Origin of the sequence: Streptomyces griseorubiginosus (genome assembly GCF_001514195.1) — a bacterium.
Classification (GTDB): domain Bacteria; phylum Actinomycetota; class Actinomycetes; order Streptomycetales; family Streptomycetaceae; genus Streptomyces; species Streptomyces griseorubiginosus.
This window is the reverse complement of record NZ_KQ948737.1, coordinates 729,998-956,845: the sequence shown is the minus strand read 5'-3', so window position 1 is coordinate 956,845 and position 226,848 is coordinate 729,998. Positions and strand designations below refer to the sequence as shown.

205 protein-coding genes, 2 pseudogenes and 2 riboswitches (1 of these 209 running past the window's edge) are annotated in these 226,848 nt (G+C 72.0%); of the genes and pseudogenes, 101 read left to right on the top strand and 106 right to left on the bottom strand.

The annotated features are described in order from the left end of the window. Positions 1–751 carry the 3' portion of a 4-hydroxybenzoate 3-monooxygenase gene (locus tag AQJ54_RS22640; protein WP_062240285.1) on the top strand. It extends 428 nt beyond the left edge of the window, so the window shows 751 of its 1,179 coding nt (coding positions 429–1,179); its start codon lies beyond the left edge, outside the window; the stop codon is at positions 749–751. A 30-nt stretch (positions 752–781) separates the two neighbouring features. Continuing rightward, a complete protein-coding gene (locus tag AQJ54_RS22635; RefSeq protein WP_062240282.1) occupies positions 782–2,218 on the top strand; it encodes an aldehyde dehydrogenase family protein in 1,437 nt (478 codons plus the stop codon). Positions 2,219–2,227: 9 nt separating this feature from the next. Here AQJ54_RS22635 and trxA read toward each other — a convergent pair whose 3' ends face one another. Continuing rightward, on the bottom strand, positions 2,228–2,614 hold the full coding sequence (trxA, locus tag AQJ54_RS22630) for a thioredoxin (protein WP_020134976.1): 387 nt from the start codon (positions 2,612–2,614) through the stop codon (positions 2,228–2,230). 130 nt (positions 2,615–2,744) lie between these two features. Between trxA and AQJ54_RS22625 the strand changes: the two genes are divergently transcribed. Further along, positions 2,745–4,184: a dihydrolipoyl dehydrogenase family protein gene (locus AQJ54_RS22625; RefSeq protein WP_062240279.1), complete on the top strand. Its 1,440-nt coding sequence runs from the start codon at positions 2,745–2,747 to the stop codon at positions 4,182–4,184. On the opposite strand, the gene AQJ54_RS22620 is transcribed toward AQJ54_RS22625, so the two are convergent. After that, complete coding sequence (locus AQJ54_RS22620; RefSeq protein ID WP_062240275.1) at positions 4,181–4,828, bottom strand: peptide deformylase; 648 nt, start codon at positions 4,826–4,828, stop codon at positions 4,181–4,183. The two genes, AQJ54_RS22625 and AQJ54_RS22620, sit on opposite strands and share 4 nt — an antisense overlap. Positions 4,829–4,949: 121 nt before the next feature. On the opposite strand from AQJ54_RS22620, the gene AQJ54_RS22615 reads away from it, so the two are divergent. Then, positions 4,950–6,344, top strand: a complete 1,395-nt coding sequence (locus AQJ54_RS22615) for a PepSY-associated TM helix domain-containing protein (protein WP_062240272.1) — start codon at positions 4,950–4,952, stop codon at positions 6,342–6,344. Between the two features lie 9 nt (positions 6,345–6,353). Here AQJ54_RS22615 and AQJ54_RS22610 read toward each other — a convergent pair whose 3' ends face one another. Both AQJ54_RS22610 and AQJ54_RS22605 read right to left on the bottom strand, forming a co-directional pair. Further along, entirely contained in the window at positions 6,354–6,818 is a 465-nt protein-coding gene (locus AQJ54_RS22610) for a winged helix DNA-binding protein (protein WP_062240267.1), read from the bottom strand. Next, entirely contained in the window at positions 6,815–7,297 is a 483-nt protein-coding gene (locus AQJ54_RS22605; RefSeq protein WP_062020589.1) for a MarR family winged helix-turn-helix transcriptional regulator, read from the bottom strand. Before AQJ54_RS22605 ends, AQJ54_RS22610 begins: the two co-directional genes overlap by 4 nt. Positions 7,298–7,444: 147 nt before the next feature. Here AQJ54_RS22605 and AQJ54_RS22600 point away from each other — a divergent pair, with 147 nt between their 5' ends. Further along, entirely contained in the window at positions 7,445–8,410 is a 966-nt protein-coding gene (locus AQJ54_RS22600; RefSeq protein ID WP_062240264.1) for a pirin family protein, read from the top strand. Between the two features lie 22 nt (positions 8,411–8,432). Here AQJ54_RS22600 and AQJ54_RS22595 read toward each other — a convergent pair whose 3' ends face one another. From AQJ54_RS22595 to AQJ54_RS22545, 12 genes are all read right to left on the bottom strand, one after another. After that, the gene (locus AQJ54_RS22595) at positions 8,433–8,879 is read right to left on the bottom strand and encodes a DUF3592 domain-containing protein (protein ID WP_062240261.1); all 447 of its coding nucleotides are present in this window, start codon (positions 8,877–8,879) and stop codon (positions 8,433–8,435) included. Between the two features lie 562 nt (positions 8,880–9,441). Continuing rightward, positions 9,442–10,215, bottom strand: a complete 774-nt coding sequence (locus AQJ54_RS22590; RefSeq protein WP_062240524.1) for a maleylpyruvate isomerase family mycothiol-dependent enzyme — start codon at positions 10,213–10,215, stop codon at positions 9,442–9,444. A 144-nt stretch (positions 10,216–10,359) separates the two neighbouring features. Next, complete coding sequence (locus tag AQJ54_RS22585; RefSeq protein ID WP_062240245.1) at positions 10,360–11,403, bottom strand: metallopeptidase TldD-related protein; 1,044 nt, start codon at positions 11,401–11,403, stop codon at positions 10,360–10,362. Beyond that, entirely contained in the window at positions 11,396–12,445 is a 1,050-nt protein-coding gene (locus AQJ54_RS22580) for an aKG-HExxH-type peptide beta-hydroxylase (protein WP_062240242.1), read from the bottom strand. Before AQJ54_RS22580 ends, AQJ54_RS22585 begins: the two co-directional genes overlap by 8 nt. Next, positions 12,442–13,257: a JmjC domain-containing protein gene (locus AQJ54_RS22575; protein WP_062240239.1), complete on the bottom strand. Its 816-nt coding sequence runs from the start codon at positions 13,255–13,257 to the stop codon at positions 12,442–12,444. Before AQJ54_RS22575 ends, AQJ54_RS22580 begins: the two co-directional genes overlap by 4 nt. After that, complete coding sequence (locus AQJ54_RS45720) at positions 13,254–14,021, bottom strand: hypothetical protein (protein WP_062240236.1); 768 nt, start codon at positions 14,019–14,021, stop codon at positions 13,254–13,256. Before AQJ54_RS45720 ends, AQJ54_RS22575 begins: the two co-directional genes overlap by 4 nt. Beyond that, the gene (locus tag AQJ54_RS22565) at positions 14,011–14,949 is read right to left on the bottom strand and encodes a multinuclear nonheme iron-dependent oxidase (protein ID WP_062240232.1); all 939 of its coding nucleotides are present in this window, start codon (positions 14,947–14,949) and stop codon (positions 14,011–14,013) included. The genes AQJ54_RS45720 and AQJ54_RS22565 overlap by 11 nt, the downstream gene beginning before the upstream one ends. After that, the gene (locus tag AQJ54_RS22560; protein ID WP_062240230.1) at positions 14,949–16,871 is read right to left on the bottom strand and encodes a B12-binding domain-containing radical SAM protein; all 1,923 of its coding nucleotides are present in this window, start codon (positions 16,869–16,871) and stop codon (positions 14,949–14,951) included. Before AQJ54_RS22560 ends, AQJ54_RS22565 begins: the two co-directional genes overlap by 1 nt. Continuing rightward, positions 16,868–18,112 (bottom strand): tetratricopeptide repeat protein, encoded by a 1,245-nt coding sequence (locus tag AQJ54_RS22555; protein ID WP_062240227.1) that lies wholly within the window; start codon positions 18,110–18,112, stop codon positions 16,868–16,870. Before AQJ54_RS22555 ends, AQJ54_RS22560 begins: the two co-directional genes overlap by 4 nt. 4 nt (positions 18,113–18,116) lie before the next feature. Further along, positions 18,117–19,526: an MFS transporter gene (locus AQJ54_RS22550; protein ID WP_159055544.1), complete on the bottom strand. Its 1,410-nt coding sequence runs from the start codon at positions 19,524–19,526 to the stop codon at positions 18,117–18,119. Positions 19,527–19,647: 121 nt separating this feature from the next. Next, positions 19,648–19,773 (bottom strand): hypothetical protein, encoded by a 126-nt coding sequence (locus AQJ54_RS47415; protein WP_267884975.1) that lies wholly within the window; start codon positions 19,771–19,773, stop codon positions 19,648–19,650. 283 nt (positions 19,774–20,056) lie between these two features. Further along, positions 20,057–20,983, bottom strand: a complete 927-nt coding sequence (locus AQJ54_RS22545; RefSeq protein ID WP_062240221.1) for a LysR family transcriptional regulator — start codon at positions 20,981–20,983, stop codon at positions 20,057–20,059. A 132-nt stretch (positions 20,984–21,115) separates the two neighbouring features. Here AQJ54_RS22545 and AQJ54_RS22540 point away from each other — a divergent pair, with 132 nt between their 5' ends. The 5 genes from AQJ54_RS22540 (at position 21,116) to AQJ54_RS22520 (ending at position 27,026) form a co-directional block, all read left to right on the top strand. Next, the gene (locus AQJ54_RS22540; protein WP_062240218.1) at positions 21,116–22,234 is read left to right on the top strand and encodes a PrpF domain-containing protein; all 1,119 of its coding nucleotides are present in this window, start codon (positions 21,116–21,118) and stop codon (positions 22,232–22,234) included. Then, the gene (dctA, locus tag AQJ54_RS22535; protein ID WP_062240213.1) at positions 22,231–23,685 is read left to right on the top strand and encodes a C4-dicarboxylate transporter DctA; all 1,455 of its coding nucleotides are present in this window, start codon (positions 22,231–22,233) and stop codon (positions 23,683–23,685) included. The genes AQJ54_RS22540 and dctA overlap by 4 nt, the downstream gene beginning before the upstream one ends. 242 nt (positions 23,686–23,927) lie before the next feature. Further along, positions 23,928–24,103, top strand: a riboswitch (cobalamin riboswitch). A 54-nt stretch (positions 24,104–24,157) separates the two neighbouring features. Further along, complete coding sequence (locus tag AQJ54_RS22530; protein ID WP_107121118.1) at positions 24,158–25,204, top strand: ABC transporter substrate-binding protein; 1,047 nt, start codon at positions 24,158–24,160, stop codon at positions 25,202–25,204. Next, the gene (locus AQJ54_RS22525) at positions 25,201–26,214 is read left to right on the top strand and encodes a FecCD family ABC transporter permease (RefSeq protein ID WP_062240210.1); all 1,014 of its coding nucleotides are present in this window, start codon (positions 25,201–25,203) and stop codon (positions 26,212–26,214) included. The genes AQJ54_RS22530 and AQJ54_RS22525 overlap by 4 nt, the downstream gene beginning before the upstream one ends. Further along, positions 26,211–27,026, top strand: coding sequence for an ABC transporter ATP-binding protein (locus tag AQJ54_RS22520; protein WP_062240206.1), 816 nt, complete (start codon positions 26,211–26,213; stop codon positions 27,024–27,026). Before AQJ54_RS22525 ends, AQJ54_RS22520 begins: the two co-directional genes overlap by 4 nt. Positions 27,027–27,094: 68 nt before the next feature. Here AQJ54_RS22520 and AQJ54_RS22515 read toward each other — a convergent pair whose 3' ends face one another. Then, positions 27,095–27,793 (bottom strand): lysophospholipid acyltransferase family protein, encoded by a 699-nt coding sequence (locus tag AQJ54_RS22515; RefSeq protein ID WP_062240203.1) that lies wholly within the window; start codon positions 27,791–27,793, stop codon positions 27,095–27,097. A gap of 173 nt (positions 27,794–27,966) precedes the next feature. On the opposite strand from AQJ54_RS22515, the gene AQJ54_RS22510 reads away from it, so the two are divergent. Further along, positions 27,967–29,181: a DUF2207 family protein gene (locus AQJ54_RS22510; protein ID WP_159055543.1), complete on the top strand. Its 1,215-nt coding sequence runs from the start codon at positions 27,967–27,969 to the stop codon at positions 29,179–29,181. A gap of 32 nt (positions 29,182–29,213) precedes the next feature. Here the strand turns inward: AQJ54_RS22510 and AQJ54_RS22505 are convergent, their stop codons facing one another. Beyond that, positions 29,214–29,396 carry a hypothetical protein gene (locus AQJ54_RS22505; protein WP_062020554.1) on the bottom strand — a complete coding sequence of 61 codons (183 nt, stop codon included), beginning with the start codon at positions 29,394–29,396 and terminating at the stop codon, positions 29,214–29,216. 236 nt (positions 29,397–29,632) lie between these two features. On the opposite strand from AQJ54_RS22505, the gene AQJ54_RS22500 reads away from it, so the two are divergent. Beyond that, positions 29,633–32,587 (top strand): helix-turn-helix transcriptional regulator, encoded by a 2,955-nt coding sequence (locus tag AQJ54_RS22500; RefSeq protein WP_062240195.1) that lies wholly within the window; start codon positions 29,633–29,635, stop codon positions 32,585–32,587. 36 nt (positions 32,588–32,623) lie between these two features. Here AQJ54_RS22500 and AQJ54_RS22495 read toward each other — a convergent pair whose 3' ends face one another. Beyond that, on the bottom strand, positions 32,624–33,274 hold the full coding sequence (locus tag AQJ54_RS22495) for a hypothetical protein (protein ID WP_062240192.1): 651 nt from the start codon (positions 33,272–33,274) through the stop codon (positions 32,624–32,626). A gap of 143 nt (positions 33,275–33,417) precedes the next feature. Beyond that, positions 33,418–34,302, bottom strand: coding sequence for an NAD(P)-dependent oxidoreductase (locus tag AQJ54_RS22490; protein ID WP_062240188.1), 885 nt, complete (start codon positions 34,300–34,302; stop codon positions 33,418–33,420). 102 nt (positions 34,303–34,404) lie between these two features. On the opposite strand from AQJ54_RS22490, the gene AQJ54_RS22485 reads away from it, so the two are divergent. The 3 genes from AQJ54_RS22485 (at position 34,405) to AQJ54_RS22475 (ending at position 37,143) form a co-directional block, all read left to right on the top strand. Next, complete coding sequence (locus AQJ54_RS22485; protein ID WP_062020546.1) at positions 34,405–35,022, top strand: TetR/AcrR family transcriptional regulator; 618 nt, start codon at positions 34,405–34,407, stop codon at positions 35,020–35,022. 178 nt (positions 35,023–35,200) lie between these two features. Next, positions 35,201–36,034, top strand: a complete 834-nt coding sequence (locus tag AQJ54_RS22480) for a PIG-L family deacetylase (RefSeq protein ID WP_062240184.1) — start codon at positions 35,201–35,203, stop codon at positions 36,032–36,034. Between the two features lie 140 nt (positions 36,035–36,174). Next, positions 36,175–37,143, top strand: coding sequence for an SMP-30/gluconolactonase/LRE family protein (locus tag AQJ54_RS22475; protein ID WP_062240521.1), 969 nt, complete (start codon positions 36,175–36,177; stop codon positions 37,141–37,143). 100 nt (positions 37,144–37,243) lie between these two features. Here AQJ54_RS22475 and AQJ54_RS22470 read toward each other — a convergent pair whose 3' ends face one another. Then, complete coding sequence (locus tag AQJ54_RS22470; protein WP_062240181.1) at positions 37,244–39,475, bottom strand: alpha-L-fucosidase; 2,232 nt, start codon at positions 39,473–39,475, stop codon at positions 37,244–37,246. Between the two features lie 254 nt (positions 39,476–39,729). On the opposite strand from AQJ54_RS22470, the gene AQJ54_RS22465 reads away from it, so the two are divergent. Then, complete coding sequence (locus AQJ54_RS22465) at positions 39,730–40,434, top strand: FadR/GntR family transcriptional regulator (RefSeq protein ID WP_062020540.1); 705 nt, start codon at positions 39,730–39,732, stop codon at positions 40,432–40,434. A gap of 112 nt (positions 40,435–40,546) precedes the next feature. Here the strand turns inward: AQJ54_RS22465 and AQJ54_RS22460 are convergent, their stop codons facing one another. The 3 genes and pseudogenes from AQJ54_RS22460 to AQJ54_RS22450 all read right to left on the bottom strand — a co-directional run bounded on the left by AQJ54_RS22460 (position 40,547) and on the right by AQJ54_RS22450 (position 44,997). After that, a complete protein-coding gene (locus AQJ54_RS22460; RefSeq protein ID WP_062240178.1) occupies positions 40,547–41,662 on the bottom strand; it encodes a chitinase in 1,116 nt (371 codons plus the stop codon). 126 nt (positions 41,663–41,788) lie between these two features. Then, a pseudogene (locus tag AQJ54_RS22455) lies at positions 41,789–43,975 on the bottom strand (RICIN domain-containing protein). A 56-nt stretch (positions 43,976–44,031) separates the two neighbouring features. Then, positions 44,032–44,997 (bottom strand): DMT family transporter, encoded by a 966-nt coding sequence (locus AQJ54_RS22450; protein ID WP_062240172.1) that lies wholly within the window; start codon positions 44,995–44,997, stop codon positions 44,032–44,034. 21 nt (positions 44,998–45,018) lie between these two features. Between AQJ54_RS22450 and pdxR the strand changes: the two genes are divergently transcribed. After that, positions 45,019–46,587 (top strand): MocR-like pyridoxine biosynthesis transcription factor PdxR, encoded by a 1,569-nt coding sequence (gene pdxR, locus AQJ54_RS22445; protein ID WP_079069968.1) that lies wholly within the window; start codon positions 45,019–45,021, stop codon positions 46,585–46,587. 22 nt (positions 46,588–46,609) lie between these two features. On the opposite strand, the gene AQJ54_RS22440 is transcribed toward pdxR, so the two are convergent. From AQJ54_RS22440 to AQJ54_RS22430, 3 genes are all read right to left on the bottom strand, one after another. Then, positions 46,610–47,677, bottom strand: a complete 1,068-nt coding sequence (locus AQJ54_RS22440) for a LacI family DNA-binding transcriptional regulator (RefSeq protein WP_062240168.1) — start codon at positions 47,675–47,677, stop codon at positions 46,610–46,612. A gap of 182 nt (positions 47,678–47,859) precedes the next feature. Then, positions 47,860–50,244, bottom strand: a complete 2,385-nt coding sequence (locus tag AQJ54_RS22435; RefSeq protein ID WP_062240164.1) for a beta-galactosidase — start codon at positions 50,242–50,244, stop codon at positions 47,860–47,862. Continuing rightward, entirely contained in the window at positions 50,241–52,001 is a 1,761-nt protein-coding gene (locus tag AQJ54_RS22430; RefSeq protein ID WP_062240162.1) for a glycoside hydrolase family 35 protein, read from the bottom strand. Before AQJ54_RS22430 ends, AQJ54_RS22435 begins: the two co-directional genes overlap by 4 nt. 215 nt (positions 52,002–52,216) lie before the next feature. Between AQJ54_RS22430 and AQJ54_RS22425 the strand changes: the two are divergent. The 4 genes and pseudogenes from AQJ54_RS22425 to AQJ54_RS22410 form a co-directional block, all read left to right on the top strand. Further along, positions 52,217–52,843: pseudogene (locus AQJ54_RS22425) on the top strand (helix-turn-helix transcriptional regulator); the annotation flags it as partial. A gap of 224 nt (positions 52,844–53,067) precedes the next feature. After that, positions 53,068–54,036 (top strand): pyridoxal-phosphate dependent enzyme, encoded by a 969-nt coding sequence (locus AQJ54_RS22420; RefSeq protein WP_062240158.1) that lies wholly within the window; start codon positions 53,068–53,070, stop codon positions 54,034–54,036. A gap of 95 nt (positions 54,037–54,131) precedes the next feature. After that, a complete protein-coding gene (locus AQJ54_RS22415; RefSeq protein ID WP_062240519.1) occupies positions 54,132–54,428 on the top strand; it encodes a hypothetical protein in 297 nt (98 codons plus the stop codon). A 157-nt stretch (positions 54,429–54,585) separates the two neighbouring features. Continuing rightward, positions 54,586–54,948: a cupin domain-containing protein gene (locus tag AQJ54_RS22410; RefSeq protein WP_062020519.1), complete on the top strand. Its 363-nt coding sequence runs from the start codon at positions 54,586–54,588 to the stop codon at positions 54,946–54,948. Positions 54,949–55,072: 124 nt separating this feature from the next. Here the strand turns inward: AQJ54_RS22410 and AQJ54_RS22405 are convergent, their stop codons facing one another. The 3 genes from AQJ54_RS22405 to AQJ54_RS22395 all read right to left on the bottom strand — a co-directional run bounded on the left by AQJ54_RS22405 (position 55,073) and on the right by AQJ54_RS22395 (position 58,324). Beyond that, positions 55,073–56,047 (bottom strand): NAD(P)-dependent alcohol dehydrogenase, encoded by a 975-nt coding sequence (locus AQJ54_RS22405; RefSeq protein WP_062240155.1) that lies wholly within the window; start codon positions 56,045–56,047, stop codon positions 55,073–55,075. A 76-nt stretch (positions 56,048–56,123) separates the two neighbouring features. Beyond that, entirely contained in the window at positions 56,124–57,470 is a 1,347-nt protein-coding gene (locus tag AQJ54_RS22400) for a vWA domain-containing protein (RefSeq protein ID WP_062020515.1), read from the bottom strand. Further along, positions 57,467–58,324 carry an AAA family ATPase gene (locus AQJ54_RS22395; protein WP_062240518.1) on the bottom strand — a complete coding sequence of 286 codons (858 nt, stop codon included), beginning with the start codon at positions 58,322–58,324 and terminating at the stop codon, positions 57,467–57,469. Before AQJ54_RS22395 ends, AQJ54_RS22400 begins: the two co-directional genes overlap by 4 nt. A 136-nt stretch (positions 58,325–58,460) precedes the next feature. On the opposite strand from AQJ54_RS22395, the gene AQJ54_RS22390 reads away from it, so the two are divergent. From AQJ54_RS22390 to AQJ54_RS22380, 3 genes are read left to right on the top strand one after another with little or no spacing between them, the layout of a single operon-like run. Continuing rightward, entirely contained in the window at positions 58,461–59,054 is a 594-nt protein-coding gene (locus tag AQJ54_RS22390; RefSeq protein ID WP_062020508.1) for a hypothetical protein, read from the top strand. 12 nt (positions 59,055–59,066) lie between these two features. Then, positions 59,067–59,555, top strand: a complete 489-nt coding sequence (locus AQJ54_RS22385; protein WP_248845407.1) for a hypothetical protein — start codon at positions 59,067–59,069, stop codon at positions 59,553–59,555. A 53-nt stretch (positions 59,556–59,608) separates the two neighbouring features. Further along, on the top strand, positions 59,609–59,863 hold the full coding sequence (locus AQJ54_RS22380; RefSeq protein ID WP_211278571.1) for a hypothetical protein: 255 nt from the start codon (positions 59,609–59,611) through the stop codon (positions 59,861–59,863). Between the two features lie 225 nt (positions 59,864–60,088). On the opposite strand, the gene AQJ54_RS22375 is transcribed toward AQJ54_RS22380, so the two are convergent. Next, positions 60,089–61,522 carry a glycoside hydrolase family 43 protein gene (locus AQJ54_RS22375; RefSeq protein WP_062240147.1) on the bottom strand — a complete coding sequence of 478 codons (1,434 nt, stop codon included), beginning with the start codon at positions 61,520–61,522 and terminating at the stop codon, positions 60,089–60,091. Positions 61,523–61,927: 405 nt separating this feature from the next. Here AQJ54_RS22375 and AQJ54_RS22370 point away from each other — a divergent pair, with 405 nt between their 5' ends. Continuing rightward, positions 61,928–63,352 carry a family 43 glycosylhydrolase gene (locus AQJ54_RS22370; RefSeq protein WP_062240516.1) on the top strand — a complete coding sequence of 475 codons (1,425 nt, stop codon included), beginning with the start codon at positions 61,928–61,930 and terminating at the stop codon, positions 63,350–63,352. A gap of 280 nt (positions 63,353–63,632) precedes the next feature. Beyond that, entirely contained in the window at positions 63,633–66,602 is a 2,970-nt protein-coding gene (locus AQJ54_RS22365) for an alpha-L-rhamnosidase (protein ID WP_062240142.1), read from the top strand. Here the strand turns inward: AQJ54_RS22365 and AQJ54_RS22360 are convergent. The 6 genes from AQJ54_RS22360 to rhaI form a co-directional block, all read right to left on the bottom strand. Continuing rightward, positions 66,575–67,231, bottom strand: a complete 657-nt coding sequence (locus AQJ54_RS22360) for a LutC/YkgG family protein (RefSeq protein WP_062240139.1) — start codon at positions 67,229–67,231, stop codon at positions 66,575–66,577. The genes AQJ54_RS22365 and AQJ54_RS22360 overlap by 28 nt on opposite strands. Beyond that, complete coding sequence (locus AQJ54_RS22355; RefSeq protein ID WP_062240136.1) at positions 67,228–68,715, bottom strand: LutB/LldF family L-lactate oxidation iron-sulfur protein; 1,488 nt, start codon at positions 68,713–68,715, stop codon at positions 67,228–67,230. Before AQJ54_RS22355 ends, AQJ54_RS22360 begins: the two co-directional genes overlap by 4 nt. Next, on the bottom strand, positions 68,712–69,467 hold the full coding sequence (locus AQJ54_RS22350; protein ID WP_062240133.1) for a (Fe-S)-binding protein: 756 nt from the start codon (positions 69,465–69,467) through the stop codon (positions 68,712–68,714). Before AQJ54_RS22350 ends, AQJ54_RS22355 begins: the two co-directional genes overlap by 4 nt. A 73-nt stretch (positions 69,468–69,540) precedes the next feature. Continuing rightward, complete coding sequence (locus AQJ54_RS22345) at positions 69,541–70,977, bottom strand: rhamnulokinase (protein ID WP_062240131.1); 1,437 nt, start codon at positions 70,975–70,977, stop codon at positions 69,541–69,543. Beyond that, positions 70,974–73,013: a bifunctional rhamnulose-1-phosphate aldolase/short-chain dehydrogenase gene (locus AQJ54_RS22340; protein ID WP_062240128.1), complete on the bottom strand. Its 2,040-nt coding sequence runs from the start codon at positions 73,011–73,013 to the stop codon at positions 70,974–70,976. The genes AQJ54_RS22345 and AQJ54_RS22340 overlap by 4 nt, the downstream gene beginning before the upstream one ends. Before the next feature lie 114 nt (positions 73,014–73,127). After that, a complete protein-coding gene (gene rhaI / locus AQJ54_RS22335; protein WP_062240125.1) occupies positions 73,128–74,288 on the bottom strand; it encodes an L-rhamnose isomerase in 1,161 nt (386 codons plus the stop codon). 274 nt (positions 74,289–74,562) lie between these two features. On the opposite strand from rhaI, the gene AQJ54_RS22330 reads away from it, so the two are divergent. The 10 genes from AQJ54_RS22330 (at position 74,563) to AQJ54_RS22285 (ending at position 85,122) form a co-directional block, all read left to right on the top strand. Beyond that, positions 74,563–76,080, top strand: a complete 1,518-nt coding sequence (locus AQJ54_RS22330; RefSeq protein ID WP_062020487.1) for a sugar ABC transporter ATP-binding protein — start codon at positions 74,563–74,565, stop codon at positions 76,078–76,080. After that, positions 76,077–77,117 (top strand): ABC transporter permease, encoded by a 1,041-nt coding sequence (locus AQJ54_RS22325; RefSeq protein ID WP_062240122.1) that lies wholly within the window; start codon positions 76,077–76,079, stop codon positions 77,115–77,117. The genes AQJ54_RS22330 and AQJ54_RS22325 overlap by 4 nt, the downstream gene beginning before the upstream one ends. Then, positions 77,110–78,084 carry an ABC transporter permease gene (locus AQJ54_RS22320; RefSeq protein ID WP_062240119.1) on the top strand — a complete coding sequence of 325 codons (975 nt, stop codon included), beginning with the start codon at positions 77,110–77,112 and terminating at the stop codon, positions 78,082–78,084. Before AQJ54_RS22325 ends, AQJ54_RS22320 begins: the two co-directional genes overlap by 8 nt. A 94-nt stretch (positions 78,085–78,178) precedes the next feature. After that, complete coding sequence (rhaS, locus tag AQJ54_RS22315; protein ID WP_062240116.1) at positions 78,179–79,258, top strand: rhamnose ABC transporter substrate-binding protein; 1,080 nt, start codon at positions 78,179–78,181, stop codon at positions 79,256–79,258. Positions 79,259–79,283: 25 nt separating this feature from the next. Further along, entirely contained in the window at positions 79,284–79,604 is a 321-nt protein-coding gene (locus AQJ54_RS22310; protein ID WP_062240113.1) for an L-rhamnose mutarotase, read from the top strand. Positions 79,605–79,628: 24 nt separating this feature from the next. Further along, positions 79,629–81,053 carry a BNR repeat-containing protein gene (locus tag AQJ54_RS22305; protein WP_062240110.1) on the top strand — a complete coding sequence of 475 codons (1,425 nt, stop codon included), beginning with the start codon at positions 79,629–79,631 and terminating at the stop codon, positions 81,051–81,053. 81 nt (positions 81,054–81,134) lie between these two features. Beyond that, complete coding sequence (locus AQJ54_RS22300) at positions 81,135–82,160, top strand: LacI family DNA-binding transcriptional regulator (RefSeq protein WP_062020475.1); 1,026 nt, start codon at positions 81,135–81,137, stop codon at positions 82,158–82,160. A 103-nt stretch (positions 82,161–82,263) separates the two neighbouring features. Further along, positions 82,264–83,565, top strand: a complete 1,302-nt coding sequence (locus tag AQJ54_RS22295; protein WP_062240106.1) for an alpha/beta fold hydrolase — start codon at positions 82,264–82,266, stop codon at positions 83,563–83,565. Positions 83,566–83,662: 97 nt separating this feature from the next. Then, positions 83,663–84,268, top strand: a complete 606-nt coding sequence (locus AQJ54_RS22290; protein ID WP_062240103.1) for an FxLYD domain-containing protein — start codon at positions 83,663–83,665, stop codon at positions 84,266–84,268. 44 nt (positions 84,269–84,312) lie between these two features. After that, entirely contained in the window at positions 84,313–85,122 is an 810-nt protein-coding gene (locus AQJ54_RS22285; RefSeq protein WP_391226246.1) for a pentapeptide repeat-containing protein, read from the top strand. Here AQJ54_RS22285 and AQJ54_RS22280 read toward each other — a convergent pair. Next, positions 85,090–86,598: a cytochrome P450 gene (locus tag AQJ54_RS22280; RefSeq protein WP_062240098.1), complete on the bottom strand. Its 1,509-nt coding sequence runs from the start codon at positions 86,596–86,598 to the stop codon at positions 85,090–85,092. The two genes, AQJ54_RS22285 and AQJ54_RS22280, sit on opposite strands and share 33 nt — an antisense overlap. Positions 86,599–86,705: 107 nt before the next feature. Between AQJ54_RS22280 and AQJ54_RS22275 the strand changes: the two genes are divergently transcribed. Both AQJ54_RS22275 and AQJ54_RS22270 read left to right on the top strand, forming a co-directional pair. Next, entirely contained in the window at positions 86,706–87,314 is a 609-nt protein-coding gene (locus tag AQJ54_RS22275; RefSeq protein ID WP_062240095.1) for a TetR/AcrR family transcriptional regulator, read from the top strand. A 77-nt stretch (positions 87,315–87,391) separates the two neighbouring features. Beyond that, positions 87,392–88,117: a DUF2470 domain-containing protein gene (locus AQJ54_RS22270; RefSeq protein WP_062020464.1), complete on the top strand. Its 726-nt coding sequence runs from the start codon at positions 87,392–87,394 to the stop codon at positions 88,115–88,117. On the opposite strand, the gene AQJ54_RS22265 is transcribed toward AQJ54_RS22270, so the two are convergent. The 4 genes from AQJ54_RS22265 to AQJ54_RS22250 form a co-directional block, all read right to left on the bottom strand. Beyond that, positions 88,085–89,311: a lactonase family protein gene (locus tag AQJ54_RS22265; RefSeq protein WP_062240092.1), complete on the bottom strand. Its 1,227-nt coding sequence runs from the start codon at positions 89,309–89,311 to the stop codon at positions 88,085–88,087. The genes AQJ54_RS22270 and AQJ54_RS22265 overlap by 33 nt on opposite strands. Before the next feature lie 92 nt (positions 89,312–89,403). Further along, complete coding sequence (locus tag AQJ54_RS22260; RefSeq protein WP_062240089.1) at positions 89,404–90,426, bottom strand: hypothetical protein; 1,023 nt, start codon at positions 90,424–90,426, stop codon at positions 89,404–89,406. A gap of 27 nt (positions 90,427–90,453) precedes the next feature. Next, entirely contained in the window at positions 90,454–91,731 is a 1,278-nt protein-coding gene (locus AQJ54_RS22255) for an FUSC family protein (RefSeq protein ID WP_062240087.1), read from the bottom strand. Positions 91,732–91,873: 142 nt separating this feature from the next. Next, positions 91,874–92,455 (bottom strand): CGNR zinc finger domain-containing protein, encoded by a 582-nt coding sequence (locus AQJ54_RS22250; protein WP_062240084.1) that lies wholly within the window; start codon positions 92,453–92,455, stop codon positions 91,874–91,876. 218 nt (positions 92,456–92,673) lie between these two features. On the opposite strand from AQJ54_RS22250, the gene AQJ54_RS22245 reads away from it, so the two are divergent. After that, complete coding sequence (locus tag AQJ54_RS22245) at positions 92,674–93,681, top strand: quinone oxidoreductase family protein (RefSeq protein ID WP_062020453.1); 1,008 nt, start codon at positions 92,674–92,676, stop codon at positions 93,679–93,681. Positions 93,682–93,749: 68 nt separating this feature from the next. After that, complete coding sequence (locus AQJ54_RS22240; protein WP_062240081.1) at positions 93,750–94,649, top strand: DUF3626 domain-containing protein; 900 nt, start codon at positions 93,750–93,752, stop codon at positions 94,647–94,649. An 89-nt stretch (positions 94,650–94,738) separates the two neighbouring features. Here the strand turns inward: AQJ54_RS22240 and AQJ54_RS22235 are convergent, their stop codons facing one another. Next, the gene (locus tag AQJ54_RS22235) at positions 94,739–95,092 is read right to left on the bottom strand and encodes a nuclear transport factor 2 family protein (RefSeq protein WP_062240078.1); all 354 of its coding nucleotides are present in this window, start codon (positions 95,090–95,092) and stop codon (positions 94,739–94,741) included. A gap of 125 nt (positions 95,093–95,217) precedes the next feature. Next, on the bottom strand, positions 95,218–95,964 hold the full coding sequence (locus AQJ54_RS22230; RefSeq protein WP_062240076.1) for an SDR family NAD(P)-dependent oxidoreductase: 747 nt from the start codon (positions 95,962–95,964) through the stop codon (positions 95,218–95,220). Between the two features lie 122 nt (positions 95,965–96,086). On the opposite strand from AQJ54_RS22230, the gene AQJ54_RS22225 reads away from it, so the two are divergent. Further along, the gene (locus tag AQJ54_RS22225) at positions 96,087–96,752 is read left to right on the top strand and encodes a TetR/AcrR family transcriptional regulator (RefSeq protein WP_062240073.1); all 666 of its coding nucleotides are present in this window, start codon (positions 96,087–96,089) and stop codon (positions 96,750–96,752) included. On the opposite strand, the gene AQJ54_RS22220 is transcribed toward AQJ54_RS22225, so the two are convergent. Further along, on the bottom strand, positions 96,695–97,282 hold the full coding sequence (locus AQJ54_RS22220; RefSeq protein ID WP_062240514.1) for a PAS domain S-box protein: 588 nt from the start codon (positions 97,280–97,282) through the stop codon (positions 96,695–96,697). The two genes, AQJ54_RS22225 and AQJ54_RS22220, sit on opposite strands and share 58 nt — an antisense overlap. 325 nt (positions 97,283–97,607) lie before the next feature. Here AQJ54_RS22220 and AQJ54_RS22215 point away from each other — a divergent pair, with 325 nt between their 5' ends. From AQJ54_RS22215 to AQJ54_RS22195, 5 genes are all read left to right on the top strand, one after another. Further along, complete coding sequence (locus AQJ54_RS22215; RefSeq protein ID WP_484419719.1) at positions 97,608–98,282, top strand: lytic polysaccharide monooxygenase auxiliary activity family 9 protein; 675 nt, start codon at positions 97,608–97,610, stop codon at positions 98,280–98,282. A 239-nt stretch (positions 98,283–98,521) separates the two neighbouring features. After that, on the top strand, positions 98,522–101,746 hold the full coding sequence (locus AQJ54_RS22210) for a cytochrome P450 (protein WP_079069965.1): 3,225 nt from the start codon (positions 98,522–98,524) through the stop codon (positions 101,744–101,746). Positions 101,747–101,762: 16 nt separating this feature from the next. Further along, positions 101,763–102,764 carry a phosphotransferase family protein gene (locus AQJ54_RS22205; RefSeq protein WP_062240067.1) on the top strand — a complete coding sequence of 334 codons (1,002 nt, stop codon included), beginning with the start codon at positions 101,763–101,765 and terminating at the stop codon, positions 102,762–102,764. Further along, on the top strand, positions 102,761–104,041 hold the full coding sequence (locus AQJ54_RS22200; protein WP_062240064.1) for an ROK family transcriptional regulator: 1,281 nt from the start codon (positions 102,761–102,763) through the stop codon (positions 104,039–104,041). Before AQJ54_RS22205 ends, AQJ54_RS22200 begins: the two co-directional genes overlap by 4 nt. Before the next feature lie 93 nt (positions 104,042–104,134). Further along, positions 104,135–104,383 (top strand): hypothetical protein, encoded by a 249-nt coding sequence (locus AQJ54_RS22195; protein WP_062240062.1) that lies wholly within the window; start codon positions 104,135–104,137, stop codon positions 104,381–104,383. Positions 104,384–104,536: 153 nt separating this feature from the next. On the opposite strand, the gene AQJ54_RS22190 is transcribed toward AQJ54_RS22195, so the two are convergent. Beyond that, on the bottom strand, positions 104,537–105,565 hold the full coding sequence (locus AQJ54_RS22190) for an SDR family oxidoreductase (RefSeq protein ID WP_062240059.1): 1,029 nt from the start codon (positions 105,563–105,565) through the stop codon (positions 104,537–104,539). A 129-nt stretch (positions 105,566–105,694) separates the two neighbouring features. Here AQJ54_RS22190 and AQJ54_RS22185 point away from each other — a divergent pair, with 129 nt between their 5' ends. Next, positions 105,695–106,351: a M15 family metallopeptidase gene (locus AQJ54_RS22185; RefSeq protein WP_062240056.1), complete on the top strand. Its 657-nt coding sequence runs from the start codon at positions 105,695–105,697 to the stop codon at positions 106,349–106,351. Between the two features lie 16 nt (positions 106,352–106,367). Here AQJ54_RS22185 and AQJ54_RS22180 read toward each other — a convergent pair whose 3' ends face one another. The 4 genes from AQJ54_RS22180 to AQJ54_RS22165 form a co-directional block, all read right to left on the bottom strand. Beyond that, entirely contained in the window at positions 106,368–107,327 is a 960-nt protein-coding gene (locus AQJ54_RS22180) for an SDR family NAD(P)-dependent oxidoreductase (protein WP_062240053.1), read from the bottom strand. A 365-nt stretch (positions 107,328–107,692) separates the two neighbouring features. Next, positions 107,693–108,862: an FUSC family protein gene (locus AQJ54_RS22175; protein WP_062240051.1), complete on the bottom strand. Its 1,170-nt coding sequence runs from the start codon at positions 108,860–108,862 to the stop codon at positions 107,693–107,695. Between the two features lie 29 nt (positions 108,863–108,891). Next, entirely contained in the window at positions 108,892–109,548 is a 657-nt protein-coding gene (locus tag AQJ54_RS22170; RefSeq protein ID WP_062240048.1) for an HAD family hydrolase, read from the bottom strand. A gap of 39 nt (positions 109,549–109,587) precedes the next feature. Further along, positions 109,588–110,625, bottom strand: a complete 1,038-nt coding sequence (locus AQJ54_RS22165; protein WP_062020427.1) for a PHP domain-containing protein — start codon at positions 110,623–110,625, stop codon at positions 109,588–109,590. Between the two features lie 141 nt (positions 110,626–110,766). Here AQJ54_RS22165 and AQJ54_RS22160 point away from each other — a divergent pair, with 141 nt between their 5' ends. Continuing rightward, positions 110,767–111,585: an SDR family oxidoreductase gene (locus AQJ54_RS22160; protein WP_062240045.1), complete on the top strand. Its 819-nt coding sequence runs from the start codon at positions 110,767–110,769 to the stop codon at positions 111,583–111,585. Positions 111,586–111,925: 340 nt separating this feature from the next. Further along, positions 111,926–112,162 (top strand): hypothetical protein, encoded by a 237-nt coding sequence (locus AQJ54_RS22155; protein ID WP_030323045.1) that lies wholly within the window; start codon positions 111,926–111,928, stop codon positions 112,160–112,162. A 9-nt stretch (positions 112,163–112,171) separates the two neighbouring features. Here AQJ54_RS22155 and AQJ54_RS22150 read toward each other — a convergent pair whose 3' ends face one another. Together AQJ54_RS22150 and AQJ54_RS22145 are read right to left on the bottom strand one after the other, a co-directional pair. After that, the gene (locus tag AQJ54_RS22150; protein WP_062240042.1) at positions 112,172–113,395 is read right to left on the bottom strand and encodes a glycoside hydrolase family 16 protein; all 1,224 of its coding nucleotides are present in this window, start codon (positions 113,393–113,395) and stop codon (positions 112,172–112,174) included. 121 nt (positions 113,396–113,516) lie between these two features. After that, on the bottom strand, positions 113,517–114,113 hold the full coding sequence (locus AQJ54_RS22145; RefSeq protein WP_062240039.1) for a VanZ family protein: 597 nt from the start codon (positions 114,111–114,113) through the stop codon (positions 113,517–113,519). Positions 114,114–114,328: 215 nt separating this feature from the next. Here AQJ54_RS22145 and AQJ54_RS22140 point away from each other — a divergent pair, with 215 nt between their 5' ends. Genes AQJ54_RS22140 through AQJ54_RS22115 form a run of 6 tightly spaced genes read left to right on the top strand, consistent with a single transcriptional unit; the run spans position 114,329 to position 118,063 of the window. Further along, entirely contained in the window at positions 114,329–114,511 is a 183-nt protein-coding gene (locus AQJ54_RS22140) for a hypothetical protein (protein ID WP_062240038.1), read from the top strand. After that, positions 114,508–114,960, top strand: a complete 453-nt coding sequence (locus tag AQJ54_RS22135; protein ID WP_062020418.1) for an MrpF/PhaF family protein — start codon at positions 114,508–114,510, stop codon at positions 114,958–114,960. Before AQJ54_RS22140 ends, AQJ54_RS22135 begins: the two co-directional genes overlap by 4 nt. Then, a complete protein-coding gene (locus AQJ54_RS22130; RefSeq protein WP_020134829.1) occupies positions 114,953–115,213 on the top strand; it encodes a hydrogenase subunit MbhD domain-containing protein in 261 nt (86 codons plus the stop codon). The genes AQJ54_RS22135 and AQJ54_RS22130 overlap by 8 nt, the downstream gene beginning before the upstream one ends. Next, positions 115,210–115,950 (top strand): hydrogen gas-evolving membrane-bound hydrogenase subunit E, encoded by a 741-nt coding sequence (gene mbhE, locus AQJ54_RS22125; protein ID WP_062240036.1) that lies wholly within the window; start codon positions 115,210–115,212, stop codon positions 115,948–115,950. Before AQJ54_RS22130 ends, mbhE begins: the two co-directional genes overlap by 4 nt. Further along, complete coding sequence (locus AQJ54_RS22120; RefSeq protein ID WP_062240034.1) at positions 115,950–116,297, top strand: sodium:proton antiporter; 348 nt, start codon at positions 115,950–115,952, stop codon at positions 116,295–116,297. The genes mbhE and AQJ54_RS22120 overlap by 1 nt, the downstream gene beginning before the upstream one ends. Further along, on the top strand, positions 116,297–118,063 hold the full coding sequence (locus tag AQJ54_RS22115; protein ID WP_062240032.1) for a complex I subunit 5 family protein: 1,767 nt from the start codon (positions 116,297–116,299) through the stop codon (positions 118,061–118,063). Before AQJ54_RS22120 ends, AQJ54_RS22115 begins: the two co-directional genes overlap by 1 nt. Here AQJ54_RS22115 and AQJ54_RS22110 read toward each other — a convergent pair whose 3' ends face one another. Continuing rightward, the gene (locus AQJ54_RS22110) at positions 118,064–118,726 is read right to left on the bottom strand and encodes a DUF4230 domain-containing protein (protein WP_062020410.1); all 663 of its coding nucleotides are present in this window, start codon (positions 118,724–118,726) and stop codon (positions 118,064–118,066) included. A 151-nt stretch (positions 118,727–118,877) separates the two neighbouring features. Here AQJ54_RS22110 and AQJ54_RS22105 point away from each other — a divergent pair, with 151 nt between their 5' ends. After that, on the top strand, positions 118,878–120,071 hold the full coding sequence (locus AQJ54_RS22105) for a cytochrome P450 (RefSeq protein ID WP_062240029.1): 1,194 nt from the start codon (positions 118,878–118,880) through the stop codon (positions 120,069–120,071). A gap of 6 nt (positions 120,072–120,077) precedes the next feature. Here AQJ54_RS22105 and otr(A) read toward each other — a convergent pair whose 3' ends face one another. The 3 genes from otr(A) to AQJ54_RS22090 form a co-directional block, all read right to left on the bottom strand. Beyond that, on the bottom strand, positions 120,078–121,919 hold the full coding sequence (gene otr(A) / locus AQJ54_RS22100; RefSeq protein WP_062240025.1) for a tetracycline resistance ribosomal protection protein Otr(A): 1,842 nt from the start codon (positions 121,917–121,919) through the stop codon (positions 120,078–120,080). 191 nt (positions 121,920–122,110) lie between these two features. Continuing rightward, positions 122,111–122,491, bottom strand: coding sequence for an anti-sigma factor antagonist (locus AQJ54_RS22095; RefSeq protein ID WP_243659434.1), 381 nt, complete (start codon positions 122,489–122,491; stop codon positions 122,111–122,113). Positions 122,492–122,756: 265 nt separating this feature from the next. Further along, positions 122,757–123,194 (bottom strand): MarR family winged helix-turn-helix transcriptional regulator, encoded by a 438-nt coding sequence (locus AQJ54_RS22090; protein ID WP_062020404.1) that lies wholly within the window; start codon positions 123,192–123,194, stop codon positions 122,757–122,759. Between the two features lie 103 nt (positions 123,195–123,297). Between AQJ54_RS22090 and AQJ54_RS22085 the strand changes: the two genes are divergently transcribed. Both AQJ54_RS22085 and AQJ54_RS22080 read left to right on the top strand, forming a co-directional pair. Then, positions 123,298–124,752 (top strand): aldehyde dehydrogenase family protein, encoded by a 1,455-nt coding sequence (locus tag AQJ54_RS22085; protein WP_062240022.1) that lies wholly within the window; start codon positions 123,298–123,300, stop codon positions 124,750–124,752. An 85-nt stretch (positions 124,753–124,837) separates the two neighbouring features. Next, complete coding sequence (locus tag AQJ54_RS22080; protein WP_062240020.1) at positions 124,838–125,944, top strand: NAD(P)-dependent alcohol dehydrogenase; 1,107 nt, start codon at positions 124,838–124,840, stop codon at positions 125,942–125,944. Between the two features lie 22 nt (positions 125,945–125,966). Here AQJ54_RS22080 and AQJ54_RS22075 read toward each other — a convergent pair whose 3' ends face one another. Then, on the bottom strand, positions 125,967–126,917 hold the full coding sequence (locus AQJ54_RS22075; protein ID WP_062240017.1) for an NADP-dependent oxidoreductase: 951 nt from the start codon (positions 126,915–126,917) through the stop codon (positions 125,967–125,969). A gap of 71 nt (positions 126,918–126,988) precedes the next feature. Between AQJ54_RS22075 and AQJ54_RS22070 the strand changes: the two genes are divergently transcribed. Continuing rightward, entirely contained in the window at positions 126,989–127,942 is a 954-nt protein-coding gene (locus AQJ54_RS22070; protein WP_062240014.1) for a GlxA family transcriptional regulator, read from the top strand. 12 nt (positions 127,943–127,954) lie between these two features. Here AQJ54_RS22070 and AQJ54_RS22065 read toward each other — a convergent pair whose 3' ends face one another. Together AQJ54_RS22065 and AQJ54_RS22060 are read right to left on the bottom strand one after the other, a co-directional pair. After that, positions 127,955–128,518 (bottom strand): TetR/AcrR family transcriptional regulator, encoded by a 564-nt coding sequence (locus AQJ54_RS22065; protein ID WP_062240011.1) that lies wholly within the window; start codon positions 128,516–128,518, stop codon positions 127,955–127,957. After that, entirely contained in the window at positions 128,515–128,877 is a 363-nt protein-coding gene (locus AQJ54_RS22060; protein ID WP_030323082.1) for a DUF1304 domain-containing protein, read from the bottom strand. The genes AQJ54_RS22065 and AQJ54_RS22060 overlap by 4 nt, the downstream gene beginning before the upstream one ends. 93 nt (positions 128,878–128,970) lie before the next feature. Here AQJ54_RS22060 and AQJ54_RS22055 point away from each other — a divergent pair, with 93 nt between their 5' ends. The 3 genes from AQJ54_RS22055 (at position 128,971) to AQJ54_RS22045 (ending at position 130,465) form a co-directional block, all read left to right on the top strand. Continuing rightward, positions 128,971–129,489, top strand: coding sequence for a GNAT family N-acetyltransferase (locus tag AQJ54_RS22055; RefSeq protein WP_062240510.1), 519 nt, complete (start codon positions 128,971–128,973; stop codon positions 129,487–129,489). 39 nt (positions 129,490–129,528) lie between these two features. Further along, positions 129,529–129,996, top strand: coding sequence for a pyridoxamine 5'-phosphate oxidase family protein (locus AQJ54_RS22050; RefSeq protein ID WP_062240008.1), 468 nt, complete (start codon positions 129,529–129,531; stop codon positions 129,994–129,996). Positions 129,997–130,072: 76 nt separating this feature from the next. Further along, positions 130,073–130,465, top strand: a complete 393-nt coding sequence (locus tag AQJ54_RS22045) for a VOC family protein (RefSeq protein WP_062020390.1) — start codon at positions 130,073–130,075, stop codon at positions 130,463–130,465. Positions 130,466–130,662: 197 nt separating this feature from the next. On the opposite strand, the gene AQJ54_RS22040 is transcribed toward AQJ54_RS22045, so the two are convergent. After that, positions 130,663–130,965, bottom strand: a complete 303-nt coding sequence (locus AQJ54_RS22040) for a DUF4235 domain-containing protein (RefSeq protein ID WP_020134811.1) — start codon at positions 130,963–130,965, stop codon at positions 130,663–130,665. 56 nt (positions 130,966–131,021) lie between these two features. Beyond that, positions 131,022–132,041 carry a glutathione S-transferase family protein gene (locus AQJ54_RS22035; protein ID WP_062240005.1) on the bottom strand — a complete coding sequence of 340 codons (1,020 nt, stop codon included), beginning with the start codon at positions 132,039–132,041 and terminating at the stop codon, positions 131,022–131,024. Positions 132,042–132,134: 93 nt separating this feature from the next. Here AQJ54_RS22035 and AQJ54_RS22030 point away from each other — a divergent pair, with 93 nt between their 5' ends. Continuing rightward, positions 132,135–133,106 (top strand): cation diffusion facilitator family transporter, encoded by a 972-nt coding sequence (locus AQJ54_RS22030; protein WP_207917318.1) that lies wholly within the window; start codon positions 132,135–132,137, stop codon positions 133,104–133,106. Between the two features lie 115 nt (positions 133,107–133,221). On the opposite strand, the gene AQJ54_RS22025 is transcribed toward AQJ54_RS22030, so the two are convergent. Both AQJ54_RS22025 and AQJ54_RS22020 read right to left on the bottom strand, forming a co-directional pair. Next, positions 133,222–133,671 carry a nitroreductase family deazaflavin-dependent oxidoreductase gene (locus AQJ54_RS22025; protein WP_062239993.1) on the bottom strand — a complete coding sequence of 150 codons (450 nt, stop codon included), beginning with the start codon at positions 133,669–133,671 and terminating at the stop codon, positions 133,222–133,224. Positions 133,672–133,773: 102 nt separating this feature from the next. After that, on the bottom strand, positions 133,774–134,400 hold the full coding sequence (locus tag AQJ54_RS22020) for a LysE family transporter (RefSeq protein ID WP_174856872.1): 627 nt from the start codon (positions 134,398–134,400) through the stop codon (positions 133,774–133,776). A 322-nt stretch (positions 134,401–134,722) separates the two neighbouring features. Here AQJ54_RS22020 and AQJ54_RS22015 point away from each other — a divergent pair, with 322 nt between their 5' ends. The 5 genes from AQJ54_RS22015 (at position 134,723) to AQJ54_RS21995 (ending at position 138,338) form a co-directional block, all read left to right on the top strand. Next, a complete protein-coding gene (locus AQJ54_RS22015; protein ID WP_062239992.1) occupies positions 134,723–135,922 on the top strand; it encodes a cytochrome P450 in 1,200 nt (399 codons plus the stop codon). A gap of 12 nt (positions 135,923–135,934) precedes the next feature. Then, on the top strand, positions 135,935–136,135 hold the full coding sequence (locus tag AQJ54_RS22010; RefSeq protein ID WP_062239989.1) for a ferredoxin: 201 nt from the start codon (positions 135,935–135,937) through the stop codon (positions 136,133–136,135). Positions 136,136–136,276: 141 nt separating this feature from the next. Next, complete coding sequence (locus AQJ54_RS22005; RefSeq protein ID WP_062239986.1) at positions 136,277–136,735, top strand: nuclear transport factor 2 family protein; 459 nt, start codon at positions 136,277–136,279, stop codon at positions 136,733–136,735. A 9-nt stretch (positions 136,736–136,744) separates the two neighbouring features. After that, positions 136,745–137,308: a flavoprotein gene (locus AQJ54_RS22000; protein ID WP_062239984.1), complete on the top strand. Its 564-nt coding sequence runs from the start codon at positions 136,745–136,747 to the stop codon at positions 137,306–137,308. Between the two features lie 58 nt (positions 137,309–137,366). After that, positions 137,367–138,338 carry an aldo/keto reductase gene (locus AQJ54_RS21995; protein ID WP_062239980.1) on the top strand — a complete coding sequence of 324 codons (972 nt, stop codon included), beginning with the start codon at positions 137,367–137,369 and terminating at the stop codon, positions 138,336–138,338. A 113-nt stretch (positions 138,339–138,451) separates the two neighbouring features. Here the strand turns inward: AQJ54_RS21995 and AQJ54_RS21990 are convergent, their stop codons facing one another. Next, complete coding sequence (locus AQJ54_RS21990; protein ID WP_062239977.1) at positions 138,452–139,243, bottom strand: phytanoyl-CoA dioxygenase family protein; 792 nt, start codon at positions 139,241–139,243, stop codon at positions 138,452–138,454. 69 nt (positions 139,244–139,312) lie between these two features. On the opposite strand from AQJ54_RS21990, the gene AQJ54_RS21985 reads away from it, so the two are divergent. Together AQJ54_RS21985 and AQJ54_RS21980 are read left to right on the top strand one after the other, a co-directional pair. Further along, positions 139,313–140,245 carry a helix-turn-helix domain-containing protein gene (locus AQJ54_RS21985; protein WP_062239974.1) on the top strand — a complete coding sequence of 311 codons (933 nt, stop codon included), beginning with the start codon at positions 139,313–139,315 and terminating at the stop codon, positions 140,243–140,245. A 337-nt stretch (positions 140,246–140,582) separates the two neighbouring features. After that, positions 140,583–142,478, top strand: coding sequence for an RICIN domain-containing protein (locus tag AQJ54_RS21980; RefSeq protein ID WP_062239972.1), 1,896 nt, complete (start codon positions 140,583–140,585; stop codon positions 142,476–142,478). Positions 142,479–142,538: 60 nt separating this feature from the next. Here AQJ54_RS21980 and AQJ54_RS21975 read toward each other — a convergent pair whose 3' ends face one another. The 3 genes from AQJ54_RS21975 to AQJ54_RS21965 all read right to left on the bottom strand — a co-directional run bounded on the left by AQJ54_RS21975 (position 142,539) and on the right by AQJ54_RS21965 (position 147,104). Then, entirely contained in the window at positions 142,539–143,795 is a 1,257-nt protein-coding gene (locus AQJ54_RS21975; RefSeq protein WP_079069963.1) for an arsenic transporter, read from the bottom strand. 149 nt (positions 143,796–143,944) lie between these two features. After that, entirely contained in the window at positions 143,945–144,604 is a 660-nt protein-coding gene (locus AQJ54_RS21970) for a DUF4232 domain-containing protein (RefSeq protein ID WP_062239967.1), read from the bottom strand. A gap of 118 nt (positions 144,605–144,722) precedes the next feature. Continuing rightward, complete coding sequence (locus AQJ54_RS21965; protein WP_062239965.1) at positions 144,723–147,104, bottom strand: SpoIIE family protein phosphatase; 2,382 nt, start codon at positions 147,102–147,104, stop codon at positions 144,723–144,725. Positions 147,105–147,495: 391 nt separating this feature from the next. On the opposite strand from AQJ54_RS21965, the gene AQJ54_RS21960 reads away from it, so the two are divergent. Continuing rightward, positions 147,496–149,739 (top strand): glycoside hydrolase family 9 protein, encoded by a 2,244-nt coding sequence (locus AQJ54_RS21960; protein WP_062239963.1) that lies wholly within the window; start codon positions 147,496–147,498, stop codon positions 149,737–149,739. Here AQJ54_RS21960 and qcrB read toward each other — a convergent pair. Together qcrB and sigJ are read right to left on the bottom strand one after the other, a co-directional pair. Then, entirely contained in the window at positions 149,684–151,225 is a 1,542-nt protein-coding gene (qcrB, locus tag AQJ54_RS21955) for a cytochrome bc1 complex cytochrome b subunit (RefSeq protein ID WP_248845406.1), read from the bottom strand. The two genes, AQJ54_RS21960 and qcrB, sit on opposite strands and share 56 nt — an antisense overlap. Next, positions 151,222–152,133 carry an RNA polymerase sigma factor SigJ gene (sigJ, locus tag AQJ54_RS21950; protein WP_062239960.1) on the bottom strand — a complete coding sequence of 304 codons (912 nt, stop codon included), beginning with the start codon at positions 152,131–152,133 and terminating at the stop codon, positions 151,222–151,224. Before sigJ ends, qcrB begins: the two co-directional genes overlap by 4 nt. Positions 152,134–152,323: 190 nt before the next feature. Between sigJ and AQJ54_RS21945 the strand changes: the two genes are divergently transcribed. The 3 genes from AQJ54_RS21945 to AQJ54_RS21935 all read left to right on the top strand — a co-directional run bounded on the left by AQJ54_RS21945 (position 152,324) and on the right by AQJ54_RS21935 (position 155,152). Beyond that, positions 152,324–152,569, top strand: a complete 246-nt coding sequence (locus tag AQJ54_RS21945) for a hypothetical protein (RefSeq protein ID WP_062240506.1) — start codon at positions 152,324–152,326, stop codon at positions 152,567–152,569. A 3-nt stretch (positions 152,570–152,572) separates the two neighbouring features. Beyond that, a complete protein-coding gene (locus AQJ54_RS21940; protein ID WP_020134791.1) occupies positions 152,573–152,950 on the top strand; it encodes a hypothetical protein in 378 nt (125 codons plus the stop codon). A 585-nt stretch (positions 152,951–153,535) separates the two neighbouring features. Beyond that, a complete protein-coding gene (locus AQJ54_RS21935; protein WP_062239957.1) occupies positions 153,536–155,152 on the top strand; it encodes an RICIN domain-containing protein in 1,617 nt (538 codons plus the stop codon). Positions 155,153–155,248: 96 nt separating this feature from the next. Here the strand turns inward: AQJ54_RS21935 and AQJ54_RS21930 are convergent, their stop codons facing one another. The 3 genes from AQJ54_RS21930 to AQJ54_RS21920 form a co-directional block, all read right to left on the bottom strand. Continuing rightward, positions 155,249–156,418, bottom strand: a complete 1,170-nt coding sequence (locus tag AQJ54_RS21930) for a lactate 2-monooxygenase (RefSeq protein WP_062239954.1) — start codon at positions 156,416–156,418, stop codon at positions 155,249–155,251. 94 nt (positions 156,419–156,512) lie between these two features. Then, entirely contained in the window at positions 156,513–157,211 is a 699-nt protein-coding gene (locus AQJ54_RS21925; protein WP_062239951.1) for an alpha/beta fold hydrolase, read from the bottom strand. Between the two features lie 78 nt (positions 157,212–157,289). Further along, positions 157,290–157,853 carry a hypothetical protein gene (locus tag AQJ54_RS21920; RefSeq protein WP_062240504.1) on the bottom strand — a complete coding sequence of 188 codons (564 nt, stop codon included), beginning with the start codon at positions 157,851–157,853 and terminating at the stop codon, positions 157,290–157,292. A 323-nt stretch (positions 157,854–158,176) separates the two neighbouring features. Between AQJ54_RS21920 and AQJ54_RS21915 the strand changes: the two genes are divergently transcribed. Beyond that, the gene (locus tag AQJ54_RS21915; protein ID WP_062239949.1) at positions 158,177–158,611 is read left to right on the top strand and encodes a protease inhibitor; all 435 of its coding nucleotides are present in this window, start codon (positions 158,177–158,179) and stop codon (positions 158,609–158,611) included. A gap of 135 nt (positions 158,612–158,746) precedes the next feature. Here the strand turns inward: AQJ54_RS21915 and AQJ54_RS21910 are convergent, their stop codons facing one another. The 4 genes from AQJ54_RS21910 to AQJ54_RS21895 all read right to left on the bottom strand — a co-directional run bounded on the left by AQJ54_RS21910 (position 158,747) and on the right by AQJ54_RS21895 (position 161,168). Next, entirely contained in the window at positions 158,747–159,118 is a 372-nt protein-coding gene (locus tag AQJ54_RS21910) for an STAS domain-containing protein (RefSeq protein WP_062239946.1), read from the bottom strand. Between the two features lie 138 nt (positions 159,119–159,256). Beyond that, entirely contained in the window at positions 159,257–159,466 is a 210-nt protein-coding gene (locus AQJ54_RS21905) for a CDGSH iron-sulfur domain-containing protein (protein ID WP_062239943.1), read from the bottom strand. Continuing rightward, complete coding sequence (locus tag AQJ54_RS21900) at positions 159,447–160,151, bottom strand: HemK2/MTQ2 family protein methyltransferase (protein WP_062239941.1); 705 nt, start codon at positions 160,149–160,151, stop codon at positions 159,447–159,449. The genes AQJ54_RS21905 and AQJ54_RS21900 overlap by 20 nt, the downstream gene beginning before the upstream one ends. Next, positions 160,152–161,168: an iron-containing redox enzyme family protein gene (locus tag AQJ54_RS21895; protein WP_062239938.1), complete on the bottom strand. Its 1,017-nt coding sequence runs from the start codon at positions 161,166–161,168 to the stop codon at positions 160,152–160,154. It lies immediately after the preceding gene. 74 nt (positions 161,169–161,242) lie between these two features. On the opposite strand from AQJ54_RS21895, the gene AQJ54_RS21890 reads away from it, so the two are divergent. Further along, positions 161,243–161,851, top strand: coding sequence for a flavodoxin family protein (locus AQJ54_RS21890; protein ID WP_062239936.1), 609 nt, complete (start codon positions 161,243–161,245; stop codon positions 161,849–161,851). Position 161,852: 1 nt separating this feature from the next. Here AQJ54_RS21890 and AQJ54_RS46165 read toward each other — a convergent pair whose 3' ends face one another. The 3 genes from AQJ54_RS46165 to AQJ54_RS21880 form a co-directional block, all read right to left on the bottom strand. Next, positions 161,853–162,023, bottom strand: a complete 171-nt coding sequence (locus tag AQJ54_RS46165) for a hypothetical protein (RefSeq protein ID WP_169808243.1) — start codon at positions 162,021–162,023, stop codon at positions 161,853–161,855. 27 nt (positions 162,024–162,050) lie between these two features. Continuing rightward, positions 162,051–163,058, bottom strand: a complete 1,008-nt coding sequence (locus AQJ54_RS21885; protein WP_062240503.1) for a Ppx/GppA family phosphatase — start codon at positions 163,056–163,058, stop codon at positions 162,051–162,053. 191 nt (positions 163,059–163,249) lie between these two features. Beyond that, positions 163,250–164,752: an MFS transporter gene (locus tag AQJ54_RS21880; protein ID WP_062239934.1), complete on the bottom strand. Its 1,503-nt coding sequence runs from the start codon at positions 164,750–164,752 to the stop codon at positions 163,250–163,252. 170 nt (positions 164,753–164,922) lie between these two features. On the opposite strand from AQJ54_RS21880, the gene AQJ54_RS21875 reads away from it, so the two are divergent. Beyond that, positions 164,923–165,267 carry an ArsR/SmtB family transcription factor gene (locus tag AQJ54_RS21875; RefSeq protein ID WP_062239931.1) on the top strand — a complete coding sequence of 115 codons (345 nt, stop codon included), beginning with the start codon at positions 164,923–164,925 and terminating at the stop codon, positions 165,265–165,267. A gap of 6 nt (positions 165,268–165,273) precedes the next feature. Continuing rightward, on the top strand, positions 165,274–165,783 hold the full coding sequence (locus tag AQJ54_RS21870) for an SRPBCC family protein (protein WP_062020335.1): 510 nt from the start codon (positions 165,274–165,276) through the stop codon (positions 165,781–165,783). Positions 165,784–165,787: 4 nt separating this feature from the next. Here the strand turns inward: AQJ54_RS21870 and AQJ54_RS21865 are convergent, their stop codons facing one another. The 5 genes from AQJ54_RS21865 to AQJ54_RS21845 all read right to left on the bottom strand — a co-directional run bounded on the left by AQJ54_RS21865 (position 165,788) and on the right by AQJ54_RS21845 (position 172,818). Further along, positions 165,788–168,601: an NHLP bacteriocin export ABC transporter permease/ATPase subunit gene (locus tag AQJ54_RS21865; protein WP_062239928.1), complete on the bottom strand. Its 2,814-nt coding sequence runs from the start codon at positions 168,599–168,601 to the stop codon at positions 165,788–165,790. A 1-nt stretch (position 168,602) separates the two neighbouring features. Continuing rightward, positions 168,603–170,825, bottom strand: a complete 2,223-nt coding sequence (locus AQJ54_RS21860) for an NHLP family bacteriocin export ABC transporter peptidase/permease/ATPase subunit (protein WP_062239925.1) — start codon at positions 170,823–170,825, stop codon at positions 168,603–168,605. Next, entirely contained in the window at positions 170,822–171,628 is an 807-nt protein-coding gene (locus AQJ54_RS21855) for an HlyD family efflux transporter periplasmic adaptor subunit (protein ID WP_062239922.1), read from the bottom strand. Before AQJ54_RS21855 ends, AQJ54_RS21860 begins: the two co-directional genes overlap by 4 nt. A 110-nt stretch (positions 171,629–171,738) precedes the next feature. Further along, on the bottom strand, positions 171,739–171,954 hold the full coding sequence (locus tag AQJ54_RS21850) for a hypothetical protein (protein WP_062239920.1): 216 nt from the start codon (positions 171,952–171,954) through the stop codon (positions 171,739–171,741). Positions 171,955–172,404: 450 nt separating this feature from the next. Continuing rightward, entirely contained in the window at positions 172,405–172,818 is a 414-nt protein-coding gene (locus AQJ54_RS21845; RefSeq protein WP_062020327.1) for a PaaI family thioesterase, read from the bottom strand. A gap of 201 nt (positions 172,819–173,019) precedes the next feature. Between AQJ54_RS21845 and AQJ54_RS21840 the strand changes: the two genes are divergently transcribed. Next, positions 173,020–174,429, top strand: coding sequence for a S1 family peptidase (locus AQJ54_RS21840; protein WP_062239917.1), 1,410 nt, complete (start codon positions 173,020–173,022; stop codon positions 174,427–174,429). A 349-nt stretch (positions 174,430–174,778) separates the two neighbouring features. Here the strand turns inward: AQJ54_RS21840 and AQJ54_RS21835 are convergent, their stop codons facing one another. Further along, positions 174,779–176,926 carry a SpoIIE family protein phosphatase gene (locus AQJ54_RS21835; protein ID WP_062239915.1) on the bottom strand — a complete coding sequence of 716 codons (2,148 nt, stop codon included), beginning with the start codon at positions 176,924–176,926 and terminating at the stop codon, positions 174,779–174,781. Positions 176,927–177,261: 335 nt separating this feature from the next. Here AQJ54_RS21835 and AQJ54_RS21830 point away from each other — a divergent pair, with 335 nt between their 5' ends. After that, positions 177,262–177,873 carry a response regulator transcription factor gene (locus AQJ54_RS21830; RefSeq protein ID WP_062020321.1) on the top strand — a complete coding sequence of 204 codons (612 nt, stop codon included), beginning with the start codon at positions 177,262–177,264 and terminating at the stop codon, positions 177,871–177,873. A 5-nt stretch (positions 177,874–177,878) separates the two neighbouring features. Here the strand turns inward: AQJ54_RS21830 and AQJ54_RS43755 are convergent, their stop codons facing one another. The 4 genes from AQJ54_RS43755 to lanKC all read right to left on the bottom strand — a co-directional run bounded on the left by AQJ54_RS43755 (position 177,879) and on the right by lanKC (position 184,713). After that, entirely contained in the window at positions 177,879–179,954 is a 2,076-nt protein-coding gene (locus AQJ54_RS43755; RefSeq protein ID WP_248845405.1) for an ATP-binding cassette domain-containing protein, read from the bottom strand. Beyond that, positions 179,951–181,714: an ABC transporter ATP-binding protein gene (locus AQJ54_RS21820; protein WP_062239912.1), complete on the bottom strand. Its 1,764-nt coding sequence runs from the start codon at positions 181,712–181,714 to the stop codon at positions 179,951–179,953. Before AQJ54_RS21820 ends, AQJ54_RS43755 begins: the two co-directional genes overlap by 4 nt. A gap of 87 nt (positions 181,715–181,801) precedes the next feature. Continuing rightward, complete coding sequence (locus AQJ54_RS21815; RefSeq protein WP_020117173.1) at positions 181,802–181,918, bottom strand: SapB/AmfS family lanthipeptide; 117 nt, start codon at positions 181,916–181,918, stop codon at positions 181,802–181,804. Positions 181,919–181,977: 59 nt separating this feature from the next. Continuing rightward, entirely contained in the window at positions 181,978–184,713 is a 2,736-nt protein-coding gene (gene lanKC, locus AQJ54_RS21810; protein WP_062239909.1) for a class III lanthionine synthetase LanKC, read from the bottom strand. Between the two features lie 196 nt (positions 184,714–184,909). On the opposite strand from lanKC, the gene AQJ54_RS21805 reads away from it, so the two are divergent. From AQJ54_RS21805 to AQJ54_RS21795, 4 genes are all read left to right on the top strand, one after another. After that, positions 184,910–187,357, top strand: coding sequence for a SpoIIE family protein phosphatase (locus AQJ54_RS21805; protein WP_062239907.1), 2,448 nt, complete (start codon positions 184,910–184,912; stop codon positions 187,355–187,357). Between the two features lie 46 nt (positions 187,358–187,403). After that, positions 187,404–187,823 carry a CBS domain-containing protein gene (locus tag AQJ54_RS21800; protein ID WP_062020314.1) on the top strand — a complete coding sequence of 140 codons (420 nt, stop codon included), beginning with the start codon at positions 187,404–187,406 and terminating at the stop codon, positions 187,821–187,823. 157 nt (positions 187,824–187,980) lie between these two features. Beyond that, entirely contained in the window at positions 187,981–188,157 is a 177-nt protein-coding gene (locus AQJ54_RS46160) for a hypothetical protein (RefSeq protein ID WP_165938931.1), read from the top strand. A 523-nt stretch (positions 188,158–188,680) separates the two neighbouring features. Then, entirely contained in the window at positions 188,681–189,484 is an 804-nt protein-coding gene (locus tag AQJ54_RS21795) for a class I SAM-dependent methyltransferase (protein ID WP_062020311.1), read from the top strand. 76 nt (positions 189,485–189,560) lie between these two features. On the opposite strand, the gene AQJ54_RS21790 is transcribed toward AQJ54_RS21795, so the two are convergent. Further along, positions 189,561–191,513: a glycosyltransferase family 2 protein gene (locus AQJ54_RS21790; protein ID WP_062239905.1), complete on the bottom strand. Its 1,953-nt coding sequence runs from the start codon at positions 191,511–191,513 to the stop codon at positions 189,561–189,563. Positions 191,514–191,742: 229 nt separating this feature from the next. On the opposite strand from AQJ54_RS21790, the gene AQJ54_RS21785 reads away from it, so the two are divergent. After that, entirely contained in the window at positions 191,743–192,255 is a 513-nt protein-coding gene (locus tag AQJ54_RS21785; RefSeq protein ID WP_062239902.1) for a metallophosphoesterase family protein, read from the top strand. Between the two features lie 64 nt (positions 192,256–192,319). Here AQJ54_RS21785 and AQJ54_RS21780 read toward each other — a convergent pair whose 3' ends face one another. Continuing rightward, positions 192,320–193,432: an XdhC family protein gene (locus tag AQJ54_RS21780; RefSeq protein ID WP_062239898.1), complete on the bottom strand. Its 1,113-nt coding sequence runs from the start codon at positions 193,430–193,432 to the stop codon at positions 192,320–192,322. Positions 193,433–193,665: 233 nt separating this feature from the next. On the opposite strand from AQJ54_RS21780, the gene AQJ54_RS21775 reads away from it, so the two are divergent. Together AQJ54_RS21775 and AQJ54_RS21770 are read left to right on the top strand one after the other, a co-directional pair. Further along, on the top strand, positions 193,666–195,582 hold the full coding sequence (locus tag AQJ54_RS21775) for an elongation factor G (protein ID WP_062239896.1): 1,917 nt from the start codon (positions 193,666–193,668) through the stop codon (positions 195,580–195,582). 53 nt (positions 195,583–195,635) lie between these two features. Next, positions 195,636–197,495, top strand: a complete 1,860-nt coding sequence (locus AQJ54_RS21770; RefSeq protein ID WP_062239893.1) for a glycoside hydrolase family 5 protein — start codon at positions 195,636–195,638, stop codon at positions 197,493–197,495. Positions 197,496–197,698: 203 nt separating this feature from the next. On the opposite strand, the gene AQJ54_RS21765 is transcribed toward AQJ54_RS21770, so the two are convergent. Further along, positions 197,699–198,943: a YncE family protein gene (locus AQJ54_RS21765; RefSeq protein WP_062020298.1), complete on the bottom strand. Its 1,245-nt coding sequence runs from the start codon at positions 198,941–198,943 to the stop codon at positions 197,699–197,701. Between the two features lie 219 nt (positions 198,944–199,162). Between AQJ54_RS21765 and AQJ54_RS21760 the strand changes: the two genes are divergently transcribed. Beyond that, positions 199,163–199,825, top strand: coding sequence for a TetR/AcrR family transcriptional regulator (locus tag AQJ54_RS21760; RefSeq protein WP_062020296.1), 663 nt, complete (start codon positions 199,163–199,165; stop codon positions 199,823–199,825). Between the two features lie 79 nt (positions 199,826–199,904). On the opposite strand, the gene AQJ54_RS21755 is transcribed toward AQJ54_RS21760, so the two are convergent. From AQJ54_RS21755 to AQJ54_RS21745, 3 genes are all read right to left on the bottom strand, one after another. Further along, positions 199,905–201,134 (bottom strand): glycosyltransferase, encoded by a 1,230-nt coding sequence (locus AQJ54_RS21755; protein WP_062239890.1) that lies wholly within the window; start codon positions 201,132–201,134, stop codon positions 199,905–199,907. A gap of 137 nt (positions 201,135–201,271) precedes the next feature. Then, a complete protein-coding gene (locus AQJ54_RS21750) occupies positions 201,272–202,123 on the bottom strand; it encodes a bifunctional 5,10-methylenetetrahydrofolate dehydrogenase/5,10-methenyltetrahydrofolate cyclohydrolase (protein ID WP_062239888.1) in 852 nt (283 codons plus the stop codon). A 22-nt stretch (positions 202,124–202,145) separates the two neighbouring features. Next, positions 202,146–202,228: riboswitch (ZMP/ZTP riboswitch) on the bottom strand. A gap of 84 nt (positions 202,229–202,312) precedes the next feature. Continuing rightward, the gene (locus AQJ54_RS21745; RefSeq protein WP_062239886.1) at positions 202,313–203,191 is read right to left on the bottom strand and encodes a hypothetical protein; all 879 of its coding nucleotides are present in this window, start codon (positions 203,189–203,191) and stop codon (positions 202,313–202,315) included. A gap of 61 nt (positions 203,192–203,252) precedes the next feature. On the opposite strand from AQJ54_RS21745, the gene AQJ54_RS21740 reads away from it, so the two are divergent. Then, positions 203,253–203,795, top strand: a complete 543-nt coding sequence (locus tag AQJ54_RS21740; protein WP_062239884.1) for a MarR family winged helix-turn-helix transcriptional regulator — start codon at positions 203,253–203,255, stop codon at positions 203,793–203,795. A gap of 24 nt (positions 203,796–203,819) precedes the next feature. Here AQJ54_RS21740 and AQJ54_RS21735 read toward each other — a convergent pair whose 3' ends face one another. After that, positions 203,820–204,185, bottom strand: a complete 366-nt coding sequence (locus AQJ54_RS21735) for a nuclear transport factor 2 family protein (RefSeq protein WP_062239881.1) — start codon at positions 204,183–204,185, stop codon at positions 203,820–203,822. 173 nt (positions 204,186–204,358) lie between these two features. Here AQJ54_RS21735 and AQJ54_RS21730 point away from each other — a divergent pair, with 173 nt between their 5' ends. Further along, the gene (locus AQJ54_RS21730) at positions 204,359–204,655 is read left to right on the top strand and encodes a hypothetical protein (protein ID WP_020134755.1); all 297 of its coding nucleotides are present in this window, start codon (positions 204,359–204,361) and stop codon (positions 204,653–204,655) included. A gap of 112 nt (positions 204,656–204,767) precedes the next feature. Here the strand turns inward: AQJ54_RS21730 and AQJ54_RS21725 are convergent, their stop codons facing one another. Both AQJ54_RS21725 and AQJ54_RS21720 read right to left on the bottom strand, forming a co-directional pair. Next, entirely contained in the window at positions 204,768–206,522 is a 1,755-nt protein-coding gene (locus AQJ54_RS21725; protein WP_062239878.1) for an ABC transporter ATP-binding protein, read from the bottom strand. A 143-nt stretch (positions 206,523–206,665) separates the two neighbouring features. Beyond that, positions 206,666–207,784 carry an FAD-dependent oxidoreductase gene (locus tag AQJ54_RS21720; RefSeq protein ID WP_062239876.1) on the bottom strand — a complete coding sequence of 373 codons (1,119 nt, stop codon included), beginning with the start codon at positions 207,782–207,784 and terminating at the stop codon, positions 206,666–206,668. A gap of 53 nt (positions 207,785–207,837) precedes the next feature. On the opposite strand from AQJ54_RS21720, the gene AQJ54_RS21715 reads away from it, so the two are divergent. The 5 genes from AQJ54_RS21715 to AQJ54_RS21695 all read left to right on the top strand — a co-directional run bounded on the left by AQJ54_RS21715 (position 207,838) and on the right by AQJ54_RS21695 (position 211,761). After that, positions 207,838–208,524: a TetR/AcrR family transcriptional regulator gene (locus AQJ54_RS21715; RefSeq protein ID WP_062239873.1), complete on the top strand. Its 687-nt coding sequence runs from the start codon at positions 207,838–207,840 to the stop codon at positions 208,522–208,524. A gap of 127 nt (positions 208,525–208,651) precedes the next feature. Continuing rightward, complete coding sequence (locus tag AQJ54_RS21710; protein ID WP_062239870.1) at positions 208,652–209,737, top strand: S-(hydroxymethyl)mycothiol dehydrogenase; 1,086 nt, start codon at positions 208,652–208,654, stop codon at positions 209,735–209,737. After that, on the top strand, positions 209,737–210,366 hold the full coding sequence (locus AQJ54_RS21705; RefSeq protein WP_062020277.1) for an MBL fold metallo-hydrolase: 630 nt from the start codon (positions 209,737–209,739) through the stop codon (positions 210,364–210,366). Before AQJ54_RS21710 ends, AQJ54_RS21705 begins: the two co-directional genes overlap by 1 nt. Further along, complete coding sequence (locus AQJ54_RS21700; RefSeq protein ID WP_381004437.1) at positions 210,356–210,766, top strand: DUF4180 domain-containing protein; 411 nt, start codon at positions 210,356–210,358, stop codon at positions 210,764–210,766. The genes AQJ54_RS21705 and AQJ54_RS21700 overlap by 11 nt, the downstream gene beginning before the upstream one ends. 80 nt (positions 210,767–210,846) lie before the next feature. Further along, positions 210,847–211,761, top strand: a complete 915-nt coding sequence (locus AQJ54_RS21695) for an SDR family oxidoreductase (RefSeq protein ID WP_062239867.1) — start codon at positions 210,847–210,849, stop codon at positions 211,759–211,761. Between the two features lie 52 nt (positions 211,762–211,813). Here the strand turns inward: AQJ54_RS21695 and AQJ54_RS21690 are convergent, their stop codons facing one another. Continuing rightward, the gene (locus tag AQJ54_RS21690; RefSeq protein WP_062020273.1) at positions 211,814–212,350 is read right to left on the bottom strand and encodes a hypothetical protein; all 537 of its coding nucleotides are present in this window, start codon (positions 212,348–212,350) and stop codon (positions 211,814–211,816) included. Between the two features lie 50 nt (positions 212,351–212,400). On the opposite strand from AQJ54_RS21690, the gene AQJ54_RS21685 reads away from it, so the two are divergent. Together AQJ54_RS21685 and AQJ54_RS21680 are read left to right on the top strand one after the other, a co-directional pair. Then, positions 212,401–213,198, top strand: a complete 798-nt coding sequence (locus AQJ54_RS21685) for an SDR family NAD(P)-dependent oxidoreductase (RefSeq protein WP_062239864.1) — start codon at positions 212,401–212,403, stop codon at positions 213,196–213,198. Between the two features lie 121 nt (positions 213,199–213,319). Next, positions 213,320–214,015 carry a L,D-transpeptidase family protein gene (locus tag AQJ54_RS21680; RefSeq protein WP_062239862.1) on the top strand — a complete coding sequence of 232 codons (696 nt, stop codon included), beginning with the start codon at positions 213,320–213,322 and terminating at the stop codon, positions 214,013–214,015. A gap of 26 nt (positions 214,016–214,041) precedes the next feature. Here the strand turns inward: AQJ54_RS21680 and AQJ54_RS21675 are convergent, their stop codons facing one another. After that, positions 214,042–215,241, bottom strand: a complete 1,200-nt coding sequence (locus AQJ54_RS21675; RefSeq protein ID WP_062020267.1) for a Gfo/Idh/MocA family protein — start codon at positions 215,239–215,241, stop codon at positions 214,042–214,044. A gap of 284 nt (positions 215,242–215,525) precedes the next feature. Between AQJ54_RS21675 and AQJ54_RS21670 the strand changes: the two genes are divergently transcribed. Then, positions 215,526–216,686: an ROK family transcriptional regulator gene (locus tag AQJ54_RS21670; protein WP_062239859.1), complete on the top strand. Its 1,161-nt coding sequence runs from the start codon at positions 215,526–215,528 to the stop codon at positions 216,684–216,686. A 116-nt stretch (positions 216,687–216,802) separates the two neighbouring features. Next, complete coding sequence (locus AQJ54_RS21665) at positions 216,803–216,988, top strand: hypothetical protein (protein WP_020134742.1); 186 nt, start codon at positions 216,803–216,805, stop codon at positions 216,986–216,988. A gap of 330 nt (positions 216,989–217,318) precedes the next feature. On the opposite strand, the gene AQJ54_RS21660 is transcribed toward AQJ54_RS21665, so the two are convergent. The 3 genes from AQJ54_RS21660 to AQJ54_RS21650 all read right to left on the bottom strand — a co-directional run bounded on the left by AQJ54_RS21660 (position 217,319) and on the right by AQJ54_RS21650 (position 221,244). After that, on the bottom strand, positions 217,319–218,683 hold the full coding sequence (locus tag AQJ54_RS21660) for a S1 family peptidase (RefSeq protein WP_062239856.1): 1,365 nt from the start codon (positions 218,681–218,683) through the stop codon (positions 217,319–217,321). 96 nt (positions 218,684–218,779) lie between these two features. Next, on the bottom strand, positions 218,780–220,303 hold the full coding sequence (locus AQJ54_RS21655; RefSeq protein WP_062239853.1) for a flavin-containing monooxygenase: 1,524 nt from the start codon (positions 220,301–220,303) through the stop codon (positions 218,780–218,782). Next, the gene (locus tag AQJ54_RS21650; protein WP_211278570.1) at positions 220,300–221,244 is read right to left on the bottom strand and encodes a patatin-like phospholipase family protein; all 945 of its coding nucleotides are present in this window, start codon (positions 221,242–221,244) and stop codon (positions 220,300–220,302) included. Before AQJ54_RS21650 ends, AQJ54_RS21655 begins: the two co-directional genes overlap by 4 nt. A 58-nt stretch (positions 221,245–221,302) precedes the next feature. Between AQJ54_RS21650 and AQJ54_RS21645 the strand changes: the two genes are divergently transcribed. After that, entirely contained in the window at positions 221,303–221,890 is a 588-nt protein-coding gene (locus tag AQJ54_RS21645; RefSeq protein ID WP_062239847.1) for a TetR/AcrR family transcriptional regulator, read from the top strand. Positions 221,891–221,922: 32 nt separating this feature from the next. Continuing rightward, a complete protein-coding gene (locus AQJ54_RS21640) occupies positions 221,923–222,303 on the top strand; it encodes a PPOX class F420-dependent oxidoreductase (protein WP_020134740.1) in 381 nt (126 codons plus the stop codon). 177 nt (positions 222,304–222,480) lie between these two features. Here AQJ54_RS21640 and AQJ54_RS21635 read toward each other — a convergent pair whose 3' ends face one another. The 3 genes from AQJ54_RS21635 to AQJ54_RS21625 all read right to left on the bottom strand — a co-directional run bounded on the left by AQJ54_RS21635 (position 222,481) and on the right by AQJ54_RS21625 (position 226,726). Continuing rightward, entirely contained in the window at positions 222,481–225,246 is a 2,766-nt protein-coding gene (locus AQJ54_RS21635) for an alpha/beta hydrolase (protein ID WP_062239844.1), read from the bottom strand. 191 nt (positions 225,247–225,437) lie between these two features. Next, positions 225,438–225,851 (bottom strand): Zn-ribbon domain-containing OB-fold protein, encoded by a 414-nt coding sequence (locus tag AQJ54_RS21630; RefSeq protein WP_028809156.1) that lies wholly within the window; start codon positions 225,849–225,851, stop codon positions 225,438–225,440. A 185-nt stretch (positions 225,852–226,036) separates the two neighbouring features. Beyond that, positions 226,037–226,726, bottom strand: coding sequence for a TetR family transcriptional regulator (locus AQJ54_RS21625; RefSeq protein WP_079069962.1), 690 nt, complete (start codon positions 226,724–226,726; stop codon positions 226,037–226,039). Positions 226,727–226,848: the final 122 nt, after the last annotated feature.

Below are 226,848 nucleotides of genomic sequence, written 5' to 3'. Positions count from 1 at the left end.
CGAGGGCCGGGAACAGACGCTGGCCTGCGACTGGGTCGCCGGCTGCGACGGCTTCCACGGCGTCTCCCGCAGGGCCTTCCCGGCGGCGACGAGCCGGACGTACGCACGCGACTACCCGTACTCCTGGCTCGGGATCCTCGCCGATGTCCCGCCCTCCTGCGAGGAGTTGATCTACGCCCGCGGCGAGCGCGGCTTCGCCCTGCACAGCATGCGCTCCCCGTCCGTCTCCCGCCTCTACCTCCAGGTCCCCAACGGCACGGACGCCGCCGACTGGTCCGACGAGCGCATCTGGGACGAGCTCGCCGCCCGCTTCGCGATCGACGCCGACTGGACCCTCGCCAGGGGTCCGATCACCGCCAAGTCGGTCACCCCGATGCGCAGTCACGTCCACGAACCCATGCGTCACGGCCGCCTGCTGCTGGCCGGGGACGCCGCGCACATCGTGCCGCCGACCGGGGCCAAGGGGCTCAACCTCGCCGTGTCGGACGTGTCCGTCCTCGCCCGGGCCCTCACCGAGGTGCACCGCACCGGATCCACGCAACTGATCGACAGATATTCGGAGTTGTGTCTTTCTCGTGTGTGGCAGGCCACGCGCTTCTCCTACGACATGACTAGGATGTTGCACGCTCAACCAAACGGGGATGCGTTCGAGAGCCGGATGCAGCTCGCACGGCTGCGCCGCATCACCGCATCCCGCCATGCGGCCGCCGAACTGGCCGCGAACTACACGGGACCACCCCTTGCCGTGTGAGTCCCGCAGGTGATCGAACGGAGAGCCGTCATGTCGTTGCTCGACCCCAAGAGCTGGCAGTCCCACCCACTTTCGGGACCTGAGTACGCGGTCACCGAGCCCGCCACCGGCGACACCCTCGCCGCCGTCACCCTCGCCACCGGCGAGGACGTGGAGCGCTCCGCCGAGGCCGCCCGCGCGGCCCAGGCCGAATGGGCGCGGCTCCCGCACTTCGTCCGGGCCGGGGTACTGCGCAAGGCCGGTGACCTGTTCGCCGCACACGCCGAGGAACTGCGCGGATGGCTCGTCCGCGAGTCCGGGTCGATACCCGGCAAGGCCGACTTCGAGCTGCACGTGGCCGCCCAGGAGTGCTACGAGGCCGCCGCCCTCGCCTCCCGCCCCGCGGGCCAGGTCCTGCCCAGCGAGGCGCCGCGGCTGTCGTACACCCGCCGGGTCCCGGTCGGCGTCGTCGGCGTGATCTCGCCCTTCAACGCCCCGCTGATCCTGTCGATCCGCTCCGTCGCCCCCGCGCTCGCCCTGGGCAACGCGGTGATCCTCAAGCCCGACCCGCGCACCGCGGTCTGCGGCGGCCTCTCGCTCGCCGCCGTCTTCGCGAAGGCCGGGCTGCCCGAGGGCCTCTTCCACGTCCTGCCCGGCGGTCCGGACGTCGGCCAGGCCCTGGTCGCCGACCCGCGCGTCCCCGTCATCTCCTTCACCGGGTCCACCGCCGCCGGCCGTGCGGTGGGCGAGGCGGCGGGCCGCCACCTCAAGCGCGCCCACCTGGAACTCGGCGGCAACTCCGCCCTGATCGTCCTGGAGGACGCCGACATCGAGGCCGTCATCTCCACGGCCGCCTGGGGGTCCTTCTTCCACCAGGGCCAGATCTGCATGACGACGGGCCGCCACCTCGTGCACGAGTCGCTGTACGCGGAGTACGTCGAGCGGCTGGCCGCCAAGGCCGACTCGCTCGCCGTCGGCGACCCGAACCGGGAGCAGGTCCACCTCGGCCCGATCATCGACGACAACCAGCTCGCCAAGGTGCGCGGCCTGGTCGACGCCAGCACCGCCCAGGGCGCCAAGCTGGCCGCGGGCGGCACCCACGAGAAGCTCTTCTACCGGCCGACGGTCCTCGCGGGCATCGACGACAGCACCCCCGCCTACGCGGAGGAGGTCTTCGGGCCCGTCGCGCCCGTACGGTCCTTCGCCACCGTCGACGAGGCGGCCGCGCTGGCCGCCGCGGGGCCCTACGGCCTCTCGCTGGGCATCGTCACCAGGGACGCGGCCCGCGGTCTCGACCTGGCGGAGCGCATCCCGACCGGCATCGTGCACATCAACGACCAGACCGTGAACGACGAGGCCGTCGCGCCCTTCGGCGGCATCGCCGCGTCCGGCACCGGCGCCCGGTTCGGCGGCGAGGCCAACGTGGAGGCCTTCACCGACGTGCGGTGGACGACGGTACGCGCGGACGTGGCGACGTACCCCTTCTGATCAGGGGCTCTACTGGTCGTTCTGCTCGGCCTGGGCCTGCTGCGCGGCCACGGCCTTGCGGACCTCGTCCATGTCCAGCTTGCGGGCCTGCCCGATGACGTCCGTCAGGGCCGACTCGGGCAGCGCGCCCGGCTGGGCGAACACCGCGACCTGGTCGCGGACGATCATCAGCGTCGGGATCGACTGGATGCCGAAGGCCTGGGCCAGCTCCGGCTGGGCCTCGGTGTCCACCTTGCCGAAGACCAGGTCGGGGTTGTCCTCGGCGGCCTTCTCGTAGACCGGCGCGAACTGGCGGCAAGGACCGCACCAGGACGCCCAGAAGTCGATCAGGACGAACTCGTTGTCCGTGACCGTCTGGTCGAAGTTCTCCTTGGTGAGCTCCACGGTGCTGCTCATTGAGCCAACCCTCTTCCTGGTATCGGGGAAACCGTCCGGCACAACACGCCCGGCCGGGCACGTATTCCACGCGCTGTCCCGCGCGCTTACCCATGTGGCCCCGGCGCACACCACCCACCAGACTGGGCCCATGACGGAAACGGAAGACATCGCGAACAGCACCTACGACGTCGTGGTGCTCGGTGCCGGACCCGTGGGGGAGAACGTGGCGGACCGCACCCGTGCGGCCGGCCTCACCACCGCGGTCGTGGAGAGCGAGCTCATCGGCGGAGAGTGTTCCTACTGGGCCTGTATCCCCAGCAAGGCCCTGCTGCGCCCGGCGATCGCCCAGGCGGAAGCGCGCCGCCTGCCCGGTCTGAGCGCCTCGGTGCAGGGCCCCCTCGACGCGGCCGCGGTCCTCGCGCGCCGGGACTACTGGGCCTCGGACTGGAAGGACGACGGCCAGGTCGGCTGGCTGGAGAGCATCGGCGCCGAGATCCACCGCGGTCACGGCCGCCTCAGCGGAGAGCGTACGGTCACGGTCACCGCCCCCGACGGCACACGGAAGGTGCTGACCGCCCGGCACGCCGTGGCCGTCTGCACCGGCACCCGGGCGGTGCTGCCCGACCTGCCGGGCCTGGAGGAGGTCAGGCCCTGGACCAGCCGCGAGGCCACCAGCGCCAAGGCGGCACCGGGACGCCTGGTCGTGGTCGGCGGTGGTGTGGTCGCCACCGAGATGGCCACGGCCTGGCAGGCCCTCGGTTCCCGGGTGACGCTCCTGGTCCGCGGCAAGGGCCTGCTCAACCGCATGGAGCCGTTCGCCGGTGAACTCGTCGCCGAGGCGCTCACCGAGGCCGGCGTCGACGTCCGCACCGGCACCTCGGTCGAGTCGGTCACCCGGGAGAACGGCACGGTCGTGGTGGTCACCGGCACCGGCGACCGCATCGAGGCGGACGAGATCCTCTTCGCCACCGGACGCGCCCCGCACACCGACGACATCGGCCTGGACACCGTCGGCCGGAAGCCCGGCAGCTGGCTGGAGGTCGACGACAGTCTCCGGGTGACCGGCAGCGACTGGCTCTACGCCGTCGGCGACGTCAACCACCGTGCGCTCCTCACCCACCAGGGCAAGTACCAGGCCCGCATCGCCGGCGCCGCCATCGCCGCCCGCGCCTCGGGGGCCCCGGTCCAGTCGGACCCGTGGAGTGCCCACGGCGCGACCGCGGACCATGACGCCGTGCCCCAGGTCGTCTTCACCGACCCCGAGGCCGCCGCCGTGGGCCTCTCCCTGGCGGAGGCCGAGCAGGCGGGTCACCGGGTCCGCGCGGTCGACTACGACCTCGGCTCGGTGTCGGGCGCCGGCCTCTACGGCGACGGCTACCGCGGCCGTGCCCGCATGGTCGTCGACCTGGAGCGCGAGATCCTCCTCGGCGTCACGTTCGTCGGCCCCGGCGTCGGCGAACTGATCCACTCCGCGACGATCGCGGTCGCGGGCCAGGTCCCGATCAGCAGGCTCTGGCACGCGGTCCCGGCGTTCCCCACGATCAGCGAGGTGTGGCTGCGGCTCCTGGAGGCCTACCGGGACAACTAGGAGGGCATCTCGAACCCGAGGGACGCGGCCGCCTGGTCCGGGGTCGGCTGCGTCCAGCGTTCGGCCATCGCCTGGTTCGAGGACAGGGAGCGCAGTTCCGCCCGGTCCAGGTAGAGGGTGCCGTCCAGGTGGTCCGTCTCGTGCTGGACGATCCGCGCGGGCCAGCCCGTGAACACCTCGTCCACCGGCCGGCCGAGCTCGTCCTCGCAGGTCAGCCGGACCGCGGCGGGCCGTGCCACCACGGCCTGCCAGCCCGGCACGCTCAGACAGCCCTCGAAGAACGCGGCCCGCTCGGGGCCGGCCGCCTGGTACGACGGATTGACCAGCACCCGGAACGGCTGCGGGACGCGTCCGCGCGCCAGCCGCACCTCCTCGGGCACCGGAGCGGGGTCCTCGATCACCGCGATCCGCAGGGGGACCCCGACCTGAGGGGCGGCCAGCCCGACGCCGGGCGCCGCGTGCATCGTGATGCGGAGGGCCTGGACGAAGCGGGAGAAGAGAGCGGCGTCCAGGTGGCCGTCGTAGGGCTCGATGGTGGTGCGCAGCACCGGGTCGCCGGCCGCGACGATCGGGAGCGGGCCGTCCGTGGCGAGGAGTTCCTCGATCAGGTCGGCAAGGGGCTTGCGGGGGCTCGGGGTTGCCATCGCGCCAGGATGCCATGGGCGCCTCATGTGTGATGCGGGTCACTCGAAGTGCCGGGAACTCGGCGGCCCCGCTCTCCGACTACTGGACCGCCACCGTCCCCAGCCCCCGGAGAAGCCGCCCATGTCCACCGCTCCCACGACGACCACGGACGAGGCCCCCGGGCCGGCCGCTCCGGCGCCGGCCCCCGGCAGATGGGCGCCGCTGCGCCCGCTCGTGCTGCGTCTGCACTTCTACGCCGGCGTGTTCGTCGCGCCCTTCCTGCTGATCGCCGCCGTCACCGGCTTCCTGTACGCCGGTGCCTTCCAGGCCGAGAAGATCGTCTACCGCCACGAGATGACCGTCGCCGCCGTCGGGGAGCGTCAACTCCCCGTCTCCGAGCAGGTGGCCGCCGCGCGCAAGGCCCACCCCGAGGGCACCGTCTCGGCCGTACGGCCCTCTCCCGAGGCCGACGCGACGACCAGGGTGATGCTGTCGGGCGTGAAGGGTGTCGACCCCGGTCACACGCTCGCCGTGTTCGTCGACCCGTACACCGGCAAGGTCCGCGGCGCGCTGGAGCAGTACGGCTCCACCGGGGCGCTGCCCCTGCGCACCTGGATCGACGAGTTCCACCGCGACCTCCACCTCGGCGAGAACGGCCGCCTCTACAGCGAGTTCGCCGCGAGCTGGCTCTGGGTGATCGCGGGCGGCGGCGTCGTGCTGTGGTTCTCCCGCCGCCGCGCCCTGCGCAAGGTCCGCGGCACCAGCGGGCGGCGCCGCACCCTCGGCCTGCACGGCACCGTCGGCGTGTGGGCGGCGGCCGGCTTCTTCTTCCTGTCCGCGACCGGCCTGACCTGGTCCACGTACGCGGGCGCCAACATCGACGAACTCCGCACCTCGCTGGGCCAGTCCACCCCGTCGGTCTCCTCCGCCGCGGGCGGCGACCACTCCGGCCACGGCGCTTCCGCCTCCGCCGGGGACGCCGAGCACGGCGTCGGCCTCGACAGGGTGCTGGCCGCGGCCCGTGCCAAGGGTCTCGGCGACCCCGTGGAGATCGTCCCGCCCGCCGACGCGTCCTCGGCCTACGTCGTACGACAGGTGCAGCGCAGCTGGCCCGAGAAGCAGGACTCCGTCGCCGTCGACCCGACCACCGGCAAGGTCACCGACACGCTGCGGTTCGCCGACTACCCGCTGCTCGCCAAGCTGACCCGCTGGGGCATCGACCTGCACACCGGCGTCCTGTTCGGCCTGGTCAACCAGATCGCCCTGATGATCCTCGCCCTGTCGCTGGTCCTGCTGATCGTGTGGGGCTACCGGATGTGGTGGCAGCGCGGCCGGGGCTCCGCCTTCGGACGGCCGATCCCGCGCGGGGCCTGGCAGCAGGTGCCGCCGCAGATCCTGGTGCCCGGCGTGGTCCTCGTCGCCGTCCTCGGCTACTTCGTGCCGCTGCTCGGCATCCCGCTGGCCGGGTTCATCGTGGCCGACGTGATCCTGGGCGAGATCGCCCACCGAAAGGGGAGGGGGGCGCCGGCGGCCTGAGGGTGGGTGCTACGTCAGAGCGGCCAGCTCCCTGTTGGCCCGCTCGGTGATGAGGCTCAACACCCGCCCGGCCACGGCGAGTTCCTCCTCGGGGATGCCGTCGTAGACCCGGGCGGACAGGGGGGCCGTCTCCGCGGACGTGGTCTCGTACAGCTGCCGCCCGGCGTCCGTGATCCGGATCCGGGAGGGCTGCTGGGGGCTCAGGGCGCCCGAGGCGATCAGTTCGTCGACTACAGCGTCCGCCTCCGCAGCCTCGATCTTGAGGGAGTCGACCACACCGTCGACGAGGTGCTGCCGCTCGACCGGGCCCTCGGCGACGGCGGCCAGTCGCAGGGTGACGGACTGCTGGAAGGTCAGGCCGTGGCGGGCGAGGACGTGCTCCAGGATCCCGCGGGCCGCGTAGTGGGCCAGGGCGATGAGGCGGGGGTTCAGGAGAGGAGGGACGGGAGTAACGGGAGGGACGGAGGTGGTCATGGCTGCTCCTTCGGGTGGTCGTTCGCCGGGTCGAGGGGAGTGTCGAGCAGGGTCGCCAGCTCGCGCTTGAACTCTCGCGTGCGGGTGCTGTCCAGGCCTCCGAGGGGCGCCAGCAACTGCTCCAGGAGTCCCTGGACCACCTCGATGGCCTGCCCGGTCCGCTCCCGGCCCTCCTCGGTGAGCGCCAGTTGCACCGCGCGCGGGTCGCGCGGGTCGCGGGTGCGCTCCAGGAGCCCCGCGCTCTCCAAAGAGCGCGCGAGCTTCGAGACGTAGAGCGGTTCGAGACCGGTGTGGTCGGCGAGGCGCCGCTGGCTGGGCCGTTCGCCGCCGCGCTGCATGCCGTACAGCGAGGCCATCAGGGAGTACTGGGCGTGGGTCAGGCCGAGCGGGGCCGTCGCGCGATCGACGGCGACCCGCCATTTCATCGACAGTCGCCAGACCAGGAAACCGGGCGTCGCGCCCTCGGGTGCCGTACTCATGCTCGATACAGTACATGGCTACTATATCCATGGCTACTGTTTTCTGGTCGCGGCTGGTGTCTTACGGCGCGCGCCCCATCCCGTGCCTGTCCCTGTGCCCGGCGGACGGCCTGACGCGAAACGCTTCACGGGGCTAGGTTGGGCGCCATGAGCAATCTTGATCGCGAGGCGGTACCCGCCCTGTGCGGTGGCCGCGGCTTCGTGGTGGCGGAACCCGTGCGCGAACTCCTCAGCCCCCGCCGCGTCAAGCTCGGCGAGTCCAGCGAGGTGCGCCGGCTGCTGCCCAACCTGGGCCGCCGCATGGTCGGTGCCTGGTGTTTCGTCGATCACTACGGACCCGACGACATCGCCGACGAGCCGGGCATGCAGGTGCCCCCGCACCCGCACATGGGCCTCCAGACGGTGAGCTGGCTGCACCAGGGCGAGGTGCTGCACCGCGACTCCACCGGCAGCCTCCAGACCATCCGCCCCCGTGAGCTGGGCCTGATGACCTCCGGCCGCGCGATCAGCCACTCCGAGGAGAGCCCCCGGTCCCACGCCCGCTACCTGCACGGCGCCCAGCTCTGGGTCGCCCTCCCCGACGGGCACCGCCACACCGACCCGCGCTTCGAGCACCACGCCGAACTGCCGCAGATCACGGCACCCGGTCTCACGGCCACGCTCATCCTGGGCGACCTCGACGGCGCGCGCTCACCCGGCACGGCGTACACCCCCATCGTCGGCGCCGACCTGACCCTGGCCGGCGGCGCGGACGTACGCCTGCCGCTGGAACCGGACTTCGAGTACGCGGTGTTGTCCATGTCCGGCGAGACGCACGTGGACGGGGTGCCGGTGCTGCCGGGCTCGATGCTCTACCTCGGCTGCGGCCGCACCGAACTCCCGCTGCGCGCCGAGTCGGACGCGGGCCTGATGCTCCTGGGCGGCGAGCCGTTCGAGGAGGAGCTCGTCATGTTCTGGAACTGGATCGGGCGCTCGCAGGCGGAGATCGAGGAGGCACGCCGGGACTGGATGGAGGGCACGCGGTTCGGGGAGGTGAAGGGGTACGACGGGACGCCGCTGCCCGCGCCGGAGCTGCCGCCGGTGCCGTTGAAGCCTCGGGGGAGGGTGCGCTGAGCTGCGGGAATGCCCCGCGGCGCTAAGTGCCGGGGTGGTGGGCGTCTGGCGTCTTGCTGGAATCCGTCTGCCGTTTGGCGCGCACCACCTCTCTGACAGTGCCTGCCAGGAAGCCCGCCGCCGGCAGCCCGATCACGATCGAACCCTGCCGGATTCCATCGACGTCATGTCCGTCGAGGTACGCAGTGGGGCGGACTTCCGTGGGCCGTGCCGGGTTGTAGACGACGGGGATGCGCGTTCCTGGCTTCGCATCGGTTGCTGAGCCGGCCTGGACATCGACTTCCGCCTGCACAGGGCCGGACGGTGTGGCAAAGCGCACGGTCACGGCCGTCGCCCAGCCTTCCTCCGTCCGGCCGGTGATCTCGACTACGGTCGCGTCCGTCCTGAGGCCCTGGTGCCGGAGGTTCGCCAGCGTCCGGTACTCCTGAGCAGCGCTCCATCCGATGCCTGCGGCGATGGTGGCGAGCACCAGGAAACCCCCGGCGACCGATCGGGCTTTGGCCCAGTGGGGGGCCGACAGCCACGATTCCGGACCGAGCCGCAGCCGGCCCCGCCACGAGCGGGGCCGGCTGCGGCAGACCCCGGCCCCGGTGGCGTACCAGCAGCCAGGAGACATCGTTCACTCCCAGCAGGGCCAGCGCCCAGCCGAGGCCGTAGAGCCACAACGGCCCAAGCGGCCCGACCGCGAGCCACGCCACGGTGGCCACGACTCCTGTCAGCGAGCCCCAGGTAAACGGAGAGACGTACTCGTCCCGGCCCCTGTCCAGTACGGACTTGCGCTCATTCATCTGCGCCTCCACACCCGTCAGGGCATGAGACTCACCGGCTGCCGCGCTGGTTGCACCAGTCCCGGGTACGCAGCGGAAGGGGACGACCTGATGCTCCGACAGCAGAAAGGCGCCGGGCTGCGAGAAGCCGTCGTACGGCATGGGGATGTGAAACGGACGCGAATGTCGACAAGTTCGATCGCTGAGAACTCGAGGGCACCGGCGTTGTCAAGGAGGCGTTCGATGCCACTCTGCTCGCTGCGTCTACGGCGCTGTGAAAAGCAGCGGGAAGCGCAGGCCGAGCCACGGTTTTCGGCCCCAGGCGACGACCTTGGCGCGGGCCATGGCGGTGGGGGCGGTCCAGCGGCCGAGGGCGAGGAGGAGGAAGGCGACGGGGTCGATGGCGATCGTGCAGTCGGGCCGCCGGGGCGGGGCATCGGTGACCGTGGGCACACCGTCCGAGAAGGTGACGGCGAAGCGGTCGCGGCCGACCCGCAACAGATAGCACGCATGGTGGTCGGTCGCGCCGGCGTTCACCACACGTGGCATGGCCAGTCGCATGAAGGGCAGCGTGAACGCGACCACTTCCCGGTCGACCATGTGGGGCCCGCGCAGCGCGACCGCGATGTCGTATCCGTGCCCGAGCAGGTGCGTGAGCAGGTACGAGCCCATGGTGGCCATGTTCATCGGCCCCATCGGCGTCAGCACCGCCTCCCCCGGATCGCGGTCGGCCGCGACCGCGACGAACCGCCGGGCCGTGTCGGCGATCTCCGCGCCGAGGACCGCCGGATCCCGCTGCGGGAAGACGGCCAAGGCCACCCGGTTGGCCGCCGCGAGACCGCCCGGCGTCCCATCGCCGTAGGGGCGTTCCTCGCCCGCCCCGATGTCCGCCATCAGCCTCCCCGCCAGGGCGAGGTGCGCCGCCGCTTCCCCCACCGTCCACTCCGCGCCGCGCAGCGGGGTGTGCGGGTCGGCCCCTGCCTGCAACAGCGCCGCGATCCGGTCGGCAGTGACGACAATGGCATCCTCGGCTGTCATGAACGCGATCATGTCGGCACTCGGGCGGGCTGTCCAGCATCCCGTCGGTTCCGCTCCCGCCCCTTCCCGGCAGGGCGAGGACCGTGCCCACGTGGGTGACTCGTTCACCCCTCGACCACGCCCCAACGGCACTGTGCGACGTTCTCAGTGCACCGGGGCGGACGTCCGGGTGAGCAGCCGCTCCACCTGCCCGAGTGGCCGCAGGACGCAACGGCCCAGCAGCAGGGAGGGGCTGATCAAGGTCGAACCGACCTCGTGGCTGTCCTTGACACAGGCGTACGGCGAGCTGTGCACCTGTATCTCGCGCCCCACCGCAGTGATCTGCCGGGCCAGCGCCACCTTGGGTGCGCAGACGGCCACCGGCCCGACGACGTCCGCCGTCAGGCGGCCCGCCCGCACCCGGCGGGCCCACAGCGCCTCGATGATCAGGTGTTCGCGCACGGAGAAGCCGCCGATGGCGGTCCCCAGGACCCAGCCGTCGTCGATGCCGCCGAGCAGTTCGGTCTCGGACCGCGTTCCCGGGCCCACCTCGAGCACGCTGCACCGAGGCGCCACCGCCCCGGGCGCTCCGCGACCGTGACCGGTGCTGCGTCCCGCGCTCAGCGCGCGGGTGGCGCGGTCGGTGAGCAGCCCGGCCCAGCGGCCCTCACGCACCAGCGGGACGGCACGGGGCACGGTGCCCTCGTCGTCACGGACATAGCTGCCCGCGTAGGGACGAGCCGTCGGGCGGTCCCACACCGTCAGCGGCGCTCGGGTCCACACATCGCCGAGTCCCAGGCCGAGTGCCTTGCGGTGGACGAGGTAGTTGTCGGCCTCACTCGTGTGCCCGAAGCACTCGTGCACCAGCACCCCGGCCGCCGACGGCGTGAGCAGCGTCGGTCCCGACACCGGTCCGGGCAGCGGGCGGCGCCGAGCCACCAGTGCACGGTCGTCGAGCAACTGCCGTACACCGGAGGCCACCTCGCCCGCCACGTAGGTGCGGTCGTAAGCGGCGACACCCCATTGCGGCGTTCGGCCGTGCCGCGCAGGTCCGAGCGTGATGCGCACCCGGCACAGCCCGTCCGATTCGTCGCGGACGATGCGCGCCCCGGCTCCGAGTCCGGTGCGGGCCGTCTCAAGTGCCGCGCGCAGGGCCTGTTCCCCGGAATCGCGCGTGGCGGCAGGCGGACCGGTGGTGGCGTCAGGCATGGTTCAGCCGGCTGATCGCCTCCCGGCACCCCGCGATGATCCGGGCACCGTGCTCGGTCGGCTCCGCCACTTCGAGGAGGTTCTTCTCGGCCACGCGCAGCTGATCGGTCTTCAGGGCGCAGTAGCGCTCCAGGCGCCCCCGTTCGAGCGGATCGGACTCGGTCCGCAGATGGCGGTCGGCCGCGTGGACGTCGTTGATGAAGGACAGGATCCCGTGCAGGATGTGCCCGAGCGGGCGTTCCGCGTCGACGAACGGGGAGTGGTGCGTGGCCTGCGGATTGCGCACCACCGCCACGCAGTCGAGGATCCCGCTGAAGCGCTGGTGGGTGGCCTCATGGACCAGCGTCTGGGCGAGCATGTAGGCGGGCCGCTCACTGGTGAGCACCAGACCACGCAGACCGTGGATGCTGAAGTTGAGCGGCCGCAGCCCGCGGTGGTTGCCCAGTGCCGCGAACGCCTGGATGTCGATGGCGGCCATGTCCCGGCCCTCGGGCCACACGGCAGCCAGAGCGTCCGCTCCGTCCCGTACCCGCGCGGCGAAGGCCCCGGCCCGCTCGGCGGTGAGGTCGAGCGGATCCTCGTCGCCCTCGCAGGCCCACGCGAACAGCTGGGCGGAGCGGGCGCCGGCGCCGGTGGTGATCACCGGGGCCGCGGTGCGCCGGGGACCGAGGTGCACGGAGACCTGCGGCTGCTCCGCGGCCAGGCACCTGCCGAGTTGGTCGAGAAGCTGCGCGGGGTTCGCGTCGGACATGGTGCTGCGCCAGGTCCAGCCCGTGACATCGGGGCGAACGGCCCAGTTCAAGGCCTCGTCGACCTCCCAGCCGTCCACCAGTTCCAGCACCCGCGCCGGCTCGGACGCGCCGGGATGGTCCTCGCAAAGTCGCTTCACCCCGCGCAGCAGCCGTACGAGGTACTGCCGGGCGACGACCCGGTGCAACTGCTCGTTGGCGGCGACTGCCTCGGCGTCCTCGGCGAGGACGATCAGCGCGAGGTCGGGCAGTCCCCGGGCGGACCTGTCCGCGGCAAGTTCCTTCAGCCTCACGTCTCCCCCTTCGCGGAGCGGGTCACGTTGCGCAGTGCCCGCAGCAGTGCCTCTTCGAGTCGGTCTGGGTCGGCCCCAGCCAGGGGCAGCGGCTGCCACCAGGCGTCCTCCGCGGCCAGTGCGCGCAGCAGCGGTTTGAGGTGGCTGCCCAGCGCATAGCGCGCGTTGTACGAGAAGGAGACGCTGACCGAGCCCTGCGCCGGGCCGTCCGGATCCTCGACGCCCTCGTGCGGGGCGAACAGCGGGAGGTAGAGCACGTCGCCGGGGTGCAGCACCACCTGCCACGGGGGCTCGGGGAACCGTCCGGAGGGCACGAACCCCTTGGCCTCCAGCATGCGTTTGCGCTGCCGCTCGCGGCCGGTGTGTTCCGGAAGACCTACCAGCCAGCTCTTCGAGCCCTGTTGCTGGACGACGAAGTTGTCGCTGTGATCGAAGTGGCAGCCGATCCCCGCGCCGCTGCCGCGGGTGACGGACAAGTCGGCCGTGCACTCCTCCCAGCCCATGAGGTCCGCCAACCGTGCGCAGGATGCGGCCAGTTCGGGCATGGTGTGCTGCGCCTGGTTGACGAAGAGCACGCTGCCGTCGGGGCGCCGGTGCACACCGGCTCCCGAGGTGTCGCCGTCCAGCCGGGCCTCCAGCGCCTCGACGTCGGACCACTCCAGGGCCGGGGCGAGGAAGGTCTTGCCGCAGCCGCGCAGTACCAGGGGGCGGCGGCGCCAGTGGTCACGGTAGAAGCGCTCCGGGTCGAACCGGTCGATCTCGTCGGGCCGTCCCGCGTAGGCCACCGCGTCGATCTGCGCCGGATCGTTCATCGCAGCCCCCAGGAGCTGAGGCGGTCCTCGAGCGAGGCCCGGACGGACGGCGTGAGCGCGTCGGGGCGGCCGTCGAGGAGGCTGGTCAGGGCGTCGAACAGCGGACGGCGGGCCGGCCCGATCACGCAGCGTCCGGCTCCGGCCAGGAACATCGTCGGTTTCAGTTGCCATGCGGCGGGCGCCTCGGCGTACTCCCGGAACCCGCACAGCACGTCCCCGTGGAAGGCCATGTCACGCAGTCCCACGTCGAAGGTGGCGTGGGCGCCGGTGGCGACCGCTCGGGTGACGGCGGCGGCCGCCTCGTGGTGGACGAGCGGCTCCAGTTCGCCGGAAGGGTCGAGGTCGGCGGGCCGTGCGGCCATGAAGCGGTGGAAGCACTCGGGCAGGGTCCTGCCCCGGCCCCGGGGCGAGAAGGGGACGTCCCGGAACTCCTGGAAGGCCGCCGAGGCGATGAACGCCTCGGCCACGTCGTTCACCGGGGCGTGGCGCCCTTCCCGCAGCGCGTCCAGCGTCCTGGGGAAGGACCCCTTGAGGCCGGGCCCGGTACCGGTGCCGCCGGAGACGACCTCGGAGCGGATGTTGCGTCCCACCAGTGCCAGTTCGTGCACGTCCACCCGGTCGAACGCGTCGAGGAGGTCCTCGTCGAGCGCGACGCGTGCGCCGGCGGGGCCGTCCTCGGCGAACGCGGTGCGGAAGTCCTTCTCGTACAGCAGGCGGTCCAGCACCCGCAGGATGCGGTCGTGCCTGAGGGCTTCACGCTGCACGGGCGTCGTCCTCCTTCCAGGAACGGACGAGGGTGAACAGCCGTTCCGCGTTGGGCCGCGACTTGGGCACCAGCTCTCCCTCGGCAGTGAACTTGGGGTCCTCGTAGGTGACTCCGGCCAGGTTCGGCATCAGTGGCAGCAAGTGCTCGAGCAGGGTGAGCTGTTCGTCGAGCAGCACGCCGTGGTGCAGGTCGCGAAAGCGTCCGTCGACGATCTGACACCCCGACAGATGCACTTCGTGGCAGCGGTCCAGGGGCAGCGCCTCCAGCCCTTCGAACATCCGCTCCCCAGTGCGTCCCTTCAGCCACTGGTAGGCGAGGATGTGACCGATGTCGATGGTCGCCAGGGCGCCGGTCTCGCGGATCACCGTGTCGTAGAAGGAGAAGGCGTCCAGCTCGCCGACGAGGAAACTGCCACCCTCGGTGAAGCCGGGGAACTCCACGGACAGGGGGGCTCGAAGCCGCCGCACCCAGTCGGCTACGCCGCTCACGCACCGCCGCAGGCCCTCCGTGGTGAGCACCGGCGGCATGGGGTAGGGCAGGCTGCGGCCGGCCAGGGACCAGATGCCGAGGTCCTCGATGACCCACCGGAATCCGTACCGCTCGATGAGCGCGTTGGTGAAGTCGGCAACCGCGGCCCGCTCGTAGTCCTCCGGGCTGCCGGTGTTGAGCAGCGTGTGGTGGAAGGCGCGTGGGCGCCGTGCGCCGAACAGCTCGAAGAGCCGGTCGTACGCCGGGACGTAGCGCTCGGGAGCGAGCGGGCCGTAGTCGATGGGCTGGAAGGCCACGAACATGTAGTCGTAGGCATGGGCGTTGCGCTCGAGGAAGGCGGCCACCTGGTCGGTCGGACGGCCGGAGCCGGTCTTGTCGAAGCCGATGCGTTCCCCCCAGACCAGGTCCATCCCCAGTCCGAGTCCGAGTTTCTCCATCACGCACTCCTCCCTTCGAGGGCGTCGGGCGCCGACGGATCCGGCACCAGCAGGCGTTTGTCGAGCATCCGGTGCAGCCAGCGGTGGGTGGCCGGGTCGTCCGCCGTGAACCGGCCGTCCCGGTCGGGGGCGAGGGCAGGAGGCACGGCCGCCATCCGGGGCCAGGCCACGTCCGCCAGGAACCAGCGGCCGCCCACCTGCTCCAGGGCGACCGCGAAGCGCGGGCGGGCCGCCGGCGCCGGCCCCGGCGCGGGCCGCCGGTGGGCCACCCGGTCCTCGGAGGGCGGCTCGCCGCCACGGTGCGGCAGGTCCGGCCGGCCGGCCCGTTCGGCGTCCGGGACCGCCTCGACGGTCATCCGCAGCAGTCGCTGCCTGGCGGCCTCGGTCGCGGTGTCGTCCACGACCGCTCCACCCACCCGTCCCGCGGCGAACGCCAGACCGTCGTTGGTGACCAGAGGCTCGTCGTCGGGCCGCTCCCGTTGCGCCCACAGGTAGCTGCCGGGTTCGGCCACCACGAGCTGCATGGTGTCCAGGCCCAGCTCCGCCGGGTGCCGCTGGATCACACCGACGGTGTCGTGGTAGCCGTCGACGGCGTTCGGATGGTCATAGCCGTCCATGAAAGACAGGTTGGTGACGATGCCCGCACGGGTGAGGTTGAGCACCGCGCGTTCGGCGTGCGCCGCGTCCTGTCCCTTGCCCAGGGAGTCGAGGATCTCCTGACGGGCGGTCTCGAATCCCGTCGAGAGCTGCACACAGCCCGACTCCCGCAGCCGACGACAGAACCCGGGGTCGGCGAGCTCCGGCTCCAGCCGCGCCCGGACCCGGAACGTCAGCTCGGCGCCCCTGCGGCGTACCGCCTCCATGACCCGCAGCAGATGCCGCAGCCCGGTGTTCTCGTCGGCCACCGCCACATCGGTGATGCCGAGCCGTTCGGAGAGCGCGATCAGGTGGTCGGCCGCGGTGTCGGGGTGGATCTGCTGGAAAGCGCGGGCGTCGCGGTAGCGGTTGCCGTACGAGCAGAACGTGCATCTGCCCCAGTAGCAGCCGACGGTGAGGCGATAGGGGAACTGGTGGGCCTGGTTGCTGTAGTCGGCGAAGTCGAACTGCCCGAAGTCCGGCATCGGCTGATCGTTGAGCACGAAGGCGTCCCGCAGGCCCTCCGCGGCGTGTGCGGGCAGGGGAGTCGGCTGTCGGACCGACGCCGCCGCGCCCGCCGATCGCGGCGGCAGGATGTTCGTGAGGAAGTCCTCGCCGTGGCCGAGGCACCAGTGGTCCACCGAGCGGGCAGCCTCGGTGCGGCGCAGCAGAAGGGCCGCCCACATCTGCACGGTCGGCCCACCGAGCGCGATCCTCAGGTCCGGCCGGCGCTGCTTGAGCAGAGTGGTCAGGACGAGGGTGGGGACCACTTGGCTGAAGAAGGGAACGGAGAAGGCCAGGACCCGTGGCCGCTCCTCCTCGATCACCGCCTCCAGTCGGCCGGCGCACCAGCGCGCCGACCAGGTGTCGCGGGCCGCCTCGACCAGTTTGTCCAGCTGTCCCAGCCGGGGCGTCCCGGAGATGACCCAGCCGTCCCGGGCGGCCTGCTGCGCCACATAACGGCCGGTCGCCTGGATGGCGGTCTCCTGGGCGAAGCCCGTGGAGCGGTCCCGGGCGGTGCTGAGCAGCAGGGCTCCGTGATCCGACCGGTAGCGCTCGCTGACGTTGCGGTAGATGTCCCCGGCGCTCCGCGCGGCGGCGTCGTCCGCACGCTCCCGGGCCGGACCGCGGCACACCAGCACCTCGTCGCGGTATTCCAGGTTGAGGTCGAGGGCGCGCACCGTGTGGCCGCGGGCGGTCCAGGCCGCGGTCAGCTGGGGCAGGGCCAGGTAGGGGAACTGCACGGCTTCGCTGACGGGTGGCATGACGAGCAGTGCGTCGATCACGCGCCCTCCACCTCCGGTTCGGCGGCGCCGGGCCCGGACAGCCGGTCCAGCAGCCGCAGTTGGCCCTCGGCGGTCCGTGCCGTGTCCATGTCGCCCTCGGCGCGGGCAAGCATCCGTATCGTCTTCCAGACGCCTCTGCGCAGCGGCAACTCGGCGCCGAGAGCCTGGAATTCGGACAGGGCGGCGGCCGGTCCCTCCAGGCGCAGGGTGGCTCGGGCACCCATGATCCGGGCGTGTGCGCCGAGGGTGTCCTGCGGGTCGAGGCGGACGGCCTCCCGCAGGTACTGGCGTGCCGTGCGATGGTCGCCGTTGGCATAGCGGGCTGCGCCGATCTTGTAGGCGAGCCAGCTGGAGTGGTAGCCGTGCCCGGCCGCCTGCTCGAAACACTCCTGTGCCCGGTCGGGACTGAGACCGGCCTGCGCCAGGCCGTGCAGGGCGACGGCGATGCCCTGCTCCACCCCTCCCTCCTCGTCAGCCGGTCCGGCCGCGGGGGCCGCGGTGCCCTGGTGGACACGCAGCATCAGGTCCTCCGGCCAGGGCGTGGCGGGCAGGAAGGAGGACTCCCGGGCGCGCAGCCCGAGCCGTGCGGCGACGTCCGCTCCCACGGTCCGGTACTCGGAGGGCAGGAACCCGGACCGGGTCGACCAGGTCATCGCGGCCAGCTCGCCGCCGCAGACGCCGACGAGTTCGGCCAGGTCCTGCGCGGAGTGCTCGAACCTGCCGTGCTCGTCGACCAGCCAGTCCAGGTCGATGTCGGTCACGACGTCCGTGCGCACATGCCGGTCCAGGTGCCCGGCGAGGAGATCGGGTGGTACGACGGCCAGCCTGACGCCGCACAGGGTGACCGTCAGACAGCACGGCCGTGTGCTGGGCCGGGTCGGTCTGCCGCCGGTCGTGATGAGGGACACGGAGTCCACCGCGTGCGCCTGCCAGCCCTCGTACGACCGCCAACTGGGCACCCACACCAGGTCGGTGAGGCCGGCGACCACTGCGGCGGCGGACCAGAAGTCGTCGAGACCGAAGGCGCCGGGCACCCCGCGGACAGGGAGCCTGCGCACCAGCTCGGCCGGGGAGACGTTCCCGTCGGCGGTGGCGCGCAGCGCCTCCTCGCCCCCCGGCGCCAAGGGTTTGAGGTCGAGATGGCGGTCGAAGCACACGACCGTACGGCCGTGGTAAGGGCGGTGTGGCCAGAGTGCCGCAACCTCGCCGTGTTCCTCGAAGAGATCGACGTCCACCGACATCCGGTCACCGTTCCACGAGGGGTGTCTGCGCGGCGGGCACGGATGCGGCGGCCGGCGCGGAGGAGAAGCGGCGGACGTCCGGGCGCAGGGTCACGGCAGCGGTCGAGACCAGGACGAGGGCGCCGCCCCACAGCATGATCGTGCGAGGGTCGGCGAAGCGGAGCAGGGCGGCGCCGAGGAGCTGGCCGAGCGGAAGGGAGGCGAAGGAGAAGAAGAAGTCCGCCGAGAAGGCACGGCCGTGCAGTTCCTCGGGGACGTCCCGGCGCAGTCCCGTCATCTTGGCCACGTCGAACGCCTGTTGTCCGATGCCGCCCGCGACGAAGGCGACGGTCAGCAGCACGAGCGAGCCGCTCGCCACGGGCGCCAGCACGGTCAGGCCGTACAGGGCGAGCAGGGCGAGTGCGTACAGGCCTCGGCGGGGGCCGCCGATCCTGCCGCCGACCAGGGCTCCGACGGCGTTGCCGATGGCGAAGGCGCCCAGGACGAATCCGTAGAGGGTGGCGCTGTGACCGCCCTCGACCAGGAAGACGGGCAGCGCGACCATCCAGGGGCCGACGGCGAACACCACATGGATGACGGCGAGGAGTTGCACACTGCGCAGCCAGGGGATGCGCCACAGGACGATCAGCCCCTGGAGGGCGGAGTGCAGGAGGGAGGGCTCGGGCTCGGGCTCGCCGGGACCGTCGCTACCGGGTCGGGAGGTCTCCGGCTCCGCACGGGCGGGGTCCGGCTTCTGCGCCGGTGCGCCGGACCGGGAACCCGCGACGAGGTGCGCGCCCGCCCAGCGCGTGGCGACGGCGGACAGTCCGAAGGTGACCGCGGCGAGGACGGCGCCGGCGGACGAGCCGAGCCCGGCCACCACGGCGGCGGCCAGCGTCGGGCCGACCATACCCGAGACGTTGCGCAGGCCTTCCAGGAGTCCGTAGGCGGCGGTGACCTCGGCGTCTTCGGCGTCCTTGGCGTCCTCGGCGGGCGCGGGGCCTGCCGTGGGCCCGGCCGCGGCCGTCGGGCTCCTCCCGTCGAGGACGCGGGGCGCGATGACCAGCAGGGCGGGTTCGCTCACCGCCTCGCACAGACCGACGAGCACGGCGACGGCGACGACGACGGCGTCCAGCCGGCCGTCCCACGCAATGGCGAGCACGGCGAGGGCGACGACCCGCGTGGAGTCCGCGACGACTGCGGCCCGCACCGGATCGAATCGATCCAGGAGCGCACCGCTGAAGAGGACGACACCCCCCAGTGCGACGAAACGCGCGGCGAACACTGCGCCGATGGTCTCCGCGGGAGTTCCCGCCTTCGCGGCGGCCACCACGACAATGATGGGGAAAAACGCGTCACCAATAAGAGAAACAATCTGACCGGAACAGAGTCCGGCGAAACGACGATGCCGGAACAACCGAAAGTAGATTCCCACCGGGGGCCGTGAAACCTTTCTGGCAGAACGCGCCGGGCACTGTACGCAACACGTCACCGCGCCGGTGGGCGGGCCGGCCACCCGGCCCGCCCACCGGCATCATGCCTGACTGGCGTTGGCGCTAGGAACGGAAGCGGAACGCGTGGAACGCGACGCTGTCGTCGAGGTCCTCCGCCTCCAGAACCTCCAGGGAGTCGAGGTCCTCAATCTCCTCGAGGATCTTCTGCTCGTCGTTCGACTCGCGCATTTTCTCTCCCTCGAAAATACGGCGCGCCAGGCCAACCCCGTCGCGCTCCGGAATGAGCGTAACGAGATCTTTCGGGAAGCCACAGAAGGCATGGAAAGGTTGGCCAGAAACAGCGAAAAAAGACATATGTTTGGCAGGCCGAACACCGGTTTCGCGCGGGAGAACGAGGAAAGCGGAACGGAATCCACCACTCCATAAATGGCCAAACGGCCGATTCTGATCGCTTCCGACATTTCTTCGGAGGAAACAGCGGTTGCGCGCTCGGTGCGTCACACGGTGGTGGTCAGGGCTGCTCCGGCAGGCCCGCGCCCCCGGCCGCCGCCGCGCTGTCCCGCAGGAAGGTCACGAAGGCCTCGGCGGCCGGGGTCAGGGCGTGGTCGCTCATGCGGACGAGGAGGATGCGGCGCACCGGGGCGGGGGGCAGCAGCGGCAGGACGCTGACGCCGCCGCGGATGCCTTCCAGGGCCAGGGTGGGGGCGAGGGCGACGCCGATGCCGGCGGCGACCATCGCCTGGGCCTCCTGGTAGTCGTGCGCCTCGTAGGCGATCTGCGGCTCGAATCCGGCCGTACGGCAGCTGCGGGCCAGGGCCTCGGCCACCGGGTGGTTCTCCGCACGGGTGATCCAGGCGTCCTCGGCGAAGTCGGCCAGGGCGGCGGAGGGGCGGCCGGCGAGGGGGTGGTCCGCGCCGACGAGGAGCGCCGGAGGGTCGTCGACGAGCGAGGTGACCACGATGTCCTCGCGGTCGATGCGGTTCCAGTCGTAGTCCCACATCAGCGACATCTCGACCTCGCGGTTCTCCAGCATCGCCCACAGTCCCGCGATCCGGGCGCTGCGCACGGTCAGTCGTACGTCGGGGTGGGTGCGACGGAAGGCGATCACCGCCCGGGGGAGCAGGGAGGCGCCGACGGTGGGGAAGGTTCCGACGCGGAGTGTGCCCGCCCGCAGTCCCGCGAAGTCGGCGAGTTCGTTCTCCGCGGCCGTCAGTTCGCGCTCGATCCGCTCGCCCCGCTCGGCCAGCGCGCGCCCCGCGTCGGTCAGGGTGACCCCGCGCGCATGACGCTCCAGGAGGGGCTGTCCGGCCTCCGCCTCCAGACGGCTGACCTGCTGCGACACCGCTGAGGGCGTGTAGTTGAGGGCGCGTGCGGTCGCCGTGACGGAACCCCGGCGGGCGACCTCGGTGAAGAGCAGAATGCGCCGGACGTCGAGCATCCCGCCACCTCCAGCGTTCAGTTCAGGTTAATACCCATGCAGATTTTCGAGATTGTACTTCACGCTGCCCACGCCCACTGTGGATCGCAGCCCGCACGGAGATGCCGTCGGGATGTCCCTGAGGAGTCCGTTGTGTTGCGTGTGCAGGGCGAGATGATCCGCGGCGGAACCAGCAAGTGCTGGATCTTCGACCACCACGACGTGGTGGCGACCGGCGTGGACGCCGACACCCTGCTGCTCGCCGCCTACAACGCCGCGGACCCCCGCCAGATCGACGGCGTCGGCGGCGCCTCCTCCACCACCTCCAAGGCGGCGATCGTCCGGACCTCGACGAAGCCCGACGTCGACGTCGAGTACGCCTTCGCCCAGGTCGGCATCGGCGACGCGCGGGTGGAGTGGACCAGCAACTGCGGCAACTGCGCCACCGCCGTGGCCCTGTACGCCGTCCACCACCAACTGGTGCCTCTCGCACCGGAGTCGACCACCGTACGGATGCTCAACATCAACACGGGAGCCCGGCTCAGCGGCACCATCCCCACCCCGGGGCGGACGGCCCCCGACGCGGGGACGGCCCGGGTGCCGGGCACCGCCGCGCCCGGCGTGCCGGTGCTCCTCGGCTTCGAGGACCCCGCCGGCACGTCGACCGGCCGGGCCCTGCCGACCGGCCACGCCCTGGACACGCTGACCGGGCCCACCGGCACCGTCGAGGCCTCCCTGGTCGACGCCGGCGCCCCGGCGGCGCTCTTCGAGGCCAAGGCGTTCGGACTCGACGGCACCGAGTCCCTCGCCGACTTCGCCACGGCGGTGCCCGCCCTCACCGTGCTGCGCCGGCAGGCCGCGCTGGCCATGGGACTCGTCAAGGAGAGCGACCCCGTCAGCCACGCCGTCCCGAAGGTCGGAGTGGTCGCCCGCCCTGTCACCTACCGCACCACCGATGGCACCCTCGTCCCACAGGACGCGTACGACCTGGCCGTGCGCATGGTCTCCATGCACGCGCCGCACCCGGCGATCGGTCTCACCTCGGCCGTAGCCCTGGCCACCGCTGCCGCCATCCCCGGCACCCTCGCCCACCGCGTCGCCCGGCAGACCGCCGACGGGACGCTGCGCCTGGGCACCCCGGCCGGTGTCATCACCGCCCGAGCCGTCCCCGCGAAGCAGGGCGCGTCCCCCACGGTGCTGCTGCACCGCGCCGCCCGCCGCATCGCCCGAGCCGAACTCCTCGTTCCCGTCCTGGAAGGACGCCCCGCATGAGCCGCAACGACGCCGCCCCGGGTACCGTCGACGCACCACCGAGCCGCCTGCGCGGTCTGCTGTCACTGCTCTACGTCCAGTGCCTGATCGGCGTTCTGGCCGGGGCCGCCGTCGGCGCGCTGTGGCCCTCGTTCGGAGCCGATCTCAAACCGCTGGGCGACGGGTTCATCGCGCTGGTCCGCATGATGATCGCGCCCGTCATCTTCTGCACCGTGGTGCACGGCATCGCCTCCATGGGCAACGCCCGTGCCGTCGGCCGGGTCAGTCTCAAGGCGCTGATCTACTTCGAGGTCCTGACGACCGTCGCCATGGTGATCGGACTGGTCGTCGTGAACGTCGTCCAGCCCGGCAGCGGGCTGCACGTCGACCCCTCGACCCTGTCGACCAAGGGGCTGCCGCCGGAGGCGACCGCGAGCCACGAGAGCGTCTCCGCGTTCCTGCTCGCCATGATCCCGGACACCCTGCTCAGCGCGCTGACCGGCCACGAGATCCTGCCCGTGCTGCTGATCTCGGTCCTGTTCGGCTTCGGTCTCAACGCAGCCGGCGAGGCGGGCGCGGGGCTCACCCAGGGCATCGAGAAGCTCTCCAGGGTCCTGTTCACGCTCATCCGCTGGATCATGCGGCTGGCCCCGATCGGCGCCTTCGGCTCCATGGCGTTCACCATCGGCAACTACGGCCTGGACACCCTGCGCCACCTCTTCCTGCTGGTCGGCTCCTTCTGGCTCACCGCCCTGTTCTTCGTCCTGGTCGTCCTCGGCACCGTCATGCGCCTCAACGGCCTGCGCCTGCTGCCCTTCCTCCGCTACATCAAGGAGGAGCTGCTGATCGTCCTGGGCACCTCGTCCTCCGAGCCGGTGCTGCCGCGCATGATGGCCAAGCTCCAGCACGCCGGCGCCTCGAAGCCGGTCGTCGGGATCACGCTGCCCGCCGGGTACTCCTTCAACCTCGACGGCACCGCCATCTACCTGACCATGGGCTCGGTCTTCCTCGCCCAGGCCCTCGGCATCGACCTCAGCCTCACCCAGCAGCTGTCCATGCTCGCCGTCATGCTGCTGACCTCCAAGGGCGCGGCCGGGGTGACCGGTTCCGGCTTCATCGCCCTGGCGGCCACCCTCAGCGCCGTACCGCACGTGCCCGTCGCCGCGCTGGCCCTGATCTTCGGCATCGACCGGTTCATGTCCGAGGCCCGCGCCCTGACCAGCGTGGTCGGCAACGGCGTCGCCACCCTGGCGGTCGCCAAGTGGGAGGGGCAACTCGACGAGGAACGCGCCAGGGCCGTCCTGCGCGGCGAGCTCCCGTACACCTCCACGCCGTCGGGTGCGCAGCCCGAACCGACGCCCGCTCCGGACGCCGAGGACACGGCCCCGAAGGTCGCGGCCGGTGAGGCCGAGGACGCCGACCGGAAGGCGGCAGCGGGGGCGGGCCGAGAGCCGGTACCCGCCGCCGGCTGACCCACCCCGCACGGCCGGTCCGGAGCACGCCCTCCGGACCGGCTCTTCTGCGCTACGGCTGTCTCGTCCCGGACTACGGCCGTCCCGTCCCGGACTACGGCCGTCTCGTCCGGGACTACGGCTGTCCCGTCCCGGACTACGGCCGTCCCGTCACGGAGCACGGCACACGCGGACGCCACACGGTCGTGCCGTACTCCGTGACGGATCGCATGGTCCGGCCGTGCTTGACGGTGCGACCGGCTTGGTAGCCTCGTCGGGCCAGTCGAGCCACATCCGAGGCCAGGGAATCCGGTGCGAATCCGGAACTGACGCGCAGCGGTGAGGGGGACGGGCGGGGCACGGCGCCACTGGGAGACCGGGAAGGCGCCCCGTCCGGACGAACCCGAGTCCGAAGACCTGCTGGCACCTCCGCGCCCCGGCGCGGGGGACGTCCGTAGGCCAGGCTCCGCGTAAGAGCCCCGACCCCAGAGGCATGCCCGTGCTCCGTACCCCCGCCCTGTTCCGTACCCCGGCGCTCCTCCTCGTGTCAGCCCTGCTGCTCACCGCGTGCGGTTCGTCCGACGCGAAGGACGCGAAGTCGCAGGCGACCGCCGCCGGTTACCCGGTGACCCTCGACAACTGCGGTCGCGAGATCACCCTGACGTCGGCCCCGAAGCGGGCCGTCTCCCTCAACCAGGGCTCCACCGAGATCCTGCTCTCCCTCGGCCTCGCCAACCGGACCGTGGGTACGGCCACTTGGACCGACCCGGTGATGAAGGGACTGGAGAAGGCCAACGCCTCGGTGCCACGCCTCGCCGACAACAACCCCTCCTTCGAGAAGGTCCTGGACGCTCAACCCGACTTCGTCACCGCCTCGTTCGTCTCCACCCTCGGCAAGGGCGGGGTCGCCACCCGCGAACAGTTCGAGAAGCTCGGGGTGCTCACCTATGTCTCACCGTCCGACTGGTCGGGCAAGGACAACGAAAGCGGCGGCGACGGATCGCGCAGTGAACCGCTCACCCTCGACGCCGTGTACGGCGAAATACGCGACCTGGCCCGTGCGTTCGGCGTCGAGGAGCGCGGCGAGAAGCTCGTCGGCGCGCTGAAGAAGCGGGTGAGTACGGCCACCGCCGGGATGGACGCCTCGGACGTCTCCCTGATGTACTGGTTCGCCAACTCCCAGTCGCCCTACCTCGCCGGCTGCTGCGGCGCGCCGGGTGCCATCACCCGTGCGGTCGGCGCGCGGAACGCCTTCGCCGACACCCACGACGAGTGGCCCCAGATCAACTGGGAGACCGTCGCGGACCGCGACCCCGACGTCATCGTGATCGGCGACCTGACCCGCAGGCAGCAGACCGCGGAGACCGCCGAGGCGAAGATCCGGTTCCTGGAGACCAACCCCGCCACCCGCAACCTGACCGCGGTGCGGAAGAAGCGCTACGTCCTGCTGTCCGGCCAGGCGATGAACCCGTCGATCCGTACGGTCGAGGGCATCGAGAAGGTCGCGGCGCGACTGCGGGACTTCGGACTCGCCAAGTGAGCCTCCGCACGCTGCTGTTGACCGGCGGGGGCCTGGCCGCGCTGCTCGCGTCGATCGCCGTCGCCGTGACGATCGGACCGGCGGACATCTCGACGGGGGACGTCTGGGCCGCCGTCGCGGCCCATCTCGGCGTCGGCGAAGGCGTGTCGGCGCCGCTGCGGGACGGCATCGTCTGGGATCTGCGCATGCCGCGCACGCTGCTTGCCGCCGTGTGCGGGGCCGGGTTCGCGGTCTGCGGGGCGGTGATGCAGTCGCTGCTGCGCAATCCGCTCGCCGACCCGTTCGTCCTCGGCGTCTCCTCCGGCGCCTCCACAGGAGCGGTCGCCGTGGTCGTGCTGGGAGTGGGCGGGGGAGTGGTGTCCCTGTCGGCGGGCGCCTTCCTCGGTGCGCTGCTCTCCTTCGCCCTGGTCCTCCTGCTCAGCCACACCCTCGGCGGCAGCACCGACCGGGTGGTGCTGTCCGGGGTCGCCGCCATGCAGTTGTTCTCCGCGCTGACCTCGTTCGTCGTGCTGACCTCCGCCGACGCGGAGACCACCCGGGGCGTGCTGTTCTGGCTGCTCGGCTCGCTCGCCGGCGCCGACTGGGGACAGGTGCTGCTCTGTGCGGTCGTCCTGGCGGGAGTTCTCGTCGTCTGCCTCGGGTACGCCCGTACGCTCGACGCGTTCGCCTTCGGTGACGAGGCCGCCGCCGGACTCGGGGTCCGGGTCGCCCGTACCCGCCTGGTCCTGCTCTGCGCGACCGCACTGCTCACCGCTGCCCTGGTCAGCTGTGCTGGGGCGATCGGCTTCGTCGGCCTGGTCCTCCCGCACGCCACCCGTGCCCTCACCGGCGCGGGCCACGCACGCCTCCTGCCCGTCACCGCGCTCACGGGCGCCGTGTTCCTGGTCTGGGTGGACACGCTGGCCCGTACCGTCCTCGACCCCCAGGAGGTCCCGGTGGGCGTGGTGACGTCCCTCATCGGTGTGCCCGCGTTCGTGGCCGTGCTCCACCGCGGAAGGAGAAGGGCGTGACCGGCCTGCACGCGGACCGCGTCGTACGGCGCCTCGCCGACCGGCTCGTGGTCGACGACGTCACCCTCACCCTGCGACCCGGTCAGACCGTCGGACTGCTGGGCCCCAACGGCTCAGGAAAATCAACCTTGTTGAAGCTGCTGGCAGGTGTCCTCGCGCCTACCGCAGGGGTCGTGACCCTCGACGGACGTCCGCTGCCGGAGGTCGGCCGACGCGCCACCGCCCGCCGGATCGCCACCGTCGAGCAGCACGCCGACACCGGGACCGAACTGACCGTCCGGGACGTCGTCGCCCTGGGCCGCATCCCGCACCGCCGTGCCTGGACCCCACCGACGGCGGCCGACGCCGCGGCCGTCACCGAGGCGCTGGCCCGCACCGGTCTGACCGACCGGGCCGACCAGTCCTGGCACACCCTCTCCGGCGGCGAACGCCAACGCGCCCAGATCGCCCGCGCGTTCGCCCAGCAACCCCGCGAGCTCCTCCTCGACGAACCCACCAACCACCTCGACATCCAGCACCAGTTGGACCTGCTGTCGCTCGTCGCGAGCCTTCCGGTCACCACCGTGATCGCCCTGCACGACCTCAACCTCGCTGCGATGTACTGCGACCGGCTGCTTGTCCTGCGCGAGGGCCGCGCGGTCGCGGAGGGCACACCGGCCGAGGTTCTGACACCCGTCCTCATCGAACAGGTCTACGGCGTCCGAGCCGAGGTCACCCATGACTCCGGCCACCCCGCGATCCGCTACCTGCGTCCGGCGGCCCCGGACGAGCTACAGGAGGGTGTGACGGGCGACGTTCCGACCGCGCACTGAGCGAGCGGGCAAGGGGGGCAGACCCCTGGCAGTCCCCTGTGAGTGACCGGTGACCGGAGCTGCGACCGTCAGTGCGCGTCACCACCACGACCCGCCCCCGCCCGTCCACCTCTCCCGGACCGATGGGAGATCACCTGCTCGACCGCCTGCCGCCAGGCCTGCTGGACGGCGGTGTGCAGGTGCGCCGTGGCGTCGGGGAGGTCGCCGGTGAGGTGGATGGGGTCGGCCACGTGGACGTGCAGGGCCGGGCGGCGCAGCGGCGCGGTCAGCAGGCCGCCGATCTGCTTCGGCACGCTGCCGGAGACGATCCGGCGGGCCCCGGCATGCCCGAGCGGGACGACCGGGGCGCCGGTGGCGAGCGCGAGGCGGGCGACGCCGGTGCGCAGGCATGCGGGGGCGCGGTCGGCGGAGTCCGGGCGCCGTGGGATGCGGCCCTCCGGGTAGATCACCACGACCCGGCCGGCGGCGAGTGCCTGGGACGCGAGATCGAGTGCCGCGGCCGCCTGCCGGCTCCCACGGTGAACCGGTATGTGGCCTTCCCTGGTGAGGAGTCGGCCCAGGACGGGGACTCTCCAGAGTCCGGCGGCGGCGAGGACGACGGGCTCGGTGCCCAGGCCGCGCAGCGCGGTCAGGACGACGCCGGGATCGATCAGCGCGGTGTGGTTGGGCGCCACCACGCTGCCGGGGGCGATCGCGCCGACCGTACCGGTGGTCACGGACAGCCGGCCGAGGACGGGGACCACGGTGCGGGCGAGGGTGGTGAGCACGAACTGCCGTTCCTTTCGGCGTCTCGGAAGCCGGACGCTGTCTGCCTGTCTGCCCAGCGTGCAGGTGACCGTCATCGTGGCACCCGGTATCCCGCGCCGCATGAGTACGTGTACTCACCCGGGGGGAAGCTCCGACGTGTGCGTGGGGCTGTTCTCGGTCACAGTCAGGGGGGATGCGTGTGGAGGACCAGGGGTTGCCCGCGGCTGTGGTGAACCTGCTTCTGGGGGACGGCGAGGTCACGCCGAAGGCCATCGAGACAACTGCCCTGGAGATGGCCCGCATTGGTCGGTTGAAGGCCGAGCACAAGGCGGACGGCACGATGACCGTACGGCCGGTTCCCGGCAAGGCCGGCCCGGCGTCGCTGCGCCCCTTCGAGGAACTCCTGGTCGAACGCGTCCGGCACCGCTGCCGCAACGGCGTCGACCGCGTCCCCGTGGGCGCTCTCGGACCGGGCGACGGTGACGAGTTCTGGGTGTGGTGGCGCGGCTTTCAGCAGAGCGTCCGCGAAGAGGCCAAGGCCCTGAACCTGATACGGCCGGCACGCAACACCTACCTGACCCTGCTGTTGCGGACCATCGTGCTCGTGGCCTGGTTCGGGTCCCTGTACGCCGTCCTGCCGTGGTGCCCGCCCTGGGCAGGTGCGGTGGTCCTCGTCGTCCTGCCGCTGAGTGCGGTGGTCGCGGTGCAGCGGCCCCCGTTCCGGGTCCGGTCCGGCCCCCGGCTGACGGCCGCCGGTCGACAGGCCGCACGGGAGGTGCGGAACCGCACCGACGTGGCAGCGCACCGGCTGCCGAAACGGCAGGTGGGAGCGGACGGTCCCGAGTCGGCGCTGCCCGTACGGGAGTCGCGCCTCATCTGGTCCTCGTACGGCAGGTCCTGGCATGTCGTGGACACCGCGCCCCTGGATCCGCCGCGCTGGGGCCACACGTGGCAGCTCGTCATGCTTGTCGTGGCCGTCTGCGCCGTCGCCACGACCACGCTGATCGCCACCCTGACCAGGCACATCCCCTACGGTGGGGCACTCGTGGCGGCCACGGTTCTGGTCGGTGGCCTGCTCTGGGTCCTGCTGCTGCCGGCCCGGCGCCGAGTCCTGGCCGTCCCCGCCGAGTTGAGCTTTCGCGGTGTCGTCATCTCCCGCTGGGACTACGACACCCACTACGACGACCCTCTGACCGACATCACGCACTACTGCTGCGCGATCGAGGACCCCGCCTCACACCAGGCCTGGTCCTTCGAGGTCCACCGGTGGAGCCGGCCGATGTTCTCGGGCCGCAAGAACCAGGAGCTCGCGGACCGGTTCCGGGTGGGCGACGTCGTCGACGTGCATTGCAGTCCGCGTCACCGCAAGGTCCACCGGATCAGCGTCGTCGAGGCCGTGCCACGCTGACCGCCCGAGGTCCCTGCGAGCCACCGGCCCGGTCACCCCTTCTTGTCGAACCATCCGGCCGACCGGCCGACCGAGGCGCCGATGAAGAGGATGCCGAGAGGGACGATCGTGAACCAGAGGGGAGCGGCTTTCACGGATGCGAGCAGGGCGATGGAGGCGATCGCCAGCGCGAGGAGGACCAACATGCCCACCAGGACACGGATCTTGGAAACCAACGGAGCACTCTCCCCTGTTCAGCCGGGCTTTGGTGCGAGTCTTCCAACCCTCCCTTCCGGAGGCGTTCGTAGAACTACGTAATCGCGTACCTAGGTTCACCGGCCCCCGCCCTTGGCCGTCTCGCAAGGCGCCGTTCAGGCCATGTGGCCGGCCAACGGGATGACCTAGTATCCGAATTGACTGGTAACAGACGGTGTGCTCGTTCGTGTGCACGTCCGTGCGAAGGAGGAGCCACTTGCCCCCCAAGGATCAGGCCAGGGGGAACGGTGCCGTTCTCGTCGGCAGACAGACGCAGACCGAGTGTCTCTCCACGGTGGTCAGGGATCTGGCCGACGGTCGGGGAGTGGTTCTGGAGGTCGCCGGAGAGCCGGGGATCGGGAAGACCACCGTGCTCGGTCTGCTCGCCGAGTGGGCCGCCGAGGCAGGGGCCGTGGTGGCGCGAGCCCACGCCGCGCGCGGTGCGACACGGCCCGGCCAGCTCATCACCGAGATCCTGGAAGGTCTGGAGGAGACGGATCGCTCGACGGCGCGGGAGCCCGCCGCCGGGGCCGAAGCCGAGCTGCGGGGCCTGCTGGGGCGTTGGGCGGCGCGGCGCGGCGGCGTCCTCGTCCTCGACAACGTGCACCTGTGCGACGAGCACTCCGCGACACGGATCGCCCAGCTGGTGAGGACACCCCCGCCCGGCCCGTTCGTGCTGGCGCTGGCGCACCGTCCGCGCCAGTCCGGCCCGTTGCTGCGAGAAGCACTCGAACACGGGGTGGAGACCGGCTCGGTCGTCCGCATGAGCCTCTCCGCCCTGGACGTCCGGGCGATATCCGATGTCCTCGGCCAGGACGGCCGGCACACCGACGCCCTCTCCCCGTATGCCGTCTCCCGCCCGGCGCCCGACCGCCCCTGCACCGAGTGGCGCACCCAGGACGCGCCCGTGGGCCACGGCACGTACGTCGAGCAGCTGCACGCCGCTTCCGGCGGCAACCCCCGGATGCTGCGCATCCTGCTCGCGGCGCGGTGGGACCCGGACGAGTGGCCGCTCAGTGCCGGTCCCGACCGCGACGGCATGCTCCGGGCCGCCGTCCCCGTCGTCACCGAGCTGGACGCCCTCACCGCCGACGCCGCGCGCTCGGTCCAGGTCGCCGCCGTTCTGGGTGATCCCTTCCTGCCGGGGGACGTCGCCGAGGTGTCCGGCCTCGGTCTGGACCGGACCCTCGCAGCCCTCACCGAGCTCGTCGACGTCGACCTGATACGGCCGCTCCCCTGGGGCGGCGGCTACGCCTTCCGGCATCCGGTACTCGCCCACGTCGCCCTGGCACACGCTTCGCCGGCCCTGCGCGTCGAGGCGCACGGGCGGGCCATGGACCTGCTCACCGCTCGACGGGCGCCGGCGCTCCTACGGGCCCGGCAGGCTGAGCACCTGGTGGGCGCGGGCAGTGCCGAGGCCCGGCAGGTGCTGGTCGACGGTGCGGCGGAGATGATGGCCAAGTCCCCGGCCACCGCGGCCCGTTGGCTGCGCCTGGCGCTGGACCACCTGCCCGCCGGAGAGCAGATCGACGCTCCCCGGACCCTGCTCGTGCTCGACCAGTGCCAGGCCCTCAGTGCCGTGGGTCGACTCCAGGAGGCCCGCTCCCTGGTGCACGAGCTGCTCCGGCACCGGGCGGACCTCTCCGAGGACCTGCTGCTGAGGGCCTACGCGGTCTGCGGAGAACTGGAGCGGCTGCTGGGCCGTCACCAGGAGGCCGAGGCAGTGGTCCGCACAGCGCTCGACCTCGTGCCCCGCCCGCTGCCGGTTCCGCTCCCGCCGTCGGCGGCCGAACTGATCACCGCGTACGGGCGGGTGCAGCTGTTCCGGGGCGCTTACGGCGAGGCACGTGACGTGGTCCGAGAAGCGGTGGAGGCCGCCGGGACCGTCGACCCGGTGGTGCCCTACCTGCGTGCTCTCGCCGCCCTCGGCGACACCCAGCTCGGGCTGCTGCCGCAGGCCGTCGCAGAGGTCACCGCGTGCGCACGGATCGTGGACGCCCTGCCGGACACCGAGGCCGTCACCCTGCCCGACGTCCTGGCGATGCTCGGCTGCGCGGAGTTGTTCCAGGAGCGGCTCCATGACGCCTACCGGCATCTGGAACGAGGTCTTCAGGCGACCACCGGTGCCACCCGGCGCCTGATCCGGGTCAACCAGCTGGTGGCGCTGTGCCACCTCGACCAGCTGACGGGGCGTCTGGAGACAATGTGCCGCCGTGCCGAGGAGGCCCGTCTGCTCGCCAGGACGAGCGGGGTCGACGAAGCCGCCGGCATCGCCATGATCCTGCGGGCCACCGGACTGCTCTGGACACGTTCGCGGCGGGACACCGACAGGCTCCTCGAACTCGCCGACGAGGGGTACTCCCTCGCCGTGGCCAAGCGGGGGTGGCGGGCAGCCGTGGCCGTGGGCCTGCGCGCCCAGGCCCAGTTCCTCGGCGGGGACCCGGAAGGCTGTCTGCGCACCCTCGTCGAGGAGGGCGGCCCCCGGCTGGAGCTGCTCGTGCGTGCCTGGCAGCCTTCCCTCCTGGCCCTCGCCGGCGTCGCGGCCCTGCGATGCAAAGACATCGACGCCGCCCGGGACTGGGTCGAAGCGGGGGAGGCCGCGGCCGCACAGCTGGGGCTGCCGCTGCAACTGCACCACGTGCGCAGGGCCCGGGCCGAGCTCCACGCGGCCGAAGGGGAGCACGCTCCGGCGGCGGAGCTGTTCTTCGAAGTCGCGGAGTCGTTCCGCCGTGCGGGCCTACCCCTGGAACACGCCTGGACCCTGGTGACCGGCGCGCCCTCCGTCCACGCGGCCCACGGTATGCAACAGGCGCTGGAGTGGCTCGACACGGCGGGAAAGGCCGCCCGGTCCTGCGGAGCACAGCGGGTCATCGAGGAGGCGGCGAGGATCAGAACCCTCCTGACCGCGTCCTGCGCCACCGCCGGTTCCTCGGTCGAGACGATGCAGGAGGCGAATGTCCGGGCGACGGTGGCCCTTCTCACCGAGCGGGAGCGGGAGATCGCGGAACTGGCGGCGGGAGGCAAGCGCACCAAGGAGATAGCGGAGGAACTCTTCGTCAGCTCCAGGACGGTCGAAGCCCACCTCGGCCGCATCTACCGCAAGCTCGACATCCCCTCCCGCGCGGCCCTGCCGCGCGCGCTGGGCGCGGTGGTCCACCGGCCGCCCGTCTGACCGGCCGCTCCGGTCCCGGCTCCCGGCCCGGGCGGGTCAGGAGCGCAGCTTGGGCAGCAGCGTCCGGACGGTGACCGCCATGGCCGGCCAGGCCGCCTTGACCTGCTGGTCCGTCAAGGGCTTCAGGCTCTGGACCTGGACCTCGCATTCCATGTTGCTGTCCCGCACCACCAGTCGCAGGTCGTCGGCGAACGGTGCGGCGTCCTTGACGTTCCGGTACCGGAAGGCCTCCCCGCCGAGGCCCGACTCCTTCACCACCGCGCCCTGAGCTTCCTTCGGGGCCGAGGACAGTCGGTACGCGTACTGCTTGATCGCGATGGGGACGTCCTTCCAGGCGCTGCAGTAGACGGTCGAACGGCCGTCAGCCTTCGTCCCGGTCGTCCTGAAAGCCTGGAGGCAGGCGGCGCCGGCGGCCGTCGACGGATCGGAGCCGGTCAGCTGCCCCTTCGGCGCACCGGCCGTGGGCGCGACGGCCGCGGTCAGCGGCCCGAAGTCGATCTTCGGGCACAGGGCCGTCGGCGGACGGTAGTCGCCCGGTCCCTTCGTCGCTTCGGCAGCCGCCGAGGAGGCTCCGGCGTGGGCGGACGGCTTCCCGTCCCCGCTGCTGCACCCGGCCAGTGCGGCGAGAACGACCAGCGTGCCCGCGCCCCATCGCGCCGCCCGCATCCCGTGGCCGGACGTCCCCATGTTCTCTCCCCTCGGCGCCGCCTGCTCGCGGCTGACGAAGGCCCCACCCTCGCAAGGCACGGCCACGGATCCATCGGGGAAAACACGGAATCCGCTACGTAGAGCGAGGCGCCGCGAAACAGCGCTCACGCCCTGACCCGGCCCTAAGGCGCCACTTCGGCGGTGCGCGTCTCCAGGGCGTGCAGGACCGCGACCATGTCCTCGTCGCCGTGGCCCTGTTCCACGGTCTCGCCGAACAGGGCGTGGCAGACGTCCAGGAGCGGGGAGGCGACACCGGTCTTACGGGCCGCCTCGGCGATCAGGCGGTTGTTCTTGAGGACGTCCGCGGCTCCGGCCTGGACCGCGAAGTCGCGGGCCAGCAGCTTGGGGGTCTTCATCCGGGACACGGAGCTGGCCATCGGACCCGCGTCCAGGACGTCCCGGAGCAGCCCCGGGTCGAGTCCCTGCCGGGCGGCGAAGTGGAACGCCTCGGTCAGACCGGTGACCAGAGTGATCAGGAACAGGTTCACCGAGAACTTGGTCAGCAGCGCGTCCGGGACGGGACCGCAGTCGAACGCCTCCCGGCACATGGGGGACAGCAGGGGTCGTACGGCCGCCACGGCGTCGTCGTCACCCGCCAGCATCGCCACCAGCTCGCCCCGCTCGGCCGGCACCCGGGAACCGGACACCGGCGCCTCGACGTACCGCCCGCCGGCGGCCCGAACGTCGTCCTGGAGGCCGGCCGAGTACTCCGCCGAGGTCGTCCCCATGTGGACGACGGTCCGGCCGGACACGCGGACCGGGAAGTCGGGGGTGCCGCGTCCCAGGACCGCGTCGACGGCGGTCTCGTCGGCCAGCATGAGGAACACCGTGCCGGCCCGCTCGAAGACCTCGGCCGCGCTCGCCGCGACCTCGGCGCCCGCGGCGCGCAGGGGTGCGCACCTGGCCGGGGACCGGTTCCAGACGACCAGCGGCGTTCCCGCACGCGCGAGATTGAGGGCCATGGGCTGCCCCATGACACCCAGCCCGACGAAACCCACGTACGCCATGACGCTCCACCGCCTCCGTCGACTATGACCGCCGTCATAGTAGTCGGGATTATGACGGCGGTCATAGAGTGGGCGCCGGAAGATCGAGGAGCGGAGCCCGACATGACGGTGTCCGAACGCGGACCACGCGAGCGGATGGTCTTCAGCGCGGCCCAGCTGATCCGGCGCGGCGGGGTCTCGGCCGCCGGGATGCGGGACGTCGCCGAGCACGCCGGTGCGCCGCGCGGCTCGCTTCAGCACTACTTCCCCGGGGGCAAGGAACAGCTGGTCAACGAGGCCGTGGGCTGGGCCGGACGGTACGCCGCAGGGCGCGTCGCCCGTTTCCTGGCCGCCCTGCCCGTGCCGACGCCGAGCGGGCTGTTCGGCGAGATGGTGCGCCAGTGGACCGACGAGTACGAGACGTCCGGGTTCGCGGGCGGCTGCCCGGTCGCCGCCGCCACGGCGGACTGCGCCGAGCGCGTCGACTCCACCCGGCAGGCCGCGTCCGCCGCCTTCGCCCAGTGGCACGGCGCGGTGGCGGCGGCCCTGGCGGACATGGGCGTCACGCCGGAACGGGCGTCCGCGCTCGCCACGCTCATGCTCAGCTCCCTGGAGGGGGCGATCCTCCTCGCCCGCGCCGAGCAGGACATCCGCCCCCTGACGACCGTCACCCGGGAACTCGCCCCGCTGCTCGACGCGGCGGTGACCGGGAACTCGCCCCGCTGCTCGACGCCGCCGTGACGCGTTGACGCACCGGGTCCCCCACCCGGACGGCACGTCCGTGCACGGCGTTGGCCGGATCGCCCACCGGATCCGACGCATTTCCTCCGGCGCCCTCCCACCGGGAACAGGGGGCTGCCCCGGCCTGGTTGCATCGGGCAAGTGATTCACGACGTATCTCTGCTGGAGGACTGTTTTCATGACTGACCGGCCCTTGACGCTCATGGCGGTGCACGCACACCCCGACGACGAGGCCACCGGAACCGGAGGGGTCCTCGCGCGGTACGCCGCGGAAGGTGTCCGCACGGTTCTCGTGACCTGTACCGACGGAAGCTGCGGTGACGGACCAGGGGGCATCAAGCCGGGCGACCCCGGACACGATCCGGCGGCGGTCGCCGCGCTGCGACGGCAGGAACTGGAGGAGAGCTGCGGGGTCCTCAAGGTCACCGATCTGGAGATGCTGGAGTACGCCGACTCCGGGATGGCGGGCTGGCCCGGCAACGACGCCCCCGGGTCCTTCTGGCAGACCCCCGTGGAGGAGGCCGCGGCCCGGCTCGCCGAGCTCATGCGGCACTACCGTCCCGATGTGGTCGTCACCTACGACGAGAACGGCTTCTACGGCCACCCCGACCACATCCAGGCCCACCGCATCACCATGGCGGCGCTGGAGCTGATCGATCTGACGCCGAAGGTGTACTGGACCACGATGCCCCACTCGGCGATGGGGCGGTTCGGCGAGGTCATGCGCGAGTTCGGCGAGGACGTGCCGGAACCGGATCCCGCCGAGGCCGCCGCGATGGCCGAGATCGGTCTGCCCGACGACGAGATCACCACGTGGGTGGACACCACCGCGTTCAGCGACCAGAAGTACGACGCGCTGGCCGCGCACGCCAGTCAGGGCGAGAACATCTTCTTCCTCAGGATGGGCAAGGAGCGGTTCGGCGAGCTGATGGGCACGGAGACCTTCCTGCGGGTCCAGGACCCGACCGGAACCCCCGTACCCGAGAACGACCTCTTCGCCGGACTGCGCTGACCCGCGCGGGAGCGCCCCGTAGGCCACGAGGGCGACCCCCCGGCCGTGACTGCGGCGGTCACCCGTCGGTGTGGCGCAGGCTGCCCCTGCCGCCACACCGGCGGCCCGTGTTCCAGCCCAAGGAGAGGTTCATGCGCTACATGCCCCGACTCCCGCATCTGGCCGCCGTCGCCACGACCGCCGTCGCCCTCGGCCTGCTCGCGACGGCTCCCGCGTCCGGCGACGAGCCGCTCGTGTCGCACCCCCGGGTGGTCGCCCACTTCGACTTCGCCGCGGGCGAGACCCCCGAGAACATCGCCGTCGAACCCGACGGCTCCGCCGACCTGACCTTCGCCTTCGCCCGCCAGGTCGCCAACGTCTCCCGGCACGGGGACATCCGCGGACGCGTCACCCTGCCGGGCGTCGCGAACCCGAACACCCCCATCGTCCACAGCGCCATCGTGCTCGGCATCGCCCGCGCCCACGACGGCACCCTGTACGTCACCTACGCCACCGGCACCAGCGAGACCGGCGTCTGGCGCATCCCGGCGGGCGGCGGCACGCCCCGGCAGATCGCGAAGCTGCCGGCCGACGGACTGCCCAACGGCCTCGCCCTCGACGAGCACCGGGGCGTCCTCTACGCGGCCGACTCGGTACGGGGCACCGTCTGGCGGGTGCCGGTGACCGGCGGTCCGCGCATCGCCTGGGCCACCGGTACGCCCCTCACCCCGGTACCGTCCGGAACCGGCTTCGGCGCCAACGGCATCAAGGTCCACCACGGCGCGGTCTGGGTCTCCAACACCGACCGCGGCACGCTGCTGCGCATTCCGGTACGCCCCGACGGCTCCGCGGGGCCGATCCGCACCCGGGCGACCGGACTCGCCGGCATCGACGACTTCGCCTTCACCTCCCGCCACCACGACACCGTCCTCGCCGCGATCAACAGCAGCAACCAGGTCGTCGTGGTCCGCCCTGACGGGAGCCACTCCGTCGTGCTCACCCAGCAGGACGGCCTCTCCAACCCGACCTCCGTGGCCGTACGCAAGCGGACGGTCTACGTCCCCAGCGCCTCGTACTTCGCCGCCGTACCGGACCCGAACCTGCTGCTGGCCCGGCTGAACCGCCGGTGAACGCCGGCCCCGTGGGCTCCGGTCCGGTGCGCTCCGGTCCGGCATGAGTGAAGGGGCGGGCCGCGTTCCGGGCCCGCCCCTCGCGCTTGGCCGCCCCTTGCTACTGGGCGGTGAACGTCCACAGCAGGTTGGTGCTGGAGCCGTACGTCCACTGCTTGGTGACCGAGCCGGACGACACGTTGCCGCCGCCGTCCAGGACGAGGCCGGTGGTGCGGTTGGCGATCGAGTAGCGGCCGTCTCCGCGATGGGTGATCTGCCACTGCTGGTTGCTGCCGCCGTTCCACGCGGCCTCGCGGGCGGGGGAGCCGTTGTCCGTCGTGCCCCAGCCGTCGGCGACCATGCCGTTGGTGCGGTTGACCAGCTTGTAGTAGCCGCCGCCGACCTCGACCGCCTGCCACTGGAGGTTGGGGCTGCCGTCCCAGGCCCACTGCTTGAGATTGGAGCCCGAGGCCACATTGCCGCCGCTGTCCAGCGCCAGCCCGTTCGTGACGTTGAGGACCTGGAAGTACGTCGACGGGTTGAACTGCACCTTCAGCGACGTCACCGCGTCGTTGTTGCCGGTGGTGCGCAGATCGGCGTTGTCGGCGGTGAAGGTCCACGCGGTGCCGGTGAAGTTGTCACCGGAGTAGCCGATCACCTGGTGGCCAGGGGCGAGCCGCAGCGAGGACAGGGTGCCCGCGCCGAGTCCTGCCAGGGCCAGGGCGTCGGCGGTGTAGTCGCCGATCCCGAGGACGGTGCCGGTGCCCGCGTAGTTGACATCCTGGAAGGTCACGGCTCCGGCCACCGGTCGCAGGCCGGGTATCTGGCCGCTGAAGGTCAGCTTCAGCACGTACGCGTTGGCGCTGAACGGTGCCGACGACGGCAGGGCGACCGTGAGACCGCTCGCGCTCTGGGTCGGGGTCGCCAGAGTGGTGTAGGTACCGGCGGTCGAGTTGAGCAACTGGACCGACTGGAGTGAAGTGACTTTGATCCGGGAGGAGTTGAGCGTCTTGATGGTCAGGGAGCTGCCGGGCCAGCCGAGGACGGTGGCGTACAGCACGGTGTTCGCCTTGTTCCGGGTGAAGCGGATGTCCTGGGCCGTGCCGGCGGTCGGGTTGGTGAAGGCTCCGCCGCCCATCTTCGTGGGGCCTTCGCCGTACGCCGTCCACGCCCGGGTGTCGTAGATCGACTCCCCGAAGCGCTTGAGGTAGTCGCCGATGGCCAGCAGGACGTCCTTCTGGCCCTGCGGGATGGTCCCGTCGGCCATGGGCGCGATGTTGAGCAGCATGTTGCCGTTCTTGCTGACCCGGTCGATCAGCGCGTGGAGCATCTGCTGGGTGGAGTAGTAGCCGATGCCCTGGGTGTAGCACCAGCTCGAGCTGGAGATGCTGTCGTCGGTCAGCCAGTAGGGGTCGGTGAGGTCGCCCGGGCCGCCGCGCTCGTAGTCGAAGACCTCGCCGTGGCTGTCGAACCCGTCCTTGTAGGTGGCGACCACCTCTTTGCCCCAGGAGTTGGCCTGGTTGTAGTAGTACGACAGGAAGTTGAGCCGCTGCTGCTCGTCGACCGCGCTGAGATCGAAGTCCTGCCAGAGGATGTCCGGCTGCGCCCGGTCGATGACCTCCTTGAGCTTGTCGTACCAGAGCTGGTTCTCGGCCGTCGAACCCAGCTGCCCGTAGAGCTTCTTCAGGCTCGCGTCGGTCTGCGCGGGGGCGTGGTCGTAGTAGCCGTTGAAGTTGTAGGCGTGGTGCATGGCCACGAGCAGCTTCAGGTTCTTTGCGCGGATGGCGTCGGTGAACAGCCGCAGCAGGTTCAGGCCGGGGCCCTTGCTCACCGAGTTCCACTCGTTGACCTGGCTGTCCCACATGGAGAAGCCGTCGTGGTGCTCGGCGACCGGGCCGGCGTATCTCGCTCCGGCGTCCACGAACAGCTGCGCCCACTCGTTCGGGTCGAAGGCGCCGCCCGCCGACTTGAGCTTCGGGGCGAACTGCACGGTGTTGCCCGCCAGGTCCTTCGCCCCGTTGATGAAGTTGTGGTACGGCCAGACCGAGGGGTCGCCGTAGGTGGCCTTGTGATGGGTGTTGGCGTTGCTCCCGCTGATGTACATGTTGCGCGGGTACCACTCGCTGTCGTACGCCGGAACGCTGAAGACGCCCCAGTGGAAGTAGATGCCGAACTTGGCGTCGCGGAACCACTCGGGGGCCGCCGAATGCTGGTTCACGGAGTTCCACGAAGCGGTGTACGTGGTGGGGGCGGCCAGGGCGCGGCCGGCGGTGAAGGCGTCGGCGGTGACCGCTGCCGCCACGACGGCCGTGGCGCCGGCGACGAACTGACGTCTGCTGAGCGAACTGGGCATGGGACATCCCTGGTGCGGAGGGGGACACGGAGACCCGGAAGCCGGATGTTACGGATGAAGGTCGGCCCTGTGTCCGGTCCGTGTCAACACGCGTGCAGGGATGAATACTTGAGTTTGACCGGCGGTAATGTCTATTTGAGCGGTTATGGCCCGTTTCCAAGCTCCTAGACATCACATGAATCGCGCTTTGGCGTAGACCTGTCGAGCCGGGACGTATCATCAACATCGCTGAACGGCCGCGGAAGGAGTTCGGGGTGTCCCTGACGGACAAGGCCATCGAGCAGATCCGGGAACTGATCCGTTCCGGTGCGCTGCCTCCCGGCTCGAAACTGCCGCCGGAACCGGACCTCGCGGCGCAGCTGGGCCTGTCCCGCAACCTCGCCCGCGAGGCGGTCAAGGCCCTGGCGGTCGCCCGGGTCCTGGAGGTGCGCCGGGGCGACGGCACCTACGTCACCAGCCTCCAGCCCAGCCTGCTGCTGGAGGGTCTCGGCGGCGCGGTGGAACTCCTCCAGGGCGACTCGGGAGCCCTGCGGGACCTGATGGAGGTGAGGCGGCTCCTCGAACCGATGGCCACCGCGCTCGCCGCGACCCGCATCTCCGACGAGCAACTGGCCGAGGTCAAGAAGCACTTGGACGCCATGCGCGAGGCGCGCGAGGACGTCGAACTGCTCAACGCCCATGACGCCGCGTTCCACCGCGCGGTCGTCTCGGCCACCGGCAACGAGTCCCTGCTCACGCTCCTGGAGGGCATTTCCGGCCGTACCCTGCGGGCCCGGATCTGGCGTGGCCTGGTCGACTCACAGGCCGCGGGCCGCACCCTGGCCGAGCACGAGGCGATCTTCGCCGCCCTGTCCCGCCGGGACGCCACGCTCAGCCAGGCCACCGCGCTGGTGCACGTCAGCAACACCGAGGAGTGGCTGCGGGCCCACCTGGAGGCCGACGCCGAAGCCGACGCGTGACGCACGACGCGTGACGCACGACGCGTGACGCACGACGCGTGACGCACGACGCGTGACGCACGACGCGTGACGCCGGTACCGGGCGGACCCGGTACCGGCGCGAACTCCCTTGTCAGCAGTACAGGTTGCCCCCGGGAGCGACCCCGAGGATCGACGTGAACCGGTTGTAGGCGTCGACCCGGCTCTGCACCTGGGCCGGGTTGCGGCCGTCGCACTCCAGGGACCCGTTGATGGAGCGGATCGTCTGGCCGAACCCGGCCTGGTTCACCATGGCGTTGTGCGGGGTCATGGTGCCGGGGCCGGACTGGGTGTTCCAGTACCAGAGACCGGTCTTCCAGGCCACGGCGGAGTCGTTCTGCACCAGCCAGGGGTTGCCCAGCAGATCGATCCCCAACGCGTCGCCCGCCGCCTTGTAGTTGAAGTTCCACGACAGCTGGATGGGTCCGCGCCCGTAGTACGCGGCCTGTCCGGCCGGGCAGCCGTACGGCTGCCCGGCGTCGCAGTAGTGCAAGTAGTTGGCGGTGTTCTGCTCGACGATGTGGACCAGACCGCCGGTCTCGTGGCTGACATTGGCGAGGAAGGCGGCGGCCTCCTGCTTCCGCACCGTGTCGCTGCCCGTGTTCGCGAACCCGGGATAGGCGCTCAGTGCCGCCACCAGGCCGCTGTAGGTGTAGAAGGAGTTGCGGCCCGGGAACATCTGGTTGAACTGCGCCTCGCTGACGACGAATCCGGACGGCTGGCTGCCGCCGCCGCTTGCGGGCGCGTTCCACTTCTGGTTGGCGGTGCCGGAACAGGTCCAGATCTGCAGGCGGGTGCCGTTGGCGCTGTTGTTGTCCCGCACATCCAGGCACTTGTTCGCGGCCGGGTTGACGATGTCCCGGGCGCCGGAGACCACCCACTGCTGGTTGGCGCCGCCCGAGCAGTCCCACAGCTGGACGGCCGCGCCGTCGGCGGTGCCGCGGTCCACGACGTCCAGGCACTTGCCGAGCGCCCGCAGGGTGCCGTCGCCGGGGTTCGACCAGACCTGGGCGCCGGTGCCGTTGCAGTCGTAGAGCTGTACGGCCGTGCCGTTGGCGGCGGACGCGCCCGCCACGTCGACGCACTTGCCGGCCAGGCCGGTGATGGTCCCGGAGGCGGCGTGGGCGGGAGTCACCGTGCACAGCGGGGTGAGCACGCAGGCAAGGGCGGCGAGGACCGCTAGGCGGCCTGCGCGCGGGGAGAAGGACATGGGTGAGCACGCTCCTTGAAGGGGTGGGGGGACGCCGGTCCTTGGGGGTGGGGGACGCCGGTCCTCGGGGGTGGGGCGCCGGGGAGGCCGCCCCCGTCGATGCGGGGGCGGCCGGAGGGCGGAGCTCTACGGGTAGCTGGTCAGATTCGCCACGTTGGTCGCGGAGTTGGACGGGCCGCCGGTGCCGTTCACCACGTGCCGGATGGTGCCGGTGCCGCCGAGGGAGACCGTCACCATGCTCTGGAAGCGCACGCCGGTCCTGTTCGGGGCCTCGATGGCCCGCTCGGCCACCACACCAGGGTTCACGTTGAAGTAGCAGTAGCTGCCGAGGCCGTAGGCCTGGTGGCTGGTGACGGAGTCGGCGACCTTGTAGGCGGCCCAGCCCTGCGTCGAACCGTTCGTCCAGGCCGCCTGGTTGGGCGGGTCGTAGGGCATCTCGTTCTGGTAGAAGTACGTGCGGCCGCCGTTGCCGTTCCAGACGGTCTGGTACTTCTGGTAGTGCTCGACGAACAGGCCGTACGCCGTGACGTCGTCGCCGTTGACGATCAGGCCGGTGTCCGCGGTGTTGGTGTTCCAGCCGACGCCGCTGCCGTGGTCGGCGCGCCAGATCCACATGTGGTCGCCGATCACGTTGTCGCTGTTGATCACGAGGCTGGTGGTCGCCTTGCCCACGCCCGCGCCGCCGACGCGGAAGTACACGTCGTGCAGGGAGGTCGGGTTCGCGGCGTGGGAGGCGGCGGAGCCGGCGGGCCCCACCTCCATCAGGGTCGGCGAGTTGACGGTGCCCGCGTCGAAGAGGAGGCCCGCGACCTTCACGCCGTCGACGTCGGCCACCTTCATAGCGGTGACGCCGTTGTCCGGGACGAAGGTGGCGAGGCCCAGACCGAGGACGACGGTGTTGGCGCGGTTCACCTGGAGCGTCTGGTTCAGGTGGTACACACCAGGGGTGACCAGGAGGTTCTTGCCCGCCGCCAAAGCCCCGTTGATGTCCGCTGCACTCGCGCCCGGCTTCACGACGTAGAAGGTGTCCAGTGACAGGGAGCTGCCCGAAGGGGAGCCGCCGGCCCAGCTGGTGCCCGTCGAACTGGACCGCACCGACGGCACGAACACCTTGTAGGAGCCGTCGCCGTCGACGTACAGGAAGGGCTTCTCGCGGCTGACCGGGGTCTACGCGACCGTGGTGTACGGCGGGTTGGGGAAGCTGGTGCCGGGGACGCCCTGGCTGCCGACGAAGACCATGTTCCAGTTGGACCCGGTCCAGCTGCCGAGCTGGGAGTTGCGGGTCAACCACTGTTGCTGGCTGCCCGAGTTGACCTGTCCGTCGATCTTCGTGTCGGCGAGCAGGCCGCCGCTGGACCAGCCGTTGTCGTCCAGGGCGAGGTTGCCCCGCAGATGCATGCGGCGGTAGGCGGCGGCCTGGGAGACGGCCCAACGGTCGCTGCCGTTCACGGGGTTGACGGAGAGGTTCTCGGCGCCGCGCCAGAAGTTCTGCGTCGCGTTGCCCTGGAACCAGTCGGCCTCCGCGTGCACCGCGCCGTTGATCGTGACCGCGTCCGGCGTCAGGCCGAGTCCGGCGACCTGGGTGTAGAAGCCGACGTTCGCGTCCGCGGTGTAGGAACCCGGCTTGAACAGGACGGCGTAGCGCTGGGAGCCGAACTGGTTGGTCTCCTGCTGCTGGAAGATCGAGTTCAGCCTCGACTGGATCGTCGAGGACGACATGGAGGGGTCGAAGACCACCACGTTCGGGCCTAGGTCCGGGTCGCCGGCCGCCGGGGTCACCGGGACCACCTGGAAGCGCTGGGCCGCGCTGCCGTTGCACGTGTACTGCACGAACTGCACGCTGTCGGCGGTCGAGGCACCCGGATCGTCCAGGCACTTGCCGCTGTTGCGGTTGACGAACCGGTACGCGCCGCCGCCCTCGTCGACGGGCAGCCACTGCTGGTTGGCGCCGCCGCCGTAGGTCCACAGATGCACGGGCGCGCTGTCGGCGGTGGAGACGTCGGCGACGTCCACCACCTGGCTGGTGTTGTTGCGGTTGTCGATGCGGACGTAACCGTCGCTCGTGGCGGTGAGACGCCACTGCTGGGCCGTGGTGCCGTTGCAGGCGTACTGCTGGACGGCGGTGCCGTTGGCGGTGCCGGCCGATCGGGCGTCGAGACAGCGACCGCTTGCCGCGTTCATGACAGTAGAGAAGCCGGTGGGGATCGCGGTGGCGGCGCTCGCGGGTGCGGGGGTGAACGTCAGAAGCGACGCGGCGGCCGCCGTGACGAGCGCGGCGGCGCCGGATCCGCGGAGGCGGGTGCGGGTGGGCATGCACGGAGCCCTTCGTGGGGGTGAGGTGGTGCGAGGTGTCTGGCTGCCCCCGGAACCTAAAGGTATGGACCACTTGCGTCAAGAGGTGAAGTAAGGTTTGAGGGAAGGGGCTTGGCGGCCGTCGATGCCGGAGACGTCTCGACGACTCGCGCAGGAACGGGTCGCAGGCCGACGACCAGACCCACGATCACCACCGCGATGCCCAGCCACACCGAGGGCCCCGGAGTCCCCGTGCCCGAGACCGCGCTCACGACCGCCGCGGCCAGGGGCGCGATGCCGGTGAGCAGCCCGGCCCGTCCGGCCCCGACCGCGCGGACCGTCGAGTACCACAGGACGAACGCGACCGCCGTCACCATCAGCGTGAGGTATCCGGCGGCAGCCCACTGACTCGCCGTCACCTCCCGTACAGCGGTGGGTCCTTCGATTGGCCCGCCGAGAACGGCCAGCAGCACACCGCCGATCCATGTCGCGTGGATCGACACCCCCCAGGGCGTGTGGCGTGCCAGCACCGGCACCGCGAGCAGCGTGAACGCGGCCTCGCACCCCAGGGCAAGGCCCGCCCAGGCCACCCCGGCCGCGTCCGTGCGGCCCGTCCCCTCCACCAGCACCGCGCCCGCCATCACCACGGGTGCCGCGATCAGCACCTGCCGGCTCGGCCTGCGCCGCTCCAGCAGCGGTCCCACCACCCCGAGCACCAGCGGTACGCACGCCACCGCCACGGCGATCACCGCCGGCTCCGCGTGTGCGACGCCCCGGACCACGGCCACGTTGAACAGCACCAGACCGGTGACGGCGAGCCCGGTCAGCCACAGCCACTCCCGGGCGCGCGGCCGCACCGGCCGGACGCCGGCGAGCCGGGCGAGGAGGACGAGGATCACGGCCGCGGCCAGGTACCGGACCGCCTGGGTGGTGAACAGCGGGGCGTCCACCAGGGTGTGCGAGACGCTGACGCTGCTCCCCACCAGGATCATCCCGATCATGCCGGGGACCAACTGGGTCAACGAGGTCGAAGGTGTGTCCATACCGCCCACCCTGCCCGCACAATGGACGCCATGGGCAGGTCCACGAAGTCATCGTCCGAGGGGTCCAAAACCGGGTCCAACGCGCAGAGCGCCGACGCGGCCGCGGGCTCGGACTTCCTCCAGCTGGACATCGGACAGGCGCCGGCCGGCGGCCGTACCGCCTGGCTCGCCGACCGGTTGCGGGCGGCCATCGCCGACGGCCGGCTCCCGGTCGGGACCCGGCTGCCCGCCAGCCGGGTCCTCGCCGGTGAACTGCGCGTCACCCGGGGCGTGGTCACCGAGGCCTACCGCAGGCTCGGCGAATCCGGCCAGATCGCGGGCCGCGGCCGGCTCGGCACCGTCGTCGTGGCCGCGCCCGCCGCGCCCGCCGCACCGCGGGAGAGTGTCACTCCCGCTGCACCTCGCGACAGCGCGCCCGACGCCGCCGGACCGGGCCCGGCCCTCTTCGCGTCGGCCGCCCGTGACGGCGTCGTCGACACCCTGCGCGCCCTGCCGTGCCGTATCGACCTCTCCCCGGGCCTCCCGGACCTCGCCGCCTTCCCCCGCACCGCCTGGGTGCGCGCCGAGCGGGCCGTCCTCGCGGGCGTCACCCCGGCCGACTTCGGCTACGGCGACCCGCGAGGTGCCCTTGCCCTGCGCCGGGCCGTCGTCGGCTGGCTGGCCCGCAACCGCGGCATCCGCGCCGACCCCGACGAGGTCGTGGTGGTCGCCGGGGTGGCGCAGGCCCTCGCCCTCCTCGGGGGGTTGCTGCGGGAGGACGGCGTCCACCGCGTCGCCGTCGAGGACCCCGGATCGCTCGGAGCGCGCCAGCAGTTGGAGTACGGCGGCCACACCGTCGTCCCCGTCCCCGTGGACGCGGGCGGACTCGACGTCGGGGCCCTGCGCGCGAGCGGTGCCCGGGCGGTCCTGACGACCCCGGCCCACCAGTTCCCCACCGGCGTCGTCCTCGACGGGGAACGCCGTCGCGAACTCCTGAGCTGGGCCGCCGGGGGAGGGGTCGTCATCGAGGACGACTACGACGCCGAGCACCGCTACGACCGGCCGCCCGTCCCGGCCCTGCGCTCGCTGCTGCCCGACGGGGTCTGCTACGCGGGCAGCGTCTCCAAACTCCTCGCGCCCGCGCTCCGGGTGGGCTGGTTGCTGGTGCCGCCGGACCGGCTGGACGCCGTGGTGCGGGCGAAGCGGTACGCCGATCTCGGCAACGGCGTCCTCGCCCAGCTGGTTCTCGCGCGGCTGATGGAATCCGGCGAGCTGGAACGCCATCTGCGCCACGTCCGACTGCGCCACCGCCGGCGGCGGGACGCGATGCTGCGGGCCGTCCGGGCCCGGCTGCCCGGCGCCCGCGTCCACGGAGCCGCCGCGGGTCTGCACCTCATGGTCACCTTCGACGACCGGGGGACCGGCCTGCGGGACACCGACCTCGCCGCGGCCGCGCTGGCCCGGGGCGTCAAGGTGCACCCCCTGTCCTGGCACCGGCTCACCCCCGGCCCGCCCGGCCTGGTGCTCGGCTACGCGGCGGGCGCCGCACACGACATCGAGGAGGGCGTCGCGCTGGTGGGCGAGGCCCTGCACGGCTTGGCCCAGGGCTGACTGACGGCCCCAGGTCCCCGGCTCAGCGGCCGGGCGCCGGCCCGCAGCTCGCGCGGACCACGAGATCGACCGGGATCGGGGTCTCGGGGCGAGGTGGCCGCGTGCCGCCGTCGATGCGGCTCAGCAGGAGCCGCAGGGAGCGCGTGCCGATCTCCGCGAAGTCGGTGCGCACGGTCGTCAGCGGCGGCAGCAGATGCGCGGCCTCGGGGATGTCGTCGTACCCCACCACGCTGACCTCGCCCGGCACCGAGCGGCCCGCCTCGTGGAAGGCGTGCAGGACGCCGAGGGCCATCTGGTCGTTGGAGACGAACACCGCGGTGACGTCGGTGCGCCGGGCCAGCCGTCGGCCCAGGTGGTAGCCGGAGTCGGAGCTCCAGTCACCGAACAGCGGCTCCGGGACCCGGGCACCGGCCGCCGCCAGCGTCGAGCGCCAGCTCTCCAGGCGGTGGTCGGCCGAGGTCCAGCCGCTCGGGCCCGCGATGTGCCAGACGGTCGGGTGCCCGAGCCCGAGCAGATGCTCGGTGGCCATGCGGGCGCCCTCCCGCGAGCCGCCGGTGATCTCCTCGGTCTCCGGGTCGAAGCCGTTCTCCAGCACCACCAGCGGGGTGTCGAACCGGGCGTCCGCCAGGGCGTGCCCCACCCACAACTGCGGGGCGATGGCGATCACGCCGTCCGCGCCCTCGGCCGAGAGCCGGCCCACCGCCTCGACGACCGTGTCGTGCTCGGCCGTGTCGAGGGCGATGGAGCTCAGCAGGTAACCGGCCTCCTGGGCCGCCGTGTTGATCGCGGTGAGGATGGCGGCAGGCCCGTAGCGGGCCGCGTCGAAGGAGATGACCCCGAGCATCCGGGTCCGCCCGCTGGCCAGCGACCGGGCGCTGCGGCTGGGCCGGTAGCCGAGGGTCCGCATGGCCGTCAGCACCGCCTCGCGGGTCTCGGGCCGCACCGACGGATGCTCGTTCAGCACCCGGGAGACGGTCTGCTTGGAGACACCCGCCAGCCGGGCCACGTCGTCCATCACCGGGCGCGAGCCCGCGAAGTTCCGTCGGCTGCGCCCCTTCGGCACGGCTCCTTCGGCGGCGCTTGGGCTCATGGTGGCGGTTCCTCGACCTGGTGGGGGGTGTGGGTGCGGCTGGTTTCTCGACATGACCGGACGACGGCGGGGGTACGACGGCAGCCGGGACGGCAGTGCCGGTGGCGTCGGTACGGCGGCCCCGGCCCACCCGGTGGCTCAGCATAGGCGGGCCGGGACCGGGAATCCGGACTCCCGGCAGGTCAGCCGGTCCGGACCTTCCGGGTGCGCCGGATGATCCACTCGGCGTGTGTGACGGCGGCCGTCTCCCGTTCGGCGCACGCCTGTTCCGGCAGCTGGACCGGCGCCCGCGCGTGCAACGGCAGCACCCGCACCCGCAGTCCCTCGCCCCGCACCGCCTTCGCGGGCAGCCGGTCCACGCCGATGTCCCAGACCCGCCCCGCGGAGAACTGGTCGGCGACGAGGGTCCCGCCCACGTACGCCCGTCCGACGTCCCCGTGCCAGTGCAGCCGCAGCAGCGTCCCCGGCGGCAGCCCGTCCGGCACCTCGATGCGGTACTCGGCGGCCACGGTGTCGAAGTACTTGTCGGCCGGGACGCTCGCCCGGCCCTGGACCCCGGTGACCGCCTCGGGGGCGGCCCCGGCGGGCCTGACCAGCGTGACCTCGACGGCGGGGACCTCGTCGCCCGAGTCCGACGGGACCGCGTAACGCGTGAACACGCCGTCGGTGACCGCCTCCGCCGCCACCCCGTCCACCACGGGCGCCCGCTCCGGCGCCGGCAGCACGGCGAACGACGTCGCGGTCCCCGTGGCGTGCAGCCGTACCTCGTCCCGGTCGAAGACCACACCGTCCGTGCTCAGCACCAGCCGTTCCGCGCCCCAGGCCGTACCCCGGTAAGCGGTACGGGCCGTTGCCGCGTCAAGGACCAGCAGTCCGGCCCGGCCGCCGTCGGCGGTCTCCACCTCCACGAGGGCGTCGGTGCCGGGCCGCAGCCCGGTCACCAGCAGTCGCTCGCCGACCGGTACGACATCGCCCGTGGGCGTGCTCACCGACGCCACCGTGTCCGCGTCCAGGGCGAGTTCGGGCGCGATGCCGTCGGTGGCTGCCAGCACCAGGACCGTACGGCCCCCGACGTCGAGCCGGCACACCGGCTGGGCGGTGGCCCACTCCAGCCGCAGTCCGGCCAGCTCCATCCGCAGCGGCCAGCAGAAGTAGGCGCCGGGCGGAACGGTGACGGGAGTGCTGGGCAGCGTCAACTCACCTCTCCCACCGGCGAATTCGACCGTGAACGTCGTCTCCGGGTGCTCCGGGAGCGGCTCGTGCGGCTGGTGGTTGTTCACGAACAGGAAGCCCGAAGCGCCGTCCCCGCGCACGGCCCACCGCAGGGTGTCCCGGTCGAACTGCCCGGCGGGACGCTCCCCGGGGAGCACCGACTCCATGGGGGCGAGCAGGTGCCCGAAGTCCGCCAACAGCAGGTGCTGGAGCCGGAGTTCGTGATACGTGCGCCGGTACTGGCCGTACTCGCCGAGCGGCGCCTGGAAGTCGTACGTCAGCACCGGCAGCTCGTTCGGATAGCCCGTGGCGTGCGACTCCTGGAGGGTGCTGAGCTCGCCCGGCGGGTTGGTGCCGCCGTGGAACATGTAGAAGCCCTGCCAGACCGAACCGCAGCCGATCTTGGTGAGGCCGAGCGCGCCGATGTCGTCCGGATCGACGTACGGCCGGCGGTGGTACGACACCGCCATGCCGCCGCCCAACTCGCAGGTGGCCCAGGGGAACCGGTCCGCGAAGGCGTCCGGCTCGCTGCCGCGCACCGTCACCGGGCGCAGGTCGGAGCCGATGCCCTCGTCGTCGCGCTGGTGGGTGAAGAAGAAGTGCTTGCGACAGGTGTCGGGCCAGCGGCCGTCGGCCTCGGTCCAGAAGGCCTCGGTGTAGCCGCCGTACAGCGGGAGCAGTTCGTCCGGCGGGAGTCGCACCCCTCCCCAGGCGGTCGAGGTCCACAGGGGTGCGCTCAGGCCGGCCTCCTGGGCCATCCGCTTCAGCGTCAGCAGGTGGCCGGGCTGGTCGTAGAGCTCGTTCTCGATCTGGATCGCCACGATCGGGCCGCCGTGCGCGCGGTCCAGGCCCTTCAACTGCTCGGCGATCGCCGCGAACCAGGGCCGTACCGCCGCCAGATACGCGGGGTCGTCGGTGCGGGGTTCGCAGTCGCGGGCCAGCACCCAGTCGGGCAGACCGCCGCCCCGGACCTCCGCGTGCGACCAGGGGCCGATGCGGGGGACGAAGTCCAGGCCGTGCCGGGCACACAGCTCGGCGAAGCGGCGCAGATCGCGGTCGCCGTCGAAGCGGACGTGTCCCTCGATCTCCTCGTGGTGGATCCAGATGACGTAGCTCGCGACGGCGGTGACCCCGCCCGCCTTCATCTTCAGCAGCTCCTCCTCCCACTCCCCGGCGGGGTAGCGGGAGTAGTGGAACTCGCCGGACACCGGGAACCAGGGGCGGCCGCCGCGGGTGAGCCAGCGGCTGGTGACCTCGATCGGGTCGGCCGCGCCCGGCGCGTCGGTGAAGGGCAGGTGACCGGTGAGCGGGGGAGCGGCGGGCGCCGGGACGCGCAGTCGGTGAGCGCGGGTCACCAGGTGTTCTCCGGGCCGAGGTCGGCGCTGTCCGTGAGCCGGGCACGGGTGGCGGTGGTGGCGTGCAGTTCGAGGACGACGAGCTCGTTGGAGCCCTGGCGCAGGACCGGCGCGGGCACGTACAGGGTGTGCTGCGGGCCACGGTTCCAGTACCGGCCGAGATGGAAGCCGTTGACCCAGGCCTGTCCCTTGGTCCAGCCGGGCAGGGCCAGGAAGGTGTCGGCGGGCGTGACCACCTCGAAGGTGCCCCGGTGGAAGGCGGGTCCGGCGGAGGGGCCCGTCTCGTACGCCCCGAACGGCACGGCGGCCGGATCGTCCACCGGCACCGGGCGGGCCTCCCAGCCCTCCAGCGCGGTCCCCTGGAAGGAGACCGGGCCGAGCAGCCCCTTGGGCGCGCCGATGCGCGGCCCGTAGTTGACGCCGCCCATGTTCTCCACGAGCACCTCAAGGACGGCACCGGCGTGCGGCACCCGCACCACCAGCGTCTCGTCGTGGCGCTCCCGCTCCAGTACGCCGAGGCAGGCACCGTCCACGAACACCAGGGCGCGGTCACCGACCCCGCCCGCGAAGTGCAGCAGGCCCTCACCGGAGTTGGGGAGCGTGGTGCGGTACAGCACGTACCCCGAGCGCAGCCCGAGTTCGTTCATCGTCGCCGGGTGCCCGGTGCGCACAGCGGCGAGGCCGCGGACGTACGGCAGCAGCGGCGCCCGGTGGTCCAAGTCGACGTCGGTGACGGGGAGTTTGGGCGCGGGGGCCGGGGCCGGTTCCTCCGGGACGCCGGCATGGCGGGCGATGACCTCCCGGAACGCGTGGTACTTGGGGCCGGGGTCCCCGCTCTCGGTGAGGGCCGCGTCGTAGTCGTAGGAGGTGATGGTGGGGGTGTAGGCGTGCTTGTGGTTGGCGCCGTTGGTGAAGCCGAAGTTGGTGCCGCCGTGGAACATGTAGATGTTGACCGAGGCGCCGGTCGCGAGCAGCCGGTCCAGGTCGGCGGCGGCGTCGGCCGCGTCGCGCACGTGGTGCGGGCCGCCCCAGTGGTCGAACCAGCCGATCCAGAACTCCGCGCACATCAGCGGCCCTTCGGGCTGGTGGGCGCGGAGCGCGGCGAGGTTCTCCTCGACCCGGCTGCCGAAGGTCGTGGTGGCGAGCGTGCCGGGCAGCGTGCCGGCCGACAGGTGCTCGGGGTTGGCCTGGTCGCAGGTGAACAGCAGCTCCTCGACACCCCGTTCACGCAGCGACTGGTGGACGTGCTTGAGGTACGCGGTGTCGTCGCCGTAGGCCCCGTACTCGTTCTCCACCTGGACGGCGATCACCGGACCGCCGTGCGCGGCGAGATACGGCCGCAGGGCCGGGAGCAGCAGGTCCACGTAGCCGTCGAACGCGCCGGTGAAGCGCGGGTCGCTGGTGCGCAGCCGGATGTCGGGGTCCGCGAGCAGCCAGGACGGCAGCCCGCCGTCGTCCCATTCGGCGCAGATGAACGGGCCCGGACGCAGGATCACCTGGAGCCCCTCCTCCTGGGCCAGGCGCAGCCAGCGGGGCAGGTCGAGGAAGCCGTCCAGGACGAGGGTGCCGGGTTCGGGCTGGTGGTGGTTCCACGGCAGATACGTCTCGACGGTGTTGAGACCCATCAGCCGGGCCTTGCGCAGCCGGTCGGCCCACTGGTCGGGGTGGATCCGGAAGTAGTGCATGGCTCCGGAGAGGATCCGGAACGGTTCGCCGTGCAGCAGGAAACCGTCGGTGGACGTCGTCAGAGCGGGCATGCGGGGCATCCCTTCGAAGGGGCGGGAGTTCAGGGGGAGTCGGGTGCTGCGGACGGGCTGACGAGCTGACGAGCGTGCGCGTGGGTGTCGATGTTACCGGTAACTCAAGGGCCGTCAAGATCTTTCGACGCGCCAGGGGGGCGAAGGTGATTGGACTGTTGGTCCAGCGATTGGATTGGTAGTCTAGATCCGCTGACGGAGACAGGAGGCGTGTGATGGAGGCCGAGCGGGACGCGATCCTTGCCGCGCTCAGACCGGTCGTCGACGGGATCGCGGCGACCTTCGGGCCGGTGTGCGAGGTGGTGCTGCACGACTACCGGAGACCGGAGCAGTCGGTCGTGGCCCTCGCCGGCGCGGTGACCGGGCGCTCGGTGGGCGGGGCCATGAGCCAGATCGGCCTGCGCATGGTCGCCCGCGGCGACGAGGCCGCCGACGAGCTGAACTATGTCACCCGGACCGACACCGGCAAGCTGGTCAAGTCGTCGACGATGCTGCTGCGGGACTCCTCGGGCGCGGTCTTCGGCGCCCTGTGCGTCAATGTCGACGTCGGCGCCGCGAGCGAGGTCCACGCCCTGCTGGGAGCGCTGGCCGGGATCGGCGGCGCGGTCCCAGCCGAACCTCCGGTCACCACCTTCAGAGACGACATCGACTCGGTCGTCGACGTCATGCTCGACGCGCACCGGCACCAGTCGTGGGCGCTGCTCGACCGCGCCGGGCGCCTGGACCTGTTCCGCAGCCTGGACGAGCGGGGCGTGTTCGCGGTGCGGCGAGCGATCGAGCAGGTGGCGGGACGGCTCGGGATCTCGCGGGCCTCCGCGTACAGCTATCTGTCCCAGTCCCGGAAACAGCCCCTAACCGGGTCCCGCGACGGGGGTCGGGACGGGTCCCGCGACGGGGCTCGGGAAGGGGGTCGAGACGGGGCTCGGGAAGGGGGCCGGGGCGGGGTTGGAGAAGGTGCTCGGGCCGGGGTTGGAGAAGGGGCTCGGGGCCGGGTGCGGGACGCCGCTGGAGACTGGGCGAACGATGGGGACGAGGCTCGGGACCGGGTCAACGAGGGAGGGCATTCGTGACGAGCATTCCACCGGTCACCCTGGACGACGTCCTGGACGCGGCCGCCCGGCTCAAAGGGGTCGCCCACCGCACGCCGGTGCTGCGCTCCCGCACCCTCGACGCGCTGGTCGGCGCCGAGGTCCACCTCAAGTGCGAGAACTTCCAGCGGGTCGGCGCCTTCAAGTTCCGCGGCGCCTACAACGCGGCCTCCCGGCTCTCCCCCGACCAGCTGGCGCGAGGCATCGCCGCCTACTCCTCCGGGAACCACGCCCAGGCCGTCGCGCTGGCCGCCCGAGAGCTCGGCACCACCGCCGTGATCGTGATGCCCGAGGACGCCCCGGAGTCCAAGCGGGCGGCCACCGAGGCCTACGGCGCCGAGATCGTGACCTACGACCGCTACACCGGCGACCGCGTGGCCATCGCCGAGGCCCTCGCCGCCGAGCGGGGGTTGGCGCTCATCCCGCCGTACGAACACCCGCACGTGATGGCGGGACAGGGCACGGCTGCTCTGGAACTCCTCGATGAGACAGGTGAGTTGGGTGCCCTGCTGACGCCGGTCGGGGGCGGTGGACTGATGGCGGGGAGCGCGACCGCGGCCAAGGGTCGGTATCCGGGCATCCGCATGATCGGGGTCGAGCCGGAGACCGGCGACGACACCCGACGCTCCCTGGAGGCGGGGCGGCGCGTCAGCATCGCGGTCCCGAAGACCATCGCCGACGGACAGGCCCTGCACACACCGGGCGAGCTGACGTTCTCGGTGAACCGCCGACTGGTCGACGAGATCGCGCTCGTCTCCGACGACGAGATCAGGGACGCCATGCGGTTCGCCTTCGAGCGCCTGAAGATCGTCGTCGAACCGAGCGGCGCGAGTGCGCTGGCCGCGTTGCTCAGTGGCCGGGTGAGGGGTCTTCCGGGCCGGGTGGGGGTGATTGTCTCGGGCGGGAACGTGGATGCGGAGCGGTTCGTGCGGTTGTGCGGGGCGTGAGGGTCGGTGCCGGTGGGCCGGAGTTCCGGCTGCGGCCAGGGCACGTCTTTTGAATCTTGCTCCGTGGGGTTTCATGCGGCCATAGAGTGCACGCCGTGGGCATACCCGGCTGGTTCGACTGGATCTTTCTCGTTCTGTTCTCATGGCAGGTCCTCGTCCTCTTCGCGGTCCTTAGTCGACTGCGGGAAGCCGACTCCGAGGGGCGTTTCAAGGCGCGCCTCGACCTGCTGGACGCCGTCGGCTCCTTGCTCCTCCTCGGCGGCGGCCTGCTGGGACTCGTGGCCGGGGAGTCCTGGTTCTGGCTCAGCCTCGCCGGCTTCCCGCTCATGACCGCTGTCTACGCCGTGAAGGGCGTCCAATGGCTCCGGGCCCGCCGCCACCCCACGACCTGATACGGACGACTTCTCCCCGTGGGTCACCCGAATGGCGGCCCTGGCTGGACAGGCGGACGATGGAGGCGTGGGACCGGCCCCGCCGGTGCCGCCCGGGACGGGTGGGAGACGGAGACCGGCCCTGGCCGTACCGACACGGCCGGAAGGGAGATCCGTCATGTTCGAGGTGAAGACGCTCGACAAGCCGGACGAGCGCCGGGACTTCCCGCGGGGCCACCTGGAAGCGGTCCACATGAGCGGGCTGGACTTCGCCGTGGGCACCTTCGAGCCCGGCTGGCGCTGGTCGGAGTCGGTGGCGCCGATCGCGGGCACCAAGAGCTGCGAGGTCCACCACAACGGCTACGTGGTCTCGGGCCGTATGCACATCCTGATGGACGAGGGCGGCGGAGAGCGCGAACTGGGCCCCGGGGACATCTTCGTGGTGTCTCCAGGACATGACGCCTGGGTCGTGGGCGACGAGCAGTGCGTGGTCTACGACTTCGCGGGCGGCATGGCGAGGGACTACGCGAAGGAGCGGTGAAGGGACCGCGCGAAGGAGCGGTGGCGCGACTGCGCGAACGGCGGTGGCGGGACCAGGCCGACGAGCGGTGGACGGGCCCCGTCCCGGGCGGTCGTCGCGCAGGTCGTTGCCGAGCCCCGCGACCTCACACCGTGATCACGATCTTCGCTCGCGCGTGCTCCACCTCCAGATGCCGGATGGCCTCGGCCGCCTCGCTCAGCGGGTACATCCGCTCGACGGCCGGGGCGATCCTGCCGGCGTCGACGAGCTCCCGCAGCACGGCCAGATTCGCCTTGCTCGCCTTCGCCGTGAGCGGGAGCACGCGTTGACGCACGAAGGGGGAGGCCAGGCGGCCGCGCACGATGAGCCGCACCGGGCCCAGGAGACTGCCGCCCTCGAACACGCCCCCTCCGGAGAGGACGACGGTCCCCGAGGGAGCCGTCGCGCGCCGGAGGTCGGCGAGTGAGCGGTTGCCGACCAGATCCAGCACGACGTCGTAACGGCGACCGGCGCGGGCGAAGTCCTCCCGCGTGTAGTCGACGACGTCATCGGCCCCGAGCGATCCGACCAGTTCGACATTGCGCGCGCCGCACACCGCGGTCACCTCGGCGCCGTACGCCTTGGCGAGCTGTACGGCGAAGCTGCCCACCCCGCCCGAGGCGCCGTTCACCAGCACGGACTGGCCGGCCCGGAGCCCGGCCACGTCCCGCAGGCCGATCAGCGCGGTGTTCGCGGCCAGGGGGATCGCGGCCGCCTGCTCGAAGCTGAGGCCGGCGGGCTTGAGGTCCGTCTCGCCGTCCTTGGCGCACACGAACTCCGCGAACGTGCCGTCCGCCTCGCCGTACACCTCGTCCCCGGGGTGCAGGCCTTCGACGCCGGGACCGACCGCCGCCACCCGGCCCGCGAAGTCCCGGCCCCGGATCCGGACCTTCGGTGAGCGCATCCCGAGCGACAGCCGGGCGATCCTGGGATCGCCGTGCAGGTAGTGCCAGTCGTAGGCGTTGACCGACGCCGCGTGCACGCGCACGAGCACCTCGCCGGCCCCCGGCACCGGCCGGTCGACCTCCCTCAACTCCAGTGTGTCCGCCGAGCCGTAGCCATCCTGGACGACTGCCTTCATGCGACCCCCTCCGTCACTGCGGAGCGTAGGGAACAGACCCGCCATCGGAAACCGGTCGGGTTGTTCGGGGGAGGGGTCAGATCGGCAGCAGTCGCCCCACCAGCGCGCTGAGTTGCCGTACGTTCCGGCACTCGTGCATGTCCACCAACTCGGCGTACTCGTACGCGGCCGAGTCGCCCGTGCCCCACTGCGCCCGCGCCTCCGGGTTCAACCAGTGGACGCGGCGGGCCCGTTCGGTGATCTCCCGTACGGCGGACAGGTTCGGGTCGCTCATGTTGGTGCGGGCGTCACCGAGCACGAAGACGGTCGTGCGCGGGCTCAGGGCGGACCCGTACCGCGAGGCGAACTCGCCCAGTGCGACGCCGTAGTCGCTGCTGCCGTGCCAGCCGGTGAGCGTGGCCTCGGCCCGGATCCGGGCGCCGAGTCCCTCCGGGTCGGCCGCTCCGTGCCGCAGCAGCCCGGTGACCTCGTCGAGCCGGTTGACGAAGGCGAACACCCGAACCTTGCTGAACTGGTCGTGCAGCGCCTGCACCAGCAGCATCGTGAAGTCGGAGAACCCCGACACCGAGCCCGACACATCGCACAGCAGCACCAGTTCGGGCCGGGCCGGCCGGCGCCTGCGCAGCACCGGCTTCATCGGCACCCCGCCCGTCGACAGCGAACCGCGCAGTGTCCGCCGCAGATCGATGCTGCCCCGCGCGGCACGGCGGCGGCGGGCCGCCAGCCGGGTGGCCAGCTTGCGTGCCAACGGCTGGACCGTGCGCCGGAGTTCTGCCAGCCGGTCCTTCCCGGCGAACAGGAAGTCGACCCGGTCGGTCGTCGGGGCCACCGCCCGGCGTGCGATCTCGTCCCGGTCCCGGCGCTCCGCCACCCGCCGCCGGGCCTCCGCCGCCACCAGGGCCCGGAACGCCTCGATGCGCCGCCGGATCTCGTCCTCCAGCAACCGGTCCGTGAACCCGGACCCGTCCTGCCGCCCCCGCACCTCGTCCCGGACGCGGGCGAGCAGGGTCTGCGGACGCAGCCGGTCGAGGGTCTGGTAGGACGACCAGCCGTCCGACGAGGGCGAGTTGCCGTATCCGCCGAACCCGTCGACGGCTTCGGCGGCGAGCCGGGCCATGAGGGCCTCGTCGTTGGCGGCGAGGGCCCGGGCGAGACGTTCGCGCAGTTCCTCCCGGTCCGCGGGACGGGTGTCGGGGGCGCCGACGCCCCGCGGGAAGTACAGGTCGAAGACCGGGTCGAACACCCGCCGTTGCGCGGTGCCGTGCAGCAGCGTCGCGGCCAGCCCCTCGCGCAACCGCTCCCGGTCCGCGAGGCCCAGCGCCTCGACCGCCTGGGCGGCGTCCACCGTCTCGCCGGTGCCGATGCGCACGCCGTGCGCGCGCAGGGCGCCGACCAGGGAAGTGAGCCGCTCGGCGGTGCTCACACCGCGTCCAGGTCGAGCTTGGCCCCGGCCTTGAGGATGTCCTCCTGGTGCTTGAGAAGCACGCCCAGGCTGTCCCGTACGACCGTCTCGTCGAGGTGGTCCGCGCCGAGCGCGAGGAGGGTGCGGGCCCAGTCGATGGTCTCGGCGACCGAGGGCACCTTGCGCAGGTCCATCGCGCGCAGCGCTCCCACCACCCGCACCACGGACCTGGCCAGGGTCTCGTCGAGCCCAGGCACCTTCAGCCGTACGATCCGCCGCTCCAGCTCCTGCTCCGGGAACCCGATGTGCAGGAACAGGCAGCGGCGGCGCAGGGCCTCCGACAGTTCGCGGCTGGCGTTGGAGGTGAGGACGACGAAGGGGCGGCGGGAGGCGGTGATCGTGCCCAGCTCGGGGACGGTGACCTGGAAGTCGCTCAGCACCTCCAGGAGGAGTCCCTCGACCTCGACGTCCGCCTTGTCCGTCTCGTCGATCAGCAGGACCTTGGGCTCGTCGCCGCGGATCGCCGTCAGCAGGGGCCGGGAGAGCAGGAACTCCTCGCTGAAGATGTCGGTGCGCGTCTCGTCCCAGGTCTCGTCCCGGCCGGCGCTGATGCGCAGCAGCTGCTTGGCGTGGTTCCACTCGTAGAGCGCCCGGGACTCGTCCACGCCCTCGTAGCACTGGAGCCGCACCAGCCGGGCGCCGGCGACCTCGGCCACGGCCTTGGCCAGCTCCGTCTTGCCGACCCCGGCGGGGCCCTCGACGAGGAGCGGCTTGCCGAGCCGGTCGGCGAGGAAGACGGTGGTGGCGACGGCGGGGGAGGCGAGGTAGCCGGTCTGCGCGAGGCGTGCGGAGACGTCGTCGACGGATGTGAACAGCAACGGGGCCTCCAGCTCGGCGTGAACGCGGTTCCCTACTATCTAAGCGCTTGTTCACCGCTTCTGTCACGGGGCGGCAGTCGCTGGAACCCGTGACGCGGGGGCGTTGTCAGTGGTGCCTTGTACGTTTCGGGGCATGGGGATCTATCTGGTGAGCGTGGGGGCGCAGGAGTGGTTCGACACCGACGAGGAGGAGGGCCGCGCGGCCGTCTCCACGGGGTTGAACGAGGAGCTGCGCCGCAGGGGGCTGCCGTCGTACGAGTCCGTGCCCGAGGACACGGAGTTCGTCCGCGGATCGGGGACGCGGTTCGAGGAGAAGCTGGTGCCGCCCATCGACGGCTTCGTGCGGCTGGCCCGCGCCCGTCTCGGGCCCTCCGAGCCGGAGACCCTCCTCGACTGGTCGGTGCTGGTGCCGGTCTCGCTCGACGAGGAGATCGAACTGCCCGTCGAGTCCTCCTACTCGGACACCACGGTGATCGCCGGAGCACCCCAGGTGCTCGACCTGACGCGGCGGCTCGCCGAGGCGGTGCGACTGCCCCTGGACGAGATACCGGCGACCTGCGACAACCTCGACCTGACCTTCTGGTTCCTGGAAGGCGACGCGGAGCGGGTGGCTGCCGCCAGGCCGGGCCCGTGGGCCGAGGACCTGGACGCGGCGTTCTACGTGGCGCTGTACCTCCGCGCGGCCGAACACTCCCTGCGGCGGGGCTGCCCGATCGTCTACAGCTGACGTGGGGAGGCGATGATCGTCGTGCTGTTCGGTTCGCGGGCCGGTTTCGCCCTGGAGTTCCACGTGGAGCAGGATCCGAGTCTGCTGTGCGTGGACGTCTTCGTCGGCGGAGTCCACGTGAACACCTGGGACAACGCCTTCTATCCACCGCTCCTGGTCAAGAAGCTCAAGGACGAACTCGCTCGCCTTCGCACGCCGAGCCCGTGGCCGGCAGGGAGTACTTCGCCCTCGGGGGAGGACCTCGCGCGGTGGGAGTTCCTGGAGTGGGGCGAGTGCACGGACCAGGTGATCGCGTTCGCGTCGCCCGACGGGGACCTGGTGCACCTCACCTGCCGGATACGCGAAGAAGGCGAACCCGGCCAGGGGGCCGTGGCCCGGAGTGAATCGGCGGAGGCGTCGGTGAGCCGGACCGCGCTCGTCGAGGCGCTGGAGGGCGCCCTCGCCCTGTCCGAACGCGAGTGGTCCGCCCGACTCGCCGCCCTCACGGGTCGTGCACGGTGACGGATCCGGGTGCGGGGCCGACGGCAGGGACGCCCGCCGATGTCCTCCGGACGGTGGCCGGGTCGGGCGTCACGGTGTATTCGAGCGAGGACGTAGGTGAACGCAACGCCACCTACGAAGTCGCCCTGTACGCACCGGGGTTCCTCCTCGTGGGCGACGACGGCGGAGGTCGCGGATTCCTCGTGCGGACCGACGATCCGGACTCCGCCGTGTTCTCCTCGGGCCTCGGTGATCTGGAGCCCGCGGACTTCGAGATCGTGTCCGCGAGCTTCCCGGAGTGGCTCGCGTCGCTCGGCACGGCCCACTGACGAGGGACGGCGGCGAGTCGGTCGGTGTCCTGGGCCCACGACGTCGGGTGGCCCCAGGCGCATGTCCGGCAGCGGATCCGCCCCTGCACGGACATCAGCCGGGCTTGGCGACCGGGGAGCCGCCGACCCGCTCCGGGATGTGCTGCTCGCCCCCCTGGCGGAGCTGGGCCGGCAGCAGTCACATCCCGGTGCCGTGCGGGCGTCCCCGGTCCCCTCGGCGTGGGGTCAGCTGGTCACGCGGAAGGTGGCGTCGCTGCGTCCCGTCGAGGTGGTGATCGGATCGAGGCGCAGTTCGTAGGCGTAGTGGCGGATGTAGCGGTCGGGGTAGTTGTACGACTGGAACGAGGACCACCCGGCGTCGGCGAGGCCGGCGACCTTACGGAAGGTGGCGTCCGCGGCGAACTGGCTGCTGCCGTCGTTGCGCACGAGCTGGAAGTCGTAGTTGGCGTGGCGCAGGAAGTAGCCGGGGTAGTTGACCGACTCGAAGGAGACGGTGCCGGTGCCCGCGAGGCCGGGGCGCAGCCGGAACTGGGAGTCCTCGACGGGGCTGACGTTCGGGTCGATGCGCACGTCGAAGTTGGACTGGCGCACGTACCGGTCCTGGAAGTTGTACGACTGGAGCCCTTGCGCGGGGGTGTTGGGCCAGCGGGCGAGCACGCGGCTCTCCTCGGCGGCGGTCAGGTTCATGATCCAGCCGTGGCGCTTCTTCGTGCCGCCCATGCTGTAGCTGCTCGACGCCTGCTTCTGGTAGCTGGCGGGATCGGAGGGGTCGGTCGTCAGGACCGGCATGTAGCCGCCGCTGGTGGCGTACTGGTCGAGGTAGAGCGCCCACTTGTTGGTGCCGTTGAACTTCATCCACATCGGGCCCTCGACCATCGACCCGGTCAGGCCGATGCCGGAGAGGTCCCCGAGCCGGGTCCAGGTTCCGAGGATGGAGTTGCTGCCCTCGAGGGTGATCTGGCCGTCACCGGAGGCCCGCACATAGCGGTAGCTGCCCACTCCGGCCGGCATCTCGATGATCTGGGTGTCGATGATCTCCTGCGCGCCGGGACGCTCGATGTAGGTCTGCGGGGTGGTGATGGTGCGGAAGTCGCTGGTGCGGGCGTAGTAGATGCGGTGCTTCGTCTTGCCGTTGAGGGGCACGTTGGTCGCCCAGTACAGGACGTAGTCGTTGGTCTCAGGGTCGAAGATCGCCTCGGGCGCCCAGGCGTTGCGCCCGTCGGGGATGGCGCCGGCGACGTTGAGCAGCCACGGCTGCGACCAGGTGACCAGGTCCGTCGACTCCCATACGACCAGGTTGCGGCTGCCGTTGTTGATGGAGCTGTTCCAGTCCTGCCCGCAACTGATGCACAGGTCGGTCGCGATGATCCAGTACTTGCTGCCGTCGGGGGATCTCACGAACGCGGGGTCACGCACCCCCTTCGTGCCGACGGTGGAGCGCAGGACCATTCCGCCGCCGTTGAGGTCGTTCCAGTGCAGGCCGTCCGTGCTGTGCGAGAGGTACATCTGCTGGTTGGTCGCCCCCTCACCCGTGAAGTGCACCATCAGGTACCCCGGATCGGCTGCTTGGGCCTGTTGGGGTGTGGTCAGGGTCTGGCCGGCGAAGAGGAGGCAGGCGGCGAGAAGTATCACCGTCAGCCGGGCGCGGAGCGCGGACATGTGGATCTCCTGTCTTCGTGCAGGTGCCACCGTCAAAGCGGGGAGGAGCGGGGTGGCGGGGAACTCTCGGTGGGGGGAATGGGCGGGACGGGTGCCGCACGATCCGGAAGGGTTTCGTTCGATATGGCGAACGGTGTTCGCAGAATCGGGCAGACAGTAAGAGTGGCAACCGGGACGCGTCAATACATCCGACATCCACAGGTGCTTCGCGCTGCACGTCGACGAACTCGCCGCATCCTTCTCTGATCAAAGCGTTGACGAGGGGTGAGTACAGGGCTTACGTTCTGGCCGATTTCGCGAACGGCGTTCGAAATGACGGACGTTGAGTGGCCGGCTTCTCTGCGCCGCCTGTACCAAAGGGAGCAATACGTGAGACCTGCCCTCACCCGTCGATCGGTGCTCGGCATCATCGCCGGCTCGGCGGCCGCCACCGTCACCGGTGTCTCGGCCGGGTCCGCCCACGCCGCCGTGCCGGCGTCACCGGGCGTGACGTACAGGAACACGATCGCCGAGCAGCGGGCCGACCCGCACATCTTCAAGCACACCGACGGCTTCTACTACTTCACCGCCACGGTGCCGGAGTACGACCGCATCGTGCTCCGGCGTGCCACCACGATCCAGGGGCTGTCCTCGGCCGCCGAGACGACCATCTGGACCAAGCACGCTGCCGGTGCCATGGGTGCACACATCTGGGCCCCGGAGATCCACTTCATCGACGGCAAGTGGTACATCTACTTCGCCGCCGGTGATGCCAACGACATCTGGCACATCCGCCCCTACGTCCTGGAGTGCGCCGCCGCGAACCCGGTCACGGGGAGCTGGACGGAGAAGGGACGTATCGCGCTGCCGCTGGACACCTTCTCGCTGGACGCGACGACCTTCACCGTGAACGGCACCCGCTACCTCGCCTGGGCGCAGAACGACCCGGCCGTCGGCCCCGGCACCAACATCTACCTCGCCCGGATGGCCGGCCCCTGGAGCATCACCGGCACCCCGGTCATGCTCAGCAGGCCGACCGCCGCGTGGGAGACCGCAGGAGGCGAGACCGTCAACGAGGGCCCGGCCGTGATCCAGCGGAACGGCAAGGTCTTCCTGACCTTCTCGGCCAGCGCCACCGACGCCAACTACTGCATGGGCATGCTGACCGCGTCCGCCTCGGCCGACCTGCTCAGCGCCTCGTCGTGGGCCAAGAGCGCCGGCCCGGTCTTCGCCAGTTTCGCCGCCACCAGCCAGTACGGCCCCGGGCACAACCAGTTCACGGTCTCCGAGGACGGAACCTCGGACCTCCTCGTCTACCACGACCGCAGCTACAAGGACATCAGCGGTTCCCCGCTCAACGATCCCAACCGCCGTACCCGTGTCCAGAAGATCTACTGGAAGGCCGACGGCACGCCCGACTTCGGCATCCCCGTCGCCGACGGTCTCACCCCGATCCGGCTCTCGTCCTACAACTTCCCCGACCGGTTCATCCGGCACTGGGAGTACCGCGCCAGGATCGAGGCGAACGTCGCCCCGATCGCCGACTCGCAGTTCCGTGTCGTCACCGGACTGGCCGGCAGCGGCACCGTCTCGCTGGAATCGGCCAACTTCCCCGGCTACTACCTGCGCCACAAGAACAACGAGGTGTGGGTGGAGAAGAACGACGGGACGTCGCTGTTCGCCAGTGACGCCTCCTTCTTCGCCCGGTCCGGTCTCGCGGACTCGGCGGGGGTCTCGTACGAGTCGTACAACCTGCCGGGCTGCTACGTCCGCCACTACGACTACCTGCTGTACGTGCAGGCCGTGAGCACCACAACCGGCCGCGCCGACGCCACGTTCTACACCCAGTGACTCACCCCGGCGTCCCGTGACCCCTCGGGCAGCTCCGACCCCCATCGGGCCGGGGCTGCCGATCGAACCGGCACCTGCCGCGCCGGCGTTCCTCCCTCTCCCACCCCGATCGGCGCCCTCCGAACCGGGCAGAACCACCCTCCGGTTTTGCCCGGCACACACGCGCGCCTGGCCCACATCCGCCCGTCGGCCCAGTAGACACGTGGGGAGACAGCGACCGACTCGCACCGCAGACTGGGCTGAATCGACACCTCTCCCAGTGGGCCGAAGGGACACCGGCATGACCGACGGAGACGACCGCACCGCCGTCGAGGGCCTCACCGTGGAACACCGCACCACCCCGCTGGGCGTCGACGCGGCCCGTCCCCGATTCGGCTGGCGCACCGCCTCCCGGGTCCGCGGCCGGCGCCAGACGGCCTACCGCCTCCTCGTCGCGTCCACCCCCGACCGTCTCACCGTCGGCCGGGCGGACGTCTGGGACAGCGGCCGGGTCGACTCGGCGGACTCGGTGGCCGTGCGCTACGCCGGCCCCGCGCTGAAGCCCTCGACGCGCTACCACTGGACGGTGGAGCTCTGGGACGAGAACGGCCGCCCGCTCCCCGAGGCCCCCACCGCCCGCTTCGAGACCGGCCTGCTCAGCACCGACGGCGTGACCGGCTGGGACGGCGCGCAGTGGATCACCATGGCGGGCAAGGCTCCCAACAGTCCGGGCGCCCCGCTCCTGAGGAAGCAGACGGCCCTCGACGGCGGCCGGGTGCACGAAGCCCGGCTCTACGTCTCCGCGCTCGGCGTGTACGACGCCTACGTCAACGGCCGCCGCGTCACCGTCCCCCAGGACGGCCGCGCCACCCACGAACTCCTCACCCCCGGCTGGACCAACTACGACACCACCGTCAGCTACTTCACCTACGAGGTGACCGGTCTCCTGGCCGACGAACGGCAGGTCACCCTCGCGGCCGTGCTGGGCAACGGCTGGTACAACGGCCGGATCTCCGAGAACAGCGTCTACCACTCGCCGGACGGCAACCGCCTCGCCCTCAGGGCCAAACTCCTGATCCGCTACGAGGACGGCTCCACGCAGACCGTCGTGACCACCCCCGACGGCGACTGGCGGGCCACGGACACCGGCCCCTACCGCGCGGACGACCTCTACGACGGCCAGACCTACGACGCCCGCCGGGAACTGCCCGGCTGGACCGCGAACGGCTACGACGCCTCCGCCTGGTCCGGAGTCGAGGTGCACGACTTCACGACCAGGTTCCCCGGCTCCCGACTGGTCGCCTACCCGGGGGAGTCGGCCCGGCTGATGCCGCAGTGGGATCGCAGGCCGCAGTCGATCGCCGTCCACACGGGCGGGAGCGACTTCACCGCCGACCCCGTCCGCACGGTCACCGACCCCACCCGGGCCGCCGCTGCCGCCCTGACCCTGCACCCGGGCGACACCGCCGTGATCGACTTCGGGCAGAACCTGGTCGGAGTGCCCCGCTACACCCTCCGTGGCCCGTCCGGCGCCCAAGTCACCTTCGCGCCCGGCGAGATGCTCAACGACACCAGCGCGGGCGCCGACGGCCCCGAAGGCTCCGTCTACCGGGCGAACCTGCGCACGGCCAAGGCCACCAGCACCTACATCCTCAAGGGCGACCCGAAGGGCGAGACCCACCAGGACTCCCTGACCTTCTACGGGTTCCGCTACCTCTCCGTCACCACGACCGAGACCGTCACCCTCACCGGTCTGACCGGCCGGGTCGCCACCTCCGCCCTCCGGGACATCGGGCAGGTCACCACCGACGATCCCGACATCAACCAGCTGATCAGCAACGTCCGTTGGGGCCAGCGCGGCAACTACCTCTGGGTCCCCACCGACTGCCCGCAGCGCGACGAACGCTGCGGCTGGACCGGCGACACCCAGGTCTTCGCGGGCACCGGCCTCTACAACGCCGACGCGGTCAGCTTCCTGAGCCACTTCCAGGACATCCTGACCGACTCCCAGCGCACCTACGGCGCCGACGGCGCGCAGTTCCCCTGGATCGCACCCGGAGCCCGCTACAACGAGCCCGTCGGAGCGAGCGGTTGGGCCGACTGCGGGATCGTCGTGCCCTGGACCGTGTGGCAGATGAGCGGTGACTCCACCGTCGTCGACCGCAGTTGGGACGCGATGACGGCGTACATGGACTGGATCCGCGCACGCACCGGGGACACCTGTGCCGGGCAGGGCGCGATCTTCGGGGACTGGCTGGCCTTCCAGGTCACCAGCACCCGGCTCGTCAGCGACGCCTACTACGCCCACAGTGCCCGGCTCATGGCGGACATGGCCCGCGCCACCGGCCGCACCGCCGAGGCGCACGCCTACGACGATCTCTTCGCCCGGATCAAACGGGCCTTCGTCACCACGTACCTGAGCGGCGAGGAAGGCCGGCTCACCGTGCGTTCCAGCCTCGGCGACCCGCCGCCGTACACCCCCGGGGACAGCCCCACCCGGCCCGAGGACGACACCCAGACCGCCCTGCTCTGGATCCTCAAGCTCGGCCTGTACGACACCGGGGAGCAGCGTCGGCGGCTCGTCGAGCTCCTCGCCGAGAACATCGGCAACTCCGCCGCCTACAAGGCCGCCCACCCCGACAGCACCCGCGCCGGACACGCCGAGAACACCCTGTCCGTCGGTTTCCTCGGCGTGAACGTGCTGGCGCCCGTACTCACCGAGGAGGGCCAGGTGGAGCTGGCCTACAAGCTGCTGCACCAGGACGCCATGCCGTCCTGGCTCTACTCGGTGCGCAACGGCGCGACGACCGTCTGGGAGCGCTGGAACTCGTACTCCAGGGAGGACGGTTTCGGGCCGGTCGAGATGAACTCCTTCAACCACTACTCCTACGGCGCGATCATGGAGTGGATGTACGAGAGCATGGCCGGCATCGCCAAGGACCCGGCGCACCCGGGGTTCAAGCACTTCTTCCTGCGGCCCCACTTCGACCCGACCGGCCGGATCACCCGGGTCAGCGGCTCGCACCTGTCGCCGTACGGCGAGATCGTCAGCGAATGGGCCGTGCGGGACAGCCGGTTCACGCACCGGATCGCCGTGCCCGCCAACAGCACGGCGACCCTGCGCATCCCCACGGCCGCCCCGGACTCCGTGTGCGAGGGCCGCACCCCCCTGTCACGCGTCCGGGGAGTCGAGCACCTCGGCTTCGAGGGCGGCGTCGCCTCCTACGAACTGCCGTCGGGACGCTACGAGTTGACCTCCGCGCTCGCCTGATCCGCCACCAGCACCACCTCCAGGGTGCGCGGACCGTGCACCCCCTCGACCCGGTCCAGCTCGATGTCGCTGGTCGCCGAAGGACCGGAGATCCAGGTCAACGGGCGTACCGGGTCGAGGCGTTCGAGGCCCTGCGGCACCGAGGAGACGACCTGGTCCGGGACCCGTACGACACAGATGTGGTGGTCGGGGACGAGCGTGATGCGGCGGCGGCCCTGGTCGGGCGAGCCGTCCAGGACGATCGTGCCGGTCTCCGCGATGGCCACCGCGCACGCCGTCACCACACTGTCGATCCGGTCCAGCTCGTGCGGGGTGCTCCCGGCCCGGTCCGGCACCTGATCGGCCCCGGCCTCCGTGAGCCAGGACGGGTCCAGACCCGGCGGCACGAGCACCGTCTTCGCGCCCCGCGCCGCCAGCATCCCGGCGAGGGTGGCCGGAAGATCGGCCGTGGTGCAGCGGTGCACGATCGCCCGGTAGTCGGCGAGGTTCTCGGCCAGCAGCTCCACGGTCTCCTCGACCGTGCGGTCACCATGCTCGCGCAGATAGGTCCGCTCGATCGGAGCGTCCTCGCCGGAGACGTCGGACAGCGCGCGCCGCACCCGGCCCAGGATCCGTTCCCTGCTGCTCACTTCGAGCCCCCCTTCTCCGAGCGGCCGCCGTCGGTCCGCTGCCACCAGTCGCGGAACGGCTCCGCGGGCACGGCCGGAAGGTCCCGGGTACCGCTCCACGCCTTGCCGGGACCCGGAAGCGAACGCGGATGCAGCCGCCGGGTGCGTGAGGCCGCCCGCTGCCCGGTGCGCAGAACACCCGGGCGGGCGAACGTCCAGCGGGCCGCCCGCATCGCCGCCCGCTCGGCCGCATGCCCCTTGGCGGGCTTGAGCACCACCTTGTTGCCCTCGCGGACCACAGGACCGCCCTGAACGACCCGCTCCCGCAGATGCACCAGCACCTCGGGGATGTCGATGGCGACCGGGCAGACCTCGTAGCAGGCCCCGCACAGCGAGGAGGCGTACGGCAGCGAGGCGTCGATCTCGCTTTCCGTGCCGCGCAGTTGGGGGCTGAGGATCGCGCCGATGGGGCCGGGGTAGACCGAGCCGTAGGCGTGCCCGCCGGCCCGCTCGTACACCGGGCACACGTTCAGACAGGCCGAGCAGCGGATGCAGCGCAGTGCCTGGCGGCCGACCTCGTCGGCGAGGGTGTCGGAGCGGCCGTTGTCGAGCAGCACCAGGTGGAAGGTGCTCGGGCCGTCCTCGTCGGTGGTCCCGGTCCAGGTGGACGTGTAGGGGTTCATGCGCTCGGCCGTGGAGGAGCGGGGCAGGGTCTGGAGGAAGACCTCCAGGTCCTGCCAGGTCGGCACGATCTTCTCGATGCCGACGACCGAGATCAGCGTCTCCGGCAGGGTCAGGCACATCCGTCCGTTGCCCTCGGACTCCACGACCACCAGGGTGCCGGTGTCGGCGACCATGAAGTTGGCGCCGGAGATACCGACCTTGGCCCGCAGGAACTTCTCCCGCAGGTGCAGCCGTGCCGCCTCCGCCAGTTCGGCGGGCGTGTCGGTGAGCCCCTCGGGGGCCGGTCGGCCCCACTCGCTCATCTCCCGCTCGAAGATGTCCCGGATCTCCCCCCGGTTGCGGTGGATGGCCGGGACGAGGATGTGCGAGGGCCGGTCCTTGCCCAACTGCACGATCAGCTCGGCGAGATCGGTCTCGTAGGCCCGGATGCCCGCCGCTTCGAGGGCCTCGTTGAGCCCGATCTCCTGCGTGGCCATCGACTTGACCTTGACGACCTCGGTCTCACCGGTCATCTGGACGAGCTGGGTCACGATCTCGTTGGCCTCGTCGGCGTCTGCCGCCCAGTGCACGGTGCCGCCCGCCGCCACCACCGACTCCTCCAGCTGCACGAGATAGTGGTCGAGTCGGCGCAGCGTCCGGTCCTTGATCCGCTTGCCCGCCTCGCGCAGCTCCGCCCAGTCCGAGACCTCGGCGACGGCCTTCTCCCGCTTGGCGCGGATCGTGTGGGTGGCGTGCCGCAGATTCCCGCGCAACGTCGGGTTGCCCACGGCCTCGTGCGCGGCCTTCGGGAAGGCCGGCATTCCTACGAACGTCCCGCTCATACGGCCGGCTCCTCCTCCGTGCTCGCCAGGATCTCCGCGATGTGCACCGGCCGCATGCCCGACTCCAGCCGGCCCATCGTGCCCCCGATGTGCATCAGACAGGAGTTGTCGGCCGCGCACAGCACCTCGGCGCCCGTCGACTCGGCGTTGCGCACCTTGTCCGCGCCCATCGCCGCCGAGACATCGGAGTTCTTCAACGCGAAGGTGCCACCGAAGCCGCAGCACTCGTCGGCGCCGGGAAGCTCCTTGAGTTCGAGCCCCTTCACCGCCTCGAGCAGGCGCCGGGGCCGGTCACCCAGCCCGAGCCCCCGCAGACCGTGGCAGGTCGGGTGGTAGGTGACGGTGTGCGGGTAGTAGGCCCCGACATCCGTCACCCCCAGCACGTCCACCAGGAACTCCGTCAGCTCGTACGTCTTCGGCACCACCGGCGCCAGGGCGGCCGCGAGGCCCTCCCCGCGCCCCTCGGCCCGGGCCCGCTCACCCATCCGCGGATACAGCTCCCGCACCATCGCCCCGCACGAGCCGGACGGCGTCACGATCGCCTCGTAGTCCCGGAATACATCGGAGAAATGCCGGGCCAACGGCTCCGCCTCATGCCGGTATCCGGTGTTGTAATGGGCCTGCCCGCAGCAGGTCTGGGACATCGGGAAATCGACGTCAACCCCCAGCCTGGTCAGCAGTTTCACCACGGCGCGCCCGGTGTCCGGATACAGCGTGTCGTTGACGCAGGTCAGGAACAGGGCGACACGCATCGCGGCTCCTTCGTGGTCGATCATCGGATGAGTGCAGCGTAACCGGGACGCGGGATCCGGGGGAGACCCGGGGTCAGATCCGGACGAGCCGGGCCTGCGCCTCGAGCCAGCGCCCGGGATCGCCCCGGGGCTCGTACCGGGTCAGCGGCTGGGTCCGGGTGAGCAGCTCGCGCCCGCCCGCGAGGTCGCCGACGAGCCCGTGGGCCCGCGCCTGGACCAGGACGTTCCCGAGCGCGGCCGCCTCGGTCGGCCCCGCCACCACGGGCAGCCCGCAGGCGTCGGCGGTCAGCTGGCAGAGCAGGGCGTTGCGGGTACCGCCCCCGACGACGTGCACGACGTCCACGGGATGGTCGGCGAGCCGCTGCGCGTCCTCGACGGCCCTGCGGTGGGCCAGGGCCAGCGAGTCGAGGATGCAGCGCGTAATCTCGCCGCGGGAGACGGGCACCGGCTGGCCGGAGGCGCGGCAGGCCTCGGCGATCCGCTCCGGCATCCGCCCCGGCGGGAGGAAGGCGGGATCGGAGGCGTCGACCACCGACCGCAACGTCGGCGCCTCGGCCGCCTGGCGCAGCAGCTCGCCCAGGTCGGGGTCGCCCCAGGCCCGCACGCACTCCTGGAGCAGCCACAGCCCCATGATGTTCCGCAGATACCGGACCGTGCCGTCGAGCCCCAGCTCGTTGGTGAAGTTGGCGGCCCGGCTCTCCTCCGTGAGCACCGGTGCGTCCAGTTCGAGGCCCGCCAGGGACCAGGTCCCGGTGCAGATGTAGGCGAACCGCTCACCGGACGCGGGCACGGCGGCCACCGCGGAGGCGGTGTCGTGCGAGCCGACCGCCGTCACCGGCACGGGCCCCGCGAGTCCGGTCTCCTCCAGCACCTCGGGCCGCAACAGGCCCGCCGGATCACCGGGTTGCCGCAGCGGGGCGAACAACTCCAGGTCGATGCCCAGCCGTTGCGCGATGTCGTACGACCATCCACGCGTCCGGGGATCGATCAGCTGGGTCGTCGAGGCGTTGGTCAGCTCGGTGCCCTGCTCACCGGTGAGCCAGTAGGTGAGCAGATCAGGGATGAGCAACAGCCGCTCGGCGCCGGTGAGTCGATCGGCGACTAGCTGGTACAGGGTGTTGAAGGGCGCGTACTGGAGTCCGGTCGCCGCGTACAGCTCGGGCGCGGGCACGGTCGCCCACACCTTCTCCGCGACACCCTCGGTGCGGGAGTCCCGGTAGTGCACGGGGTTGCCGAGCAGCCTGCCGTCCCCGTCCAGCAACCCGTAGTCCACGGCCCAGCTGTCGATGCCTACGGAGTCGACCCGGCCGGCCGCCTTGAGCCCGTCCAGGACACCGCCGTAGAGCGACAGGATGTCCCAGCGCAGGCCCTCGGGCAGCCGCACGGGCCGGTTCACGAACCGATGGGCCTCGGTCAGCTCCAGGCTGTCGGGGCCGACCCGGCCGACCATGACCCGTCCGCTGGACGCGCCGAGGTCGACCGCGGCGTACGACTTCACGTGCCCGCTCATCGCAGGAAGGCGGCCGCGACACCGGCGTCGACCGGGACGTGCAGGCCGGTGGTGTGGGTCAACTCCCCACCCGTCAGCGCGAACACGGCGTTCGCCACGTGCTCGGGGAGCACCTCGCGCTTGAGGATGGTCCGCTGGGCGTAGAACTCGCCCAGCTTCTCCTCCTCCACGCCGTACACGGCCGCCCGCTGGGCACCCCAGCCACCGGCGAAGATCCCGGACCCGCGCACCACACCGTCCGGGTTGACGCCGTTGACGCGAATGCCGTGCTCGCCCAACTCGGCGGCCAGAAGGCGCACTTGGTGGGCCTGGTCGGCCTTGGTGGCGGAGTAGGCGATGTTGTTCGGGCCGGCGAACACGGCGTTCTTGGAGGCGATGTAGACGATGTCGCCGCCCAGCTTCTGCGCGATCATCACCCGGGCCGCCTCGCGCGAGACGAGGAAGGAACCGCGCGCCATGATGTCGTGCTGGAGGTCCCAGTCCCTGGCGGAGGTCTCCAGGAGCGGCTTGGAGATGGAGATGCCGGCGTTGTTGACGACGAGGTCCACCCCGCCGAAGGCCAGCAGGGCCGCCTTGAACGCCCCGGCGATCTGCTCCTCGTCCGTCACGTCGACCGTCACGGCGACGGCCTTGTCGGACCCGCCGAGTTCCTCGGCCACGGCGGCCGCGTTCTCGCCGTTGAGGTCGGCGACCACGACACAGGCGCCCTCGGCGACCAGCCGCTGCGCGATGGCCTTGCCGATCCCGCTGCCCGCACCGGTGACGAGCGCGATGCGCGTCGCGAGCGGCTTGGGCTTCGGCATCCGCTGGAGCTTGGCCTCCTCGAGAGCCCAGTACTCGATGCGGAACTTCTCGGACTCCTCGATCGGCGCGTACGACGACACCGCCTCGGCGCCCCGCATCACGTTGATCGCGTTGACGTAGAACTCGCCGGCGACCCGGGCGGTCTGCTTGTCCTTGCCGAAGGAGAACATGCCGACCCCCGGGATCAGCACGATCGCCGGGTCGGCGCCGCGCATGGCGGGGGAGTCCGGCAGGGCGTGCCGCCGGTAGTAGGCGGCGTACTCCTCGCGGTACTCGGCGTGCAGCTCCGCGAGCCGCGCGACGGCCTCCTCCACGGGAGCGGTCGGCGGCAGGTCGAGGACGAGCGGCCGCACCTTGGTGCGCAGGAAGTGGTCGGGGCAGGAGGTGCCGAGCGCGGCGAGCCGCGGGTGCTCGGCCCGGGCCAGGAAGTCCAGGACCGGCTCGGAGTCGTTGAAGTGCCCGATCTGAGGCTTGTCCTGGGAGGCGAGCGCGCGGACGTACGGCGCGAGCGCGGCCGCCCGCTCCCGTCGCTCGTCGGCGCCGAGCGCGCCGTACCCCTCGATGACCGGCCCGAAGGGCTCGGCCTTCCCGCGCTCCTCCAGGAACGTCTCGGCGGTCCGGATGATGTGCAGCGAGTTCTTCTCGCACTCCTCGGCGGTGTCACCCCAGGCGGTGATCCCGTGCCCGCCGAGGACGACGCCGATGGCCTGCGGGTTGGCGGCCTTGATGGCGGCGATGTCCAGCCCGAGCTGGAACCCCGGCCGCCGCCACGGCACCCAGGCCACGGTGTCCCCGAAGCACTCGGCGGTCAGCTTCTCCCCGTCGGCCGCACAGGCGAGAGCGATACCGGAATCAGGATGCAGATGATCGACATGAGCGGCCTCGACGAGTCCGTGCATGGCGGTGTCGATGGAGGGAGCGGCCCCGCCCTTCCCGTGCAGGCAGTAGTCGAACGCGGCGACCATCTCGTCCTCGCGCTCAACTCCCGGATACACATCGACAAGCGCCCGCATCCGATCCAGCCGCAACACGGCCAGCCCCGCCTCGGTCAACGTCCCGAGATCACCCCCGGACCCCTTGACCCACATCAGCTCCACATCACCCCCGGTCACGGGATCGATGTCGGTGCCCTTGGCGGAAGCGTTCCCACCGGCGTAGTTGGTGTTACGGGGATCGGAGCCCAGCCGACGGGACCGGGCGAGAAGAGCGGCGGCTTCGGGGTGGGTTGCCATGACGTTCGGTTCCTTACTGAGGAGAGGGCGGGGATGTGCTTTTAGGGGCGCGGGGAACCGCGCGACCAGCCACAGACGGCCGGCAGACCGCAGACTTCAGAAGGGAGCAGACTCTTACGCCCCCCACCCGGCCTGCTCCCCACCAACCCGCTCGGCCACGATCTTCTCGGCCCACCCGGACCGCTTGTACGCACCGATCGGATCAGCATCCAGCCCCAGTTCCTCGCGCACTTCACACAGCAACGGCCGCACATCCGTGTTGTACGCATCCATCAGCACGGCGTTCGCATCGAGAACATCCCCCGAAGCCTGCGCAGCAGACAGCGCATCCCGGTCGACCAGCAACGCCTTCGCCGTAGCTTCCTGCACGTTCATCACGGACCGGATGATCGCCGGGATCTTCGCCTCGATGTTGTGGCACTGGTCGAGCATGAACGCGACGTCCGGCGTGAAGCCACCGCCCCGGATGACCTCGTACATGATCCGGAACAGCTGGAACGGATCGGCCGCCCCCACCATCAGGTCGTCGTCCGCGTAGAACCGCGAGTTGAAGTCGAACCCGCCGAGCTTGTTCTCCCGCAGCAGCGTGGCGACGATGAACTCGATGTTGGTCCCGGGCGCGTGGTGACCCGTGTCGACGACGACCTGCGCCTGAGGCCCGAGCTTCAGGCAGTGCGCGTACGCCGTCCCCCAGTCCGGCACGTCCGTCGAGTAGAAGGCCGGCTCGAAGAACTTGTACTCCAGCAGCATCCGCTGCCCGTCACCCAGTCGGTCGTACACCTCGGAGAGACCTTCGGCGAGCCGGTCCTGCCGGGCCCGCAGATCGTCCTGACCGGGGTAGTTGGTGCCGTCGGCGAACCACAGCTTCAGGTCCGTGGACCCCGTGGCGTCCATGATGTCGACGCACTCCAGCAGGTGATCCAGCGCCTTGCGGCGCACCGAGGCGTCCGGATGGCAGATGCTGCCCAGTTTGTACGCGTCGTCCTGGAAGGTGTTGGAGTTGATGGCGCCGAGCTTCACGCCCCGCTCCTCGGCGAACTTCGCCAGCGCGGCGTAGTCCTCGACCTTGTCCCACGGGATGTGCAGCGCGACGGTCGGGGCCACCCCGGTGAAGGCGTGCACCTGAGCCGCGTCCTCCAGTTTCTCCTGCGGGGTACGCGGTACGCCCTGCTGCGCGAACACCTTGAAACGGGTCCCGGAGTTCCCGTACGCCCACGACGGTGTCTCGACGGCCTGGGTCTTGAGCGCGGCCTTCACCGCGGCGAGCTCGGTCACTTGAGGGCTCCTGTGACGTCGGGTCCGAAGGGCTTACGAACTGCTTCACTGTGAAACGATTCAAGACGGGAAAGTATGAGCACCCGGCAGAGGTGTCAACCCCTGCGACCAAGGCTGTTGCTCGTGACCCTGCTGTTACCTGAGTCCATCGAAAGTTTTTCGACACGAACCCATTGACGTGACATGCGCTCCATGCCTAACGTCCCGGCAACCCAGTTGAAACCTTTCACGACGCCGTGAGGGCCGTCCCGCCGGCGTCGTCGAGGAGCCCCCAATGACCCACCCGTCCACCACGGGTCCGGCGCCGGTACTCGCGCTCAAGGACATCTCGAAGTCCTTCGGCGCGGTCCGCGCCCTGCGGGACGTCTCCCTGGAGCTGTTCCCCGGGGAGGTGCACGCCCTCGCCGGCGAGAACGGCGCGGGCAAGTCGACCCTCATCAAGACCCTCGCAGGAGTGCACCGGCCGGACACCGGCCAGGTGCTGCTCGACGGCGAGCCCGTCGTCTTCCACGGTCCCGGTGACGCCCGCGACGCCGGTATCGCAGTGATCTACCAGGAGCCCACGCTCTTTCCCGACCTGTCGATCGCCGAGAACATCTTCATGGGCCGCCAGCCCCGGCGCGCCCTCGGCCGGATCGACCACAAGGCCACCCACGCCGCGACCCTCGCCCTGATGCAGCGCCTGGGCGTCGAACTCGACCCCGACCGTCCGGCGCGCGGCCTGTCCATCGCCGACCAGCAGATCGTCGAGATCGCCAAGGCGCTGTCCTTCGAGGCCCGCGTCCTGATCATGGACGAGCCCACGGCGGCCCTGACCGGCAGCGAGGTGGCCCGCCTCTTCGGGGTCGTCAAGACGCTCCGTGAGCAGGGTGCCGCGGTGCTGTTCATCTCGCACCGCCTGGAGGAGATCTTCCAGATCTGCCGGACGGTCACCACCCTGCGCGACGGCGCCTGGATCTCCAGCGAGCCGATCGAGGGCATGACCGAGGACGACCTCGTGCGCCGCATGGTCGGCCGTGACCTCGAGGAGCTCTACCCGAAGCAGGACGTACGGCCCGGCGAGGTCGCGCTCACGGTGAGCCGGCTGACCCGGGAGGGCGTCTTCACCGATGTCTCGTTCGAGGTCAGGCGCGGCGAGATCGTAGGGCTGGCGGGACTCGTGGGAGCGGGCCGCACCGAGGTCGCCCGGGCGGTGTTCGGCATCGACCGCTGGGATGCGGGCGAGGTCTCCGTGGGCGGAAAGGCGCTGGTCAACGGTGCTCCCTCCACGGCGATGGCCGCCGGTCTCGCGCTGGTCCCCGAGGACCGGCGCGCCCAGGGCCTGGTGATGGACATGTCCATCGAGCGGAACATCGGTCTCACCGGACTCCGCACCACCGTCAAGGCGGGCTTGATGGACCGGAGCGCCGAGCGCAGCCGGTCCCTCGACTGGGCCGTCAAGCTCCAGGTGAAGTACGCCCGGATCGCCGACACCGTGAACACCCTGTCGGGCGGCAACCAGCAGAAGGTCGTCCTCGCCAAGTGGCTGGCCACCGGCCCCAAGGTGCTCATCGTCGACGAGCCGACCCGGGGCATCGACGTCGGCACCAAGGCCGAGGTGCACCGGCTGCTCAGTGAACTGGCCGCCGACGGGGTGGCCGTCCTGATGATCTCCTCCGACCTGCCCGAGATCCTCGGCATGGCCGACCGCGTGCTGGTGATGCACGAGGGCCGCCTCACCGCCGAGATCCCACGCTCCGACGCCACCGAGGAAACCGTGATGGCCGCAGCCACCGGGAGGGCCGCCGCATGACGGTGACGACTCCCAACCAGGCCCCCGTGACCGAGGTGCCCAAGTCCAGCGGCACCCGCCTGGTCGACCGCGTCTTCAAGATGCGCGAACTCGCCATCCTGGTCGTCTTCCTGGTGATGATCGTCGTCACCCAGATCGGCAACAGCGACTTCCTCACCGAGCAGGGCATCAAGGACCTGCTGCTCAACGCCACCATCCTGGTGCTGGTCGCCACCGGACAGTCGCTGGTCGTGATCACGAGGAACGTCGACCTCTCGGTCGGCTCCACCCTCGGCATCAGCGCCTTCGCCGCCGGTACCTATCTCCAGGGCGGCGGCAACCCGGTCGTGGCGATCGTGCTCGCGGTCCTGCTCGGCATCGGTTTCGGCCTGCTCAACGGCCTCCTCGTGAGCCTCGGCCAGGTCCCCGCGCTGGTGGTCACCCTGGGCACGCTCTACATCATCCGGGGCATCGACTCCATCTGGGTCGGCTCCCGCCAGATCACCGCGGCCGACCTCCCGGACAGCTTCGTGAACTTCGGCTCCGGCGGCATCTCCGCGGTGCCCTGGCTGGCGCTGATCGCGCTGGCGGTCCTCGTCGCCACCGCCTACTACCTCAAGCACTTCGGCAGCGGACGCGAGCTGTACGCGCTCGGCTCCAACCCCGAGGCCGCCCGGCTCGCCGGCATCCCGGTGCGCAAGCGGATCCTGGCCGCGTACACCTTCTGCGGCGCCCTCGCAGGCCTCGCCGGGGCGATGTACCTGGCCCGGTTCGGCAACGTCGACTCCGGGACCGGCACCGGCTACGAACTGACCGTCGTCAGCGCGGTCGTGGTCGGCGGTGTCGTCTTCACCGGCGGCTCCGGCAGCGTCTACGGCGCGGCCCTCGGCGCCCTGCTGCTGACCTCCATCAACAGCGTGCTGCCCGCCCTCGGCGTCAGCTCGGTCTGGGTGCTCGCCATCAACGGCATCCTGCTCATCCTCGCCATCGCGGTCGACCGGGTCGTCGCGCTGCGCGTGGCCTCCGCACTGAAGAAGAGGAACGCCCGCCATGCCTGACTCCCTGACGCGTGCGATCCGCTGGGACACGGTGGTCGGGGCGCTCCTGATCGTCGTCCTGCTGCTGTCCTTCGGCACGGTCGACGGCTTCGGCAACGCGCTGAACCTGTCGTTCCTGATCGGCAACACCCTGCCGATCGCGTTGATCGCCCTGCCCATGACCCTGCTCGTGGTCTCCGGCGAGATCGACCTGTCGGTCGCCTCCACCGCCGGCCTGTCCGGCGCGGTGATGGGCGCACTGTGGAACAAGGGCCTGACGATCGAGATGATCATCCCGATCTGCCTGGTCCTCGGCGTGGTGTGCGGGCTGGTCAACGGCATGCTGGTCACCCGGCTCGGACTGCCCTCCCTCGCCGTCACCATCGGCACCCTCGCCGCCTACCGGGGCATCGCACAGATCGTGCTCGGCTCCGACGCGGTGACCGACTTCCCCACCCCGTACCTGAACTTCGCTGCGGGCCGGGTGGGGGACACGTTCCTCCCGCAGGCCTTCCTGCCCTTCCTCGTCCTCTTCGCGATCGCCGTGGTCGCCCTGCACGCCACGCCGTTCGGACGGTCGGTGTTCGCGACCGGCGCGAGCGAGGAGGCGGCCCGGTTCGCCGGCATCCGCGTCAAGCGGCAGAAGCTGATCCTGTTCACGGTGACCGGACTGATGGCCTCCCTCACCGGCATCTTCTGGGCCCTGCACTACGCGTCCGCTCGGTACGACAACGCGACCGGGCTCGAACTGTCCGTCATCGCAGCGGTGTTGCTCGGCGGTATCGACTTCGACGGCGGCAAGGGGACGCTCGGTGGTGCCATCGCCGGGGTGTTCCTGCTGGGGGCGTTGCAGAACGTGATGAGCCTCCAGGACGTCTCGGCACAGTCGCAGATCGTCGTCACCGGTGTACTTCTCGTCCTGTCCGTACTCGGCCCCAGGGTCGCGCGCCAGGTCGCTGTGGCGAGGGCGGCACGCTCCGCTGGATAGGCCGTACTTCAGCTGCCGGTCCGTCGTGGCTGGTCGCGCAGTTCCTCGCGCCCCTCGGGGCGTCTCCGCTCACCCTCGTTCAAAGGAAACCGTCATGCGCAAGTCATCCCTCCGCCGTGCCTGTGCCGCGCTCGCCGCCGGTACCTCCCTCGCCCTCGCCCTCACCGCCTGCGGCGGCACCACCAAGAAGGACGTGCAGGACGAGGGTGCCTCGGCCGCCTCCACGGCCAAGGCCGACCCGAACGCGGCCACCAAGAAGGGCCTGACCGTCGGCTTCCTGCCCAAGCAGGTCAACAACCCGTACTTCACCTCCGCCGACAAGGGCGGCGAGGCGGCCCTGACCGAGCTGGGCTCGAAGTACAAGGAGGTCGGTCCCTCCAGTGCCACCGACACCGCCGGACAGGTCTCCTACGTCAACACGCTCACCCAGCAGCAGGTGAACGCGATGGCCGTCTCCGCCCAGGACCCGGGCGCCCTGTGCACCGCCCTCAAGCAGGCGATGTCCAACAAGATCAAGGTCGTCACCTACGACTCCGACACCAAGCCGGACTGCCGCAACGCCTTCGTCTCGCAGGCCTCCGCCGAGGACCTCGGCCGCACCGAGGTGCAGCTGCTCGCCGAGCAGATCGGCTACAAGGGCGAGATCGCGATCCTGTCCGCCGCGCAGACCGCGACGAACCAGAACACCTGGATCGACTTCATGAAGGACGAGCTGCAGCAGGACAAGTACAAGAACATCAAGCTGGTCAAGGTCGCGTACGGCAACGACGACGCCCAGCAGTCCTTCCAGCAGACCCAGGGCCTGCTCCAGGAGTACCCGAACCTGAAGGGGATCATCTCCCCGACCACGGTCGGCATCAAGGCCGCCGCCCAGTACCTCTCCGGCTCCAAGTACAAGGGCAAGGTCAAGCTGACCGGCCTCGGCACCCCCAACGACATGCGCAAGTACGTCAAGAACGGCACCGTCGAGGCGTTCGAGCTGTGGGACCCGGCGAAGCTCGGCGCGCTGGCCGCCCAGACCGCGGTCGCGCTGGTCTCCGGCCAGATCACCGGCAAGGAGGGCGAGAGCTTCAAGGCCGGCGGCACGACGTACACCATCGGCAAGGACGGCGTGATCAACCTCGGCAAGCCGACCGTGTTCGACGCCAAGAACATCGACCAGTTCAACTTCTGATCTGCCCCTGAAGGAGCGGTACTTCATGCAGCGCGTCTGTTTCCTGCTCAAGGTCCGTGAGGACCGGATCGCCGAGTACCGCGAACGCCACGCCGCCGTGTGGCCGGAGATGCTCCAGGCACTCTCGGCCACCGGCTGGCACAACTACTCGCTCTTCCTGCGTGACGACGGCCTGCTCGTCGGCTACCTGGAGACCGAGGACTTCGAGGCCGCCAAGGCAGGTATGGAAGCCACCGAGGTCAACGCCCGCTGGCAGGCCGAGATGGGCGAGTTCTTCGAGTCCCTCGACGGCGCCCGTCCCGACGAGGCCATGAAACCGCTCACCGAAGTGTTCCACCTCGCCTGACATCCCCCCTCAGGAGCCGCACCGATGAACAGACGTACGCTGCTGGGCGCCGCGCTGACCGGAGCCGTCATGACCCCTGTCCTCGCCTCGGGAACCGCCCGCGCCGCGGACCCCGGCCCCTCCGTCACCCGGACCGGCACCACCACGCTCGACAGCCAGGCGGTCTTCTTCGTCTCGTACGACGGCCTGGTCAACAACAACTCGTTCCAGAAGAACGGCCTGTTGACCTACAAGGGCTACCAGTACGCCGTCTGGTACACCGCCGACAAGAACGCCGTCGTCGGCCGCCGCGTCCTCGGCGGCAGCACCTGGTCCACCGTCCAGGTGGGGCACACCCTCAAGGCGAGCGACTCCCACAACGTCATCTCCATGGGCGTCTCCAAGGTGGACGGCCGCCTCCACCTCAACATGGACTCGCACAGCGACGGCTTCACCTACGTGAAGTCGGTCGCCGGGCTCATGGACAACCCGGCCGGGCTGAGCTGGACCGCCGCCCGCTTCGGCGCGCCCCAGAACACCCTGGACGGCCTCGCCCTCACCTCGCAGTTCACCTACCCGCAGTTCATCGACACCCCGGACGGCAAGCTCCAGTTGAGCTACCGGGCCGGGATCTCCGGCAACGGCCGCAACGCCCTGGCGGAGTACGACGGTTCGGCCTGGACCGACCTCGGGGAGTGGTCCAGCGCCACCGGCACCTACACCAGCGAGCACGGCTCCTCCACGGCCCGCAACATGTACCTGCACGGCATCGACTACGACCGCAACGGCCGGCTGCACTCCTTCTTCACCTGGCGGGAGCAGAACGCCGCCGTGATGTGCTCGTCCGGCGGCATCACCAACCACGACACCGGCTACGTCTACTCCGACGACCGCGGCCGCACCTGGCGCAACAACGCCGGCACGGTCGTCGGCACCACCGGAGCCTCCGACAAGGTCGCCGTCACCGACGCCGGGCTGGTGATCGACGCGCTGAACCCGGACCACTCCCTGATGAACCAGGAGAGCCAGTTCACGGACTCCGCGGGTCTCCCGCACGCCATCATCAGCTATGTCCCCGGCCGCTTCGGCCAGTGCACCACGAACTACGTCGCCGACCGCACCGCCAACGGCCGCGCCTTCCACGTCCGCAAGAACTCCTCGGGCGTCTGGCAGAAGACCGAGATCCCGGTCGTGCTCGGCTCCAGCCAGCGCACCAAGCTGCTCCTGGACAGGTACGACAACGCCTACGCGGTCTTCCCCTTCGGCCGGATCGCCGCAGCCTCCAAGGCCTCCGGGTACACCGACTGGAAGATCCTCTTCGACGGCAGCGGCCTCAACGCCTTCGGCGAGGTCGTGATCGACGAGACGCGGGTCGCCCAGGACAACGTGCTGTCGTTCCTGTACCAGGAGAAGTCGAGCGGTACGACCCCCTCGGCGCTCCACGTCGTGGACTTCGCACTGCCCGCCTGACCGGACATCGGTGGGGGAGCGGCCCGGCGATAATGTGAAGACCGTCCGGCCGCCCCCCGTCCACCTGGAGGTTCCTGCCCCATGGCCCAGTCGGTGGGTATCAAGGACGTCGCCCGCGCCGCCGGAGTCTCCGTCGGCACGGTCTCGAACGTCATCAACCGCCCGGACTCCGTCGCCACCGAGACCCGGGCGCGCGTGCTGTCCGCGATAGACCGGCTCGGCTACGTCCGCAGCGAGTCCGCGCGGCAGCTGCGCGCGGGGCGCAGCCGGATCATGGGCCTGCTCGTCCTCGACATGGGCAACCCGTTCTTCGTCGACGTGGCGCGCGGCGCCGAGCGGGCCGCGCGCGAGGACGGTCTCGGCGTGATGGTCTGCAACAGCGCCCAGAGCGCGAGCGAGGAGTCCGAGTACCTCGCCCTCTTCGCCGAACAGCGGGTGCGGGGCGTGCTGCTCACCCCGACCGACGCCTCCGGCCGCAACATCGCCTCGTTCCGCCGGCACGGCATCCCCTTCGTGCTGGTCGACCGGGTCGCCGAGGGCACCACCGAGTGCTCGGTCTCCGTCGACGACGTGGCCGGCGGCGCGCTCGCCGTACGCCACCTGGTGGACGCGGGCCACCGCTCCATCGCCTACGTCAGCGGTCCGCCCGGCCTCAACCAGGTCCGCGACCGCCGCACCGGTGCCCTGAACGCCCTCGCCGAGGCGGGCCTCGGTCCCGAGCACCTGCGTGAACTGCCCACCGAGCGGCTCGACGTGGCCGCGGGACGGGACGCCGGCGCCCGCCTCCTCGGCCTCGCGGACCGCCCGACCGCCGTGTTCTGCGCCAACGACCTGCTCGCCCTCGGTGTCCTCCAGGCCATGTACGCGGCGGGGGTGACGGTCCCGGACGACCTCGCCATCGTCGGTTACGACGACATCGAGTTCGCGGCCGCCGCGGCCGTCCCGCTCACCTCGGTGCGCCAGCCCGCCGTCACCATGGGCGCGCTCGCCGCCGAGCTGCTCCTGGAGGAGACCGAGGTGGAGACCACCGGCAAGCGGCACGAGCACCGCCGGGTGGTGCTCCAGCCCGAACTGGTCGTGCGCCGCTCCAGCCTCGCCGCCCGCTGACCCGCAAGTCAGTAAGATTTCATGATCGAAGGGGTCCGGCGGCGGACGAACATGTGCTGAACTGGGACGCGCCCTGAAGAATCCGTCCGTCCCGGGAGCCCTGTTGTCCGCGACCTACCGTCAGCCCGGCCTCGTCCTCACCGACCGGCGCTTCACCGTCCCCCTCGACCACGACGACCCGGCCGGGGAGACGATCGAGCTCTACGCCCGTGAGGCCGTGGCGAGCGACAAGGCGGGCCAGAACCTGCCGTGGCTGGTCTACCTTCAGGGCGGCCCCGGCTTCGGGGCGAACCGCTTCATCGGCAAGGGCGCCTGGTTCGGCCGGGCCCTGAAGGAGTTCCGGGTCCTCCTGCTCGACCAGCGCGGCACCGGCCACTCCAGCCCCGCCAACCGCCAGACGCTCCCGCTGCGCGGTGGCCCCGCGGCCCAGGCCGATTACCTGGCCCACTTCCGCGGCGACTCCATCGTGCGGGACTGCGAGGCGATCCGCGCCCAGGTCACCGGCGGCGCCCCCTGGACCGTCCTCGGCCAGAGCTTCGGCGGCTTCTGCACGACGACCTACCTGTCCATCGCCCCCGAGGGGCTGGCCGCGGCCCTCGTCACCGGCGGTCTGCCCTCCCTCGACGCGCACGCGGACGACATCTACCGGGCCGCCTACCCGCGCATCGAGCGCAAGGTCGCCGCGCACTACGCCCGCTACCCGCAGGACGTCGAACGGGCCCGCCGGATCGCCGACCACCTGCTCACCCATGACGTCACCCTGCCGAACGGCTACCGGCTGACCGTCGAGGCCTTCCAGTCCCTCGGCATCCTCCTGGGCGGCGGCGAGGGCAGCCACCGCCTGCACTTCGTGCTGGAGCACGCGTTCGTGCGCACCCCTGCCGGCCACGAGCTCTCCGACGCCTTCCAGGAGGAGGTCCAGGGCCTCCTGTCGTACGCGTCCCACCCGCTCTACGCCCTCATCCACGAGGCGATCTACGGCCAGGACGAGCGCCCCACCGCCTGGTCCGCCGAGCGGGTCCGCGCCGAGTTCCCGCAGTTCGACGCGGCCAAGTCGCTCGCCGGGGACGAGCCGCCGCTGTTCACCGGCGAGTCCATTCACCCCTGGATGTTCGACTGCGACCCGGCCCTGCGCCCGCTGCGCGAGACCGCCGAACTCCTCGCCGCCCGCACCGACTGGCGGCCCCTGTACGACCCGGCCCGACTCGCGCGCAACGAGGTCCCGGTCGCGGCGGCCGTCTACCACGACGACATGTACGTCGACACGGCCCACTCCCTGCAAACCGCCCGCGCGATCCGCGGACTGCGCACCTGGGTGACCGACGAGTTCGAGCACGACGGTGTCCGCGCGGGCGGCCCCAGGGTCCTGGACCGGCTGCTCGCGCTCACCCGCGACGAGGTCTGAGGGGCCACGGACCCCGGGCGACATGCCTCCTCCTCGATTCCGGCATAAGGTTCTTTTCGGTCAGGAGTCGACGCCGGAGTCGAGAGGACGTCACCCGATGAGCACACCGTCACCCCACGGACGGTCCCGGATCGCCGCCCTCGCCGTGGCCCTTGCCGCCGTGAGCACGCTCGCCCTGGCGGCGTGCGGCGACGACTCCGGGGACTCGTCGAGCTCCTCGGCGACGCCCACCGCCCCGGACACGGCGTCCTTCTCCGGCAACGCGGCCTCCGCGCTCGCGTCCGTGGAGGCCTCGGTGCGGGCGAAGGCCTCCGAGCGGGCCGCCTCCGCCTCGGCGGCCGCCTCCTCCTTCGAGGCCTCCGTCTCCGCGGAGACGGAACGTGCCAACGAGGCTGCCCGGACCGAGCTCGCCAAGGTCGACGGACAGGGCAACGCGATGTCCGAGGTCACCATGACCGGCAAGCCCCGCTCCACGACCGGCGGCCTGCTCGCCGTCGTCGTCACCATCACCAACAAGACCGACAGGACGGCCTCTTACGCCGTCCAGGTCGACTTCCTCGACTCCTCGGGCAAGACGGTGGAGACCCGGTACGTCGGCGCCGAGGACCTCAAGCCGGGGGAGAAGGCCCAGCCCCTCGCCGTCAGCCGCAAGCCCGCAGAGCCGGTGCTCACCCCCAAGCTGGCGAAGGCGCAGCGTTACTGAGGCCTGTCCGGCGCCCGCTAGGCTGGGCCGCGATGCAAGAACAAATGATCGAGCTGCGCGGCGACTGCGGAAGCTGCTTCGGACTGTGCTGTGTCGCCCTGCCCTTCACCGCCTCCGCGGACTTCGCGCGCGACAAGCCGGCCGGCACCCCCTGTCCCAACCTCCGGGAGGACCACCGCTGCGGCATCCACGCCAGGCTGCGGGACGAGGGCTTCACCGGATGCACCGTCTACGACTGCTTCGGCGCCGGCCAGAAGGTCTCGCAGGTCACTTTCGGCGGCCGGGACTGGCGTACCGGCTCCCGCGAGGACGCCCGCCGCATGTTCGACGTCTTCCCCGTGGTGCGCCGGCTCCACGAACTGCTCTGGTACCTCACGGAGGCGCTCACCCTGCCCGCGGCCCGTCCGGTCCACGCCGACCTGCGCCGCCTGCGGGAGCGGACCGAGGCCCTCACCCGGGGGACCGCCGAGGAGCTCGAGGCCCTGGACGTCCCCGCCCACCGGGAGGAGGTCAACGCCCTGCTGCTCAGGACCAGCGAGCTGGTGCGAGCGGGGGTCGGTGCCAAGGGCAGGAAGAAGAACCGCCGGGGCGCCGACCTCATGGGCGCCCGCCTCAAGGGAGCCGACCTACGGGGGGCGACACTGCGCGGCGCCTACCTCATCGCGGCCGACCTCACCGGAGCCGATCTGCGCGGCGCGGACCTCATCGGTGCCGACCTGCGGGACGCCGACCTCACGGACGCGGACCTGACCGGCGCCTTCTTCCTCACCCAGCCCCAGCTGAACGCGGCCCGCGGCAGCTCCGGCACCCGGCTCCCGGACTCAGTCACCCGCCCCGCTCACTGGACAGCGTGACTCCGGCACCGGTGCCGGTTCGTCGGTGTCCGCCGCCGTGGCGGCCGCGGTCCGTCGCTCCAGGTGCAGCCGCAGCCCGTCCGGCATCAGCGTCAGCCGCTCGGTCACGGTGAGCCGGTAGTCGGGGTCGGCCCGCAGTGCGTAGCGGCGCAGCAGTAGACCGAGCACCAGCGTGGCCTCGTGCAGCGCGAACTGCCGCCCGATGCAGGCCCGCGCCCCGGTGCCGAAGGGCTTGAAGACATGCGCCGGGCGCGACCGTACGGCCTTCGGGTCGAAGCGGTCCGGGTCGAACCGTTCGGCGTCGGCACCCCACACCTCGGGGTCGCGCTGGAGCATCGGGGTGAGCACCAGCGTCCAGGCACCGCGCCGCATCGGATACCGCCCGGCCAGCACGGTGTCCCCCAGGGCCTCCCGGGCGAAGGCGGGTGCGGTCGGCCACAGCCGCAGCGACTCGTCCAGCACCCGGCGCACGTACCGCAGCTTCGCCACCTGGTCGTAGCCCGGCCGTTCCGCGTCGCCCCAGACCCGGTCCACCTCGGCCCGCGCGCGTGCCGCGACCTCGGGGTGGCGGGAGAGGTAGTGCAGGGCGAAGGAGAGCGCGCCCGAGGTGGTCTCGTGGCCGGCCACCAGGAAGGTGATGACCTGCCGGCGGACGTTCTCCGGGGACAGCCGCTCACCCGTCTCCGGGTGGGCCGTCTCCAGCATCCGGTCCAGCAGGTCACCGTCCCCGCTCGCTTCGCGCCGGGCGCGGACCAGTTCGTCGACCATGCGGTTCAGGTAGGCGATGTCGGCCGCGTTGCGCTGCGCGGCCCGTCGCAACAGTGCCGGGAAGGGGACCGAGTTGAGCCGCTGCGCGTACGTCAGCGTGCCGACCATCGCCGTCACGAAGGGATGCGGCCGGTCCCGCTCGAAGGAGCCGAAGTCATGGCCGAACCCGGTTCGGGCGATGGTCTCCAGGGTCAGCTTGGTCATGTCCCCGGGCACGTCCACGGAGCGGCCCGCCGCCTGCTCGCGGTCCCAGCGGTCCGTCAGCCGTGCGGCCACGTCCAGCATCATCGGGTGGTAGGCCGCCATCGCCTCCCGGCTGAAGCCCGGAGCGAGCACGTCGTGGGCCAGTTGCCAGTTCGGCTCGTGGTTGTACGCCGTGAACAACCCGTCCCCGGCGATCGGCCGCAGATTGGCGACCCCGAGCCCCACGTGCTTGGCGAACCGTGACTCGTCCGCCAGGTCCGCCACCAGGTCGGCGCCCCAGGTGAACACGAACTCCCGGTTGAAGGCCTTGCGCCGGTAGATCGGCCCCAACTGGCGGGCGAAGCGCAGGGAGTCCTGGAGCGGTGTGGCCCGGTTGACGCCCAGCACGTCGCCGAGCAGCGGGAGCCGGCGCGGGGGGTGCGGAATGCGGCGCAGCTCGGGCCAGCCCAGCTCGGCACTGCGGAAACCCGTCGGCTGTGGGGCGGTGGCCGTCGTCTCCGCCATGGCGAGATCTCCTTTGATCCAGCGGCAGTTCAGCGCGTTGTACGCGAGTTCAATAACGCGCCTCAGTCTGGTCTCCTTGTTGAACCGGCGTCAAGTAAAGTGCGGGCATGGCCGGGAAGCAGGGCGAGCGCACGCGCCGCAGGCTCAGCACCGGGGAGCGCCGCGAGCAGCTCCTGTCGGTGGGCGCGAAGCTGTTCTCCGAGAGCCCGTACGACGACGTGTGGATCGAGCAGGTCGCCGAGATCGCCGGGGTCTCGCGGGGGCTGCTCTACCACTACTTCCCGACCAAGCGGGACTTCTTCGCCGCGGTCGTCGAGCGGGAGAGCGAGCGGATGCTGGCCATGACCGCCGCCGTGCCCGGCGTCCCGGTGCGCGAGCAGCTCTCCGCCGGCCTGGACACGTATCTGGAGTACGTCCACGCCCACGCGCACGGCTTCCGTGCCTTCCATCGCGCCGACGCGGCGGGGGACCAGGCGGTGCGCCGGGTCTATCAGCGGGCGCTGGCCGCACAGGAGCGGCAGATCCTCGCCGCGCTGGCCGCCGACCCGGAGTTCGGTCCTGCGGCGCAGGCGCGCCCCGATCTCCGGCTGGCCGTCCGGGGCTGGCTGGCCTTCACCACGGCGGTCTGTCTGGAGTGGCTGCGGGGCGCGGACCTCTCCCGTGAGCAGCTGCGCGATCTGTGCGCACGGGCCCTGCTCGGCGTTCTCGCGCTCTGACCGGATCTCACGCGTCCGTGGTTGGCTTACTCTCCGATCTTCGATAGGTTAGGCAAGCCTTACCTAAGGAGGAACGGATGGGTGACAGCCAACCCTGGACGGCCGCGCCGTCCGCGGCCGAACACGCCCGGTCGGTGCTCGCCGCCGCCTGGTCCTGCGCGGTGACCGCCGAAGGCGGCCGCGAGGAGTTCGTCGGCGCGCACACCGTCACCGAGGACGGACGGGTGACGCTGGACGTCCCCGAGGACAGCACCCTGGCGACGGCCGCGATCTGCGCGCCCCGCGGCGAGCCGTCCGCCGTCCTGGAGTTCGCCGACGTGGCCCCCGTCCCGGTGCGCAGCCGGATCCGCGCCCGGCTGTGGATCGCCGGCCGGCTCGTCCCCGCCGATGGCAAACTGGGGTTCGAGCCCACCCGCGCGGTGCTGCGCAGGCCCTCCGGCGCGGTCGTCGTCGACCTGGACGAGTTCGCCGCCGCCGCGCCCGACCCGCTCGCCACCGCCGAGGCCCGGCTGCTCACCCACCTCGCCGACTGCCACCCCGACGCCGTCGAACGGCTCACCCGGCTCGTCGACCCCGACAGCCTGCACGGCGCGGTCCGCGTCCAGCCCCTCGCCGTGGACCGGCACGGACTGACCCTGCGCATCGAGCGCGCCCGCGCCCACGGCGACGTACGCCTGCCCTTCCACGCGCCCGCCGACGACGTGGCGCGGCTGACGGAGCGCATGCACGTCCTGCTCACCCAGGCGAGCGCCGCGTCCTGCCCGCGAGCCCTACAGCGGCAGCGCACAGACGGCGACGGGTGAGGCGAACGGCTCTCCCGCGAGCCTCAGTTCACCGTCGGCCGCGTTCACGTGGAAGACGCTGACCGTGCTCGACCTCTGGTTCGCCGCGAAGAGCAGCGAGCCGTCCGGCGAGAAGGCGATGTGCCGCGGGAAGTCCCCGTGCACCGGCACGGTGTCGAGCAGCCGCAGCCGGGCGCCGTCCGCCTCCACCGCGTACCGGGTGAGGCTGTTGTCGCCGCGGTTGGCGAGATAGGCGAACGCACCGTTCGCCGTGACCAGGAACTGCGCCGGGTAGCTGGTGCCCGGTCCGGTTCCGGTGGACTGCGCCGCCCCGATGCTCAGCCGGCCGCTGCGGATGTCGTAGCCGCACACCGCCACCGTGTTGTCGGACTCGTTGGCCAGATAGGCGTAGCGGCCACCGGGATGGAAGGTCAGATGGCGTGGCCCGGCACCGGGCCGGGTGTGCGCCTGCGCGACCTCGGTGAGCGCGCCGGTGCGCTCGTTCAGGCGGTAGCTGTAGACGGTGTCGGTGCCCAGGTCGACGGCGAGCACATGGCCGCCGTCGGGAGCGGTGAGGAACTGGTGGGCGTGCGGCCCGTCCTGGCCGGGACCGGGCGCGGGACGGGAGTGCGTCACCGTCTCCCGGCGCTCGCCGAGCGCGCCCGAGGAGTCGATCGGATGCACGGCGACACTGCCGGAGGTGTAGTTCGCGCTCAGCAGCCAGCGCCCGCCCGGATCCACCGACAGATGGCACGGCCCCGCCCCGCCCGAGCTCCGGCTCCCCAGCACCTTGCGGTCGGCCAGGCGTACGGCGGTCACGGCACCGGCGTCGTGCTCGGCGACCGCGTACAGCGTGCGGCCGTCGGGGTGCAGGGCGAGGTAGGACGGGTTGATGAGCCCGGTGATCGCGCCGGTGCCGGTGATCCGGCCGCTGTCGGTGTCGTAGCGGGCCACCCCGACACCGGGCCCGCCGCCCTCCACGGTGGTGTAGGTGCCTAGGTAGAGGGGGCGGGGGCCGGCCGGAGCGGACGTGGCGGGTGAGGGCGTGCCCTTCGGAACCGGTGACCGGGACGCTCGGGAACTCGCCGGTGTCTCCCGGGGAGCCGACTCTGCCGACGATCCGGAGGGCGACGCGCAGGCCGTGAGGCCCGAAGCCGCTCCCGCGAGGGCGCCGACGAACCGGCGCCTGCTCCAGCAGCCGTTCGTCCTGCCCATCCGTGCGCACTCCGGGTGATCGACCGTTCCTGACCTGAACAGCCACCTTCGCCCGGATCACCCGGCCGGTGCAACCCGAGGCAGACGGGCCGCTACCAGTCGCCGTCCTCCACCGGCTTGCCCGGCGCGTCGCCCAGCGGCTTGACCTGCGTGGACGTCGGCGGCTGCCACGGCTCGTGATCGTCGCCGAGCCAGTCCCCGACCGGCTTCACCCCTTCCAGGGCGTCCGTCGGGGCGAGGTCCTGCGCGTCCTGGTCGTAGTAGTCGAACCAGGGCAACCCGGCCCTGGTGTAAGCCGCGCGGTCCACCGGGGACGGCGGGGGAGCCTCGCCGGTGATACGGCGCCACTCCGGCGGGGTCACCAGGTGCACGAACACCCGGCCCGCCGGGGTGCCGGCCCAGTCCGACAGGGGCCGTTCGTCGCGGTAGACCTCCTGGCGCATCGAGCCGCCGACGCCGAGTCCCATCGCCGAGGCCCTGCGGGGCGCCGCCGCCGGAGCCGCGGGCGCCGCCATGGCCATGGGCGCGGCGGCGCCGTAGCCCCCGGCGGGTCCGCTCGCCGACCGCATCTGCTGCTGCGTCTCACGCCACTCGGCCAGCCGCTCCTTCTTCAGCGCGTAGGACTGGAGCTGCACACCGCCCCAGACCTCCTCGCCCGTGACCTGCCCCTCGACGGTCGCGCCGTGGCCGAGCGGCACCGCCACGAACTGGCGGACCGTCCCCTTGCCGGAGTTGATGCCGTCCAGCCAGGGCTGACGAGGCAGCACCACGTAGTTCTGCGGGTCGCGGGCGAGGCGGTCGCTCCACGGCTTGCCGGAGACCGCGCACACCTTGCCCACCCCCACCTGGAGGGCGGCCGGCTCGAGGGTGCCGCCGAAGCTCAGCCACATCGCCTCGCGCAGATACACGGGCAGCATCACCCCGCCGCGCGCCCGCCACTGCTCCGGCACGGTGTCGGGGTAGTCCGAGACCCGGCGCACCGGGAACTCGCCGAGCCCCGGCGGCAGCGGATGCGTGCCCGTCTCGGGCAGCCGCAGGGTGCGGATGAACCGCACCGCCGCACCGCCCGGCAACCGCAGCGTGTTCCCGTCGATCCGCACACCCGTGTCGCCCATCGGCCCCCCTTGATCGCTGTGCCTGTCTCACCTAGAACGACGGGCGAGTGCCCGGCGGTTCCGGCGCCAGCTCTCCTGCAACCGGGTCAGATGCGGCATCCGCTCCCGCTGCTCGCGCGCGGCCCGGTCCAGCTCCTCCAGCAGACGGCGAGAGCGGTGCTCGGTGTCCAGCTCGTCGAGGATGCGGTTGACCTCCGTCAGGACGGCGCCGTGCAGCTGCCAGTGCCGGGAGTCGCGCTGGATCCCCTCCAGGAGCAGCTGGGCGAGCTTGTCCCGGGTCGCGGAGGCCTGCCGCAGCTCGGCGGTGAGACGGCCCTCCGCGGACTCGGCGCTCACGCTGACGTGGGTGGTGACCAGGACGGCGAAGCTGACCACGGCGTCCCCGATCTCGGACAGCAGCTGCTCCACCGTGCGCCCGGTCTCCGGGCCGAACAGCGGCTCGGGATCCTGGTCCCTGTCGAGCAGGCCCGGATCCTCGGCGAAGGGGTCGCGTTCCTTGGCGAGGTCGGTCAGGGTGCGGGCGAGAACCCGCAGCACGACCGTGCAGATCTCCAGGGTGTCCAGACCGGTGCGCAGCACCACCCGGTGCAGCAGGCCCTCCTTCACCCTGGGATTGAGCTTGAGACTGTCCTCGGCCTGCCGGAGCGCGGCGTCCACCTCGACGATGTCGTGGTCCAGCTCGCGCGCCTCGTACAACCGGGCCGTCGCCAGCTCCACCGGCGGCCGGCCCGCGGCCTCCTCACCCATCCGCAGCATCAGCTTGCGCACCCGGCGGGCCAGTCCCTCGATCGACTCGCCGGCCTCGTCCACCCACACCGGGGGAGCGAGCAGCAGATTGCAGGCGAGCCCGACGACCGCGCCGATCAGCGTCTCCAGCACCCGCGCCCAGGCGGTGTCCCCGACGGTGGTCACGCCGAGCACCAGCATGGCGCTGATCGCCACCTCGGGCACGAACTCCTCGACCCGCACCAGCCGTCCGACCACCAGCGACGCCACGATCAGCAGGCCCAGGCTCCACCAGGTCAGCCCCACCAGCAGACTGAAGGCGATGGCGACGAGGACGCCCGTCACCACCGAGTTCACCCGGCGGACACCGGTGGTGAGCGTGGAGTAGAGGGTGACCTGCACGACGAGCAGCGCGGTCAGCGGTGCGGTGAGCGGGGCCGCCTCGGGACTGAGCCGCAGTGCGATGACGTACGCGATCGTGGCCGCGGCCGCCGATCGCAGGGTCTGCACCACCACGGGGTCCCGGCGCCGCCTCGCCCAGGCCACGAGACGCGCCGTCCACTCACGTACACCTTGCATGCTCTGGTCTGTTCCCGTTTCGCAGAAGCGTCCACACATCGCCGCGGACCATCTGGTCCGCGAGCTGCCCAAGCGTGCGGGCTCGGGCTTGTCGCGGCAAGGGGCCCGGGCGGTGACGGCGGACACGCCGTGTCCGGGGGCTTCAGCGTGTGACGCGGCTCCGCGCTCGGTATCCCGCGATCTTCGCCAGGTTCCCGCAACGGTCCATCGAACACCAACGGCGCCGCCTGGCCTGCGAGTCGTCCAGGAACAGCAGGGAGCAGTCCGGGTTCTCGCACTCCTTGACCCGCTCCAGGAGCGGCCCCCGCACCAGGAGCACGGCGTCCCGGGCCACCGTGGCGAGAGCCGCGCGTGCCGGGCCGCGTGCCGTCCAGCGGGCGGCGCCCAGCTGCGGTGCGAGATCCGGCTGGGCGGCGACCGCGTTGACCCGTGACACATCGGCCGGGTCCGGCTCGGCTCCCGCCATCGCGGCGCGGAGCAGCCCGTACACCGCCTCCCGCAGCGAGCGGGCGTCGGCCAGGTCACGCGCGCTCACCCGCACCGGCTCCGCACCGGCGGCCAGCTCCGCCTCCGCGAACCAGCGGGCGAGGGCCGCGGGGTCGGGGATCCGCTCCAGCGGGGTGGCGTGCCGTCTGCCGAGGGTCGCGACGAAGTCCAGGCAGGGGCGCCCGCCGATGAACGGGAAGGCGAGCGCCGGGTCGGCGGGGGCGGGGCTGCCGGTCATGCCGTCGAGCGTACACCGGTTCATGGGGTGTCGGATGCGGGGCGGCGGGGTGTCCGGCCGTCGGATGTCGGGCCGTTTGATGCACGGCCGTCGGATGCCGGGCCGTCGGATGTGCCGGCCGCCCCCTCTTGACACCGGTTGATGCGGTGTCGGAGGGTGACACCAGTTCAACTGGTGTCAGTCGTCCGGGTGCGGCTGCGGGAGAGAGCGGGTGCGGTATGCGTGCGGTGCGGATCGACAGGTTCGGCGGACCGGAGGTCCTGGTGCCGGTGGAGGTGCCCGACCCGGAGCCGGGTCCCGGTGAGGTGCTGGTGCGGATCGTCGCGGCGGGCGTGAACCGGGCGGACGCCCTGCTGCGGTCCGGCCGTTACCACCGTGCCGGGCAACCGCCCCTGATCCCGGGCGCGGAGGCGGCGGGTGTCGTCGTCGCGGTGGGGGAGGGCGTAGCGGAACTCGCCCCGGGGCAGCGGGTCGTGGCCCTGGACGGCGGCAGGTCGTCCGGCTTCTACGCCGAGTTGGCCACGGTGTCCGCCGACAACGTGGTGGTGCTCCCGGACGGCGTGGACCTGACCCGGGCCGCCGCCCTGCCGATCGCCTGGCTCAGCGCCTGGTACTGCGTGCGGCATCTCGCCCGGGTCTCCAAGGGGGACACCGTGGTGGTGAAGGCGGCGGCGAGCGGAGTCGGTACCGCGGCCGTGCAGATCGCCGCCGAGGCGGGGGCGCGGGTGCTCGCCCTGGCCGGCTCGGCCGAGAAGGCCGCCTGGGCGGGGGAGTTCGGCGCCGACGTCACCGTCGACACCTCCGCCCACCCCGACGACGCCGAGGTCGAGGAGGTGCTGCGGCTCACCGAGGGGCGCGGGGCCGACGTGGTCCTCGACACGGTCGGCGGGCCGGCTTTCGGGCGCAGCCTGCGCGAGGTGGGACACGCCGGCCGGGTCGTCGCCCTCGCCAACGTGGCCCTGGAGCCCAGCACCGTGGACACCCGCGACTTCTATCCCAAGAACGCCTCGATCCTCGGCTTCCAGCTCACCGACCTCCAGGTCCACGGCTACGACCCGCGTCCCGACCTGCGGGAGATCGCCGAGCGGGTCGCGGCCGGCGCCTTTCGGGTACCGGTCGAGACCGTCGTACCCCTTCAGGAGGCGCGGACCGCCCACGAACGGCTGGAGCGGCGCGACAACCGCGGCAAGATCGTGCTGTCGGTCGCCCCGGAGTCGGTCAAATGAGGTGCGGGCCTCCGCCTCCTCGGGTGATCATCCAGTAGGTCGTCGAGGAGTCGTCGAGGAGGGGAACCGTGAGTCCAGCGAGGTCGGCCCGGGCGGCCCTGAACCATGTGGCGGCCCTCTCGCAAGGACCGGCCGTCGCCCCGGACGTGCGCATCACGCTGAACTTCCACCCGGACCGGCTCGCACGCGGGCTGCCCCTGCTGGAGGCGCTGGCCCAGGACGGCGTGTACCACTCGCAGTTCGTCACCGGCACCAGCAACGGCGGGCTGACCGCGCACCCCGGCGGCGACCGCTGGCGCTGGGAGAGCCGGATCTTCGGCGGGGCCTACGACGACGCCGCCGCGCACGAACGACCCGTGTACGGTGCGCTGAACTTCCGGCGTCAAGTGGTCGGCGCGGCCCCGCGGTTCGGCTCCTCGCACTTCCGGCTGACCGGCGAGACCCTCGCACGGGCCACCTTCTGCTATCCCGACAGCGCCGCCGAACCGGTCCACTTCGGCGTCGCCGCCGGCATGTCCCTGATCGCCCTCGCGCAGGCCGACGAGCAGGACCCCCTCAACGACTACATCGAGGCCCAGGTGCACGGCGGGGTCGATCTGGCCCGTCATGTGGAGGCCCTGGTCCTGGACGCGAGCTACCGCGGCACCCCCGTCGAGGACGCCGCCCGCCTGCTGCCCGTCCCCGTCGAGTGGCACCCCGGCTACCGCCTCACCGTCGCCGCGCTCCACGACCACGCCGACTACCGCGGCCAGGAGTACGCCGACCTGGGCGCGAGCATCGCCGAGGACGGGCTGGTCGACTCGCGGATCATCGGCGACGCCGCCCGCACGGGCCGCCACGAACTCCAGCACCTGAAGATGGTGTGGCACACCCTGGCCCGCTTCGGGGCGCCGGAGGGGGCGGGCACCGCCTTTTCGGGGGTGGCCGCGGGGGCGGCTCGCTCGACGCAGGTCGCCGGGACGCCGTAGACGCCGTAGAGGCAGTTGCGGCGACGGGGCCTCTGTCGCCGGTGTCGGGTGACGGCTCGGGTGCGGGTTCCGGCACACCGTCACCATGGTCAGGCGGTGAACATCGTCGTGACGGCGGCGATCCTTCCTTCGCGGACGGTGATGACGTCGATCCCGCGGACGGCGGGCGCGTCGGGCGGACCGAAGGCCCAGGCGAGTGCTCCGGTGCCGGGGCCGGCGTAGCGTCGGCCGTCCTCGGTGAACGCGAAGTCGGCCGGGGCGTCGGCGAGGAGGGCGGCGGCCTTGTCCGCGAGGGCGTCGCGGCCGGTCGTGGTGGCCTCGGGGTCGGTGAAGACGACGTCCTCGGTGTAGATGCGGTCGATGGCCGCGCGGCGGCTCTCGGCGTCGCGGTTGCCGAAGACCTCGTGCAGGTTGGCCGCGAGCAGGTCGGTCACGTCGCTCATGATTCCCTCCAGGGTGTGCGGGACGACCGGGGCGACCGGCCGGCTCGGCAGAACTCGGCAGGCCGCCCCGGGGTGCGTCGGTGTCAGATGCGAGGCGGGGGACGGTCGGTTGGGGTGGTGGGCGGTCAGATCTGGCTTGCGCCGCCGTCGACGTATATCTCGGCACCGGTCATGAAGCTGCTGGCGTCGCCGGCGAGGAAGAGAACCGTCTCGGCGATCTCCTCCGGGCGGCCGAGACGCTGCATGGGGACTCCGGCGGCCAGGCCCTGGAGCAGCTGTTCGGCCGCCTCGGGGCCGCCCGCGAGACCGCTGAGGCCGGGCGTCTCGACCGGGCCGGGCGCGATGCTGTTGACGCGGATGCCGCGGGTGACGAGTTCCGCCGCCCAACTGCGGGTCAGGGAGCGGAGCGCGGCCTTGGTCGCGGCGTAGACGCTGAAGGAGGCGGCGCCCTTGGTGTCGATGTTGGAGCCGGTCAGGATGATCGAGGCGCCCGGGTTGAGCAGCGGTAGCGCCTTCTGGACGGTGAACAGGGTGCCCGCGACATTGGTGTTGAAGGTGTCGGCGTAGTGCTCCCAGGTGATGTCGGGCAGGGCCGCGAACTGTCCGCCGCCCGCGTTGGCGAAGACGATGTCGAGGCTGCCGTGCTGCTGGATCCGGAGAAAGAGGCGGTCGAGGTCGTCGAGGTCCGAGACATCGGCTCGTACTCCTGTGGCGCGGTCGCCGATGGAGGCCACCGCCTCGTCGAGCGCCTCCTTCCGGCGGCCGGTGAGGAAGACGTGGGCTCCTTCCGCCGCCAGCCGCCGTGCGGCGGCCAGGCCGATGCCGGAGGTGGCACCGGTGACGAGGGCGGTCCTGCCGTCGAGCTGTCCCATGAGGGGCTCTCCTTTTCTGTACCGTTCGGTACTCAAGTCGTTCGCCAGGGAGAACCGCAGCGTCGGGAACGCTATTCCGTACCGCTCGGTTAAAATTTCGGGGACCGACACAGGAGGGCGTCATGGCGGTACGCGGCAGACCCCGGGGCTTCGACGCGGAGGCCGCACTCGACCGTGCGGTGGAGGTCTTCTGGCGCCAGGGCTACGAGGGCGCGTCGCTCGCCGACCTCACCGAGGCGATGGGCATCAACCGCCCGAGCATGTACGCGGCGTTCGGCAACAAGGAGGAGCTCTTCCACCGCGCCGTCGCCCGCTACGCCGAGGCCGACATGGCCTACGCCCGCGAGGCTCTCGCGGAGCCGACGGCCTACGCGGTCATCGCGTCCTTCCTCCGCGCCAACGTGGAGGCACTGACCCGCCCCGACCGCCCCTCGGGATGCCTGTCCGTACAGGGCGGCCTGGCCGAGGGCGGCGAAAGCGGCCGCATCGCCCGGTTCCTGGCCGACAGCCGCCTCGCCGGGGAGCACGCCCTCGCGCAGCGCCTGGCCCGCGCCGTCGAGGAGGGCGACCTGCCCGAGGACACCGACCCGCACGCACTCGCCCGCTACGTCATGGTCGTCAGCGAAGGCAACGCCGTGCACGCGGCCGCCGGCGCGACCCGAGCGGCCCTCCACGCCACCGTCGACATCGCCCTGCGGGCGGTACCCCGGCGCGGAGCGACCGGCGCGGCCTACTCGCCGGAGACCGACGGTGGCCAGACGCCGGCCGTGAGCACCCCGAGCGCGTAGGCCCGCGCCACCAGCTCCGTACGGTTCGCCGTGCCCCACCGCGCCGACAGCCGCCGCAGGTGGTAGTTGACCCCGTCCACCGTCAGTCCCGTCTCCCGGGCCGCGTGCGCCGTCGTGGCGCCGGTCGCGAGCAGGGCCAGGACGCGGGCTTCGACCGGGGTGACGCGGACCGGCTCGGCGGCGGGGGAGTGCTCCCGCTCGCCCTCGACCCGCAGCATCACCAGCAGCGACGGCGTCTCCTTCACGCTGTCGCTCACCGGGTCGGCCGTGAGCTCGCCGAACCGCTCACCGCCTCCCGGTGCCCGCCAGCACACCGACACCTGGTAGCGCGAGCGGTGCCGCAGCCGCAGCGCCTCGGCGATCCGCTCCACCTGGGTCGCCTCCTGCGGCCGGAACAACTCCAGCACGTCCCTGCCCCGCAGCCGCCCCGGTGTCGTGCCGCACTCCGTGGCCATCGCGGGATTGGCGAGCAGGACGGAGCCGTACACGTCGCACACCGCGACCGGCACCGAGACCCGGTCGAAGAGCATGAGGGCGCGGTTGCGCCAGACCACCGCCTCAGGGTGGGACCGCTCCGGACGAGACCGGTCCACCACCACCTCCAACCGCTGCGCGCGAGCGCCGGGCGCGTACGTGCCCCACTCCATCATGGAGTGCGATCGACTATCGAACATCCAGCTCAGAGGGCGCACGGCTCAACTGTTGGCTCGTCGTCTGCTCTCCTCTCACGGAAGATGTCCTGTTCTCCACCCACCCCGGTCATCAACTCTGTTCGCTGCATTGACATCTCGCTCGGAAGACCCGAGGTTGGGAGCGCTCCCATCACAGCCTCGCAACTGGAAGGAGTCCCCCCACATGCGCAAGAAGAGTCCGTTGGCCAGGCCTTCGCGAGCGTCCCTCCGCCGGCCTCTCCAGGTGCTCGTCATGCTGTTCGCCGTGGTGGTCGGCGCCCTCACCTGGTCGTCCCCCGCCCAGGCCCACGGCACGGTCGTCAGCCCCGCCACCCGCGCGTACCAGTGCTGGAAGACATGGGGCAGCGACCACATGAACCCGGCCATGCAGACCCAGGACCCCATGTGCTGGCAGGCCTTCCAGGCCAACGCCGACACCATGTGGAACTGGATGAGCGCGCTCCGCGACGGCCTCGGCGGCCAGTTCCAGGCGCGGACCCCCGACGGGACGCTCTGCAGCAACAACCTCTCCAGGAACGCCAGTCTGGACAAGCCGGGACCGTGGAGGACCACCACCATCGGCAACAACTTCTCGGTCCAGCTGTACGACCAGGCGTCCCACGGCGCCGACTACTTCAAGGTCTACGTGAGCAAGCAGGGCTTCGACCCCAAGACCCAGACCCTGGGCTGGGGCAACCTCGACTTCATCACGCAGACCGGGCGCTTCGCCCCGGCGCAGAACATCACGTTCCCCGTCCGGACCTCCGGCTATACCGGACACCACATCCTGTTCGTGATCTGGCAGGCCTCGCACCTCGACCAGGCGTACATGTGGTGCAGTGACGTGAACTTCGGCTGAGCCGCGCAGCACCGCAGCCCCGTCGGGGCGGGGCCCGTCCGACCGCCCTGCCCCGACGGGGCTTCCCGCGTGCCGCGCCTGACCTCCGACCCGGACGTGGAGTGCCGCCGTGGGCTCACGCAAGCCTGGTCGGACGCTTTCGACTACACGATCATGTAGTGCGCCGGGCCGGGCCCCCGGACCCCGTCGACCAGTCTGGATCGCAGTACTCCCGTACCGCGAAAGGCAGTTGCCGCGCCATGTCCCCCACCGCGCAGACCACCCCCGCCGCGCAGACCACCCCCGCCGCGCAGACCACCCCCGCCGCGCAGACCACCTCCACCGCGCAGACCACCCCCGCCGGACTCCCCGTCGTCGACATCTCGGCCACCGGGCCCGGCCACACCCCGATCCAGCAGATCATGGGGCTGATGCGCGAGCACGGCCCGCTGCTCGTCCGGCGGCTGCACGGGCGGGACGTCACCTTCGTCTCCGACCTCGACCTCGTCACCGAACTCGCCGACGAGACCCGGTTCGCCAAGGCCGTCGGGCCCGCCCTGGAGAACGTCCGGGAGTTCGCCGCGGACGGGCTGTTCACCGCGTACAACGACGAACCCAACTGGGCCAAGGCGCACGACATCCTGATGCCCGCCTTCGCGCTGGGCTCGATGCGCACCTACCACCCGGTGATGCTGCGGGTCGCGCAGCGGATGATCGGCGCCTGGGACCGCGCCGCCCGGGACGGCCGGCCCGTGGACATCGCCGACGACATGACCCGGATGACCCTCGACACCATCGGACTCGCCGGGTTCGGCTACGACTTCGGCTCCTTCGAGCGGAGCGAACCGCACCCCTTCGTCGAGTCCATGGTGCGCTGCCTGGAGTGGGCCATGACCCGGCTCGCCCGCACCCCGGGCAGTGACCACTCGGCCGCGGACAGGGCCTTCCAGGCCGACGCCGACCACCTCGCGCAGGTCGTCGACGACGTGATCAGCGCCCGTCTGGCCTCCGGCGACACCGGAACGGAGGACCTCCTCGGGCTCATGCTCAGCGCCCCGCACCCCGCCGACGGGACCACCCTCGACACCACCAACATCCGCAACCAGGTCATCACCTTCCTGATCGCCGGGCACGAGACGACCTCCGGCGCGATGTCCTTCGCGATGTACTACCTGGCGAAGCACCCGGCCGTGCTCGACCTCGTGCGGCGCGAGGCCGACGAACTGTGGGGCGACACCCCCGACCCGGAGCCGACCTTCGACGAGGTCGGACGGCTCACGTACACCCGGCAGGTCCTCAACGAGGCGCTGCGGCTGTGGCCGACGGCCGCCGCCTTCAGCCGCCAGGCCCGCGAGGACACCCTCCTCGGCGGCCGGATCCCGCTGCGCGCCGGACAGTCCCTCACCGTCATCGCGCCGATGCTGCACCGGCAGCCCGTGTGGGGCGACAACCCCGAGCTGTTCGACCCCTCCCGCTTCACGCCGCAGGCCGAGGCGGCCCGCTCCCCGCACGCCTTCAAGCCCTTCGGCACCGGTGAACGGGCCTGCATCGGACGGCAGTTCGCCCTCCACGAGGCGACCATGCTGCTGGCCCTCCTCGTGCACCGCTACCGCCTGCACGACCACGCCGACTACCGGCTCACGGTGAAGGAGACCCTCACCCTCAAGCCGGACGGCTTCACCCTGAAGCTGACCTCCCGCACCCCGGCCGACCGCGCCCACGCGCCGCTGCCCGGAGCGGCCCCACGGACCGCGGCCACCCCTGCCGCCGACACCGCCCTGCCCTCCCGGGTGCTGCCCGGCACCCGCGCCCTGTTCCTGCACGGCAGCAACTACGGCACCTGCCGCGACTTCGCCGCCGGGCTCGCCGACGAGGCCGCCGCCCTGGGCTGCGACACCGAGGTCGCTCCCCTGGACGCCTATGCGCACGGCCTGCCCACCGACCGCCCGGTCGTCATCACCGCCGCCTCCTACAACGGCCAACCCACCGACGACGCACGGGAGTTCGCGAGGTGGCTGGACGGCACCCACGACCTGACGGGCGTCGCGTACGCCGTCCTCGGCGTCGGCGACCGCAACTGGGCCGCCACCTACCAGCACTTCCCGACCCGGATCGACGAGCGGCTCGCCGAGCTGGGCGGCCGGCGCCTCCTGGACCGCGCCGCGGGTGACGCCTCCGGCGACCTGACCGGCACGGTCCGCACCTTCACCGCCGGTCTGCGCACCGCGCTCCTGGAGTCCCACGGCGACCCGGACACCACGGCAGCCGACGCCGAACCGACCGCCGCCTACGAGGTCCGCACCCTGACCGGCGGCCCCCTCGACGCCCTCGCCGCACGCCACGCCCTGGTCCCGATGACCGTCACCGAGGCCCACGACCTCACCGCCCCCGGCCACCCCCGCCTCAAGCGGTTCGTACGGCTGGCCCTGCCGTCCGGTACCACCTACCGCACCGGCGACCACGTCATCGTGCTCCCGGTCAACGACAAGGCGCTCGTCGAGCGGGCCGCCGACGCGTTCGGCGCCGACCTGGACGCCGTTCTCGACATCCGCCCCACCCGTCCGCGCCGCGACGGACTCGCCCTCGACCGGCCCCTCACCGTGCGCCAACTGCTCACCCACCACGTCGAGTTGCGGCAGCGGCCCACCGCCGAGCAGATCGCCGCCCTGGCCGCGGCCAACCCCTGCCCGCCCGAGCGGGCGCGGCTCGCCGCCCTCACCGACGACCCGCGCACCCTCGTGGAGCTGTTCGAGGCGCACCCCGCACTGCGCGGCGCCCTCGACTGGCCGGCCCTGCTCGACCTGCTGACGCCGCTGCGCCCGCGCCAGTACTCCGTCTCCTCCTCGCCGCAGACCGACCCGGATCACATCGACCTGATGGTCTCCCTGCTGGAAGCCCCCGCACGCTCCGGCAACGGCACCCACCGAGGCATCGGATCCGGATACCTCGCCGACGTCCAGCCCGGCGACACCGTCCTCGCCCGGATCCAGCCCTGCCGGGACGCCTTCCGCGTCGACCACTCCGCCCCCGTCGTCATGATCTCGGCGGGCACCGGCCTCGCCCCGTTCCGCGGGGCGGTCGCCGACCGCGTCGCCGCCCTCGGCCGGGGCGAGCAACTCCCGCCCACGCTCTGCTACTTCGGCTGCGACGCCCCGGACGCCGACTTCCTGCACGCCGACGAACTGCGCTCCGCCGAGGCCGTCGGGGCCGTACGGCTGCGCCCGGCGTTCAGCGCGGTGCCCGGCAGCGGCTACGTGCAGCACCGCATCGCCGCCGAGTCGGCCGAGGTGTGGGAACTCCTGCTGGCCGGTGCGCGTGTGTACGTCTGCGGAGACGGATCACGAATGGCTCCCGGGGTGCGGCACGCGCTGCGTACCCTGTTCCGGGAGCACACGCCGCACGCCGACGAGTCGGCCGCCGAGCGGTGGCTGGACGGTCTGGTGCGGGACGGGCGGTACGTCGAGGACGTGTACGCCGCCGGGTGACGGAAGGGGCGGAACGTTGGCGGACTCCTGGGAATGGGGTCGACAGGTGCTGGAGGACGCGGGACTCGACCCGGATCGGCTCACCGCGGTCCGGCCCCTGAGCGGCGGCACGTACAACACCGTCGAGGAACTCCTTCTCACCGACGGCACCCGGTACGTGGTCAAGGTCCCGCCCGCGGCCACCGTCCCCGGCCTGAGCTACGAGCGCGGACTCCTCGTCGCCGAGGCGGAGTTCTACCGCAGGGCCGCCGAGGCCGAGGTCGCCGCACCGCACGTGGTGGCCTTCGGGACCGGCGCCGCCGTACCGCATCTGCTGATGACGGCCTGTCCCGGCGAGCCCTGGGACGCGTCGGTCACCGCTGCCGAACGCCCGCCCCTGCGCAGGGAGCTGGGCCGCCAGGTGGCCCGGCTGCACTCGGTGACCGGGCCCGGCCACGGCTACCCCTCCCGCGCCCTCGGTCCGCTCGCCCCCGACTGGCGGACCGCGTTCACCACCATGATCGACGCGATCCTCGGCGACGCCCGGGACTACGGGGCGCGGCTGCCAAGGTCCCTCGCACAGGTGGAGGCCGCGGTCCGGGCCGGTTACCCGGCCCTCGACGAGGTCACCGTCCCCGCGCTGGTCCACTTCGACCTGTGGGACGGCAACATCCTCGTCGACCGCCCGGCCGGCGGGGAGCCGCGCATCGGCGGGCTGATCGACGGCGAGCGGATGTTCTGGGGCGACCCCCTCGCCGACTTCGTCTCCCTGGCGCTGCTGGGCGACATCAAGCAGGACGAGGCGTTTCTCACCGGCTACCGGGAGGCGGGCGGCCGGGCCGAGTTCGACGTCCCGGCCCGGGTGCGGCTCGCCCTCTACCGCGCCTACCTCTACCTGATCATGCTCACCGAGACGGTCCCCCGGGCCGTCGACGTCGAGAGGGAACGCTGGGTCCAGTCGACGGTGGCACCGCACCTCGTCGCGGCGCTGGACGAGATCGAGGCCCTCTCCCGGGTCACAGGAGTCAGAACCCCTTGAACGGACGCACCGTACGCGACCTCAGACGCGCCAACCGCACAGCCGTGCTCCAGCGCCTCTGGTTCGACGGACCCCTCAGCCGCTTCGAACTCGGCCCCGCCACCGGACTGAGCTCCGGCTCGGTCAGCAACGTGGTCGCCGACCTGATCGCCGACGGGCTGGTCGAGGAGGCCGGCAGCGTCGACTCCGACGGCGGCCGGCCCCGCACCCTGCTGCGGGTGGCGCCCGGCAGCGGGCACATGATCGGCGTCGACGTGGGCGAGACCCGGGTCCGCGTCGAGCTGTTCGACCTGACCCTCACCGAACTCGCCCGCGCCGAAAGCCCGTTGACCGGACGCGGCTACGACGTCGAGGTCGTCGTCGGCCACATCCGCGACGGCATCGCCGAGGTGCTCGCGGACGCCGCCATCGAGCCCGGGCGACTGCTCGGCGTCGGCATCGGCGTGCCCGGCATCGTCGCGCACACCCCGGACAGCGGGGCCGTCGTGCACGGCCAGACCATCGGCTGGGACGCCGTCCCGCTGGAGGCGCTGCTGCGCACCGGCTCCCCGCTGCCCGCCGGCGTCCGGTACTTCATCGACAACGGCGCCAGGACCCTCGGCCAGGCCGAGATGTGGTTCGGCGGCGGCCGCGGGGCCCGCAGCGCGGTGGTGGTCCTCTTCGGTTCCGGCGTCGGCGCCTGTCTGGTGACGCCCGAGGTGGAGCACGGCCGGGCGGTCGAGTGGGGTCATCTGACCGTACGGGTCAGGGGGCGCCGCTGCCGCTGCGGAGCACTCGGCTGCCTGGAGGCCTACGCGGGCGCCGAGTCGCTGCTGGAGCGCTGGCGCGAGGAAGGGGGCCGGCCGCCCGAGGGCGCCGACGAGGAGACCGCGCTGACCGCGCTGCTCGCCGCCGCGTACCCGTCCGGGGACACCGAGGGCGACCCGGTGGCGCTCGCCGTGCTGGAGGAGACCGCCGAGTACCTGGGCGCCGGCCTGTCCGACCTGATCAACCTCTTCCAGCCCGAACGCATCCTCATCGGCGGCTGGGCCGGGCTCCAGCTGGGCGAACGGTTCCTGCCCGCCGTACGGCGGCACGCCACGGCGTACGCGCTGCGCTACCCGGCAGAGAAGGTCACCGTAGAGCTGGGCCGGCTCGGGCCCGACGCGGTCACCGTCGGTGCGGCCATCCTCCCGCTCGCCGACTTCTTCGGCCGGGGTGGCCGTCGCCCCGAGCCCGCTCCCGAGGGGCCGGCACCGGCCTGGCGGGCCGCCCTGGACGACCGCGCCCCACGCTGACCTCCTCCGACCTGCGTTTCGTCGACCCGCACAGAGGTACTCGCGCTCCCGCCGACCCCAAGAACGAACGCCGAGAACGAAAGGGATGACGTCGTGGACCACCGCAGCGAAGGGCCCGGAGAGAACGGCGACCCGATCCCGCGGGACCTGCCGGACCAGCAGGCGGGCGAGGGCGAGGACCCCTGGGAGGTCGCCACCGTGCCGGGCGAGGACGAGGGCGCCGACGACCGGCCCGAGGACGTCCCCGACACCGACGAGGCGGGCACCAGCCGCCGGCAGGGAGCGCAGCGGTCGGACACCGTGCACCCCGAGCACCCGGAAGCGCAGGAGTCCTCCGGCTGACCACCGGTCCCTTCGAAGACCTGCGGGTCCGGAGACCCCCGCGCGGAGACCCCCGCGCGGAGACCTACGGGTTCGGAGACCCCCGCGCGGAGACCTACGGGTTCGGAGACCCCCGCGCGGAGACCTGCGGGTCCGGACCCCCGCGGCCGGGGCTCAGCCGACCTTGCGGCCCCTCATCGGCTCCGTCGGCGCCCCGGCGCCCTGCTGCATCCCGTGCAGGAACTCCTCCAGGACCTCGGTCGCCGTGTGCTCCGGGTACCAGCCCAGTTCGGTCCGCGCGCGCGTGCAGTCCATCAGCGGCAACCGCAGGACCGCGTCGAACAGGTGCGGGGAGGCGGGCAGCAGGTGCAGTCCCCACGCGGCCGCGATCGCCGAGCGGGCGGCGGTGCGGGGCAGCCGTACCGGACGGGCGCCGAGCAGCTCGCCCAGCAGCTCCGCGTCCACCGGCGGCTCGCCCGCCAGGTTGAAGGCGCCCCGCACCTGCGAGCGCACCGCCAGCACATAGGCCCGCGCCGCGTCGTCGGTGTGCAGGGCCTGCACCCGCAGTCCGGGGATGTCCGGCAGGAAGGGCAGCAGTTCGGGCCGGGCCAGCTGGCCGGGCAGGAAACGGCCGCCGAAGATCCGGCGCTGCTCGCTGGCCGACTCCCGCTTGAAGAGGAACGCCGGACGCATCCGGACCACCCGGACCGCCGGGTGGTCGCGCTCGAAGGTGTCCAGGGCCCGTTCCAGGTACGCCTTCTCCCGGGTGTACGCCGCGTCCGGCCAGCCGTGCGTCGGCCAGGACTCGTCCACCGCGTGTTCCTTGGGTCCGGGGGAGTACGCGCCCACCGAGGAGGCGTGCACCAGCGTCGGCACCTTGGCCGCCGCGACCGCCTCGAACACGCGGATGGAGCCGAGGACGTTGGTGCGCCAGGTCGTCGCCGGGTCGTGCGTCGGCTGGAACGCCCACGCCAGATGGACAACCGTGTCGGCGCCCGCGAACTCCTCGGCCAGATCCGCCTGCGCGGACGCGAGATCGACCGCCGACCACTCGGTGCGGGCGGGCGACCAGTCCGGGATCCGCCGGGCCAGGCCCCGTACGGAGCCCACCTCCGGATCCTCCGAGAGAAGGCGCACCACGCTGGTTCCCACGTTGCCGGTGGCGCCCGTGACCACGATCCTGCTGCCGCTTGAAGTGCTCACCTTCGGCTCCTTCGGGCCGCTGGGGCGGGGAACCGGCCGAGTACCCGCCCTCTGGTGATGCAGGCGGTGCCGCCCGCCGGGGATGCATGCGGTGCGGGGCGGCGCCCGGCGCCACGAGATGATCGCCCCATGAGTGAGATCATCCTGATGTCCGACGCCCGTGTCGCCGCCGTGCCCGTCGAGGAGAACGGTGAGCCGCTGGTGGACGTCCGCGGCCGGCTCCTGGTCGACGACCGCAAGCACGAGGACTCCCAGGGCGCGGAGGTCCATCTGCGCCAGGGCGTCCTGGACCGGCTGCTCGCCGCCGAGGCCCTGCTGCCGGACGGCCTGCGGCTGCTCTTCGTGGAGGGCTACCGGCCGCCCGCGCTCCAGCAGCACTACTTCGAGACGTACGCGGACGCCCTGCGCGCGGACCACCCGGACTGGTCCGCCGACCGGATCCGCACCGCGGCCAGCCGGTACGTCTCCCCGCCCGAGATAGCCCCGCACAGCGCCGGAGCGGCCGCCGACCTCACCCTGGTGAGCGCCGACGGCCGCGAACTCGACCTGGGCACCGCCCTGAACGCCAACCCGGAGGAGAGCGACGGCGCCTGCTACACGGGCGCCGGCAACATCACCGAGGAGGCGAAGGCCAACCGGGCCGTGCTGGGCGAGGCCCTGGCCGCGGCCGGGCTGGTCAACTACCCGACCGAGTGGTGGCACTGGTCGTACGGCGACCGCTACTGGGCGCTGGAGACAGGCGCGCCGGCCGCGCTGTACGGGCCGAAGGAACTCGACCAGTTGTAGAGCCGTCGGCTCAGGCTCAGGCGAACGCGTTCACGCCCGTCAGCTCCGCCGACAGCGTCCACAGCCGGGCCGCCTGCTCCGGGTCGGTCGCCCAGGCCCGGACACCACCGCTCTGGTCGCCGTCGACGGCGGGCTCGGCGATGTCGCAGTCCTCCAGGTAGACACCGCCCATGCCGTCCAGCTGCGGCGAGGTCGCCGCCCACACCTGGGTGGCCGCGCCCTGCTCGGGGCTCTTGAAGCCGGACGGGTTGAGGGCGTTGCCCTGTTCGTCGATCCAGCCGCGCTCGACCATCTCCGCCTTGGGCAGGTGGCGCTGCAACGGGGTGAGGATGCCGCCGGGGTGGAGCGAGAAGGCCCGCACGCCCCGCTCGGCGCCGAGCTTGTCGAGGTGGACCGCGAACAGGACGTTCGCCGTCTTGGCCTGGCCGTAGGCCTGCCACTTGTCGTAGCCGGTCCGCCAGTGGACGTCGTCCCAGCGCATGCCGGAGAAGTGGTGGGCGCGCGAGGACACCGACACCACACGGGCGCCGCCGGACTCGATGGCCGGCCAGAGGCGGTTCACCAGGGCGAAGTGGCCGAGGTGGTTGGTCGCGAACTGCGCCTCCCAGCCGGGCCCGACCCGGGTCTCCGGGCAGGCCATGATCCCGGCGTTGTCGATGACGAGGTCGATCGTGCGGCCGGAGGCGAGGAAGCGCTCGGCGAAGGCGTGCACGCTGTCCAGGTCGCCGAGGTCGAGCACGTCCTGTTCCACCCCGTCGAGGCCGGCGAGGGCCTCCTTCGCGGTGTCGGGACGGCGGGCCGGGACGACGACCCGGGCGCCCGCCTTGACGAGGGCCTTGGTGGTCTCCAGGCCGAGCCCGGAGTAGCCGCCGGTGACGATCGCGAGCTTGCCGGACAGGTCGACGCCCGCGAGGACGTCGTCGGCCGTGCTGTGGGCGCCGAACCCCGAACCGATCTTGTGCTGTGCAGTGCTCATGACCGGAACGCTACGAATTGGAGTGCGCTCGAAGTCAAGCCCGGCCCGGTCGGGGAACAGCGCCTGAAGAAGAGAAAGCCCGCGAGAGAAAAGGGGAAGCCCCGACCGGACGGGGGAATCTCGGTCGGGGCGGTCAGGTGGTGGGCACGGATGGCGGTCGCCTCTCGGCGAAACGCTCCACAGGGCTTCAGCCGAACGATCGTCCCTGTGGGCAAAAGGTGAGGCCCGGGGACACTGTCCCATCCGCACCCACGGTCTGTTCAACGGGCAACGACCCCTTGGTGTTCCTCCTCAGGTGCCGCTTCGGCGTGAGCCGTGTCACCCCCCGGCTCGTGTCACCCCGGCCCGTTGCATCCCCGCCCGTGTCATCCCGTCCGGCCGGTCGGAAGGGTCTCGCTCCACAGGTTCTCGGCCTGGAGCAGCAGCGTCCCCAGGACGGTCGTACCGTCGGCGCCCTGTCCGGCGTGCTCCCGCAGCCCGTCGTGGAGCCGCCCGCGCAGCTCCCGCATCGTCTCCATCGCCTCGTCGTCCGGATGCACGTCGTCGCCGGCCCCCAGTATCCGGCGGGCCTCCGCGTGGCAGGCGTCGCCGATCAGCTCCAGGAGCCGGGCGTAGGAGTCCAGCACGGTTCCCGAGGGCGCGGTGGGGACGCGCTCGTCGTCGGCGGCGACGGCCAGGGTCCGGGTGAGCGCGCGGATGTGCCCGGTGACCCGGCTCCAGCGCTCGTCGTCCTGCTCGGGCGGGGCAGGCTCGGGAGGCCGCCGTACCGCTCGCAGCGGGGCGGCGGTCAGCCGCAGGCTCTCCCGGCTCCAGCCCCGGGCGGAGCGCAGCGCCTCAAGACGGTGTTCGAGATGGGCCGAGGCGTGGGACCAGCCCTGGCTGTCCCACTCGCCCTCGCGCAGGTCACCCGCGACCCTGCGCAGGACGTCACCCGCCTCCCGGGCCAGGGCTGCCAGGTTCTCGCGGACGTCCCGCAGATGGATCGGCGGCAGCACGAACGCGTTCACGGCGAGGCCGATGACCGCGCCGAGCGCGGCCTGCCCGACCCGGTGCCCGACGGAGGACGCACTGGCGGCACCGGTGGCGAGGGTGAACAACGCGGTGGTGGCCCCGTAGATCCCCTGGTCGCCGAAGCGGGGCCAGTTCGCGAGGAGCACCAGCGGCGGCACGGACAGCGCCACCGCGCCCAGCGTGCTCCCGGTGGCGGCCAGTGCCACCGCCGCGAGCACGGTCCCGCAGCAGATCGCCGCGAGCTGCCGCGCCGCCTGCATGAGGGAGCTGAACACGGTGGCCTGCACCAGCACCACCGCCACCCAGGGCGCCATCAACGCCATCGGGTCACCCATCCACACGCCCGCCACCAGCCAGGCCAGGATCGCCGCGGCCGACGCCTTGAGGGACTGCACCACCAGGTCGCGCTGCCGCCCGGGACCACGCCAGGCGGCACGGGCCGCCCGGCCCACGGCACCGGCTTCCCGCTGGAGGGCGTACGCGGGCCGGGACAGCCTCCTCACCACTTCCGTCACATCGGTCATCCGCTGTGGGTTCCGCGGAAACCCCCAGGTCATGCCAGGAAACTGTCCCCCAGGTCCGCCAGGAGGTGTGCCGGGTCGTCGTAGATCGCCCGCGCGCCCGCCTCTTCCAGGTCGGCGCGGGGGATGCCGCCGCACAGGACGCCCACGCAGCGCACCCCGGCCCGGGAGCCCGCCTGCATGTCCCAGACGGTGTCCCCGACGAAGACCGCGTTCTCGGCCGGTACCCCGGCCAGCTCCAGGGCGTGCTCGACGGGTTCGGGAGCCGGCTTGCCCTCCTCGACGTCGTCGGCGCTCGCCGTCGCCATGATCGCGTCGTCCGCGTCGATCGCCCGGCGCAGCGCCGACAGTTCGGCGCCGCCCGCCGAGGTCGCCAGCACCACCCGCCAGCCGTCGTGATCGAGCCGCCGCAGCAGCCGCCCCGCGTCCCGGAGGGCCGGCAGCCGGTCGAAGTACTGCCCGTAGAGGGCCTTGTGAGCGGCGCTCAGCTCGGCGTCCCGGTCCTTGTCGCGGTCGTCACCGAGCAGATGGGCGACGAGGTCCTCGGAGCCGAGGCCGATGGCCCGGTGGACGGCGTGCATGGGAACCTGGTGGCCTGCCTGCCGCAGTGCTTCCCACCAGGTCGTCACATGCAGGTGGTTGGTGTCCACCAGGGTCCCGTCGACGTCGAACACTGCCGCCCGTTCCATGTACTGCCCCTTTCCTGTCGTGCCGTTCCGGGTACCACGTCAGGCGGTCGCCACTCGGGACGGCACCCGGCCCTCCCGGGACCAGGCCAGCAGCTCGTCCATGCCCCAGGTGGTCACGATCCGCTCGGCGGGCACCCCGCACTCCTCGGCCCTGGCACAGCCGAGGATCTGCCAGTCGAGCTGTCCGGGGGCGTGCGCGTCCGTGTCGACGGAGAACAGCACGCCCGCCTCGACGGCCCTGCGCAGCAGCCGGCGGGGCGGGTCGAGGCGCTCGGGGCGGCTGTTGATCTCCACCGCCGTGCCCGACTCGGCGCACGCGGCGAACACCTCGTCGGCGTCGAACTCCGACTCCGGCCGCCCCCGCCCGGTCACCAGCCGCCCCGTGCAGTGCCCGAGGACGTCCGCGTGCGGATTGCGTACGGCGGCCACCATGCGCCGGGTCATCGCGCGGGCGTCCATGCGCAGCTTGGAGTGCACGGACACCACCACCACGTCCAGGCGGTCCAGGAGTTCGGGTTCCTGGTCCAGCGAGCCGTCGTCGAGGATGTCGCACTCGATGCCGGTGAGCAGCCGGAACGGGGCCCAGGTCTCGTTCAGTGCCGCCACCACGTCCAGCTGTTCCCGCAGCCGCTCCGGGGACAGCCCCCGGGCCACGGTGAGCCGGGGGGAGTGGTCGGTGAGCACGGCCCACTCGTGGCCGAGTTCCGCCGCGGTCCGGCCCATCTCCTCGATGGGGCTGCCGCCGTCGGACCAGTCGGAGTGCAGATGGCAGTCGCCGCGCAGCAGCGCCCGCAGTTCCGCGCCGCCGCCGGTGAGCGGAGCGTCGGCCTCGCCCTCCAGCTTCTCCAGGTAGCCCGGCACACCTCCGGCCAGCGCCTCCCGCACCACCTGGGCCGTCTTCGGACCGATGCCCTTGAGCGACTCCAGCGATCCGGCCTCGGCCCGCTCGCGCACCTCGTCCGCGGACAGCCCGGCCAGCACCCGGGCCGCCGTACGGAAGGCACGGACGCGGTACGTCGGCGCCAGGGCGCGCTCCAGCAGGAAGGCGATCCGCTCCAGCGCCTCGACGGGATCCATGGCCACCTCCTCCACCCAGCGTTCCCCAGGGACACGGGGGCCGCACGGTGGGCGAGCGGTTTGTCCGGTACGCCCTCGGGTACTGCGATGCCTCGTCCGAGCCCCCGTCCTTGCCGACGCTCCCGTCCCGAGGAGGCCGAGATGTCCACCCCCAGCGATCCCACCGCATCCCACACCAAGGTGGCCGTGATCACCGGAGCCGACTCCGGCATCGGCAGGGCCACCGCCGTCCGGCTGGCCCGGGCCGGGATGGACGTCGGCATCACCTGGCACAGCGACCAGAAGGGCGCGGAGGAGACCGCCGAGGAGGTCCGTGCGCAGGGGCGGCGGGCCGAGGTGGCCCAGATGGACCTGACCCGGCTGCCCTCCGCCGCCGACACCGTCGACGAGCTGTGCGACCGGCTCGGCCGCCTCGACGTCCTGGTCAACAACGCGGGCACCGGCACCATGACACCCTTCCTCGACCTGGAGCCGGACACGGTCCGCGAGGTCCTCGACGTCGACCTGGTCGGCCCCTTCCTGTGCGGGCAGCGGGCCGCCCGGCACATGATCCGGCAGGGCTCCGGGGGCCGGATCGTCAACGTGACCTCCGTCCACGAGCACCAGCCCCGCGTCGGTGCCGCCCCGTACTGCGCGGCCAAGGGCGGCCTCGGGCTGCTCACCCAGGTCATGGCCCTGGAGCTGGCCGAGCACGGCATCACCGTCAACGCGGTCGCGCCCGGCGAGATCGCCACGCCGATGACGGGCCAGGAGGACACCGACGTCCGCACCGAGGAGCGCCCGGGCATCCCGCTGGGCCGCCCGGGTGACGCCCGCGAGGTGGCCGCCGTGATCGCCTTCCTCGCCGGCCCCGAGGCGACCTACGTCACCGGGGCGTCCTGGAGCGTGGACGGCGGGATGCTCCGCATGGGCCCACAGGCGGGCTCGCACCTCGGCGACGACCGGTGGCGGCGCCCGTGAGACCGCGGTACCGGTTCGCGGGCCGACGGTGGCGCCCTTGACCCTGCACGACGGCCTCACCGACCGACGATGGTGCCCTTGACCCACGACGGCCTCACCGACCGACGGTGGCGCCCTTGACCCTGCATAACCGACCTCACCGCCCGACGATGGCGCCCTGAGACCCGCGCACCGGCTCACCGAGACGCGGCGCTCGCCTCACCGAGACGCGGCGCTCGCCTCACCGACCGATGGTGCCGCCCCGCGACCGCCCACCGGCTCACCCGGGACGCGGTGGCCGCCCTGCTCGCTGGGGTGCGCCCGGCTCTCCCTCCCGGGGGATGCGTTCTACGCTCGTTCCATGACCGAAATCGCGAGCCCGCACATCGCCAATCCGCGGATCATCGTGCTCGGGGTCCAGCCGACCACCCCGCCCTTCCGGATCGTGGAGATCGACGGGGAGGTGGTCGGCGAGGCGCGGACCGTCACCGACGTACTGGAGGCGGCCGCCGCCTTCGGCATCACGGTCCACGACCTGGACGATCCCGACGTGGTCCGCTGGGTCGGCGGCGACAAGTTCACCTGGACCCGGCACTGACCCACCGGCTCAGCCGACCGTCCACTTCTGGTTGGCACCGCCCGTGCAGCTCCACAGCTGAAGCCGGGTGCCGTTGGCCGGGTTGTTCCCGGTCACGTCGAGGCACTTGCCGGACTGCGGGTTGACGATGTCGCGCGCGCCCGTGACGGTCCACCGCTGAGCCCCGGAGCCGTTGCAGTCGTAGAGCTGGACCGTTGTGCCGTCCGCGGTGCCGCCGCCCGTGACGTCCAGGCACTTGCCGAGCGCCCGGACCGTGCCGTCGGCGCCCACGGTCCACTGCTGGGCCGCGGTGCCGTTGCAGTCGTAGAGCTGGACGGCCGTGCCGTTGGCGGTGTTCGCCCCGGCGACGTCCACGCACTTGCCCGCGAGGCCCCGGATCGGCGCGCCCGTCGCGGAGTCGCCGGTGGTCACCGAGACGTGGTCGACCACGAGTTGCTGCGGGAAGGACGTCGAGCCGTCCGGGTCGCCGGGCCAGTAGCCGCCCACCGCGAGGTTCAGGATCAGGAAGAACGGCTTGTTGAACACCCAGGTCCGGCCGCCCAGGTCGGCGGGGGTGCGCCGCTGGTAGACGTTTCCGTCCACGGACCAGGTGATCGAGGCGGGTGCCCAGTCGACGGCGAAGGTGTGGAAGGCGTCCGCGAAGGCCTGGCCGTTCGGCAGGGTGTAGCCGGCGCCGATGCCGCCCGAGCCGGAGTAGCCGGGGCCGTGGAGGGTGCCGTGCACGGTCGAGGGTTCGAAGCCGACGTTCTCCATGACGTCGATCTCGCCCGAGTCGGGCCAGTTGACCGGCGTGCCGAGCATCCAGAACGCCGGCCACATGCCCTGTCCGCGCGGGATCTTCATGCGTGCCTCGACGTGCCCGTACTGCGCGGTGAACCTCCCCGAGGTGTTCAGCCGGGCCGAGGTGTACTGGCAGGTGCCGTACCAGCACTGGTAGCCGGCCGGGTTCTCGCGCCGGGCCGTGATCACCAGATGGCCCTGGCCGTCCAGTGCGGCGTTCCGGTTACCTGCCGTGTAGTACTGCCGCTCGTGGTTGTTGACGTTGTCGCCGGTCTCGATCTGCCACTTCGAGGAGTCGACCGCGGCTCCGGCGGGCCCGTTGAAGGTGTCGGAGAACGTCGTCACCGCGGCGGCCGACGCAGCGGGTGCGTCGGCCGCCGCGGTGCCTGAGGCGAGCAGAACGGCGGACAGAGCGGCGAGGAGACATCTGCGCAGCAGGCGTGAGGAGGCCACGGCACATCCTTCGAGGTGGGGGGTGAAGGCGTCGCCTCTTGATTTAAGGAGTGAGCTAAGGGGTCGTCAACCCTTTGGTACGGACCAGAAGTCGAGCGACCCCGGAGCCCCCTTGAGCCCCCTACGCCTTGTTCGCCGTCGGCTTCCTGGCCGCGGGCTTCTTGTGCACCGCACGGCTCAGCCGCCGTCCCAGCAGCAGATAGCCGATCAGGGCACCGGACGTGTTCAGGATGACGTCGTCGATGTCGAAGGCCCGCCCCTCCACCAGGGCCCCCTGCGCGAACTCGACCAGCAGCATCACCACGGCCGTCAGCAGCGCGATCCGCAGCAGCCCGCGGGTCTTGGGAGCGATGATCGGCACCAGGATCCCGAACGGCACGCCCAGCAGGATGTTCCCGCCGATCTGCTTGATCGCGTCCCGCATCTCGGGCTGGTCCAGATAGAGCTTGAGGGACGCGCCGGGATGCAGGTTGGTGTGGGTCAGGTCCACCGACGCCGGCGAGGGCTCCAGGGTGAGCCGGGCCAGCACGACGGCGAACGCCACCATGAAGGCGAAGGCGAACACCATCGCCACGAACCGGACGACGAGGGAGAGCGGACTGCGCCGGGGGCGGGCGGGTTTCGTCTCCGGCTCCTTCTTGGCGCGTTTCGCCTCGGGCTCCTTCTTGGCGGTGCCGGCGTCCGACGCCGTTCGCGAACGTGAGAGCACCCAGGCCATTGCTTCCTCCACTGTCCAACTTCCCTTGGTGGGAGGGCTATTACCCCCGAAGGATCCGGAGATGCCGTCGCGTCCCGGCCACCCTCGGTTTCCCTTCGTACGGTCGGGGCACTGGGGCCTCAGTACCGCGCGCGTCGCCCCCGCCCGCCCCCGGCGCGGTGTTTGGATGGCGCGCGACGGCCGTGTCCCACGGCCGTGTTCCGAGGAGGTGGCGCATGACCGGGCGGACCACGCTGCTCGCCGCGGCCGAACTCCTCGCCTGGTGGGCCGCGCTCGCCGCGCTCTGGCTCGTGCTCATCAGCACCGTGGACCCCCTGGAACTCGCCGTCGGCGCGGCCGTCGCCGCCCTCGGCGCCCTGGCCGCCCGCGCCGCCCGCCGGGCGGTGAGCGCGTGGTGAACGGCTGGATCCTCGCGGCGGCCGTGATCCTGGCCGGGGGAGTGGGCGCCACCGTGTGGGGCGTCGCCACCGGTCCGCTCAGGCGCCGGGTCGTGGCACAGAACCTGTGCACCGCCTTCGCCTGCCCCGCCCTGCTGCTCCTCTCCCAGGGCTACGACCGCCCCTCCTACGTCGATCTCGCCCTGGTCCTCGCCCTCCTGGGCCCGGTCGGAACCCTCGTCTTCGCCCGGCTGCTCGCCGACGAACTGGCCGACGACCCGCCGAGCGCCTGGGGACTGACCTACGCGGCCGCCGCCGTCGGCGCGCTGGTCGTACCGGCCGTGTGCGTGGCCGCCGGACCGAGCCGCGCCATGGCCAAGCTGCTGTTCGTGGGCGTCCTGCTGATCGGCGGGAACGTCGTGGCCTCGCGCGCCCTGTCCGGCGGATTCCCGGAGGCCCGCCATGGCTGACGCGGTGATCGTCGTCGCACTGCTCCTGGTCGCCGCCTCCGCGACGGCGGCGGTGGCCGCTCGCGACCCCGTCCGCCAGGCCCTGGTCCTGTCCGTGCTCGGTGTGGTCCTCGCGATCCTGTTCACCGTGCTCCAGGCACCCGACGTGGCCCTGTCGCAGCTCGCCGTGGGCTCCGCGCTCACGCCGCTGTTGCTGCTGCTCGCGGTCCACAAGGTGCGGCGGCGCGGCCGCAGGGAAGGACCCCGCAGGTGAGCCGGCGCTTCCGGCTGTGGCTCGTGGCGGTGGGCGGCGCGGGCCTGGCCGCCCTGTTCACGGCCGCCGCCCTCGACCTGCCCGCCTTCGGCGGCGACCACCACCCCTACGGCGACCGGGCCGTCCACGCCTCCCTGAGCCGGCACACCGCCAACGTCATCGCCTCGGTCAACTTCGACCAGCGCGCCTTCGACACCCTCGGCGAGATGACCATCCTCTTCGCGGCGGTCATCGGCTGCGGGGCCCTGCTGCGCCAGACCCGCGACGAACACCGCGCCACCCCCGAACCCCAGGAGGTGGCCCGCCCCGTCCGCCGCTACGCCCTCCTCGTCCTGCCCGTCGCCCTGCTGACCGGCCTGTACGTGATCGCCCACGGCCAGCTCAGCCCCGGCGGCGGCTTCCAGGGCGGAGTGGTCGCCGCGACCTCCCTGCACCTGCTCTACCTGGGCGCCGACTACCGGGCCCTGGAACGCGTCCGGCCGGTCGCCCTCTACGAGACCGGCGACGCTGTCGCCACCTCCGCCTACGTCGTCACCGGCCTCGCGGCCCTGATCGGCGGCTCGGCCTTCCTCGCCAACACACTGCTGCCGTACGGCACTTTCAACACGCTGTCCTCCGGAGGCACCGTCCCCCTGCTGAACGCGGCCGTCGGCATGGAGGTCGCCTGCGCGGTCGTCGTGCTGCTCGCCCGTTTCCTGGACCAGGCCGTCGAGATCGAGGAGGGGAACGGGACTTGATGGGCGTCCTTCCGTACCTGGTGGCCGGCTGGGTCTTCCTGACCGGCTGCTACGGCCTCGCCACCAGCCGCAACCTGATCCACGCCGTGGGCTGCCTGTCGGTGTGCCAGGCCGGCACCTATGTCCTGCTGCTGGCCGTCGGCTACCGCCACGACGCCACCGCACCCGTCTTCTCCGACCTGAAACCGGGCTCCCGCCCGGTCGTCGACCCGCTCGTGCAGGCCCTGACCCTGACCGACGTCGTGGTCGGCGCCACCGTCACCGCCCTGCTGCTCGCCCTCGTCGTGCAGATCTCCAAACGCCACGGCACCGTCGACCCCGACGAACTCTCCGAACTGCGCGGCTGATGGACGACCTGCTGCCCCTGCTGGTGGCCGTACCCCTGCTCGGCGCCGCGCTGCTCGTCGCGGGCGGCCGCCTGGTGCCGCGGCCCGTCGCCGAGACCGTGGGCTGCGCGGTCGCGGCGACCACCGCCGCCCTCGCGCTCGTGCTGCTGCTGAACTCCTCGCCGCCGTTCCTGGAATGGGCCGGCGGCTGGACGCCCGTGAACGGGCGGAGCGTCGGCATCGTCCTGATCGGCGACGGCCCCGGCCTGGGCATGGCCGCTCTCGCCTCCCTGCTCACCCTGGCGGCGCTGGCGTACTCCTGGCACTACTTCGACGAACCGCCCAGCGGCCACGCCGGGTCCTTCCCCGCGCTCCTGCTGCTCTTCCAGGGCGGCATGTGCGGCTTCGCGATCGCGGGCGACCTGTTCAACGCGTTCGTCTGGTTCGAGCTGATGGGCGTCGCCGCGTACGCCCTCACCGGCCACCGGGTCGAGGAGGCCAGGGCCGTGCAGGGGGCGCTGACCTTCGCCGTCGTCACCTCGCTCGGCGCCTACGCCCTGCTCATGGGCATCGGCCTGCTGTACGCCCGTACCGGCGAGCTGGGGATGCACGCGATCGGCCGGGGCCTCGACGCGCACGGGCGGCCGGACGCCCTGGTCCTGGCCGCGTTCGTGCTGGTGATGACCGGGCTGCTGGTCAAGGCGGCCGCCGTCCCCTTCCACTTCTGGCTGCCCGACGCGCACGCCGTCGCCCCGACCCCGGTGTGCATGCTGCTGTCGGGCGTCATGGTCGAACTCGGCACCTTCGGCGTCTGGCGGGTCTACGGCACCGTCTTCGCCGGGCCCGGCGGGGTCCCGGCCCCGGAGTTCGAGCGGACCCTGGTGACGCTGGGCGCGCTGGCGGCCGTGATCGGCGCGGTGATGTGCTGGTACCAGCGGCACATCAAACGACTGCTGGCCTACTCGACGGTCGCCCACACCGGGCTCTTCCTCATCGGCGTCGGCGTGCTGAAGCCCGAGGCCGACGACGGGATCGCCCTGTACCTCCTCGGCCACGCCGGGGTGAAGGCCGCCCTGTTCGCCTGCGCCGGCATCCTCCTCGACCGCTACGGCAGCGTCGACGAGCACGCGCTGCACGGCAGGGCACGCGAACTGAAGGGCGTCGCCGTGCTGTTCACGCTGGGCGGCCTCGGCCTCGCGGGGCTGCCGCCCTTCGGCACGGCGCTCGGCAAGTCCGTCACCGAGGAGGCCGTCGGCGGCCCGCTCACCGTGCTGTACGTGGCGGCGAGCGCGGTCACCGCGGCGGCGGTCCTGCGGGTCGCGGGACGGGTGTTCCTGGGCCTCGGACCCAAGCCCGCCGACGGCACCGGTTCCGGGTACGAGACGACCGGGTCCGGTGAGCGGCCCGAGACCCGGCACCGGCTGAGCCGGATCCCGGACACCATGACGGCGGTGCCCGCGGTGCTGGTCGCCGGATCCCTCGCCGTCGGCGTGGTCCCGGGCTTCGCGAAGGTGGTCGCGCACTCCGTCAACGAGACCGGCTCCGCGGGCGTCGCCGCCTCCGCGCACTGGACCCCGGCCGGCGTCCTGCTGGGTCTGCTCTCGACCCTGCTGGCCGGGGTCCTCGCCCTCCTCGCGGTCACGCGTCCGAAGACGTTCGCCGCACCGGACCGGGCGCTGTGGCTACGGCGCCTCCAGTCCGGGCACGTCGGCGACTACGTGGCCTGGGTGCTGGTCGGCGCCACCGTGCTCGGCGCCCTCACCCTGCCGGGCCTGCTCGGGGGCTGATCAGCTGCCGTAGACGACCTCGACCTTCTTGAAGCCGAGGGAGCCCAGCAGTCCCTTGAGCATGGTGGTCGTGTTGATCTCCGCCCGCTTGGTCAGTTCGCTCTCCTTCGCCGCCTCCGTGATGTGCTTGACCGCGAGCTTCTGCACGGCCTGCTCGCTGTTGGGGTTGTCGGAGAAGAAGTCGCCGAGCCGGTCGAGCAGCCCGCGCTGCTTGGAGACCGCGTAGGAGCGGTCCGCGTCCAGCGTGGCCTTGCCGAGCTGGGCGTGCGGCAGATGGAGCGTTGCCGCCGTGCGGTCCTCGTTGACCGTCACGTCGTTCTTCGCGACCTTTCCGAGGTCGACGTAGGCGTCCACGGCGCCCGCCCCGACGTAGAGGGTGCGGGAGCCGCGGATCGCGTCGGGCAGGAACTTGGTGTCCTTCTCCAGGTCGACCACGACCTGGAAGTTGCCGGAGGCTGCGTCGTAACGGCTGATGTCCTGGATGGACTCCAGAAGTGCGGGACCCGACCGGTCGTGGGTCTCGGTGCCGAACAGGTCCTTGAGGCCGGGAATCACACTGAGCCTGATGCCGGCGAAGAACACCACGAGCACCACCACGACGGCGGTGAGTACCTTCGCCCAGCCGGGCATGCGCCTGGACACGCGCCTTATGGGAGTCGTCATGCGACGGCCCTCCTTCCTGACTGCACGGATGCCCGGCCACGACCCTCAAAAGCACGGCGGCACCGTCTTGTTGGCTGATTGGAACACTGCCGGGACACTCGGGGGCGCACTAACGTGGGGAACTCCGCGTACGGCGTGTCTGGAGACCCGGATGAGCACGGACAGTACGTCCCGGAACCTGCGTCCCATGCACCGCATCCCCCTGCCCGAGTCCGGTCCGCCCCGGCTCACCACCCTGGCCACCGGCACCCCGGTGTGGCTCGTGACCCGCTACGCCGATGTCCGCCAGGTGCTCATGGACCCCCGCTTCGACCGGAAGTCGCTCCGGGACGAGGGCGCCCCGCCGCTGCTCCTCGTGCCGAACCTGCTGGACTCCCCGGACGGCCTCCTCAACCAGGACGGACCGCCCCACCAGGTGCTCCGGAGCACCGTCCAGCGGGCCTTCACCCCGCGTGCGATCGCCCGTTGGCGGCCCTGGACCGCCTCCGTGGTGGAGACCCTCCTCGACGACCTGGCCCGGCAGCCGCAACCGGCCGACATCGTGGAGGCGTTCACCCGCCGGCTGCCGGTCTCGGTGATCTCCCGGCTGATGGGCCTGGAGGACGCCGACTGGGAGCGCATCCGCGGCTGGGCCGACCACGCCCTGTCCGGCGGCGCGCACACGGCAGAGGAAGTGGGCGCGGCGATGCGGGAGTTCGGGCTGTTCTGCGCGCAACTCGTCGCCGAGCGGCGCAAGGAGCCGGGCGACGACCTGGTGAGCGCGCTGGTCGTGGCGGGAGACGGCCTCGGGATCGAGGAGCCGCGGCTGGTCGTGCTGGTCCTGGGGCTGGTCGTCGCCGGACACGAGACGACGATGACGGCTCTCGGCAACATCGTGGTCCACCTCCTGACCGACGCCCGCGAGGCCTGGCCGGGCCTCGCCGAGAGCCAGGAGGCGGCCGAGACCGCCGTCGAACAACTGCTGCGGACGATTCCGCTCAGCGAGGGCAGGGTGCTGCCCGGCCTGATCCGCCGGGCCGTGGCCGAGGCCGAGGTCGGTGGCGTGACGATTCCGGCGGGGGCGGTGGTCGCCGTGCAGACCAACGCGGCCAACCGCGACCCGGAGGTCTTCCCGCAGCCCGACGAGACCGACCTGTTCGCCCCGCTCACCACACCGAGCGTGGTGTTCGGCGCGGGCCCCCACCACTGCCTGGGCGCATGGCTGGCCCGCCTGGAACTGGGCCTCGCCCTGCACCGGTTGGCGGTCCGTTTCCCGGGCCTGCGGGCCGAGTTCACGGCGGAGACGATCGAATGGCGGGAGGGGCAGATGACCCGGGGGCCGCGGAGGCTTCCGGTGTCGTGGTGAGAACCTTCAGCGGGACGTGAGCTCGCGGTCACCCGACCCACGCGACCACCACACCCCCTCACCCCAGGTGAGCCCCGGCAGCCGCAGTTCCATCTCCCGCACCCGCCGGGCTGGAAGCTCTCCAGTGATCACCCATGCCGGATCACCACCCGTGGTCCCCGTGAACTCCGCGCCGAGTGAAACGAGTTGCGCGGTCACCGGCGCCAGAGCGGCCGACGGCACCTCCACCTCGAATGCATGGCAGGGCTCGAACACCCGCGTCCCGGCCCGCTCCAGCGCCTCCCGCAGCACGATCGGCGTGAGCCCGCGAAAGTCGGCCGCGGTGCTGAGCGGCCCCACGAATCCGGACCGGATGAGGGTGACCCGGTAGTCCGTCACGGCCGCCCCGGTCAGCCCGGTCGCCATGCCCGCGTGCACCGATTCCTCGATGGCCTGGTGGAACGCTCGCGGGAGCGCCCCGAGTTCGGTCTCGTACCCGAAGACGCCCCCGGAGCCGCGGTCACCGGGCTCGACCCGCAGCCCGACCGTCGCCCAGTACCGGGTTCCCTCATGCCAGGGGGTCTGCGCACTGGCCTCGCCCGTGCTCCGCGGCCGCTCCAGGTACCGGATGCGGCCCGGCGCGAAGTCCGCCTCCACGCCGAAGTCCTGGGCGAGGGTCGCCGCGAGCACCTCCATCTGGACCTCGCCGTACAGGAGCAGGGTGGTGGCGCCTTCTGCGGTGGGGCGGGCGTGGATCAGCGGGTCCTGGTCGGCGAGGGCGAGCAGGGCGGAGCGCAACCGGTTCGCCTGGGCCGGGTGGCGGGCCGTGACCAGGGTCTCCAGCGTGGGGGGTGCGAACTGCGCTGCACGGTCCTTGAGTTCACCGAGACGGTCGCCCACGCGGAGGCCTGGGGAGAACGTCAGCGCCGCGATGTCACCGGCGGCGAGGGGCCCGCTCAGCCGGGTCGCCCGACCGCGGATCCGGCTCGTCACACCGTCGACCCCGCGCCTCAGGAACGTCAGTTGCTGACGCTCCGTCACCTCACCCCCGTACAGCCGCAGATAGGCGACGCGCTCACCGCCGGGGGCCGTGCGTACGGCGAACACCTGGCCGCGTGGCTCGGCGTCCCGTGGTGCGGGTGCGGGCGGGATCAGCCGGGTCACGGCCTCGACCAGTTCGGGCACACCCTGGCCGCCGAGGGCCGAGCCGAAGTGCACCGGGTGGAAGGAGCCGTCGGCGGTGCGGGCGGCCAGGGCCCTGCACAGGTCGTCCGGGGTGGGCTCGGGGCCGTCCACGAGCGCCGCGAGGATGCCGGGGTCGACCTCGGCGAGTGCTTCGGCTGCGGAGCCGATGCCCAGCGGTCGCACCCGCGCGTCGGACGAGCCGATGCCCGTCACCCGGGTCAGCGGGGCGACGTACGGCGTCAGCCTGCAACGGATGTCCGTGAGCAGGTCCTCGTCGCGGGCGCCGGGTCGGTCGATCTTGTTGACGAAGATCAGCGTGGGCAGCGCCAGTCGGCGCAGGGTCCGCATCAGGACGCGGGTCTGTGCCTGGACGCCCTCCACCGCGGACAGCAGCAGGACCGCGCCGTCGAGGACCTCCAGGGCGCGCTCGACCTCGGCGATGAAGTCGGAGTGCCCGGGGGTGTCGATGAGGTTGATCCGGGTGCCGTGGGCCGTGAAGGTGGCGACCGCGGAGCGGATGGTGATGCCGCGCTGCCGTTCGATGGCGCCGTCGTCCGTGCGGGTGTCGCCGGTGTCGACGCTGCCGAGCCGGTCGATCGCGCCGTGGTCGAACAGCAGCCGCTCGGTGAGGCTGGTCTTACCGGCGTCGACGTGGGCCAGAATGCCGATGTTCAGGGTGTGCATGCGGGGTCGAGTCCTCGAGAACCGTGGGCCGAAGGGGGCACTGGGTCGTGACGAGGAGACGGCGCATGCGGGTGTCCTGACGTGAGGGGAACCGGGCGTCGCCATGATGGCTCCCGCCCACCGGGAGTCCGCAACCGGTTTTTCGGTGAGGAGCGCGGGTCAGATCGCCGGGATCGTGAGGTGACCCGCCGTCATAACGAGCCGGACGTGGCCTCGGGCTGTTCCAGGGCCGCGTCCAGCGACGGCTGCGGGGGCAGCAGCCGGGTCAGGCCGGTCACCCGCATGATCCTCAGCGTGAGCGGGTGCGTGCAGACCAGGAGCAGCCGGCCGTCCCGGTCGAGGACGCGGGACCTCGCGCGGTACAGCAGCCGCAGCCCCGAGCAGTCCAGGAACTCGACGAGGGTCAAATCGATGACCACGCGGGCGTCGGGACGGGCCGTGGCACGGTCCAGGTGCGGCAGGATCTCGGTGGCCGCGGCGATGTCGATCTCCCCGCGGAACTCCAGCACGGTGTGACCGCGTTCCTCGTGGACCCGCAGATGCCGGGACGGTGGCGCGGGTTCCTGCTGCACGACGACATCGCCTCCCACCGACTCCGCGCAAATGGGTTCCCCGCCCTGCAAGTTACCCCCGATGGAATGAATTTGAGCATGTTCGATTGACATATGTCTTCGAATTGCGACCGTCGGTTCGCCACCGGTTCACGCGGGGCTCGCGCCGGGCTCGGGAAGGGGCTCGCGCAGGGCTCGGGCGAGGGCTTGGGCGGGGCTTGGGCGAAGGCTTGCGCCCGGCTCGGGCGAGGGCTTGCGCCCGGCTCGGGACACGCCTCGCGCCGGCTCAGGAGAGGGCGTGCCAGGCCGTCGTGAGGGCCTGGCGGAACTGCTCGGTCTGGTGGGCGGTGAGGTCCCGCACCATCCGCTCCTCCAGCTCCCGCACCGGCGCCTCGTGCCGGGCGAGCAGCGCGCGACCCTCCTCGGTCAGCAGGATCAGCAGCTCCCGGCGGTTGTTCGGATTGCGCTCGCGGCGTACCAGCCCGCGCGTCTCCAGGGAGCGCACCAGGTCGGCGATCGACTGCGCGGTGACGAACGAGTCCCGGGCCAGCTGCGCCGCCGACAGTCCGTCGTGCCGCTGGAGCACGGTGAGCGCCGTGTACTGGAGCGCGGTGATCCCGGAGGGCCTGACCAGGTCGTCCAGGTGGGAACGGACGACCAGCTCCACCTGTTTCACCATGTAGAGGAGCGACGGGGGCGCCTTGGTCACCTGTGTCTCGAGCATGGGTTCAGGCTAGAGCATTGACAGGAAACCTGTCTGTAAAGAGACTGCGAACCAACAGGAATCCTGTTTGTTGAAATCTTGGCGACGATGCTGAGGAGCGGTGATGTCCCCCATCGAGATCGAACCCGGACGGCTCTTCGTGGGCGGCCGGTGGCGCGAAGCCGCCGACGGCGCCCGCACCGAGGTGATCGACCCGTCCCGGGGCACGGTGGTCACCACCGTCGCGGAGGCCGGCGCCGCCGACGTGGACGCGGCCGTGCGCGCCGCCCGGGAGGCCTTCGACGCCGGGACCTGGTCCGGCCTCAGCGGCCGTGAGCGGGGCCGGATCCTGTACCGGGTCGCCGAGCTGATCCGCGAGAACGCCGACGAACTCGCCCGGCTGGAGAGCCTCGACGTCGGCAAGCCGATCTCGCTGTGCCACGCCGTCGACATCACCAACGCGGCCAACGACTACGAGCACTTCGCCGCCCTCGCGCACTCCCTGGACGGCGCGGTCCGCGACACCCCCATGAACGCCCTCGCCTACACCAAGCGCGAGCCGCTCGGTGTGGTCGCCGCCATCACCCCCTTCAACTTCCCGCTGATCCTGGCCGGTTCGAAGATCGGGCCCGCGCTCGCCGCCGGGAACACGGTCGTGCACAAGCCCGCCGACGAGACCCCGCTCAGCGCCCTCTACATGGCCGGACTGCTCCGGAAGGCCGGAGTCCCGGACGGAGTCGTCAACGTCGTCACCGGAACGGGCCCGGTCGCCGGTGACGCCCTGCTCCGCCACCGCGGCGTCGACAAGGTCGCCTTCACCGGCTCCACCGCGATCGGCCGCCATGTCGCGGCCACCGCCGGCGAGGCCCTCAAGCCGGTCACCATGGAACTCGGGGGCAACGCCGCCAACCTCGTCTTCGAGGACGCCGACCTGGAGAAGGCGGTCGGCGCGATCATCAAGGCGTTCGTCTTCAACACCGGCCAGTTCTGCATGGGCGGCCCGCGCCTCCTGGTGGCCCGGCCGGTCTACGCCACCCTGCTCGGCATCCTCGCCGACGCCGTGCCCGGGGTCCCGGTCGGCGACCCGCGCGACCCCGGGACCGTCGTCGGCCCGATGGCCGGGGAGAAGCATCTGAAGAAGGTCGAGGAGTACGTCGAGCTGGCCCGCAAGGAGGGCGGCAGGATCGTCTGCGGCGGTGAACGCCTCGACCTCGACGGCGGGTTCTACTACAAGCCCACGGTGATCGCCGACCTGTCCAACGACTCCCGCGTGGTCCAGGAGGAGATCTTCGGACCGGTCCTGACCGTGCAGCCCTTCGACACCGAGGACGAGGCGGTCGAGCTCGCCAACTCGACGCCGTACGGCCTGGCTTCGGGTGTGCAGACCACCAACCTGGCCCGCGCCCACCGGGTCGCCGACCGGCTCCAGGCGGGCATCGTCTGGGTCAACGACTGGGCGATGCTCGACCCCGCGGTGCCCTTCGGCGGGGTCAAGGACTCCGGTTACGGGCGCGAGTACGGCCCCGAGGCGCTCGACGCCTACACCAAGGTCAAGTCCGTCGTCGTCTCGCTCGACTGAGCCTTCCCAGGATTCGCCCTCGACCGAGCGTCCCCTCTCGACCGAGCGTCCCCCCTCGGCCGAGCATGCCCAAGGAGTCCGTACGATGCCCATCACCACCCGTGCCGCCGTGGTCGAGTCCGGCGGCGCGTCCTTCACCCTCTCCGACGTCACCCTCGACGACCCCGGGCCGCACGAGGCCGTGGTCCGCCTGGTCGCCACCGGTCTGTGCCACACCGACCTGGGTGTCGCGAGCGGCGGACTGCCCTTCCCGCTGCCCGGGGTCCTCGGGCACGAGGGTGCCGGGGTCGTCGAGGCCGTCGGCTCCGCCGTCACCGGCGTGGCCCCCGGCGACCACGTCGTGCTGTCCTTCACCTCCTGCGGCGACTGCCGCAACTGCGACGGCGGGCACCCCGCCTACTGCGCGACCTGGCTGCCGCTGAACCTCCTCGGCGGCCGCCGGGCCGACGGCTCCAGCACCCTCAGCCGGGACGGCGAACCGCTCGGCGGCCACTTCTTCGGCCAGTCCTCCTTCGCCGAGCGCGCCCTGGTCGACGAGCGCAGCCTCGTCAAGGTCGACCCGGACGTGCCGCTGGAGTCCATCGCCCCGCTCGGCTGCGGAGTGCAGACCGGGGTCGGCGCCGTGTGGAACGTGCTGAAGCCTCTCACCGGCTCCACGATCGTCGTCCTCGGCGCCGGAGCCGTGGGCCTGTCCGCGGTCATGGCCGCCGCCCTCACCCCCGCCACGACGATCGTCGCCGTCGACCGGGTCGGCGAACGCCTCGCGCTGGCAAAGGAGTTGGGCGCCACCCACACCGTCGACGCGGCCGCGGAGGACCTCGGCGATGCGCTCGCCCGGATCACCGGCGGCCGGGGCGCGGACGGCGTCGTGGAGACCACGGGCAACGTCACCGTGCTGCGCCAGGGCGTCGACGCGCTCGCCGCCCGCGGCACGGTCGTCGTCGTCGGCGCCCCGCCGTTCGGCAGCGAGGTCTCCCTGGACGTCAACGGGCTGCTGGGCGGCAAGCAGGTCGTCGGTCTCACCCTCGGCGACGCCGAGACCCAGAGCTTCATCCCCGCCCTGGTCCGCCTGGTCAAGGAGGGGCGGCTGCCGCTGCACCGCCTGATCAGCACCTATCCGTTCGCGGACATCGACCAGGCGGTGCGGGACATGAGCGCGGGCAAGGCGATCAAGCCCGTACTGACGTTCTGAGCGGCCGACCGCAGACCAGCGGTCAGTCGACCACCAGGACCAGCTTCCCCGTCGTACGGCCGGTGTCGCCCAGCGCATGCGCCTCGGCGGCATCGGCCAACGGGAAGGTCCTCTCGATCGTGGCGCGCAGTTCGCCCTTCTCCACCAGGTCCACGATCGCGTTCATCCCGGCGCGGTCGGCGTCCACGAGCATCCGCAGGGCCCTGACGCCCAGCCGCTCGGCCTCCTTGCCGAACTCGTCCGAGCCGACCGGCAGGATCGACACCACGATCCCGCCCGGCCGCAGCACCTTCAGCGACCGCACGGACGTCTCCCCGCCGAGCGTGTCCAGCACCACGTCGACGTCCTTGACGACCTCGGCGAAGTCCGTCTCCCGGTAGTCGATCGCCTCGTCCACGCCCAGCTCGCGCAGGAAGTCGTGCTTGCCCGCGCTCGCCGTGCCGATCACGTACGCGCCCCGGGCCTTGGCGATCTGCACCGCCACGTGGCCCACCCCGCCGGCCGCCGCGTGGATCAGCACCCGCTGCCCCGGCCGCAGGTCCGCGTTCTCCACCAGGGCCTGCCAGGCCGTCAGGGACACCAGCGGCAGCGCGCCGGCCTGCGTGTGGTCGATCGACGCCGGCTTGTGGGTGAGCGCCCGCACCGGCGCGATGACGTACTCGGCGTGCGAGCCGTGGCCGTAGGGGTAGGGCAGCATGCCGAAGACCTCGTCGCCCGGCTCGAAGGTCGCCACTCCGATGCCGACCGCCTCGACCTCGCCGGAGACGTCCCAGCCGAGGACGAACGGCGGTCGGCCGAGGAAGCCGCCGTTGGCGCGGTGCTTCCAGTCGGTCGGGTTCAGGCCGGCCGCCCGCACCCGGACCAGCACCTGGTTGGGCCCCGGCGCGGGGCGTTCGACCTCGATCTCCTTGAGGACCTCGATACCGCCGAGGGTGTCCTGACTGATGGCTCGCATGGTGTTCACAGTGCTCATGGTCGACCAGCCTGCCGGGAGCCGCCCGCCGAGAAAATGGCATGATTGCCAACATCCGATAGAATCGTGCCATGGTGCATGTGGAACGAGTCGTGGTCCTGGCGCTCGACGGCGTCTACCCGTTCGAGCTGGGTATCCCGGCCAGGATCTTCAACGCCGCCGGCGGCAGGTACGAGGTCTTCACCTGCTCGGTCGACGGCCTCCCGGTCCGCACCAACGCGGACTTCACGATCGGGGTCGAGCACGGCCCCGAGCTGCTCGGCACGGCCGACACCGTGGTGATCGCCCCCGTCGACTCCGGTCGGGTGAGCGGGGAACTGCGGGACGCCGTCCGGGCGGCCCTGGAGTTCGTCCGCCCCGACGCCCGTATCGTCTCCATCTGCACCGGTGCCTTCGTGCTCGCCGCCGCGGGACTGCTCGACGGCCGCCGGGCCACCACCCACTGGTCCCTCGCCGACCAGTTCCGGCGCATGTTCCCGCAGGTGGACCTCGACCCGGACGTGCTCTTCGTCGAGGACGGCCGCATCCTCACCTCGGCCGGTGCGGCCTCCGGGGTCGACGTGTGCCTGCACATCGTCCGCGCGGACCACGGCGGGGAACTCGCCAACTGGGTGGCCCGCTGCTGTGTCGTCCCGCCCTTCCGTGACGGCGGTCAGGCCCAGTACATCGCTCAGCCGGTACCGGAGCAGGGCGCCGCCAGTACGGCCGCGACCCGCGTCTGGGCGCTGGAGCGGCTCAACGAGCCCCTCACCCTGGCCGAGCTGGCCGCCCACGCCCGGATGAGCCTGCGCACCTTCGCCCGCCGCTTCCACGACGAGGTCGGCCTCAGCCCCGGCCGCTGGCTGATCCAGCAGCGCGTGGCCCGCGCGCGACACCTCCTGGAGTCCAGCGACCTCTCGGTGGACCAGATCGCCGGCCGCGTCGGCTTCGCCACGGGTGCCTCCCTGCGCCAGCACCTGCACGCGGCGATCGGGGTGTCCCCGCAGGCGTACCGGCGCACGTTCCAGACCGCCGCGGCACGCTGAACCGAGCCGGCCTCACCGGCTGGCGTGCAGGGCGACCAGCAACTGCCAGACCTGGTCGGCGATTTCGCCGGCGGACGCGTCGAGCAGGCCGTGCAGCCAGTCGGCCAGGACACCCGCGAAGGTCGCCGCCACCGCGGAGGCGACCAGGGGGGCGTCGGCCGCGCCCGCGAACTCCCGCTCCCGCAGGCTGTGGGCCCTGAGGTCCCGGTGCAGCACCCTGCCGAGCGGACCGCCGCCGCCCGGGGTGAGCAGGGCCCGGTACAGCGCGGAGTGCGGGGTGAGCGAGGTGAAGAACTCCCCGAGCGCGGGCGGCGCGTGCACCGGGTCGGGGCGCCCGCGCCAGGCGTGCAGTGCCTCCACGGCATCCCGTACGACGTCCGCGCACGCGTCGACCGCCAGCGCCTCCAGGCCGTCGTAGTGGACGTAGAAGGTGGCCCGGCCGACCCCTGCGCGCCGCACCAGGGCGGCCACGCCGACCTCCTCCAGCGGACGCTCGGCGCACTCCGCGAGCAGCGCCTCCCGCAGTCTTGCGCGGGTGCGCGCCGCTCGCGGGTCCTCGGGGGCGGCGCGGGTCACTGCGCGACGAGGACGGCGGCCAGGGCGACGGCGCCGGGCAACGCCTGGGCGAAGAGGATGCGGACGTTGGCGGTGGCGGCGCCGTAGACGCCGGCGACGATCACGCACAGCAGGAAGAAGACCTGCGCCCGGAACCCGGTGGGATCACCGGCGACCAGTCCCCAGACCAGGCCCGCCGCGAGGAAGCCGTTGTACAGGCCCTGGTTGGCTGCCATGGCGGCGGTGGCCCGGGCCATCTCCGGGTCGAAGCCGTGGAAGGACATCCCCGGCTTCTTCTGCCACAGGAACATCTCCATCACCAGGATGTACACGTGCAGCGCCGCCACCAGGCCGACCAGCACGTTCGCCAGGATCTCCATCAGCTCTTCCCTCACTTCTTGGACGTGTGTCCACTATAGCTGGACACTCGTCCAGGAAGTCCACTGTCAGTGCCGGCCGCTACGGTGCGGACCATGACTGATCACGAGCCGACCGTCCGCCCGGCCCGCCCCGAGGACATCCCGGGACTGGTCGCCTCCAGCGCGGGCCTGTTCGCCGAGGACGCCGGCACCAGGGATCCGAGCGTCGATGTGGACTGGCCGCGCCGGCACGGGGCGGAGTCGTTCGCGGCAGCCCTCGCGGACCCGGCGCGGCTCGTGCTGGCGGTGGATCACGGCGGCGAGGTGGTCGGCCACCTGACGGGCACCCTGACCGAACCCTCGGCCGTACGGCCCGTGAAGTCGGCCACGCTGAACGCCCTGTACGTCCGGCCGGCCCATCGGCGCGGGCGGGTCGGCGGCCGGCTGGTGGCGGAGTTCCTGTCCTGGGCCGAGGCGCGGGGGGCCACCCAGGCGGAGGTCGCCGCCTACGCGGCCAACCCGGACGCGATCCGCTTCTACGAGCGCCAGGGGTTCGGGGCGCACGCGGTGACACTGCGATCCGTCCTAGGTCGAAAGGAGGAGGTGGGAGGGGGAGGTGAACGACGAGACTGAGCAGGCCAGTTGACGCCCGAGCAGAAGGACCGAGTGCCCATGACCCCGCAGCCCGCCCGCTCCGCCGAGCAGCGCAAGAAGGACACCCTGCACCGACTGGAGCACGACGAGGACGTCTGGGTCGCCACCGCGCCGGACGACGGCTCGGGGGTGCCGTATCTCGTTCCGCTCTCGTTCCTCTGGGACGGCTCCACCCTGCTCCTGGCGACCCCCGCCGACAGCCCCACCGGCAGGAACCTGAGGGCGACCGGGAGAGTGCGGCTCGGTCTCGGGCCCACCCGGGACGTCGTGATGATCGAAGGCACCGTCGAGACCGTGACGCAGGCCGAGTTGGGGGAGGAGGAGGGGGACCGGTTCGCGGCCGGCACCGGCTTCGACCCCCGCGGACTGACCACGCCCTACCTGTACTTCCGTGTCACCCCGCAGCGCGTACAGGCCTGGCGGGAGGCCAACGAGCTCACGGGGCGTGAACTCATGAGGGACGGCCGGTGGTTGGTCGCCGACTGAATCGGCCGTGCCGGGATATCCGCAAGGAACAGGGCCGCGGGGCACGACGCCTCGGGGCGGACCTTTCGGAGGAGACATGGCACTGGTGAAAGCGGGGTTCGTCGTGCTCGACTGTGCCGAGCCCGAGAAACTCGCCGTGTTCTACAAGGAGCTGCTGGAGGCCGAGGAGACGGACGCCACCGCCAACCGTGTGGAGATCAGGGGGGCCGACGGCTTCCGGCTGGCCTTCCGCCGCGACGTGAACGCCACACCGCCGAGCTGGCCCCGCCCCGAGAACTCCCTCCAGGCCCACATCGACTTCGTCGTGCACGACCTGGACGAGGCCGAGCGCAAGGTGGTGGAACTGGGCGGCCGGCCCTTGGACACGAAGGACGCCGCGGGCCCCTTCGAGGAACGCGGCTACGCCGACCCCGCCGGCCACTCCTTCACCCTCCGCCTGATCACCCCGACGGCCCCGAAACAGGGCTGACCGACCCAGGATGCCGAGAGGACGGGGCTGAGCGGGTCCCGGCTGCGCCCACCTGCGACAGCCGGGACCGTGTGCAGCGGGTGCGGGTGCGGATGCGGTCGGTCGCGGTTGAGCCGGTCCACCACGCTCACGTACAGCCGCGCCTGCCCGAACCGCTCCCGCACGGCCCCGCCGACCCGCTCAAGCCCCGCGCAGCGTCAGTCGCGGCCGCCCTTTTCCGAGGCCGGCCAGACTCCTGTGGAGCGTTCGATGGCCTTTGCGCCGGTGCGGTCCACCGCGCTGCGTACCGCGGCGAAGATGGCGCCCTGGATCGCGGCCGCGAGGAGGATCTCGCCCCAGCCGCGGTCCCGGTCCAGCGCGTCCGGCGCGTCCTCCTCGTGCCGGATGGCCATCCAGGTCTTGCGGAAGGCGAGCCCCGCCAGCCAGCCGCTCGACCAGCCGAGCGCGAACCCGAGCGGCTGGTAGGCGAGGGGCAGCTTCAGCTTCTTCTTCTTGGCCATGTGGATCTCCTCGTTCGAGTCGTTCGAGTCGTTGGAGTCATCGGGTGTGGCGTCGGTCAGGGACGTCCCCGAGCGGGCACCTGCTCCGCGGCCGGAGGCGGCCCCGGCGGGGTGCCGTCGCCGAACGGACGGCCGCCCAGCTCCGCACGGTGGTGCGGGGTCAGCCAGCCCGACAGATCGGGTCCCAGCGGCACGATGCCGGTCGGGTTGATACCGCTGTGCACCTGGTAGTAGTGCCGCTTGATGTGGTCGAAGTCGACCGTGTCTCCGAATCCCGGCGTCTGGTACAGGTCACGGACGTACGCCCACAGCACCTCGTTCTCCGTCAGCTTCCAGCGGTTGCACTTGAAGTGACCGTGGTAGACGGCGTCGAAACGCACCAGTGTGGTGAAGAGCCGGATGTCCGCCTCGGTGATGGTGTCCCCGACGAGGTACCGCTGCCGGGCCAGCCGCGGGGTCAGCAGGTCGAGCCTGCGGAACACGCCCGCACACGCCTCCTCGTACTCCTCCTGGTCGGCGGCGAAGCCGGCCCGGTACACCCCGTTGTTGACGTCCTCGTAGACATCCGCCATCACCGTGTCGATCTCGTCCCGCAGCGCCCTCGGATACAGGTCCGGCGCGCCCTCGCGGTGCAGGGCCGTCCACTCCGTGGCCAGGTCCAGGGTGAGCTGCTGGTAGTCGTTGGTGACGAGTTTCCCGCTGGGGACGTCCACCAGCGCGGGCACGCTCACCCCGCCCGGATAGTCGCTCTCCCGCTTGTCGTAGGCCTCGCTGAGGTAGCGGATGCCGAGCACCGGGTCACGGCCCTCCGGGTCCAGGGTGAAGCGCCAGCTGCGGTCGTCCTGGATCGGGTCCGCGATCCCCATCGACAGGGCGTCCTCCAGACCGAGCAGCCGCCGTGAGATCACGGCCCGGCTCGCCCAGGGACACGCACGGCTCACGACGAGACGGTAGCGCCCGGCCTCCACCGGCCACCCGTCCCGGGCGTCGGCGGTGACCCGGTCCGCGAAATGGCTCTTGGACCGTTTGAACGCCTTGTGGCCGTACGCGCTGTTGCCGTCGCCGGCGGTGTCCATGCTTCCTCCCGTGTGAGCCGTCCTGGTGGACGCGTTCCCCGTTTTCGGGAGTCGGCACGGTGTGAGTGCCCGGGCGGTGGGCAATCGGCGAGGGTGAGCGGGACATCGACGAAAGAAAACGCGGACCGGAAAACACGCGTCACCGTGCTGGTGGCGCTGGCGGCGAACCTGGTGATCGCGGTCGCCAAGGCCGTGGGAGGCATCCTCGCGGGCTCGCCCGCGCTGCTGTCGGAGGCGGCGCACTCCGTCGCCGACAGCCTCAACGAGGTCTTCCTGCTGGCCGCGCTGAAGCGCAGCCGCCGCCCCGCCGACCGGCGCCATCCCTTCGGCTACGGCAAGGAGCGGTTCTTCTGGTCGCTGATCGCGGCCGTCGGCATCTTCGTCATGGGCGGCTGCTTCTCCGTCTTCCAGGGCGTCGAGGCGCTGCGCAACGGGGCCGAGGAGAAGTTCAGCGGCTATGTGGCGGGCCTTATCGTGCTGGGCGTCGCGTTCCTCGCCGAGGGCATCTCGCTGCTGCGGGCGCTGCACCAGGTGCACAAGCAGGGCGGCGCCGCCCAGGGCATGCGGGACCCGGCCCTGCGCACGGTCGTCGCCGAGGACGGTACGGCGGTGCTCGGCGTGACCCTGGCCATGGTCGGCATGGCGCTGCACATGGTCACCGGGCAGGTCGTCTGGGAGGCGTCCGCGTCCCTGGCCATCGGTGTGCTGCTGGTGTACGTGGCCTACCGGCTGGGACGCGAGGCCAAGGGGCAGCTGATCGGCGAGGCCGCCGACCCGGAGGCCAGTGCCCGGATCCGGGAGCTGCTGGATGCCCAGCCCGAGATCGACAGCGTGGAGGCGTTGTTCACCATGAAGATGGGGCTGGACTCGGTGCTGGTGGCCGCCCGGGTCGACCTGGTGCCGGGCCTGGACAGCGAGCGGGTCGAGGAGGTCGCCGTACGGATCAAGAGGTCGGTCGCCCGGATCGTCACCGAGGCGGACCAGATCTTCCTCGACGTCACCGACCGGCCGGCCGAGGAGGCACGGGAAAGCCCCGCCGCGACGGGGGAACGCGGCGGGGCCTGACGCTCAGGTGCCCGGCCGTGACCGGACCATGCGTCCTCGACGCAGAATTTCTCGGAGACGCAGAACTTCTCGGAGCCGAAGAGTTTCTCCGAGAGGCGTCAGTCCTCGAGGGACGTCAGCCCTCGTCGACGGGCTCCAGCACGAAGACCGGTATGACCCGGTCCGTCTTCGTCTGGTACTCGGCGTACGGTGGGTACGCGGCGACGGCCCGGTCCCACCACTCGTCCCGCTCCACGCCGGTGATCTCACGGGCCTTGAAGTCCCGCTTCACCGGCCCGTCCTGGAGCTCGACCAGCGGCTCGGCCTTGATGTTGTGGTACCAGACCGGGTGCTTGGGCGCGCCGCCCTGCGAGGCGACCACGGCGTACCGGCCGTCGTGCTCGACACGCATCAGCGGCGTCTTGCGGATGCTGCCGCTCTTCGCGCCCCGCGTCGTCAGCACGATGACCGGCAGCCCCGTGTCCAGGAGCGTGGTCCCCTCGGTACCACCGGAGCTCTCGTACAACTCCACCTGGTCACGCACCCATTGGGTCGGGCTGGGCTCGTACGTGCCGTCAAGAGGCATGTTCCCACTCTCCTAGTCGTCCGCTGCGGGATCCCGCACGGGACGTCAACATCGTCGCGTGCGGGATTCATCCCCACCGGGATACCCAGCGGCGGGCTCTTGTCACAGCAGGACCATCCGCACGGCCAGTGCCGTGATCACGGCACTCGACACCAGCGCCGTCACCAGACGTCCCCGGTGTCCTGTCAGCGTCCGCCCCAGCAGGGCGCCGCCACCGGCCAGCAGCAGCTGCCAGCTCGCCGAGGCGACGAACGCCGCCAGCACGAACACACCCTGTTCCAGGGGGCGTACGGCTTCCTCGGCCCGGGTGCCGAGGACCAGCGCCGCGAAGTAGATCACGGTGGTCGGGTTGAGAAGGGTGATGCCGAGCAGGCCCAGGTAGGCACGGCCCGGACCCGGGGGCGGCGGGGTGGTGCGGGTGGCGAGGTGGCGGGCCCGGTACTCGCGTACGGCCGTCACCGCGCCGCGTGCCGCCAGCACCACCAGGACCAATGCCGCCGCCCAGCGCAGCGGGTCCAGGACCGGCCGCAGCAGCGCGGCGACCGCGGATCCGCCGACGGTGGCCACCAGGGCGTACAGCCCGTCGGCGGTGGCCACGCCGAGCGCGGCGCAGACACCGGTGCGCAGGGACGTGCGGGCAGTGAGGGAGACGAGGTAGGTCGCGACCGCGCCGACGGGAACGGCGATGCCGTATCCCGCGAGCAGCCCCGCGACGAGCGCGGCGGTCACGAGCGCGGAAGCGTAGGTCCCCACGGTCGGCCGGGCTGCTGCTGGACGCGCACCGGAAGGACGGCGGTGGCGGTCGGCGGCAGGAAGGCTTCGGTCGTCAGCATGGCCAGATCATGCGGGCCGGGAACCGGCCACGGCAAGCGCATTTCCGAGGTGGGCCCCGTGCGCCGGGAGGGCCGCCGTCCGTTTCCCGCTCCACGGCGGCGGTCCTCGGCCAGATTCCCGCCGTCACCGATCTGGCCGAACTTCCCGTCGCCCCAATAGGTGCCCTGGGCATCTAATGAAGATCTGCACGACGCACCCTTCGTCTGCGAGGTCTTCCATGACGGAAACGGAACCTGTCGCGTTCCCCCAGGACCGGACCTGCCCCTACCACCCGCCCACCGGCTACGACCCCCTGCGCGCCGCGCGCCCGCTGACCCGGATCACCCTCTTCGACGGGCGGCAGGCCTGGCTGGTCACCGGTCACGACACCGCACGGACCCTGCTCGCCGACCCCCGGCTCTCCACCGACCGCACCCGTGACGGCTTTCCGGCGCCCACGGCCCGCTTCGCCGGTCTCAGGAAGCGGAGGACGGCTCTGCTGGGCGTCGACGACCCCGAGCACCGGGTCCAGCGACGCATGATGGTGCCCGGTTTCACGCTCCGCCGGGCCGCCGCGCTCCGCCCCCGCATCCAGGAGATCGTCGACGAGCGCATCGACGCGATGATCGCGCAGGGGCCGCCCGCCGAGCTGGTGACCGCCTTCGCGCTGCCCGTCCCCTCGACCGTGATCTGCGCCCTGCTCGGCGTGCCCTACGTCGACCACGACTTCTTCGAGGGGCAGTCCCGGCGGCTGCTGCGCGGCCCCGCGGCCGAGGACGTCATGGACGCGCGGGATCAACTCGAGGAGTACATCGACGAGTTGATCGACCACAAGCAGAAGCGGCCGGAGCCGGGCGACGGGGTGCTCGACGAACTCGTCCACGGGCAGCTGCGGAACGGCGAGCTGACCCGTCAGGACGTCATCGCCTTGGCGATCATCCTGCTGGTCGCCGGCCACGAGACCACCGCCAACATGATCTCCCTCGGCACCTTCACCCTCCTCCAGCACCCGGACCGGCTGGCCGAGTTGCGCACCGACCCGGCACTGGTCCCGGCGGCGGTCGAGGAACTCATGCGGATGCTGTCGATCGCGGACGGACTGCTGCGGATGGCCCTGGAGGACATCGAGGTGGCCGGGACGACCATCCGGGCGGGCGAGGGGGTCCTCGTCTCGACCTCGGTCGTCAACCGCGACGAGGCCGTCTACGCCGACCCGGACACCCTCGACTGGCACCGGCCCGCCCGCCACCACCTCGGGTTCGGCTTCGGCATCCACCAGTGCCTGGGCCAGAACCTGGCCCGCGCCGAACTGGAGATCGCCCTGCACACCCTCTTCGACCGGCTGCCCACGCTCCGCCTCGCCGCCCCGGCCGAGGACATCCCCTTCAAGCCCGGCGACACGATCCAGGGGATGCTGGAACTCCCCGTGACCTGGTAAGAGGCCCCGCTCATGCACATCGACATCGACAAGGACCTCTGTATCGGGGCGGGCCAGTGCGCCCTGGCCGCCCCGGCCGTCTTCACCCAGGACGACGACGGCTACAGCACACTCCTGCCCGGCAGAGCGGACGGCGGCGCAGACCCCATGGCCCGCGAGGCCGCCCGCGCCTGCCCCGTCGCCGCCATCACGGTGTCGGGGACGGCGGGCTGACCCGGCCAGGTCGGCGTGCCGCGGAAGGCGGGCCCACCCCGGCGGACACAGCGCCGCAGGGTGGGCCCGCCGCCCTCTGCGTGGACGGCCACTCCTCGACGTGAGAACGTACGTTCCCGCCCGGCCGTCCCGGAGGATGACATGACCGACCGCCCACTGCTGCCCCCCTTCACCGGCGAGACCGCCGCCCAGAAGGTGCAGGCCGCCGAGGACGCCTGGAACACCCGCGATCCGCAACGGGTGGCGCTCGCCTACTCGGAGGACTCCGTGTGGCGCAACCGCGGCACCTTCGTCACCGGCCGCGCGGAGATCGTCGAGTTCCTCACCGCCAAGTGGGCCCGCGAGCGGGAGTACGCGCTGCGCAAGGACCTGTGGGCGTACGACGGCAACCGCATCGCGGTCCGCTTCCAGTACGAGTGCCGGGACGCCGAGGGGCAGTGGTGGCGGTCCTACGGCAACGAGCTGTGGGAGTTCGACGAGCACGGGCTGATGACCCGGCGCGAGGCGAGCATCAACGACGTGCCGATCGAGGAGGCGCAGCGCCGGATCCACGGTCCGCGGCCCGAGACGGAGCGGGGACTGTCCCTCCCCCTTCAGTAGGGTTCCCGCGTGACCGAACAGGACGAGATACCGCCCTTCCTCTACGTCGTCGTCTGCGCCGCCGGCATCGCCGCGGGCGTCGGCAAGCTGATCACCGCCGCGCAGGAACGGGAGTGGCAGGTCGGGGTCATCGCCACGCCCACCGCCATGGACGGCTTCTTCGACGCGGCGGCCGTCGAGGCGCAGACCGGCTATCCGATCCGCTCCGCCTGGCGCCGCCCCGGAGAGCCGCGGCCCTTCCCGGAGCCCGACGCGGTCGTGGTCGCCCCGGCCACCTTCAACACCGTCAACAAGTGGGCGGCGGGCATCGCCGACACCCTCGCCGTGGGCACGCTGTGCGAGGTGACCGGGCGGGGCGTCCCCATCGGCGTCCTGACCTGCGTCTCCGACGACCTCGCCGCTCACCCCGCCTACCAGGACAGCCTGATCCGGCTGCGGGGGATGGGCGTGCGCTTCGGGTATCCCTACCAGGGCGCCGAGGGCGAGGAGTTCGCGTGGGAGCGGGCGCTGGACCTGGTCGAACAGCACCGGCCCCGGCACGGACCCGCTTCGGCCGCGGGACGGGGGACCTGATCGCCCTCGAAGCCGTACGCTCCCCTTCGAACCCCTCTCGAAGGCAGGAGCAGCAACGATGCAGTACGTGAAGCTCGGTTCGACGGGCCTGGACGTCTCGCGGATCTGTCTGGGTTGCATGTCCTACGGCCTGCCGGACCGCGGCGTGCACGAGTGGACCCTCGACGAGGAGGCGTCGCGGCCACTGATACGGCAGGCCCTGGACGCGGGCATCAACTTCTTCGACACCGCGAACGTCTACTCCGACGGCACCAGCGAGGAGATCGTCGGCAAGGCCCTCGCGGACTTCGCCAACCGCGACGAGATCGTGCTGGCGACGAAGGTGAACGGCCGGATGCGGTCCGGGCAGAACGCGGCGGGGCTGTCCCGCAAGGCGATCATGACGGAGATCGACCACAGTCTCAGGCGCCTGGGCACCGACTACGTCGACCTGTACCAGATCCACCGCTTCGACCCGCACACCCCGGTCGAGGAGACCATGGAGGCCCTGCACGACCTGGTGAAGGCCGGCAAGGTGCGCTACCTCGGGGCCAGTTCGATGTTCGCCTGGCAGTTCTCGAAGATGCAGTACACGGCCGAGCGGCACGGCTGGACCAAGTTCGTCTCCATGCAGAACCACTACAACCTCCTCTACCGCGAGGAGGAGCGCGAGATGCTGCCGCTGTGCGCCGACCAGAAGGTCAGCGCCCTGCCGTGGAGCCCGCTGGCCCGCGGCCGGCTCACCCGGGACTGGGGCACGGTGACCGACCGCAGCGCCACGGACAACTTCGGCAGCCGCCTCTACCAGGAGGGCGACCGCAGCATCGTCGAGGCCGTCACCCGCATCGCCGGCGACCGGGGCGTCCCACGTGCCCAGGTCGCCCTGGCCTGGCTGCTCGCCCAGGACACCGTGGCGGCGCCGATCGTGGGCGCGGGCAAGCCGCACCACATCGAGGACGCCGTGGCGGCCGTGGACCTCGAGCTCAGCGACAAGGAGATCGAGGAGCTGGAGGCGCCGTACACGGCCAGGCCGGTGGTCGGCCACAGCTGACGCGAGCCCTCCCGGCCGACCGGTCCGTGGGGGACGGCCCGCCGCCGCCGACCGGTCCGTGGGGGACGGCCGTTGCACCCGGCCGGCCGGCCCGGCCGGTCCGTCGCGTCCGGTCAGTGCGGTCCGTGCGGTGCGAACTCCGTCCCGCACGGACCCGCCCCCTCGCTCTCCGGCAGCGGCACCCGCGCGCCGCTCATCGACAGCGTCCGGTAGTAGTGCCCGATCCGCTCGGTGGACGCGCCCACGTAGTGCCCGATGAACGAGCGCCGGAACCGGCCGGCCGTGCGGTTGGGCTGTGACCCGTGCACCAGGCTGCCGTTGAAGAACAGGACGTCGCCCGGCGCCATGTCGACGGGCACCGTGGCGAGCCCGGGAGGCGGCGCCACGTACTCCCTCGCGAACGACACCTCGGAGTCCGCCAGTTCGGGACAGAACAGGTCCATGCGGTGCGTGCCCGGGACGACTTCGAGACCGCCGTTGTCCCGGTCGATCTCGTCGCAGGCCACCCAGGCGGCGACGCAAGTGCCCGGCTCGACCCGCAGATAGAAGTTGTCCTGGTGCAGCGCCTGCCCCCGCGCCCCCGGCGGCTTGAAGTAGAACATGCTCTGCGCGGCCAGCACCTCCTCGCCCAGCAGCGACTCCAGCACCTCCCGCAGCCGCGCGTCCAGCAGGATCTCCAGCGCGAGCGTGTTGATCTCGTGCGGCTGCATCACCCGCGGATACCGGCGCAGCGGATCCGTGGACTCGCTCGGCTCGAAGTGCCCCGGCACCGGGCCGCCCGCGTGCAGTGCCGCGAACTCCGCGCACAGCCGGTCGATCTCCTCGCGTGCGAAGAGCCCGCGAACGACCGTGAAGCCGTCCTCCGCGAACTGCCGGACCCCGCTCTCGATGCCCGTGACGGTCATGTGTCCCCTCCTTGGTCACCTGTGTTCCACTCGTCACGCTAGGCCGCAGCGCAGGTGAGGAGGATGTCCATGACCGCCGAAGGATTGCCCGGGACTGTCGCGCCGGGCGACCCCGGCCCACCGCCGGGCCTCGTGGTCGTCGGCCGCTACGACGAACTCCCCGGCTACACCGTGCAGCGGCCGCACGGCGCCGACAGCTGGCTGTTCACATGGACGCTGAGCGGCCGGGGAACCCTGCGCCAGGGACGGACGGAGACCGCTGCGGGCGCCGGGGACCTCGTGGTGCTCGCCCCGGGCGTCCCGCACCGCTACGGCGTCCAACTGGGCTGCGACCATTGGGAGTTCTGGTGGGCGCACTGCGGAGCCAGGCCCTCCTGGACCGCCTGGCTGGCACCGCACGGCAGGGGTGACGGCCTGTACGCCGTCGCCCCGGACCCCACCGGCGAGGACCCGCGCAGCCGCGTCGAGGCGGCCTTTCGCCGCATGTTCGCCGACGCCCGCAGACCCGGCACCGGCATCCCGCCCGGGCCTGTGCCCGTCGGCGACCGTGCCGCCGTGGCCGTCGCCCACGGCGCCACCGCCCGCGAACTCGCCCTGAACGCGCTGGAGGAGGTCGTACTGCTCGCCGCGGGTGCCGTCCACCGGACCCGGACCGGGGCGGCGGCCGGCGGGGATCCCCGGGTGCGGCGCGCCCAGGAGCTGATCGAGGCCGACCCCGGCGCCCCGCACACCGTCCGGTCGCTCGCCGCCGAGGTCTCGCTCTCGCCGTCCCGGTTCGCCCACCTCTTCACCCGGCAGCAGGGGCACTCACCGATGCGGGCGCTGCGCGAGGCCCGGCTCCAGCACGCCGCCCGGCTGCTGGAGAGCACCGACCTGTCCGTGGGACGCGTCGCCGCCGCCTCCGGCTTCGCCAGTCCCTTCCACTTCAACCGCGTCTTCCGCGAACGCTACGGCACCCCGCCCGGCGCCTACCGTGCCGCCGGGTCAATGGTTGGTGCCTGACGTCGCGACGCCGTCCGGACAGGCCGTGGAGTGGCGCTTCAATGGTTTCCTGGATCGCTTCGCGGAGTTAACTGAATCCTGTTTCCAATGGGTGTTGACGAACCGTCTATCTACGCGCGGCACGCGGAATCTGAAAATCCGCGAGATCACTTGTTGGGCGTCCCTGACCTGTGCAAAGGTGTGCGTTGTCAGCACACAGACAATGCACATTTCGACGCCCCTGTGTGCTCATGACCCCCTCCGTACGCCTCATGCTTCAAAAGAGCGGACAAGGGCGGACGCACCCATTGGTATGGACTTAATGCAACGCAGCATGCCCTCGGGAGGAAATGCCGCCGTGAAGGACGCAGGCCTGTCGAATTCCCCGTCTCCGGTTCGTCCGTACGACGTCACGGACGAACAGCTGAGCGCAGAGCTCAAGAAGTGGAGCGGTACGACTCCCGCCCTGCAACCCGTCGGTGAACTCCTCGACCGGCACTGGGAAGCCGCGTTCGCCTACGCCCGGCTGTGCACCGACGGTCCCCGCCCCGCGGGCATGCTGACCACGGCCGCGTTCACCCGCCTGTTCGGGGAGTCGCTGCGCCAGACCGGACCGAGCGCCGCCTGGCGCCCCCATCTGCTCGTCACCGTCCGCCGCATCGCGGCCGAGTGGGACGCCGACGGCCGGCGCGAGATGCTCAACCCCGAGCTGCGCTCCGAGGGGGACGGCGAGCGCGTCGCGGCCCGGCTGCTGCCGCCCGACGACCGCCGGCTGCTGTCCGGCGCCTTCCAGCGGTTGCAGCAGTCTGCCCGCTGCCTGTTGTGGCACACCGAGGTCGAGGCGGAACCCATCGGTGTCCCCGCGGCCCTCCTCGGTCTGGACGAGGAGGCCGCCGGCATCGAACTCCGCCGCGCCCGCGACCGGCTGCGCGAGGAGTGCCTCCAGGTGCACCGCGAGCTCGCCCCCGAGCAGGAGTGCCGGCACTACCTGCGGCTGCTCGACGTGACCTACCGGCGCGGCGGCTTCGAACTCGACCCCGATCTGCGTGCGCACCTGGAGCGGTGCAGGCACTGCATGCACACCGCCGACCAGCTGCACCAGTTCAACGGCGGCCTCGGCCTGGCCCTCGCCGAGGCGGTGCTCGGCTGGGGCGCCGGCGCCTACGTGACCTCCCGGATGAGCGTCGACGACACCGGTGCCGCTCAGGAGGCCCGACAGCACGCGCCGGCCAGGCCGTTCGTGGCGGAGGCCTTCGGAACCCCGCTGCCGCCCACCACTCCGCCCGAGGGGACCGAGCCCGGCGACCCCGCCGTACCGGGCCCGCGCTCCAGGGCCCGCGCGGCCTCCCGCCGCTCGGCCCACCGGGGTGCCGCCCGGCGCACTTCCCGCCGCAACCTCACCGCCGCCGTCCTCACGGTGAGCGGTCTCATAGTCCTGCCGCTGGTCATGTGGTCCGCGCTCGGTTCGTCCGACGGCGACCACGCGTCCGCCGCGGGTCCCTCCGAGGCGCCCGGCTCCGACACGGCCTCCTCGACCGGCGATCCGTCCCAGGCGGGCGCGGGCGAGGCCCGCAAGGGAGACCTGCGCGGCCGTCTGCACAACGTCGAGTCGGGGCTGTGCGTCGGTGTCGTCGGCAAGGAGATCGCCCAGGGCGTCGAGACCCAACTCGCCGAGTGCTCCGGCGCCGAGGGCCAGCAGTGGACGTACGAGACGGACGGACTGCTGCGCAGCGCGGCCGACCCCCAGCTGTGCCTGGACTCTCACCTCGGCTACTCGGTGCGCCTGGCGCTCTGCACGGGCGAGACCAGCCCCGGCGGCAAGAACATCCGCTACGACTTCACGCTCCAGGGCACCCTCGTACCGCGCTGGAACCAGGACCTCGCCCTGACACCGGCCGCGACCGACGGCTCCGGCGCGCTGGTCCTGAAGAACCGCGACGAGGGCTCCGCCCAGCGCTGGGTGTTCGACACCTCCAAGACCGAGCCGCAGATGCAGGCGGTCAACTGGGACGCGGAGGGCAGCCCCACCCCGACCCCGAAGTCCGCCCCGGCGCCCACGAAGACACCGACGGCGACGCCGACCTCCGCACCGCCCACCCCGCAGACCACGCCGACCCCGTCGAGCAGCGCCCCGTCGGGCCAGGACTGCTCCTCCAACCCGTACGCCTGCTCCTGGGGCGGCCCGCCCGGAGGCGGCTACGGCGGTGGGTACGGGGGCGGCGGCTACGGCGGTGGTTGGGGCGGCAGGCACTGAGCCCCGACCGGTCCTCCCGCTCGTCGAGCGCGGCGGGATGCGACCGGTCCGGCTTGCCGCTCAGGCCCCCACGAGCTGGAGCGAGCCCCACAGCGCCACCACGGCCGCGGCGAGCGCGGCCGGTACGGTCAGCAGGCCGAGCCGGGTGAACTCGCCGAGGCCGACCTCGTGGTCCTGCCGGTGCAGGATGCGCCGCCACAGCAGGGTGGCCAGGGACCCGGCGTAGGTGAGGTTCGGGCCGATGTTCACCCCGAGCAGCACCGCGAGGACCGCGCCGGGACCGGCCGCGGCGGTGAGCGGGAGCAGCACCAGGACCGCGGGCAGGTTGTTGATCAGGTTCGCCAGGACGGCGGCCAGCGCGGCGATCCCCAGCAGCGCGAGGAGCCCCGCCCCGTCCGGCAGCACCCGGTGCAGGGCGTCCGCGAGGCCGTTGTCCACGACCGCGCGCACCACGACGCCCAGCGCCAGCACGAACGCCAGGAACGCCGGTGCCGCGGCCCGCACCACCGTGGCCGGGGTGGCCTTGCGCCGGACCAGGGCACGGCCCGCCAGCACCAGCGCTCCCGCGCACGCGACCCAGGCGGGGTCGACGCCGAAGGCCGACGCCACCACGAACCCGGCCAGGGTGCAGCCGACGGTGACCAGGGCGAACAGCGGCAGAGGGGGTTCCTCGGCCGACCCGGGGGAGTGGTCGACCACCGTGAGGTCGGTGGCGAAGAAGCGCCGGAAGACCACGTACTCGACGGCGATCGCGGCGATCCAGGGCAGCGTCATCAGCAGCGCGAAGCGGGTGAAGCTGACCCCGCTCGCCTCGAAGGCCAGCAGGTTGGTGAGGTTGGACACCGGCAGCAGCAGCGAGGCTGTGTTCGACAGATGGGCGCAGGCGTAGACGTGCGGTTTGGCGCGGGCCCCCATCCGGGAGGCGGTCGCCAGCACCACGGGCGTCAGCAGCACGACGGTGGCGTCCAGGCTCAGCACCGCCGTGATCGCCGACGCCAGCAGGAACACCCCGGTCAGCAGCCGTCCGGGCGAGCCGGCCGCGCGTCGCGCCAGCCAGGCCCCGCAGGCGTGGAACAGCCCCTCGACGTCACAGAAGTGGGCGAGCACCAGGACCGCCGCCAGGAACCCGACGACGGGCCCGAGCCGTTCGGCCTCCGCCCAGGCGTGCTCGGGGGAGATGGCGCCGGTCAGGATCACCAGCCCGGCAGCGGGGACGGCGACGACCGCCTCCGGCCAGCCGAAGGGACGCAGGACCGCCCATGCGAGTACGGCTACGAGCAGGGCGATGGACAGGGCTTCGGCGAGCGGGGTGTTCAGGGCGGGTCCTTCGTGAGGTGAGCAGATCGTGCCCGGTCATGAAACCAGGCGAGGGTAAGAACTTCCCGATTCCCCCGACCTCGACCCCGATACCCCCGGTCCTGGATCCGACACGTCCGACCTCTTCCCGGACGGTCCGCCTCGGCCGCTCAGGCCCCCGTGCCCGGGCTGAACGGGATGAGCCGCACCGACGACTCGTCGCCGGAGACCGGGACCGCGCCGCCCTTCCAGGTCACCTTCAGCGGGTCCTCCTCGTCCGGCGGGGTCACGAGGAGCGCGGCCGGGGTGGCGGTCGCGGCTTCGCTGATCTCCGGGTTGGAGAAGGACAGTCCGGCCCAGGCGCTGCCGCCCGGCGGCAGCTTCACGGTCTCCGGCTTCCCGGCTGACCGCTCGGGGTCCGGGCCCAGCTGCTTGCCGGACGCGTCGACGAAGGCGGTGCCCGGATAGCCGTACAGCGTGCACGTGCGGTGCGACTCGTTCGTCAGCACCACCGGGAAGTTCTCCTGCCCGGCGCCGGGGTTGTTGCGGCCGACGGAGGCGCTCAGCTCGGAGGTGTGGCAGCGGGTGGCGGACGCGGACACCGGGGGCGCGGACGGGGTGAGGGAGTTGCTCACCGGGTCGGTCGGGACGCCGCTCGTCCCTGTGGGCGCCCCGGTGGCGGACGACGTGGCAGTGCCGGACTCCGTACGCGGGGCGCTGGACGTCCCGTCACTGCTGCCGCCGTTGCCGCAGCCCGCCACCAGACCGAGCAGCGCGACCGAACCCGCCGCCGTCACGGCCCGCCGTACACCGAGGAACCTGTTCGTCATGTCTCCACACTCCCGGAGATCTCCCGCACGCGCCCGTACGGCGTCTCGTGCCCCGTCACCAGGGTCGTCATCAGGGTCCGACGCGGCCCGGGCCGGAAAGGTTCGCTCACGCCAGGCCTCACTCCTCGTCGAGGAGGCCGATCTCCGCCCAGATGGTCTTGCCGTCGGCCGTGTGCCGGCTGCCCCAGCGCTGGGTGAGCTGCGCGACCAGGAGCAGCCCCCGGCCGCCCTCGTCCCAGGTCTTGGCGCGCCTGAGGTGCGGGGCGGTGTGGCTGCTGTCGGAGACCTCGCAGATCAGCGTGGTCGCGTCGTGGATGAGCCGCAGCCGGATGGGACGGGCGCCGTAGCGGATCGCGTTCGTCACGAGCTCGCTCGTCACCAGCTCGGCCGTGAACGACGCCTCGGCCAGTTCCCAGCGGGCCAGCTGTTCCACGACCTGCTTGCGCACGGGCCCGACCAGGGCGGGGTCCGCCGGGATGTCCCAGGTCGCCACCTGGGAGGCGGGCAGCCCCCGGGTGCGGGCCAGCAGGAGGGCCACGTCGTCGGCGGAGCCGGTCGCCGGGAGCAGTGTGTGCAGCACCCGGTCGCAGGTCTCCTCCAGGGAGTCGGCGGGCACCGCGAGGGCCTCGCACAGCAGCGCGTGGCCCGCGTCGACGTCCCGCTCCGGGGAGTCGATGAGCCCGTCCGTGTACAGGGCCAGCAGGCTCCCCTCGGGCAGATCCAGCTCGGCGGACTCGAACGGCAGCCCGCCGAGGCCCAGCGGCGGCCCCGCGGGCAGGTCCACCTCGCGGGCGACTCCGCCCGGCGTCAGCCGCACGGGCGCCGGATGCCCGGCCCGCGCCAGCGTGCAACGCCGGGACACCGGGTCGTAGACCGCGTAGAGACAGGTGGCCCCGACCTCGCCGGGGCTGCCCTCGCCGCCGGCCTCCGCGGACAGCCGTACGACGAGGTCGTCGAGGTGGGTGAGGAGCTCGTCCGGGGCCAGGTCGATGTCGGCGAGGGTGCGGACGGCGGTGCGCAGCCGGCCCATCGTCGCGGAGGCCTGGATGCCCTGGCCGATCACGTCCCCGACGACCATCGCGACCCGCATCCCGGACAGCGGGATCACGTCGAACCAGTCGCCGCCGACGCCGGCCCGCGCGGCCGGGAGATAGCGCGAGGCGGCGTCCACGGCGGCGGTGCGGGGCAGGGAGCGGGGCAGCAGACTGCGCTGGAGGGCGAGCGCGGTCTCACGCTCACGGGAGAAGCGGCGGGCGTTGTCGACGCAGATCCCGGCCCGCGCGGTGATCTCCTCGGCCAGCAGGACGTCGTCCGGGGTGAAGGGGTCCGGTCGCCGGTACCGGGTGAGGACCGCGACCCCGAGGGTCTGGCCGCGGGCCTGGATCGGCACGGACATCGTGGAGTGGATGCCGAACTCCTTGACCCGCTCGGCGCGGGTCCTGTTCCAGTCGAGCCACCGGTCGAGCCGTCCGGAGGCCACCGTGGCCACGATGGTGGAGCCCGCGACCAGCGAGTCGGCCTGCGGAGAGCCGACCGGGTACACCTCGGTGTGGCCCGGCTTGACCACGGCCATCGGGTTGCCGGGATCCACCGACTGATGGGCGGCGCGCCGCAGCTCGACCGGCGCGGTCAGCACCGGCGGGATCTCGCCCTGCTCCTGAGGATCCAGCAGGTCGACGCTGACGAAGTCGGCGAGCGCGGGAATGCAGACGTCGGCCAGCTCCTGGGCCGTGCGTGTCACGTCGAGGGTGGTGCCGATGCGCACACTGGCCTCGTTGACCAGCTGGAGCCGCTCCCGGGCGAGGAAGTTGTCGGTGAAGTCGTGGGCGGCCAGACACACGCCCCGCACCCGGCCCGACGGGTCGGTGATCGGTGCCATCCGGGCCAGCCAGGCGTGCGCGCGCTCCTGGCCGCCGGTCCGCATGTACGTCTGCACGTCCTTGGCCTCGCCGCTGCTGAGCACGTGGAGCAGATGCTCCTCCAGTTCCACGCTCTGCCGCTTGCCGCCGATCTCGGACAGTCTGAGGCCCTGGATGCGCTTCTCGGGCAGGCCGATCACCTCGGCCATGGCGTCGTTGATCCGGCGCAGCCGCAGCTGGTCGTCGTAGACGGCGACGGCGCAGGGCGACTGGGTGAGCACGGCCGTGCCCAGCGGGTCGTCGGGGGAGCGGGGGCCGCCGGGGTCCAGCGGGGTCACCACGAGCCAGTGCCCGGGGCCGCCGTCCGAGGAGTTCTGGTGGTGGGCGAGCAGCCAGGCCGATACGGCGGTGCCGTCCCGGTGACACAGGGTGAGGACACCGTCCCAGCGGGCGCCCACGGGCCCGACGGGCATCTCCTGGCCTCCGTTGACCAGCAGGTTCACCGCGGGTCTGCCCACCACCTCGGCGGGTGACCAGCCCAGCAGGCGTTGCGCTCCGGCGTTCCACGCGACCAGCGTGCCGTCCTCGCCGACGACGGCCCGTGCTGTCGCCGTGTCGTCGAACGGGTACACGAGGGTCATCGTCGCCACTCCATCGCGGGCACTCTCAGTGAACAAACCGGTCACTTGGGCTCCAAGACTAGTGCGTCGCGCTCGCGCGCGGACGGCGAACCCCTGCCGGCCGGGAGATGCCGGTCAAAGGGGAAATCCGGCGGGGGCGGTGCGGCGGGCGGCGGCGGCTCACCGTGTCCTGGACAGCAGGGTGTGGCTTACCGTCAGGTCGTGTGCGGTCACGATCAGTTGTGGGCGCTTCTGGGCCTCGATGAGTGAGGGGCGTCAGGCGATCGCGCGACAAGTTGGCGCTGCCCGGTGGTTGACGCCGTGTCATGCCTGCAACAAGCATGGCGGGCGTCCGCTTCTGGGAGCGCTCCCATCACGAGCGTCGCCCGCACCTCTCCAGAGGAGCCCAGACGTGAAACGACGCAGAACCGCCCTGTTGGCCCTGGCGGCCCTCGCGGGGACGGCACTTGTCGGCCTCCCCGCATCCGGAGCCGCCGCCGAGGAGGTCGAACAGCTCAAGAACGGCACCTTCGACTCCACCACCGCGCCCTGGTGGACGACCAGCAACGTCACCGCGGAAGTGTCCGACGGACAGCTCTGCGCGGACGTGCCCGGCGGCACCGCCAACCGCTGGGACGCGGCCGTCGGCCAGAACGACGTGACCCTGGTGAAGGGGGAGTCGTACAAGTTCTCCTTCACCGCGAAGGGTTCGCCCGAGGGGCACGTCGTGCGCGCGATCGTGGGGCTGCAAGTGGCGCCCTACGACACCTGGTTCGAGGTGAGCCCGCAGCTGAGCGTGTCCGGGAACTCCTACTCCTACACGTTCACCTCGCCCGTCGACACGGCACAGGGCCAGGTCGGCTTCCAACTCGGCGGCGGCACCGACCCGTTCCGCTTCTGCATGGACGACGCCTCCCTGCTGGGCGGGGTCCCGCCCGAGGTGTACGTGCCCGACACCGGACCGCGCGTGCGGGTCAACCAGGTCGCCTATCTGCCCGCCGGGCCGAAGAACGCCACCCTGGTCACCGACGCCATGACCAAGCTGCCCTGGCAGCTCAAGAACGCCTCCGGCGCCGTCGTCGCCCACGGCTCGACCGTGCCGCGCGGTGTCGACGCCTCCTCCGGGCAGAACGTCCACTCGATCGACTTCAGCGCCTACCGCAGGAAGGGCACCGGGTTCACCCTGGTCGCCGACGGCGAGACCAGCCGGCCCTTCGACATCGGCGCCGCGGCCTACGAGCAGCTCCGCCTGGACGCGGCCAAGTACTACTACACCCAGCGCAGCGGCATCGCGATCCGCGACGACCTGCGCCCGGGCTACGGCCGCGCCGCCGGTCACGTGAACGCGGCTCCCAGCCAGGGCGACAAGAACGTGCCCTGCCAGCCCGGTGTGTGCGACTACACCCTCGACGTCACCGGTGGCTGGTACGACGCCGGCGACCACGGCAAGTACGTCGTCAACGGCGGCATCTCCACCTGGGAGCTGCTCAGCACGTACGAGCGTGAACTGCTCGCCCGCACCGGGGAACCGGGGAAGCTCGGTGACGGCAGCCTCGCCATCCCCGAGAGCGGCAACAAAATCCCGGACATCCTCGACGAGGCCCGCTGGGAGCTGGAGTTCCTCCTGAAGATGCAGGTGCCGGACGGGAAGCCGCTGGCCGGGATGGCCCACCACAAGATCCACGACGAGCAGTGGACCGGCCTGCCGCTGCTGCCGAGCGACGACCCGCAGAAGCGTGAACTGCACCCACCGTCCACCGCGGCGACCCTGAACCTCGCCGCGGCGGCCGCCCAGGCGGCCCGCCTGTACAAGCCGTACGACAAGGCTTTCGCGGCCAGGGCCCTGACGGCCGCCCGCAAGGCCTGGGCCGCCGCGCTCGCCCACCCCGACCTGTACGCCTCGGAGAGCGACGGCACCGGCGGCGGCACCTACGCCGACAACAACGTCACCGACGAGTTCTACTGGGCGGCGGCCGAGCTGTACCTCACCACGGGTGAGAAGACCTTCCAGGACCACGTCCTCGCCTCACCCGTCCACACCGCCGACATCTTCGTCCCCGTCGGCTACGACTGGGCCCGTACGGCCGCCGCGGCCCGGCTGGACCTGGCGACCGTGCCCAGCAAGCTGCCCGGCCGCGACAAGGTCCGCCAGTCGGTCGTCAAGGGCGCCGACGGCTACCTGGCCACCCTGAAGGCCCACCCGTACGGCCTGCCGTACGCCCCGGAGGGCAACCTCTACGACTGGGGCTCCAACCACCAGATCCTGCACAACGGCATCGTCATCGCCACCGCCTACGACATCACCGGCGCCTCGAAGTACCGGGACGGCGCCCTTCAGGGCATCGACTACATCTTCGGCCGCAACGCCCTCAACATGTCGTATGTGACCGGCTACGGCGAGGTCAACTCCCACAACCAGCACGCCCGTTGGTACGCCCACCAGCTCGACCCGAACATGCCGAACCCGCCGAAGGGCACCCTCGCCGGCGGGCCGAACTCGGGCATCCAGGACCCCTACGCACAGAGCAAACTCCAGGGCTGTGTCGGCCAGTTCTGCTACATCGACGACATCCAGTCCTGGTCGACCAACGAGCACACCATCAACTGGAACTCGGCCCTGACCCGGATGGCGTCCTTCGTGGCGGATCAAGGCTGACCTTCGGATGCTCCACCAGCTCACCGGGCCGCTCGTGCGCGGTGAGCTGGTGGAGCCGGGCCTGATCGAGCGGCTGGTGCACCTCGACGTACTCACCGTGCGGCAGCCGCTTGATCACACCCGTCTCCCGGCCGTGCAACACCAGTTCCCGGTCGCGGAGTTGGAGCCCCAGGCAGATCCGCCGGGTGACGACGAAGACGACCGCGGGGACGACGAACATCCCGATCCGTACGGCCCAGGTGACCGTGTTGATGGACAGGTGCAGCCGGGTCGCCACGATGTCGTTGCCGCCGCCCGCCAGCAGGATCAGGTACAGGCTGATCCAGGACGCGCCGATCGCGGTGCGCAGAGGCTTGTTGCGCGGGCGGTCCAGCAGGTGGTGCTCCCGCCGGTCCTTGGTGAACCGGGCCTCCAGGAACGGGTAGACGCCGATGAAGACCAGCAGCAGCGGGAAGACCACGACCGGGATCAGGACCCCGAGGATCAGCGTGTGGCCCCAGAGGGTCACCTCCCAGCCCGGCATCACCCGCACCAGGCCCTCCGCGAAGCCCAGGTACCAGTCCGGCTGGGCGCCCGTGGAGACCTGGTCGGCGCGGTAAGGGCCGTAGGACCACACGGGGTTGACGGACGCCACGGCCGCGATGAGGGTGAGCGCCCCGAAGACCAGGAAGAAGAAACCGCCCGCCTTCGCCAGGTACACCGGGAAGAACGGGGTGCCGACCACGTTGCGTTCGGTCTTCCCGGGGCCCGCGAACTGGGTGTGCTTGTGGTACACGACCAGGATCAGGTGGGCCAGCACGAGGGCCGCCATGATGCCGGGGATCACCAGGATGTGCAGCGAGTAGAAGCGGGCCACGATGTCATGGCCGGGGAACTCGCCGCCGAACAGGAACAGCGCGAGATACGTCCCGACGATCGGCACCGACAGGGTGGCGCCGTAGACGAACCTGAGGCCCGTGCCCGACAGCAGGTCGTCCGGCAGCGAGTAGCCGAAGAGGCCCTCGAACAGGCCGAGGAACAGCAGCAGCCAGCCGAACACCCAGTTGACCTCACGCGGTTTGCGGAACGAGCCGGTGAAGAAGTGCCGCATCATGTGCGTGAGCATCGCGGCGACGAAGATCAGCGCCGACCAGTGGTGCAGCTGGCGGATCAGCAGTCCGCCGCGCACGTCGAAGCTGATGTCCAGGGTCGAGGCGTACGCCTCCGACATGCGCACGCCGTTCAGGGGCGTGTAACTGCCGTGGTACGTCACCTCGTTCATCGACGGATGGAAGAACAGGGTGAGCCACACCCCGGTCAGGATCAGCACGACGAAGCTGTATAGACAGATCTCGCCGAGCAGGAAGGACCAGTGGTCCGGGAAGACCTTGCGCAGGTACTTCGCGCCGAGGGTGCGGGTGCCGAGCCGGCCGTCGAGCCAGCCGGACAGCCGCTCGCCCCTGCCCGGCTCCGCCCGCTGTTCCCTGGTGGTCAACGAGGGTGTCATGCCTCCTCCTTGTCGACGTGCGTGAGCTTGTCCGGGTTGGTGACGACGAAGAGGTTCGCGACCCGGTCGCCCTCCGGGGTGAGGTCCAGGACGATCACCGCGTACGGCGAGTCGTGGGAGAACAGCACGGCGGCGTCGTCGCCGTTGACCCGCCGGTGGCGCAGCTCCAGGTCCAGGTGGGCGCCGCCCCGCCTGGCGTACCCGGTGAGGAGCCGGGCGGCCTTGTCGCGCCCGTGCACCGGCCGCAGGGCCTGCTTGCGCATGCCGCCGCCGTCGGTCCACACCGTCACGTCCGGGGCGAGGATCTCCATCAGCTCCGCGATGTCCCCGCCGACGGCGGCCCGCACGAACCGCTCGGTCGCCTCCCGGCGCACCCGCGGATGCGCCTCGTACAGCGGCCGGCGAGCCTGCACGTGGTCCCGCGCGCGATGCGCCAACTGCCGTACGGCGGCCGGTTTCCGGTCGATGATCTCCGCGATCTCGGTGTGGGCGTACCCGAACACCTCGTGGAGCACGAACACCGCGCGCTCCAGCGGGGACAGCGACTCCAGGACCACCAGCATCGCCAGCGACACGGACTCGGTCCGCAGCGCCGGGTCGTCCGCGCCCGGCTCCTCGGTGACCAGGGGCTCGGGCAGCCACGAGCCGACGTACGTCTCGCGGCGGCGGTCGACCACGGCCCGCCGCTTCAGGGCGTGGTTGACGGCGATCCGGACCAGGTAGGCACGCGGGTTGTCGACTCCGCCGGTGCCCCGGCGCGACCACGACAGCCAGGTGTCCTGGAGGACGTCCTCGGTGTCGGTGACGCTGCTCAGCATGTTGTAGACGACGCCGAACAGCAGTTCACGGTGCTCGACGAAGACGCCGGTCGGGTCTTCGGTGCCGACGGGCACGGGGATCTCGGTCATCGGGTGGGCCTCCCAGTGGCGCGCTCACTCCTGCGAGGGCTTCCGGGGCCCGGAATGTGACATGGAGGGGGCGGAGTGTGACTCACGCCTCATCCGCGGCCGCCGGGGTATCGACCTCGCGGTACCGCCGCAATACGACTCTGAGCTGGGAGTATTTACGGTGGAGTACCCCGCGCGGTACCGTGAGGGCATGCCTGCTCTCAATGTGGAGTTCAGCGATCGCGAGCTGGAGGACCTGCGGCAGATCGCCAAGGAGCGCGGTACGTCGATGAAGGCCCTCGTGCGGGAGGCCGCCGCCGCGGACATCGCGCGGCACCGGGCCCTCCAGGAAGGCGCGGAGGCCTTCCGCCGGTTCTTCTCCGCCTACGCCGACGAGTTCGCCGCCGCCTTCCCCGAGGACGAACCGGCGGGCAAGGGCGCGGGGCGGGTCGCCTGACCGATGGCTTCCGTCGTCCACATCGACGTGCCCTGGCTGCTCCAGCGGCACGAAGAGGTCCTGCCCGAACAGCCCACGATCAACGACTTCTCGGCGCTCGTCGCCGCCGTCGCCCGGCACCGGGTCGATCCGCCGCGTCTCGGCGTGGACTCCGACCCGGCCTGGCGAGCCGCCGCCCTGCTGCACACCCTGGCCCTGCTCAAGCCCTTACCGTCCGCCAACGCCCGCTTCGCCTGCGCCACCGCCGTGGCCTACATGTTCGTCAGCGGTGTGGGCATCGATCCGCCCTACGGCGCCTTGGTCGACCTCGCCCGCGACCTGATCTCCGGCAAGACCGACGTGTACGGCGCGGCGGACCGACTGCGCTCCTGGCAGATCTGAGGCTCTCAGGGGGGCGCTGGGGCAGGGTCCGTGCGAAGCCATGGGGAACGACCCGGGTGCCGTGGACGTGGGGAAGGGGACCCGGGTCGAGCCGCTCCCGCCCGGTCCCCCCGCCCCGGGGCCGCCGACCGAGGGCGGGAGGAACGGGGTCGGCGGCCGGGGTTTGGCGCGGGAGAGCCGCCGTTCCGCGCGGGGCCTCCGAGAAGGGCCGGTACCCAGTGCACTACCGCCCGCCGCACTCCGGGAGCGTGCGCGGCGCTCCGGCGCGTGCGCGGGGTTCACACGGGGCGCATGGAATGTCGAAAGCCAGTGTGGGAAGGCGCAGTTGCGGCGGCCTCCGACTGACTTTCCATTGACGTGGATGTTGCCCAGGTGCCTTGTTGGCCGTGAGTGACTTGTGCAAGGGTGAACCACCTGAGTGGGGGGCAGGGCCGGGTCGTATTCGTCTCGTGGGGAACCGGGTCGAAGAGGCGTCGGCGAATTCGTGCTTCCCACACCGCGCCCAAAAGGGATGCCCCGTCCGGCACTTCTTTTCGGCAAGGAGAACTTCTGTGAGTCCCATGCCCCTGGGAAGGAATCCGCTCAGTGCCCACCCCCCACCCCCCGCTTCCGCCTTACCCGCCGCCGGGCGGCGCGTCCGGAGAATCCGACGAGGATCTCGCAGCCCGGCTCAGGGGGCGTCCCGACGGTGAGGCCGCCCAGTCCGTCGCCCTGCTCATGGCCCGCCACTGGAAACCGGCCCACGAATACGCGGTGATCTGTCTGGCGTCCCCGTCCGAGACCGCCTCCATGGTGGCCGCGGCCGCCTTCCACCAGGTCCTGGACCGTCTCGCACTCGGCGAACCGGCCCTCGCCCTGCGCCCGAGAACCCTCGTGGCCGTGCGGGACACGGTCAAGGAGTGGACGGCGCAGGACCGAATAACGGGTGTGCTGCCGGACTTGGTGAAACCGAACGGCGGCCGCGGGATGCGGGCCGCCAAGTCGATGACCCCGGAAAACCGCAAGCTCGCCGAGCGGTCATTCCAGTCCCTTCCCGGACTCGCCCGCTGCTTGCTGTGGCACACCGAGGTCGAGGCCGACTCGATTGCGGTGCCCGCCGCACTCCTCGGCATGGACACCGACACCGCGTCGGCAGCGCTCGAACAGGCGCGTGAAAAATTCCGGGAAGGATGTGTACATGCCCATCGGGAACTCGCGCCGACCAAGGATTGCCGCTTCTACAACCGTCTCCTCGATGTTCCGATTCGACGCGGCGGCGCCCTGCTGCCGGATGTCGAGCAGCATCTCTCGGAGTGCCCCTACTGCCGTTCCGCCGCGGAACAACTGAGCCATTTCGAGGGCGGTCTCGGTGTCCTCCTCGCGGAGGCGGTGCTCGGCTGGGGTGCCCGGCGCTATCTCGAACTGCGCGCCGGGCGTACGCCCCAGGACTCGGCCCGCGGCCGGGGAAGCGGCCGGCACGGCGCGGAACGCCGCCGCATCCTGGCGCGCATCCCGACGCCGGGCCGCCGGCCCCCCGGCACCGGCAGCGGTCTGCGCTCCTCGCGCACGGTGCTCACCGGGGTGGGCCTGACCTCCGCCGGGATCCTCGCGGCGATGCTCGCCACCGGCCTGTGGTCGCACGACGACGGCGCCGACCCGGCCGCCTCGACCAGCGCCACCGGCAACGACACCGTGCCGAGCGCGAGCCCCCGCACCCCGGGCCCCGCCCAGCTGCCCACCGCGCCGGCCGTGACCCGGCTGCGCAACGCCGCCTCCGACCTCTGCCTCGACATCCGGGGCACGGTGAAGGAGGGCGCCGGCACCGAACTGGCGGCCTGCTCCACCGATGTGACCCAGCAGTGGTCCTACGAGGCCGACGGGCTGCTGCGCAGCGAGGCCAACCCGGAGCTGTGCCTGGACTCGCACGTGGACGCGGGTGTGGTCATCCTCGGCGAGTGCGCCGAGGACAAGGCGAAGCGGGCCCAGGACGTGCGCTACGACCTCACCGTGCAGGGGGAGTTGATCCCCCGCTGGGACGAGCAGCTGGCCCTCGCCGCCACCACCGGGGAGGCGGGCGCGGACATCGTCGTCAAGGTCCGCGACGGCTCGAAGGAGCAGCGCTGGCTGACCGACCCGTCCTCGGTCGCGAGCCCCGGATCGCTGTCGGTCACCGGGAGCGGGGCCCCGCAGGCCCGGCCGGCGACGCTCAGGAACCGGGTGTAGCGGCGGGCCGGCCACGAACCGGGCACGACAGGGAGGTCTCCGTCCGCGGCGGCCTCCCCTCGGGCGGAGACCTCCCCCTCAGGCGGACACCTCCCCTCAGGCGGGGTCCTCCACGAGGTCCTCGGGGCCGATCGTGGCCGGTGTCGCGTGGCCCGACAGGGCGAGGGTGAGGTCCAGTTCGGCGAGCAGACAGCGGATCACGTGCTCGACGCCCGGTTGTCCGTCGAGCCCGAGACCGTAGACGTACGGCCGCCCGAGCAGCACCGCGCGGGCGCCGAGGGCGAGGGCTTTGAAGACGTCGTCGCCGGTGCGGACTCCGCTGTCGAAGAGCACCGTCAGCCGGTCACCCACGGCCTCCACCACCCGGGGCAGCGCATCGGCCGCCGCGATGGACCCGGCCACCTGCCGGCCGCCGTGGTTGGAGACCACGACCCCGTCCATCCCGGCGTCGGCGGCGAGGCGGGCGTCGTCCGGGTGCAGGATGCCCTTGAGCACGATCGGGCCGTCCCAGTGCTCCCTGATCAACGCCAGGTCGGGCCAGGTCTTGCCCGGGTCCGCGAACATGCCGACGAAGTGCAGCACGGCCGCGTTGGGGTCCTCGTGCACCGGCTTGGCCAGACCCGCCCGGAAGGCCGGGTCGGAGAAGTAGTTGGCGGTGCCCACGCCGTGCAGGAACGGAAGGTACGCCTGGTCGAGATCGCGTGGCCGCCAGGACAGCAGCGGGGTGTCCAGGGTGACGACCAGGGCGGTGAACCCGGCGGCCCTGGCCCGGCCGAGGAAGCTGAGGGCGACCTCCGGGTCCTTCGGCCAGTACAGCTGGAACCAGCGCTCGGCGTCCCCCATCGCCTCGGCGACCTCCTCCATCGGTGTGCTGGAGGCCGACGAGAGGATGTACGGCACGCCCTGGGCCGCGGCGGCGCGGGCGGCGGCGGACTCCGCCTCGGGGTGCATGATCGACAGCACGCCGACCGGCGCCAGGGCCAGCGGTGCGGGCAGGGTACGGCCCAACACCTCGACGGACAGGTCGCGTTCGTGCACGTCCCGCAGCATGCGCGGGACGATCCGACGCCGTCGGAGAGCCGCCCGGTTCGCCCGCGCGGTACTGCCGTCCCCCGCGCTGCCCGCCACATAGCCCACCGGCCCGGGGCCCAGCCGCTGTTCGGTGAGTTCTTCGAGGCGGGTCAGGTCCGTGGGCAGCCGGGGCACCGCGCCGGACATCCCGTTCAGGTAGATCTCGTACTGGAAGTCCGCCCAGTGCTTGGCCATCGGTCCCTGCCGCCTCTCCTCGTCGAGTGCGCCGACGATATCCGGGGCCGGCCGCCGCCCGGGGAGCGGTGGCCGCTCGGGCCGCGACAGCCGCTCAGGAGGCGGTCGTGCCGAGCTCCGCGAGGACGCGGGCCAGTTCGCGGGGCTGGGAGAACATCGGCCAGTGCCCGGTGTCCATCTCGACCAGTTCCCAGCTGTCGTTCTTCAGCAGCTCGGCCACGACCGGCATCGGTTCCTCGCCGTCGAGCAGGCACTTGACGTAGGTGGCCGGGAGCTCGTCCAACGGGCCGGTGAGGACGGCGGGTTCGGTGAGGGTGGCGCCGGGGTGCGGGGACGCACGGGTGATGAGCCGGGATATCTGCGCGTCCGTAAGACCCTGGTCGGCGTAGTGCTCCGGACCCACCGGGAGCCAGAAGCCGCCGCTCTCCTCGATGGTCCTGCGGACGTCGTCGCTGGGCCAGCCGTCCAGGAAGGACTCCCCGTCGACGGGGACGCTCGCGTCGACGAACACCACGCGCCGCAGCCTGTCACCGATCAGCTGGGCCGCCTGTCCGACCGGGACGCCCGAGTAGCTGTGCCCGACCAGCACCACCTCCCGCAGATCCAGCCGCTCGACCTCGTCGACGATGTCCCGCACATGAGTCCGCTGTCCCGCCGGGACACCCTGCTTCTCCGCGAGGCCCGACAAGGTCAGCGGATGCGGTGCGTGCCCGGCCGCGCGCAGCTCCGCCGCGACCTCGTCCCACGCCGACGCCCCTAGCCTCGCGCCCGCCACCAGTACGTAGTTGGTCATGAGCCGCAATGTAGCCGAGGGCACTGACCATGCTGCCTGCCGTCGGGTCCGGTCACCGGGTGGCAGGAGCGGGCCGTTTCATCCGCTCTCGGTGCTCCCGTCGGCGGAGTCGCCCGCCTCGTCGGCATCCGGCCCCTGGGCCCGCACCCGTTGGACGTGCTCCAGGGACTCCCGCAGTTCGGCCAGCCAGTCGTCGGTGTGGCGCTGCACCAGCCGGACGCACCAGGCGAGCGCGTCGCTGCGGCTGCGGGCGACCCCGCCGGCGATGAGGGTGTCCAGGACCTGGCGCTCGGGCTGCCGCAGCCGGGTCATGACGGGGGCCGCCACATGCGTGAACAGGGCGCGCTCGCCGTCGCACTCCACGCCCCACGACACCTTGCGGCGGAAGGCGTGCTCGGCCTCGCGGGCGACCTCCACGCGCTCCTCGCGGGTGCGCTCCCGGAACTCCTGGATCCGGCCCTGCACGGCGGCCTCGCGCTCGGCGGCCGAGACGCCCTCGGTGAGCCGCGGTCCGGGGATGCGGCCGATCACGGTGATCTCCTCGCGGTCGACGGTCACCTCGACCAGCGCCTCGAAGAGATCGTCGGGCAGACGGCCGGTGAACCAGCCGCGCAGCTTCTCTCGCTGTTCTGGAGTAATTATGTAATGACGATTACTCCAGTGTTCCATGAACGCAAGGGGTCTCGGCGGGGTGCGCCGAGAGCGGAAGCGGAATGTTTCAGGCCTATTGCGGAGGCGGGGTAAACAGGCCATCCGGCCGGAACGAGTGATCGAGATCCGTGCGGTTGAGGGGCTCGACTGTTCGGATGATGTGACTTCGCGCCACTGATTCAACACGCAAGGTTACTGAAAACTGTGGGGCTGATGTGAAGTTCGGGCCAGGACTCGGCAGACTCGCGCTCGCCGCTCCGGCACCGACCGAGTCGGACGGCGACACCCTCGAATCCAGCGGAAGGATGCACACAATGCGGAACACCGCGCGCTGGGCAGCGACCCTCGGCCTCACGGCCACCGCCGTCTGCGGACCCCTCACCGGGGCCGCGCTCGCCGAGCCGGCCGCCGCCCCCCAGAGCCTCTACGCCCCCTCGGCTCTCGTGCTCACCCTCGGCCACGGCGACAGCGCCGCCACCGTCACCCCGGAACGGGCCGTGACCCTCACCTGCGCCCCGAGGCCCTCGGGCACCCACCCGGCCGCGAGCCCGGCCTGCGCCGAACTGCGGGCCACCGACGGGGACTTCGACGCCCTGGGGGCCGGCTCCGACGTCCAGTGCACCCGGGAGTACAACCCCGTCGTGGTCACGGTCGACGGCGTCTGGCGGGGCAAGCGCGTCTCCTACGAGCGGACCTTCGCCAACGAGTGCGTGAAGAACTCCTTCGGGACGAGCGTCTTCGCGTTCTGAGAGACCGGGATCGTGGGGTGCCGTGACCTGCCCGAGGGGCCCGCAACAGGGGAGTGCTACCCCTCTCCTCACGGAACCCGGCGATCCCGCTTCGAGGGCCGGCGGACGGAGTGGGGCCGTCCGCCGGCCCCTCGGTCACTGCGCCCGGGGGATCGCCGGCAGCGGCGTGACGCGGGCCCACAGGCCCGTGGCGCGCAGCAGCCGGTGCAGCCGGGGATCGTCGGTGACCACGCGCAGGCGTCCGCCGTGTTCCCTGGCCCGGGAGTCGGCGCGGCAGAGCACGCGCAGCCCCGAGCAGTCGAAGAACTCCACGTCCCGCAGGTCGACCAGCACATCGGGCCGGGCGGTCGCGGTCGCCGCGTCGAGGTGCTCGGCGAGGAAGCCCGCCGTCGCGAGGTCGAGTTCGCCGGCCGCCGCCACGACCGTGAAGCCGCCGTCCACCCGGGTGCGGGCATACGGGTTCGCCGCGGGCGGTTCGGGAGCGTGGTCGTCGGACTCCGGCGTCATGGCCGCTCCACCTCGGCGAGGGACGCGTTCGGGCTCCGTAGTTACCCCGGAGCGGCCGGGACCATCCATCCCCTGAGGGTCCGCAAGAGCTGGTTCACTCGACCCGGTGAATCTCCGGCAACCGCATTGACTTTCTGTCTATAGGCGCTTGCGTTCCCGATGGCTGGTGTCGCACCAGGGGTAGCGCTTGCTGCGCCGGCATGTGCACAGGGCCACCCGGAAGCGGTCGGAGGCGACCGTGCTGCCGTCCTCCAACTCCACCTCCACGGGGCCCTCCACCAGCAGCGGGCCCCGGTGCTGGATCCGGACGCGGCACGGACGCTCGTCGTCAGACGGGGAGTTCGGCACGGACGACCACCAGCTCTTCCTTCTCCTCGGCGGCGTCGCCGGCGTCCGCGGACAGCAGGCCGCGTTCCCGCAGCCAGTCCACCCGCTCCCGCAACACCGGTCCGAAAGCGATCCTGTGACGGCGGGTCACCGCGGCCTTGAGGCCCGCCCCGCGCAGATGCCGTACGGTCCGCCCGGGATCGCTCAGCGCGGAGTGCACGATCAGCAGCACTCCGCCGGGCCGCAGCAGCCCGGGTGCCTCCCGGCAGACCCGGTCCAGCACGGAGCGCCCGTCGTGGCCCGCGTCCCAGGCCCGTGCCCGTCCGCGCGGCGGCCGTCCGTCCCGCACGGGGGCGGGGACGTACGGCGGGTTGGTCAGGATGAGGTCGAACGACTGGTGCCGTACGGGCGTGAAGAGGTTCCCGCGGTGGACCCGGACCGATGCCCCGGTCAGCCAGGCGTTCGCCTTGGCGGTGCACACGGCACGCCAGGACACGTCCACCGCGGTCACCCGGCTGCCCCGGTGTGCGGCCTGGAGCGCCAGTGCGCCGGTCCCGGTGCCCACGTCCAGGACATGGGCACCGGGGTGCAGCGGTTCCTCGGACAGAGCCCCTGCCAGGAGCGCGGTGTCCTCCTGCGGTGTGTAGACACCGGGGAGGGCCAAAGGCGGTATCAGTGATCTCACGTCGGCCAAGTACCCCGGCATTCAGGAAATATGGGAGATTTCGGAAGCCTGGCGGGTGCGCAGGGACGAACGCCCGGCGCGCCAGTCGTCGAGCAGACGCTCCCCGAGGCGGTCCTCGACGAATCCGGTGGCGTCGATGCCGAAGGCGACGTCGGCGGCGAGATGCGGTTCCTCGGCCAGCAGACCGCCGATGACGTCGTGGCGCACGACCTGCTCGTGGACCGCGTCCGCCTCGACGTGCTCGTCGTAGAAGTGCTCGGCGGCCGGTCCCGCGCCCGTGCGGCGCATGGCGTCGGCCAGGCGCCGGGAGCCGGGGGAGGAGGTGATCTCGACCGCCGCGAAGTGACCCACCAGCGCCCCGCGCAGGCTGCGGTGCAGGCCCAGCAGCGACATGAGGTTCACCGTCGCGAGCATCTCCGCGCAGGCGTCGTCCAGATAGTGCCCGTACGTCGTGTCCAGGTCCAGGTCCGTCATCAGGTCGGCGAAGAGGCGGGCGTGGACGCGCTCGGGGCGGCCGCCGCCGAACTCGTCGAACTCCACCGCCGCCATCCCCGCCTTGGCCCGGCCCCACAGCCGCGGCAGCACCCACGCGTGCGGGTCGGCCTCCTTGAGGTGGTACAGCGAGCGCTGGGCCGCGTACTCGCGGACCTGCCACAGCTCGCCCTCCTTGCTCAGGAAGTGACTGACCCCCGTGCCCTCGACCGGTTCCACGAGCAGGTCGGCGACCGCGTCCTCGACGCTGTCGTGCGCCGGGGTGTCGGTGCGCAGCGCGGACAGGAAACGGTGCTCCAGGGCCGCGCGGGTGCGCAGCAGGTCCGGGTCCCACTCCCGCTCGGCCGGGACGCCCGCGAAGCCGCGGTAGTGCAGTTCGTAGCAGAGGTACAGGGCGAGCTGGAGGTCGTCGCCGTACACGTCCGCGCCCGCGACGGACTCGTGGCGGGGCAGCGCTCCGGTGCCGAGCAGATACTCCCCGACGGCCACGGAGACCGGGCCCCGGGCCGACGGCAGTGCTGGTTCCTGGTGAGGATCGTGTGGCATGCGCGCCGAGTACCCGAGACCGGGTGTGTCACCCGCCCGCCTGGATCCGCCCCTCGGGGGTACTCCGAGGCGGCATGAAGGCACTCGTGCTCAACTGCACCCTGAAGAGGTCGCCCGACCCGTCCAACACCGAGGCGCTGGCGGGCGTGGTCGTCGAACAGTTGGAGAAGGACGGCGTGGACGTGGAGGTCGTACGCGCCGTCGACCTGACCATCGAGCCGGGCGTGGTCAGCGAACCCGTGCGGGAGGGTGACGCCTGGCCGCTCGTGCACGCCAAGCTGCTGGACGCGCAGATCCTGGTCGTCGCCTCGCCGACCTGGCTCGGCCGGCCTTCCTCCGTGGCCCAGCGGGTGCTGGAGCGGATGGACGCGATGCTCTCCGAGACCGACGACGAGGGCCGCCCGGTCGCCTACAACCGGGTCGCGGGGGTGGTCGTCACCGGCAACGAGGACGGGGCGCACCATGTGATCAGCGAGATCTCGGGGGCGCTCGCCGACATCGGCTACACCGTGCCCGGCCAGGCGTGGACGTACTGGCACCTCGGTCCGGGGCCGGGCCCCGACTACCTGGACGACGAACGCGGCCGCGCCTGGTCGCACCGGACGGGCCGGGCCATGGCCGCCAACCTGTACGGCGTGGCGAGCGCGCTGGCAGCGCGCCCGCTGGGCGCGCCGCCGGAGTAGGTCACTCGCCCTCGGACTCCTCCTGCGCGCGGGTGTTGGGGGTGAGGGCGTCCCCGGCCTCGCCCCGGTGCCCGCGCTTGCCGTCGGACTCGCGGGTGCGCTTCTCGGCGTCCTCGACCTCGCGGACGACCTCGTCGAGGGCGGTGTCCGGCTTCTGCCTCTTCTCGGACACGGGTGTCTCCTTCCTGTCGGTTTCCGTTCAGCGGGTGGCGGCCGCGATGCGCAGCGGCACCGGGTCCGGGGCAGCGGGCTCCTCGTTGCGGCGGGCGATCTCGGCCCACCAGGACGGGCCGTCCTCGATGTGTCGCAGCAGCACCCCCTCACGGATCGCCCAGGGGCAGATCGTGACGGTCTCCAGGCCGGTGAGCTTCATCGCCGTGTGCCCGATCACCGCGCCCGCCAGGCTCTGGAGGGCTCGTGGGGCGGAGATGCCGGGCAGTTCGGCCCGCTGCGAGGAGGGCAGCGCGGCCAGAGCGGCCACGGCCTCGCGCAGGTCGGAGCGGCGCAACTGACGTTCCACGAACGGGCCGTGGCGTCCCGCCGGAGCCCCGCACAGCCGTCCCAGCTGCTGGAAGGTCCGTGAGGTGGCCACCGCGGTGCGCGGGCCCTCCCAACGGATCCGCGCCGCCACGTCCCGCAGCTGATGGCGGACCTTGCGGCGCAGCGCCCGCACCAGCTCGGCGGGCGGCGGGTCCTGGCCCTCGAAGAACTCATGGGTCAGCCGTCCCGCGCCCAGCGGCAGCGAGGCCACGAAGTCCGGCATCCGGCCGCGCCCGAAGGCGACCTCGAACGAGCCGCCGCCGATGTCCATCAGGGCGAGCGGCCCGGCCCGCCAGCCCATCCAGCGCCGCGCCCCGAGGAAGGTGAGTTCGGCCTCCACCTCGCCGGGCAGGGTGTACAGCCCGACGCCGGTGCGCTGCCGTACCGTACGCAGCACCTCCTGACGGTTGGGCGCCGCCCGCACGACGGCGGTCGCGAAGGCCAGCGGCCCGGCCGCGCCCCATCTCGCCGCGGTCCGGTCCGCCTCCTCGACCGCCTTCACCAGCCGTTCCACGGCCTCCTGCGGCACCGGCCCGCCCGGCCGCACGTCGTCGGACAGCCTGAGCCGCCACTTCGCCGTGTGCACCGGAAGCGGCACGCCGTCCTGGGCGTCCGCCACCACCAGACGGACCGTATTGGAACCCACATCCACCACGCTTATTCGCATGGCCCTGTGGGTACCCATCCCGAGCCTCCTCCAACGCTCGGCGGCCATTCCGGCGTCGCTGTGAGCCACAGGGGCCCTACGGTGCGTGCGCCGGCCCGGTCGACCGCCACGGCAACGGGAAGGGCCGCCGTCTCCCTGCTGACGGCGGCCCTTCGTGCGGCTCCGTGCGGAGCGACTACTTGTGCAGGCGGCTACATGTGCACGACGGGAGCGGCGCTCGCGTCCTGCTCCGGCACTCCCCGCCGGAAGAGCAGGAAGGCGATCACCGCACCGGCGGCGAACAGACCCGCCGACCACCAGAAGGCGGTGGTGTAGCTCTCGATCGTGGCGTGGGCCTGGACCAGCTTGTTCCTCGGGTCCTTGCCGACGAGGTAGTCGGTGGCGGCGCTCGCGGCCAGCGTGTTCAGCAGCGCCGTGCCGATCGAACCGCCCACCTGCTGCATGGCGTTGACCGTGGCGGAGGCGACTCCCGCGTCCTCGGCCGCGACCCCGCCGGTGGCCAGCTGCATGGCGGGCGGCATGACCAGACCGAGGCCGAAACCGGTGACGATCAGCTGCGGCAGCACGGCGGACGCATAGCTGGAGCCGACACCGATGCCGGTGAGCCAGGCCATGCCGACCGCGGCGATCGCGAAGCCGAGCGGGATGATCGCCTTGGGGCCGATCCGGGGGACCAGCTTGGTGGTGCTGACCTGGGCCGCGACCATCAGCGCGGCCACCATCGGCAGGAACGCCACGCCGGTCTTGGTGGGGCTGAAGCCCAGGTTCAGCTGGAGGTAGTACGTGAGGAAGAGGAAGACACCGAACATGCCGCCGCCGGAGATCAGCACGGCCAGGAAGGAGGCGGCGCGGTTGCGGTCGAGCAGGATGCGCAGCGGCAGCAGCGGATGCGCGGCGCGGGTCTGCCACCAGGCGAAGGCGGTCAGCAGCACCCCGCCCGCGATCAGGAAGCCCCAGGTCTCGGGCGAGTTCCAGTCGTGCGTCTCGGCGTTGGAGAAGCCGTAGACCAGGGAGAACAGTCCGGCCGCGACCAGCAGGGTGCCGGGGACGTCGAGCTTGGAGTTGGCGGCGTCCCGGTGGTTGTGCAGCAGGATCCAGCCGCCCGCGAAGGCGAACACGGCGATGACGACGTTGACGTAGAGCGTCCAGCGCCAGTCCAGGGCATCGGTCAGCAGGCCGCCGAGCAGCAGGCCCACGGCACCGCCGGCGCCGGCGATGGCGCCGTAGACGCTGAACGCCTTGGCCTTCTCGCGGGCGTCGGTGAACGTCGTGTTGAGCAGGGAGAGCGCGGCCGGCGCCAGGAGTGCGCCGAAGGCACCCTGGAGGGCACGGGCGGTGACCAGCATCTCGAAGTTGGTGGCGGCGCCGCCGAGCGCGGAGACGGCGGCGAAGCCGGCGACTCCGACGAGGAACGCCGTCTTGCGGCCGAAGAGGTCGGCGATCCGGCCGCCGAGCAGCAGGAGCGAGGCGAACGCGAGCGCGTAGGCGGTGACGATCCACTGCCGGTTGCCGTCGGAGAAGCCGAGGTCGGCCTGGGCCGAGGGCAGCGCGATGTTCACGATGGTCGCGTCGAGGACCACCATCAGCTGGGCGAGGGCGATGACGGCGAGAATCCACCACCGCTTGGCCGAGGCTTCGGGCTGCGCGTCGACGGCGCTCTCCCTGCTGCTCTCGGTCAGGGTCTTCTCGGACATGGGACAGCACTCCAGGGAAGGTCGACGGGGCGTTACCGATCCGTAAACGAAACGGTTTCGTACACATCGAGATTAGTCCAGTCTCAGCGAAACGGCAACGTTTCGCTGGGGGTGACGGCGGTCACGCGTATTCCTTGACCGGCATATAACTGGCGAGGCATATTGGACACATGTCCGACCCCGCGCTCTGGACCGCCCTCGCCGACCCCCACCGGCGGGCCATCGTCGCGCTGCTCCTGGAGCGGCCCCGGCCCGTCGGGGAGATCGTGGAGGCCTGCGGACTGAGCCAGCCGAGCACCTCCAAGCATCTGAAGGTGCTCAGGGAGGCGGGTCTGGTCCGGGTGCGCCAGGAAGCGCAACGGCGTGTCTACGCCCTGGACCCGGCCCCCATCGCCCGACTGGACATCTGGCTCGCCCCCTACCGCGAGCTCTGGAACCGCAGCCTGGACGCGCTCGGCAGCCGTCTGGACGAGACGGCGCCGGACACCCCCGAGGACCCCGCCCCGAAGGACTGATCCACCATGGCCGCAGACCTCACCGGCAGCTACCTGACCCTGGACGACGGCCGCCCCGCCGTCCGCTTCAGCCGCACCTACGACCACCCCGCCGACCGCGTCTGGCGGTTCGTGACCGACGCCGACGAACTCGCCCACTGGTTCCCGTCCCGCGCCGAGATCGAGCTGCGTCCCGGCGGCACCATCCGCTTCAGCGGCGACCCGCACATGCCGGACTCCACCGGCCGCGTCCTCGCCGTCGACGAGCCCCGGCACCTCTCCTTCGAGTGGGGCGGCGACGAACTCCACTTCGACCTGGAGGAACTCGACGAGAAGCGGACCCGCTTCACGCTCACCAACGTCCTCGTCGCAGCCGACACCGCCGCCCGCAACGGCGCCGGCTGGGAGGTCTGCCTGGCCGCCCTCGACGCCCACGCCCGCGGCGAACACCCCGGGAACCGGCCGTGGAAGGACCTCTACGAGGCGTACGTCGACGCCGGGGTCCCCTCCGGCGCCCCGGTGCCCGGGACGGACTGAGCCCTCAGGCCATCTGCCGCCGCACCAGCTCGTGCAGACGACCGCCCGTGTCCGCGAGCAGCTGCGCGGGCGGGCCCTGCTGGGCGACCTTGCCGTTCTCCATCACGATCACACGGTCCGCGTCCAGCACCGTGGACAGCCGGTGGGCGATGACGATCCGGGTCGCGTTGAGGGCCTTCGTGGACTCGATGACCGTGCGCTGGGTGTCGTTGTCCAGGGCGCTGGTCGCCTCGTCGAAGAAGAGGATCCGGGGCCGCCGGATCAACGCCTGGGCGATCATGAGCCGTTGGCGCTGGCCGCCGGAGATCGCCCCGCTGCCCGAGACGATGGTGTGCAGCCCCATCGGCATCCGCTGGATGTCCTCCGCGAGCCCCGCCATCGCGGCCGCCGCCATCGCCTCCTCCGGCGTGTACGGCTCGGTGCCGCAGATGACGTCCAGGATCGACCCGGTGAACGGCTGGGCGTGCTGGAGGACGACCCCGCACTGCCGGCGCACCGCCGACTGGTCGAGGGCGGCCAGGTCCTGGCCGTCGTACAGGACACTCCCGGACAGCGGGCGGTCGAAGCCGATCAGCAGCCGGAGCAGGGTCGACTTGCCGCAGCCGCTCGGGCCGACGACCGCCACGAACTCGCCCGGCCGGATCTCGAAGGACACGTCGTCGAGGATCAGCGGGCCGTCGTCGGAGTAGCGGAAGGAGAGCCGGCGGGCCTCCAGCGCCCCGGTGAGCGGACCCGGCCGGGTGCTCGCGGTGCGCACCTCCGGCTGCGCCTCCAGGACCGGCTTGATCTCCTCGAACAGCGGGAGCGCGGCCACCGCCGAGACGAAGGCGCCGGTGAGCGAGGTGACCGCGGTCAGCAGCATGGTCACCGAGGTGTTGAAGGTGAGGAACGCGGCCGCCGACATCGAGCCCCGTGCCGGGCCCGCCAGCAGCATGAACATCAGCAGGGTGCACAGCGGCAGATACACCGAACCCAGCACCGTGGTCAGGTTCTTGATCCGGCCGACCTTCTGCTGGAGCTCACGGCTGCGGGCGAACTCCGAGGCCCAGGCGGCGTAGGCGTAGTTCTCGGCCGCCGCCACCCGGAGCTTGGGCAGCCCCCGCAGGGTCTGGAAGGCCTGGTTGTTGAGCTTGTTGCCGAGCACGACCAACCGCCGCTGCCAGCGCACCTGCCACAGCCCGAGACCGAGGAAGCCGGCCGCGATCACGACGAGCATGGCGATCGCTGCCATCGCCATCGGCACGCTGTACCAGAACAGCAGGCCCAGATTCATGGCGCCGACCGTCACCGACTGGGCGACCGTGGGGCCGATGCCCGCCATCATCCGGCGGATCGAGCTGATTCCCATGGCCTGACTGGCCAGTTCACCGGTCGAGCGCTCGGTGAAGAACTTCGTCGGCAGCCGCAGCAGCCGGTCCCAGACGGCCGGCTGGAGGGTCGCCTCGATACGGCCCTCCAGGCGGAGCATGGTGAGGTTCTGGAGCAGCATGAAGGCCGCCGTCACCACACCGCTGACCATCACGGCCAGACACACCTGCACGATCAGCCCGGTCTGCGCCTTCGGCACGAACTCGCCGAGCACCTTGCCGGTGGCGATCGGGACCAGCGCGCCGATCGCCACCGTCACCAGACCGCTGAGCAGCAGGTTCGTCACATCGCCGCCGGTGCCGCGCATGCTGAACCGCACCAGCCCGAGCGGGCTGAGCTTCCGGTCGGGCAGCGGGCGGTAGAACATCACCGCGCGCGGCTCGAACTCCTCGGCGTTGTCCTTCTCGATCGGCGTCTCACGCCCGGTCGCCGGATGCACGGCCACATAGCCGCCGCGCCGCCACAGCAGCGCCACCGGCGCACCCGACAGAGCCCGGTGACCCACCAGCGGACCCACGTCGTCCCGCCACCAACTGCCGTCCAGGCGCACGGATCTGATGCGGACGCGGGAGGCGAGAGCGATCCGCTCGACCGGGTCGAGACGGTCGCTCTCGGTGCCGCTGTGGCCGTTCTCGGCGAGGGTGATCCCGGCCGCGTCGGCGACCAGCCTGCACGCCGCGTAACTCGCGTCCGCGTCGGCGGCCGTCGCCCGCCGCTTGGACCGGCCGATGGACGCCAGCAGGGTCCGGTCGGCCTGCGCGCGAACCGCCTCACCGGCCTTGATGCCGGCGGCCGTCCGAGTCTCGTGGGTGCGCTCCAACTGCTCGATCCAGCGGTCCAGCGTGGTCAGCAGCCGGTACTGCTGGTCGACCATGGACTGCCACACCGCCGGGTCCATCAGCAGGTCGGCCGCCGCGTCGGCGCCGTAGAGCGAGCCGTACTGAACACTGCCCGGCGGGACCTGCATCCAGAACACGTCGTCGTCGGTCGGGGCGGCGGCCCGCTCGTCGGCCAGCGGCGCCTGGAAGAGGATGGACAGGCTCCGGCCGACGCCGAGCGCGAGGGCGTACTCCAGCGGGCTCGTCGTCGGGGGCACGTACTGGGGGTTGCCGTACTCGTCGTACGACCAGGTCTGGGTGTGTGCCGGTTCGTACAGCTCGCGCAGGCCGATGCGGTGCACCACGCAGTCCCGCAGCGGGCGCGCGACCAGGGTGTGCTGCGGGCCCGCCACCGGCCCGAGCAGCAGCGCGCCCGGCTCCAGACGGCCCAGGTGGTGCCAATGGCCCTGCTGTTCGGCGTCCACCGCGAACAGGTCCACCGCGCCCGACACGACCAGCCACAGCACCTGCGGGCCCTCGAGATCGATACGGCTGAAGCCGGCGCAGTCGATGCGCGTGCCCATCCGGCCGAGGGCGCCGAGGACCACGTCCCCTTCGTGTGCGGTCGTCATCTCACCGTTCCTTGACCAGCGCCGCGTACGCGCCGCCGCGCGCCACCAGCTCCTCGTGCCGCCCGCGCTCCACGATCGTGCCGTGCTGGAGCACGACGATCTCGTCGCTGTCGCGCACGGTGCTGAGCCGGTGCGCGATCACCACACAGGCGCAGCCGCGCCGACGCAGGTTGTCCATGACTACCAGCTCGGTCTCCGCGTCCAGCGCGCTGGTCACCTCGTCGAGGACCAGGATGCTGGGCCGGCGCACCAACGCCCGCGCGATCTCCAGGCGTTGGCGCTGACCGCCGGAGAAGTTGCGCCCGTCCTGCTCGACCCTGCTGTGGATGCCCCCGGGCCGCCGCACGACCACGTCGTACAGGGCCGCGTCCCTGAGCGCGTCCACCACGGCGTCGTCCGGGATCGACGGGTCCCACAGCGCCACGTTGTCGCGCACCGACCCCTCGAAGAGAAACACGTCCTGGTCGACGAAGGACACCGAGGAGGCGAGCGCGCCGCGCGGGATGTCGTCCAGGCGCTGCCCGTCGATGCGGATCACGCCCTCCCAGGGCGCGTACAGGCCGGAGATCAGCCGCGACACGGTCGACTTGCCGCTGCCCGAGCCGCCCACCAGGGCCACCTGCTGTCCCGGACCGACGGTCAGGTCGAACCCGGTCAGCAGCGGCTTGTCGAGCGGGTTGTAGCCGAAGGTGATGTTCTGGAGCTCGACGTGACCGTGCAGGCGGCGCGTCGACTCGCCGGCGCCGGGGCGGCCGTAGAGCGGGTCGGCCTTGAAGTTCTCCACGTCCTTCAGCCGGGCCACGTCCGCCGCGAAGTCCTGGATGCGGCCCGCCACGCCGTTCAGGCGGGTGATCGGCGCGGTGAACCGCGTGACCAGGGCCTGGAAGGCGACCAGCAGACCGACCGAGATACCGCCCTCCACGGCCCTCATGCCCCCGATCCACAGGATGAGCGCGCTGTTGAAGGTGGCCAGCATCGGCGCCACCACCCCCAGCCAGGCGCTCGGCACCCCGAGCTTCTGCTGCTCCTCCAGGGTCGTGGCGTGCTGTCCGGCCCACTTGCGGAAGTAGCCGTCCTCGCCGCCCGTCGCCTTCATCGTCTCGATCAACTGGAGCCCGGTGTAGGCGGTGTTGGTGAGCCGGGCGCTGTCGGCACGCAGCTTGGCGGTACGCGTGGCCCGCAGCCGGATCACGATCCGCATCGCCACCACGTTCAGCAGGGCCACGCCGATGCCGACGAAGGTGAGCTGCGGATCGTAGGTGTACAGGAGGACCGCGTACAGGACGACGACCACCGCGTCCACGCCCGCCGCCGCGAGGTCGCGGGCCAGGGTCTCGGCCACCTGGTCGTTGGACTGGAGCCGCTGCACCAGGTCGGCGGGGCTGCGCTGGGAGAAGAACGTCACCGGCAGGCGCAGCAGGTGGCGCAGGAAGCGGGCGCTGGACAGGGTCGAGGAGATGATCCGGCCGTGCAGCAGGTTCGCCTGCTGGAGCCAGGTCAGGGCGAGGGTGAGGGACACGCAGGCACCCATCGACGCGAACAGCGTGCCGAGCAGCGAGGTCTGCCCGCCGATCAGGAACAGGTCGATGTAGGTGCGGGAGAGCGCGGGGGTGGCGGCGCCGACGAGGACCAGCAGCAGGCTCGCGAGGACCGCGGCCGGCATGGTGCCCGCGGTACCGCGCAGCCGGGCCGGCATCGCGCCCAGCACACCGGGCTTGCGACCGCCCTTGGTGAAGCCCTCGCCGGGCTCCATCACCAGGACGACACCGGTGAAGCTGCCGTCGAAGTCCTCCATGGGGACGAAACGACGGCCCTTGCCGGGGTCGTTGATGTACACCCCGCGGCGGCCGAACCGGCGGCCCATGCCGTCGTAGACGACGTAGTGGTTGAACTCCCAGAACAGCACGGCCGGGGTCTTCACCTCGGCGAGGGCGGCCGTGTCCATCTGCATGCCCTTGGCCGTCAGACCGTAACTGCGGGCCGCCTTGAGGAGGTTGCTGGCGCGCGAGCCGTCCCGGGAGACTCCGCAGGCGATCCGCAGCTCCTCCAGCGGGACGTGCCTGCCGTAGTGGCCGAGGACCATCGCGAGGGAGGCGGCACCGCACTCCACGGCCTCCATCTGGAGAACGGTGGGTGTACGGACCGTCTTCGACTTCCCCGTGGGGACCGGGCGTTTGGGCGGGGCGGAGCGGCGCCTGCCGCGGGTCTCCTGTGCGGTGCTCACGGCAGCAGCCAATCGACGGGGCGCTGATCGGCCAGCCGGATCGAACCCGAGGCCACGGTCATCGAGGTGAGGGCGAAGGGGGGACCGTCCGCGGACGACCACCGGTAACCGCTCTTCGTGCCCTTCGACTTGTCCAGCTTCACCAGGACCGCGACGGGGCGGCCGTCCTTGGTGAACTGCTCGCCGAGCTGGCTGTCCCCGAGGAACGCGGCGATCTGCTGCGCCGACTGGGCCGAGCGGTCCACCGACTTCACATGGCCGCGCAGCACGCCGTACTCCTGGGTGGGCACCGAGGACACGGTCAGGTCCACGGCCGCGTCCTCGGGTATGGAGGCCGCGTTCTCCGTGGGCACGTACACGGTGGCGTACATCGGATCGTCGGCGTGGGCGACCTTCTCCACGGCGGCGACGTTCGCGCCGGTCGAGATGATCTGCCCGATGGTGGCCGCGAGCGCGGTGATCCGGCCGGCGGCGACCGTGCGCACGACGGTGTCCCCGTCGGCGGTACGGACCTTGAGCACCGGGGAGTTCGCGGGCAGCCGGACGCCCTCCTCGGCGATCACCTGGGTGACCTGCCCGGCGACGGGGCTCTGGAGGATGTAACTGCCCTGCCCGTGGGTGAGGATGGCGGGTGCGCTCACCGTGGAGGCGACCGAGCCGGTCACCGCCCACACGGATGCGGCGGCGATCACCACCACCGTCACGGCCATCACGAGCCAGCCCTGCGGACGGGCGAAACGCACCGGAAGGTCGAGTTCCTCCGGCGACTGGAGCTTGGCGAGGGCCTGTTGGCGGAACTGCACGCGACTATCCCTCACCTCGAGATGGCGAGCACCCGAAAGTCCCGGAACCGCCGGTTTGCGGTCCGGGACGGGTCGACCACAAGAGTGTGATCAGATCGCAGGAAGTGCGATCAGAGGCCGGCGACCAGGCCGGTGACCGGGGCGGTGTTCAGGCCGGTCACACCCTCGACGGTGCTGACGGCCGTGTTGACCAGGCCGGAAACCGGGGCGACGCCGTCCACCAGGCCGGTGACGGTGCCGAGGGCGTTCAGCTGCAGGCCGCCGGAGACGTTGTCGAGGTCCGCGTCGGAGATCTCGACGGTCTCAACCTGGGGGGTGGAGTTCATGATGGAACTTCCCTTCGTATGGGTATTCACAAGGGGGGAGCGGCCCCCTCTGGGGGACAGATGACGGCCGCATTCGCATGGCGCCGAATCCCGTTTCCGGGAGCCCCGACTGCCTTGCGGTGCGATGGATCAAAGCACGCCGCCGCTGTGCCCTTCCAATCAACCACCCGTCTCACCAGGGAACTTGAGTCACAGAAGCCTTCATCCGTGCAGAATTGCGCACGCCTTGGTGCCCACTTCTTCACATGTGATGTTGCGGTCCTGTGTACGGGCCCTTGTCGGCCACGAGGCGAATGCGACACTCCTCGCCAATGTCATGAGCGGCGGCGCGCGATTGTGCAGAACTTCCGCCCGCGGTGGTCCGGTTGCGCATTCGATGTGCAGATTCGCTGAAGGGAGGATTCGAGGCGCTCCGCACAACGGACCGCAGTCGCCCGCTCGCTGAGCGTGTCAGCCCATCAGTGCGTAGACCGTGCTCGCCCTTGCCGCGAGGTCACCGGACGCGGAATCCGTCAGCGTGATGTCGGCGAACGCCATGCGGCGGCCCAGCTTGGTGAGGACCGCCGTGATCAGGACATCCGAACCCGTCACCGCCCGTTGGAAGCTCGTGGACTGCTGCACCGTCGTCATCGGCACGAAGGCGCCGCGGGCCGCCGACACCGCGATCACGGTCGCGGTGTCGGCGGCGGCCATCAGCGCCTGGCCACTGAGCCCACCGCCCTCCCGGGCCAGTCTCTGTGACCAGGGAAGTCGCAGAACCGCGCGGTCGTCGCCGAGCGACTCGACCGTCAGGCCGAGATCGAGGACCCACGGGGCGAAATTGTCGGCGAGGACCTTGTCGGCTTCGGCGGGCGTCATCGTCATATGGGGGATTCTTCCCGCCCACAGCCGGCACACAACCCGCGCGGTATCGCCCGTGGCCGAATCGGCATGGCAATCCAGGCGTAAAGAAACGGCATTGAACGCACCGCGCGCACCGCCCGTACCCATGGCCATCCAGGCGTCCCGAACAGAACAACTGCCGTACGGCGGTACAGACTCCGGTCCCCCAGGAGGTCGAGAAGTTTGAGTCACAAGCGAATTCCGAAGCGCAAGGCCGCGTTCGCGGCAGGCACCGTCGTGGCGCTCGGAGCGGCCGCGATTCTGCTGCCCAACGCCAACGCGTCCCAGGACGGCTCGTCCAACGACGCGGCGGCCGTCGCGCCGAAGCCGCTGAAGGCGACGGACGCCTCGGACCTCGCCTCGCAACTCCAGAAGCTGCTGGGCGACGCCTTCGCCGGGTCCTACTACGACGCCGACAGCCGGCAGCTCGTCGTGAACGTCACCGCCGGCAACACCAGTGTCGTCGTCCAGGCGAAGCAGGCCGGCGCCAAGGTCCGCGTGGTCGACAACAGCCTCACCGAGCTGGCGGCCGGCGCGAAGACCCTGAAGGACAGGGCGACCATCCCGGGCACGTCCTGGGCCGTCGACCCCAGGACGAACAAGATCCTGGTCACCGCCGACAGCACGGTCACCGGTGCCAAGTGGAACACCCTCGAGTCGACCGTGAAGAGCCTCGGCTCCGACATGGCCACCATCAAGAAGTCGGCCGGCACCTTCAAGACCTTCGTCTCCGGCGGTGACGCGATCTTCGGCGGCGGTGCCCGCTGCTCGCTCGGCTTCAACGTCACCGCGGGCGACGGCAGCCCCGCCTTCCTGACGGCCGGTCACTGCGGGGTCGCGGCCGAGCAGTGGTCGGACTCCGAGACCGGCCAGCCGATCGCCACCGTCGACCAGGCCACCTTCCCCGGCAACGGCGACTTCGCGCTCGTCAAGTACGACGACCCGGCGACGCAGGCGCCCAGCGAGGTCAACGTCGGCGGCGGCCAGACCGTCGCGATCCAGCAGGCCGCGGACGCCGAGGTCGGCTCCCAGGTCTTCCGGATGGGCTCCACCACCGGACTCGCCGACGGCCAGGTCCTCGCACTCGACGCCACCGTGAACTACCCCGAGGGCACCGTCACCGGCCTCATACAGACGAACGTCTGCGCCGAGCCCGGCGACAGCGGCGGCTCGCTGTTCACCCAGGACGGCTCCGCCATCGGTCTGACCTCCGGCGGCAGCGGCGACTGCACGGTCGGCGGCGAGACCTTCTTCCAGCCGGTGACCACCGCTCTCCAGGCGGTCGGCGCCACGCTCGGCGCCGGTGACGCGGCCGGCGGCGCGGGCGGCGACCAGGCCGGCGGCGGGGACGCCGGGGCCGGTGCCGGCGACGAGGCGGGTGCGGGCCAGGAGGCCGGTGCCGGCGGCGACGCGAGCGCGAGCCCGGGTGACGAGGCCGGCGCGGGCCAGGAAGTCGGCGGCGAGCAGGCCGGCGGTGACGTGATCGGCGGCCAGGACACGGGCAACGGTCAGGACGCCGGCAATGGCCAGGACGCCGGTAACGGTCAGGACGCCGGTAACGGCACCGGCGATGCGGGCCAGTCCCACAACTGATCCCGCCCCACCGTCCCACCGCACCTCACCCCGAACCGGCCGCGTCGGCAGCGGTCCCCCCACACCCACCTGTCCGCTGCCGACGCCGGCCAGTACGAACACCTCCCGGCCACAGCGCGGTTCCCGGCCCGGGAGGTGCGACGGTCCGGCCCTCCGGCGGGAGGGCCGGACCGTCGCGTGATTCCGCGGACGGGACCGCCCCCCCCCGTGGGGTGAGGGCCCGTCAGCCGTCCCGTGGGGTGAGGGTCCTGGTCCGTCAGCCGTCCCGTGCGGTGGTGGTCCGGGGCCGTAAGCCGTCCCATACGTTGAGCGTCCGGATCCGTCAGCCGCCCCGTCGGGCGCGGGCCCGTCAGTCGTCCGCCCGCAGCAACAGCAGCGCCACGTCGTCGCTCCGCTCCCGTGCCGCCGCGCCACGGTGGACCAGTTCGTCGGCGAGTTCGTCGAGCGGACGGTCACCCGTCTCGGCAAGCTGCCCGCCCAGCTCCGCGAGCGCGTCCTCGATGTCGACGCCGGGCGCCTCGATCAGACCGTCGGTGTAGAGGGCGAGGACACAGCCCGGGGTCAGCTCCACATCGGTCGTCGGATAGGCGGCCGCGCCGTCGACCCCCAGCAGGGGCCCACCGGCCAGGTCCAGCACCCGCACCCGGCCGTCCGGCCGCCGGAGCAGCGGCGGCGGATGCCCCGCCCGCGCCATGACCGCCCGCCCCCGTTGCGGATCCAGCCCCAGGTACAGACAGCTGGCGAACAGGTCCGCACCGAGGTCGATGAGCAGCCGGTTGGTGGAGCGCATGACCTCCTCCGGCGTCTGGCCGACGGTCGTGTACGCCCGTACCGCGGTCCGGATCTGCCCCATCAGCCCGGCCGCCGTCACGTTGTGCCCCTGCACGTCCCCGATCACCGCGGCCGCCTTGCCGTGCACCGGCACGAGGTCGTAGAAGTCCCCGCCGATGTCCATGCCCTGGGTCGCCGGCAGATAGCGGGCCGCCGCCTCGATGCCGGGCAGCACGGGCAGGGTGTGCGGCAGCAGGGCCGCCTGGAGGCCGTGCGCCAGCTGGTGCTTGGCGTCGTACAGCACGGCCCGCTCCAGGGCCTGGGCGATCAGCCCGCCCAGACTGGTCAGCACCGCCCGCTCGTCCGCGGGGAAGGGGTGCCGTTCCGCGTAGGCCAGCACACAGGTGCCCACGGGCCGTCCGGAGGCGATCAGCGGCAGATACGCCCAGGCGGCGAACCCGTCGGGGGTGGCCTGCCGCCCCGGGTACAGGCGCTCCAGCTGCTCACGGGAGTCGAAGAACGCGGGCACACCGGTGGTCAGGGCCTGGGTGCCCGGTGTCGGTTCGGTCAGCGGCATCCCGTCGAACCGCTCCACGATCCGCGCGTCGGAGTATCCGCGGTGCCCCAGCACATGCAGCCGCCCGGCCCGGGAGCCGAGCAGGACCAGCGCCTGGCTGCCCACCGCCGGAGCGATCTCGTCCGCCACCAGCTGCACCACGTCCTGCACGCCCACCGCCTCGGTCAGCGCCCCGGCCAGGCTCAGCACCTGCGAGATCGTCACCAGCCGGGCCGGTGAGTCGCCGGGCCGCGGGCCGGACCGGTTCATCTCCGCCACCGCCCTGGCCCGGGTGATCCGCACGCTCAGTCCGGTCGTGCTCGGGTACAGCCGGAACGAGAGCCAGTCCCCTGGCGGCCGCAGCGCCACGAACGACGTGCTGTGCTGACTGAGCAGCGCGGCCCGGTAACGGTCCTCGTAGACCGGGTCGTTGAGCCAGGGCACCGCCGCCCACAGCTGCGAGCCCAGCAGCTGGGAGACCGGCACACCGATCAGCTCGGCCGCCGCCGCGGTGGCGAAGGACACCCGCCCGTGCAGATCGAGCGAGCACAGCCCGTACGGCAACCGGGCCACCATCCGTGCGGCCTCCACCGTGCCCAGCGTCCCGGCCGGGCCGCCGACCGGCGGCACCCCCAGCAGATCCGGTTCGGCGTGCGGCGGCACGCTGTCCTCCACCGCCCGCTCCAGCCGCACCGCGAGCCGCCCGCAGGCCGCGAGCAGATGGTCCCGCTCCCGGTCGGACAGGTCCGGCGGGTGCGCACCGGGCCAGGTCACGAAGACCGCGCCGTACACCTTGGACGGGGTCGCCACCGGCACCGCGGCCAGCGCGAAGGGATACGGCAGCACCACCGCGATCCGGGGGAAGCGGCGGGCCATCTCCTCTTCGCCGCCGACCCACACCAGCCGCCGCTCCCGCGCCGCCTCGGCCACCGGGATCGGCGCGCTCAGCCCCACCCGCTCCCAGGGGGCCGCGAACGCCCGGGGCAGGCCCGCCATCACCGCCATCTCCAGCACCGGTTGGTCGGCGGCCAGCAGATAGACAGCGCCGGAGTGGGCGTGGACCTCGTCCATCATCGACGCGAGCGCCAGGGAGAGCAGGGGGCGTCCCACGCGGGTCCGGGCGCTCGCCGGCGCCGGGGCCGACGTATGTCCGTCGGACACGCCGACCACCTCCTCGCACGGGGCGCGTCCCGAGGGGGCGCGGGCCGCTGTCGCGAGCCGGGCTCCCAAGGATCAAATCTCCCCCCTCCCGGCACGTCCCGCACGGCGAACCGCACGCGTGCGGGCACACGGGTGCCCCTGCGACGGCGAGGAGGCCCGCGTACCCGCTTCCCCTTTGGCCATGCCCCCTCAGTCGAAGCGCGCGACGGCACACGGGCGCCCCGTGTGCGCCCCCGCGCATCCTGATGGCCGATTCCTCGCGCCCGACAGCGGTCCAGGACACGAACAATGGGGCACGCGTTCATGACCACGGAACCGAGCGGGCGAGTCAAAGGGGACGAGCAGTGATCCGGGTGCTTCTGGTGCACGACGCGTGTCTGGAGAGATCGGTACTGGCGGAGTGGCTCCGCCGGGAACCCGACCTCGGGGTGTTCGACACCCCGTGGCACACCGCGCCGGGCCGCCTGCGATCCGTGCGTCCGGACGTCTGCGCGGCCGACCTCGAATGCTCGGACGCGTACGGCATCCCGCCCCTGGGGGAGTTATCCATGCGCGAGCCGGACAGGAGTCCGCCGCGCTTACTGGTGATGGCCAGCGCCAACCGTCCCGGTCTGCTCAAGCGGGCCGTCGAGGCGGGGGCACTCGGATACGTGGACAAGGAGGGGGCCGCGCCGGAGCGATTGGTGCGGGGGATCCGCCGGGTCGCCGAGGGGAAACGTTTCGTCGATGACTCGCTCGGCTTCGGGTTCCTCCAGGCCGCGGAGATGCCGCTGACCCGGCGGGAGCTGAGCGTGTTGTCCCTCGCGGCCGAGGGGGCCTCCATCGCGGAGATCGCGGGAAGCCTGCACCTGTCCCACGGGACCGTGCGCAACTACATGGCCGCGATCACCCGCAAGACCGGGGCCCGCAACCGCATCGACGCGATCCGGATCTCGCAGGGCCAGGGCTGGCTCTGACCCGCTCACGGGTGAGCCGTGCTGATGCGGTACGGCCGGCCGCCCACGAGTTCGCGGTACGCCGGAGACTCGCGCACCAGCTCGTCGTGCGTGCCGTACGCCGTACGCGGGCCGTCCATCAGCAGCACGTGCCCGGCGCGGCGGGCCGAGCTGATGCGGTGGGCGACGACGACCAGCGTCGTCCCCGGCCGCTCGGCGAAGGCCCGCTCGGCGCGCTCCTCGGTCCCCGGGTCGAGGTGGCAGGTCGCCTCGTCGAGCAGGACCAGGGGGGCGGGTGACAGATAGGCCCTGGCCAGCGCGACGAGCTGCCGCTCACCCGCGGAAAGGGCGGCCGGGTCCACGCTCGCCCCCGGCCCGCCGAGCGTTTGCATCAGCGGGGCCAGCCCGACCGCCTCGGCGGCCGCGAGGAGCTCGGGCTCGGGCACCGGCCCCTCTCGGAGGTGGGTGAGGTTCTCGGCGAGGGTGCCGGTGTGGACGTACGCCTCCTGCGGGATCAGCACCCGCCGGGCGGCGGCACTGGCGGAGGGCACGCAATGCCCGAGCAGCCGGATCCGCCCACCCGTGGGCCGCAGCAGCCCGGCGACGAGAGCGGTGAGCGTGGACTTCCCGATCCCGCTGGGCCCTACGACGGCCAGGTGGGCCCCTGGCGCGAGGGTGAGGTCGAGCCCGTCGACGACGGGGGTGGCGGTGGGGCCGTAGGCGAAGGTGAGGGAGGTGAGCTCCAGGGCGGGTGTTCCGGTGGACGACGGCGGGGAGGCGGAGGCGCGTGCCGGGGCCGCCGCGGCGGGTGCGGTCCAGGAGTCGCGCTCGGCCGCCCGAGCCGCGGGGTGCGGGCGCCGGCCTCCCTCACCCGCCCACCGCTCGTCGGGACCCAGCACACCGGTCTCCGTTTCGACGCGGGGCGGGTTCACCGGGGACATGGGCGGAGAGGTGGAGCCGGCGGACCGGGTGCTCGAGGCGTGCTCGGGGTGGCGGCCCGGCTCGGCGGCGTACGGGTTCGCCGTCGCGGTGGCGGGCGGGTTCTGTAGCGGTCCGGCGTCGTCGATGTGCGGGGGGTCGTGGTCGGCCGCGTTCCGGACCGGGGCGGGGTGCTCCGGGTGGTGGGGGTCCGGGTCCGGTCCGTCCTCCGGTGTCGGCTCGCGGATCAGGCGGCGCAGTACCACCACGAGCCTCGACCCGCTCGTGCCCAGGCCGTGGACCAGGTTGTGCAGGGCGGGGAGGAGGGACTGGGTGACGTAGGCGAGCGCGCCGACCAGGGCGCCCGTGGTGACGCCCCGGGACAGGAGCCAGGGGGCGCAGACCAGCAGGAGCACGATCGGGAGCTGGCCGCCGAGGGTGAGGGAGGCCACGCGCAGGACGGACCAGCGGGCGAGGGAGTACGCGGCCCGCTGTTCCGCCTCGACGAGCCGCCCGGTGTCCTCGGCGACCCGCTCCTCGGCGCCCGACGCCGTGATGTCCCGCAGGCCCGGACAGACCCTCCCGAGACCGTCGGCCAGTGCCTCGTCGGCGACCAGGAAGTCCTCCTGGCGGCGGGCCAGCGGCCGCAGGGTGGCCGCGAACAGGCCCAGTCCGGCGGCCAGCGGCGGGCCGACCACCAGCAGGAGCAGCGGGTCCAGCGAGGCCAGTCCGACGACCGCCCCGACCGCGGTGAACACGAACGAGCGCGACACCATCACCAGCCCCGCGAAGGTGTCCCGGGCGATCTCCACCTGCTGGGTGAGCCCGGACAGCGCTCCCGGGTCCGCCTCCCGCACCCCGCGCCCGACGACCCGCCCGACCAGCGCGTCCCGCAGCGGCTCGACCAACGCGGCGACGGCGGCGTACACCCGCACCGTCCCGAACGCCCCGACCAGCACGCCGAGCCCGGCCACCCCGAGCCACCCGAGCCCCACGGCGGTCCGTCCGGCCAGGAACCCCTCGTCGAGCGCGCGGGCGGGCGCGTACCCGGTGAGGAAGGTCTGCGCGGTCTCCAGCACCGACCATCCGCCGAGCCGCACCAGAACCCGCCACCGCGCCCGCAGGTACCGCAGCCCGCGGGCGGGGACACCGTCGCTCACCGCCGCACCCCTCGCCGTGGTCATGTCGGCCCCCTGTTCGAGGCGTCCCTGTCGGCCGCCTCCCCGCCCTCCCCGAACACCGCCCGGTACTCCGCCGTCCGCCACAGCTCCGCGTGCGGCCCCACCGCCCGCACCCGCCCCCCGTCCAGCCAGGCGACCGCGTCCGCGCGGGCCGCCGTGGCGGCGCGGTGGGCGACCAGGAGCCGGGTGCCGTGCGTGCCGTCGCCCACCAGGGCCTCGGCGATGCGGGCCTCGGTCACCGTGTCGAGGCTGGAGAGGGCGTCGTCGAGCACGAGCAGGCGGCCGCCGTGGGCGAACGCCCGGGCGAGGCCGAGCCGTTGGGACTCCCCGCCGGAGCGCGGGGCGTCGGCGACGAGGGTGTCGTAACCGTGCGGCAGGCGGCGGACGAAGTCGTCCGCACGGGCCGTGCGGGCCGCCCGGCGGACCCGGGCGGGGGAGGGGGAGGGCAGGCCGAGCCCGATCTCCTCCTCCAGGGTGCCGCCGAGCAGGGCGGGCCGCTCGAAGGCGTAGCCGATCGCACCGCGCACCTCGTCGTGGGTGAGCTCGCGCAGCGGCACCCCGTCGAGCAGGACCTCGCCGGAGTCCGGGTCGGCGAGCCGCCCGGCGACCGCGGCGAGCAGCGACTTGCCCGCCCCGGACCGGCCCACCACGGCGAGGGTGGTGCCGCCGGGCACGACGAGGTCGACGCCGTCGAGCACGGCCCGTCCGCCGCGCAGGGCGGTGACGCCCCGCAGTTCCAGCCGTCCCGGGCCGGGCGGCAGCCTGCGGGTGCCGTAGCCGACGGGCGGCTCGGCGAGGACCTCGTCCAGGCGGCCGGTCGCGGCCCGTGCCCGGGCGAGACCCGCGAGCTGTCCCACCAGGACGCCGACGCCGGTCGCGAGGAGGGCGTACCGGGAGGCGGCGAGGACCTCGCCCACGGTGACCCGGTGCCGGGCGAGCAGGACGCCGGCGACGGCCACGACGCCGAGCTGGAGCAGCGGGGCGATGGCCACGGACTGCCCCGCAGCCCGGCCCTGCACCCGCCACATGCGGTGACCGGCCGCGGACAGCTCGGGCAGCGGGCGCAGGACGCGCGCGGTCTCGCGGTCCTCCGTCCCGGCGGCCCGGATCGTGCGGTGGCCGCCGACGGCCTCCGACAGCGCCTGTGCGATCCGCCCCTGCACCTCCTGGTAGCGCGTCACGCACTCCCGGGTATCCCGGGCGAAGGCGCGCAGCAGCAGGGCGAGGACCGGTGCTCCGGCCAGGAACACGGCCGCGAGCCAGGGGGAGATGAGCCCGAGGGCCACCACGGCGCCGACCGGTCCGGCGAGTGCGGCCAGCAGCGCGGCGCGCGCGGCCGGTGCCGTGCCGGCCTGGGCCGCGTTGCCGACGAGACGCGCGACGAGGTCCCCGGGCCCGAAGCGGGCTGTGGCGCGCGGGCCGACGGCCAGGACATGGCCGGTGAGACGGCGGCGCAGCCAGGAGGTGGTGCGGGCGGTGACGGTGCCGCCGAGGACGGTCTCCGCCGCGTCGAGCAGGGCGAGCAGCAGGACGAGGGCGGCGCAGGACAGCACCCAGCGGGTCGCCGGTTCCCGGGCGAGCAGCAGGTCGAGGGTGCGGCCGAGTGCGGTGGGCAGCAGCAGAGAGGCGCCGGTGGAGGCCGTGCTCAGCAGGCACAGGGCCAGCCAGCGGGCGGGTGCCGGACCCAGGCGGCCGTGCGGGGCGGGGCTGCTGTGCGGGGACGGGCGGTTGTGCGGGGCCGGGGGCGCGGTGCTGGTCGTCATGCGGCGGCCTTCCCGAGGTGGGCAGGACCCCGAGCGGCCCCTCCCTCGTGGGAGTGACCGCCCGGAGTCACGGGCGCACGGTGTCTGTCAGAGACAGAGCGTGACGCTCGCGGCGCTGACGCAGGACAGCAGGCTCAGCGTGCTGTTGCCGCCGCCGCCGGTGTGCTCGTCGGACTCCATCGTCTGCAGGTCGAGAAGTGCCATCTCGGTTTCCTTTCCTCGGTGTCGTCCACCCGTGGGGACGGGGTTGGGTCACGGCTCCGTCAGGTCGCGGAACCGCGTATCGGGGGCCGCCCGAGCGGCGGCAGGAACGGCAGGTGTGCGGTGGTGGGAGCGCCGGGCGCCGCGGGGTCCTGTCGGCTCCCTCGGACCTCTTGGACCGCTTGGACCTCTTGGACCGCTTGGACCTCTTGGGCCGCTTGGACCGCTTGGACCTCTTGGGCCGCGCCGAGCGCGAGCAGGCACCCTGCCGTTCCGGTGCCCAGGTCCATCGACAGACGCATCATCTGGTGGCCGGGGAAGGCCAGTTGGCCCTGGTAGTCCATGGCGAGCCAGCCGAGACCGTCGATCTGTTCGGCGAGCCGCTCCCGGCCCGCGCCCGGCGTGTCCGTGCGCGCGAGGTGCAGGATCATCCCGGCGCGGCCCTGGAAGAGACCGGGCTGCACGTAGAAGCGGCTGGTGGCGGCGGTCAGGATGCCGGCCCGCGCCCGCTCGAACTCCCCCTCGGTGTCGGCGCCGTGGGCGAGGAAGTCGTCCAGCACCATTCCGATGCCCGCGCTCCCCTCCCCGAGGTAGGGCAGCGTCCGCCAGCCCTCGTCGACCTCCAGCGAGCCGCCCGGATGCGTCACACAGCACTCCAGGTCCCTGCGCAGCGCCACCTCGGCCGCCCGGAGCAGCAGCGGCTCACCGGTGCGTTCGTACTGCCGCAGCAGGAACAGCGCGGGCCCGGTCCAGCCCCGCAGCAGCCCCGCCCGGCGCTTCCTGGGCGAGTCCGGCAGGGGCTGCGTGAGCCGCCGTACGAGCACGTCGGCCGCCTCGGTCGCACGGTCCCGCAGCTCCGACTCGCCCGTGGTGTCGGCGAGTTCACCGAGGACCAGGCCGAGGCCCGCGAGGCCGCCGTGCAGGTCGGCGGAGAGGTTCTGCCAGCGTTCCGCGAGGATCCGCCCGACCAGATCGAGGGCGCGCTGCCGGTGGCCGAGCCGGTCCAGGACGTGGGCCACGCCCGCGAGGCCGTCGTAGAGACCGAGCGGGGTGCCCGTGGGCGGGGGTGCGGTGCGCTCCAGGAGCCAGCGCTCGCCCTCCTCGTACCGCTCGGCGCCGATCGCCTCCAGCGTGTACAGCACGCCGGCCGCGCCGTGCGCGAGTCCGAGGCCGCCGCCGTCGTTGAACTGGGTGATGTCGCCGGGGAAGAGCCGGTCCGTGCGCTCGGGGGTCGCCGAGGCGAGGATCGCCTTGACCATGGAGTCGCGGCTGTGGGGCCAGTCGCCCGGCTCGACGAAGGTCGGCGCGGCCAGGGAGGTTCCGGCGCTCGCGGGGGCCTGGGGAGCGATGTCCCGGGTGATCTCCGCGACCGCCTCGTCGAGGAACTCCTTGGGCACGTCCGGGAACTGACGCAGGATCACCTCGGCCAGGTGGGCCGCCTTCCCCCGGTCCACCACGAAGAGCGTGGTGACCGGCAGGAACAGGGCGATCCTGAGACAGGCCAGCGCGTAGCGGTCGACGTCCACGCCCTTGCGGTCCGGCGGGGCGAAGAAGCCGGGGTGGGCGACGACCTGGCGGCCGTTCTCCTCGACCGGCGCCGCCGCCTCGAAGTCAAGCAGGGACACCGACTCCTCGTCGGGGCCGACCATGATGTTGAAGACGTGCAGGTCGTTGAAGACGATCCCGCGGGCGTGCACCGCCGCCACGGCCCGCTCCACCGCCCCGTGGATGCGCACCGCCCACGCCGTGTAGTCGGCGACGGCCTTCGGGTCGGGGTCCGGACCGAGCAGCGGATGCCGCTCGGCGAAGAACGAGTTGAGAGGTCGACCCTCCAGGAAGTCCATGACGAGGAAGCGGTGGTCGCCGAGGGTGAACCAGTCCCGCACCTCGGGCACCACGCCGGTGCCCGCGACCCGCTCCAGGGCGTCCTTCTCCCGCTCCAGCCGGGCGATCGCGTCCGCCCCGTCCGCGGCGAGCCCGGCGTGCGGCCGGCCCTCCTTGAGGACGACCTTGCGGCCGTCGCGGGTGTCGGTGCCGGTGTAGACCCCGCCGCCGTTGGAGAAGTGCAGCGCCTTCTCGATCCGGTACGGCAGCTCGCCGACCGTCGTGGTGTTGCGGGCCTCCAGATGCGGCGCGAGGAAGTCCGGGAGCGTCACCCAGTCCGGCACCTGGAAGGACGGCTCTCGCCGGTCCGGCACCAGAGTGCCCTCGCCGTTGCGCACCGCCGGCACCAGTGAGCCCCGCTCGTCGACGACGAAGGTCCGCGCGAACGCGCCGTAGCGGACGTAGAGCGGGCCCTCGTACCAGCGCAGGTCGGTGAGGATGTAAGGGCCCTCGAAGCCCTCCAGGAGCTTGCCGAGCTCGCGGAGCACCTCGTGCAGCTGCTCCTCGTCGGCCGGGTAGATCGTCACGAACTTGCCGCTGGTGTCGCGGGCCGCGTACTTGGTGTTGCGCAGGTGCAGCAGGTGGGGGGCCGGGACGAACTTGAACGAGATGCGCCGGGGCACGCAGTAGTCCCACACGATCGCGGCGATCCGGTCGGCGTTCTCCCGGGTGGCCGAGGCGTGGATCTTCCAGCCCTGCGAGGGGCCGGGCGCCGGCCTTCCGTCCGGACCGAGCGGCGTCAGCGTCAGCCAGTCACCGATCCGTGCCGCGTCCCAGCCGTCGGGCACCGCCCGGCGCGCCGTCTCGTAGCCGGGCGCCCTGCCCGCCGCTCCCGCCTCGCCCGCCGAGATCCGGTCGGGCGTCTCGTAGAAGTGTCTGTCGGCGAGCGCGTACACCTCGTAGCGCTTGTCCATGTGTCCCCCTCCTTGGCCCACCGCAGAGCTTTCCAGCGCGGCGGTGGCCACGGACAGTCACGGCTGTCACGAGATCGCCGTGCGGAACGCACGGGTTTGGAAGTGTCAGGAGGGGTACCGGCGCGACCCCCGCCGGATGCCCCTCGGAACGCCCACAGGGGCTGCGCACGTGCCGTATTAGCGCTGTAATGGCGAAGTGGTGAGTGAGGGCGCTGCGGGACGCGGAGCGAGAACGCTGCGTGCCGAGAACGCCCTGGCCACCCTCACGCACAGTCCCGGAGCGCCCGAACGCCTGCACCGTGTCCTCGAACAGGCGCTGGTCTTCGCCGGGGCGTCCTTCGCCGCCGCGTACACGCCCGGCGACGACCCGGACCTGTTGTTCCTCGTGGAGTCGGCCGGCGTCCCCCGGACGGTCTACGGGCTGCGCGACAGTTACGACGGCTCCGGCGGCTCACCGCTCGCCGAGGCGCACCGCTCGGGGCGGCCCGTCTTCCTCGGCCCCGAAGAACTCGCCGCGGGCGCCGAGTCCGGCGCAGTTCAGCCGCGGGACGTCCACCTGGCCGTGCTGCCCGCGCACGGCAGCGACGGCCGGGCCTGTCTGCTCGCCGTCAGCGAGGCCCCGCGCGGCTTCGGCGACGAGGACCGCAAGTGCCTCGAACTCATCGCCGACGCGATGGTCTGCCCGCCCCCCGCCGCGGCCCCCGAGGGCGCCGAACCGCTCGCCGACGCGTTCAGCCTCGCCATGGACACCGGCCACATCGAGGTCGGCGACGAGATCCTGGACCTCTTCGGCATGGACCGGGCCGACTTCGACGGCAAGGTCGAGACCCTGCTCGGGCGCACGGTCCCCGAGGACCTGCCGTCCCTGATGTCCCTGTTCGAGGCCGGTCACATGTCCCTCGGCGACCGCGAGCTGGAGTTCCGGGTCCTCCAGCCCTCGGGCCCGCCCAGGTGGCTGAGGCTGCGCGGCCGCATGCTGCCGGGCGGCGAGGGCCGGCCCGCCCTGCTCGTGGGCACCGTCGCCGACGCCTCCACCCTGCGCTCCGACGTCACCGACGTGGCCCGGGTCCAGCGGCTGGCCGCCGCCCTCTCCACCGCCGGCACCGTCCGCGACGTCAGCCAGGCCGTCGTCTCCGCCCTGCGGGCCCCGCTCAGGGCCGACCGCATCGCCCTCGCCGAGCTGGAGAACGACCGGCTCGTCGTCACCGTCCTCGACCCGCCCGAGGCGGAGTCCTGGCCCGAGCTGTGGCGCCTGGAGTGGCGCGGCGAGTGGCCCGAGGCGCCCGTACGGGCCATGCCCACCCTGGCCGGCGCCCTGCGCGAGGGCCGCGCCCAGATCTGGCCGGCCGGCACCGTCCTCGAACCCGCCCTCGCCGACGTCGGGCCCGGCGGCCTCGCCGTGCTGCCGCTGCCCGCCGCAGGCCGCATGGCGGGCGCCTGCCTCATCGGCTGGGACACCCCCCACCACTTCGGCCCCGACGAGCGCGCCCTGCTGACCGCCTCCGCGGGCCTCGCCGGACAGGCCCTGATGCGCGCCCACGCCCTGGACGCCGAGCACGAACTCGTCGGCATGCTCCAGCGCCAGCTGCTGCCCCGCAGGCTGCCGGAGCTGCCCGGCGCGACCGCCGTCGCGCGCTATCTGCCCAGCACCGCCGGTCTTGAGCTGGGCGGCGACTGGTACGACGTGATCCCGCTGCCGGACAACCACGTCGCCCTGGTCATCGGCGACGTCCAGGGGCACAGCGCGGCCGCCGCCACCCTCATGGGCCAGATGCGCACCGCCCTGCGCGCCTACGCCGTCGAGGGCCACCCGCCCGACGTCGTCGTCGCCCACGCCAACCGGCTCCTCATGGACCTGGAGACCGACCTCTTCGCCACCTGCACCTACGTCGACCTCGACATGGAGGAGGGCACCGCCTGGTGCGTCCGCGCCGGCCACCTCCCGCCGGTCCTGCGCCACCCCGACGCGAGCACCGACATCGCGGAGTCCGACGGCGGCCCCCCGCTGGGCGTGATCGCCCAGGCCGACTTCCCGATGACCCCGCTGCGGCTGCGGCCCGGCACCCTGGTCGCCCTGACCACCGACGGACTCGTGGAGTCCACCGAGGCCGACATCGACGAGGGCATGGAACGCCTCGCCCGCGGACTGTCCCTCGCCGACCCCGCCGACCTCGGCCTGGTCGCCGACGCCCTGCTGGGCGGAGCCCGCCGCAGCGACGACGTCGCCCTGCTCCTGCTGCGCTACGACGGCATGGCCACCCACCCGCTGCGCGACGGCTGGACGGTGTGGCGCGTCCCCCAGGCCGCCGGGCACGCCCGCCGCTTCACCCGGCGCGTCCTGCGTGGCTGGGGCGTGCGCGGCGAGCCCCTGGAGACCGCCCTGCTGGTCGTCTCCGAACTCGTCACCAACGCTCTCGTGCACACCGACGGCCGGGTCCGCCTCGACCTGACCCTGGTCGGCCACCGGCTGCGGATCTCCGTCACCGACGCCTCGCCCCGCACCCCCGCCAAGCCCACCAGCATCGGCTGGGAGGCCACCGGGGGCCGTGGCCTCCTCCTCGTCGAGACCGTCTCCGCGAACTGGGGCACGCTCCCCGTCAGCGGCGGCAAGCAGGTGTGGAGCGAGATCGCGGTGGACTCCTGAGGAGGGGTACCCGGGGCCCACCAACCCGCGAGCAGAGGGGTACGTCATGACCCAGCACGTCAGCGACATCATGACCAGCGCGCCGGTCACCGTGGAACCGCAGACCTCCGTGACCGCCGTCGCCCGGATCATGCGCGACCAGGACCTCGGCGCCGTCCTCGTCACCGACGGCGACGAACTGCGCGGACTGGTCACCGACCGCGACCTCGTCGTGCGGTCCCTCGCCGACGGCGGCGACCCGGAACAGGTCACCGTGGCCGGCGCGTGCAGCGCGGACCTGGTGACCGTGGCTCCCGAGGACGACCTGGACCACGCCATCGAGCTCATGCGCGAACACGCCGTACGCCGGATCCCGGTCGTCGAGGGCGGCCACCCCGTCGGCATCGTCGCCCTCGGCGACGCGGCCATGGAACGCGACCCGGAGTCGGCCCTGGGCGACATCAGTGTGGCCCGCCCCAACACCTGAGCCGGGAAGGAGAGTTCGACCGGCCGTCAAGCGGCCGGGTGGCCGCTCACCGGTGAACGGGTGTGCGGCACCGGTGCCCTGACGGCCGGACCGGACCCGTTTGACACGGCCGGCACCGGGGACCCGGAGGAGCAGCATGGAAGGACGGTGAACCGCCGTGACCCCGCAGACCGCACAGAAATCCGTCGTACGCCGGCCCGAGACGGGCTGGTCCAGGGCCCGCCGCCTGCACGGCAAGGGAGACCTGCGGACGTGCCTGCCCGCGGTCGAGGAGCAGGGCGGACCCACCACCGCGCACACCGCGGAGGACAACATCGTCCGTGGCGAGGACTGAGCGCTCCCCGAGCCCTCCTCGCCCCCGTCACCGACGCTCCACCATCACGTCACCCCCTGACACGGCCGGTCCCTCCGGATGCGGGCTAGGGTGACGCAGATGAAGGCTCTCGTGCTGGCCGACGGAGCCGGCACCCGGTCACGGCCGTGCATGCTCCCGTCGGCCACCTCATCGCGTGCTCTCCCGCGCCTGATCGACGGGCGTGCTCTCCCGCGCCTGATCGACGGCAAGGTGCGGACCGCGTCATGAGTTCCTCCACCCGGAGGTTCACCTTCCGGCTTCCCGTCCTTACCAAGCCCTTTCCCTCGGGATCGCGCTCCTCGCCGCGAAGTCCTGTCATGGGAAGCTCACAGCAGGTATGTTCCACGGAACCGGTCTTGGCCGGGGCAGCCGGGCCCGCACCTCGCCCCGCCGCCGGCGCCCTCGGGTGCGGCCGGAGGACGGGGGCCGCGCCGGACTCGCACCGGGACCGGCGGTCCGCCCTGCACGAAGCACTGCCACACATCCGCAAGGAGATTTCCCAGTGAAACGTCACGAGTTCCTGCGGGGGCTCCACAAAGCCAGCGCGAACCGCAACTACCTGGAGATCGGCGTCAACGACGGCCGCAGCCTGACGTTCTCCCGGGTACCGAGCATCGCGATCGACCCGGCGTTCAAGGTGGTCTCCGAGATCCGCTGCGACGTCCACCTGGCGAAGGCCACCAGCGACGACTTCTTCGCGCGCGAGAACCCGCTCCAGCACCTCAAGGGCGGCCGCCACCCGCTGCGGAACATCATCCGCAACCGCAGCCCGTTCGGGTACTGGAAGGACGTCACGCTCGACCTGGCGTTCATCGACGGCATGCACCTGTTCGAGTTCGCGCTGCGCGACTTCATCAACGTGGAGAAGTACGCGGACTGGGCCAGCGTGATCGTCTTCGACGACATGCTGCCGCGCAACGTGGACGAGGCGGCCCGCGACCGCCACACCAACGCGTGGACGGGCGACGTCTACAAGGTGATCGAGGTCCTGAACCGCTACCGGCCCGACCTGGTGACGGTCCTGGTCGACACCGAGCCCACCGGCCAGCTCGTGGTGTTCGGCGCGGACCCGACCAACACCGTCCTCAAGGACAAGTACGACGAGATCATCGCGGAGTACGTGGTCCCCGACCCGCAGAAGGTGCCCGAGACGGTCCTGGAGCGGACCTCGGCGATCAAGCCGGAGGCGCTGATCGAGGCGCCCTTCTGGAAGGCGCTGGTCAACGCCCGCAACCGGGGCAGCAAGCGGGACCGCAGCTGGGAGCACCTGCGCACGAGCCTCACGCAGCTCAACAACGCGGGCTGACCACTGCACCCATGGCATGAGCAAGGGGAGGACGCTTCCGGCGTCCTCCCCTCACTGCTGTGCTGTGCCCTTGCCGCTACTTGCGCCGGGCCCTGATCCGGGCCAGCACCTTCCGGGCGAGCGGCCTGGCCCTGCGGACCAGTCGCTGTCCGACACCGGGCCGGGGCGGACGTACGGCGGTGACCTGGACCCGGCCATCCTTCACCCGCAGGGCGAACGGCAGGGGGTGGAAGCGCGGCTCCGGGGCGTCGGGCGCCGGGCTCAGCGCCACCTGCCAGGGCGTCTCCCCGAGGTCGCCGAGCGGCAGCACGGCCTCCAGCAGGGCGGCGGAGTCCTGGGGGCGCAGCGTGCCGGGCACCTGCCTGGGCGAGGTGCCGGAGCCCCCGGTCAGCTTCAGCAGGACGGGCGTGTCACCGGGCACGTGGAACGGCACCGGCACCTCGACCCGGTCGCCGGAGACGGTCACCTCGCCGGGCGTCAGACGGCCGAGCTCCAGGCGCTTGCCCGCGGTGTCGACGTCCAGGGCGAGCGTGCCCTGCTTCGCGGTCCAGTACGGCAGCACCACCCGGCCGCCGGCGACCCCGGCCTCCGCCGCGGTACGGCCCTTGAGCGCGACCGGACCCAGCCGGCTCTGCTTGGTCCAGCCGCCGAGCTTGACGCGCACGAACACGTCGTACAGCCCGGCGTCCAGCGGACCGCCGTCGGCGGCGGTGGCCGGGTCCACGGTCGTGGTGCCCCGCAGCACGAGCCGCACCCGGTCGTCCCCGTCCACCGGGACGGTCTCCCGGGTGAACTCCACCGGCTGGAAGAACTGCGCGGAGCTGGTGCGTTCGGTCAGCAGCACTTCGACGGTGGCGCGGCCGAAGCCGGCGACGCTGTGGGCACCGACCCAGTCCACCGCCTCCCGCACGGAGGCCGGCGGCCCGGCCAGCGGCTTCTTGCTGCCCTTCGCGGGGAACGTCATCGGCGTGCCGTCCGACGCGAGCTCGGCGGACAGTCCGATCCGCAGCACCCCGCCGTCCCACTCGACACCGTCCGGGGTGGTCGTCGCGGTGACGGACACCTCCCACTCGGCGAACGCGACCAGGTCGTCGAGCCGGCCGTCGGCGATCAGCGCCGCGACGACCTGCTGGGTGGGCTGGAGACCCGCCGCGACACCCGGACCGAAGCGCTCGACGACGACGGAGCGGATCTCCTTGAAGAGCTCCTGACGGTAGTCCTCGGGGGCGGAGAGCAGCCGCTTGCCGCGCATCCGCTCGACCATCTCGTTCCGCAGCCAGCGCCGGAAGAGCCGGTCGCGGGTCTTCCCCGGCTCGGTGTACTTCTCGACGACGTCGAGCGCCTCGCGCAGGTTGGCGAAGTAGCCCACCGGGTCGAAGCGCTGGAAGCCCGCGTTGGAGGCGTCGTCGCGCTTGAGGTGGTAGTAGCAGACGTAGTCGCTGAGCACGGAGACGTTGTCCGCGCGCAGATACGCCTCCGTGACGAAGACGTGGTCCTCCAGCCGGCGCCGCCCCTCCGGGAAGCGCAGCCCGATCCGGTCGAGGAAGGCCCGCCGGAACATCTTGTGGGGCGTGAGACTGTCGATCAGCGGGGCGTTGTCGACCGTGGCGCGCGGGTGGTTGCGGCGGAACAGCTCCACCGGCACGCCCCGGCCCTTGCCGGCCATCTTGCCCACGACCACGTCGGCGCCGTTGGCGACCGCGTAGTCGTACATCCGCTCCAGGGCCTCGTCGCCGAGGTAGTCGTCGTTGTCGACGAACATGACGAACTCGCCCTCGGAGGCGGCGATCCCGACGTTGCGAGGCTTGCCCGACCAGCCCGAGGCCTCCTGGTGGATGACCTTGATGTTCTCGACCTCGGCGGCCACCGCGTCCAGCCGGGCCGGCGTGTCGTCGGTCGAACCGTCGTCGACGAAGATCGCCTCGAACTCGTCCGGGGGCAGGGACTGCCTGCGCAGCGAGGCGATGCAGTCCTCGATGTAGGCCCCCGGGTTGTAGACGGGGATGACGACGCTGACCTTGACCGGCATCGGTGTCCGGACTCCTTGAGTGGCTTGTGGCTTGCGTCACGGATCGACGCGTTGTGCGCCGATGTTAACGCCGCCTGGGCAAGTGCCGGGGCAGAGGGCTGCCTTGACCGGCAGGACATCCGGCATGAGTGAAGATGACAGACGGGCGTCGCCGGTTCCGCGACATCGACATGGATGTCGGGGCCGGCACCGGCGCGTCCTGCACAGGGCGCCCGTCTACGCTGACCCCGTGCGCCTGCTGCTGATGTCCGACACCCACCTCCCCAAGCGTGCCAAGCAGCTCCCCGACCCGCTGCTCGACGAACTCCCGCGCGCCGACGTCGTGTTCCACGCCGGGGACTGGGTCGACACGGCCACCCTCGACCTGCTGGAGAGCCGCAGCGCCCGGCTCGTCGCCGTGTACGGCAACAACGACGGGCCTGAGCTGCGCGCGCGGCTGCCCGAGGTGGCGTACGCCGAACTCGGCGGCCTGCGCTTCGCCGTCGTCCACGAGACCGGCGCCGCCCAGGGCCGCGAGGCCCGCTGCGCCGCGCGCTTTCCCGGCACCGACGTCCTGGTCTTCGGCCACAGCCACATCCCCTGGGACACCGTCGCCCCGGGCGGACTGCGACTCCTCAACCCCGGCTCGCCCACCGACCGCCGCCGTCAGCCGCACTGCACCTACATGACCGCGACCGTGAGCGACGCCAACCTCACGGACGTACGCCTGCACCGGCTGCCGCCCCGCCCTGCCGCGCGCTGAGCCCGCGGGCCCGGTGCGGGCTTCGGACCGCTCGGCTGGTTCGGCGCGGACCCCCGGACGGGCCTCACACGCCCCGCTTCCCGGGCGGGTGGATCGCTCCCGCCGTCGCCGTCAGCGGGACTCCGCTGCCGCCCCAGCGCAGCGCGACGATCTCGGCGGCCACCGACACCGCGACCTCCTCCGGTGTCCGGGCCCCGAGGTCCAGGCCGACCGGCGAGCGCAGCCGGGACAGCTCGGCCCCGGTCAGTCCCGACTCGGTCAGCCGCTTCATCCGGTCGTCGTGCGTACGGCGGCTGCCCATCGCCCCGATGTACGCCGCCGGCCGACGCAGCGCCTCCTCCAGCAGCGGTACGTCGAACTTCGGGTCGTGGGTCAGGACGCAGATGACCGTGCGCTCGTCGGTGCCGGTGCCGCGCAGATAGCGGTGCGGCCAGTCCACGACGACCTCGACGCCCTCCGGGAAGCGCTTCGGCGTGGCGAAGACCGGGCGGGCGTCGCACACGGTGACCCGGTAGCCGAGGAAGGCGCCGATCCGGGCGACGGAGGCCGCGTAGTCGATCGCGCCGAAGACAAGCATGCGCGGCGGCGGGGCGAAGGAGTGCAGGAAGACGCCGACCGAATCCTCGCGCCGCTCGCCGTGCGGGCCGTACCGCCTCGTGCCCGTCGCGCCCTGGGCCAGTTCGCCGCGCGCGTCGGCCGTGACCGCCGCGTCCAGGCCGGTGGCGCCCAGGGTCCCCGCGACCCGGTCCGGCCACACCGCGAGTGTGGCGCCGAGCGGTGCGGGGCCCTCGGCCACGGTCGCCAGGGTCACCGGGCGGTCCTCCGTGACGGCCTGCGCGACCTCGCCGAACACGGGATCTAGGGCGGCCGTCACGGGCCGTACCAGCAGGGTGATCTCCCCGCCGCAGGTCAGCCCCACCGCGAACGCGTCCTCGTCGCTGTACCCGAAGGTCGCGAGGCGGGCCGCGCCGCTCGCCACGACCTCCTGGGCCAGTTCGAAGACGGCCCCCTCGACGCAGCCGCCGGACACACTGCCGACGACCTCGTCGCCCGGGCCCACGGCCATGGCCGCGCCGGGGTCACGCGGCGCGCTGCGACTGGTCGAGACGACGGTGGCCAGCCCGAACGGCAGCCCTGCCCGGTACCAGCCGGCCAGCACCGGCAGGATGTCACGCATCGTCGGCTCCTCTCACCACCACCGCCCCACACTGCCACGGCGGCTCACCGACCCCGGGTACCCCCGCGCCGCGACGCGTCGAGCGTTAATCCGTTGCCGTCGTCCGCGTGCACCTGCTGGACTCTCCCTGTACTCGTCGTACTCGTCGTCGCACGATCCAGGAGCCGCAATGCGCACTGCGTCCATGTCCCCCCAGGAAGGAACGACCCCTCTCTCCAAGGACATGACGCCTCGTGCACCTGCTCAACCTCGGGATCCTCGCCCACGTCGACGCCGGTAAGACCAGCCTGACCGAGCGGCTGCTGCACTCGGCCGGAGTCATCGACGAGATCGGCAGCGTCGACGCCGGAAGTACCCGCACCGACACCCTCGCGCTGGAGCGCCGGCGCGGCATCACCATCAAGTCCGCCGTCGTCTCCTTCACCGTCGGCGACGTCACCGTCAACCTCATCGACACCCCCGGCCACCCGGACTTCATCGCCGAGGTGGAGCGCGTCCTCGGCGTGCTGGACGGGGCGGTCCTGGTCGTCTCGGCCGTCGAGGGCGTCCAGGCGCAGACCCGGGTCCTGATGCGGACCCTCCAGCGGCTGCGCATCCCGACCCTCGTCTTCGTCAACAAGATCGACCGACGGGGCGCCCGCTACGACGGCCTCCTGCGCTCCCTCGCCCAGCGGCTCACCCCGGCGATCGTGCCGATGGGAACCGTCGCCGGACTCGGCACGCGCCAGGCCCGCTTCAGCCCGGGGACCGGCCCCTTGGACGTCCTCGCGGACCACGACGACGACCTGCTGTCCGCCTACGTCGAGGAGCGGGTCGACGAAGGACTGCTGCGCCGGGCCCTCGTCGAGCAGACCCGGCGGTCCCTGGTGCACCCGGTGTACTTCGGATCCGCGGCCACCGGCGCGGGCGTTCCCGAACTGGTCTCCGGCATCCGGGAGTTGCTGCCCCCGGCCGACGCGGATCCCGAAGGGCCCGTCTCCGGCACGGTGTTCAAGGTCGAGCGGGGACCGGCGGGGGAGAAGATCGCCTACACACGGATGTTCTCGGGGACGCTCGGCACGCGCGACCGCGTCCCGTTCGGCGAGGCCCGCGCGGAGGGCCTCGTCACCGCGATCAGTGTCTTCGACGGCGGTTCCGAGACCCGCCGGGACACGGTCCCCGCGGGCCGGATCGCCCGGCTGTGGGGCCTGTCCGGCGTGCGCATCGGCGACACCCTCGGCGAACCCCGCAAGACGCACGGCCGCTTCTTCGCCCCGCCCACCCTCGAAACGGTCGTCGAGCCGGGCCCGGGCACCGACACCAGGTCCCTCCACCTTGCCCTCACCCACCTCGCCGAGCAGGACCCATTGATCGGCCTGCGGCACGACGAGAGCCGCCAGGAGACCTCCGTCTCGCTCTACGGCGAGGTGCAGAAGGAGGTCCTCCAGGCCACCCTCGCCGAGGAGTTCGGGCTCGACGTCACCTTCCGCGAGACCACCCCGCTGTGCGTGGAGCGGCTGGTCGGCACCGGCTCGGCGGTCCGCTTCAACAAGCAGGGCGGCAACCCGTTCCTCGCCACCGTCGGCCTGCGCGTCGAACCCGCCCCGGTCGGTTCCGGGGTGGAGTTCCGGCTGGAGGTGGAGCTGGGCGCCATGCCGTACGCCTTCTTCCGGGCCGTCGAGGACACCGTGCGCGAGACGCTCGGGGAGGGGCTGTACGGCTGGCCCGTCCCGGACTGCGCGGTCACCATGACCCACTCCGGGTACTCGCCCCGCCAGAGCCACGCGCACCAGGGCTTCAACAAGGCCATGTCCAGCACCGGCGCCGACTTCCGGGGCGTCACCCCGGTGGTCCTCGCCGAGGCGCTGCGCCGGGCGGGCACCCGTGTCCACGAACCCCTGCACCGGTTCCGCCTGGAGGCTCCGGCCGACACCCTGGGCGCCCTGCTGCCGGTGCTGGCCGCGCTGCGGGCCGTACCGGAGAACACCGTGGTCCGTGAGGAGACCTGCCGGGTGGAGGGTGTGGTTCCGGCAGCGCGGCTGCACGAGCTGGAGCAGCGGCTGCCCGGACTCACCCGCGGCGAGGGCGAGATGGAGAGTGCCTTCGGGCACTATGCGGCGGTCACGCAGGGGCCGGTCCCGTATCGGGCGACCCCTACCCGAAAAAGCTGAAACTTACTCATCAGTCATAAGTGTTGACGGTGTGCCGGATGAGTCGGACTGTTATGGACATGCCGAATATGCGTGCGCGTCTGCTCGTTGTTCTGGTTGTCCTCTGCGGATTCCTGACGGTCGCGGGCTCTCCGTCCGCCACCGCCGCCCCCATCGCCGACTCCCTCGCCTTCGACGGCACCGCCCTCACCGTGGCCAACGGCCGGTTCGTCGACGGCAACGGCCGCGAGGTCGTCCTGCGCGGCTACAACGTCTCCGGTGAGACCAAGCTCGCCGAGAACAAGGGCCTGCCCTTCGCCTCGGTGGCCGACGCCAGGAAGTCGGCGACCGCCCTCAGAGCCCTCGGCGGCGGCAACTCCGTGCGCTTCCTGCTGTCCTGGGCCTACGCGGAACCGGTGAAGGGCCAGGTCGACACCGCGTACCTGGCGGCCGCCACCGAGCAGATGCGCGCCTTCCTCGACGCGGGCATCCGGGTCTACCCCGACTTCCACCAGGACCTGTACTCGCGCTGGCTGTTCAACTCCGGCAGCTGGTACACCGGCGACGGCGCCCCCGCGTGGGCGGTGGCGCTCGGCAACTACTCCGCCGAGTCCTGCGGCATCTGCTTCACCTGGGGTCAGAACATCACCCAGAACGGCGCGGTGAAGGCGGGCCAGTACGACTTCTGGCACAACAGGTACGGCCTCCAGGACTCCTTCCTGGCCACCGCGCAGAAGACCATGGCGTACGTCAAGGCCAACCTCTCCACCGAGGAGTTCGCGGGGGTGGTCGGCTTCGACCCGTACAACGAGCCCTATGCCGGCAGCTACGACTCCGGCCAGAACAGCCGCACCTGGGAACGGGACCTGCTGTGGCCCTTCTACGTGAAGTTCCGGGCCCGGATGGACGCGGCCGGCTGGACGGACAAGCCCGCGATGGTCGAGCCGAACCTGTTCTGGAACGGCAACGTCAGCAAGGAGGAGGGCGGTCTCCTCGACGCGGGCACGCTCGGCTCCCGCTATGTCTTCAACACCCACTTCTACGACCAGAAGGCCATCTCCGGCATCCTGATGTGGGGCAACGCCTCCGACGGCCAGTACGTGAGCGACTTCGGCACCGTCCGTGACCGCGCCTCGGCGCTCGGGACCACGTCCGTGGTCAGCGAGTTCGGTCACCCGCTGAACGGCTCCACCGCGGGCAAGGCGCCGACCGTCCTCAAGGCCATGTACCAGGCCCTGGACTCCCGGGTGAAGGGCGCCAACTGGTGGGCCTCGCCCGCGACTTCGGGCCCCGTGCTGTCCGGTTCCCAATGGCAGTGGGACATCTACAACGGCCGCCACCACGAGCTGATGAATGACAACCCCGACAAGGTCATGACCTCGGGTGACGCCTGGAACGACGAGGACCTCTCGGCCGTCCGGCTCGACGACTCCGGTACGGCCGTGCTCCGCCAGGACGCCCGGCTGCTCGACCGCATCTACCCGAGCGCCACCTCCGGCTCCACGGTCGCCTTCACCTACGAGGACCGCTCACGCGACGGCTCCACCACCCTGACCTGGAACCCGGTGCCGAGCAGCCTGCCGAACGTGGCCTCGCTGGTCGGCTCCGGCCAGTACTCGCTGCTGGTGTGGCGGTCGGGCGCCGGCTCGGCACCCACCGAACTCCACCTCCCCGCCTCCTTCCCGACCGCGACGACCACGGTCGTCTCCGACCTGGGCACGGTTTACGGCCCTCCCGCGTACACCTCGTCCACCCCGATCGGCGCGGCCCTCGAACCGGGCGGCACGGGCAGCCGCCGCCTCCTGCTCACCGACGCGGACTCCGGCGTCCTGCACTACGCGCTGGTGACCAACGGCGCGACCTCGCCGTCCGCGTCCCTGCTCAACGCGGCCAAGGCCGAACTGGCGTCCTGGGCGGCGTCGAAGATCGGCTGACCTCACCGGGCTCGGAGGAAACCGGTTGAGTGTGCCGAGGCGGCTCGGCACACTCGCCGGGTGGCCAACTCGGATGTGATTGAGGGAAGTTGGGACGAGCCGTGGAGAGCGACCGTGTTCACGCACGGCTCGACGACGACTGACCGCTCCGGCCCCGCGTGCGGGAACGGAGCAGTCAGGAGGCGTCCGGGGGAGTGGCGGGGCTAGGACGCCGGGCTCGTCCAGTTCGCGGCCACGTGTCCCAGCCGCACCCGCTGCGGGTGGTCGCCCACCGCCACCGACGCGGTCTTCTGGCCGGTCGCGAAGTCGATCGCGGTGACCTGGTCGGCGCCGCTCTCGGAGATCACACAGCTCTTGCCGTCACCGCTGACGGTCGCCCAGTACGGCTTCGAGGCGGGGACCAGCGGGCCCTCCTGGAGGGTGGTGCGGTTGACCACCGTCGCGTAGTCGTCCATCGTGCCCGCGACACACAGCTTGCTGCCGTCCGGGCTCATGGAAATGCCGTGGTGGCGCGAGTCGTTGACCATGGTGGTGCGGTCGTCGCTGGTCGCCGGGTTCTTCGGCAGGGTCTTGGTGCGGGTGATCCTGTCGGTGGCCACGTCGTACTCGAAGAAGCCGTTGAAGAACGACACCTGGAAGTACAGCTTGGACTCGTCGGGCGAGAACACGGCGGGCCGCACCGCGTCCGAGTAGTCCTTGAGGCCGATCGCGTCCAGTTTGTCCCGCATGTCGATGGTCCTGACCTGCTTGTACGTGGTCGCGTCCACCACCGTGATGTGCCGGTCGCCCTTCGTCCAGTCCAGCCAGGGCGCGTCGGAGTCGGTGTTCACGTCACCGATCGCCATGTTCCAGATGTACTTGCCGTCCTTGGTGAAGATGTTCTCGTGCGGCTTGTCGCCGGTGGCGAAGGAGCCCAGCTGCTGGCCGGTGTTGATGTTCAGCACGTGCACGGTGTTCGCGGTCGAGGCGGACACCGCGACCCGGGTGCCGTCGGGGGAGACCGCCATGTGGTCCGCCCGGTACCCGGAGACCTTGAAGCGCCAGTTGATCTTCCCGGTGGCCAGGTCGATGGACACGACGTCCGCGAAGCTGGGCCGCGAGACGACCACCGACTTGCCGTCCGGGGTGGAGTACATGTCGTCGACGAACTGGTCGTGACCCTCGCCGACGCTGTTGCGGATCGCCATGAAGTAGATCCACTTGATGGGGTCGGCGTTGATCTCCGCCATCCGGGCGTCCTTGTCCGGGACGACGTTGATCCGGCCGATCTTCGCCAGATCGCCGGAGGACTTGATGACGTCGGCGGTGCCGTCCCAGTTGTTGCCCACGAACAGCACCTCGCGCAGGGCGGTGCCGTCCGCCGCGGAGGCGGCGGTCACGGGGGCGGTGACGGTCAGGACGACGGCTGCGGCCAGGGCACACAGGTGCCTGGGGCGGATAGCGGGCAAGGCGGGTCTCCCTACGGGGCGGCTCAGACGGGGCGGCGCATTCGGGCGGCTCGAACAGACTCATGGCGTGGGCATGCCAGAGGTGAATCTGAAGATGTGTGCATTCAGAGTGAACTTACTGCAAAGTAAGGAAGGGGCGCCCTTCTCCACAAGACTGCGTGCACGACAAAATTGCACTTCTACGGGTGGCCGGACCTTCCGGCCCGAACAGGAGGTGCGGTGACGGGCAGGCTCAGGGCCCCGACCGGTCGCTACGGCGGCAAGACCGCCGCGGAGCGGCAGGCCGAGCGACGCCGCCGCTTCCTGGACGCGGCACTCCAGCTCTTCGGGGACTCGCCGGGCTACCGCGCCACGACCGTCGCCGCCCTCAGCGAGGCCGCGGGCCTGTCCACCCGCCAGTTCTACGAGGAGTTCCGCACCCTCGAGGACGTCCTGGCCGCACTCCACCTGGAGGTCAACGACTGGGCGACGGCGGCCGTGCTGGCCGCGGTGGCCGACGCCGACCAGCTGCCGCTGACCGAGCGGGCGGCCGCGATCTTCCGGGCGTACGCGGCCAACGTCACCTCCGACCCGCGGCGGGTGCGGATCACGTTCGTGGAGATCATCGGGGTCAGCGCGCGGATGGAGGAGCAGCGCCTGGCCCGTCGCGCGCACTGGGTCGACCTCGTGTGTGCCGAGGCGGAGCGGGCGGTCTCCCGGGGGGAGGCCGCGCCCCGGGACTTCCGGCTCGCGGCGACGGCCTTCATCGGCAGCGTGAACGGCCTGCTGCACGACTGGAACGCGGGATGGGTGGACGCGACGCTGGACGAGGTGGTGGAGGAGCTGGTCCGGCAGCTGGTGGGGATCCTCCAGCCTCCGGGGTGGGAATCCGGCCGGGTGTGAGTTCTGATTCCGCCTGAGGGTGAGCCGGGATTCCACCCAGGTGTGAGCCGCGATTCCGCTCAGGGGTGAGCGGGGCGCGCTACCGCCCCAGCCTGTTCACCGCATCGAGCACCGGTGTCACGCCGTCCTCCTCGCGGATGTGCGCCCCCAGTGCCCGGGCCCGCTCCCGACGACCGGCGTCGCGGGTCGCCTCGGTCAGCGCCGCCGCCAGCGCCTCGGCGGTCAGTCGCCGCAGCGGTACCGCACGCGGTGCCACGCCCAGTGCCACCAGCCGGGCCGCCCAGAAGGTCGCGTCGAACTGGATCGGCACCGGTACCGCCGGGACTCCCGCCCGCAGGCCCGCCGCCGTGGTGCCTGCGCCCGCGTGGTGCACCACCGCCGCCATGTGCGGGAACAGCGCCGAGTGCGGCACCTCGTCGATCGTCAGCAGGTCGTCTCCCGTCGCCGCCAGGCCCGCCCAGCCGCGCTGGATCACCCCGCGCAGCCCGGCCAGCCGCAGCGCCCGCACGATCGCGGCGCTGACCCGCGCGGGATCGGGTACGGTCGCGCTGCCCAGCCCGACGAAGACCGGTGGCGGCCCCGCGTCGAGGAACGCCCGCAGCTCGTCGGGGAGCGGCGCGTCCGCGTCGTACGGCCACCAGTAGCCCGCCACCTCGAGCCCGCGCCGCCAGTCACGGGGCCGGGCGACCACGCGCGGGCTGAACCCGTGCAGCACCGGCCAGCCGTGCCGGTCCCGGGCCCGCAGGGCCGTGACCGTGCTCACCGGAGGCAGGCCCAGACGGCTGCGCACCTGGGGGAGGGCCGCGCCGAAGACCTGTTCCACGGCCAGGTTCAGGGCCGTCCCGGCGACCCGGTTGCCGAGCGCGCCCCAGGAGCCGGTGCCCAGCATGGGCGGCCCGAACTCCCGGGTGGCGGCCAGGGGTTGGAGGTTGAGGCCGAGGCTGGGCAGTCCGAGGCCCTCGGCGACGGCGTGCCCCAGCGGGGCCACCGAGCCGGACAGCAGCAGCGCGTCGCTCGACCGGGCGGCGGCCACCAGGTCGTCGCTCATCTCCACGGCCAGGGTCCGGGCCATCGCGACCACCCGCACCAGCTTGCCCACGCCGGTCGTGCTGCGGTGCAGAGCCCGCCCGCGCGAGGACTCCAGCTCCGCCCGGGGGTCGACGGGCAGGGCGTGGAACCCGAGGCCGGCTCGGGCCGCGAGCGGCTCGAAGCGGGCGTGGGTGACCAGGGTGACCTCGTGACCGGCCCGCGCCAGACCGTGCCCCAGACCGGTGAACGGGGCGACATCGCCCCGGGACCCCGCTGTCATGATCGCTACCCGCACGCCGGACAGTATGGCGCCGGGTCCCGGCCTGCGGGGCGAACGACCCGTGCGTACCGGTCAGTTCAGGCCGGTCGCGGGCGTAGGCGTCACCCTCCCGTGGTCATGGTGGCTCTTGGGCCGGGCTAGCCCTGCTGGGCGGCGGTCTCGGCCGCCGTCACCGTCTGCTCCAGCAGCGTGGCGATGGTCATCGGGCCGACGCCGCCCGGCACCGGTGTGATCAGCGAGGCCCGTTCCACCGCGGAGTCGAAGTCGACGTCACCGACGTTCCCCTCGTTGTACCCGGCGTCGACGACCACCGCACCGGGCTTGATGTCCTGGCCCCGGATCAGCCGGGGCCGGCCCACCGCGGCGACCACGATGTCCGCCTCCCGCACGGCCGCCGACAGGTCGCTGGTGCGGGAGTGGCAGTAGGTCACCGTGGCGTCCCGGGCGAGCAGCAGCATCCCGGCCGGCTTGCCGAGGATGGCGCTGCGGCCCACGACCACCGCCCGCTTCCCGGCCGGGTCGACGTCGTACGCGTCGAGCAGCCGCATGATCCCGCCGGGGGTGCAGGACACGAACCCCGGCAGGCCGAAGCTCATCGTCGCGAAGGAGGCGAAGGTGACCCCGTCGACGTCCTTCTCCGGCGCGATCGCCTCGAACGCCGCCCGCTCGTCGATGTGCGCGCCCATCGGATGCTGGAGCAGGATGCCGTGCACGGTCGGGTCGGCCGACAACTCCCGCAGGGTGCCGACCAGTTGCTCGGTGGTGGTGGCCCCCGGCAGTGCCACGTGCCGTGACTCGATGCCGGCCGTGCGGCAGCGGTTCCGCTTCATCCGGACGTAGGTGACGGAGGCCGGGTCCTCGCCGACGAGAACCGTCGCGAGACAGGGCGCGCGGCCCGTGCGAGCGGTGAGGTCCGCCGCGCGCTCGGCGGTCTCCTCGACGATGCGCCGGGCGAGCGCGGTGCCGTCCATGATGCGGGCCTGAGACATGATCCACTCCTGGGTCGATCGCGGGAATCGCCCAGGCGCACGGCTTCGGAGTCATGGACCGCTCCCCGGTGGTGCTCCACCTCAGCGCCAGTCACGGCCCGCCACCAGCCTAACCGAGGCTCCGGAACGCCGGTCAGGCGCGGGTCTCCGGTTCAGTAGTCGCCCTCGGATCCGCCCTCGGTCTCGGGTTCAGTAGCCGCCGTCGGATCCGCCCCGGGGCTCCGGTTCTGGAGCCGCCGTCGGGTCCACCCCGTCCAGGAATCCCGTCGTCTGGGCGTGCAGCCGGTCCGCCCCGATCGCCTCGGCCCAGCGGGCGACCTCCCGGGCCAGCGCCCGCGCCCCCGCCTCGTCGCCGGCGTCCCGGGCCAGGACCGCCAGCAGCAACTGCTGGGCGAGGACGCCGGGGACCAGGCCCGCCCGCGCCCCGAGGCCGGTGGCCCGCTCCCAGCACTCCACGGCACGTTCGTGGTCGCCGGCGTCGTGCGCACGGTCGCCGAGGTGGCGCAGGGCCTCACGGGTCAGGAGGTCGTCGCCGCCCTTCCCGTCCTCGCCGCCCGCCTCGCCCGCGCGCAGGGCGTCCTCGTAGTGCGCGGGCGCGGCGGCGCGCTCGGCGAAGAGGTTCTCGACGACCAGCCCGAGGTACATCGACGCCCAGCCCCGCCGCACCTCGTCGGGGGCGCTGTCCCGGAGAGACAGCGCGCTGCGGCGGATCCCGGCCAGCGTCTCGGGATCCTTGCCCTCGGGGCCGGGGTGGAACACGCCCTCACGCAGCAACTGACAGCGGTAGTCGTGGCGCAGCCGGATGAAGCCCAGGTCCCAGCCCGCGCCCGGCGCCTCCTTCTCGGCCCGGTCCGCGCGGGCGGCCGTGAGATCCGTGCCCGCGAACCAGTCGCTCAGCAGGGCGACTTCGGCGGCGGCCAGGGCGAGCCGGGCACGGTCGTCAGGGTCGGCGCAGTCCGTCGTGTCCAGCAGGCCCAGCGCCCGTTCCCATCGGCCGGCCAGGGCCAAGTCGTGTGCGGCGGCGAGGAGTTGGTCGAAATCCACGGTAGTGCTCGCGGTGTGCGTCATGGCAGGGGAAGGTAGTCAGACGAAAAACCATCCACAAGAAAACCATTGCAGGGGACGGGTAATGCGGGACTCGGTCGACCGGCACGTCGAGGTGTGGGGCAAGGAGCTGGACTGGATGGACCCGGTCAAGGAGGCGATCTTCGCCCGGCTGGCCGTCCTGGCCCGGCACGCCGCACAGGCCCGGCGGACCGGTCTCGACTCCGACGGTCTGCGGAACTGGGAGTACAAGGTGCTGCTGACCCTGCGCCGACTCGGACCGCCGTACACCGGGAGCCCTTCACAGCTCGCCGACCACCTCGGGCTCACCCGGGGCGCCCTGTCGGCCCGTCTGGCACCGCTGGAGGAGGCGGGGCTGATCGCCCGGACCCACGAGGACCCCGACCGGCGGCGGGTGCGGGTCCGGCTCACCGAGGCCGGGCACGCCGCGTTCGAACAGCAGGTCGCCGCGGAGGAAGAGGGCGAGCTCGCGCTGCTCGCGGCGCTGACCCCCGCGGAGCGGCGGACACTCGCGGACCTGCTGCGGAAACTCGTCGTGGCCGCCGAGGCGGAGCCGAGCGCCCCGGCGCCGCCCGCACCGAGAAGGTCCAGGTCGGACGGGGTGTGATCTGGACCCTCGGCGCCCTTCTCGTTACTCGTCCCAGGCCTGGATCATGGTCTGTTCGGTGATCTTGCCGTCCTTGAGGGTCAGCATCGACTCCGACAGGACGCGCACGCCGTCGGAGTACAGACAGGACTCGCTGAAGGCGACATGATCGCCCTCCATGACGCACCCTTCCAGTTTGTGTGTCATGTCGCGGCTGTAGACGTCGTCGAGCATCGCGGCGATCTGGTCCTTGCCGTGCACCACCATGGGGTGGCTGGGTTGCGTGTTGCGGTCGACGATGCGGATCTCGGCGTCGTCCGCGTAGAGCGACAGAAGATCGGCCGCGGAGTTCCCTTCGACGCCCCGGCGCAGGGTCTCGCTGGTGAAACCGGTGTTTGCGGCAGTGCCCATGGTGACCTCCTTCGAGGGCCACGGCCCGAGGAGGAACGGGCCGGGCAGGGCTTCTTCCTACGAGACTCCTCCGCCCCGGCGGTCACGGCAAGCGCAGTACGGGCGCTCCGCCTGACGGGTGAGCGGCGCCGGGCGGCCGTGTCCGGGAGCGGTCGCCGGGCGTTGCTGACAACATGATCTCAACTCGACGTATCGTCGCCGCCGTCGGTCTCGCCGTCGGCGTCACCGGTCTCGCCGCTCCCCTCGCGAACGCGGCCGGCGCGGCCGCCCAGGACGCGAGCCCGCTCAGCCCGATGGCCACGCTCGACTCGCTCGCGGTGAGCGAGATCCCGGCGGAGCACAGGGCCCAGTTGCCGAAGGTCTCCGAGCAGCTCAACAGGGCCAACGACCTCTACCGGCTGAACGAACTGCACCAGGTCACCGACCTCGCCGCGCCCGTCACCGGGCTGGTCCCCGCGATCGAGACCTGATCGCTCCCGCACGACCACACCGAGGGCCGCCCGGATCGCCGGGCGGCCCTCGGCGCGTCCTGGGACGTCCCGTCCTGGCATGTCCCGGGGCGTCCTGGTGCGGACACCCGGCTCATTCGGCCGTGGCCAGGAACTGCGTGGCCGCCAGTTCGGCGTACAGCGGGTCCCCGGCGACCAGCTCCCGGTGCGTCCCCACGGCCCGTACCCGCCCCGCGTCCATCACGACGATCCGGTCGGCCGTCGTCACCGTCGACAACCGGTGCGCGACGACCAGCACCGTGGTCGTACGCGCCACGTCCGCCACCGTGTCCCGAAGGGCCGCCTCGTTCACCGCGTCCAACTGGGAGGTGGCCTCGTCCAGCAACAGCAGCCGGGGTCGCCGCAGCAGCGCCCGCGCGATCGCGACCCGTTGCCGTTCACCGCCCGAGAGCTTGGTCCCGCGATGGCCGACCAGCGTCTCCAGCCCGGCAGGCAGCCGCGCCACCAGCCCGTCCAGCCGGGTCGTCTTCAGGACCCGGGTCACCGCGTCCTCGGCCGCGTCGGGATTGCCCAGCAGCAGGTTCTCGCGCAGTGACCCCGACAGCACGGGCGCGTCCTGCTCCACGTACCCGATCGCGGAGCGCAGCTGCGGCAGTTCCCACTCCGCGAGATCCCGCCCGTCCAGCGTCACGACCCCGGACTCGGGGTCGTAGAACCGCTCGATCAGCGAGAACACCGTCGTCTTCCCGGCTCCGGACGGTCCGACGAAGGCCGTCAACCCCCGGGCCGGCACCTCGAAGGAGACGCCGTGGTGGACGTAGGGCAGATCGTCGGCGTAGCGGAACCGGACGTCCGTGAAGGCGACGGCCGCGGGTTCCGCCCCGGCGGCGGGCAACGGCGCCGCGGGGGCGGCCGGTTCGGCGGGCAGCCGCAGCGCCTCCTGGATCCGGGCGAGCGCGGCCGCGCCCGTCTGGTACTGCGTGATCGCCCCGACGACCTGCTGGATCGGGGACATCAGATAGAAGACGTACAGCAGGAAGGCCACCAGGGTGCCGACGCCGATCGCCCCGGTGGCGACCCGGGCCCCGCCCGCCGCGAGCACCGTGATGAACGCGATCTGCATCGCCAGTCCCGCCGTGTTGCCGGCGGCCGCCGACCACTTGGCGGCCCGCACGCTCTGCCGCCAGGACTCCTCGGCGGCCGCGTGCAGGGTCCGCTCCTCGCGGTGCTCGGCACCGGACGCCTTCACCGTGCGCAGCGCGCCGAGGATCCGCTCCAGGGAGGCGCCCATCACGCCGACCGCGTCCTGGGCCTGCCGGCTCGCCCGGTTGATGCGCGGCACGATCACACCGAGGACCGTGCCGGCGGCCAGGATCACCGCCAGCGTGACCCCCAGCAGCACCGGGTCGACCAGGGCCATCAGCACCACGGTCGCCACCAGCGTGAGCCCGCCGGTGCCCAGGCCCACGAGGGAGTCGGTGGTGACCTCGCGCAGCAGTGTGGTGTCCGAGGTGATCCTGGCCATGAGGTCGCCGGGTTCGGTGCGGTCCACGGCGGTGATGCGCAGCCGCAGCAGATACGACGACAGGGAGCGCCGTGCGCCGAGGACCACCGACTCCGCGGTGCGCCGCAGCACGTACGAACCCAGCCCGCCGATGGCCGCGTTGGCGATCACGAGCCCCGACATGGCGACCAACGCCCAGGTGATCGTGCGGTCGTGGGAGAGATCCTCGATCAACTCCCGTGCGACCAGGGGCAGCAGGAGGCCGGTGACGCCCGTCAGGAGCGAGAGCAGGGCACCGGCCAGCAGGGTCCAGCGGTGCGGCCGTACGTAGTCGAGGAGCAGTCGCCAGGTGGGCGGGCCGGGCGTGGTCTCGGTGGTGCCCACGGCGCTCCTTCGGGGTCGGCGGTGAAGACCTTCAGGCTACGTCGGCGGCCTGCCGCGACGGCGCGGGTGGCGAGCGCGACTCCCGCCGGGGCGGCGTGACTCGGCGGTCAGGACATTCCACCGGCTCGCCGCGGCTCGGCGGGTTAGGACGGTTGAACCTCCTCGAAGAGGGCGAGGGCGGTCGCCGGGTCCGGGCTCACGAGGCGCTCCAGGCCGGCCGTGGTGATCTCCGCCCACTTGGCGGCCCGTGCCCACATCCGTTCCTCGAAGGCGCGGACCGTGCCGTCCAGATCCTCGGGGCCGGCGGCGACAGCCTCGGCCAGTTCGGCGCCTTCCAGCATCGCGAGGTTGGCGCCCGCCCCCAGGGGAGGCATCAGATGGGCGGCGTCGCCGAGCAGGGTCACCCCGCGCACATGGGGCCAGGTGTGGGCCACCGGCAGGACATGGAGGGGGCGGTGCACGAAGGCGGTGCCGTGACGGAGCAGGTCGAGCACCGGGGCGGCCCAGCCGTCGAACAGCGCCAGCAGGCTCGCGCGCACGGCCTCTATGTCGGCGGGGTCCAGGTCCGCGTGCCAGTCCTGAGGCGCACGGAACTTGGCGTACACCTTCACATGGCCGCCGCTGTTGCGCTGGGCGGTGAGGCTGCGGTTCGCGCCGTACACCGCCATCGAACCGTCGCCGATCAGCCGGGCGAGGTCGGGGTGGCGGCGGTCGACGTCGTCGAGGGAGGTCTCGACCGTGGTGACGCCGGTGTAGTGCGGCGTCACCGACGAGACGGCCGGGCGGACCCGTGACCAGGCGCCGTCCGCGCCGACCACGAGGTCGAACACCTCCTGCCGTCCGTCCGCGAACTCGACCCGTACGCCGTCCCGCGTCCCCGGCACCACTTTCGTCACGCCCCGCCCCCACTGGACGTCCAGCGGGCCGCGCAGCAGGTCGCGCAGGTGCTTGCGGTCGATCTCGGGATGGGCCCGCTCGTCCGGGCGGGGCCGCCAGTCGCGCAGGACCGTGCCGTCCGTGTCCAGGATGCGCATGGCCTGTCCCTCGGGGCGGGACAGCTTCTGGAAATCCGCCATCAACCCAGCTTTGTCCAGGGCGAGTTGGCCCATCCCTTCGTGCAGGTCCAGGGTGCCGCCCGGGGGGCGGGCGTCGGGGGAGGGGTCGCGTTCGAAGAGGGCGACGGCGTGACCGTGGCGGTGCAGCACACGGGCGAAGGTGAGGCCGCCGGGACCGCTCCCGACCACGGCGATGCGATGTCTCATGTCGATACACTGTATTGAAACGCTACACCGCATCGCAACAGTACGATGTCACCATGACTGTGTGGGACCGACCGGAGCCGCCGCCCCGCCCCGTGCCGCTCGACCGGGAGCGGATCGTCGCCGCCGCCGTCGCGCTCGCCGACGAGGGCGGCCTGGAGGTGGTGTCGCTGCGCAAGGTCGCCGCCCGGCTGAACGCCGGGCCGATGCGGCTGTACGGCTTCATCGCCACGAAGGAGGAACTGTTCGACCTCATGATGGACGAGGTCCAGGCCGAGATCCTCCCCGATGAGCCGCCCGGCCACTGGCGCGAGGCGCTGAGCGGTCTCGCCCACCGCACCCGGCGGGCGGCGCTCCGGCACGAGTGGCTGGCCGACCTGCTCGGCGGCCGCCCCAGCCCGGGCCCCAACGGCCTCGCCGTGACCGAGTCCACCCTGGCCGCCCTGGACGGACTCGCCGACATCGACACCGTCATGCGCGCGGTGGAGACGGTCGGTTCCTACTCCACCGGCGCGATCAGGCGCGAGATCGCGAACCTGCGGGCCGAGCGCGCCACGGGTCTCAGCAAGCGCGAATGGCAGCGCGCCCACGGCCCCCATCTGACGAAGATGCTGGCCACCGGCCGCTTCCCGGCCCTGAGCAAGGCCGTGTACGACGGCACGCATGTGGACGCCGAGACCTCCTTCACGACGGGCCTGGAGTGGGTGCTCGACGCGGTGGCCGCCAAGCTCGGCCAACCCTGACCCGACCGCCCCCGATCAGGTCGCCGGCTTGCCCCCAACGCCCCGGCCAGCGGGAATCGGTGCCGTTACCGATCATTCGCGCGTAGGGTCGGAGGGACGTACACCGGGCGACGGAAGGGGTCAGGCCATGGCGCAGGAGGTACGCGGAGTGATCGCACCCGGCAAGGACGAGCCGGTGCGGGTGGAGACGATCGTGGTGCCGGATCCGGGCCCCGGGGAGGCCGTCGTACAGGTGCAGGCCTGCGGGGTCTGTCACACCGACCTGCACTACAAGCAGGGCGGGATCAACGACGAATTCCCCTTCCTGCTGGGCCATGAGGCGGCCGGTGTCGTCGAGTCGGTCGGCGAGGGGGTGACCGACGTCGCGCCCGGCGACTTCGTGATCCTCAACTGGCGTGCCGTGTGCGGCAACTGCCGGGCCTGTCTGCGTGGCCGGCCCTGGTACTGCTTCAACACCCACAACGCGCGGCAGAAGATGACCCTCACCGACGGCACCGAGCTCTCGCCCGCCCTGGGCATCGGCGCCTTCGCCGAGAAGACCCTGGTCGCCGCCGGACAGTGCACCAAGGTCGACCCGTCGGCCTCCGCCGCGGTCGCCGGGCTCCTGGGCTGCGGGGTGATGGCCGGCATCGGCGCCGCGATCAACACCGGCAACGTCGGCCGCGGTGACACCGTCGCCGTCATCGGCTGCGGCGGGGTCGGCGACGCGGCGATCGCCGGGTCGAACCTCGCGGGCGCGGCCCGGATCATCGCCGTGGACATCGACGACCGGAAGCTGGAGAAGGCCCGCACCATGGGCGCCACCCACACCGTCAACTCCCGCGAGAACGACCCCGTCGAGGCGATCCGCGAACTGACCGGCGGCTTCGGCGCCGACGTCGTCATCGAGGCGGTCGGCCGCCCCGAGACGTACCAGCAGGCCTTCTACGCCCGCGACCTCGCCGGCACCGTCGTCCTCGTCGGCGTGCCCACCCCCGAGATGAAGCTGGAACTGCCGCTCCTCGACGTCTTCGGGCGCGGCGGCTCGCTCAAGTCGTCCTGGTACGGCGACTGCCTGCCCTCGCGTGACTTCCCGATGCTGATCGACCTGCACCTGCAAGGCCGCCTGGACCTGGAGGCGTTCGTGACCGAGACCATCCGACTCGACGAGGTGGAGAAGGCGTTCGAGCGCATGCACGACGGCGACGTCCTGCGTTCGGTGGTGGTGCTCTGATGGCCGCCCGCATCGAACGCCTCGTCACCTCCGGGCAGTTCAGCCTCGACGGCGGCACCTGGGACGTCGACAACAACGTCTGGATCGTCGGCGACGACCACGAGGTCGTCGTCATCGACGCCGCCCACGACGCCGACGCCATCCTCGAGGCGGTCGGGGACCGCAGGTTGACCGCGATCGTCTGCACCCACGCCCACAACGACCACATCGACGCCGCGCCCGCCCTCGCCGAGCGCACCGGCGCCACGATCTGGCTGCACCCCGACGACCTGCCGCTGTGGAAGCAGACCCACCCCGACCGCGACCCCGACGCCCATCTGCGCGACGGCCAGGTCATCGAGGCCGCGGGCGCCGACCTCCAGGTGCTGCACACCCCGGGGCACGCGCCGGGCGCGGTCTGCCTCTACGACCCGGGCCTCGGCACCGTCTTCACCGGCGACACCCTCTTCCAGGGCGGCCCGGGCGCCACCGGCCGCTCCTTCTCCCACTTCCCGACGATCATCGACTCGATCCGCGACCGGCTGCTCGCCCTGCCGCCCGAGACGAAGGTCCTCACCGGCCACGGAGACCCGACGACGATCGGCGCCGAGGCCCCGCACCTCCAGGAGTGGATCGCCCGTGGCCACTGACGACTCCGTGACCACCGGCGCCCCCGTGGTCGCCGACGAGATCGTGCCCCTGAACGGCGTGAACGTCCTGCACTGCGCCCCGGACGGACCGCCACTGGACGGCGAGCGGGCCGCCCTCGACCTGATCGGCGACGCGATGGGCCGTGACGCCGAGGTGGTCGCCGTACCCGTGGCACGGGTCGGCGAGGAGTTCTTCCGGCTGCGGTCGGGCGTCGCCGGCGCGGTCATGCAGAAGTTCGTGACCTACCAGGTCCGTCTCGCTGTCGTCGGCGACGTCACCCGCCACACCGACGCCAGCACCGCCCTGCGCGACTTCGTCCACGAGACGAACCAGGGCCGCCACATCTGGTTCCTGCCGGATCTGGACACCCTGGACGAGAGGCTCCGCGCGTCCGGGTGACCCTCCCGTAAATCACGACAGAGGCTGTCCGGTTTCCCGGCGATGCTCGACTCCACATCGCACACAACGGGAGGTCGGACATGCCGCAGCCGCTGAAGGACAAGGTCGCACTGGTCGCCGGGGCCACACGGGGAGCCGGACGCGGGATCGCCGTGGAACTCGGGGCGGCGGGCGCCACCGTCTACGTCACCGGACGCAGCACCCGCGCCGGCCGCTCCGAGTACGACCGCCCCGAGACCCTGGAGGACACCGCCGACCTGGTCACCGCGGCCGGCGGCCACGGCCTCGCGGTCCCCACCGACCACCTGGACCCGGCGCAGGTCCGCACCCTCGTCGACCGCGTCGCCGACGAGCAGGGCCGCCTCGACGTCCTCGTCAACGACATCTGGGGCGGCGAACACCTCTTCGCGTGGGACGCCCCGGTGTGGGAGCACGACCTCGACAAGGGCCTGCGGCTGCTCAGGCTCGCGGTCGAGACCCACGCCATCACCAGCCACCACGCCCTGCCCCTGCTGCTGCGCCGGCCCGGTGGCCTGGTCGTCGAGATGACCGACGGGACGGACGCCTACAACCGCGAGAACTACCGCGTGTCCTTCTTCTACGACCTCGCCAAGACGTCCGTGCTGCGCATGGCCTTCGCTCTCGGCCATGAACTCGGCCCGCGCGGCGCCACCGCCGTCGCGCTCACGCCCGGCTGGATGCGCTCGGAGATCATGCTCGACACCTTCGGGGTGCGGGAGGAGAACTGGCGCGACGCCCTCGACCGGGTGCCGCACTTCGCGATCTCGGAGACCCCGCGCTATGTGGGCCGTGCCGTGGCCGCGCTGGCCGCGGACCCGGAGGTGGCCCGCTGGAACGGCCGGTCCCTCGAGGCCGGCTCCCTCGCCCGGACCTACGGCTTCACCGACCTGGACGGCAGCCGCCCGGACGCCTGGCGCTACCTGGTCGAGGTGCAGGACGCGGGGAAGCCGGCGGACGTGACCGGCTACCGCTGACGCCGGGGGAGCCGGGGCGAGCGATGGCCTCGGCGGGAGGGGAGCCGTGAGGTCAGGAGGACCGCACGGGCGGCAGCTGCCACCGGACCGCAAGGCCCGGTGGCAGCGCCAGATCGTCGCGTACGGCCGCGTAGTAGCCGTCCCGCCCATTGCGGTGCCGCTCCAGCAGGACCCGCCACGCCTCGGGATCGCGGGTCCCGTCGCGCAGGAACTGCTCCATCTCCAGCACCACCGTGACCCAGACCCGCGCCTTCTCCACCACCTCGGGACTCCCCAGCAGGAGCAGCGCCTCCCCGTCCGGGTCGCGGGCGAGCGTCGACTCCGCCAGCAGCGGGGCGGCCTCCTCCGGGGAGAGCGGGTGCGGGTGCGGGTCGTTGCCGAAGTGGGCCGCCACCCGGCACACCAACGTGATCGTCTTCTTCAGCGTCCGCGCGTAGTCCGAGTACACCCCCAGCCGCCGCTCCTCCCACCGAGCGGCCTGCTCCCGCCGGAACCGCGCCCGATCACTGCGCACGACCGCCAGATACGAACCGAGTGCACCGACCACCACACCGATGAGCGCGGGCAGTTGCTGTATGAACGCCGACATGACCGCACGCTATCGGCCGACTTGATCAGCCGGGGACTACCTTCGGCCGCATGACGCCTACACAACGCTTCGAGGGACACGGAGTTCTCGTCACGGGTGCGGCCCGAGGCATCGGCGCGGCGACGGCCCGACGGCTGGCCGAGGAGGGCGCGCGGGTCCTGCTCACCGACCGGGACGCGGCGGTCGTGGAGAGGACGGCCGCCGGGCTGCGCGGACGGGGACTGGACGCCCGCGCCCTGGCGTGCGACGTCGCCGACCGCGCGGCTGTCGAGGCGGTCGTCGCCCACGCCGTCGAGGAGTTCGGCTCGCTCGACGTCCTCGTCAACTGTGCGGCCCGCTGCACCCCGGAAACCCCGCTCTTCGAGGACGACTCCGACGACGAGTGGGCCCGGGACCTGGACATCACCCTGGGCGGCCCCTACCGCTGTTCGCGCGCCGCGCTTCCGCACCTGGTCGCCTCCGGGCGCGGCGCCATCGTCACCATCGGTTCCGTCAACGGCCTCCAGGACTTCGGCAACCACGCCTACAGCGCGGCGAAGGCCGGCCTCGCTTCCCTGACCCGCACGCTCGCCGGGCACGCGGGCCCCCGCGGGGTTCGCGTCAACCTGGTCGCTCCGGGTACGGTGCGTACTTCCGCCTGGGACGGGCGTGAGGACGAGCTCAGTGAGCTGCGACGGCTGTATCCGCTGGGTCGGGTCGGCGAAGCCGAGGACGTCGCCGCCGCCGTCGCCTTCCTCGCCTCCCGCGACGCGGCCTGGATCACCGGGACCACCCTCGTCGTCGACGGCGGCCTCACAGCCGTCAACACCGGCTTCCACACGGCGGTCCACCCCGGCCGGGGTGCCTGACCCGGTGCGGACATTGTCACTGTTCCGTCGCAGGGCGGGCGTCGGTACAACGGACTGGTGCGTGGGGCCGTCTACCTGGTAGAGATCGCACACACGTACTCGAGGGGACAGGGGAAAGGCCATGGGGGACATACGCAGACGAGGTGCCGTCGCGCTCGGGATCACCGGGCTCGTCGCGCCGCTGACGATCGCGCTGGGCGCCGCGCCCGCGCAGGCGGCGAGCTGCACCACGCAGGCGGGCCCGTACCAGAAGCAGGTGGAGAAGTTCCTCGGCCGCCCGGTCGACGGCAAGCAGTCCACCGCCGACTGCAAGGCCATCAAGGCCTTTCAGACCAAGCACGGCATCAGCCCGAACATCGGCTACGCGGGATCCGTCACCTGGGGCGTGATGGACCTCATGACGAAGCAGAAGGCCGTCGGCACCCACCCCAACCGGGACGGCAAGTGCCCGACGAACAAGGGCCGCATCGCCTGCGTCAACCTCACCCTCCAACTGAGCTGGATCCAGGACGGCGACCGGCTCGTCTACGGCCCCGTCCCGGTCCGCACCGGCCGCGACGGCTACGAGACCCGCACGGGTCTGAAGAAGATCTACTGGCGTGACAAGAATCACGTCTCCTCGATCTACAACGTGCCGATGCCGTACTCCCAGTTCTTCGACGGCGGCCAGGCCTTCCACTCGGTGAACCTCTCCATGTGGAACCCGCCCGGCTCCCACGGCTGCACCAACATGACCCCGAAGGACGCCAAGAAGTACTGGTCGCTGCTGAAGAAGGGCGACGACGTCTTCGTGTACGGCCGCAAGCCGGGCACCTGAGCGAGCGGGCACCCGGCCCCTGGCCCCTACTGAGGCGCGTCCCCGAAGTCCGGGATCTCCAGCCGCGCTCCACCCTGTCGCGCCGAGTCGTGCGCGATGATGCCCGGCAGGGTGTAGCGGGCCGCCACCCAGGCGTTGACCGAGGGCAGCGTGCGGGTGTTCACGGCGGTCACGAAGTCGTCCACCAGGAAGTGGTGGCTGCCCTCGTGCCCGTTGTGCAGATGGTCGAAGGCCCTCGGCAGCCGCTCCCGGTCGTGCACCGGCGCCGACCCGGAGGTGAACGCGGCCCGCAGTTCCGGCGCGATGTGCTGGAGCGACGGGTCGTCGGGAGACATCGTGGGCTTCGGCTCGAGGAGTTCGCTGATGTCCTTCACCCCCTTCTTGTCCTGCCACAGCGCGACCGTGGCCAACTGCTCCATGCTGGCCTCGGTCCCGAAGAACCGGAATCGGGACTCCCGGATGTGGGACGGGTAGCCGACCCGCCGGAACTCGTTCGTACGGAACGACCCGCCGCCCGCCACCTCGAACAGCGCGGTCGCGTTGGAGAAGTCGTTGCCGAACCGGCTGACCTCCTTGTCGAACACGCCGTCCCCGCGGTCGTCGACCACGCCGATCGCCGACACGCTCACCGCGTGCGTCTGCCAGGCACCGAGCACCCCGCCCACCGAGTGCGTCGGGTAGAGCAGCGGGGGATAGCTGGCGGTCTCCTTCCACCGCTCGCCGCCGCTGTACTGGTACGCCTCGTAGAACCCGAGGTCCATGTCGTGAACGTAGTCGCCCTCGGCGTAGAAGAGCCGCCCGAACGCGCCCTCGGCGATCTGGTTGCGGGCGTGCACGGTCGCCGGGTTGTACTGGCTGGTCTCACCCATCATGTACGTCAGCCCGGTGGCCCGGACCGCGTCGATGATCGCCGCTATCTCCTCCGTGGTGATCGCCATCGGGACCGCGGAGTACACGTGCTTGCCCGCGTCGAGGCCCTGGAGCACCAAGGGGCCGTGGGTCCAGCGCTGAGTGAAGATCGCGACCGCGTCGACCTCCTTCGACTCCAGCATCGCCTCGTACGACGGGAAGGTGCCGGCGAGCCCCTGCGCGGCGGCGAGTTGCTCGGCCCGCTCGGGCAGCAGATCGGTGACGTACACGTCGCCGACGCCGGGGTGGGCCTGGAACAGCGTGGCGAACTGGCCGGAGAACTGGCCTGCGCCGACGATGCCGAGAGAGAACGTCATGAAGGCATGCCCTTCGAAGGTCGACTCACTGGTCGAGAATCAGATTGATCTGGTCGGTGGTCTGGTCGAGGCTGTCCACGGACGTGCGTTGCCGTGGATGTCCTGCATTTCCGGATGCGTCAACGCGTACACGTCTGGGGCGGCTCGTCCTCGACCACTTACTTTTGTCGCGGAACAATCCACGCGTCAAGAGCCAGGTCGGCGCCGTGCAGAGCGGCTCTCGTGACCCCACGCTGGTCACATTGCTTTCACTTCAGAAGAAATCATGTGGGAGTCTGACCTCCATGACCGCAGTAGCCGCCAGCTGGCTCCCCCTGAGTGCGGGCGAACGCTCGGTGGCGATCGAGGTGCTCGTCCACGGCCCGTTGTCGCGCACCGAACTCGCCCGCCGCCTCGACCTGTCCGCCGGCAGCCTCACCCGGCTGACCAAGCCCCTCATCGAGTCGGGCCTGCTGATCGAGGTCCCCGAGGCGGGCACCCCGGCCGAGGTGCGCCAGGGGCGCCCCTCCCAGCCCCTCGACGTGGTCGCCGAGTCCGGCTCCTTCCTCGGCTTCAAGATCACCGAGGACATGGTCTACGGCGTCGTCACCACCCTCAGAAGCGACATCGTGGCCCGCCACGACCGGCCCCTGACCAGCCATGACCCCGCCGAGGTCGCCGACCTGCTCGCGGAGATGACGGACGAGCTGGCTCGCGAGCACCCGCGTCTGGCGGGCATCGGCATCGGGGTCGGCGGCCTGGTCCACGAGCGTGCCGTGGTGGGCGAGTCCCCGTTCCTGCACTGGCGGGACGTGCCGCTGGGTGAACTCGTCGAGCAGCGCACGGGGTTGCCCGTGGTCGTCGAGAACGACGTGGCCGCCCTCGTGGAGGCCGAGACCTGGTTCGGCGCGGGGCGCGGCCTCGACCGCTTCGTCGTCCTGACCATCGGCGCGGGCATCGGCTACGGCCTGGTCCTCGGCGGCCGGCGCGTCCCCTACGCCGAGGAGGACCGCGGCTTCGGACGGCACTGGATCATCGACCCCAACGGCCCGCTCACCCCCGAGGGCGCCCGCGGCAGCGCCGTCTCGCTGCTCGCCATCCCCAGCATCCGCTACCAGGTGCGGGCCGCCACCGGCCGCGACCACAGCTACGAGGAGATCCTCGCCCTCGCGGCGGCCGGCGAGCCCATGGCCGCCCGTGTCGTCGACGAGGCCGGACGCGCCCTCGGTGTCCTGGTCGCCCAGATCGCCAACTTCGCCATGCCGCAGAAGATCCTGCTCGCCGGAGAGGGGGTCGGGCTGATGGGCGTGGCCGCCAGGACCGTCGAGGACACCGTCCGCGCCCACCGCCATCCGCTGGCCGCCCCGATCGACCTGGAGACCAAGGTCTCCGACTTCCACGACTGGGCCCGGGGGGCCGCCGTACTGGCGATCCAGGTGCTGGTGCTGGGTGTGGCCGAAGTGTGAAGCAGGCCACAACCCTTGACAGGAACGCGTGTTGACAGATGGACGTGATCAGTAACACGGTCCGGTATGTCCTTTTCTGGCGTGATTACTCACGGCGCCTTCACTTCCGGAGCCGTATGCTTCACACCATGTCCACCACCGTTGAACCCGTTACCGATCGATCGGCCGACGAGGTCAACGAGGAGATCCGGGCCCTGTGGCGCCGGGCGGGCGGGACACTGAGCGGCGAGCAGCGTGAGGAATACCAGCGCCTCGTCCTGGAGTGGGCCGCCGCCGCTCCGCAACCGGTCCCGGCGGCCTAGCCCCGAGAACCCCTCGGGGCATCACCGCCCCGCCCCCGGGCACCCCTGACGGGACGGCCCTCTCCTCGCACCGACCTCGGCGGTCTGCTACGGCATCGTCGACTTCACCTACCACAGCCGAACCGGCGGGATGCTGCCCGCCGGCCCCGGCAGCGGCGCGGGCCGCCGCCGTACCAGTGATCCCACTGCCCGACGCGCTCGGCTTCCGCCTGCTCCTGCTCGCCGCCCGACGGCCATCGCCGTCGGGCGCAGTCGTGCCCCCTGCTCCACCCGGCCCTCCCCGTGAACCTCGGACGGACCTGGCCTGCTGAGCGTGGGATGACCCGTGGCTCAGCCCCAAGTCGCCGAGTAGTAGCGCTGATACGCCTTGCGGTCCTGTTCCGAGCGGATGTAGCGGGCCGCCACCAGGGCGATCAGGCTGCCTCCGACGACGAGCAGGCCCGGACCGACGTTGCGGGTGTCGGTGAGGCGGCTCAGGAACGGGGTGCCCGCGGCCCCCTCGACCGTGGCCGAGGAACCGGGTGAGGCGCCGCCGGGTGCGATCGCACCCTGTGCCGAAGTGGCCGACGGCGCGGGGGAGGCCCCGCCGGCCGCGGCCGGGTTCGACACGATCAGCTGCATGCCGAGATCCTTGAGCGCCTTGGTCACCGGCTCGAAGAACGTCGTCCCGCCCTGTGTGCAGTCACCGCTGCCGCCCGAGGTGATGCCGAGCGCGATCCCCTCGGAGAACATCGGACCACCGCTGTCCCCGGGCTCCGCGCACACGTTGGTCTCGATCAGCCCGGTGACCGTGCCCTCCGGGTAGTTCACGGTCGCGTTGACCGACGTCACCTGCCCGTCGTGCAGCCCGCTGGTGCTGCCGCTGCGGAACACCCGCTGCCCGATGGAGGGATCGCCCGCCCCGGTGATCTGCACCCCCTTGCCGTTCCCGATGAACACGACGCCGGCCCCGTCGCCGGCCTTCCCGTTGGCGTACTGCACCAGGGAGTAGTCGTTGCCCGGGAAGTTCTGGGTGACCGTCCTGCCCAGCTGGTTGGTGCCGCCGGTGTCCGCGAACCACACCGAACCGGTGGGGCCGCAGTGCCCCGCGGTCAGGATGAAGTCGCTCTGGCCGTTGGTCACGTTGAAGCCGGCCGAACAGCGCCCGCCGGTCGACAGGATCGGCTGCGCCCCGTTGAGGCGGGGCGTGAAGGTGCCCGCGGTGCGCTCCGTCTTCACGAAGCCGCCGATGCCGTCCGCGACCTTCTTCATGCCGGCCCAGTCGGACGCCGAGACGGTGCTGTCGCCCTGCACCACCACCTGGTTGGTGCGGTAGTCCATGGACCACGCCGTCCCCGCGACCCGAGGTGCCGAACGCAGCGTCTTCGCCGCCGACTTGAGCTCGTCCATGCTGTGCTCGACGACCTTCGCCTCGGCCCCCGCCGCGCGCACCTCGGTGGCCGCCTTCGCGTCGGTGACCGCGACGACGGGCTTGCCGTCGGCGCGGATCCAGGTGCCTGCCGTACGGGCGGAACCGAGCCGCGCCACGATGTCCGCCCCCGTGCCCCCGGCCTGCTGCGCGAAGGTGCGCGGCGGCGCGGTGGCGGGAGGTTCGCTCGCGACGGCCCGCGTGACCATCGTGCCTCCCAACAGGAGTCCGCCGACTGCCGCCAGCTGTGTCACCCGCCGGACGACTCGTCGTCGTGCGTGCCTCATGCATGGCTCCCGAACCAGAACAAGCGGTGTCAGCACCGCGGGGCCCTCCGGTCGTTGAGTGCCCTCCTCTGCATACGGCGCCGGAGCCGGGCGCGTTCACGGCAGTTGGTGTTCCTGTGGCAAAGTCGGCGAACTTCCTCGGCGAGTCCCGTCCCGCACACCGGTGTCATCGGTGAGGACGAAGTCCCGTGCGTCGAACCGGCCCACCTCGCTGCGCAGTCGACCGGTCGACCACGGCCAGCTGAAGCTGTTGCGGCCGTTGGCGTCGAGGTAGTAGCTGCGGCATCCGCCGGAGTTGTAGACGGTGCCGGCCAGGGCGGCCTGGAGCCGGACGTTGTACGCGGACTGCACCTCCTCGCGCACCTCGATGGCCGCCCAACTCTGCTGCCGTGCGGCCGTGATGGCGCCCAGGACGAGGTCGAGCTGCGCCTCCAGGATGGCGAACGCCGACGAGTGCCCGGTGCCCAGACCGGGGCCGAGCAGCAGGAAGGCGTTCGGGAAACCGGCGACGACGGTGCCGAGATACGCCTCGGGGGAGCCCTGCCAGTGGTCGGAGAGGGTGCGGCCGGTGCCGTCGCGGACCAGGCCCGCGAGCGGGGTGTCGAGGATGTGGAAGCCGGTGCCGAGGATGATCGCGTCCACCTCGGCACAGCTGCCGTCCGCACCGCGCACGGTGCTTCCGTCGACGGCCCGCACGGCGGCCGCGTGCACCTCGACCTGCGGCCTGGTCAACGCGGGGTAGTAGTGGTTGGAGAACAGGATGCGCTTGCAGCCGATGGTGTAGTCCGGGGTCAGCTTGCGGCGCAGCGCGGGATCGCGCACGGTGGCGCGCAGATGGGCCCGGGCCACGGCCTGGACGCCCCGCATGAGACCGGGCCGCCGGAATCCGTGTCCCAGCGCCTCCATGACCCGGTACTCCAGCGCGGCCACCGCTGCCCGCGCCCCGGGCACATGGCCCATCGCCCACCGTTCGGCCCTCGGCACGTGGTGGTCCGGCTTCGGCAGCACCCACTGGGCGGTGCGCTGGAACAGATGGAGCCGGGCCACGTCCGGGACGATCCGCGGGACGAACTGCACGGCCGAGGCACCGGTCCCGAGCACCGCGACCCGCTTGCCGCGAAGGTCATAGGCGTGGTTCCAGCGCGCGGAGTGGAACACCTCGCCCGGGAACCGGTCGAGACCGGGCACGTCCGGGACGAGGGGCTCGTTCCACGGACCGGCACCGGCGATCAGGAACCGGGCGGTGAACTCCCCGGCGTCGGTGCGGACCAGCCAGCGCGCCGGGCCGGGCTGCCACCGCGCTTCGGTGACCCGCACCCCGAACCGGGTGTGCTCGCGCAGCCCGTACGTGTCGGCCACCCGCCGCACATAGGCGAGGATCTCTGGCTGGTGCGCGTAGACCCGTGTCCAGCGGGGGTTCGGGGCGAAGGAGTAGCTGTAGAGGCGGGACGGGACGTCGCACTGGCAGCCGGGGTAGGTGTTGGCTCGCCAGGTGCCGCCGAAGTCGCCGGCCGCCTCGACGATCAGGAAGTCCCGCACACCGGCCGCGCGGAGCCTCGCCCCGGCGCCGACCCCGGAAATCCCGGCGCCCACGACGAGGACCTCGACATGGGTGCTCATGCCGCCACGCTCCTTTCGAGGGCCCGCTCCACGCGGCCCGGGGCGGTGCGCAGGGAGGCGTCGAGGACGGCCGGGAGGGGCCGCGGGTCCATGAAGTTGGCGCCCATCGCCGCCAGTTCCTCGGCGCCCGGCTCGACTCTGACGACGCGGCAGCCCGCCGCGCGGAGGATGCGTTCCTCCCGGTCGACGGTGCGGGTCATCCAGCGGCGCAGCATCCGTTCGAGCCGGCTCAGGCCGGTGGCGGGGGCGCCGCCTGAGGTCGACATGGGGGCCACGATCACCACCTCGTCCAGCCCGAGGGGCGCGAGGAGGTCAGCCGACGTGGGCGACACCGCCCCGCCGTCCAGATAGCTCCGTCCCCCGATCCGCACCGGCGGGAACCAGCCGGGGATCGCCCAGGACGCGGCGAGCGCGGTCCCGAGATCCGTCTCCGGCGATCCGGGCGCCCCGAACGGGACCCGGCGGCCCGTGCGGGTGTCCGCAGCGACCAGCCAGGTCTCCGTGGCGTCCGGCCACGGCCGCCCGTCCGTCAGCGCGGCGCCGAAGCGGCGCAACCAGTGCGCGTCGCCCCGGCCGCGCGGCAGCAGCCCCACAAGGCCCGACCCCGGCGACACCCTTCCCCGTAAGGCGGCCGTGACCAGCCCCGCCCCCGGCAGCGCGGGCAGCGGCACCGGGGGCAGCGGGCCCGGGTGGGTGCGGACGTGCGTGTGCAGCACCGGATCCGCGCCGCGCTCTCCCCGAACCGCCGCGAGCAGGTCGGCCGGGGATCGTCCGCACCCGAGGGCGGACGCGATCTCGGCCCCCGCGGAGGTCCCCACCAGCACCTCGGCGGTCCGTGTGTCCCAGTCCAGCGCGTCCTCTACTGCGGTGAGCGCGGCGACCGTCCAGGCGAAACCGAGGGTGCCGCCGCAGCCGATCACCAGCGCACGTCGTGGAGCCATGGATTCTCCCGGTATTCAGATCTCAAGGGAATCCGGAAGCTAGCGGTATTCTGCGGGCGTGGCAAGACTGACCCGGGCCGAGAGCCAGGCCCGCACCCGCGAACACGTCCTCGAGACCGCGTACGAGCTCTTCCTGCGCGACGGCTTCACGGCCACCTCCATCGAGCGGGTGGCGGAGGCAGCCGGATACTCCAAGGGCGCCGTGTACTCCAACTTCGCGACGAAGAACGACCTCTGCCTGGCCGTTCTGGACCGCATCGCCCTGCGGCAAGTGGCGCTGATCGCGGCCGAGATGGGGGACGCCGACGGCATCGAGGAGCGGCTGGCCGGGTTCGCGCGCTGGGCCGAGCGGCACATCGGCGACAGCTCGTGGACCGCGCTGGAAGTCGAGTTCGCCACCGCCAACCGCCGTGACCCACAGGTCTGCGAACAACTCGCCCAGCGGCGACAGGCGGTCACCGCGGCCCTCGCCGACCTCATCCGCACCCAGGTGCGGGAACTGGGCGTGACCCCGAGCATGGCCCCGGACACGGCCGCACTGATCCTGCTCGCCCTGGGGATCGGCATCGGTGTCCAGCGGGCCTTCGACCCCACGGTCCCGGTGCAGCCGGTCATCGACCTGCTCGGCCGGTTCCTGGTCGAATGACCTTCCGAGGGGACCGCGCCTAGACTTCCGTCATGGACGACACGCCGCTGGAGCGGCTCGGCGCGGGCAAGTACCTTCTGCTGACCAGCTTTCGGAAGAACGGCACCCCGGTCGCCACCCCGGTGTGGGTGGTCAGGGACGGGGACACGCTCGGTGCGTGGTCGGCCGCCGACGCCTGGAAGGTGAAGCGGATCAGGGCCCGCGCGGACGTCCTGGTGGGCCCCTGCGACGTGCGCGGCAACCCGACCGGCGACCAGATCCCGGCCACCGCGGAGATCGTCGACGCGGCGACCACCGGACGCTACCGGCAGCTCCTGGCCCGGAAGTACGGCGTCCTGGGCCGGCTCACCCTCCTCGGCAGCAGACTGCGACGGGGACGGGACGGCACGGTCGGCATCCGCGTGACCCTGTGAACCGGGTGGGACGCGGTGAAGCCGGGGCGATCTCTGGAGCGAGCGGGAGCGGGTGGCGTCGGCGTGAGCTGGTGACGCCTGTGTGACCTCGCGGAGCGCGGGGCCCGGGCACTCCGGGCCCCGCGCGTGAGGGCGGTCACGAACCGTGAGGGCGGTCACGAACCCTCGCCGTCGTGCCTACGGCTGGTCGAGCACCGTCCCCGTCAGCACCGGCCGGTCGGGCAGCGGCCGGGCGTCGCGGTCGGTCATCGCGAGGCGCATCGACTCCGTCGGCTCGGCCACCTGGTCCCGGACGGTCGGCGTCACGAAGTCCACGCTGGTGCTGCCCGCGGGGATGGTCAGCCACGCCCACAGACTCGCGTCGGACAGCCGGCGCTCGGGGTCGGGCTCCTCACCCGACCACTCCTTGAGCCACTGCGGGTCCACGTCCTTGGTGGACAGTTCGGCGCCCTCGGTGACCGGGAGCACCCGCACCGGCTGCCAGAGGTCCACCGCGGCGGGGGCGTCGATGGACAGCCGCCAGGTCAGCGTCCCGCCCTCGGTGACCCGGTCCACGACCGGCGACAGGGTGATCACCGGCTCGGGGTCGTCGTTCTCGACGGTGAGCCCGCCCCGGTGCTTGCCGACGACGGAGTGGTGGACGGCCTTGACCGCGATGTCGTGCTGCACGTCGTCGCCGAAGACGGTGTCGCCCTTCACCTGGACCGGCACGTCGATGGCGTGACTGCCGGGCCGAACCGTCACCAGCTTGCTCTTGGCCCGCCCGCTGCCCGGCTCGATGACGTACACCCGGACCTGACCGCTGCCGTGGCCGGAGATCCGCACCGGGACCCGGTAGGTGCGGGTGCCCGAGTCGCCCTCCTTGACGAGGGTGCGGCCCACGTCGACGCGGGTCAGCGCGGCGGCCTTCACGGCGGGGGTGCCCGGCGCCCAGCCCCAGGCGTCCATCAGCCAGGCCTTCCCGGACCGCGAACGGGGCGTCAGTTCAAGGGACTTGACGTGCCGCAGATCGAGCCCGGCCCGGGTCGCCGCGGTCAGGGGGACGCGCAGCTCCTGCGCCCAGTAGGACGCGGTCCGCTCGGAACCAGGCAGACCGGCCAACTGGGCCCGGCCCAGCGTCGCCCGGCGTCCGGCGGAGTCGGTGACGGACACGTCGAACTTCGTGCCCGTGGTGTTCGGCGGGACGAAGACCCGCAGCGCCAGTTTCTGGGACCCGTGCAGGGAGAGCGGCTTGGCGGGGGTGACGCGGGCGGGTGTGCCGGGGGCGGACCACTTCAGGGCCACCGCGCTGCGGCCGGTCTCCTTCTCCGTCTCCCACCACGCGAAGTGCGGCGACGAGCCGACGGTCGCCGGGTTCAGACAGACCACGGCCGGGTTCGGGTCGACCGCCGAGCACAGCCGGGCACCGGTCACCTTGGCGCCGCCGTCCGGCAGGAAACCGCCGGTGCGGCGGCCGCCGACCGCGTGGGTCAGGACCCGGGCCGGGTCGGCGGAGGGCGCCCGCCTGCCGGAACCGTCGAGCAGCGGAAGCACCCGGTCGTCCCCGGCGACGAAGAGCCGGGCCGCCGCCGCGATGTAGGTGGCGCCCGCCTTGTGCTGCTGCTTGGCGGTCAGCCGGGTCGCCGCGCCCGGCGAGCAGACCGGGTCCCGGTGCTCGGGGTCGTCCCCGAAGTCGTCCGCGGCCGGGGCGACGGCCTCGCCCGGGGTCCACTCGCTGTTGAAGAAGTTGTGGTTGGCGCCGACCATGTAGACCGCGCTGTGCAGGGCGGTGCCCCGGCTGACGCCCCGGGTGCCGTCGACGAAGTCCTCGCCCTGGAGGTCGGAGACATCGCCGTCGCAGCCCGGCAGCAGGGTCACGGACGGCACGTCGGCGACCGGATTCTGGCCGAAGATCGTCGGTCCGATCAGCACGGTCCCGCGCACCTTCCAGCGCACCTGGCCGCGGTAGCCGTCCTCGGCCCTGGGCGGCGGGTACAGGCTGTCCATGGCGGCCCGGTTGACGCCCTCACCGCCGCGCGAGTGGCCGACGAGCAGGACCTTGGAGAGGTCCGCCTTCGGCGCCGCGCGCACCACGGCCGGGGCGGTCGTACGGTGGGCGCTCCACTCGGCCCAGCGCGCGAGGTGCTGCCGTACCAGGGAGGAACGGGCCTGTGCGCCGGCGTCCTCGGCCTGCCAGTCCTGGGCGTTGATGCCGTTCGCCGCGATCGACACCGTCACATAGCCCTGGGAGGCCAGGAGTCGCTGGTCGCGCAGATAGCCCTTCTCGCTGGGGATCGGCCTGTAGCCGTCCGTGCAGGGCCAGTCCTGGTTGTCGTTCTCGGTGCCCGGCTTGTAGCAGGTGGAGTGGCGGCCGTGCAGGAACAGGACGAGCGGGCGGCTGCCGGTGGCTCCCTTCGGCGCCACGACCTGGGCGCGCATCTCCACGGGGGTGGCGTACCCGGGCAGGCGCACCGGCGCGAGGTCGTATCCGCCGCTGACCGTGCGGTACGGGCCGGACTTGCCGGGATCGACACCGTTCGCCGGTGCCTGCGCGGGGAGCCGAACCCCCTGGGCGCCGGAAACGCGCGGCTCCTCGGCGGCCGCGTCCAACCGCCTTCCCGCTGCGGTCACTTGCAGATCCGTCAGTCCCGCGGTTCCGATGTCGTCGAGCGGGAGCCGGAAGGTGCGCCCGTCCTTCGCCGGCTTCGGCACTCCGAGCAGCCGGTTCCCGGTACGGAACTCGACGCGTGCGTCCCCCGTGGGAACGGCCTCGCCGGAGCGCCAGACCAGCTCACGCGCTCCGCTCTTCCCGTCGATCCGCCACCCGGGCGGAAGTCCGTTGCCGTCTCTCGCGCTCAACGGCCCTGTCGAGGGCGGCTGTTGGGCTTGCGCCAGTCCGGGCGAGCCCGCCAGGGCCGCCAGTACCGCCACGGCGGTCACGCATATTCGCCGGGCACGGATCAATGGTTCTCTCCTCAAAACCCCGTGCGCAGACGTCCCGTCGGTCCCGGGCGCCTCTCGCGTCACTTAGGACGGGGCGGAGGCGCCTGTGGGTTGTCTGTGTGTCGGCGGATTTCGCGGGAGAGCGACGCGATCAGGCCGTGGGGTCAGGGGAGCGGCGGCAGGGGCGGTCCCGGCCGCGCGTCGGCGGGCCGTCAGCTCCAGGCGCGGTAGGGCTCGTCGACCAGTTGGAAGACCGGCTCGCCGCGGACCGGGTCCTTGGCCGTCGACATCCGGACCCGGTCGCCGCTGTGGATCGCGGCGGGCGGGCCGATGACCCGGCCCCGGACGACGAAGCCCTCGGCCAGCTCGACCAGGGACACATTGCGCGCGGCGGGGGTGTTGCGGTGCACCACGGTGGCGTGGCGGACCGTCCCGACGCCCTCGCTGCGCTCCGTGCGCAGGTCGCCGCCCTGGCAGACCGGACACAGCAACCGGTGGTACATCGCCGTGCCGCACCAGGTGCAGCGCTGGAAGAGGATCGCGTCCGTGGCCGGGGCGACGGGATCCAGGAGGCTCGTCGCGGAGCCGCCTGCCGTACGGGCCATGCTGCCTGAGTGGTGGTACACGCTGGTCAACTCCTTGCGCTCGGCCGGAATCGCGCGTGCGCGGAGCACCGGGCACGCCTGTGCGCGGTTCCCTGTGCCACCGTGCACGGCGTCAGCGTATGGCACTCAGTGCCAGGAGTAAAGGTACTGGGTACCCCTATCGGTCCCCGGATTTTCGCCCCCCCCCGGCACCCGGGCACCCCCTCTCAGCCCCCGTCGAGCGTGGACTCGATCTCCTGGACCACCCGCCACATCGGGGCGCCGCGGCGCGAGACGATCACCACCACGTCCTCGGACTCCTGGTCGGCGGCCGGCGCGCCGCGTCCCCCGAACGAGCTCTGCACATAACCGAGCGCGTGCTCCACCGCCTCCTCCGGATCGTCCTGTCCGTCCGAACGCAGCCAGGAGCGCAGGGCGTTGTTGTGCGCCGCGGCCACGGCGGCGGCGATCACGTCGGCCCGGAGCGTCCCGTCGTGCAGCCCCTTCAGCCGTCCGCGCAGATACGCGGCGAAGGACCGCTCGTAGCGCCACACCACGGACAGCTCGTAGGCGCGCAGGCCCGGAACCTGCTTGGTGAGGCGGTAGCGCTGCACGGAGAAGGTGGGGTTCTCGGTGTACATCCGCAGGACCAGTCGCACCGCCTCGCAGACCCGCTGCACCGGGTCGCACCCGGGGTCGCTGGCGTCGAGGAAGGCCGTCACGTCGGCCAGGCAGCGCTCGTGGTCGGGGAAGACCACGTCCTCCTTGGACGGGAAGTACCGGAAGAACGACCGGCGCCCGACTCCGGCGAGCGCGACGATGTCGTCGACGGTGGTCTGCTCGTAACCCCGTTCCAGGAACAGCCGGAAGGCGGCCGCGACCAGCGCGTCCCGCATGGGGGGCTTGGTGGAGCTCATGGTCGCGAAAGTAGCACCTCGACCCCGACTGTGGCACTCGGTGCTGCCGTGCGAGGGAACTGAGTGCTGTCCGGGGCGACGAGGGAGGACCTGGCCGTCGTGCTGAACTCCCTGCCCCGTGG

Coding starts and splice junctions, on each gene's coding strand:
- AQJ54_RS22635 (WP_062240282.1), top strand. CDS start 782: ATGTCGTTGCTCGACCCCAAGAGCTGGCAGTCCCACCCACTTTCGGGA.
- trxA (WP_020134976.1), bottom strand. CDS start 2,614: ATGAGCAGCACCGTGGAGCTCACCAAGGAGAACTTCGACCAGACGGTC.
- AQJ54_RS22625 (WP_062240279.1), top strand. CDS start 2,745: ATGACGGAAACGGAAGACATCGCGAACAGCACCTACGACGTCGTGGTG.
- AQJ54_RS22620 (WP_062240275.1), bottom strand. CDS start 4,828: ATGGCAACCCCGAGCCCCCGCAAGCCCCTTGCCGACCTGATCGAGGAA.
- AQJ54_RS22615 (WP_062240272.1), top strand. CDS start 4,950: ATGTCCACCGCTCCCACGACGACCACGGACGAGGCCCCCGGGCCGGCC.
- AQJ54_RS22610 (WP_062240267.1), bottom strand. CDS start 6,818: ATGACCACCTCCGTCCCTCCCGTTACTCCCGTCCCTCCTCTCCTGAAC.
- AQJ54_RS22605 (WP_062020589.1), bottom strand. CDS start 7,297: ATGAGTACGGCACCCGAGGGCGCGACGCCCGGTTTCCTGGTCTGGCGA.
- AQJ54_RS22600 (WP_062240264.1), top strand. CDS start 7,445: ATGAGCAATCTTGATCGCGAGGCGGTACCCGCCCTGTGCGGTGGCCGC.
- AQJ54_RS22590 (WP_062240524.1), bottom strand. CDS start 10,215: ATGACAGCCGAGGATGCCATTGTCGTCACTGCCGACCGGATCGCGGCG.
- AQJ54_RS22585 (WP_062240245.1), bottom strand. CDS start 11,403: ATGCCTGACGCCACCACCGGTCCGCCTGCCGCCACGCGCGATTCCGGG.
- AQJ54_RS22575 (WP_062240239.1), bottom strand. CDS start 13,257: ATGAACGATCCGGCGCAGATCGACGCGGTGGCCTACGCGGGACGGCCC.
- AQJ54_RS22565 (WP_062240232.1), bottom strand. CDS start 14,949: ATGGAGAAACTCGGACTCGGACTGGGGATGGACCTGGTCTGGGGGGAA.
- AQJ54_RS22555 (WP_062240227.1), bottom strand. CDS start 18,112: ATGTCGGTGGACGTCGATCTCTTCGAGGAACACGGCGAGGTTGCGGCA.
- AQJ54_RS47415 (WP_267884975.1), bottom strand. CDS start 19,773: ATGCGCGAGTCGAACGACGAGCAGAAGATCCTCGAGGAGATTGAGGAC.
- AQJ54_RS22545 (WP_062240221.1), bottom strand. CDS start 20,983: ATGCTCGACGTCCGGCGCATTCTGCTCTTCACCGAGGTCGCCCGCCGG.
- dctA (WP_062240213.1), top strand. CDS start 22,231: ATGAGCCGCAACGACGCCGCCCCGGGTACCGTCGACGCACCACCGAGC.
- AQJ54_RS22530 (WP_107121118.1), top strand. CDS start 24,158: ATGCCCGTGCTCCGTACCCCCGCCCTGTTCCGTACCCCGGCGCTCCTC.
- AQJ54_RS22510 (WP_159055543.1), top strand. CDS start 27,967: ATGCGTGTGGAGGACCAGGGGTTGCCCGCGGCTGTGGTGAACCTGCTT.
- AQJ54_RS22495 (WP_062240192.1), bottom strand. CDS start 33,274: ATGGGGACGTCCGGCCACGGGATGCGGGCGGCGCGATGGGGCGCGGGC.
- AQJ54_RS22490 (WP_062240188.1), bottom strand. CDS start 34,302: ATGGCGTACGTGGGTTTCGTCGGGCTGGGTGTCATGGGGCAGCCCATG.
- AQJ54_RS22485 (WP_062020546.1), top strand. CDS start 34,405: ATGACGGTGTCCGAACGCGGACCACGCGAGCGGATGGTCTTCAGCGCG.
- AQJ54_RS22480 (WP_062240184.1), top strand. CDS start 35,201: ATGACTGACCGGCCCTTGACGCTCATGGCGGTGCACGCACACCCCGAC.
- AQJ54_RS22475 (WP_062240521.1), top strand. CDS start 36,175: ATGCCCCGACTCCCGCATCTGGCCGCCGTCGCCACGACCGCCGTCGCC.
- AQJ54_RS22470 (WP_062240181.1), bottom strand. CDS start 39,475: ATGCCCAGTTCGCTCAGCAGACGTCAGTTCGTCGCCGGCGCCACGGCC.
- AQJ54_RS22460 (WP_062240178.1), bottom strand. CDS start 41,662: ATGTCCTTCTCCCCGCGCGCAGGCCGCCTAGCGGTCCTCGCCGCCCTT.
- AQJ54_RS22450 (WP_062240172.1), bottom strand. CDS start 44,997: ATGGACACACCTTCGACCTCGTTGACCCAGTTGGTCCCCGGCATGATC.
- pdxR (WP_079069968.1), top strand. CDS start 45,019: ATGGACGCCATGGGCAGGTCCACGAAGTCATCGTCCGAGGGGTCCAAA.
- AQJ54_RS22440 (WP_062240168.1), bottom strand. CDS start 47,677: ATGAGCCCAAGCGCCGCCGAAGGAGCCGTGCCGAAGGGGCGCAGCCGA.
- AQJ54_RS22430 (WP_062240162.1), bottom strand. CDS start 52,001: ATGCCCGCTCTGACGACGTCCACCGACGGTTTCCTGCTGCACGGCGAA.
- AQJ54_RS22410 (WP_062020519.1), top strand. CDS start 54,586: ATGTTCGAGGTGAAGACGCTCGACAAGCCGGACGAGCGCCGGGACTTC.
- AQJ54_RS22405 (WP_062240155.1), bottom strand. CDS start 56,047: ATGAAGGCAGTCGTCCAGGATGGCTACGGCTCGGCGGACACACTGGAG.
- AQJ54_RS22390 (WP_062020508.1), top strand. CDS start 58,461: ATGGGGATCTATCTGGTGAGCGTGGGGGCGCAGGAGTGGTTCGACACC.
- AQJ54_RS22385 (WP_248845407.1), top strand. CDS start 59,067: ATGATCGTCGTGCTGTTCGGTTCGCGGGCCGGTTTCGCCCTGGAGTTC.
- AQJ54_RS22375 (WP_062240147.1), bottom strand. CDS start 61,522: ATGTCCGCGCTCCGCGCCCGGCTGACGGTGATACTTCTCGCCGCCTGC.
- AQJ54_RS22365 (WP_062240142.1), top strand. CDS start 63,633: ATGACCGACGGAGACGACCGCACCGCCGTCGAGGGCCTCACCGTGGAA.
- AQJ54_RS22355 (WP_062240136.1), bottom strand. CDS start 68,715: ATGAGCGGGACGTTCGTAGGAATGCCGGCCTTCCCGAAGGCCGCGCAC.
- AQJ54_RS22350 (WP_062240133.1), bottom strand. CDS start 69,467: ATGCGTGTCGCCCTGTTCCTGACCTGCGTCAACGACACGCTGTATCCG.
- AQJ54_RS22345 (WP_062240131.1), bottom strand. CDS start 70,977: ATGAGCGGGCACGTGAAGTCGTACGCCGCGGTCGACCTCGGCGCGTCC.
- AQJ54_RS22340 (WP_062240128.1), bottom strand. CDS start 73,013: ATGGCAACCCACCCCGAAGCCGCCGCTCTTCTCGCCCGGTCCCGTCGG.
- AQJ54_RS22330 (WP_062020487.1), top strand. CDS start 74,563: ATGACCCACCCGTCCACCACGGGTCCGGCGCCGGTACTCGCGCTCAAG.
- AQJ54_RS22325 (WP_062240122.1), top strand. CDS start 76,077: ATGACGGTGACGACTCCCAACCAGGCCCCCGTGACCGAGGTGCCCAAG.
- AQJ54_RS22320 (WP_062240119.1), top strand. CDS start 77,110: ATGCCTGACTCCCTGACGCGTGCGATCCGCTGGGACACGGTGGTCGGG.
- rhaS (WP_062240116.1), top strand. CDS start 78,179: ATGCGCAAGTCATCCCTCCGCCGTGCCTGTGCCGCGCTCGCCGCCGGT.
- AQJ54_RS22310 (WP_062240113.1), top strand. CDS start 79,284: ATGCAGCGCGTCTGTTTCCTGCTCAAGGTCCGTGAGGACCGGATCGCC.
- AQJ54_RS22305 (WP_062240110.1), top strand. CDS start 79,629: ATGAACAGACGTACGCTGCTGGGCGCCGCGCTGACCGGAGCCGTCATG.
- AQJ54_RS22300 (WP_062020475.1), top strand. CDS start 81,135: ATGGCCCAGTCGGTGGGTATCAAGGACGTCGCCCGCGCCGCCGGAGTC.
- AQJ54_RS22290 (WP_062240103.1), top strand. CDS start 83,663: ATGAGCACACCGTCACCCCACGGACGGTCCCGGATCGCCGCCCTCGCC.
- AQJ54_RS22285 (WP_391226246.1), top strand. CDS start 84,313: ATGATCGAGCTGCGCGGCGACTGCGGAAGCTGCTTCGGACTGTGCTGT.
- AQJ54_RS22280 (WP_062240098.1), bottom strand. CDS start 86,598: ATGGCGGAGACGACGGCCACCGCCCCACAGCCGACGGGTTTCCGCAGT.
- AQJ54_RS22275 (WP_062240095.1), top strand. CDS start 86,706: ATGGCCGGGAAGCAGGGCGAGCGCACGCGCCGCAGGCTCAGCACCGGG.
- AQJ54_RS22270 (WP_062020464.1), top strand. CDS start 87,392: ATGGGTGACAGCCAACCCTGGACGGCCGCGCCGTCCGCGGCCGAACAC.
- AQJ54_RS22265 (WP_062240092.1), bottom strand. CDS start 89,311: ATGGGCAGGACGAACGGCTGCTGGAGCAGGCGCCGGTTCGTCGGCGCC.
- AQJ54_RS22260 (WP_062240089.1), bottom strand. CDS start 90,426: ATGGGCGACACGGGTGTGCGGATCGACGGGAACACGCTGCGGTTGCCG.
- AQJ54_RS22255 (WP_062240087.1), bottom strand. CDS start 91,731: ATGCAAGGTGTACGTGAGTGGACGGCGCGTCTCGTGGCCTGGGCGAGG.
- AQJ54_RS22250 (WP_062240084.1), bottom strand. CDS start 92,455: ATGACCGGCAGCCCCGCCCCCGCCGACCCGGCGCTCGCCTTCCCGTTC.
- AQJ54_RS22245 (WP_062020453.1), top strand. CDS start 92,674: ATGCGTGCGGTGCGGATCGACAGGTTCGGCGGACCGGAGGTCCTGGTG.
- AQJ54_RS22235 (WP_062240078.1), bottom strand. CDS start 95,092: ATGAGCGACGTGACCGACCTGCTCGCGGCCAACCTGCACGAGGTCTTC.
- AQJ54_RS22230 (WP_062240076.1), bottom strand. CDS start 95,964: ATGGGACAGCTCGACGGCAGGACCGCCCTCGTCACCGGTGCCACCTCC.
- AQJ54_RS22225 (WP_062240073.1), top strand. CDS start 96,087: ATGGCGGTACGCGGCAGACCCCGGGGCTTCGACGCGGAGGCCGCACTC.
- AQJ54_RS22220 (WP_062240514.1), bottom strand. CDS start 97,282: ATGCTCTTCGACCGGGTCTCGGTGCCGGTCGCGGTGTGCGACGTGTAC.
- AQJ54_RS22215 (WP_484419719.1), top strand. CDS start 97,608: ATGCGCAAGAAGAGTCCGTTGGCCAGGCCTTCGCGAGCGTCCCTCCGC.
- AQJ54_RS22210 (WP_079069965.1), top strand. CDS start 98,522: ATGTCCCCCACCGCGCAGACCACCCCCGCCGCGCAGACCACCCCCGCC.
- AQJ54_RS22185 (WP_062240056.1), top strand. CDS start 105,695: ATGAGTGAGATCATCCTGATGTCCGACGCCCGTGTCGCCGCCGTGCCC.
- AQJ54_RS22180 (WP_062240053.1), bottom strand. CDS start 107,327: ATGAGCACTGCACAGCACAAGATCGGTTCGGGGTTCGGCGCCCACAGC.
- AQJ54_RS22175 (WP_062240051.1), bottom strand. CDS start 108,862: ATGACCGATGTGACGGAAGTGGTGAGGAGGCTGTCCCGGCCCGCGTAC.
- AQJ54_RS22170 (WP_062240048.1), bottom strand. CDS start 109,548: ATGGAACGGGCGGCAGTGTTCGACGTCGACGGGACCCTGGTGGACACC.
- AQJ54_RS22165 (WP_062020427.1), bottom strand. CDS start 110,625: ATGGATCCCGTCGAGGCGCTGGAGCGGATCGCCTTCCTGCTGGAGCGC.
- AQJ54_RS22160 (WP_062240045.1), top strand. CDS start 110,767: ATGTCCACCCCCAGCGATCCCACCGCATCCCACACCAAGGTGGCCGTG.
- AQJ54_RS22155 (WP_030323045.1), top strand. CDS start 111,926: ATGACCGAAATCGCGAGCCCGCACATCGCCAATCCGCGGATCATCGTG.
- AQJ54_RS22145 (WP_062240039.1), bottom strand. CDS start 114,113: ATGGCCTGGGTGCTCTCACGTTCGCGAACGGCGTCGGACGCCGGCACC.
- AQJ54_RS22140 (WP_062240038.1), top strand. CDS start 114,329: ATGACCGGGCGGACCACGCTGCTCGCCGCGGCCGAACTCCTCGCCTGG.
- AQJ54_RS22130 (WP_020134829.1), top strand. CDS start 114,953: ATGGCTGACGCGGTGATCGTCGTCGCACTGCTCCTGGTCGCCGCCTCC.
- AQJ54_RS22120 (WP_062240034.1), top strand. CDS start 115,950: ATGGGCGTCCTTCCGTACCTGGTGGCCGGCTGGGTCTTCCTGACCGGC.
- AQJ54_RS22115 (WP_062240032.1), top strand. CDS start 116,297: ATGGACGACCTGCTGCCCCTGCTGGTGGCCGTACCCCTGCTCGGCGCC.
- AQJ54_RS22110 (WP_062020410.1), bottom strand. CDS start 118,726: ATGACGACTCCCATAAGGCGCGTGTCCAGGCGCATGCCCGGCTGGGCG.
- AQJ54_RS22105 (WP_062240029.1), top strand. CDS start 118,878: ATGAGCACGGACAGTACGTCCCGGAACCTGCGTCCCATGCACCGCATC.
- AQJ54_RS22090 (WP_062020404.1), bottom strand. CDS start 123,194: ATGCTCGAGACACAGGTGACCAAGGCGCCCCCGTCGCTCCTCTACATG.
- AQJ54_RS22085 (WP_062240022.1), top strand. CDS start 123,298: ATGTCCCCCATCGAGATCGAACCCGGACGGCTCTTCGTGGGCGGCCGG.
- AQJ54_RS22080 (WP_062240020.1), top strand. CDS start 124,838: ATGCCCATCACCACCCGTGCCGCCGTGGTCGAGTCCGGCGGCGCGTCC.
- AQJ54_RS22075 (WP_062240017.1), bottom strand. CDS start 126,917: ATGAGCACTGTGAACACCATGCGAGCCATCAGTCAGGACACCCTCGGC.
- AQJ54_RS22070 (WP_062240014.1), top strand. CDS start 126,989: ATGGTGCATGTGGAACGAGTCGTGGTCCTGGCGCTCGACGGCGTCTAC.
- AQJ54_RS22060 (WP_030323082.1), bottom strand. CDS start 128,877: ATGGAGATCCTGGCGAACGTGCTGGTCGGCCTGGTGGCGGCGCTGCAC.
- AQJ54_RS22055 (WP_062240510.1), top strand. CDS start 128,971: ATGACTGATCACGAGCCGACCGTCCGCCCGGCCCGCCCCGAGGACATC.
- AQJ54_RS22050 (WP_062240008.1), top strand. CDS start 129,529: ATGACCCCGCAGCCCGCCCGCTCCGCCGAGCAGCGCAAGAAGGACACC.
- AQJ54_RS22045 (WP_062020390.1), top strand. CDS start 130,073: ATGGCACTGGTGAAAGCGGGGTTCGTCGTGCTCGACTGTGCCGAGCCC.
- AQJ54_RS22040 (WP_020134811.1), bottom strand. CDS start 130,965: ATGGCCAAGAAGAAGAAGCTGAAGCTGCCCCTCGCCTACCAGCCGCTC.
- AQJ54_RS22035 (WP_062240005.1), bottom strand. CDS start 132,041: ATGGACACCGCCGGCGACGGCAACAGCGCGTACGGCCACAAGGCGTTC.
- AQJ54_RS22025 (WP_062239993.1), bottom strand. CDS start 133,671: ATGCCTCTTGACGGCACGTACGAGCCCAGCCCGACCCAATGGGTGCGT.
- AQJ54_RS22015 (WP_062239992.1), top strand. CDS start 134,723: ATGACGGAAACGGAACCTGTCGCGTTCCCCCAGGACCGGACCTGCCCC.
- AQJ54_RS22010 (WP_062239989.1), top strand. CDS start 135,935: ATGCACATCGACATCGACAAGGACCTCTGTATCGGGGCGGGCCAGTGC.
- AQJ54_RS22005 (WP_062239986.1), top strand. CDS start 136,277: ATGACCGACCGCCCACTGCTGCCCCCCTTCACCGGCGAGACCGCCGCC.
- AQJ54_RS21995 (WP_062239980.1), top strand. CDS start 137,367: ATGCAGTACGTGAAGCTCGGTTCGACGGGCCTGGACGTCTCGCGGATC.
- AQJ54_RS21990 (WP_062239977.1), bottom strand. CDS start 139,243: ATGACCGTCACGGGCATCGAGAGCGGGGTCCGGCAGTTCGCGGAGGAC.
- AQJ54_RS21985 (WP_062239974.1), top strand. CDS start 139,313: ATGACCGCCGAAGGATTGCCCGGGACTGTCGCGCCGGGCGACCCCGGC.
- AQJ54_RS21970 (WP_062239967.1), bottom strand. CDS start 144,604: ATGACGAACAGGTTCCTCGGTGTACGGCGGGCCGTGACGGCGGCGGGT.
- AQJ54_RS21965 (WP_062239965.1), bottom strand. CDS start 147,104: ATGACCCTCGTGTACCCGTTCGACGACACGGCGACAGCACGGGCCGTC.
- qcrB (WP_248845406.1), bottom strand. CDS start 151,225: ATGACACCCTCGTTGACCACCAGGGAACAGCGGGCGGAGCCGGGCAGG.
- sigJ (WP_062239960.1), bottom strand. CDS start 152,133: ATGACCGAGATCCCCGTGCCCGTCGGCACCGAAGACCCGACCGGCGTC.
- AQJ54_RS21945 (WP_062240506.1), top strand. CDS start 152,324: ATGCCTGCTCTCAATGTGGAGTTCAGCGATCGCGAGCTGGAGGACCTG.
- AQJ54_RS21940 (WP_020134791.1), top strand. CDS start 152,573: ATGGCTTCCGTCGTCCACATCGACGTGCCCTGGCTGCTCCAGCGGCAC.
- AQJ54_RS21930 (WP_062239954.1), bottom strand. CDS start 156,418: ATGGCCAAGCACTGGGCGGACTTCCAGTACGAGATCTACCTGAACGGG.
- AQJ54_RS21925 (WP_062239951.1), bottom strand. CDS start 157,211: ATGACCAACTACGTACTGGTGGCGGGCGCGAGGCTAGGGGCGTCGGCG.
- AQJ54_RS21915 (WP_062239949.1), top strand. CDS start 158,177: ATGCGGAACACCGCGCGCTGGGCAGCGACCCTCGGCCTCACGGCCACC.
- AQJ54_RS21910 (WP_062239946.1), bottom strand. CDS start 159,118: ATGACGCCGGAGTCCGACGACCACGCTCCCGAACCGCCCGCGGCGAAC.
- AQJ54_RS21900 (WP_062239941.1), bottom strand. CDS start 160,151: ATGCCGGGGTACTTGGCCGACGTGAGATCACTGATACCGCCTTTGGCC.
- AQJ54_RS21895 (WP_062239938.1), bottom strand. CDS start 161,168: ATGCCACACGATCCTCACCAGGAACCAGCACTGCCGTCGGCCCGGGGC.
- AQJ54_RS21890 (WP_062239936.1), top strand. CDS start 161,243: ATGAAGGCACTCGTGCTCAACTGCACCCTGAAGAGGTCGCCCGACCCG.
- AQJ54_RS21885 (WP_062240503.1), bottom strand. CDS start 163,058: ATGCGAATAAGCGTGGTGGATGTGGGTTCCAATACGGTCCGTCTGGTG.
- AQJ54_RS21880 (WP_062239934.1), bottom strand. CDS start 164,752: ATGTCCGAGAAGACCCTGACCGAGAGCAGCAGGGAGAGCGCCGTCGAC.
- AQJ54_RS21875 (WP_062239931.1), top strand. CDS start 164,923: ATGTCCGACCCCGCGCTCTGGACCGCCCTCGCCGACCCCCACCGGCGG.
- AQJ54_RS21870 (WP_062020335.1), top strand. CDS start 165,274: ATGGCCGCAGACCTCACCGGCAGCTACCTGACCCTGGACGACGGCCGC.
- AQJ54_RS21865 (WP_062239928.1), bottom strand. CDS start 168,601: ATGACGACCGCACACGAAGGGGACGTGGTCCTCGGCGCCCTCGGCCGG.
- AQJ54_RS21850 (WP_062239920.1), bottom strand. CDS start 171,954: ATGAACTCCACCCCCCAGGTTGAGACCGTCGAGATCTCCGACGCGGAC.
- AQJ54_RS21845 (WP_062020327.1), bottom strand. CDS start 172,818: ATGACGATGACGCCCGCCGAAGCCGACAAGGTCCTCGCCGACAATTTC.
- AQJ54_RS43755 (WP_248845405.1), bottom strand. CDS start 179,954: ATGACCACGGCGAGGGGTGCGGCGGTGAGCGACGGTGTCCCCGCCCGC.
- AQJ54_RS21820 (WP_062239912.1), bottom strand. CDS start 181,714: ATGACGACCAGCACCGCGCCCCCGGCCCCGCACAACCGCCCGTCCCCG.
- AQJ54_RS21815 (WP_020117173.1), bottom strand. CDS start 181,918: ATGGCACTTCTCGACCTGCAGACGATGGAGTCCGACGAGCACACCGGC.
- lanKC (WP_062239909.1), bottom strand. CDS start 184,713: ATGGACAAGCGCTACGAGGTGTACGCGCTCGCCGACAGACACTTCTAC.
- AQJ54_RS21800 (WP_062020314.1), top strand. CDS start 187,404: ATGACCCAGCACGTCAGCGACATCATGACCAGCGCGCCGGTCACCGTG.
- AQJ54_RS21790 (WP_062239905.1), bottom strand. CDS start 191,513: ATGCCGGTCAAGGTCAGCGTCGTCATCCCCGTCTACAACCCGGGGGCC.
- AQJ54_RS21780 (WP_062239898.1), bottom strand. CDS start 193,432: ATGCGTGACATCCTGCCGGTGCTGGCCGGCTGGTACCGGGCAGGGCTG.
- AQJ54_RS21770 (WP_062239893.1), top strand. CDS start 195,636: ATGGACATGCCGAATATGCGTGCGCGTCTGCTCGTTGTTCTGGTTGTC.
- AQJ54_RS21755 (WP_062239890.1), bottom strand. CDS start 201,134: ATGACAGCGGGGTCCCGGGGCGATGTCGCCCCGTTCACCGGTCTGGGG.
- AQJ54_RS21750 (WP_062239888.1), bottom strand. CDS start 202,123: ATGTCTCAGGCCCGCATCATGGACGGCACCGCGCTCGCCCGGCGCATC.
- AQJ54_RS21745 (WP_062239886.1), bottom strand. CDS start 203,191: ATGACGCACACCGCGAGCACTACCGTGGATTTCGACCAACTCCTCGCC.
- AQJ54_RS21740 (WP_062239884.1), top strand. CDS start 203,253: ATGCGGGACTCGGTCGACCGGCACGTCGAGGTGTGGGGCAAGGAGCTG.
- AQJ54_RS21735 (WP_062239881.1), bottom strand. CDS start 204,185: ATGGGCACTGCCGCAAACACCGGTTTCACCAGCGAGACCCTGCGCCGG.
- AQJ54_RS21730 (WP_020134755.1), top strand. CDS start 204,359: ATGATCTCAACTCGACGTATCGTCGCCGCCGTCGGTCTCGCCGTCGGC.
- AQJ54_RS21720 (WP_062239876.1), bottom strand. CDS start 207,784: ATGAGACATCGCATCGCCGTGGTCGGGAGCGGTCCCGGCGGCCTCACC.
- AQJ54_RS21715 (WP_062239873.1), top strand. CDS start 207,838: ATGACTGTGTGGGACCGACCGGAGCCGCCGCCCCGCCCCGTGCCGCTC.
- AQJ54_RS21710 (WP_062239870.1), top strand. CDS start 208,652: ATGGCGCAGGAGGTACGCGGAGTGATCGCACCCGGCAAGGACGAGCCG.
- AQJ54_RS21705 (WP_062020277.1), top strand. CDS start 209,737: ATGGCCGCCCGCATCGAACGCCTCGTCACCTCCGGGCAGTTCAGCCTC.
- AQJ54_RS21695 (WP_062239867.1), top strand. CDS start 210,847: ATGCCGCAGCCGCTGAAGGACAAGGTCGCACTGGTCGCCGGGGCCACA.
- AQJ54_RS21690 (WP_062020273.1), bottom strand. CDS start 212,350: ATGTCGGCGTTCATACAGCAACTGCCCGCGCTCATCGGTGTGGTGGTC.
- AQJ54_RS21685 (WP_062239864.1), top strand. CDS start 212,401: ATGACGCCTACACAACGCTTCGAGGGACACGGAGTTCTCGTCACGGGT.
- AQJ54_RS21680 (WP_062239862.1), top strand. CDS start 213,320: ATGGGGGACATACGCAGACGAGGTGCCGTCGCGCTCGGGATCACCGGG.
- AQJ54_RS21675 (WP_062020267.1), bottom strand. CDS start 215,241: ATGACGTTCTCTCTCGGCATCGTCGGCGCAGGCCAGTTCTCCGGCCAG.
- AQJ54_RS21670 (WP_062239859.1), top strand. CDS start 215,526: ATGACCGCAGTAGCCGCCAGCTGGCTCCCCCTGAGTGCGGGCGAACGC.
- AQJ54_RS21665 (WP_020134742.1), top strand. CDS start 216,803: ATGCTTCACACCATGTCCACCACCGTTGAACCCGTTACCGATCGATCG.
- AQJ54_RS21660 (WP_062239856.1), bottom strand. CDS start 218,683: ATGAGGCACGCACGACGACGAGTCGTCCGGCGGGTGACACAGCTGGCG.
- AQJ54_RS21655 (WP_062239853.1), bottom strand. CDS start 220,303: ATGAGCACCCATGTCGAGGTCCTCGTCGTGGGCGCCGGGATTTCCGGG.
- AQJ54_RS21650 (WP_211278570.1), bottom strand. CDS start 221,244: ATGGCTCCACGACGTGCGCTGGTGATCGGCTGCGGCGGCACCCTCGGT.
- AQJ54_RS21640 (WP_020134740.1), top strand. CDS start 221,923: ATGGACGACACGCCGCTGGAGCGGCTCGGCGCGGGCAAGTACCTTCTG.
- AQJ54_RS21625 (WP_079069962.1), bottom strand. CDS start 226,726: ATGAGCTCCACCAAGCCCCCCATGCGGGACGCGCTGGTCGCGGCCGCC.